Annotated in this window: 224 protein-coding genes, 9 tRNA genes and 6 pseudogenes (1 of these 239 only partly in view); 137 read left to right on the forward strand and 102 right to left on the reverse strand. The window is 68.5% G+C overall.

Annotation, left to right across the window (positions count from 1 at the left end):
* Window positions 1-207 (forward strand): hypothetical protein (locus IEX05_RS15230; protein WP_229661151.1); only part of this gene is annotated, 207 nt, incomplete at its 5' end.
* Between the two features lie 333 nt (window positions 208-540).
* Window positions 541-864: a DUF7882 family protein gene (locus tag IEX05_RS05630; protein WP_188700424.1), complete on the forward strand. Its 324-nt coding sequence runs from the start codon at window positions 541-543 to the stop codon at window positions 862-864.
* Between the two features lie 52 nt (window positions 865-916).
* Here the strand turns inward: IEX05_RS05630 and IEX05_RS05635 are convergent, their stop codons facing one another.
* The 4 genes from IEX05_RS05635 to IEX05_RS05650 all read right to left on the reverse strand — a co-directional run bounded on the left by IEX05_RS05635 (window position 917) and on the right by IEX05_RS05650 (window position 1,904).
* Window positions 917-1,189, reverse strand: coding sequence for a hypothetical protein (locus IEX05_RS05635; protein WP_188700425.1), 273 nt, complete (start codon window positions 1,187-1,189; stop codon window positions 917-919).
* Window positions 1,190-1,576: 387 nt separating this feature from the next.
* A tRNA-Phe gene (locus tag IEX05_RS05640) sits at window positions 1,577-1,649 on the reverse strand.
* A gap of 67 nt (window positions 1,650-1,716) precedes the next feature.
* Window positions 1,717-1,790: transfer RNA gene (locus IEX05_RS05645), tRNA-Asp, on the reverse strand.
* Window positions 1,791-1,831: 41 nt separating this feature from the next.
* Window positions 1,832-1,904 (reverse strand) — tRNA-Glu (locus tag IEX05_RS05650).
* A 319-nt stretch (window positions 1,905-2,223) separates the two neighbouring features.
* On the opposite strand from IEX05_RS05650, the gene IEX05_RS05655 reads away from it, so the two are divergent.
* Entirely contained in the window at window positions 2,224-3,663 is a 1,440-nt protein-coding gene (locus IEX05_RS05655; protein WP_229661152.1) for a peptidoglycan DD-metalloendopeptidase family protein, read from the forward strand.
* A gap of 66 nt (window positions 3,664-3,729) precedes the next feature.
* Here the strand turns inward: IEX05_RS05655 and IEX05_RS05660 are convergent, their stop codons facing one another.
* On the reverse strand, window positions 3,730-4,218 hold the full coding sequence (locus tag IEX05_RS05660) for an inorganic diphosphatase (protein WP_188700427.1): 489 nt from the start codon (window positions 4,216-4,218) through the stop codon (window positions 3,730-3,732).
* Between the two features lie 60 nt (window positions 4,219-4,278).
* Here IEX05_RS05660 and tilS point away from each other — a divergent pair, with 60 nt between their 5' ends.
* From tilS to lysS, 12 genes are all read left to right on the forward strand, one after another.
* Window positions 4,279-5,271, forward strand: coding sequence for a tRNA lysidine(34) synthetase TilS (gene tilS / locus IEX05_RS05665; RefSeq protein ID WP_188700428.1), 993 nt, complete (start codon window positions 4,279-4,281; stop codon window positions 5,269-5,271).
* 80 nt (window positions 5,272-5,351) lie between these two features.
* Entirely contained in the window at window positions 5,352-5,903 is a 552-nt protein-coding gene (gene hpt / locus IEX05_RS05670; RefSeq protein ID WP_188700429.1) for a hypoxanthine phosphoribosyltransferase, read from the forward strand.
* A gap of 127 nt (window positions 5,904-6,030) precedes the next feature.
* Entirely contained in the window at window positions 6,031-8,028 is a 1,998-nt protein-coding gene (gene ftsH / locus IEX05_RS05675; protein WP_188700430.1) for an ATP-dependent zinc metalloprotease FtsH, read from the forward strand.
* A gap of 15 nt (window positions 8,029-8,043) precedes the next feature.
* On the forward strand, window positions 8,044-8,670 hold the full coding sequence (gene folE, locus IEX05_RS05680) for a GTP cyclohydrolase I (RefSeq protein WP_188700431.1): 627 nt from the start codon (window positions 8,044-8,046) through the stop codon (window positions 8,668-8,670).
* Complete coding sequence (gene folP / locus IEX05_RS05685) at window positions 8,667-9,464, forward strand: dihydropteroate synthase (RefSeq protein ID WP_188700777.1); 798 nt, start codon at window positions 8,667-8,669, stop codon at window positions 9,462-9,464. Before folE ends, folP begins: the two co-directional genes overlap by 4 nt.
* Window positions 9,461-9,829, forward strand: a complete 369-nt coding sequence (folB, locus tag IEX05_RS05690; protein ID WP_188700432.1) for a dihydroneopterin aldolase — start codon at window positions 9,461-9,463, stop codon at window positions 9,827-9,829. Before folP ends, folB begins: the two co-directional genes overlap by 4 nt.
* Window positions 9,826-10,293 carry a 2-amino-4-hydroxy-6-hydroxymethyldihydropteridine diphosphokinase gene (folK, locus tag IEX05_RS05695; RefSeq protein ID WP_188700433.1) on the forward strand — a complete coding sequence of 156 codons (468 nt, stop codon included), beginning with the start codon at window positions 9,826-9,828 and terminating at the stop codon, window positions 10,291-10,293. The genes folB and folK overlap by 4 nt, the downstream gene beginning before the upstream one ends.
* Window positions 10,290-10,778 carry a DUF3180 domain-containing protein gene (locus IEX05_RS05700; protein WP_188700434.1) on the forward strand — a complete coding sequence of 163 codons (489 nt, stop codon included), beginning with the start codon at window positions 10,290-10,292 and terminating at the stop codon, window positions 10,776-10,778. The genes folK and IEX05_RS05700 overlap by 4 nt, the downstream gene beginning before the upstream one ends.
* Window positions 10,729-11,499 (forward strand): PH domain-containing protein, encoded by a 771-nt coding sequence (locus tag IEX05_RS15605; protein ID WP_188700435.1) that lies wholly within the window; start codon window positions 10,729-10,731, stop codon window positions 11,497-11,499. The genes IEX05_RS05700 and IEX05_RS15605 overlap by 50 nt, the downstream gene beginning before the upstream one ends.
* Window positions 11,496-13,184, forward strand: coding sequence for a PH domain-containing protein (locus IEX05_RS05710; RefSeq protein ID WP_229661153.1), 1,689 nt, complete (start codon window positions 11,496-11,498; stop codon window positions 13,182-13,184). The genes IEX05_RS15605 and IEX05_RS05710 overlap by 4 nt, the downstream gene beginning before the upstream one ends.
* Window positions 13,184-13,888, forward strand: coding sequence for a Rossmann-like and DUF2520 domain-containing protein (locus tag IEX05_RS05715; protein ID WP_188700436.1), 705 nt, complete (start codon window positions 13,184-13,186; stop codon window positions 13,886-13,888). Before IEX05_RS05710 ends, IEX05_RS05715 begins: the two co-directional genes overlap by 1 nt.
* Window positions 13,889-14,004: 116 nt before the next feature.
* Window positions 14,005-15,519, forward strand: coding sequence for a lysine--tRNA ligase (gene lysS / locus IEX05_RS05720; protein WP_188700437.1), 1,515 nt, complete (start codon window positions 14,005-14,007; stop codon window positions 15,517-15,519).
* Here lysS and IEX05_RS05725 read toward each other — a convergent pair.
* On the reverse strand, window positions 15,512-16,645 hold the full coding sequence (locus IEX05_RS05725; RefSeq protein ID WP_188700438.1) for a DUF4192 family protein: 1,134 nt from the start codon (window positions 16,643-16,645) through the stop codon (window positions 15,512-15,514). The two genes, lysS and IEX05_RS05725, sit on opposite strands and share 8 nt — an antisense overlap.
* A 117-nt stretch (window positions 16,646-16,762) precedes the next feature.
* On the opposite strand from IEX05_RS05725, the gene IEX05_RS05730 reads away from it, so the two are divergent.
* Window positions 16,763-16,936, forward strand: a complete 174-nt coding sequence (locus IEX05_RS05730; RefSeq protein ID WP_188700439.1) for a hypothetical protein — start codon at window positions 16,763-16,765, stop codon at window positions 16,934-16,936.
* An 81-nt stretch (window positions 16,937-17,017) separates the two neighbouring features.
* On the forward strand, window positions 17,018-18,478 hold the full coding sequence (cls, locus tag IEX05_RS05735; protein WP_268237862.1) for a cardiolipin synthase: 1,461 nt from the start codon (window positions 17,018-17,020) through the stop codon (window positions 18,476-18,478).
* A gap of 3 nt (window positions 18,479-18,481) precedes the next feature.
* Here the strand turns inward: cls and IEX05_RS05740 are convergent, their stop codons facing one another.
* The gene (locus tag IEX05_RS05740; RefSeq protein WP_188700441.1) at window positions 18,482-19,471 is read right to left on the reverse strand and encodes a diacylglycerol/lipid kinase family protein; all 990 of its coding nucleotides are present in this window, start codon (window positions 19,469-19,471) and stop codon (window positions 18,482-18,484) included.
* An 83-nt stretch (window positions 19,472-19,554) separates the two neighbouring features.
* Here IEX05_RS05740 and serS point away from each other — a divergent pair, with 83 nt between their 5' ends.
* The 7 genes from serS to IEX05_RS05775 all read left to right on the forward strand — a co-directional run bounded on the left by serS (window position 19,555) and on the right by IEX05_RS05775 (window position 25,730).
* On the forward strand, window positions 19,555-20,826 hold the full coding sequence (serS, locus tag IEX05_RS05745) for a serine--tRNA ligase (RefSeq protein ID WP_188700442.1): 1,272 nt from the start codon (window positions 19,555-19,557) through the stop codon (window positions 20,824-20,826).
* Window positions 20,823-21,683 carry an HAD hydrolase family protein gene (locus IEX05_RS05750; RefSeq protein WP_229661154.1) on the forward strand — a complete coding sequence of 287 codons (861 nt, stop codon included), beginning with the start codon at window positions 20,823-20,825 and terminating at the stop codon, window positions 21,681-21,683. Before serS ends, IEX05_RS05750 begins: the two co-directional genes overlap by 4 nt.
* 88 nt (window positions 21,684-21,771) lie before the next feature.
* Window positions 21,772-21,859, forward strand: a tRNA-Ser gene (locus tag IEX05_RS05755).
* Between the two features lie 19 nt (window positions 21,860-21,878).
* Window positions 21,879-23,129 carry an LCP family protein gene (locus tag IEX05_RS05760; RefSeq protein WP_188700444.1) on the forward strand — a complete coding sequence of 417 codons (1,251 nt, stop codon included), beginning with the start codon at window positions 21,879-21,881 and terminating at the stop codon, window positions 23,127-23,129.
* Window positions 23,130-23,170: 41 nt separating this feature from the next.
* Window positions 23,171-24,409, forward strand: a complete 1,239-nt coding sequence (locus IEX05_RS05765) for an LCP family protein (RefSeq protein ID WP_188700445.1) — start codon at window positions 23,171-23,173, stop codon at window positions 24,407-24,409.
* Window positions 24,410-24,478: 69 nt separating this feature from the next.
* Window positions 24,479-24,570: transfer RNA gene (locus IEX05_RS05770), tRNA-Ser, on the forward strand.
* Between the two features lie 272 nt (window positions 24,571-24,842).
* The gene (locus IEX05_RS05775; RefSeq protein ID WP_188700446.1) at window positions 24,843-25,730 is read left to right on the forward strand and encodes a putative endonuclease domain-containing protein; all 888 of its coding nucleotides are present in this window, start codon (window positions 24,843-24,845) and stop codon (window positions 25,728-25,730) included.
* Window positions 25,731-25,834: 104 nt separating this feature from the next.
* Here IEX05_RS05775 and IEX05_RS05780 read toward each other — a convergent pair whose 3' ends face one another.
* Genes IEX05_RS05780 through IEX05_RS05800 form a run of 5 tightly spaced genes read right to left on the reverse strand, consistent with a single transcriptional unit; the run spans window position 25,835 to window position 31,247 of the window.
* The gene (locus IEX05_RS05780; RefSeq protein WP_188700447.1) at window positions 25,835-26,401 is read right to left on the reverse strand and encodes a GNAT family N-acetyltransferase; all 567 of its coding nucleotides are present in this window, start codon (window positions 26,399-26,401) and stop codon (window positions 25,835-25,837) included.
* Window positions 26,394-27,395 carry a tryptophan--tRNA ligase gene (gene trpS / locus IEX05_RS05785; protein WP_188700781.1) on the reverse strand — a complete coding sequence of 334 codons (1,002 nt, stop codon included), beginning with the start codon at window positions 27,393-27,395 and terminating at the stop codon, window positions 26,394-26,396. Before trpS ends, IEX05_RS05780 begins: the two co-directional genes overlap by 8 nt.
* A gap of 12 nt (window positions 27,396-27,407) precedes the next feature.
* Complete coding sequence (locus tag IEX05_RS05790; RefSeq protein ID WP_188700449.1) at window positions 27,408-28,343, reverse strand: NUDIX hydrolase; 936 nt, start codon at window positions 28,341-28,343, stop codon at window positions 27,408-27,410.
* 5 nt (window positions 28,344-28,348) lie between these two features.
* A complete protein-coding gene (locus tag IEX05_RS05795) occupies window positions 28,349-30,535 on the reverse strand; it encodes an RNA degradosome polyphosphate kinase (protein ID WP_188700450.1) in 2,187 nt (728 codons plus the stop codon).
* A 46-nt stretch (window positions 30,536-30,581) separates the two neighbouring features.
* Entirely contained in the window at window positions 30,582-31,247 is a 666-nt protein-coding gene (locus tag IEX05_RS05800; protein WP_188700452.1) for a response regulator transcription factor, read from the reverse strand.
* 104 nt (window positions 31,248-31,351) lie between these two features.
* On the opposite strand from IEX05_RS05800, the gene IEX05_RS05805 reads away from it, so the two are divergent.
* From IEX05_RS05805 to IEX05_RS05820, 5 genes are all read left to right on the forward strand, one after another.
* Window positions 31,352-31,708 carry a hypothetical protein gene (locus IEX05_RS05805; protein WP_188700453.1) on the forward strand — a complete coding sequence of 119 codons (357 nt, stop codon included), beginning with the start codon at window positions 31,352-31,354 and terminating at the stop codon, window positions 31,706-31,708.
* Between the two features lie 20 nt (window positions 31,709-31,728).
* Window positions 31,729-31,863 carry a hypothetical protein gene (locus tag IEX05_RS15425; RefSeq protein ID WP_268237863.1) on the forward strand — a complete coding sequence of 45 codons (135 nt, stop codon included), beginning with the start codon at window positions 31,729-31,731 and terminating at the stop codon, window positions 31,861-31,863.
* Window positions 31,864-31,940: 77 nt separating this feature from the next.
* Window positions 31,941-32,546: a heme-binding beta-barrel domain-containing protein gene (locus IEX05_RS05810; protein ID WP_188700454.1), complete on the forward strand. Its 606-nt coding sequence runs from the start codon at window positions 31,941-31,943 to the stop codon at window positions 32,544-32,546.
* Entirely contained in the window at window positions 32,546-33,652 is a 1,107-nt protein-coding gene (gene ygfZ / locus IEX05_RS05815) for a CAF17-like 4Fe-4S cluster assembly/insertion protein YgfZ (protein WP_188700455.1), read from the forward strand. Before IEX05_RS05810 ends, ygfZ begins: the two co-directional genes overlap by 1 nt.
* A gap of 4 nt (window positions 33,653-33,656) precedes the next feature.
* Window positions 33,657-34,397 carry a phosphoglyceromutase gene (locus IEX05_RS05820; RefSeq protein ID WP_188700457.1) on the forward strand — a complete coding sequence of 247 codons (741 nt, stop codon included), beginning with the start codon at window positions 33,657-33,659 and terminating at the stop codon, window positions 34,395-34,397.
* A 54-nt stretch (window positions 34,398-34,451) separates the two neighbouring features.
* Here IEX05_RS05820 and IEX05_RS05825 read toward each other — a convergent pair whose 3' ends face one another.
* Window positions 34,452-35,135 (reverse strand): response regulator, encoded by a 684-nt coding sequence (locus IEX05_RS05825; protein ID WP_188700458.1) that lies wholly within the window; start codon window positions 35,133-35,135, stop codon window positions 34,452-34,454.
* Window positions 35,132-36,352 carry a sensor histidine kinase gene (locus tag IEX05_RS05830; protein WP_188700460.1) on the reverse strand — a complete coding sequence of 407 codons (1,221 nt, stop codon included), beginning with the start codon at window positions 36,350-36,352 and terminating at the stop codon, window positions 35,132-35,134. Before IEX05_RS05830 ends, IEX05_RS05825 begins: the two co-directional genes overlap by 4 nt.
* 180 nt (window positions 36,353-36,532) lie before the next feature.
* Here IEX05_RS05830 and phoU point away from each other — a divergent pair, with 180 nt between their 5' ends.
* Window positions 36,533-37,210 (forward strand): phosphate signaling complex protein PhoU, encoded by a 678-nt coding sequence (gene phoU, locus IEX05_RS05835; protein ID WP_188700461.1) that lies wholly within the window; start codon window positions 36,533-36,535, stop codon window positions 37,208-37,210.
* 78 nt (window positions 37,211-37,288) lie between these two features.
* Here phoU and IEX05_RS05840 read toward each other — a convergent pair whose 3' ends face one another.
* A complete protein-coding gene (locus tag IEX05_RS05840) occupies window positions 37,289-37,807 on the reverse strand; it encodes a DNA modification methylase (RefSeq protein ID WP_188700463.1) in 519 nt (172 codons plus the stop codon).
* Between the two features lie 163 nt (window positions 37,808-37,970).
* Here IEX05_RS05840 and IEX05_RS05845 point away from each other — a divergent pair, with 163 nt between their 5' ends.
* The 4 genes from IEX05_RS05845 to rlmB all read left to right on the forward strand — a co-directional run bounded on the left by IEX05_RS05845 (window position 37,971) and on the right by rlmB (window position 42,122).
* Window positions 37,971-38,468 (forward strand): CarD family transcriptional regulator, encoded by a 498-nt coding sequence (locus IEX05_RS05845; RefSeq protein WP_188700464.1) that lies wholly within the window; start codon window positions 37,971-37,973, stop codon window positions 38,466-38,468.
* A 65-nt stretch (window positions 38,469-38,533) separates the two neighbouring features.
* Entirely contained in the window at window positions 38,534-39,766 is a 1,233-nt protein-coding gene (gene ispD / locus IEX05_RS05850; protein WP_188700782.1) for a 2-C-methyl-D-erythritol 4-phosphate cytidylyltransferase, read from the forward strand.
* Window positions 39,767-39,775: 9 nt separating this feature from the next.
* Entirely contained in the window at window positions 39,776-41,161 is a 1,386-nt protein-coding gene (cysS, locus tag IEX05_RS05855) for a cysteine--tRNA ligase (protein WP_188700466.1), read from the forward strand.
* Window positions 41,154-42,122, forward strand: a complete 969-nt coding sequence (rlmB, locus tag IEX05_RS05860) for a 23S rRNA (guanosine(2251)-2'-O)-methyltransferase RlmB (protein ID WP_188700467.1) — start codon at window positions 41,154-41,156, stop codon at window positions 42,120-42,122. Before cysS ends, rlmB begins: the two co-directional genes overlap by 8 nt.
* 59 nt (window positions 42,123-42,181) lie before the next feature.
* On the opposite strand, the gene IEX05_RS05865 is transcribed toward rlmB, so the two are convergent.
* On the reverse strand, window positions 42,182-43,267 hold the full coding sequence (locus tag IEX05_RS05865) for an ABC transporter ATP-binding protein (protein ID WP_188700468.1): 1,086 nt from the start codon (window positions 43,265-43,267) through the stop codon (window positions 42,182-42,184).
* 177 nt (window positions 43,268-43,444) lie between these two features.
* Here IEX05_RS05865 and IEX05_RS05870 point away from each other — a divergent pair, with 177 nt between their 5' ends.
* From IEX05_RS05870 to IEX05_RS05880, 3 genes are all read left to right on the forward strand, one after another.
* Window positions 43,445-44,275 (forward strand): DsbA family protein, encoded by an 831-nt coding sequence (locus IEX05_RS05870; RefSeq protein WP_188700470.1) that lies wholly within the window; start codon window positions 43,445-43,447, stop codon window positions 44,273-44,275.
* A 27-nt stretch (window positions 44,276-44,302) separates the two neighbouring features.
* A tRNA-Thr gene (locus IEX05_RS05875) sits at window positions 44,303-44,375 on the forward strand.
* Window positions 44,376-44,379: 4 nt separating this feature from the next.
* A complete protein-coding gene (locus tag IEX05_RS05880) occupies window positions 44,380-44,919 on the forward strand; it encodes a gamma-glutamylcyclotransferase family protein (protein ID WP_188700471.1) in 540 nt (179 codons plus the stop codon).
* 88 nt (window positions 44,920-45,007) lie between these two features.
* On the opposite strand, the gene msrB is transcribed toward IEX05_RS05880, so the two are convergent.
* Complete coding sequence (msrB, locus tag IEX05_RS05885) at window positions 45,008-45,412, reverse strand: peptide-methionine (R)-S-oxide reductase MsrB (protein WP_188700473.1); 405 nt, start codon at window positions 45,410-45,412, stop codon at window positions 45,008-45,010.
* 79 nt (window positions 45,413-45,491) lie between these two features.
* On the opposite strand from msrB, the gene IEX05_RS05890 reads away from it, so the two are divergent.
* The 4 genes from IEX05_RS05890 to groL all read left to right on the forward strand — a co-directional run bounded on the left by IEX05_RS05890 (window position 45,492) and on the right by groL (window position 49,051).
* Window positions 45,492-46,442 carry a DUF2332 domain-containing protein gene (locus IEX05_RS05890; RefSeq protein WP_188700474.1) on the forward strand — a complete coding sequence of 317 codons (951 nt, stop codon included), beginning with the start codon at window positions 45,492-45,494 and terminating at the stop codon, window positions 46,440-46,442.
* 48 nt (window positions 46,443-46,490) lie between these two features.
* Window positions 46,491-46,739, forward strand: coding sequence for a DUF3263 domain-containing protein (locus tag IEX05_RS05895; RefSeq protein ID WP_188700477.1), 249 nt, complete (start codon window positions 46,491-46,493; stop codon window positions 46,737-46,739).
* 42 nt (window positions 46,740-46,781) lie between these two features.
* Window positions 46,782-47,324 carry a LytR C-terminal domain-containing protein gene (locus IEX05_RS05900; RefSeq protein ID WP_188700478.1) on the forward strand — a complete coding sequence of 181 codons (543 nt, stop codon included), beginning with the start codon at window positions 46,782-46,784 and terminating at the stop codon, window positions 47,322-47,324.
* A 110-nt stretch (window positions 47,325-47,434) separates the two neighbouring features.
* The gene (gene groL, locus IEX05_RS05905; RefSeq protein ID WP_188700480.1) at window positions 47,435-49,051 is read left to right on the forward strand and encodes a chaperonin GroEL; all 1,617 of its coding nucleotides are present in this window, start codon (window positions 47,435-47,437) and stop codon (window positions 49,049-49,051) included.
* Window positions 49,052-49,111: 60 nt separating this feature from the next.
* On the opposite strand, the gene IEX05_RS05910 is transcribed toward groL, so the two are convergent.
* From IEX05_RS05910 to IEX05_RS05925, 4 genes are all read right to left on the reverse strand, one after another.
* Window positions 49,112-49,399, reverse strand: a complete 288-nt coding sequence (locus tag IEX05_RS05910) for a WXG100 family type VII secretion target (protein ID WP_188700482.1) — start codon at window positions 49,397-49,399, stop codon at window positions 49,112-49,114.
* Window positions 49,400-49,520: 121 nt separating this feature from the next.
* Window positions 49,521-51,185: a sensor histidine kinase gene (locus IEX05_RS05915; RefSeq protein WP_229661155.1), complete on the reverse strand. Its 1,665-nt coding sequence runs from the start codon at window positions 51,183-51,185 to the stop codon at window positions 49,521-49,523.
* Window positions 51,186-51,269: 84 nt separating this feature from the next.
* Entirely contained in the window at window positions 51,270-51,962 is a 693-nt protein-coding gene (locus IEX05_RS05920) for a response regulator transcription factor (RefSeq protein WP_114118447.1), read from the reverse strand.
* A gap of 63 nt (window positions 51,963-52,025) precedes the next feature.
* Window positions 52,026-53,123, reverse strand: coding sequence for a LacI family DNA-binding transcriptional regulator (locus IEX05_RS05925; RefSeq protein ID WP_188700484.1), 1,098 nt, complete (start codon window positions 53,121-53,123; stop codon window positions 52,026-52,028).
* Between the two features lie 164 nt (window positions 53,124-53,287).
* Here IEX05_RS05925 and IEX05_RS05930 point away from each other — a divergent pair, with 164 nt between their 5' ends.
* From IEX05_RS05930 to IEX05_RS05950, 5 genes are read left to right on the forward strand one after another with little or no spacing between them, the layout of a single operon-like run.
* Window positions 53,288-54,448: an extracellular solute-binding protein gene (locus IEX05_RS05930; RefSeq protein WP_229661156.1), complete on the forward strand. Its 1,161-nt coding sequence runs from the start codon at window positions 53,288-53,290 to the stop codon at window positions 54,446-54,448.
* A complete protein-coding gene (locus tag IEX05_RS05935; RefSeq protein ID WP_229661157.1) occupies window positions 54,445-55,410 on the forward strand; it encodes an ABC transporter permease in 966 nt (321 codons plus the stop codon). The genes IEX05_RS05930 and IEX05_RS05935 overlap by 4 nt, the downstream gene beginning before the upstream one ends.
* The gene (locus IEX05_RS05940) at window positions 55,410-56,228 is read left to right on the forward strand and encodes an ABC transporter permease (protein ID WP_188700488.1); all 819 of its coding nucleotides are present in this window, start codon (window positions 55,410-55,412) and stop codon (window positions 56,226-56,228) included. The genes IEX05_RS05935 and IEX05_RS05940 overlap by 1 nt, the downstream gene beginning before the upstream one ends.
* A 6-nt stretch (window positions 56,229-56,234) precedes the next feature.
* Window positions 56,235-57,263, forward strand: a complete 1,029-nt coding sequence (locus tag IEX05_RS05945; protein ID WP_229661158.1) for an ABC transporter ATP-binding protein — start codon at window positions 56,235-56,237, stop codon at window positions 57,261-57,263.
* Window positions 57,260-58,756: an inositol monophosphatase family protein gene (locus IEX05_RS05950; RefSeq protein WP_188700490.1), complete on the forward strand. Its 1,497-nt coding sequence runs from the start codon at window positions 57,260-57,262 to the stop codon at window positions 58,754-58,756. Before IEX05_RS05945 ends, IEX05_RS05950 begins: the two co-directional genes overlap by 4 nt.
* Here IEX05_RS05950 and IEX05_RS05955 read toward each other — a convergent pair.
* From IEX05_RS05955 to IEX05_RS05965, 3 genes are read right to left on the reverse strand one after another with little or no spacing between them, the layout of a single operon-like run.
* Window positions 58,717-60,357 (reverse strand): DNA repair helicase XPB, encoded by a 1,641-nt coding sequence (locus IEX05_RS05955; RefSeq protein WP_188700491.1) that lies wholly within the window; start codon window positions 60,355-60,357, stop codon window positions 58,717-58,719. The two genes, IEX05_RS05950 and IEX05_RS05955, sit on opposite strands and share 40 nt — an antisense overlap.
* Window positions 60,358-60,368: 11 nt before the next feature.
* A complete protein-coding gene (locus IEX05_RS05960) occupies window positions 60,369-62,057 on the reverse strand; it encodes a helicase-associated domain-containing protein (RefSeq protein ID WP_229661159.1) in 1,689 nt (562 codons plus the stop codon).
* Window positions 62,054-62,293: a multidrug ABC transporter ATPase gene (locus IEX05_RS05965; protein WP_188700492.1), complete on the reverse strand. Its 240-nt coding sequence runs from the start codon at window positions 62,291-62,293 to the stop codon at window positions 62,054-62,056. Before IEX05_RS05965 ends, IEX05_RS05960 begins: the two co-directional genes overlap by 4 nt.
* 102 nt (window positions 62,294-62,395) lie before the next feature.
* Between IEX05_RS05965 and IEX05_RS05970 the strand changes: the two genes are divergently transcribed.
* The 8 genes from IEX05_RS05970 (at window position 62,396) to IEX05_RS06005 (ending at window position 67,411) form a co-directional block, all read left to right on the forward strand.
* Complete coding sequence (locus IEX05_RS05970) at window positions 62,396-62,776, forward strand: cold-shock protein (RefSeq protein WP_188700493.1); 381 nt, start codon at window positions 62,396-62,398, stop codon at window positions 62,774-62,776.
* Complete coding sequence (locus IEX05_RS05975) at window positions 62,760-63,248, forward strand: DUF3027 domain-containing protein (RefSeq protein WP_188700494.1); 489 nt, start codon at window positions 62,760-62,762, stop codon at window positions 63,246-63,248. Before IEX05_RS05970 ends, IEX05_RS05975 begins: the two co-directional genes overlap by 17 nt.
* A 29-nt stretch (window positions 63,249-63,277) precedes the next feature.
* Window positions 63,278-64,390 (forward strand): phosphoserine transaminase, encoded by a 1,113-nt coding sequence (gene serC, locus IEX05_RS05980; protein WP_188700495.1) that lies wholly within the window; start codon window positions 63,278-63,280, stop codon window positions 64,388-64,390.
* Complete coding sequence (locus tag IEX05_RS05985) at window positions 64,390-65,088, forward strand: iron-dependent transcriptional repressor DtxR (RefSeq protein ID WP_188700496.1); 699 nt, start codon at window positions 64,390-64,392, stop codon at window positions 65,086-65,088. The genes serC and IEX05_RS05985 overlap by 1 nt, the downstream gene beginning before the upstream one ends.
* A 117-nt stretch (window positions 65,089-65,205) precedes the next feature.
* Window positions 65,206-66,180 carry a M23 family metallopeptidase gene (locus IEX05_RS05990; protein ID WP_188700497.1) on the forward strand — a complete coding sequence of 325 codons (975 nt, stop codon included), beginning with the start codon at window positions 65,206-65,208 and terminating at the stop codon, window positions 66,178-66,180.
* A gap of 198 nt (window positions 66,181-66,378) precedes the next feature.
* Window positions 66,379-66,876, forward strand: coding sequence for an HNH endonuclease (locus tag IEX05_RS05995; protein ID WP_188700498.1), 498 nt, complete (start codon window positions 66,379-66,381; stop codon window positions 66,874-66,876).
* Between the two features lie 57 nt (window positions 66,877-66,933).
* Window positions 66,934-67,278, forward strand: coding sequence for a histone-like nucleoid-structuring protein Lsr2 (locus IEX05_RS06000; protein WP_188700499.1), 345 nt, complete (start codon window positions 66,934-66,936; stop codon window positions 67,276-67,278).
* A gap of 60 nt (window positions 67,279-67,338) precedes the next feature.
* Window positions 67,339-67,411: transfer RNA gene (locus IEX05_RS06005), tRNA-Arg, on the forward strand.
* Between the two features lie 49 nt (window positions 67,412-67,460).
* Here IEX05_RS06005 and IEX05_RS06010 read toward each other — a convergent pair.
* Complete coding sequence (locus tag IEX05_RS06010) at window positions 67,461-68,072, reverse strand: DNA-3-methyladenine glycosylase I (protein ID WP_188700500.1); 612 nt, start codon at window positions 68,070-68,072, stop codon at window positions 67,461-67,463.
* Window positions 68,073-68,233: 161 nt separating this feature from the next.
* Here IEX05_RS06010 and IEX05_RS06015 point away from each other — a divergent pair, with 161 nt between their 5' ends.
* Both IEX05_RS06015 and IEX05_RS06020 read left to right on the forward strand, forming a co-directional pair.
* Entirely contained in the window at window positions 68,234-71,890 is a 3,657-nt protein-coding gene (locus tag IEX05_RS06015; RefSeq protein WP_373286285.1) for an AAA family ATPase, read from the forward strand.
* A complete protein-coding gene (locus IEX05_RS06020; RefSeq protein ID WP_188700501.1) occupies window positions 71,887-72,081 on the forward strand; it encodes a hypothetical protein in 195 nt (64 codons plus the stop codon). The genes IEX05_RS06015 and IEX05_RS06020 overlap by 4 nt, the downstream gene beginning before the upstream one ends.
* Window positions 72,082-72,130: 49 nt before the next feature.
* Here IEX05_RS06020 and mscL read toward each other — a convergent pair whose 3' ends face one another.
* The 3 genes from mscL to IEX05_RS06035 are packed head-to-tail and all read right to left on the reverse strand — an operon-like array spanning window position 72,131 to window position 73,423.
* Window positions 72,131-72,532, reverse strand: coding sequence for a large conductance mechanosensitive channel protein MscL (mscL, locus tag IEX05_RS06025; protein WP_188700502.1), 402 nt, complete (start codon window positions 72,530-72,532; stop codon window positions 72,131-72,133).
* A 45-nt stretch (window positions 72,533-72,577) separates the two neighbouring features.
* Entirely contained in the window at window positions 72,578-72,811 is a 234-nt protein-coding gene (locus tag IEX05_RS06030) for an FmdB family zinc ribbon protein (protein ID WP_188700503.1), read from the reverse strand.
* A gap of 42 nt (window positions 72,812-72,853) precedes the next feature.
* Entirely contained in the window at window positions 72,854-73,423 is a 570-nt protein-coding gene (locus IEX05_RS06035; RefSeq protein ID WP_188700504.1) for a 5-formyltetrahydrofolate cyclo-ligase, read from the reverse strand.
* A 59-nt stretch (window positions 73,424-73,482) separates the two neighbouring features.
* Between IEX05_RS06035 and galU the strand changes: the two genes are divergently transcribed.
* The 6 genes from galU (at window position 73,483) to IEX05_RS15235 (ending at window position 78,292) form a co-directional block, all read left to right on the forward strand.
* Window positions 73,483-74,370, forward strand: coding sequence for a UTP--glucose-1-phosphate uridylyltransferase GalU (gene galU, locus IEX05_RS06040; protein ID WP_188700505.1), 888 nt, complete (start codon window positions 73,483-73,485; stop codon window positions 74,368-74,370).
* Between the two features lie 33 nt (window positions 74,371-74,403).
* Window positions 74,404-75,048 (forward strand): GNAT family N-acetyltransferase, encoded by a 645-nt coding sequence (locus IEX05_RS06045; RefSeq protein ID WP_188700506.1) that lies wholly within the window; start codon window positions 74,404-74,406, stop codon window positions 75,046-75,048.
* A gap of 48 nt (window positions 75,049-75,096) precedes the next feature.
* On the forward strand, window positions 75,097-76,812 hold the full coding sequence (gene poxB / locus IEX05_RS06050) for a ubiquinone-dependent pyruvate dehydrogenase (RefSeq protein ID WP_188700507.1): 1,716 nt from the start codon (window positions 75,097-75,099) through the stop codon (window positions 76,810-76,812).
* Window positions 76,813-76,864: 52 nt separating this feature from the next.
* Window positions 76,865-77,800 carry a large exoprotein gene (locus IEX05_RS06055; RefSeq protein ID WP_188700508.1) on the forward strand — a complete coding sequence of 312 codons (936 nt, stop codon included), beginning with the start codon at window positions 76,865-76,867 and terminating at the stop codon, window positions 77,798-77,800.
* 49 nt (window positions 77,801-77,849) lie between these two features.
* Window positions 77,850-77,922 (forward strand) — tRNA-Ala (locus tag IEX05_RS06060).
* Between the two features lie 130 nt (window positions 77,923-78,052).
* Window positions 78,053-78,292 carry a hypothetical protein gene (locus tag IEX05_RS15235; RefSeq protein WP_229661160.1) on the forward strand — a complete coding sequence of 80 codons (240 nt, stop codon included), beginning with the start codon at window positions 78,053-78,055 and terminating at the stop codon, window positions 78,290-78,292.
* Window positions 78,293-78,535: 243 nt separating this feature from the next.
* Here the strand turns inward: IEX05_RS15235 and IEX05_RS06065 are convergent.
* The 8 genes and pseudogenes from IEX05_RS06065 to IEX05_RS06100 form a co-directional block, all read right to left on the reverse strand.
* A pseudogene (locus IEX05_RS06065) lies at window positions 78,536-79,576 on the reverse strand (recombinase family protein); the annotation flags it as partial.
* A gap of 194 nt (window positions 79,577-79,770) precedes the next feature.
* Window positions 79,771-79,986: a hypothetical protein gene (locus tag IEX05_RS06070; protein ID WP_188700509.1), complete on the reverse strand. Its 216-nt coding sequence runs from the start codon at window positions 79,984-79,986 to the stop codon at window positions 79,771-79,773.
* A 4-nt stretch (window positions 79,987-79,990) separates the two neighbouring features.
* Window positions 79,991-80,530, reverse strand: coding sequence for a hypothetical protein (locus IEX05_RS06075; RefSeq protein ID WP_106299085.1), 540 nt, complete (start codon window positions 80,528-80,530; stop codon window positions 79,991-79,993).
* Between the two features lie 37 nt (window positions 80,531-80,567).
* Window positions 80,568-81,008 (reverse strand): single-stranded DNA-binding protein, encoded by a 441-nt coding sequence (locus tag IEX05_RS06080; protein WP_044636310.1) that lies wholly within the window; start codon window positions 81,006-81,008, stop codon window positions 80,568-80,570.
* An 80-nt stretch (window positions 81,009-81,088) separates the two neighbouring features.
* Complete coding sequence (locus IEX05_RS06085) at window positions 81,089-82,867, reverse strand: type IV secretory system conjugative DNA transfer family protein (RefSeq protein WP_188700510.1); 1,779 nt, start codon at window positions 82,865-82,867, stop codon at window positions 81,089-81,091.
* Window positions 82,864-83,415, reverse strand: coding sequence for a hypothetical protein (locus tag IEX05_RS06090; RefSeq protein WP_188700511.1), 552 nt, complete (start codon window positions 83,413-83,415; stop codon window positions 82,864-82,866). Before IEX05_RS06090 ends, IEX05_RS06085 begins: the two co-directional genes overlap by 4 nt.
* On the reverse strand, window positions 83,412-84,896 hold the full coding sequence (locus IEX05_RS06095; protein ID WP_188700512.1) for a putative type IV secretion/conjugal transfer ATPase: 1,485 nt from the start codon (window positions 84,894-84,896) through the stop codon (window positions 83,412-83,414). Before IEX05_RS06095 ends, IEX05_RS06090 begins: the two co-directional genes overlap by 4 nt.
* Window positions 84,893-85,723: a hypothetical protein gene (locus IEX05_RS06100; RefSeq protein WP_188700513.1), complete on the reverse strand. Its 831-nt coding sequence runs from the start codon at window positions 85,721-85,723 to the stop codon at window positions 84,893-84,895. Before IEX05_RS06100 ends, IEX05_RS06095 begins: the two co-directional genes overlap by 4 nt.
* A gap of 135 nt (window positions 85,724-85,858) precedes the next feature.
* On the opposite strand from IEX05_RS06100, the gene IEX05_RS15240 reads away from it, so the two are divergent.
* The 3 genes from IEX05_RS15240 to IEX05_RS06110 all read left to right on the forward strand — a co-directional run bounded on the left by IEX05_RS15240 (window position 85,859) and on the right by IEX05_RS06110 (window position 88,388).
* Window positions 85,859-86,836, forward strand: a complete 978-nt coding sequence (locus IEX05_RS15240; RefSeq protein WP_229661161.1) for a hypothetical protein — start codon at window positions 85,859-85,861, stop codon at window positions 86,834-86,836.
* 11 nt (window positions 86,837-86,847) lie between these two features.
* A complete protein-coding gene (locus IEX05_RS15245; protein ID WP_229661162.1) occupies window positions 86,848-87,549 on the forward strand; it encodes a hypothetical protein in 702 nt (233 codons plus the stop codon).
* A 401-nt stretch (window positions 87,550-87,950) separates the two neighbouring features.
* A complete protein-coding gene (locus tag IEX05_RS06110) occupies window positions 87,951-88,388 on the forward strand; it encodes a hypothetical protein (RefSeq protein ID WP_188700514.1) in 438 nt (145 codons plus the stop codon).
* Between the two features lie 56 nt (window positions 88,389-88,444).
* On the opposite strand, the pseudogene IEX05_RS06115 reads toward IEX05_RS06110, so the two are convergent.
* A pseudogene (locus IEX05_RS06115) lies at window positions 88,445-89,374 on the reverse strand (IS5 family transposase).
* Here IEX05_RS06115 and IEX05_RS06120 point away from each other — a divergent pair.
* The 3 genes and pseudogenes from IEX05_RS06120 (at window position 89,340) to IEX05_RS06130 (ending at window position 90,651) form a co-directional block, all read left to right on the forward strand.
* Complete coding sequence (locus IEX05_RS06120) at window positions 89,340-89,972, forward strand: IS3 family transposase (RefSeq protein ID WP_188700515.1); 633 nt, start codon at window positions 89,340-89,342, stop codon at window positions 89,970-89,972. The pseudogene IEX05_RS06115 and the gene IEX05_RS06120 overlap by 35 nt on opposite strands.
* Window positions 89,973-90,006: 34 nt before the next feature.
* A pseudogene (locus IEX05_RS06125) lies at window positions 90,007-90,315 on the forward strand (hypothetical protein); the annotation flags it as partial.
* A gap of 24 nt (window positions 90,316-90,339) precedes the next feature.
* Window positions 90,340-90,651 carry a metal-sensitive transcriptional regulator gene (locus tag IEX05_RS06130; RefSeq protein WP_101624672.1) on the forward strand — a complete coding sequence of 104 codons (312 nt, stop codon included), beginning with the start codon at window positions 90,340-90,342 and terminating at the stop codon, window positions 90,649-90,651.
* Between the two features lie 22 nt (window positions 90,652-90,673).
* On the opposite strand, the gene IEX05_RS06135 is transcribed toward IEX05_RS06130, so the two are convergent.
* The 7 genes from IEX05_RS06135 to IEX05_RS06165 form a co-directional block, all read right to left on the reverse strand.
* Complete coding sequence (locus tag IEX05_RS06135; protein ID WP_188700516.1) at window positions 90,674-92,551, reverse strand: heavy metal translocating P-type ATPase; 1,878 nt, start codon at window positions 92,549-92,551, stop codon at window positions 90,674-90,676.
* Between the two features lie 58 nt (window positions 92,552-92,609).
* Entirely contained in the window at window positions 92,610-93,338 is a 729-nt protein-coding gene (locus tag IEX05_RS06140) for a Crp/Fnr family transcriptional regulator (protein ID WP_188700517.1), read from the reverse strand.
* Between the two features lie 48 nt (window positions 93,339-93,386).
* A complete protein-coding gene (locus IEX05_RS06145) occupies window positions 93,387-93,974 on the reverse strand; it encodes a class I SAM-dependent methyltransferase (RefSeq protein WP_229661164.1) in 588 nt (195 codons plus the stop codon).
* A 77-nt stretch (window positions 93,975-94,051) separates the two neighbouring features.
* Window positions 94,052-94,957, reverse strand: a complete 906-nt coding sequence (locus tag IEX05_RS06150) for an NADP-dependent oxidoreductase (RefSeq protein ID WP_188700519.1) — start codon at window positions 94,955-94,957, stop codon at window positions 94,052-94,054.
* Between the two features lie 35 nt (window positions 94,958-94,992).
* Entirely contained in the window at window positions 94,993-95,424 is a 432-nt protein-coding gene (locus tag IEX05_RS06155; protein WP_188700520.1) for a cupin domain-containing protein, read from the reverse strand.
* A 15-nt stretch (window positions 95,425-95,439) separates the two neighbouring features.
* The gene (locus IEX05_RS06160; protein WP_188700521.1) at window positions 95,440-97,479 is read right to left on the reverse strand and encodes a heavy metal translocating P-type ATPase; all 2,040 of its coding nucleotides are present in this window, start codon (window positions 97,477-97,479) and stop codon (window positions 95,440-95,442) included.
* 51 nt (window positions 97,480-97,530) lie between these two features.
* Window positions 97,531-97,767, reverse strand: coding sequence for a heavy-metal-associated domain-containing protein (locus tag IEX05_RS06165; protein WP_188700522.1), 237 nt, complete (start codon window positions 97,765-97,767; stop codon window positions 97,531-97,533).
* Window positions 97,768-98,006: 239 nt separating this feature from the next.
* On the opposite strand from IEX05_RS06165, the pseudogene IEX05_RS06170 reads away from it, so the two are divergent.
* Window positions 98,007-98,150: pseudogene (locus tag IEX05_RS06170) on the forward strand (IS3 family transposase); the annotation flags it as partial.
* 412 nt (window positions 98,151-98,562) lie between these two features.
* Here IEX05_RS06170 and IEX05_RS06175 read toward each other — a convergent pair.
* From IEX05_RS06175 to IEX05_RS06220, 9 genes are all read right to left on the reverse strand, one after another.
* Complete coding sequence (locus tag IEX05_RS06175; RefSeq protein ID WP_188700523.1) at window positions 98,563-99,159, reverse strand: DUF305 domain-containing protein; 597 nt, start codon at window positions 99,157-99,159, stop codon at window positions 98,563-98,565.
* A gap of 57 nt (window positions 99,160-99,216) precedes the next feature.
* Window positions 99,217-99,618, reverse strand: coding sequence for a four-helix bundle copper-binding protein (locus IEX05_RS06180; protein WP_053548210.1), 402 nt, complete (start codon window positions 99,616-99,618; stop codon window positions 99,217-99,219).
* A gap of 197 nt (window positions 99,619-99,815) precedes the next feature.
* Window positions 99,816-99,995: a hypothetical protein gene (locus IEX05_RS06185; RefSeq protein WP_188700524.1), complete on the reverse strand. Its 180-nt coding sequence runs from the start codon at window positions 99,993-99,995 to the stop codon at window positions 99,816-99,818.
* A 154-nt stretch (window positions 99,996-100,149) separates the two neighbouring features.
* On the reverse strand, window positions 100,150-101,055 hold the full coding sequence (locus tag IEX05_RS06190) for a F510_1955 family glycosylhydrolase (RefSeq protein WP_229661165.1): 906 nt from the start codon (window positions 101,053-101,055) through the stop codon (window positions 100,150-100,152).
* Between the two features lie 79 nt (window positions 101,056-101,134).
* Complete coding sequence (locus tag IEX05_RS06195) at window positions 101,135-101,743, reverse strand: DUF305 domain-containing protein (RefSeq protein WP_053548207.1); 609 nt, start codon at window positions 101,741-101,743, stop codon at window positions 101,135-101,137.
* A 90-nt stretch (window positions 101,744-101,833) separates the two neighbouring features.
* Complete coding sequence (locus tag IEX05_RS06200) at window positions 101,834-102,283, reverse strand: DUF6153 family protein (protein WP_155048973.1); 450 nt, start codon at window positions 102,281-102,283, stop codon at window positions 101,834-101,836.
* 62 nt (window positions 102,284-102,345) lie between these two features.
* Window positions 102,346-104,475: a heavy metal translocating P-type ATPase gene (locus IEX05_RS06205; RefSeq protein WP_373286286.1), complete on the reverse strand. Its 2,130-nt coding sequence runs from the start codon at window positions 104,473-104,475 to the stop codon at window positions 102,346-102,348.
* Between the two features lie 56 nt (window positions 104,476-104,531).
* The gene (locus IEX05_RS06215; protein ID WP_155048972.1) at window positions 104,532-104,855 is read right to left on the reverse strand and encodes a heavy-metal-associated domain-containing protein; all 324 of its coding nucleotides are present in this window, start codon (window positions 104,853-104,855) and stop codon (window positions 104,532-104,534) included.
* Window positions 104,856-104,887: 32 nt separating this feature from the next.
* A complete protein-coding gene (locus tag IEX05_RS06220) occupies window positions 104,888-105,169 on the reverse strand; it encodes a metal-sensitive transcriptional regulator (RefSeq protein WP_053548254.1) in 282 nt (93 codons plus the stop codon).
* Between the two features lie 217 nt (window positions 105,170-105,386).
* Here IEX05_RS06220 and cmtR point away from each other — a divergent pair, with 217 nt between their 5' ends.
* Genes cmtR through IEX05_RS06240 form a run of 4 tightly spaced genes read left to right on the forward strand, consistent with a single transcriptional unit; the run spans window position 105,387 to window position 108,791 of the window.
* A complete protein-coding gene (cmtR, locus tag IEX05_RS06225; RefSeq protein WP_053548253.1) occupies window positions 105,387-105,746 on the forward strand; it encodes a Cd(II)/Pb(II)-sensing metalloregulatory transcriptional regulator CmtR in 360 nt (119 codons plus the stop codon).
* A complete protein-coding gene (locus IEX05_RS06230; protein ID WP_229661166.1) occupies window positions 105,743-107,647 on the forward strand; it encodes a heavy metal translocating P-type ATPase in 1,905 nt (634 codons plus the stop codon). Before cmtR ends, IEX05_RS06230 begins: the two co-directional genes overlap by 4 nt.
* Window positions 107,644-108,195, forward strand: coding sequence for a signal peptidase II (locus IEX05_RS06235; RefSeq protein WP_082334722.1), 552 nt, complete (start codon window positions 107,644-107,646; stop codon window positions 108,193-108,195). The genes IEX05_RS06230 and IEX05_RS06235 overlap by 4 nt, the downstream gene beginning before the upstream one ends.
* Window positions 108,192-108,791, forward strand: coding sequence for a cadmium resistance transporter (locus IEX05_RS06240; RefSeq protein ID WP_188700527.1), 600 nt, complete (start codon window positions 108,192-108,194; stop codon window positions 108,789-108,791). Before IEX05_RS06235 ends, IEX05_RS06240 begins: the two co-directional genes overlap by 4 nt.
* Window positions 108,792-109,052: 261 nt before the next feature.
* Here the strand turns inward: IEX05_RS06240 and IEX05_RS06245 are convergent, their stop codons facing one another.
* Window positions 109,053-109,709 carry a hypothetical protein gene (locus tag IEX05_RS06245; protein WP_229661167.1) on the reverse strand — a complete coding sequence of 219 codons (657 nt, stop codon included), beginning with the start codon at window positions 109,707-109,709 and terminating at the stop codon, window positions 109,053-109,055.
* 279 nt (window positions 109,710-109,988) lie between these two features.
* On the opposite strand from IEX05_RS06245, the gene IEX05_RS06250 reads away from it, so the two are divergent.
* The gene (locus IEX05_RS06250) at window positions 109,989-110,570 is read left to right on the forward strand and encodes a recombinase family protein (RefSeq protein ID WP_036280117.1); all 582 of its coding nucleotides are present in this window, start codon (window positions 109,989-109,991) and stop codon (window positions 110,568-110,570) included.
* A gap of 316 nt (window positions 110,571-110,886) precedes the next feature.
* On the opposite strand, the gene IEX05_RS06255 is transcribed toward IEX05_RS06250, so the two are convergent.
* From IEX05_RS06255 to IEX05_RS06265, 3 genes are read right to left on the reverse strand one after another with little or no spacing between them, the layout of a single operon-like run.
* A complete protein-coding gene (locus IEX05_RS06255) occupies window positions 110,887-112,356 on the reverse strand; it encodes a PrgI family protein (RefSeq protein WP_188700528.1) in 1,470 nt (489 codons plus the stop codon).
* A 3-nt stretch (window positions 112,357-112,359) separates the two neighbouring features.
* Window positions 112,360-113,727, reverse strand: a complete 1,368-nt coding sequence (locus IEX05_RS06260) for a conjugal transfer protein TrbL (protein ID WP_188700529.1) — start codon at window positions 113,725-113,727, stop codon at window positions 112,360-112,362.
* 30 nt (window positions 113,728-113,757) lie between these two features.
* The gene (locus IEX05_RS06265; RefSeq protein ID WP_227007205.1) at window positions 113,758-114,054 is read right to left on the reverse strand and encodes a DUF6112 family protein; all 297 of its coding nucleotides are present in this window, start codon (window positions 114,052-114,054) and stop codon (window positions 113,758-113,760) included.
* Window positions 114,055-114,241: 187 nt separating this feature from the next.
* Here IEX05_RS06265 and IEX05_RS06270 point away from each other — a divergent pair, with 187 nt between their 5' ends.
* Window positions 114,242-115,099 (forward strand): TIGR02391 family protein, encoded by an 858-nt coding sequence (locus tag IEX05_RS06270; RefSeq protein ID WP_188700530.1) that lies wholly within the window; start codon window positions 114,242-114,244, stop codon window positions 115,097-115,099.
* Between the two features lie 14 nt (window positions 115,100-115,113).
* Here IEX05_RS06270 and IEX05_RS06275 read toward each other — a convergent pair whose 3' ends face one another.
* From IEX05_RS06275 to IEX05_RS06315, 10 genes are all read right to left on the reverse strand, one after another.
* The gene (locus tag IEX05_RS06275) at window positions 115,114-115,380 is read right to left on the reverse strand and encodes a DUF6112 family protein (protein ID WP_188700531.1); all 267 of its coding nucleotides are present in this window, start codon (window positions 115,378-115,380) and stop codon (window positions 115,114-115,116) included.
* A gap of 6 nt (window positions 115,381-115,386) precedes the next feature.
* Complete coding sequence (locus IEX05_RS06280) at window positions 115,387-116,997, reverse strand: M23 family metallopeptidase (RefSeq protein ID WP_188700532.1); 1,611 nt, start codon at window positions 116,995-116,997, stop codon at window positions 115,387-115,389.
* A gap of 13 nt (window positions 116,998-117,010) precedes the next feature.
* On the reverse strand, window positions 117,011-117,703 hold the full coding sequence (locus tag IEX05_RS06285; RefSeq protein WP_188700533.1) for a hypothetical protein: 693 nt from the start codon (window positions 117,701-117,703) through the stop codon (window positions 117,011-117,013).
* 36 nt (window positions 117,704-117,739) lie between these two features.
* Entirely contained in the window at window positions 117,740-118,738 is a 999-nt protein-coding gene (locus IEX05_RS06290; protein ID WP_188700534.1) for a ParB N-terminal domain-containing protein, read from the reverse strand.
* Window positions 118,735-119,622, reverse strand: coding sequence for a hypothetical protein (locus IEX05_RS06295; RefSeq protein ID WP_188700535.1), 888 nt, complete (start codon window positions 119,620-119,622; stop codon window positions 118,735-118,737). The genes IEX05_RS06290 and IEX05_RS06295 overlap by 4 nt, the downstream gene beginning before the upstream one ends.
* Window positions 119,623-119,715: 93 nt before the next feature.
* Window positions 119,716-120,120 carry a hypothetical protein gene (locus IEX05_RS06300; RefSeq protein WP_054683026.1) on the reverse strand — a complete coding sequence of 135 codons (405 nt, stop codon included), beginning with the start codon at window positions 120,118-120,120 and terminating at the stop codon, window positions 119,716-119,718.
* Window positions 120,117-120,758: a DUF2637 domain-containing protein gene (locus tag IEX05_RS06305; protein WP_054683024.1), complete on the reverse strand. Its 642-nt coding sequence runs from the start codon at window positions 120,756-120,758 to the stop codon at window positions 120,117-120,119. Before IEX05_RS06305 ends, IEX05_RS06300 begins: the two co-directional genes overlap by 4 nt.
* Window positions 120,759-120,790: 32 nt before the next feature.
* Complete coding sequence (locus tag IEX05_RS15505; RefSeq protein WP_373286291.1) at window positions 120,791-121,267, reverse strand: primase C-terminal domain-containing protein; 477 nt, start codon at window positions 121,265-121,267, stop codon at window positions 120,791-120,793.
* Window positions 121,225-121,722, reverse strand: a complete 498-nt coding sequence (locus IEX05_RS15510; protein WP_373286287.1) for a bifunctional DNA primase/polymerase — start codon at window positions 121,720-121,722, stop codon at window positions 121,225-121,227. Before IEX05_RS15510 ends, IEX05_RS15505 begins: the two co-directional genes overlap by 43 nt.
* Complete coding sequence (locus IEX05_RS06315) at window positions 121,722-122,795, reverse strand: ArdC-like ssDNA-binding domain-containing protein (RefSeq protein ID WP_054683020.1); 1,074 nt, start codon at window positions 122,793-122,795, stop codon at window positions 121,722-121,724. Before IEX05_RS06315 ends, IEX05_RS15510 begins: the two co-directional genes overlap by 1 nt.
* 310 nt (window positions 122,796-123,105) lie before the next feature.
* Between IEX05_RS06315 and IEX05_RS06320 the strand changes: the two genes are divergently transcribed.
* The 10 genes and pseudogenes from IEX05_RS06320 (at window position 123,106) to IEX05_RS06360 (ending at window position 133,280) form a co-directional block, all read left to right on the forward strand.
* A complete protein-coding gene (locus IEX05_RS06320) occupies window positions 123,106-123,537 on the forward strand; it encodes a hypothetical protein (RefSeq protein WP_054683018.1) in 432 nt (143 codons plus the stop codon).
* Between the two features lie 61 nt (window positions 123,538-123,598).
* Window positions 123,599-124,063, forward strand: a complete 465-nt coding sequence (locus IEX05_RS06325; RefSeq protein ID WP_188700536.1) for a hypothetical protein — start codon at window positions 123,599-123,601, stop codon at window positions 124,061-124,063.
* A complete protein-coding gene (locus tag IEX05_RS06330; protein ID WP_188700537.1) occupies window positions 124,060-125,070 on the forward strand; it encodes an MAB_1171c family putative transporter in 1,011 nt (336 codons plus the stop codon). The genes IEX05_RS06325 and IEX05_RS06330 overlap by 4 nt, the downstream gene beginning before the upstream one ends.
* Entirely contained in the window at window positions 125,067-126,203 is a 1,137-nt protein-coding gene (locus tag IEX05_RS06335) for an alpha/beta hydrolase (protein WP_188700538.1), read from the forward strand. Before IEX05_RS06330 ends, IEX05_RS06335 begins: the two co-directional genes overlap by 4 nt.
* Before the next feature lie 135 nt (window positions 126,204-126,338).
* Window positions 126,339-126,608 (forward strand): helix-turn-helix domain-containing protein, encoded by a 270-nt coding sequence (locus IEX05_RS15250; protein ID WP_082406205.1) that lies wholly within the window; start codon window positions 126,339-126,341, stop codon window positions 126,606-126,608.
* Window positions 126,595-127,239 (forward strand): N-6 DNA methylase, encoded by a 645-nt coding sequence (locus IEX05_RS06345; RefSeq protein ID WP_188700539.1) that lies wholly within the window; start codon window positions 126,595-126,597, stop codon window positions 127,237-127,239. Before IEX05_RS15250 ends, IEX05_RS06345 begins: the two co-directional genes overlap by 14 nt.
* Window positions 127,240-127,343: 104 nt before the next feature.
* Window positions 127,344-128,074 (forward strand): annotated as a pseudogene (locus IEX05_RS15515) (Eco57I restriction-modification methylase domain-containing protein); the annotation flags it as partial.
* Window positions 128,075-128,908 carry a class I SAM-dependent methyltransferase gene (locus IEX05_RS15255; protein WP_373286294.1) on the forward strand — a complete coding sequence of 278 codons (834 nt, stop codon included), beginning with the start codon at window positions 128,075-128,077 and terminating at the stop codon, window positions 128,906-128,908.
* Between the two features lie 100 nt (window positions 128,909-129,008).
* Window positions 129,009-131,471, forward strand: coding sequence for a DEAD/DEAH box helicase family protein (locus IEX05_RS06355; protein ID WP_229661168.1), 2,463 nt, complete (start codon window positions 129,009-129,011; stop codon window positions 131,469-131,471).
* Window positions 131,472-131,501: 30 nt separating this feature from the next.
* Window positions 131,502-133,280: a DUF262 domain-containing protein gene (locus tag IEX05_RS06360; protein ID WP_054682948.1), complete on the forward strand. Its 1,779-nt coding sequence runs from the start codon at window positions 131,502-131,504 to the stop codon at window positions 133,278-133,280.
* 7 nt (window positions 133,281-133,287) lie between these two features.
* Here IEX05_RS06360 and IEX05_RS15430 read toward each other — a convergent pair whose 3' ends face one another.
* From IEX05_RS15430 to IEX05_RS15265, 3 genes and pseudogenes are all read right to left on the reverse strand, one after another.
* On the reverse strand, window positions 133,288-133,413 hold the full coding sequence (locus tag IEX05_RS15430) for a hypothetical protein (protein ID WP_268237870.1): 126 nt from the start codon (window positions 133,411-133,413) through the stop codon (window positions 133,288-133,290).
* A 47-nt stretch (window positions 133,414-133,460) separates the two neighbouring features.
* Window positions 133,461-133,955, reverse strand: a complete 495-nt coding sequence (locus tag IEX05_RS15260) for a hypothetical protein (RefSeq protein WP_229661189.1) — start codon at window positions 133,953-133,955, stop codon at window positions 133,461-133,463.
* Between the two features lie 43 nt (window positions 133,956-133,998).
* Window positions 133,999-134,199 (reverse strand): annotated as a pseudogene (locus IEX05_RS15265) (DNA cytosine methyltransferase); the annotation flags it as partial.
* Window positions 134,200-134,437: 238 nt separating this feature from the next.
* Here IEX05_RS15265 and mobF point away from each other — a divergent pair.
* The 3 genes from mobF to IEX05_RS06380 all read left to right on the forward strand — a co-directional run bounded on the left by mobF (window position 134,438) and on the right by IEX05_RS06380 (window position 141,728).
* Complete coding sequence (mobF, locus tag IEX05_RS06370; RefSeq protein WP_229661169.1) at window positions 134,438-138,049, forward strand: MobF family relaxase; 3,612 nt, start codon at window positions 134,438-134,440, stop codon at window positions 138,047-138,049.
* Between the two features lie 119 nt (window positions 138,050-138,168).
* Complete coding sequence (locus IEX05_RS06375; RefSeq protein ID WP_054682932.1) at window positions 138,169-139,125, forward strand: AAA family ATPase; 957 nt, start codon at window positions 138,169-138,171, stop codon at window positions 139,123-139,125.
* Window positions 139,122-141,728 carry a S8 family peptidase gene (locus IEX05_RS06380; RefSeq protein ID WP_188700541.1) on the forward strand — a complete coding sequence of 869 codons (2,607 nt, stop codon included), beginning with the start codon at window positions 139,122-139,124 and terminating at the stop codon, window positions 141,726-141,728. Before IEX05_RS06375 ends, IEX05_RS06380 begins: the two co-directional genes overlap by 4 nt.
* 59 nt (window positions 141,729-141,787) lie before the next feature.
* Here the strand turns inward: IEX05_RS06380 and IEX05_RS06385 are convergent, their stop codons facing one another.
* Both IEX05_RS06385 and IEX05_RS06390 read right to left on the reverse strand, forming a co-directional pair.
* The gene (locus tag IEX05_RS06385; protein ID WP_054682927.1) at window positions 141,788-143,050 is read right to left on the reverse strand and encodes an AlbA family DNA-binding domain-containing protein; all 1,263 of its coding nucleotides are present in this window, start codon (window positions 143,048-143,050) and stop codon (window positions 141,788-141,790) included.
* 66 nt (window positions 143,051-143,116) lie between these two features.
* Window positions 143,117-144,115: a DNA-processing protein DprA gene (locus tag IEX05_RS06390; protein WP_188700542.1), complete on the reverse strand. Its 999-nt coding sequence runs from the start codon at window positions 144,113-144,115 to the stop codon at window positions 143,117-143,119.
* A gap of 196 nt (window positions 144,116-144,311) precedes the next feature.
* Between IEX05_RS06390 and IEX05_RS06395 the strand changes: the two genes are divergently transcribed.
* Window positions 144,312-144,683 carry a hypothetical protein gene (locus tag IEX05_RS06395; RefSeq protein WP_054682923.1) on the forward strand — a complete coding sequence of 124 codons (372 nt, stop codon included), beginning with the start codon at window positions 144,312-144,314 and terminating at the stop codon, window positions 144,681-144,683.
* A gap of 2 nt (window positions 144,684-144,685) precedes the next feature.
* Here IEX05_RS06395 and IEX05_RS06400 read toward each other — a convergent pair whose 3' ends face one another.
* Together IEX05_RS06400 and IEX05_RS06405 are read right to left on the reverse strand one after the other, a co-directional pair.
* Window positions 144,686-145,033 (reverse strand): helix-turn-helix domain-containing protein, encoded by a 348-nt coding sequence (locus tag IEX05_RS06400; RefSeq protein WP_229661170.1) that lies wholly within the window; start codon window positions 145,031-145,033, stop codon window positions 144,686-144,688.
* Between the two features lie 181 nt (window positions 145,034-145,214).
* Window positions 145,215-145,580 carry a Fe-S oxidoreductase gene (locus IEX05_RS06405; RefSeq protein ID WP_188700543.1) on the reverse strand — a complete coding sequence of 122 codons (366 nt, stop codon included), beginning with the start codon at window positions 145,578-145,580 and terminating at the stop codon, window positions 145,215-145,217.
* A 68-nt stretch (window positions 145,581-145,648) separates the two neighbouring features.
* Between IEX05_RS06405 and IEX05_RS06410 the strand changes: the two genes are divergently transcribed.
* Window positions 145,649-146,527, forward strand: a complete 879-nt coding sequence (locus IEX05_RS06410; RefSeq protein ID WP_188700544.1) for a J domain-containing protein — start codon at window positions 145,649-145,651, stop codon at window positions 146,525-146,527.
* 3 nt (window positions 146,528-146,530) lie between these two features.
* Here IEX05_RS06410 and IEX05_RS06415 read toward each other — a convergent pair whose 3' ends face one another.
* The 5 genes from IEX05_RS06415 to aroA all read right to left on the reverse strand — a co-directional run bounded on the left by IEX05_RS06415 (window position 146,531) and on the right by aroA (window position 151,305).
* The gene (locus IEX05_RS06415) at window positions 146,531-147,832 is read right to left on the reverse strand and encodes an ABC transporter substrate-binding protein (protein ID WP_188700545.1); all 1,302 of its coding nucleotides are present in this window, start codon (window positions 147,830-147,832) and stop codon (window positions 146,531-146,533) included.
* A gap of 32 nt (window positions 147,833-147,864) precedes the next feature.
* Window positions 147,865-148,341 carry a TetR family transcriptional regulator gene (locus tag IEX05_RS06420; RefSeq protein ID WP_188700546.1) on the reverse strand — a complete coding sequence of 159 codons (477 nt, stop codon included), beginning with the start codon at window positions 148,339-148,341 and terminating at the stop codon, window positions 147,865-147,867.
* A gap of 37 nt (window positions 148,342-148,378) precedes the next feature.
* The gene (bcp, locus tag IEX05_RS06425; protein WP_188700547.1) at window positions 148,379-148,852 is read right to left on the reverse strand and encodes a thioredoxin-dependent thiol peroxidase; all 474 of its coding nucleotides are present in this window, start codon (window positions 148,850-148,852) and stop codon (window positions 148,379-148,381) included.
* A gap of 81 nt (window positions 148,853-148,933) precedes the next feature.
* Window positions 148,934-149,965 carry a ribosome small subunit-dependent GTPase A gene (gene rsgA, locus IEX05_RS06430; RefSeq protein WP_188700792.1) on the reverse strand — a complete coding sequence of 344 codons (1,032 nt, stop codon included), beginning with the start codon at window positions 149,963-149,965 and terminating at the stop codon, window positions 148,934-148,936.
* A 2-nt stretch (window positions 149,966-149,967) separates the two neighbouring features.
* Window positions 149,968-151,305 carry a 3-phosphoshikimate 1-carboxyvinyltransferase gene (aroA, locus tag IEX05_RS06435; RefSeq protein WP_188700548.1) on the reverse strand — a complete coding sequence of 446 codons (1,338 nt, stop codon included), beginning with the start codon at window positions 151,303-151,305 and terminating at the stop codon, window positions 149,968-149,970.
* Between the two features lie 96 nt (window positions 151,306-151,401).
* On the opposite strand from aroA, the gene IEX05_RS06440 reads away from it, so the two are divergent.
* Complete coding sequence (locus IEX05_RS06440) at window positions 151,402-152,013, forward strand: sigma-70 family RNA polymerase sigma factor (protein ID WP_188700793.1); 612 nt, start codon at window positions 151,402-151,404, stop codon at window positions 152,011-152,013.
* A gap of 44 nt (window positions 152,014-152,057) precedes the next feature.
* A complete protein-coding gene (locus IEX05_RS06445) occupies window positions 152,058-152,264 on the forward strand; it encodes an alpha-ketoglutarate decarboxylase (protein WP_229661171.1) in 207 nt (68 codons plus the stop codon).
* 178 nt (window positions 152,265-152,442) lie between these two features.
* Here the strand turns inward: IEX05_RS06445 and IEX05_RS06450 are convergent, their stop codons facing one another.
* Together IEX05_RS06450 and IEX05_RS06455 are read right to left on the reverse strand one after the other, a co-directional pair.
* Window positions 152,443-153,489, reverse strand: coding sequence for a hemolysin family protein (locus IEX05_RS06450; protein ID WP_188700550.1), 1,047 nt, complete (start codon window positions 153,487-153,489; stop codon window positions 152,443-152,445).
* The gene (locus IEX05_RS06455) at window positions 153,486-154,805 is read right to left on the reverse strand and encodes a hemolysin family protein (RefSeq protein ID WP_188700551.1); all 1,320 of its coding nucleotides are present in this window, start codon (window positions 154,803-154,805) and stop codon (window positions 153,486-153,488) included. The genes IEX05_RS06450 and IEX05_RS06455 overlap by 4 nt, the downstream gene beginning before the upstream one ends.
* 238 nt (window positions 154,806-155,043) lie before the next feature.
* Here IEX05_RS06455 and IEX05_RS06460 point away from each other — a divergent pair, with 238 nt between their 5' ends.
* Window positions 155,044-158,727, forward strand: coding sequence for a multifunctional oxoglutarate decarboxylase/oxoglutarate dehydrogenase thiamine pyrophosphate-binding subunit/dihydrolipoyllysine-residue succinyltransferase subunit (locus IEX05_RS06460; protein WP_188700794.1), 3,684 nt, complete (start codon window positions 155,044-155,046; stop codon window positions 158,725-158,727).
* A gap of 72 nt (window positions 158,728-158,799) precedes the next feature.
* Here the strand turns inward: IEX05_RS06460 and IEX05_RS06465 are convergent, their stop codons facing one another.
* Window positions 158,800-159,876, reverse strand: coding sequence for an NADH:flavin oxidoreductase/NADH oxidase (locus tag IEX05_RS06465; RefSeq protein ID WP_188700552.1), 1,077 nt, complete (start codon window positions 159,874-159,876; stop codon window positions 158,800-158,802).
* Window positions 159,877-159,922: 46 nt separating this feature from the next.
* Between IEX05_RS06465 and IEX05_RS06470 the strand changes: the two genes are divergently transcribed.
* The 3 genes from IEX05_RS06470 to IEX05_RS06480 are packed head-to-tail and all read left to right on the forward strand — an operon-like array spanning window position 159,923 to window position 163,220.
* Window positions 159,923-160,810, forward strand: a complete 888-nt coding sequence (locus IEX05_RS06470) for an ADP-dependent NAD(P)H-hydrate dehydratase (RefSeq protein WP_188700553.1) — start codon at window positions 159,923-159,925, stop codon at window positions 160,808-160,810.
* A complete protein-coding gene (locus IEX05_RS06475; RefSeq protein ID WP_229661183.1) occupies window positions 160,810-162,003 on the forward strand; it encodes a glycosyltransferase 87 family protein in 1,194 nt (397 codons plus the stop codon). The genes IEX05_RS06470 and IEX05_RS06475 overlap by 1 nt, the downstream gene beginning before the upstream one ends.
* Window positions 162,003-163,220: an MFS transporter gene (locus IEX05_RS06480; protein WP_188700795.1), complete on the forward strand. Its 1,218-nt coding sequence runs from the start codon at window positions 162,003-162,005 to the stop codon at window positions 163,218-163,220. The genes IEX05_RS06475 and IEX05_RS06480 overlap by 1 nt, the downstream gene beginning before the upstream one ends.
* A gap of 316 nt (window positions 163,221-163,536) precedes the next feature.
* Here the strand turns inward: IEX05_RS06480 and metX are convergent, their stop codons facing one another.
* Together metX and IEX05_RS06490 are read right to left on the reverse strand one after the other, a co-directional pair.
* Window positions 163,537-164,742 carry a homoserine O-acetyltransferase MetX gene (metX, locus tag IEX05_RS06485; RefSeq protein WP_188700555.1) on the reverse strand — a complete coding sequence of 402 codons (1,206 nt, stop codon included), beginning with the start codon at window positions 164,740-164,742 and terminating at the stop codon, window positions 163,537-163,539.
* A gap of 138 nt (window positions 164,743-164,880) precedes the next feature.
* Window positions 164,881-166,182 (reverse strand): bifunctional o-acetylhomoserine/o-acetylserine sulfhydrylase, encoded by a 1,302-nt coding sequence (locus IEX05_RS06490; protein ID WP_188700556.1) that lies wholly within the window; start codon window positions 166,180-166,182, stop codon window positions 164,881-164,883.
* A gap of 114 nt (window positions 166,183-166,296) precedes the next feature.
* On the opposite strand from IEX05_RS06490, the gene IEX05_RS06495 reads away from it, so the two are divergent.
* The 3 genes from IEX05_RS06495 to IEX05_RS06505 all read left to right on the forward strand — a co-directional run bounded on the left by IEX05_RS06495 (window position 166,297) and on the right by IEX05_RS06505 (window position 169,186).
* Entirely contained in the window at window positions 166,297-167,067 is a 771-nt protein-coding gene (locus tag IEX05_RS06495; protein WP_188700557.1) for an SDR family oxidoreductase, read from the forward strand.
* Between the two features lie 2 nt (window positions 167,068-167,069).
* Window positions 167,070-167,750, forward strand: a complete 681-nt coding sequence (locus IEX05_RS06500) for a uracil-DNA glycosylase (RefSeq protein WP_188700796.1) — start codon at window positions 167,070-167,072, stop codon at window positions 167,748-167,750.
* A 68-nt stretch (window positions 167,751-167,818) separates the two neighbouring features.
* Window positions 167,819-169,186 carry a peptidoglycan DD-metalloendopeptidase family protein gene (locus IEX05_RS06505; protein ID WP_188700558.1) on the forward strand — a complete coding sequence of 456 codons (1,368 nt, stop codon included), beginning with the start codon at window positions 167,819-167,821 and terminating at the stop codon, window positions 169,184-169,186.
* A gap of 16 nt (window positions 169,187-169,202) precedes the next feature.
* Here IEX05_RS06505 and IEX05_RS06510 read toward each other — a convergent pair whose 3' ends face one another.
* The 6 genes from IEX05_RS06510 to IEX05_RS06535 are packed head-to-tail and all read right to left on the reverse strand — an operon-like array spanning window position 169,203 to window position 174,938.
* Complete coding sequence (locus tag IEX05_RS06510; protein WP_188700559.1) at window positions 169,203-169,985, reverse strand: ABC transporter ATP-binding protein; 783 nt, start codon at window positions 169,983-169,985, stop codon at window positions 169,203-169,205.
* The gene (locus tag IEX05_RS06515) at window positions 169,978-170,760 is read right to left on the reverse strand and encodes an ABC transporter ATP-binding protein (RefSeq protein ID WP_188700560.1); all 783 of its coding nucleotides are present in this window, start codon (window positions 170,758-170,760) and stop codon (window positions 169,978-169,980) included. Before IEX05_RS06515 ends, IEX05_RS06510 begins: the two co-directional genes overlap by 8 nt.
* Window positions 170,757-171,605, reverse strand: coding sequence for an ABC transporter permease (locus IEX05_RS06520; RefSeq protein WP_188700561.1), 849 nt, complete (start codon window positions 171,603-171,605; stop codon window positions 170,757-170,759). The genes IEX05_RS06515 and IEX05_RS06520 overlap by 4 nt, the downstream gene beginning before the upstream one ends.
* Window positions 171,602-172,552, reverse strand: a complete 951-nt coding sequence (locus IEX05_RS06525; protein ID WP_188700562.1) for an ABC transporter permease — start codon at window positions 172,550-172,552, stop codon at window positions 171,602-171,604. The genes IEX05_RS06520 and IEX05_RS06525 overlap by 4 nt, the downstream gene beginning before the upstream one ends.
* 1 nt (window position 172,553) lies before the next feature.
* Entirely contained in the window at window positions 172,554-174,032 is a 1,479-nt protein-coding gene (locus IEX05_RS06530; protein WP_188700563.1) for an ABC transporter substrate-binding protein, read from the reverse strand.
* A gap of 3 nt (window positions 174,033-174,035) precedes the next feature.
* Complete coding sequence (locus tag IEX05_RS06535; protein WP_188700564.1) at window positions 174,036-174,938, reverse strand: alpha/beta fold hydrolase; 903 nt, start codon at window positions 174,936-174,938, stop codon at window positions 174,036-174,038.
* 185 nt (window positions 174,939-175,123) lie between these two features.
* Here IEX05_RS06535 and IEX05_RS06540 point away from each other — a divergent pair, with 185 nt between their 5' ends.
* Both IEX05_RS06540 and IEX05_RS06545 read left to right on the forward strand, forming a co-directional pair.
* Window positions 175,124-175,588 carry a carboxymuconolactone decarboxylase family protein gene (locus tag IEX05_RS06540; RefSeq protein ID WP_188700565.1) on the forward strand — a complete coding sequence of 155 codons (465 nt, stop codon included), beginning with the start codon at window positions 175,124-175,126 and terminating at the stop codon, window positions 175,586-175,588.
* A 34-nt stretch (window positions 175,589-175,622) separates the two neighbouring features.
* Window positions 175,623-176,093: an SIP domain-containing protein gene (locus IEX05_RS06545; RefSeq protein WP_188700566.1), complete on the forward strand. Its 471-nt coding sequence runs from the start codon at window positions 175,623-175,625 to the stop codon at window positions 176,091-176,093.
* 5 nt (window positions 176,094-176,098) lie between these two features.
* On the opposite strand, the gene IEX05_RS06550 is transcribed toward IEX05_RS06545, so the two are convergent.
* From IEX05_RS06550 to IEX05_RS06560, 3 genes are all read right to left on the reverse strand, one after another.
* Window positions 176,099-176,923, reverse strand: a complete 825-nt coding sequence (locus IEX05_RS06550) for an arginase family protein (protein WP_188700567.1) — start codon at window positions 176,921-176,923, stop codon at window positions 176,099-176,101.
* A 78-nt stretch (window positions 176,924-177,001) separates the two neighbouring features.
* On the reverse strand, window positions 177,002-177,733 hold the full coding sequence (locus tag IEX05_RS06555) for a PspA/IM30 family protein (protein ID WP_188700568.1): 732 nt from the start codon (window positions 177,731-177,733) through the stop codon (window positions 177,002-177,004).
* An 83-nt stretch (window positions 177,734-177,816) separates the two neighbouring features.
* Complete coding sequence (locus tag IEX05_RS06560; protein WP_188700569.1) at window positions 177,817-179,769, reverse strand: TPM domain-containing protein; 1,953 nt, start codon at window positions 179,767-179,769, stop codon at window positions 177,817-177,819.
* Window positions 179,770-179,865: 96 nt separating this feature from the next.
* Between IEX05_RS06560 and IEX05_RS06565 the strand changes: the two genes are divergently transcribed.
* The 6 genes from IEX05_RS06565 (at window position 179,866) to IEX05_RS06590 (ending at window position 183,403) form a co-directional block, all read left to right on the forward strand.
* Window positions 179,866-180,705 (forward strand): DUF3097 family protein, encoded by an 840-nt coding sequence (locus tag IEX05_RS06565; protein WP_188700570.1) that lies wholly within the window; start codon window positions 179,866-179,868, stop codon window positions 180,703-180,705.
* A 27-nt stretch (window positions 180,706-180,732) separates the two neighbouring features.
* Window positions 180,733-181,455 carry a tRNA (guanosine(46)-N7)-methyltransferase TrmB gene (trmB, locus tag IEX05_RS06570; protein WP_188700571.1) on the forward strand — a complete coding sequence of 241 codons (723 nt, stop codon included), beginning with the start codon at window positions 180,733-180,735 and terminating at the stop codon, window positions 181,453-181,455.
* Between the two features lie 2 nt (window positions 181,456-181,457).
* Window positions 181,458-182,141, forward strand: a complete 684-nt coding sequence (locus IEX05_RS06575) for a hypothetical protein (RefSeq protein ID WP_188700572.1) — start codon at window positions 181,458-181,460, stop codon at window positions 182,139-182,141.
* Window positions 182,142-182,199: 58 nt separating this feature from the next.
* Window positions 182,200-182,847, forward strand: coding sequence for a YcnI family copper-binding membrane protein (locus IEX05_RS06580; protein ID WP_188700573.1), 648 nt, complete (start codon window positions 182,200-182,202; stop codon window positions 182,845-182,847).
* A gap of 76 nt (window positions 182,848-182,923) precedes the next feature.
* A tRNA-Arg gene (locus IEX05_RS06585) sits at window positions 182,924-182,996 on the forward strand.
* 62 nt (window positions 182,997-183,058) lie between these two features.
* A complete protein-coding gene (locus IEX05_RS06590) occupies window positions 183,059-183,403 on the forward strand; it encodes a cupin domain-containing protein (protein WP_188700574.1) in 345 nt (114 codons plus the stop codon).
* On the opposite strand, the gene IEX05_RS06595 is transcribed toward IEX05_RS06590, so the two are convergent.
* On the reverse strand, window positions 183,393-184,145 hold the full coding sequence (locus IEX05_RS06595) for an SGNH/GDSL hydrolase family protein (RefSeq protein WP_188700575.1): 753 nt from the start codon (window positions 184,143-184,145) through the stop codon (window positions 183,393-183,395). The two genes, IEX05_RS06590 and IEX05_RS06595, sit on opposite strands and share 11 nt — an antisense overlap.
* A 109-nt stretch (window positions 184,146-184,254) precedes the next feature.
* On the opposite strand from IEX05_RS06595, the gene argS reads away from it, so the two are divergent.
* The 6 genes from argS (at window position 184,255) to prfA (ending at window position 193,060) form a co-directional block, all read left to right on the forward strand.
* Window positions 184,255-185,904 (forward strand): arginine--tRNA ligase, encoded by a 1,650-nt coding sequence (gene argS / locus IEX05_RS06600; protein WP_188700576.1) that lies wholly within the window; start codon window positions 184,255-184,257, stop codon window positions 185,902-185,904.
* Between the two features lie 37 nt (window positions 185,905-185,941).
* Window positions 185,942-187,333 (forward strand): diaminopimelate decarboxylase, encoded by a 1,392-nt coding sequence (gene lysA / locus IEX05_RS06605; protein WP_188700797.1) that lies wholly within the window; start codon window positions 185,942-185,944, stop codon window positions 187,331-187,333.
* A gap of 28 nt (window positions 187,334-187,361) precedes the next feature.
* Window positions 187,362-188,651 carry a homoserine dehydrogenase gene (locus tag IEX05_RS06610; protein WP_188700577.1) on the forward strand — a complete coding sequence of 430 codons (1,290 nt, stop codon included), beginning with the start codon at window positions 187,362-187,364 and terminating at the stop codon, window positions 188,649-188,651.
* 8 nt (window positions 188,652-188,659) lie between these two features.
* Window positions 188,660-189,592 carry a homoserine kinase gene (gene thrB / locus IEX05_RS06615; RefSeq protein ID WP_188700798.1) on the forward strand — a complete coding sequence of 311 codons (933 nt, stop codon included), beginning with the start codon at window positions 188,660-188,662 and terminating at the stop codon, window positions 189,590-189,592.
* 156 nt (window positions 189,593-189,748) lie between these two features.
* Window positions 189,749-191,983: a transcription termination factor Rho gene (rho, locus tag IEX05_RS06620; protein ID WP_373286288.1), complete on the forward strand. Its 2,235-nt coding sequence runs from the start codon at window positions 189,749-189,751 to the stop codon at window positions 191,981-191,983.
* Between the two features lie 3 nt (window positions 191,984-191,986).
* Window positions 191,987-193,060 carry a peptide chain release factor 1 gene (gene prfA, locus IEX05_RS06625; RefSeq protein WP_188700578.1) on the forward strand — a complete coding sequence of 358 codons (1,074 nt, stop codon included), beginning with the start codon at window positions 191,987-191,989 and terminating at the stop codon, window positions 193,058-193,060.
* A gap of 33 nt (window positions 193,061-193,093) precedes the next feature.
* Here the strand turns inward: prfA and IEX05_RS06630 are convergent, their stop codons facing one another.
* From IEX05_RS06630 to IEX05_RS06645, 4 genes are read right to left on the reverse strand one after another with little or no spacing between them, the layout of a single operon-like run.
* Window positions 193,094-193,858 (reverse strand): ABC transporter permease, encoded by a 765-nt coding sequence (locus IEX05_RS06630; RefSeq protein WP_188700579.1) that lies wholly within the window; start codon window positions 193,856-193,858, stop codon window positions 193,094-193,096.
* Window positions 193,855-194,637: an ABC transporter ATP-binding protein gene (locus tag IEX05_RS06635; RefSeq protein ID WP_188700580.1), complete on the reverse strand. Its 783-nt coding sequence runs from the start codon at window positions 194,635-194,637 to the stop codon at window positions 193,855-193,857. The genes IEX05_RS06630 and IEX05_RS06635 overlap by 4 nt, the downstream gene beginning before the upstream one ends.
* The gene (locus IEX05_RS06640) at window positions 194,634-195,002 is read right to left on the reverse strand and encodes a DUF1048 domain-containing protein (RefSeq protein ID WP_188700581.1); all 369 of its coding nucleotides are present in this window, start codon (window positions 195,000-195,002) and stop codon (window positions 194,634-194,636) included. Before IEX05_RS06640 ends, IEX05_RS06635 begins: the two co-directional genes overlap by 4 nt.
* Complete coding sequence (locus tag IEX05_RS06645) at window positions 194,999-195,337, reverse strand: PadR family transcriptional regulator (RefSeq protein ID WP_188700582.1); 339 nt, start codon at window positions 195,335-195,337, stop codon at window positions 194,999-195,001. Before IEX05_RS06645 ends, IEX05_RS06640 begins: the two co-directional genes overlap by 4 nt.
* A 123-nt stretch (window positions 195,338-195,460) precedes the next feature.
* On the opposite strand from IEX05_RS06645, the gene IEX05_RS06650 reads away from it, so the two are divergent.
* The 3 genes from IEX05_RS06650 (at window position 195,461) to IEX05_RS06660 (ending at window position 199,168) form a co-directional block, all read left to right on the forward strand.
* On the forward strand, window positions 195,461-196,885 hold the full coding sequence (locus tag IEX05_RS06650; RefSeq protein ID WP_229661172.1) for an amidase: 1,425 nt from the start codon (window positions 195,461-195,463) through the stop codon (window positions 196,883-196,885).
* Between the two features lie 235 nt (window positions 196,886-197,120).
* Window positions 197,121-198,674 carry an AlkA N-terminal domain-containing protein gene (locus IEX05_RS06655; protein ID WP_188700584.1) on the forward strand — a complete coding sequence of 518 codons (1,554 nt, stop codon included), beginning with the start codon at window positions 197,121-197,123 and terminating at the stop codon, window positions 198,672-198,674.
* Window positions 198,671-199,168: a methylated-DNA--[protein]-cysteine S-methyltransferase gene (locus tag IEX05_RS06660; RefSeq protein ID WP_188700585.1), complete on the forward strand. Its 498-nt coding sequence runs from the start codon at window positions 198,671-198,673 to the stop codon at window positions 199,166-199,168. Before IEX05_RS06655 ends, IEX05_RS06660 begins: the two co-directional genes overlap by 4 nt.
* A gap of 124 nt (window positions 199,169-199,292) precedes the next feature.
* Here the strand turns inward: IEX05_RS06660 and epsC are convergent, their stop codons facing one another.
* A complete protein-coding gene (gene epsC, locus IEX05_RS06665; RefSeq protein ID WP_188700586.1) occupies window positions 199,293-199,856 on the reverse strand; it encodes a serine O-acetyltransferase EpsC in 564 nt (187 codons plus the stop codon).
* Between the two features lie 85 nt (window positions 199,857-199,941).
* Window positions 199,942-200,877, reverse strand: coding sequence for a cysteine synthase A (gene cysK, locus IEX05_RS06670; RefSeq protein WP_188700587.1), 936 nt, complete (start codon window positions 200,875-200,877; stop codon window positions 199,942-199,944).
* 154 nt (window positions 200,878-201,031) lie between these two features.
* Here cysK and prmC point away from each other — a divergent pair, with 154 nt between their 5' ends.
* The 17 genes from prmC to IEX05_RS06755 all read left to right on the forward strand — a co-directional run bounded on the left by prmC (window position 201,032) and on the right by IEX05_RS06755 (window position 217,402).
* Window positions 201,032-201,913: a peptide chain release factor N(5)-glutamine methyltransferase gene (gene prmC, locus IEX05_RS06675; protein ID WP_188700588.1), complete on the forward strand. Its 882-nt coding sequence runs from the start codon at window positions 201,032-201,034 to the stop codon at window positions 201,911-201,913.
* 45 nt (window positions 201,914-201,958) lie between these two features.
* Entirely contained in the window at window positions 201,959-202,645 is a 687-nt protein-coding gene (locus tag IEX05_RS06680; protein ID WP_188700800.1) for an L-threonylcarbamoyladenylate synthase, read from the forward strand.
* Window positions 202,642-203,820, forward strand: coding sequence for an MraY family glycosyltransferase (locus IEX05_RS06685; protein ID WP_188700589.1), 1,179 nt, complete (start codon window positions 202,642-202,644; stop codon window positions 203,818-203,820). The genes IEX05_RS06680 and IEX05_RS06685 overlap by 4 nt, the downstream gene beginning before the upstream one ends.
* Entirely contained in the window at window positions 203,820-204,251 is a 432-nt protein-coding gene (locus tag IEX05_RS06690) for a Cg1360 family ATP-synthase-associated protein (protein ID WP_188700590.1), read from the forward strand. The genes IEX05_RS06685 and IEX05_RS06690 overlap by 1 nt, the downstream gene beginning before the upstream one ends.
* A gap of 98 nt (window positions 204,252-204,349) precedes the next feature.
* Window positions 204,350-204,778: a Cg1360 family ATP-synthase-associated protein gene (locus IEX05_RS06695; protein ID WP_188700591.1), complete on the forward strand. Its 429-nt coding sequence runs from the start codon at window positions 204,350-204,352 to the stop codon at window positions 204,776-204,778.
* Between the two features lie 195 nt (window positions 204,779-204,973).
* Entirely contained in the window at window positions 204,974-205,747 is a 774-nt protein-coding gene (gene atpB, locus IEX05_RS06700) for a F0F1 ATP synthase subunit A (protein ID WP_188700592.1), read from the forward strand.
* Window positions 205,748-205,794: 47 nt separating this feature from the next.
* Window positions 205,795-206,031: an ATP synthase F0 subunit C gene (gene atpE, locus IEX05_RS06705; RefSeq protein WP_188700593.1), complete on the forward strand. Its 237-nt coding sequence runs from the start codon at window positions 205,795-205,797 to the stop codon at window positions 206,029-206,031.
* 32 nt (window positions 206,032-206,063) lie between these two features.
* Window positions 206,064-206,615, forward strand: a complete 552-nt coding sequence (locus IEX05_RS06710) for a F0F1 ATP synthase subunit B (protein WP_188700594.1) — start codon at window positions 206,064-206,066, stop codon at window positions 206,613-206,615.
* Window positions 206,615-207,397, forward strand: coding sequence for a F0F1 ATP synthase subunit delta (locus IEX05_RS06715; protein WP_188700595.1), 783 nt, complete (start codon window positions 206,615-206,617; stop codon window positions 207,395-207,397). The genes IEX05_RS06710 and IEX05_RS06715 overlap by 1 nt, the downstream gene beginning before the upstream one ends.
* Before the next feature lie 53 nt (window positions 207,398-207,450).
* Window positions 207,451-209,094 carry a F0F1 ATP synthase subunit alpha gene (atpA, locus tag IEX05_RS06720; RefSeq protein ID WP_188700596.1) on the forward strand — a complete coding sequence of 548 codons (1,644 nt, stop codon included), beginning with the start codon at window positions 207,451-207,453 and terminating at the stop codon, window positions 209,092-209,094.
* Between the two features lie 18 nt (window positions 209,095-209,112).
* Complete coding sequence (locus IEX05_RS06725; RefSeq protein ID WP_188700597.1) at window positions 209,113-210,012, forward strand: F0F1 ATP synthase subunit gamma; 900 nt, start codon at window positions 209,113-209,115, stop codon at window positions 210,010-210,012.
* A 24-nt stretch (window positions 210,013-210,036) separates the two neighbouring features.
* Window positions 210,037-211,482, forward strand: a complete 1,446-nt coding sequence (atpD, locus tag IEX05_RS06730; protein WP_188700598.1) for a F0F1 ATP synthase subunit beta — start codon at window positions 210,037-210,039, stop codon at window positions 211,480-211,482.
* A 2-nt stretch (window positions 211,483-211,484) separates the two neighbouring features.
* Window positions 211,485-211,748: a F0F1 ATP synthase subunit epsilon gene (locus IEX05_RS06735; protein ID WP_188700599.1), complete on the forward strand. Its 264-nt coding sequence runs from the start codon at window positions 211,485-211,487 to the stop codon at window positions 211,746-211,748.
* 71 nt (window positions 211,749-211,819) lie between these two features.
* Window positions 211,820-212,599 (forward strand): YaaA family protein, encoded by a 780-nt coding sequence (locus IEX05_RS06740; protein ID WP_188700600.1) that lies wholly within the window; start codon window positions 211,820-211,822, stop codon window positions 212,597-212,599.
* 52 nt (window positions 212,600-212,651) lie between these two features.
* The gene (locus IEX05_RS06745; RefSeq protein WP_188700601.1) at window positions 212,652-213,557 is read left to right on the forward strand and encodes a hypothetical protein; all 906 of its coding nucleotides are present in this window, start codon (window positions 212,652-212,654) and stop codon (window positions 213,555-213,557) included.
* Window positions 213,558-213,674: 117 nt separating this feature from the next.
* Window positions 213,675-214,487 (forward strand): PP2C family protein-serine/threonine phosphatase, encoded by an 813-nt coding sequence (locus IEX05_RS06750; RefSeq protein ID WP_373286289.1) that lies wholly within the window; start codon window positions 213,675-213,677, stop codon window positions 214,485-214,487.
* An 89-nt stretch (window positions 214,488-214,576) separates the two neighbouring features.
* Window positions 214,577-217,402: an FtsK/SpoIIIE domain-containing protein gene (locus IEX05_RS06755; protein WP_188700602.1), complete on the forward strand. Its 2,826-nt coding sequence runs from the start codon at window positions 214,577-214,579 to the stop codon at window positions 217,400-217,402.
* 43 nt (window positions 217,403-217,445) lie between these two features.
* On the opposite strand, the gene IEX05_RS06760 is transcribed toward IEX05_RS06755, so the two are convergent.
* Window positions 217,446-218,444, reverse strand: coding sequence for an asparaginase (locus IEX05_RS06760; protein ID WP_188700603.1), 999 nt, complete (start codon window positions 218,442-218,444; stop codon window positions 217,446-217,448).
* 23 nt (window positions 218,445-218,467) lie between these two features.
* On the opposite strand from IEX05_RS06760, the gene IEX05_RS06765 reads away from it, so the two are divergent.
* A complete protein-coding gene (locus IEX05_RS06765; protein WP_188700604.1) occupies window positions 218,468-218,932 on the forward strand; it encodes an OsmC family protein in 465 nt (154 codons plus the stop codon).
* Between the two features lie 21 nt (window positions 218,933-218,953).
* On the opposite strand, the gene IEX05_RS06770 is transcribed toward IEX05_RS06765, so the two are convergent.
* Window positions 218,954-219,706 (reverse strand): lysophospholipid acyltransferase family protein, encoded by a 753-nt coding sequence (locus IEX05_RS06770; protein ID WP_188700605.1) that lies wholly within the window; start codon window positions 219,704-219,706, stop codon window positions 218,954-218,956.
* Window positions 219,707-219,849: 143 nt separating this feature from the next.
* Here IEX05_RS06770 and IEX05_RS06775 point away from each other — a divergent pair, with 143 nt between their 5' ends.
* The 3 genes from IEX05_RS06775 to IEX05_RS06785 form a co-directional block, all read left to right on the forward strand.
* Window positions 219,850-220,827, forward strand: coding sequence for an FKBP-type peptidyl-prolyl cis-trans isomerase (locus tag IEX05_RS06775; protein WP_188700606.1), 978 nt, complete (start codon window positions 219,850-219,852; stop codon window positions 220,825-220,827).
* 7 nt (window positions 220,828-220,834) lie between these two features.
* Window positions 220,835-221,914, forward strand: coding sequence for a 1-deoxy-D-xylulose-5-phosphate reductoisomerase (dxr, locus tag IEX05_RS06780; RefSeq protein WP_188700607.1), 1,080 nt, complete (start codon window positions 220,835-220,837; stop codon window positions 221,912-221,914).
* Between the two features lie 83 nt (window positions 221,915-221,997).
* A protein-coding gene (locus IEX05_RS06785; RefSeq protein WP_188700802.1) for a Mur ligase family protein crosses the window boundary here: on the forward strand, window positions 221,998-223,050 show its 5' portion. Its footprint extends 507 nt past the window's final position; 1,053 of the gene's 1,560 nt are visible here — the first part of the coding sequence; its start codon is at window positions 221,998-222,000; its stop codon lies beyond the right edge, outside the window.

Consider the following 223,050-nt stretch of genomic DNA (forward strand, 5'->3'; position numbering starts at 1 on the left):
GTTCTGCGCGACCCGGACGACGTCGTCGCGGAACTCCTTCGGGAACGGCCCCGGCATGATGACATCCTTCCAGGCCAGCCCTCTCGGCTAGCCATGTTTGATGTCACCAGTTCCTACATCAGACCCCAGGTCACCCAGCTCGCACAGGCGTATACGGCCGCTAGTGGTGATCCTACCGACCTGGCCGACGCGCTCTCGACGAGCTAACACGACTCCGCCCCTCTCGCTGATCTACGGATCGCGGGAGGGGCGGTTCTTCGCGATACGTGGCGAGGGACTCCGCGAGGATGTGGGTCGCGTTGCGTTCGACGGATGCGTGGGAGCGGTCGTAGTAGACGAGTGATCGCGGGTCGGTGTGTCCGGTCGATGCCATGACGTCGCGGTCGGATGCCCCGGCGTCGCGAGAGTTGGTCTCGAGTCTGGTGGAATGAGCTTGTACGGCTAGCGGTGCTCATAGCACGTGAAGGTCAAAACTTCCAGACCCCTTGCGTCGCGATCTGCAACCTAGTAATAGGGGCAAGAGTGGCATATGGTGCAACTATGGGCACTTTTCATTACGGGTCGGCTACCGACCTACTTCGCATCAACGATCACGTGCTCGCGCACCTGAAACTCGTCATCACCACCAAGCTTCGCCGGGATGAGAGCTTCACCTTGTCGTGGGTGAAGCCTGAGGCCGACGGCCCCGGCCGGTGCACACTGTGGGTCCACCCCTCGATGCCGTTCCGGTTCGACTTCGACGATGATGGGCCTGTGCAGATCGATTCTGCGTTGCTTGATGGGCTCGGGGCAGAGTCTTACACGAGCCGCGGCATCGTCATACCGGCCGATGCTTTCGAACCGTCCCCCGTCGGCGTTTCGTGAACCGACGTGGCTGAGGGCTGATCGGCTGCCGCTGACTCGTGCACAGCGGCTCTCAGCCGCGGTTCCGCTCCCGCCCTGCCTGCACCCACCGATAGGCGCCCGGCACCTCGAGCAGCGCCCGCACCACAGGCTGCACGAAAGGGTCGGCCTCGTGGTAGCCGGCCCAGGTGCCCGCAGCCTCCGCAAGGAGGTCGATGCGCGACACCGAGATCGCTCGCAGCTCGGCGATCAATGCCGTCGGGTCCTGGTGGTACTGGTGCCGCGAGATCGCGGCCGACAGCGCGATCTCGAGTCGCGTGTCGTCGTCGAGATGATCGCGCGCCATCATCGTGCCCTAGGGAAGTCGACGATCGCGTGATCGTGGAGCGGCTTCGGGGCCGGCGTGGGCCACTCGTCCCGGCGCCCGCACGCGGGGCACTCGTCGCCGTGGTCAACGGTGCGTATCAGCACGCCACAGTCGGGGCAGCGAGGTTGAGCGACGGCGTCCAGGTCGTCCATGGGAGAGGGTAGCGCGCGACACGCGGACGAATCGAGCCAAAAGGAATGGCTACACCTGGCGAGACACCTACGGCGGCGGGTTCGAGTCGGTCGATCCCACCGCGCAATGTGTCGTCAGTCAGGTGATTGATAAACCCCTGGTCAGGCAAAGCAAAACCCCCGCGATGTAGAAGCTACGCGAGGGTTTCTGGGATGATTGTAACGATCATCCTTGTGGCTCCGACCGGCGTCGATCCGGTGACCTTTCGATTTTCAGTCGAACGCTCTACCAACTGAGCTACAGAGCCATGCGACTTGTATGTCGCATCCTATGCAAAAGGCCTTCTTTCAAGAAAGAAGGCCCCTCACCTAGAGCGACCCTGACGGGACTTGAACCCGCGACCTCCGCCGTGACAGGGCGGCACGCTAACCAACTGCGCTACAGGGCCATAATGTGCTTTCGCACGATATTCAATTATACGCTTATCAGTGACCCCAACGGGATTCGAACCCGTGCTACCGCCGTGAAAGGGCGGCGTCCTAGGCCACTAAACGATGGGGCCGTCAGTCCTGGTGTTCCTCGCGGCTCACCTGCCAACCCGTTTATCTTAGGCAGACATCGAGACGGATCGCAAAACGGCGGCGCGTCTTGCGGTTTTCGGGCGTGTCGCGATGGCATGCTGGGACGGCGTGTGCATGTCCGGAAGGGGCCGGTCGGCACCGCAAACGGCAGGGCACCGGATCTCCCGAAAAGTAAGGCTTGTTAGTGTGACGGATGTGAACTCTCTTCCCCCAGAGCGAGCCCCAGAACGCAGCGTCCAGTCCGACGTCCCGTGCGATTGCGCGCCGACCCTTGACGAACGCCGCAGCCTCTGGGCGCCCATGAGCCGTCGCGGCGCGATCGTCGCGGGCGCTCTCTCCCTCGCCGCAGTCGGCGCCATCAGCGCATTCCGCGGGGTGGGCGCGGCGCAGGCGGCCATCACCTACAACCCCGACGACTACCCCACGTGGGAGGACGTCGAGCGGGCGCGCAACGACGAGTCCGCGAAGGCGGGCGAGATCTCCCGGATCCAGGGGCTCATCACCCAGCTGCAGAACGCCGTCGCCGAGGCGCAGGCCGCCGCGACGCAGGCGGCCGACGACTACTACGCGGCTCAGCAGGAGTTCTTCGAGGCGGCGCGCCGCGCCGACGAGTTGCAGGCGCAGGCCGACGAACAGTCGGTGAAGGCGAACGACGCCGCGCAGGCCGCCGCGAAGGTCGCGGCGAAGCTCAGCCGCTCGGGCGGCGACAGCACCGCCTACGACGTGCTGTTCGCGGCATCGGGCGAAGACGCCGACCAGATCCTCGCGCAGCTGGGGCAGCTGGACAAGCTCGCCGAGCGCAACCAGTCGATCTACGCGGACGCCGTCGCGGCCCGCGACTCCGCGCAGCACCTCACCGATCAGGCGCAGGAGGCGCGCAAGGAGCGCGACCGGCTGCAGGCGGTCGCCGAGGAGAAGATGGAGATCGCTCGCCAGGCGCAGGCTGCGGCCGAGCAGGCGCTCGCCGATCAGCAGAGCTACCTGATCACCCTCGAACAGCAGCTCGCCGCTTTGCAGGACAACTCGTCCAAGACGCTCCAGTCCTACAAGGACGGCGTCGCGCAGCGCGAAGCCTATGAGGCCGAGCAGCGCCGCCTCGAGGAGGAGCGCCGGCGGAAGGCCGCGGAGGAGGCCGCCCGCCGCGCCGAGGAGGAGCGCAAGCGCCAGGAGGCCGAGCGCAAGCGGCAGGAAGAGGAGGCGGCCCGCCGCGCCGAGGAGGAGCGGCGGCGCCAGGAGGAGCAGAACCAGGGCCAGCCCGCGGCACCGCCGCCCGCCCCGAATCCCGCACCGCCCGCGCCTCCGGCGCCCGCGCCCCAGCCGCAGAGCGGTTGGGCTCGCCCCAGCTCCGGATGGCGCACCGCCGGCTACGGTTGGCGCTCGCAGCTCTGCGGTCCGTCGTACTGCTCGAGCTCGTTCCACGAGGGCGTCGACCTCGCGGCCGGATGCGGCGCCAACATCGTCGCCGCCTCGAGCGGCACGGTGGAGTACGCCGGTTACAACGGCGGCTACGGCAACTACATCCGCATCAACCACGGCAACGGCATTGCGACCGGGTACGGGCACATCGTCGACGGCGGGATCCTCGTCGGATACGGGCAGTACGTGTCGGCGGGCACCGTCATCGCCTACGAGGGCAACACCGGAAACTCCTTCGGGTGCCACCTCCACTTCGAGGTCTACATCAACGGCGCGACGACGAACCCGATCGACTTCATGGCCGGTAAGGGCATCTCGATCTGAGCAACGAGCATCTGAGCAACGAGAAGAGGGGCACCCCACCGGGGTGCCCCTCTTCTCGTTACGGCCTCAGTGCTGAGCGGCCGCGCGCTCGAAGGCTTCCTTTACGAGGCGCTCGGCCTCCTCGGCGCCGGCCCACTCGTCGACCTTGACCCACTTGTTCGGCTCGAGGTCCTTGTAGTGCTCGAAGAAGTGCTCGATCTCCTTGCGCTGGAACTCGCCGAGGTCCGACACGTCCTGGATGTGCTCCCAGCGCGGGTCCTTCGCCAGCACGGCCACGACCTTGTCGTCGCCGCCGGCCTCGTCGCTCATCTTGAGCACGCCGACGGGACGCACCTTGGCGCCGACACCGGGGTAGACGGAGTGATCCATGACGACGAGCACGTCGAGCGGGTCGCCGTCCTCGCCGAGGGTGTTCTCGAAGAATCCGTAGTCGGTGGGGTAACCGAAGGTCGTGTAGAGAACGCGGTCGAGGAAGACGCGACCGGTCTCGTGGTCGACCTCGTACTTCACGCGGCTGCCGCGCGGGATCTCGATTACTGCATCGTACGCACCCATGTCGCTCCTTGAGTTCAGACGGGAGGGGTCAGCGCCACAATAGCCGCTACGTTGGAACGCATGCTGGATCCCGCCGTCGCAGACGTTCGCCGCGCAGTGCGCGAGGCCCTTGCCCCCTTCGCCGACTCGGGCGCGCGCGTGCTCGTCGCCCTGTCCGGCGGCGCAGACTCGCTGGCGCTCGCCGCGGCGGCGGCCCACGAGGCGCCGAAGGTGGGGCTCGAGGTGGTCTCCGCGACGATCGACCACGGCCTGCAGGACGGATCCGCCGACGTCGCCGAGCGCGCCGCGGCGCAGGCACGCGAGTTCGGGATCCGCACCGCGCGGGTCGAGCGCGTCGAGGTCGGCACCGCGGGCGGTCCGGAGGCCGCAGCGCGCGAGGCGCGCTATGCGGCGCTGCGGCGCATCGCCGCGGAGGAGGACGCCGCCGCGGTGCTCGTCGGGCACACGCTCGACGACCAGGCCGAGACGGTGCTGCTGGGGCTCGCGCGGGGATCCGGATCCGCGAGCCTGTCCGGGATGTCGCCGCACGCGCTCGACGGCGCGGGGCTCGCGTGGATCCGCCCGCTGCTCGCGCTCCGTCGCGCGACGACGGCCTCGTTCTGCACGGCGTCCGGGATCGATGCCTGGCGCGATCCGCACAACGTCGACGAGCGCTTTTCGCGCGTCCGGGTGCGCGAGCGCGTGCTGCCCGTGCTCGAGGACGAGCTGGGCCCCGGCATCGCGGAGGCGCTGTGGCGCACCGCGGAGCAGCTCCGCGAGGACGAGGACGCCTTTGCCGACATGATCGAGGAGACCATCGAAGACATCGTCGAGCACGCGGAGGCGGGTATCGCGGTGTCCGTCGCGGCGCTGGGCGCGAACCCGCCCTCCCTTCGTCACCGCATCATCCGCCACGTCGTCGATGCGGAGTTCGGGGTGAGCCTGTCCCGCGCGCAGACCCTCGAAGTCGCGCGCCTCGTGACCGACTGGCGAGGCCAGGGGCCCATCGACCTGCCGGGGTGCCAGGCGTCCCGCCGAGGCGGCCTCATCACCTTCTCCGCGGAACGGTCGTGACGCGGCCCGTGCGATGGGCGCCTGCGTCCAGCCGAAGAAATCTTGTGCGTTCGTCGAGCTGTGCCGAATAGGCTTTCCCCATGCGCGCGGCAGACATCGAAAACGACCTTGACCGAGTCCTCGTCACCGAGGAGCAGATGCACGACCGGCTTGCGGAGCTCGCGAAGCAGGTCGACGCGGACTATGCGGGCAAAGACATCCTGCTCGTCGGCGTGCTGAAGGGCGCCGTCATGGTGATGGCCGACTTCGTGCGCCACCTCCAGATCGACGCGCCGATGGACTGGATGGCGGTGTCGAGCTACGGCGCATCGACGAAGTCGAGTGGCGTCGTGCAGATCCGCAAGGACCTCGATACCCCGCTCGAGGGCAAGCACGTCCTTGTCGTCGAGGACATCATCGACTCGGGCCTCACGCTCAACTGGCTGCTCGAGCACTTCGAGACCCGCGGCGCGGCCTCGATCGAGGTCCTCGCGGCGCTACGCAAGCCTGACGCGATGAAGGTCGAGATCGACGCGAAGTACGTCGGCTTCGACATCCCCAGCGACTTCGTCATCGGATACGGCCTCGACTACGCCGAGCGCTACCGGGGTCTGCGCGACGTCGCGGTGCTCGCCCCCCACGTCTACTCCTGAGCCGCGGCCCGTTCCGCCGTGGGCGAATCTCACGACGGTACATATTCGGCACCGGTAACCTGAAACGACCTGCGCTGGGCCGTGCCCGCGCGTCGACCACCAGGAGGAGTCGGTTAACCGACGCACTATGAACGCGAAGAAGATCTTCCGCCATCCCGTTCTCTATGTGCTGCTGATCGCGGCGCTGCTGATCGCTGGGTTCTCGCTCTTCACCGCCTTCAGCGGCCCGAAGCACGTCACGGTGCAGGAGGGCCTCGAGCTGCTGAACGACGGCAAGGTCGCCGAGGCGACGGTCACCGACGGCGACCAGCGGGTGGATCTGACCCTCACGGAAGAATTCGAGGGCGCGAAGAACGTTCAGTTCTACTACGTCGGAGGCCGCGAGGCCGACGTGATCGAGGCGGTCTCTCAGGCCGACCCGAAGGACGGGTTCGACGACGCGGTTCCGCAGGGATCCTTCTTCGGCAGCCTCCTGTCGCTCCTCATCCCGATCCTGCTCCTCGGCCTGCTGTTCTGGTTCCTGCTCTCGAGCGCGCAGGGCGGCGGACGGATGGCGCAGTTCGGCAAATCGCGCGCGAAGAACGTCACCAAGGAGAACCCGGACGTGACCTTCGCGGACGTCGCGGGATCCGACGAGGCCGTCGAGGAGCTGCACGAGATCAAGGAATTCCTGTCGGATCCGACGAAGTTCCAGGCGCTCGGCGCGAAGATCCCGAAGGGCGTGCTGCTGTACGGCCCTCCCGGAACGGGTAAGACGCTGCTCGCCCGCGCGGTCGCGGGGGAGGCGGGCGTGCCGTTCTACCCGATCTCCGGATCCGACTTCGTCGAGATGTTCGTCGGCGTCGGCGCGAGCCGCGTGCGCGACCTCTTCACGCAGGCGAAGGACAACGCGCCCGCCATCATCTTCATCGACGAGATCGACGCCGTCGGTCGTCACCGCGGCGCCGGAATGGGCGGCGGTCACGACGAGCGCGAGCAGACGCTGAACCAGATGCTCGTCGAGATGGACGGATTCGACCCGAAGGCGAACGTCATCGTGATCGCAGCGACGAACCGCCCCGACATCCTCGACCCGGCGCTCCTGCGCCCCGGTCGTTTCGACCGCCAGATCGGCGTCGACGCCCCCGACCTCAAGGGCCGCCTGCAGATCCTCCAGGTGCACAGCCGCGGCAAGCCCCTCGCCGACGGCGTGGACCTCGAGGACGTGGCCCGCAAGACGCCCGGCTTCTCGGGCGCCGACCTCGCCAACGTGCTCAACGAGGCGGCCCTGCTCACCGCGCGCTCGAACGCGCAGCTGATCGACGACCGCGCGCTCGACGAGGCGATCGACCGCGTCATCGCCGGCCCGCAGCGCCGCACCCGCGTCATGAAGGACAAGGAGAAGCTGATCACCGCCTACCACGAGGGCGGCCACGCGCTCGCGGCGGCGGCGATGAACTACTCCGACCCGGTCAACAAGATCACGATCCTGCCGCGCGGCAAGGCGCTCGGATACACCATGGTCCTTCCCGTCGACGACAAGTTCTCCGTCACGCGCAACGAGCTGCAAGACCAGCTGACCTATGCGATGGGCGGCCGCGTCGCGGAGGAGATCGTCTTCCACGACCCGACCACGGGCGCCTCCAACGACATCGAGAAGGCCACGAACATCGCGCGCAAGATGGTCACGGAGTACGGCATGACGCGCGACATCGGGCCCGTGCTGCTCTCGGGTTCGTCCGGCGAGATGTTCATGGGCCGCGACATGGGCCACGGGCGCGACTACTCCGACTCGATGGCCGAGCGCGTCGACCGCGAGGTGCGGGCGCTCATCGAGCAGGCGCACGACGAGGCGTACACGGTGCTGAACGCGAACCGCGACATCCTCGACAAGCTCGCGCACGAGCTCCTCGAGAAGGAGACGCTCGATCATCGGCAGATCGCCGAGATCTTCCGCGACGTGAAGAAGATCGACGAACGCCCGCAGTGGCTGTCGTCGAGCGAGCGCCCCGTCTCGGCGCTCCCGCCGATCCAGGTGCCGCGCGCGGCATCCACCGAGGCTCCGCAGGCGCCCGCCGCCGAGCGCGGGACCGCGGGCGCCCGCGCGCCCGAGACCGGCGGATCCACGCGGCCCGCGACGGCCTGACCCAGGGAGGGCGAGATGGCGGTCGACACGACGCGCGTCGCCGAGCTGACGCGCGAGCTCCTCATCGCGATCGGAGAGGATCCGGAACGCGCCGGGCTCCGGGAGACCCCCGAGCGCGTCGCGGGCGCGATGGCCGAGCTCTTCGCCGGCATCGGCCAGGACGCCGAGGAGCCGCTGCGCCGCACGATCGACGTCTCGCGCGGACCGGCGCCCGAGACCGTGCCCACGGGCGCGGTGCTCGTGCGTGACATCGCCTTCCGTTCGGTCTGCGAGCATCACCTTCTTCCCTTCCAGGGGCGCGCGCACATCGCGTACCTCCCGGGCGAGGCCGTCGTGGGCCTCGGCTCGCTCGCCCGCGTTCTCGACATCTGTTCGGCGCGGCCGCAGGTGCAGGAGCGCCTGGGCGAGCAGGTCGCCGACGCGATCGAGCACGCACTGAACGCGCGCGGCGTGTTCGTCATGCTCGACGCGGAGCACGGCTGCCTGCGCACCCGCGGCGAGAAGCGCCCCGACGCCTCGACGGTCACGGTCGCGGCGCGGGGCGAGCTCGCGACCCAGGCCGCGCGCGCCGAGATGGCGGCGTACATCATCATCGGCGAGCAGAACAAGGCGACGAGCCAGGTGAAGGGCCGGGACGTCTGATGGAGATCATGGGCGTCGTGAACGTCACGCCGGACTCGTTCAGCGACGGCGGGGAGTTCTTTACGGCGGAGACCGCGGTCGCGCACGGGCACGACCTCGTCGGGCTCGGCGCCACGATCCTCGACGTCGGCGGCGAGTCGACGCGGCCCGGATCCGAGCCGGTCGGCGCGGAGGAGGAGATCCGCCGGGCGCTGCCCGCGCTCGCGCAGCTCGCCGAGAGCGGATACCGGATCAGCGTCGACACCTACCGCGCGGCCGTCGCCGACCGCGCGATCGCCGCGGGTGCGGCCATCGTCAACGACGTCTCGGGCGGCCTCGCGGATCCGGACATCCTCCGGGTCGCGGCCGCGGCCGACGCGGAGTTCATCATCGGTCACTGGCGCGGCCCGTCGTCGGACATGTATGCCCGGGCGAGCTACGACCGGATCGGCGCCGAGGTGGCGGCGGAGCTGGCGCGCCGCGTCGACGCCGCGCTTCGCGCCGGCATCGACGCCGCGAGGATCATCCTGGATCCCGGCATCGGCTTCGCGAAGTCCGGCGAGCAGAACTGGGCGATGCTGCGCGAACTCGACGCCGTGACCGCCCTCGGCTTTCGCGTACTGATCGGCACCTCGCGCAAGCGCTTTCTCGACCGTGCGCTCGGCGATGGTGCCACGCGCGACCGCCGCGACCTGGCCACCGCCGTGACGAGCGTGCTCGCGCGGCAGGCGGGGGCGTGGGGCGTGCGCGTGCATGACGTCACGGCCACGCGCGATGCGCTCGCCGTGCTCGACGCGTGGGAGGGCGAGAAGTGACCGACACCATTACGCTGACGGGGCTCGTGGCCTACGGTTATCACGGCGTCTTCGAGCACGAGAAGCGCGACGGGCAGGAGTTCACGATCGATGTCTCGCTCGACGTCGACACGCGTCGTGCCGCGGCGAGCGATGACATCGCGGACACGGTCCACTACGGCGAGCTCGCGGACGCGGTCGTGCGGATCGTCACGGGCGAGCGCTTCGACCTCATCGAGACCCTCGCCGATCGGCTCGCGGCAGCCGTCATGGAGGACGAGCGCGTCCTCGCGACCGCGGTGACGGTGCACAAGCCGCACGCGCCCATCCCGCATGCCTTCGCGGACGTCTCGGTGACGGCCCGCCGCACCCGGAGCGGCGCGTGAGCATCGCGGTCGTCGCCCTCGGGTCGAATCTCGGAGACACGTCCGCGACGCTCGATGAGGCGCTCGTCGACATTCGGGCGCTGCCGCTCGTGCGCAGCGTGACGGCATCGACGGTGATCTCCTCGACCGCGATCACCCTGACGGGGCCCGATCCCTCCAAGCCTCGCTATGCGAACGCCGTCGCGCTCGTCGACACCGACCTCGCGCCCAGCGTCCTGCTCGCAGCGCTCAACGAGATCGAGTCGCGCCACGGTCGCGTGCGCGACGAACGCTGGGGCGACCGCACCCTCGACCTCGACATCGTCGCTTACGGGACGGTCACGTCGGACGACCCGCGCCTGACCCTGCCGCACCCGCGTGCGCACGAGCGGGACTTCGTGCTCGACCCGTGGCTCGAGGTGGCGCCCGATGCCGCCCTGCCCGGTCTCGGTCCCGTCGCGCGGATCCGCGAGGGGCTGTCGTGAAGCGAACCTCGCCGCTCACCCTCATCGCCTGCGCCATCATCGGCGCGGCGCTCGGCGCGATCGTCGACGTGGCGTTGACGGCCGCCTCGCGTGCGACCTTCACGCCCTCCTACATGCTGCCGATCCTGCTCGTGTTGCTCGGCGTGTTCTGCCTGGCCTTCGCCTGGCAGATCCGCCGCGCCGTGCGGGATCCGAAGGCGCCCCGGCCGGATCCCTTCCGCTCCGTGCGCATCGCGGCGCTCTCGAAGGCGTCGAGCATGCTGGGCGCCGCCTCGGGCGGTTTCGCCCTCGGACTCATCGGGTACGTGCTCACGCGGCCGGTCTCCCTCGGGCTAGGCTCGATGACAGCGGAGATCGTCACCGCCGTCGGGGGCGCGGCCCTCGTGGTGCTGGCGCTCGTCGCAGAACACCTGTGCACCCTCCCGAAGGATCCCGATGAACGAGAATCCGACGCCGGCTCCTCCGGAGCAGAACCGCAATACTGACCCCGCGCTCCCGACCAGCCGCCGCGAGCTGAGGGCGGAAGCGGCGATCGCGGATCCCCGCCCCGAGCCGGCCGCGCCCCCGGTACCTTCGGACCCGGATCAGGTCGTTGCGTCCGCGCAGCCGGCCCCACCGGCCGGGCCCGCCGGCGTCTCGCAGCCCGACTTCGGGCCGGCGAACCCGCCGCTCGAGGCACCCGCGCCTCTCGACGAGGGCACCTTCCGCGCCATTCGCGAGCCCCGCAGGCAGGGCCTCGCCCTCGACGGCACGTGGCACCAGATCTCGACGAAGTACGTCGTCTCCCAGCTCGTGCAGAGCGTGTTCTGGATCGCGGTCTTCCTGATCGCCGCTGCCGTCGTCTCGTACACCACAGGCGAGGTATGGCCGTGGATCCCGGCGGGTGCGATCACCCTCGTCATCGTCGTGAGCCTCGTCATTCTGCCGCGGCAGGCACGGGCGCTCGGATACATGCTCCGCGGCGACGACATCGTCTTCCGCAAGGGGATCCTGTGGCAGCGCATGGTCGCCGTGCCCTACGGCCGCATGCAGCTGATCGACATCACGCACGGCCCGCTCGATCGCATCTTCGGGGTGTCGAAGCTGAAGATGGTGACGGCCGCCGCCTCGACCGGCGTCGAGATCCCCGGGCTGACCACGGCGGCCGCCGAGGCGCTCCGCGACACCCTCATCGAGGTCGCCGAGACGCGGAGGACGGGGCTGTGACGGCGCCCGACCCCGCCTCCCACCCCGGCGGGCCCGCGCCCGCGCCGCACAACGCCGCGGCGGCGCGCGTGCGCGCGCTGATCCTCGACGGCGGATCCAGCGACCTCGCCGACGGCGAGTGGCACCGCCTGCACCCCTTGACGCCGCTGTTCAAGGGCGGCCTCGTCTTCCTGGTCGTGCTCGGCATCGTCGTCGCGAACCTGCGCGACCGGCTCATCTACCTCGTGGTCGGGCTGTTCTCCCCGGAGGACCTGTCGTCGGAGATCGTCGTCGACTCCGACGACCCGATCACCCTCGCGATCGACTTCGTCGTCGTCAACAACTACGTGGTGCTCGCGCTGCTCGGCGTACTCGCCCTCGTGGTGCTCGTGATCGTGTGCTACTGGCTCGTGTGGCGGTTCCAGCAGTTCCGCATCACGGCGGAGAACGTCGAGGTGAAGAAGGGCATCATCTTCCGTTCGCAGCGCCGGGCGCCGCTCGACCGCGTGCAGGGCGTGAACCTGACCCGCCCCTTCCCGGCGCGCCTGATCGGCATGGCGAAGCTCACGCTCGAGGGTGCCGGATCCGGGGCTGACGTCGCCCTCGAATACCTCAACACGACGAAGGCCGAGCAGGTGCGCGCCGACATCCTGCGCCTCGCCTCCGGCATCCGGCAGGCGAAGGCCGAGCAACTCGCGCCCGCCGGGCCGCAGTCGATCGGCGAAACGTTCAGCCGCGGCGTCTCCCACATCGTCGACGGCGTCGATCACGACGATGTGGTTCCGGAGTCGGTGGTGCGGATCCCGCTATGGCGGCTCATCGGCTCGCAGGCGATCACGGCCGTGCTGTGGGTGCTGTTCTTCCTCATCATGGTCGTGGGCGGCGTCATCGTGCCGATCGCGGTCTTCGCGGACGGACCCGACAAGTGGGTCACTCTCGCGATCGCCGCGCTCAGCACCGGAATCCCCTTGACGATCACGGTCGTGGCCGTGGTCTGGGGCGCCCTGCAGAAGGGGTTCCGCTATTCGATCGCGCCCACGCCGGACGGCGTGCGGATTTCCAGCGGACTCCTGACGACCGTCACCCGCACGCTGCCGCCCGGCCGGATCCACGCCGTCGAGGTTACGCAGAACCTGCTCTGGCGCCCGTTCGGCTGGTGGAGCGTGCGCATCAACCGCATGGGCGGGCAGACCGACATCCAGCAGAGCAGCGGGCAGAACGCCGCCGCGGCGACCGTGCTCCCGGTGGGCACGCGCGCCGACGTCGAGCGCGTCGTGGCCCTGCTGCTGCCGGACGCCCCGTCGAACGACGCCCTGTTCGTCTGGGAACACGGCGTTCTCGGGCCGCAGGCGCAGGATCCGTTCACCACCGTCCCGCGGCGGGCCTTCTTCTGGCACTGGCTGCAGCGACGCCGTCTCGGCGTGCGCGTGACGAACTATGCGCTCCTGATCCGGCGTGGCCGCCTGGGTCGCCGCCTCGCGATCTTCCCCCTCGCCCGAATCCAGGGGGTGGGCGTGACCCAGGGCATCCTGGCGCGCGCCCAGGGCCTCGCGCACCTGCGCGTGCACACCGTGCCCGGACCCGTGGCCGGCGAGGTGTCGTCGCTCGACGCCGCGGACGCGCAGGCGCTCGCGGAGCTCAGCCGGCGCGGCGCGGTCGCGGCGGCCGAGCGCGACCACACCCACCGCTGGGCCTCGGCGTCGTGATGCAGCGCGACGGCCGCCTCGGCGTCGGGATTATCGGGGCGGGCCGCGTCGGGCCCGTGCTCGGCGCGGCCCTCGCGGGCGCGGGGCATCAGATCACGGGGATCACGAGCGGATCCGACGACGAACGCGTCGCGGCCGTGCTTCCGGGCGTCGAGATCCTGGGCGCCGCCGAGGTGCTGCGGCGCAGCGAGCTCGTGATCCTGGCTGTGCCGCGCGACGAGCTGCCGCAGATCGTCGCGGGCTTCGCCGAGGCCGGGCTGTTCCAGATGGGGCAGCTCGTGCTGCACACCGACGCCGCTCACGGGTACGAGGTGCTGCGCCCCGCGGCCGAGCTGGGCGCGATTCCGCTCGCCGTCCACCCGGCGATGAGCTTCACGGGCACCTCGATCGACCTGCGCCAGCTCGCCGCGAGCTATGCAGCCGTCTCCGCGCCGGGCCCCGTGCTGCCGATCGCGCAGGCGCTCGCGGTCGAGCTCGGCTGCGAGCCCATCGTCGTCGCGGAAGAGGACAGGGTGGCGTACGCGGAGGCGATCTCGACGGCCACCCTGTTCTCCCGACAGATCGTGCAGCAGTCGACGGGCATCCTGCGCGGCATCGGCGTCGAGAATCCGGGCGGCTTCCTGTCCGCGCTGGTGCGCTCGACGGTCGATCACGCGCTCTCCGAGGCGAGCCCCGCGATCCCGGACACCCCCGACGATCTCTAGCGCCCCGCCTCACGCGGGGTGCCCCGAGCCGCGACCTCTGGCGGCAGTGGTTCTCAGCGGTCGGGCAATAGGATGGTGCGCGAAGCTTCCGCCCCGACGATCGAGGAACACCGCGCATGACTGATTCGCCCGAAACCGCCGCCACCCCCGAAGAGGACATCTTCGAGCAGAAGGCCGTGCGTCTGGCGAAGCGTGCGAAGCTCATCGAGCAGCGCGAGTCGGCCGCCGGTGGGGCGTACCCCGTGACGGTCCCGGTGACGACGACGATCCCCGCGCTCCGCGCCGAATACGGCGAGCTCGAGGCGGGCGCCGAGACGGGCGTCACCGCCGGCGTCGCCGGCCGCGTCGTTTTCAGTCGCAACACCGGAAAGCTCTGCTTCGCCTCGCTGCAGGCGGGGGATGGATCCCGGATCCAGGCGATGGTGTCGCTCGCCAACGTCGGCGACGAGTCGCTCGCGGCCTGGAAGGAGCTCGTCGACCTCGGCGACCACGTCTTCATCTCCGGCGAGATCATCTCGAGCCGCCGCGGCGAGCTGTCGATCATGGTCAGCGAGTGGCAGATCGCCGCCAAGGCGATCCTGCCGCTGCCGAACCTCCACTCCGAACTGAACGAAGAGACCCGGGTGCGCCAGCGCTACCTTGACCTCATCGTGCGCGACCAGGCACGCGAGACCGCCCGCGCGCGCTCGATCGTCATGAAGAGCCTGCGCCAGACCTTCGAGGACGAGGCGTTCTTCGAGGTCGAGACCCCGATGCTCCAGGTGCAGCCCGGCGGCGCCGCCGCGCGCCCCTTCGTCACCCACTCCAACGCGTTCGACACCGAGCTGTACATGCGCATCGCGCCGGAGCTCTACCTCAAGCGCGCCGTCGTCGGCGGCATCGACCGGGTGTTCGAGATCAACCGCAACTTCCGGAACGAGGGCGCCGACTCCACGCACAGCCCGGAGTTCGCGATGCTCGAGGCGTACGAGGCGTACAGCGACTACAACGGCATCGCGGACCTCACCCAGAAGCTCATCCAGAACGCGGCGCTCGCGGTGCACGGCACCACCCTCGTCACGCACGCCGACGGATCCCAGTACGACCTGGGCGGCGAGTGGGCGCGCATCTCGATGTACCCCTCGCTGTCCGAGGCCGCGGGCGTCGAGATCACCCCCGAGACGACGCAGGACGAGCTCGAGGCGCTCGCCGAGAAGAGCGGCGTGGAGGTTCCCGCGCACGCCACGCACGGCAAGCTCGTCGAGGAGCTGTGGGAGCACTTCGTCGGCGACCACCTGACCGCGCCGACCTTCGTCATGGACTTCCCCGTCGACACGAGCCCGCTCGTGCGCGAGCACCGCACCGTCCCCGGCGTCGTCGAGAAGTGGGACCTCTACATCAACGGCTACGAGCAGGCGACCGGATACTCGGAGCTCGTCGACCCCGTCATCCAGCGCGAACGATTCGTCGAGCAGGCGAAGCTCGCCGACCGCGGCGACGACGAGGCCATGCGCATCGACGAGGACTTCCTGCGCGCACTCGAGCATGGCATGCCGCCGTCGGGCGGCATGGGCATGGGTATCGACCGCCTGCTGATGAGCCTCACGGGCCTCGGCATCCGCGAGACGATCCTCTTCCCGCTCGTCAAGTAAGACCGTCCGTATCGAGGGAGGCATCCATCCCGGCAGGGTCGAATGCCCAGCCGGGGAGGATGCCTCTGTCGGTCATGGTGCGAATGAGCGCCGCGAACGAACACCGTTCGTCGATCTCGAGCGCGCGCGCCGCGTATTCGCCGGCGTGCGTGGAGTTGCCGAGCGCCCACGCGAGCCATCCGCACACCGCCAGGCACGCCGCGAGGTGGGTGCGCGGTGCCCGCGCGGCCAGCGCGCGGCAGAACTCGAGCGCGGCGAGGAGCCTCGGCCTCGGCGGGCGCAGGCCCTCGCCCGCCAGGCGCACCGGGAAGTCCGGCGACACCGCGGATCCCTCCACCCAGTCGCGCTGCCAGGCGCACGCATGCCGGGCCTCGTCCACGCCGCCCGTCCACGCCGTGATCATCACGTCGCGCAGCGCGGGGCAGCGCAGGATCCACATCCACAGCGCCGCGCGTGAGGGCGCGAGCTCCGCGCCCGAGAGGCTCTCGCGGACGGCGAAGAAGGGATCCGCGTCGAAGGCGCGCAGCTCCGCCGCCGCCTCCGCGACGGCCGCATCGGGCCGGAGCCCGTCCCAGATGCGCCGGAACGGATCCGTCGGCAGCTCCTCGAGCGCGAGGAGCTGCCGCGCGACCTCCTCGCGTTCGTCCGCGGCCGCCCGGGGCACGGCGGACCCCGCGCGCGCATCGACGGGGAGCGCCGCGCACGGATCCGGATCGGCGTCCGCGAGCTCGGCGAGCGGGCGCAGCAGGGGACGGTCGTAGGCGGTCCATCCGTCGTCTCCGATGCAGTACTCGCCGGTGATGCGCAGGCCAGCGGCCGCGGCGCGCTCCGCGACGGCGGCAGCGAGCGCCTCGTGCGCGACGCCGCCGCCGTCGAGCGCGGGGCCGTCGGTCCAGATGGTCGTGACGACGTCCTCCACGTCGGGGACGCGGCGGAGGTAGCCGATCGCGAGCTCCGCCGCGCGATCGACGCCCGCGTCGCCCGGCAGGTCGATGCGCAGCGCGCCGAGCATCGCGCGCGCGGCCACGGGGACGAGCACCAGGCTTCCCTGAGGGCTGTGGCCGAGCTGGTGGGGGAGCCTCGCGAGGAGGCGGGCGGCCGAGGTGGGGCGAAGAGTGAGGTTCATTCCTCGATCCTTCGCCGATCGGGCGCGGCGCGGCGGGTATCCACAGCCCGCGGCCGCCCGGAGAGGGGTGTGTATAGTTTCAGCCGCGCCACACCTCGCCCCGCGTAGACTGGCGTCATGGATCAGTACTGGGTGACGGCTCTGCTCACCATCGCGCCGACGGTCGTCATCGCGACCCTCTTCTTCTGGATCCTGCGCAACGTGCTGAAGTTCGACCGCACCGAGCGCCGCGTCTACGCGAAGATCGAGGCCGAGGAGCGCGCGAAGCGCGGGATGGCCCCGCGCGAGTAGCCCGCGATCCGCGCGGGCGGGCTTGTTGAGGTGAACGGCCTAAGCTGATCTGAGTCGGCACGATGCCGGCAAGGAGGATCAGTGGACTGGTTTTCGTGGTCGGCCGTGTGGGCCGCCTTCGTCTTCACGCTCGACATGGTGATTCGCATCACCGCGGTGATGTTCGTGCCGCCCGGGCGCCGGCCGACGTCGGCGATGGCGTGGCTGCTCCTCATCTTCTTCCTGCCGGTGCCCGGCGTGCTGTTCTTCCTGCTCATCGGAAACCCCCGCCTGCCGAAGAAGCGTCGCGATATGCAGTCGGCGGTCAATGAGGTGCTCCGCGAATCGAACGAGCATCTCGAGCTGGGGACGCTGCTGCCGAACCCGCCGGACTGGTTCCGTCAGATCGTGCACATGAACCGTCAGCTCGGCGCGCTCCCGCTGTCCGGCGACAACGGGGCCCGCATCATCTCCGACTACGACGAGTCGCTCGCGGAGATGGCGGCGGCGATCCGCGGCTCGAAGCACTATGTGCAGGTCGAGTTCTACATCCTGAAGGCGGACGCGGCGACGGACGAGTTCTTCCGGGCCATGGAGGACGCGGCGGCGCGCGGCGTGCGGGTGCACGTGCTCATGGATCACTGGGCGAACCTGTCGAAGCCGTTGCACCGGCAGACGAAGGAGCGCCTCGACCGCATGGGCGCGGACTGGCACTTCCTCCTGCCACTGCAGCCGCTCAAGGGCAAGTTCCAGCGTCCCGACCTGCGCAACCACCGCAAGCTCCTGGTCGTCGACGGCGAGGTGGCGTTCATCGGCTCCCAGAACCTCACGCACGCCTCGTACAACGTTCCCAAGAACATCAAGCGCGGCCTCACCTGGGTCGACCTCATGGTGCGCGTCGAGGGCCCCGTGGTGCGCAGCATCGAGGCGGTCTTCCTCACCGACTACTACAGCGAAGTCGGGTCAATCCCGGAGGGCGTCGACCTGCAGGATCACAAGCCCGGCGCGGACGACTTCGATTGCCAGGTGGTGCCGAGCGGCCCCGGTTTCGAGAGCGAGAACAACCTGCACCTCTTCCTGAGCCTGCTCTACGCGGCGAAGGAACGCGCGATTCTCGTCAGCCCCTACTTCGTGCCCGACGAGGCGCTCCTGCGCGCGGTCGCCACGGCCTGCAATCGCGGCGTGCAGGTCGACCTGTTCGTCAGCGAGACGAGCGACCAGGCCATGGTCTATCACGCCCAGCGCAGCTACTACGAGGACCTGCTGCGCATGGGGGTCAACATCTGGCTCTACAAGTCGCCCTACATCCTGCACACGAAGTCGCTCTCGATCGACGACGAGACGGCCGTGATCGGATCCAGCAACATGGACATGCGCTCGTTCGGCCTCAACTTCGAGGTGTCGCTCCTCGTGCGCGGTCGCGCATTCGTCGAGCAGCTTCGCGAGGTCGAGGAGGAGTATCGGCGCAACAGCCGCCAGCTGACGCTCGAGGAGTGGCTGAAGCAGCCGATCCGCTCCCGCGTGCTCGACAACGTCGCGCGGCTCACGAGCGCGCTGCAGTAGCGGCTATGGGCGCCGCGGCGCGAGCCGGTGGCCGGCCGGCGCCGCGATCAGCAGGCCGCCCTGGTCGACGCGGCAGCGGATCCGGGCCGCCAGGCCGAACTCGTCGCCGTCGAGCTCGACGGGCTGGGGGAGCGGGGAGGCCGCCTCCGCCTCCGCCCCCACGAGGTAGCGGATCGAGTGGTTCCGCGCCCTCGCCACGATCCGGCGGCCCATGCGCGACTTCGCGAGCACCGAGTTGTGCCACCACAGCTTGCGCCACACGGCGAGCCACCCGAAGGGGCCCCGCGCCTCGATCAGCGCCACATCGAGCAGCCCATCGTCGACGAGGCCATCGGGAACGAGGTCGATCCCGGCGGGCAGCGCGCCGCAATTGGCGAAGAGCACGCTGTTGACGCGCGCCATCTGCAGGCTCAGCCCGTCCATCTGATAGGCGAGGCGGAACGGCTTCGCGCTCGGCAGCGACCGCGCCGCACCGTCGACGTAGGCGACCCAGCCGAGATGCTTCTTCATCCGCGGGTTCGTCTTCGCGATCATCGCCGCGTCGACGCCCATGCCGGCCATCACGACGAAGGCGTGCGATTCCTGCTCGCCCGAGGGGCGCGTGATCTCGGCGATGCCGATGTCGATCGGCAGCACATCGCCGTCGAAGGCTGCGCCCACCATCGCCTCATGCCCCGCGAGCGGCAGGAGCAGGTTGCGGGCGAGGAGGTTGCCCGTGCCGCTCGGCACGATCGCGAGGGGCACCCCGGATCCGCGCATCGCCTCCGCAACCGCGCGGACCGTGCCGTCACCTCCGGCGACGAGCACGACGCTCGCGCCCCGCAAGATCGCCTCGCGGGTGATGCCCTGCCCGGGATCCTCGACGGTGGTCTCGAGGATCACGGGTTCGGCCCATCCGCTGCGCGCGGAGCGGTTCGTGACGGAGGCGATGAGCTCGGGCGCGCTCTTGACCTTGACGGGGTTGTAGAGGAGGGCCGCGCGCCTGGCATTCATACCGTCACTCTAGGGCGTGCGGGTATCCGGGGGCCCGTGCCCCTCCTCGCTTCGTTCCAGGCGACACGCCATAGACTGGACGGGTGATCGATCCCGTTCTTCTTCGCGAAAACCCTGAGGCCGTCAAGCGTTCGCAGATTGCGCGCGGCAACTCGCCCGACACCGTCGACGAGGCGATCGCCGCGGAGGCTTCGCGTCGCGAGGCCCTCAGCGCGTTCGAGGAACTGCGCGCCGAACAGAACGCGTTCAACAAGGTCGTCTCGAAGGCGCCGAAGGACGAGAAGCCTGCTCTGATCGCCCAGGTCAAGGAGCTCGCGCAGCGCGTGAAGGACGCGGAGGCCGCGTCGAAGGAGGCCGAAGAGGCGTTCCGCGCGGCGGTCGACAAGATCGAGAACCTCGTCATCGACGGCGTGCCGGAGGGCGGCGAGGACGACTTCGTCACGCTGCGCGAGGTCGGCACGATCCCGAGCTTCGATTTCGAACCGCGTGACCACCTCGAGCTCGGCGAGATGCTCGGCGCGATCGACATGGAGCGCGGCGCGAAGGTGTCGGGTGCCCGCTTCTACTTCCTCAAGGGCATCGGGGCGCGGCTCGAGCTGGCGCTCATGAACTATGCGCTGAACACGGCGCTCGAGGAGGGCTTCACGCCCATGATCACGCCGACCCTCGTGCGCCCCGAGATCATGGCGGGCACGGGCTTCCTCGGCAAGCACTCCGACGAGATCTACCACCTCGAAGAGGACGACCTGTACCTCGTCGGCACGAGCGAGGTCGCGCTCGCCGGGTACCACAAGGACGAGATCGTCGATCTCGGAGCGGACGGCGCGCTGAAGTACGCCGGCTGGTCGACCTGCTACCGCCGCGAGGCCGGATCGCACGGCAAGGACACCCGCGGCATCATCCGGGTGCACCAGTTCAACAAGCTCGAGATGTTCGTCTACTGCGACCCGGCTGACGCCGAGGCGCAGCACGACAAGCTCATCGCCCTCGAGGAGAAGATGCTCTCGTCGCTGGGCCTCGCGTATCGCGTGATCGACGTCGCCGCCGGCGATCTCGGATCCAGCGCCGCGCGCAAGTTCGACACGGAGGCCTGGGTCCCGACGCAGGGCGCCTACCGCGAACTCACGTCGACCTCGAACTGCACCACCTACCAGGCGCGCCGCCTGGGCGTCCGCCACCGCCCCGAGGCGGGCGGGAAGACCCAGGCCGTCGCGACGCTCAACGGCACGCTCGCCACGACCCGCTGGATCGTCGCGATCCTGGAGACGCACCAGCGCGCCGACGGATCCGTCGCCGTGCCCGAGGTGCTCCGCCCGTACCTCGGCGGCCTCGAGGTGCTGGAGCCCATCGCGTGACGGACACCGTTCTCGACGCCGTGCCGGCGGAAAGCGGGGGCGGCCGCCGCCTCATCGCGCTGGACATCGACGGCACCGTGCTCCTCGAGGACGAGTCGCTGAGCCCCGGCGTGGCAGAGGCGGTATCGACGGCCGTCGCCGCCGGGCACATCGTGACCTTCGCGACGGGGCGCAGCTGGTCGGGGACCCGCAAGGTGGTGGAGTGGCTGGGCATTGCGCCCGAGCTCATCGTCACCGCGAATGGCGCCACGATCATGGCGCGCGACGACGCATCACCGGAGGGCTATGTGCGCGACGTCGTCGAGACCTTCGACGCGAGCGAGGTGCTCGCGCAGCTCGAGGTGCAGCTTCCGGAGGCGAACTTCCTCGTCGAGCTGGGCGACGGAACGCGCCTGTACAACAACTTCGTCGACGACTGGGATCTGTCGGCGCCGAACGCCTTCCACGTCGACATCGACGAGATGAAGGGTCGCGACGTCACCCGCATCGTCGTGGTCTCGGACGACCACGCCGGTGACGAGTTCGCGTCGTTCGTCGACCGCATGGGGCTGCACCAGGTGTCCTACGCCGTCGGCTGGTCGGCGTGGCTCGACATCGCGCCCCAGGGCATCGACAAGTCGACCGCGCTCGAGCAGGTGCGCGAGCGCCTCGGGGTGGATCCGGGCAGCGTCGTCGTCATCGGCGACGGACGCAACGACATCCAGATGTTCGATTGGGCGCGCGCGGGCGGGGGAGAGGCCGTCGTGATGGGGCAGGCTATCGACGAGGTCCGCGTGCACGGCACGCGGATGACGAGCACGGTGCAGGAGGGCGGCGTCGCCGAGGCCCTCCTGATGCTCGGTGTCATCGCCCGCTAAGGGATCCTCTACCGGACCCCCAGCTGGATCGTGCAGAATCGGCGTCGGCTTCCTCCGCTAGGATTGTTCCGTCCGCGTCACGCGGGCTGGGGAGTTGTCCGAGCGGCCGAAGGACCTGGTCTTGAAAACCAGTAAGCAGAAATGCTTCGTGGGTTCGAATCCCACACTCTCCGCCACATCATCGAAGGACCCCGTGTGAGCTATTCCTCGAAGAACGTTTATCGGGAGCCTTTCGCGCGCCACACCAAGCTGCGCCGGAAGGGCGTCGTCGGAGGGTTCTTCAAGGGACTGGCCTTCGCGCTGTCGGCGGTGCTCGTGGCGGGCATCGGCGTGGGCGCCTACGCGTACCACGAGTACTTCGGCACGCTGCAGGGCAACTCGGTGATGCTCGCGGGCCAGGAGGTCGGCGCCGACATCGAGGTGCTGCCCGACGAAGAGGTGAACATCCTCGTCTCCGGCATCGACAAGTGCGAGGCCGAGTGGATCGGTCAGTTCGAGGGCCGCTGCACGGAGGAAATGGCCGAGATCCAGGAGAATTCCTACTCCGGCCAGCTCAACGACGTGAACATGCTCGTGCACATCTCGCCCGAGCCGCGGCGCGTTACCGTCATCAGCATCCCGCGCGACCTCGTCACGGCGCGCCCCGAGTGCCAGGACATCGACGGGAACCCGACGATGCCCGCCAGCGCCCTGCCCTTCAACGAGGCCTATGGCACCGGTGGTCTCGCGTGCGTCGCGCTGACCGCGGAGGAGCTGACGGGCTACCACATCGACCACGCGGCGCTCATGACGTGGGGCGGCGTCATCGACGTCACCAACGCGATCGGCGGCGTGAACGTCTGCATCGCGCAGCCCATTAAGGACCCGATCCACACCCACCTCGACCTCGAGGCGGGCGAGCACACGCTCGTCGGCGTGGAGGCGCTGCAGTTCCTCCGCGTGCGGCACGGCGTCGGCGACGGATCCGACCTGTCGCGCATCAGCAACCAGCAGGTGTACATGGGCGCGCTCGTGCGCAAGCTCGTGAGCGACGAGACGCTGGGCGACCTCGGGGCGCTCCTGCGCCTCGCGAACGCCGTCGTGCACAACGCGACCCTCGATGACGCGCTCGCGAAGCCGTCGACGATGGTCTCGATCGCGAGCGCCCTGAAGGACGTGCCCACGAGCGAGTACGAGTTCATCCAGTTCCCGTACGTCGACTACGCGCCCAACCCGAACAAGGTGGCGCCCGACACCGTGGCGTGGCAGCAGATCAAGGCGGCCCTCGACGCGAACCAGCCGCTGCTCGCGCAGGAGGAGCCCGTCGAGCCGACGGAGACTCCGACGGAGGAGCCGGATCCGTTGGCGACCGAGACGCCGGATCCGAACGAGGTTCCGCTGCCGAGCAACATCCGCGGATCCAGCGCGAGCGACGCCACCTGCTCGAACAGCGGCTCGATCTTCTGATTGGATGGGGGCACGATCGTGCCCCCATCCAGGAGACCCGTATGAGCCAGGTGCCCCTTGCGCGCCACACGAAGCTGCGACGCCCGAATCCGTTCGTCGGACTTCTGAAGGGCGTCGCCTTCGTGCTCTCGGCGGTTCTCGTCGCCGGCATCGGCGTCGGTGCCTACGCGTATCACGAGTACTTCGGCACCCTGCGCGACAACTCCGTCGTGCTGACGGGGCAGGACGTCAACCCGCCGGCCGTCGAGGTGCTGCCGGACGACGACGTCAACATCCTCGTGACGGGCGTCGACAAATGCGAGGAGGGCTCGTTCGAGCAGTTCGGCGAACGATGCCCGCCCGAGATGATCGAGCAGCAGAAGAACTCGTACGCGAGCCAGCTGAACGACGTGAACATGATCATCCACATCTCGCCGGAGCCGCGGCACGTCACCGTGATCAGTCTGCCGCGCGACCTCATGACGGCGCGGCCGGCGTGCTACGACGACCACCGCGAGGTGGAGACCCCCGGGGCGAGCATCGCTCAGTTCAACACGGCATACTCCAACGGCGGGCTCGACTGCGTCGCGCGTTCGGCCTCGGAACTCACCGGCCTCGAGATCGACCACGCCGTGCTCATGACCTGGATCGGCGTGATCGAGATCACCAACGCCATCGGCGGCGTGACCGTGTGCCTCGAACAGCCGATCCCCTACGACAAGGAGACCGAGCTCGAGCTCAGCGCGGGCGAGCACCCGCTCGTCGGCTACCAGGCGCTGCAGTTCCTGCGCACCCGCAAGACGCTGGCGACCGGATCCGATCTCGACCGCATCGGAAACCAGCAGCTCTATATGGGGGCGCTCGTGCGCAAGCTGACGAGCGAGGACACCTTCGGAGACGTTCCCACGCTGTTGCGGCTCGCGAAGGCCGTCACGGCGAACGCGCAACTCTCGTCCGGCCTCGCCGACCCGATGGCGATGGTCTCGATCGGTGCGGCCCTGCGCGGAATCCCCGTCGAGGACTACACCTTCATCCAGTTCCCCGCGATGGACGACCCGGCCGACTCCAACCGGCTCCTGCCCGTCATGGACACGTGGAACCTCATCGCCGACGCTCTCGCGAAGAATCAGGTCATCGAGCTCGGTGAGGAGGAGCCGACCGAGGAGCCGACGCCGACGGACACGCCGTCGCCGAGCGTCGAGCCGACGCCCGACGATCGCGTGAGCATTCCCGGCTACCTGCGCGGATCCAACGCCTCGAACATCGCCGGCAACTGCGGCACGCCCGAGGCACTGTTCTGATCCGTCGATTTCGCGAGGGGTGGGTGCGACATGTACGATAAGATGACATGCGCGCCTCGGCGAGCATGAGGAGACGTGCCGGAGCGGCCGAACGGACTTCACTGCTAATGAAGGGTTGGGGTTAAACCTAACCGGGGGTTCAAATCCCCCCGTCTCCGCCAAAATCCCGAAATACCCCTGGTTCCCCCGGGGGTATTTCTGTGTCTGCGGCCCGCCTCGCCTCCGACGCGCGGCCCCGTACACGACGACGCAGATTTTCGGATGACTTGCCGCGTGAACCAGTTTCCGGTGCCCGGTGGCCGAGAATCTGCGTCGTTGTGTACGCGCGCGCCAGTTGTCCACATGCAGGAAATTTGGGCGGCCATCCACAGGGGCCGCGGAATCATGGGGAAGTCGATCTCGGCGGATTTCTGGGATCCGGCAGTGTCGGTTCATGACGCTCGAAAAGGTCCACCTCAGGTCGCTCTCGTACGCCGATCTCAGAGCCGACGGGCTGACACGGCGCGGGATCCGGGGCAACATCGACTCCGGCAGCTTGTTTCATGCCCGCCGCGACTACTACGTCGACGGCACGGCGAGCGAGGCCATCAAGTCGGCCGTCCGCATCGGCGGCCATCTCGACTGCATCTCACTCATGCGCGAGCTCGGCGTCTACGTGCTGGCGACATCAGGTGTTCTGCACGTGCAGATCCGGTACGGGCGCCACTGGCTGCGTTCGCCTCGATCACGATCGATGCGCCTCGCCGACTCGAAGGCACGGGTTGTCACCCACTGGCGTGCCGATACCGTGGACGAGCACTCGACGATCGCGCTCCTTCCACGCGCGCTCGCACAGGCCGTGCTGTGCCAGAGACCCCGGGCCGCGATCGCGACGCTGGATAGCGCGATTCATCTGGGGGTGATCGGGCTGGCAGACCTCGACGAGGTGTTCCGGTGGCTTCCGGAGCGGCTGCAGAGACTCCGAAAGTTCGTCGACGGCAGGGCGGAGTCGGGCCCGGAGACCTTCGCGAGGCTGCTCCTGCGCACCCTTGGATGCTCGATCGAGCTACAGGTCGAGATCGGTGGTGTCGGCCGGGTGGACCTGCTCGTGGACGGGTGGATCATCGTCGAATGCGATAGTCGGGCCTTCCACGGCGGGTGGGACCAGCAGTCGAAGGACCGCATGCGCGACCTCGCCGCCGCGGCGCAGGGCTACGCCACCCTCCGGCCCACCGCGAACCAATTGGTCAACGCCCCGCAACGCTTAACCGACGCCGTTCGAGGCCTCCTCCGCCTCCGCAGCGCCGTACACAACGACGCAGATTCTCGCCGCCGTGGCTAGAGAAATCGATTCTCGCCGCGGATCCTCCAAAAATCTGCGTCGTTGTGTACAGGGCGTGCAGGGCGCGCGGGGTGTGCGGGGTGCGGGACGGGGAACGGCCGGGGTTAGAGCCCCCAGAGTTGGGGGTGGCGGGGGTCGGTGTTCAGGAGGCCGGCCATCCAGCCGTCGGTGCGGCCGTGGGCGCCAGCGACGCCGTGGTGCGGCAGCCCCTTGCGCTGGATGCCCTCGAACTGGAAACCGAGCTTCTGGGCGACGCGCGCGGATCCCTCGTTTCCGACGACCGCGCGCCACAGGATCCGTTCGAGCCGCATGGGGCCGAACGCGAAGTCGAGCACGGCCTGCGCCGCCTCGGTCATGTATCCGTTGCCGCGAGCGCCGGGCGCGGCCCAGAAACCGAGCTCGCTCGCACCGTCCGCGATCTTGTGCAGCCCGATCACGCCCGCGAACCCCTCGGGCGCGCGCAGGGCCCAGACATACTCCGAGCCGTCCTCCCACCAGTCGGCGACGAGCGCCACGAAACCTTCCGCGTCGGCGCGCGTGTAGGGGGAGGGGACGGTCGTGTAGTACTGAATGTCCGGATCCTGACACGCCTCGAAGATCGCGTCGACGTCCGAGGCGTCGGGCGCGCTGAGGGTGAGGCGGGCGGTGGTGAGCGTGACCTGCTCAGCCACGTCGGAGCAGCCCGACGCGGTCGTAGACCTTCTTCAGGGTCTCCTCCGCGACCTCGGCGGCACGGTCGGCGTTGTGGGCGAGCACGCGGTCGAGCTCCGCCGGATCCTCGAGCAGCTCGAGCGCACGGGCGCGCACGGGCTCGAACTCGGCGACGACAGCGTCGCGCACGCCCTGCTTGAGGTGGCCGTACTGCTTGCCGGCGTACTCCTCCTCCAGCTGCGCGATGCTGAGGCCGGTCAGTGCCGACTGGATCGACAGCAGGTTGGAGACGCCGGGCTTGTTCTCGCGGTCGTACCGCACGACGCCCTCGGAGTCGGTCACGGCGCGCATGACCTTCTTCGCCGTGACGTCGATGTCGTCGAGAAGGTACAGCACGCCGGCCTGCGACTCGGCGGATTTCGACATCTTCGCCGTCGGGTTCTGCAGATCGTAGATGCGCGCCGTCTCGCCCGGGATCGTGGGAGTGGGCACCGTGAAGGTCTCGCCGAAGCGCGAGTTGAACCGCTCCGCGAGGTCACGAGTCAGCTCGACGTGCTGCTTCTGGTCGTCGCCCACGGGCACCGCCTCGGCCTGGAACAGCAGGATGTCGGCGGCCATGAGCACGGGATAGGTGAACAGGCCCACGCTCGTCTTGTCGCTGCCGTAGCGCCGTGACTTGTCCTTGAACTGCGTCATGCGGCCGGCCTCGCCGAAGCCCGTGATCGTCGAGAGCACCCAGGCCAGCTCGGCGTGGGCGGGCACCTGCGACTGCACGTAGAGCGTCGACTTCGTCGAGTCGATGCCGGCAGCGATGTACTGCGCGGCCGTGCGGCGCGTCTTCTGGCGCAGCTCGCTCGGATCCTGCTGCACGGTGATCGCGTGCAGGTCGACGACCGTGAAGAACGCGTCGTAGTCGTTCTGCATATCGCGCCACTGCATGAGGGCCCCGATGTAGTTGCCGATCTGAAGCGAATCGGCGGAGGGCTGCATTCCAGAGAACAGGCGCGGTTTCATCACCCTCACAGCCTACTTCGGCGGGCGGCGCTCATCCAAAGGAGAGTGCGTCTCCACCGCCACGATCTGGCCCCCGCGGCGCACGTGCGCGACCGTGAACGAGCCGGTCGACAGCGAGGCCGCCTCGCGCAGCTCGCGCGAGTAGCCTGTTTGCGTCTGGACCGCGAGCGCCTCCATGAGCGCGGGGATCACGGGCCCGTGCGAGCAGATCACCACCGGCTTGGCCTTCTCGACGCGCTTGGCGATGATCGCGGCGGGGTCATCCTCGCCGCGCTCCCAGGCGTCCTGGCTGATCGCGTCCTCGGCGTGCACGCTCTTACCGAGCGCGGCGGCGATCGGCGCGGCCGTCTGCTGGCACCGCGCGGCGGTCGACGCGTACACGCGGCGGATCCCGAAGGCGCGCAGCGGACCCACCGCCGCCTGCGCCTGTTCGTGGCCGGTCGGCGTGAGCGGGCGGACCGCATCGGTCGACCCGGATCCGGCCTTTCCGTGGCGCATGACGACGACCGGGAAGGTATCGAGGCCGCCGGCGTCGATGAGCTGTTCGAAACGGCCGAGCACATCGGTGTCCGCCGGGTAGCTGAGCTTCTCGCGCGCCTCGTCGAGCGTCATCCACACGATCTCGGAGATCTCGTTGTTCGGTGTGAAGCGCGCCGCCGCGAGGGCGGCCTTCGTCGCCTCGACGGCCCAGTACGCGACGTGCTTCTTCCTCCCGGAGGGGAGGCGGTACTTGACGGCGCCGAGCGGCGCGCCGAGGACGCCGGCGATGCCGGTCTCCTCGAAGATCTCCCGCACCGCCGCCTCCGCGAAGGTCTCGCCCGGGTCGAGCTTGCCCTTCGCGAACGACAGGTCGCGGTACTTCCTGCGGCGCACCGCGAGCACGCGCACGCCGTGGCCGTCGCGGCGCCACACGACGCCGCCCGCCGCGAGTACGGTCTGGCTCGGCACGCGGGTTACCTCCTGGCCACGCGGGCGCGGCGGCGGCGCTGAATCTTCGACATCGTGGCGTCCTGCACGTCGACGAGCTGCTTGCCGTTCTCGTCGACGTTGTGCCGCTCCCACTGGCCATTCGCGCCGAGGTGCCAGGTGGCCGACTTCTCGTCCATCGCGAGGTCGAAGAAGCGCGTCAGCTCGGTGATGTGCGAGGGGCGGGTGATCTGCACGAGAGCCTCGACGCGGCGGTCGAGGTTGCGGTGCATCATGTCGGCGCTGCCGATGTACATCTCCGTCTTGCCGGCATTGCCGAACGAGAAGATGCGCGAGTGCTCGAGGTAGCGGCCCAGCACGCTGCGCACGCGGATGTTATCGCTGACCCCCGGGAGGTCCACGCGGAGGCTGCAGATGCCGCGCACCCACACGTCGACGGGCACGCCGGCCTGCGACGCGCGGTACAGCGCATCGATGATCTCCTCGTCGACCATCGAGTTGACCTTGATGCGCACGTGCGCCGGGCGGCCGGCGAGCGCGTTCTGCCGCTCACGCTCGATGAGCTTCAACAGGCCCTTGCGCAGGTGCCGGGGCGCCGTGAGCAGGCGCTTGAACTTCTTCTCGAGCGCGTATCCGGACAGCTCGTTGAACAGGCGCGTGACGTCCTGGCCGACGACGGGGTCACAGGTGAACAGCCCGAAGTCCTCGTAGATGCGGCTCGTCTTCGGGTTGTAGTTGCCGGTGCCGACGTGGGTGTAGTGGCGCAACTGGCCGTTCTCCTCGCGCAGCACGGAGACGATCTTGCAGTGCGTCTTGAGTCCGACGATGCCGTAGACCACGTGCACGCCCGCCTTCTCGAGCACGCGAGCCCACTCGATGTTGTTCGCCTCGTCGAAACGGGCCTTCACCTCGACGAGCGCGAGGACCTGCTTGCCGTTCTCGGCGGCGTCGATGAGGGCCTTCACGATGGGGCTGTCGCCCGAGGTGCGGTACAGGGTCTGCTTGATCGCGAGCACCTGCGGATCGCGCGCGGCCTGCTCGAGGAAGGCCTGCACGCTCGTCGCGAACGACTCGTACGGGTGGTGCACGAGCACGTCGCCCTGGCGGATCGCGCCGAAGATGTCGGCCTTCGGGTGCTTCGAGTCGCTGTCGACGGGCTGGAAGTCGATGGCCGTTACCGGAACGTGCTTGTTGTAGCGCAGCTCCGGACGGTCGACGCGGCCGAGCTCGAAGAGCGCGCGCAGGTCGAGGGGCGCGGGAAGGCGGTAGACCTCCTGCTCCGAGATCCCGAGCTCGCCCAGCAGGAGATCCAGCGTGACGTCGTCCATGTCCTGCGTGATCTCGAGGCGGATCGGCGGGCCGAAGCGGCGCCGCAGCAGCTCCTCCTCGAGGGCCTGGATGAGGTTCTCGGTCTCGTCCTCCTCGATCACCATGTCTTCGTTGCGCGTGAGGCGGAAGGCGTGGTGCTGGATGATCTCCATGCCGGGGAAGAGCTCGTCGAGGTGTTCCGCGATGAGGCTCTCGAGCGCGATCAGGCGCACCGCGTCGCTGTCCGGATCCGCGCTCGGCACGCGGATCGCGCGGGGCAGCATCGCGGGGACCTTCAGGCGCGCGAACTCCTCGCGGTCGTTGCGGGGATGGCGGATCCGCACCGCGAGGTTCAGCGACAGGCCGGAGATATAGGGGAACGGGTGCGCGGGGTCGACTGCGAGCGGCATGAGCACGGGGAACACGTGCTCCTGGAAGTAGGTGTAGAGGCTCTCGCGCTCGGCCTCGTCGAGCTCGGCCCATTCGACGAATTGGATCTTCTCGGCTGCGAGCTCGTGGCGCAGCTGCTCGTGCCAGACGCGGGCGTGGCGCTCCTGGAGCTCGTGAGCCTTCTCGCTGATCGCCTCGAGCACCTTCTGCGGCGGTGTGCCGACGTTGCTCGGCACCGCGAGGCCGGTCATGATGCGCCGCTTGAGGCCGGCGACGCGCACCATGAAGAATTCGTCGAGGTTGCTGGCGAAGATGGCGAGGAAGTTCGTGCGCTCGAGCAGCGGCACGTTCGGATCCTCGGCGAGCTCGAGCACGCGCTGGTTGAACGCAAGCCAGCTCAGCTCGCGGTCGAAGTAGCGGTGTTCCGGAAGGTCGGGTGCGTCGACCTCGAAGAGCTCATCGAAGTCGTCGTCTTCGCCGCTCAAACCTGCATCGACGATTGCGGAGTCGGTCATGGGAATCATCCTTACACCCGGGAGGGAAAGCTCACGTGAACAAGTATCACTCGGCGTTATCCGCCGTGAAACGGTACCCGACGTTTCGCACGGTGCCGATGAGATGGTCCAGATCGCCGAGCTTCGCGCGCAGACGCCGCACGTGCACGTCGACCGTGCGGGTGCCGCCGAAATAGTCGTAGCCCCACACCTCGCTCAGCAGCTGCTCTCGCGTGAACACGCGTGAGGGGTGCGTGGCGAGGAAGTGCAGGAGCTGGAACTCCTTGAAGGTGAGGTCGAGCGGCCGGCCGCGCACCTTCGCCGAGTACGACGCCTCGTCGATCGTGATCCCCGAGGTGCTCACCCGCGACGTCTCCTGCTCGGCGGCGGTCCGCGCCGTCAGCAACCGGATCCGCGCGTCGATCTCGGCGGGACCGGCGCCGGGGAGCACCAGATCGTCGATACCCCAGTCGGGGGAGATCGCGGCCAGGCCGCCCTCGGTGGCGACGAGGAGGATCGGGGCGACGTGCCCCGCCGTGCGAAGGATCTTGCACAGGGACTTCGCCTGGGCGAGGTCGCGTCGCGCGTCGACGATGATGACGTCCGCGGCGGGCGCCGACACGAGCGTCGCGGGGGTTGCCGCGAGCGCGGTCACCTGATGGCTGAGGAGTTCGAGCGCAGGAAGAGGTGCGTCCGACTCGGGAGCTGAGCTCAGGCTGAGTAGATGTGCCACGCGGATTCCTCTCGTGAGATTCCATCTTATGCGTGTCGTTCACCCGAGTCCGGCACAATGGAGCTTCAGGCCCCGAGGGACAGGGCGCGTAGGGGAGGGCCGGGATGACGCAGAGTATGGGCAAGGCGCCTCAGGAGCGCGGTGGCATCGTCGGTCGGGTCGCGCGCAGCCAGGGGCTTCTCCTGCCCTGGTGCATCTCCCTCGTCCTGGCGATCGCCGTCGAGATCTTCGCCCCGCCCTCGCACCGCTGGGACGGGTATGCGGCGGCCGCGGGGGTCGCGGTGATCATCACCTTCCTCGTGCAGGTCACGATCGCCCGCGCGGACGGGTTCATCCTGCGCACGTCGACCTCGGCGCTCGGGAGCGTCCTGATCATCGGCATCGTCTCCTTCGTCGGCGCCCTGTTCGCCGCCTCGGGGGCAGGGTTGTCGCTCTTCCCGTCCGATTTCGGCGCGAGCTGAGGGCGGCGTAGGATAGCGACATGCTCGAATTTCTTCGTGGTATCGATGTCTTCGCCCTTGAGATGTTCTTCGTGGGGCTGCTCGGTCTCGCGAGCGTCGCGATCGCGTTCTGCTCGGTCGCGGTGGTCGTGAACCTCTTCCGCGGCCAGAAGTAACCGCCGCACCTCTCGGGCCGGCCCGCTCAGCGGGATCCGGCCCTTTTCGCGTGCCCGGCGGATACGCTGGAGGCACCATGATCGAGATCCCCACTGACACCCCCGCCGACCTCGTTCCGCTGTCATGGCTGCTCGGGGTCTGGGAAGGCACCGGCGTGATCAACTACGCCGCCGGCGACGCCCGTTTCGAGGGCGAGTTCCGGCACCGGGTGAGCTTCAGCCACGACGGCGGGCCGTTCCTCAACTACGTGGCTACGGCCACTCTGCTTGCGACCCCCGACAAGCCCGAGCAACTGCTCGTCTCCGAGACGGGCTTCTGGCGCCTCGCGCGCCCCGCACACGATGCCGCCCCCGGGCCGGGTCTGCTCCCCGCTCTCGGGTCCGAGCCGCAGCGAACCGCCGACGACGTCGAGGAGCTGCGCACGAGCGATGGCGCGTTCCCGATCGAGGTCGCGCTCAGCCACTCCGACGGCGTGCAGGAGCTGTACGTCGGCGAGATCAACGGCCCGCGGATCCAGATCGGCACCGACGCCGTCGTGCGCTCCGCGAGCGCGAAGCACTACGGTGCGGCGACGCGAATGTACGGTCTCGTCGGTGGCCGGCTCTTCTGGGTATGGGACATCGCGGCCCTCGGCGGCGAAATGGCCTCGCACGCGTCCGCCGAACTGGACAAGGTGGCCTGATGAATCCCTTCCTGTCACGAGACGGCGTCATCGCCGACGACGCAGGCGTGATCGCGCACGCGGGTAACCCGGTGAGCGAGCAGCGCCGCCTCGAATCCGGATCCGCGATCGCGCCGCGCGCCGATCGGACGGCGATCCGGCTCACCGGCGCCGATCGGAAGAGCTGGCTCGATTCGATCACCTCGCAGGCGCTGACGACGCTCGCGCCGGGCGACAGCACGGAGCTGCTGGTCCTCGACCCGCAGGGCCGAGTGGAGCACGCGGCGGCGGTCGTCGACGCGGGCGAGGAGCTGTGGCTCATCGTCGACGCGGGCGATGCCGCGCCGCTCGTCAAATGGCTCACGATGATGCGCTTCCGTGCCGACGTCCAGATCGAGACGCCCGAGGGCGTGCAGGTGATCGGCGCCATGCGCGGCGGCGCCGCCGCCGACGCGCTCGTAGACGCGGCCGTGCGGGTGGGCGAGGTGCCCGTCGTCTGGGCGGATCCCTGGCCGTCCGTCACCGCCGGCGGCTGGCAGTACGCGGAGGCGGCCGAGCACCCCGGCACCGGCTACCACTGGATCGAGGCGGTCGTCGCCGACGCCGCCCCGCTCGCCGATCTGCCGCTTGCCGGATCCCTGGCGGTCGACGCGCTGCGCGTCGCCGCATGGCGGCCGCGCTGGGCAGCCGAGGTCGACGAGAAGTCGATTCCGCACGAGTCGGACTGGTTGCGCACGGCGGTGCACCTGAACAAGGGCTGCTATCGGGGTCAGGAGACGGTCGCGAAGGTGCACAACCTCGGTCACCCGCCGCGACGGCTCGCGTTGCTTCACCTCGACGGATCCGATTCGGTCCTCCCGGAGAAGGGCGACGTCGTCTACGACGGCGATGAGGAGGCGGGCCGCATCACCTCGGCGGTGCGCCACCACGAGCTCGGCCCCGTCGCACTGGCGATCCTCTCGCGCCGTACGCCCGCGGACAGGGAGCTGGTGGTCGTGGCGGGGGAGGATCGCATCGCGGCGGCCCAGGAGGTCATCGTTCCCGCCGATGCCGGTCGCACGGCCGACATCCCGCGCCTCACGCGGCTGTCTCGCCGCAAGCAGGTCGACCCGCCGACGGTAGACTAGAAGCATGACGCACACCCTGATCCTGCTCCGCCACGGGCAGAGCGAATGGAACGAAAAGAACCTGTTCACCGGTTGGGTGGACGTCCGACTCACCGAGCAGGGCCGCAGCGAGGCCAAGCGCGGCGGCGAGCTCCTCGCCGAGCAGGGCGTGCTGCCCGACGTGCTCTACACCTCGCTCCTCAGCCGCGCCATCCAGACCGCGAACATCGCGCTCGACGCGGCCGACCGCCTCTGGATCCCGGTGAAGCGCTCGTGGCGCCTCAACGAGCGCCACTACGGTGCGCTCCAGGGCAAGGACAAGGCGCAGACGCTCGCGGAGTTCGGCGAGGAGAAGTTCATGGAGTGGCGCCGCTCGTTCGACGTTCCGCCGCCCGCGATTGACGCCGACGACGAGTTCGCACAGACGCACGACCCGCGCTATGCCGGTATCGACGGCGAGCTGCCGGCGACCGAGTCGCTCGCTCTCGTGATCGACCGCCTGCTGCCCTACTGGGAGAGCGACATCGCCGCCGATCTGCAGGCCGGCAAGACCGTCTTGGTTGCCGCCCACGGCAACTCGCTGCGCGCACTCGTGAAGCACCTCGAGGGCATCAGCGACGACGACATCGCGGCGCTGAACATCCCCACGGGCATCCCGCTCGTCTACGAACTCGACGACGAGCTGCGCCCCACGGGCCCCGGCCGCTACCTCGACCCCGAGGCCGCCGCCGCCGGCGCCGCGGCGGTCGCGAACCAGGGCAAGTAAGAGCTCGCGCGAAAATGGGGATCCCCTCGGGGATCCCCATTTTGCGTTGCCGCCTCAGCCCTCGAAGCGGTACCCGAGGCCGCGCACGGTGACGAGCATCGTCGGCTTCGAGGGGGTCTCCTCGATGCGCGAGCGGATGCGCTTGATGTGCACGTCGAGCGTCTTCGTGTCGCCGAAGTAGTCGGATCCCCATACGCGGTCGATGAGCTGACCGCGAGTGAGCACGCGACCCGTGTTGCGCATGAGCAGCTCGAGGAGCTCAAACTCCTTGAGGGGCATGCTGATCTGCTCGCCGTCGACCGCGACCGTGTGGCGGTCGATGTCGAGCGTCACGCGACCGCCCTCGAGCACGTGCTCCTCGTAGTCCTCCTCTGGCTGGGCGGAGCGGCGCAGCACGGCGCGCATGCGCGCCAGCAGCTCGCGCGAGGAGTACGGCTTGGTGACGTAGTCGTCGGCGCCCAGCTCGAGCCCCACGACGATGTCCACCTCGGAGTCCTTCGCCGTGAGCATGACGATCGGCACCTGGCTCGTCGCGCGGATCTGGCGGCAGACCTCCGTGCCCGGGATGCCGGGGAGCATGAGGTCGAGGAGGATCACGTCCGCGCCCTGTTCCTGGAACAGGCGCAGGGCCTTCTCGCCGTCGTCCGCGATCTCCACCTCGAAGCCCTCGCGGCCGAGCAGGTACGCGAGCGGATCCGCGAGATCGGGTTCGTCTTCTACAAGCAGCACACGCGTCATGCGGGGCTATCCTTTCGCTTCGCCGCACGTTCTGCGGCGCGCTTCTTCTTGTCCTTCAGCTTCTTTTTCTTCTTGTCGACCTTGACCGGGACGGCGCCCGTCAACGGTCCGCCCACCGGCAGTCGGATCGTGAAGGTCGAGCCCTGCCCTTCGCGCGACCAGAGCCGGACCTCGCCGCCGTGCCGCTGGATGGCGTGCTTCACGATCGACAGGCCGAGGCCGGTGCCGCCCGTGTGGCGCGAGCGCGCCTGGTCGGCCCGGTAGAAGCGCTCGAAGATGCGCTTCTGGTCTTCCTCGGAGATGCCGAGGCCCTGATCCGTCACGGCGATTTCCACGATATCCTCGTCCTGCTTCACGCCGATGCCGACGTGGGAGCCCTCGGGGGAGTATGCGATCGCGTTCGACACGAGGTTGCTGAGCGCTTCGACGAGCACGCGCGCGTCGCCGTGCACGTGCACGCCGTTCTCGCCGCCCGTGATCAGCTCGACATCGGCCGCCCGCGCCGTCACGAGGTGGGCCTCGACCGTGCGGGCGACGACCTCGTCGATCGAGACGTCGCTAACGTCGATCAATTCGTCCGCGGCCTGCAGGCGCGAAAGATTCATGATGCGCGCGGTCAGCTGCCCGAGGCGGTCCGCCTCGGCCGACACGCGCTCGGAGAAGTGCCGAACCTGATCCGGGTCATCGGCCGCCATCACGAGCGCCTCCGCCAGTAGGCCGATCGCGCCGACGGGTGTCTTCAGCTCGTGGCTGGTGTTCTGGATGAAGTCCTGCCGCATCTGCTGCACGCGCTCCTGCTCGGAGATGTCGCGCACGAAGATCGCGATGAAGTCGTCTCCGATCGCCGCCGCACGGCCGACGACGAGCCGCGTGTCGTTCGAGACGCGGCTCACGCGGACGCGCATCGTCTGGGCGGGCGAACGGCCGCCCCGTCGCGCCTGCTTCATCAGCTCGCGCAGCTCCTCCTGCGCGAGGCGGCGGCCGGCCACGACGCCGAGCCAGCGGGAGGAGGGCGACGCGGCGAGAACGATGCCCGATGAGTCCGTCACGACGGCGGCGTCCTCGAGGACGTCGAGCATCGACGTCACGGCCCGGGGGATCTGCGGATTGGCCGTCTCGGCCGCCCGGGCCCGGAGACGGAACGCGCCGACGAGGACGAGTGTGACCAGCGTGCCTATGGCGATCCCGACGAGGAGGGCAAGCAGGGATCCGGGCATAATTCCACAGTACGTGGACGCGAGCTGACACGCTGATGAACTAACGGAGATCGCGTAGCGGCGCGTCGTGAATTCACCATCGCTCCACTGTCCGTTAACCTTCGGAAGCAAGAATCGGGCTCGCCGCGTGGGGCGCTCGAAGCGTCGCGCAATCCACGGAGACACGAAAGGGCGCCCAACATGCGTGAAGTGTTCCACGAGACACTCGAAGACATCCAGAACCGACTGATCGAGATCTCCGAGCTCGTCGCCGAGGCCATCGAAAAGGCGACACGCGCCTTCGCCACCGGCGACGTCGCGCTCGCCGAAGAGGTCATCGCGAACGACGACCACATCGACCAGCTGGTGCTCACGACCGACGAGATCGCGATCGAGACCCTCGCGATGCAGCAGCCGGTCGCGCACGACCTGCGCGTGATCGTGTCGGCGCTGCGCGCCAGCGCGTCGCTCGAGCGCATGGGTGACCTCGCCGACCACATCGCCCAGCTGGTGCGCTCGCGTTACCCGGAGCGCGCGATTCCGCACGGCCTCATGCCCGTGTTCGAGCGCATGGGTCGCCTCGACGTGCAGGTCGCGCGCACCCTCGCGACGCTGCTGCGCACGCAGGACCTCAAGTACGCGATGGAGATCCGCGACACCGACGACGAGATCGACGAGCTGCACGCGAGCGTGTACGAGCGCGTGCTCGGCGAGTCGTTCGGCGGCGAGATCCCGCACGCGATCGACGCGACCCTCGCGAGCCGCTACCACGAGCGCTTCGCCGACCACGCCGTCTCGGTCGCGAAGAAGGTCATCTACCTCGCCACCGGCGACTGGTCGGGTGCGTCCGACGACGAGATCGACGAGTCGAACGACTGATCGCGTAGCGCACGAGAAAGGGGATCCCGTGAGGGGATCCCCTTTCTCGTGCTGTGGCCGAGTTTCTTGTGCGGCGGCTCAGTGCTCTTCGACCATCGACACCGGCGCGCATGCCTCGGCGTCGTACTCGTCGTTCGGAGCGAGCGTGCTGTACTCGGTCAGGCAGTTGCTCAGGACCGGAATGTTGATCTCCACGCCGTCGGCGTCGCCCGGCTGCGCGTGCACGACGAGCGTCGAGCCGGGGATGGCGTCGATGCCGTCGAGCAGCTCGGGCGCATCCTTCCCGCCGAGGCTCAGCGTCTCGCCCGCCTTGACCGTGATCGATGCGCTTCCGCCCTCCCAGTCGAGGCCGAGGGTCTGATCGGCGTCGCTGTTGTTCGCGAGCACGGCGACGAAGTTGCCCTGGCGGCCGTCGGCGTCAGCCACGACCAGCGCGTTGCGGACATCGAGGCCCGGCTCGTCGGTGTGCGGCAGGTTCACGCCGTCGGAAGCGGTGTACTCGATGGTCGTCGCCTGCTGTGCGACGATTCCACAACCCGTGGCGGTCAGAAGCACGGCGCCGGCAGCGGCGAGGGACGCGATGATGCGCGATTTCACGGATCCTCCAGGTGGTGCGTTTCCCGCGCAGGAGGCGGGCCCACGCCATCCTATCGGGTGCGCCTGAATGCTTCAGCCCGCGGGGAGAGGAGCGGGCGGCGCGTAATCCTAGTGCACATGGCGCTGTGGTAGACTAGCGGTCGCTGGGAAGGACGTAATCCATATGCTTTTTGAGGTCGGCGAAACAGTCGTCTACCCCCACCATGGGGCTGCAACCATCACCGAAGTGAAGACTCGAGTCATCAAAGGCGAGGAGAAGACCTACCTCAAGCTCAACGTGACGCAGGGCGACCTCGTCATCGAGGTGCCCGCCGAGAACGTCGACCTGGTCGGCGTCCGCGATGTCATTGACGAGGGCGGGCTCAACCAGGTGTTCGAGGTGCTGCAGGCACCGTTCACCGAGGAGCCCACGAACTGGTCACGCCGCTACAAGGCGAACCTCGAGAAGCTCGCGTCGGGCGATGTGATCAAGGTCAGCGAGGTCGTGCGCGACCTCTGGCGCCGCGATCAGGACCGCGGGCTCTCGGCCGGCGAGAAGCGCATGCTCGCGAAGGCCCGACAGGTGCTCGAATCCGAGGTCGCGCTCGCGAAGCGCGTCTCCGAGGAAGAGGCCGCGAAGATCCTCGACGAGACCCTCGCGCAGGACGTCGCGACGGCCTGAGTCTCTCGTCATCAGCCGCCCCGCACCGTGCATCGGTGCGGGGCGGCTATTTTCTTAGGGTGAGCATGATCGATATCGACACCGCGATCGTCGTCGTCGCAGCGGGAAGCGGTACGCGCCTCGGCGCCGAGGAGCCCAAGGCCTTCGTCGCGATCGACGAGCACGAGATCCTGCGGCACTGCCTCCGCGGCGTTCTCCGCGCGCGGCCCGCCCAGGTCGTCATCGTCGCGCCCGCCTCCCACCTCGAAGCGGCGCGCCGGCTCGCGGCGGCGGAGGCCGGATCCGCGATGCACCTGGTGTCGGTTGTCGCCGGCGGGGCGACCCGCCAGCGGTCGGTCGCGGCGGGGCTCGCCGCGCTGGATCCGCGCGTGCGGACCGTGCTCGTGCACGACGCCGCCCGCGCGCTCACGCCGCCCGCGGTCATCGACCGCGTCGTAGACACCGTGAGGGAGACGGGCCACGGCGTGCTCCCCGTGCTCGACGTCGTCGACACCATCAAGCGCACCGACGGCGAGTTCGTCACCGCCCATGTCGACAGGTCGCAGCTCGCCGCGGCGCAGACGCCGCAGGGCTTCCCCCGCGAGGCGCTCGAGGCCGCCTACGCGAGTGCGAGCGCCGACTTCACGGACGACACGGCCGTCGTCGCGGAGGCGGGCCTCCCCGTGCGCCGGGTCGCCGGATCCGAGACCAGCTTCAAGATCACGACGCCCGCCGACCTCGCCCGCGCCCGGGACCTCGTACGCCGGGCATCCCGGACGCGGCCGCGACGCGATGACGAGGGGAACACGGACGAGATGCGCGACGACTTCCGCGATGCTCCGCAGCCACTCCTGCCGCGCGTGGGGATGGGAACGGATGTTCACGCCTTCGGGGGAGAGGGCGACCTCTGGCTCGCGGGGCTGGAATGGCCGGGCGAGCCGGCGCTCTCGGGGCACTCGGACGGCGACGCCGTCGCACACGCGATCGTCGATGCCGTCCTGGGCGCCGCGGGCCTCGGCGACATCGGGACGCACTTCGGGGTCGACCGGCCGGAGTTCGCGGGCGCGCACGCGGCCGCATTCCTCGAGGAGACCGCCCGGCTCGTCGCCGCGGCGGGCATGCGGATCGGTAACGTGTCGGTGCAGATGCAGGCGCAGCGACCGCGCTTCGCGGGCCGCAGGGTGGAGGCGGAGGCGGCGCTCTCCGCGGCGCTCGGCGCGCCGGTGTCGGTATCGGCGACGACGACCGACGGTCTCGGGTTCACGGGGCGCGCGGAGGGCGTGCAGGTCTTCGCCGTGGCGATGGTCGCGCCCGCGTAGTCTTGGTACGTGACTCTTAGGCTGTACGACACCCGCGCCCAGGCGCTGCGCGAGTTCGCTCCCCTCGACGAGACGAACGTCACGATGTACGTGTGCGGACCGACCGTGCAGTCGGGCCCGCACGTCGGACACCTTCGCGCCTCGCTCGCGTTCGACCTGCTGCGGCGGTGGCTCGCGTATCGCTACGATCGTGTCACCTTCGTCCGCAACGTCACCGATATCGATGACAAGACTCTCGCCAACGCGACCGACGCGGAGCCCTGGTGGGCCCTCGCCTACCGCGTGGAGCGCGAGTTCACCGCCGTGAACGACGCGATCGGCATCCTCCCCCCGAGCTACGAGCCGCGGGCGACCGGATCCATCGAGCAGATGCAGGAGCTCATCGCGCGCCTCATCGAGCGCGGCCATGCATATGCGGCCGCCGGCGACGTCTACTTCGACGTGCGGTCGTGGCCCGAGTACGGCGCGCTCACGCGCCAGCGCCCCGAGGAGATGGACCCGGACGGTGATGCGGATCTGCGTGGCAAGCGCGATCCGCACGACTTCGCGCTGTGGAAGGCCACCAAGGCGGGGGAGCCCGAGACGGCGTCGTGGCCCTCACCCTGGGGTTCGGGGCGCCCCGGCTGGCACATCGAGTGCTCCGCCATGTCGCGCCGCTACCTCGGCGACGAGTTCGACATTCACGGCGGCGGTCTCGACCTGCGCTTCCCTCACCACGAGAACGAGCTCGCCCAGTCATCCGCGGCCGGGCATGCCTTCGCGCGGTACTGGGTGCACAACGGGCTCGTCACCGTGAACGGGCAGAAGATGTCGAAGTCGCTCGGTAACTTCATTCCGGCGGCCGAGCTGCTCGCGGCGCATCCGGCGCGGGTGGTGCGCTACGCGCTCGCCGCCGCGCACTACCGCTCGAATCTCGATGTGTCCGAACAGGCGCTCACCGAGGCCGCGAGCGCGCTCGACCGCATTGAGGGCTTCGCCGACCGTGCGCTCCGCGAGCTCGGCGACGCACCGGCGGGCCGGATCCCGGAGGCTTTCGCGAGCGCCATGGACGACGATCTCGGCGTGCCCCAGGCGCTCGCCGTCGTGCACGAGACCGTCCGCGCGGGGAACACGGCGCTCGACGCGGGCGAGCGCGAGGCCGCCGCGGGCGCTCTCTCAGCTGTTTTCGGCATGATGGACGTGCTGGGGCTGCCTCTTTCTTCGAGTGCGACGGCATCCTCGGGATCCGCAGACCGGGCGCTCGGCGCCCTGGTCGACCACCTCCTCGCGCAGCGGCAGACCGCGCGCGCCGAGAAGGACTGGGCAACAGCCGATCGCCTGCGCGACACCTTCGCGGCGGCCGGCATCACCCTCGAAGACACACCATCCGGAACACATTGGAGCATCGATGGCTAAGCCAGGACGGCCGGGCGCCGCAAAGGGCAAGAAGGGCGCGCCCAAGGGTACGGGCGGCAAGAACAAGCGCAGCCTCGCGGGGCGCGGACCGACGCCCAAGGCGGAGGACCGCACGTACCACAAGGCGTACAAGAAGAAGCAGCTCGCCGAACGCGCCGCGTCGAAGCGGCCGCAGCGCGCAGCGGCGCCGCGTCGCCGTCCCAACGACGACAACGAGTACGTGACGGGCCGCAACAGCGTGCTCGAGGCGCTGCGGACGAAGATCCCGGCGACGGCGTTCTACATCGCGCAGCGCGTCGAGATGGACGACCGCGTCAAGGAGATGATCTCCCTCGCGAAGAACCGTGACCTCGCGATCCTCGAGGTCACGCGCCCCGAACTTGACCGCATGGCGGGCTTCGACGGTGTGCACCAGGGCGTCGCGCTGAAGGTTCCGCCCTACGAGTACCCGCACCCGCAGGACGTTCTGGAGCAGGTCGTCGACCGTGGCGAGACGCCGCTGTTCGTCGCGCTCGACGGTGTGACGGATCCGCGCAACCTCGGCGCGATCATCCGCTCGACCGCGGCCTTCGGCGGTCACGCCGTGATCATCCCGCAGCGCCGTTCCGCGGGTCTGAACTCGGCCGCGTGGAAGACGAGCGCGGGCGCGGCCGCCCGGATCCCCGTCGCGATGGCTTCGAACCTCACGTCGACGATCAAGGAGTTCAAGAAGCAGGGCGTGTTCGTGCTCGGCCTCGACGGGGGCGGCGATGTGCAGATGCCCGAGATCGAGCTTGCCGACCGTCCGCTCCTGATCGTCATCGGCAGCGAGGGCGAGGGGCTTTCACGCCTCGTCACCGAGAACTGCGATCAGATCGTGTCGATCCCGATCTCGTCGGCGACGGAATCGCTCAACGCCGGCATCGCCGCGTCGGTCGCGCTCTATCAGATCTCCACCCTTCGCCAGGCTCAGGGCGAGTAACGCGGAAAACACGAAGGGCCTTCCCACTCTCGAGTGGGAAGGCCCTTCGCCGTTGCTGCTTACTTCAGCGGAAGGCGCTCACCGGTCGACGCGTCGAACGCGTGCACGCGTGCGGGGTTCGGCGCGATCGTGACGACATCGCCGGCCGTCGGGTGGTCGCGACCGTCAACGCGGACCACGACCTCCGTCTCGTCACCGTTGATGACGGCGTTGCCGTAGAGGTAACCGTCCGAACCGAGCTCTTCGACGAGGTTCACCTTGACCTCGAGGCCACCCTCGGCGGCCGGAACCACCGTGAAGTCCTCGGGGCGCACGCCCACCGTGACCGTGTTGCCCGTCGCTGCCTGGACGTTCTGCACGACCGGCACGACGCGCGAGCCGATCTGGACGCTGTCGCCCGAGACAGTAGCGGGGAACAGGTTCATGGCGGGCGAACCGATGAAGCCGGCGACGAAGTCGTTCTGCGGCGTCTCGTAGAGGTCGCGCGGCGTACCGACCTGCTGGAGGATGCCATCCTTCAGCACCGCGATGCGGTCACCCATGGTGAGGGCCTCGGTCTGGTCGTGCGTGACGTACACGGTGGTGACACCGAGACGACGCTGCAGCGACGCGATCTGCGTACGGGTCTGCACGCGGAGCTTCGCGTCGAGGTTCGACAGCGGCTCGTCCATGAGGAACACCTGGGGCTCACGGACGATGGCGCGGCCCATCGCGACGCGCTGACGCTGACCACCCGAGAGGGCCTTCGGCTTGCGGTCGAGGTAGGGCTCGAGGTCGAGGAGCTTCGCAGCCTCTTCCACGCGCTTGTTGCGCTCTTCCTTGTTGACGCCCGCGATCTTGAGCGCGAAGCCCATGTTGTCGCGAACCGTCATGTGGGGGTAGAGCGCGTAGTTCTGGAACACCATCGCGATGTCGCGGTCCTTCGGCGGAACGTCGGTGACGTCGCGGTCACCGATGCGAATCGCGCCGTCGTTGACCTCTTCGAGGCCCGCGAGCATGCGAAGCGAAGTCGACTTACCGCAACCCGAGGGGCCCACGAGAACCAGGAACTCGCCGTCGGCGATGTCGAGGTTGAGCTTGTCAACCGCGGGACGGGTGCCGCCCGGGTAGACACGGGTAGCGTTGTCAAACGTCACAGTTGCCATAACTGCTTCTCCTTCACCGGCAGGTACGTGCCGGACGATCCTTTGTGAATGAGCGAGGCGCCGAAGCGCTCCGCGCACCCGTCGTTGGGTGCGTGCTCAGTATGTCATACGTTTCGGCCCCGTGCGATTCACAGGGGGTCTCACTATGATCTCCGGGGTAGCACGAGGGGGCTGTGGATGAGCAACGATGTGAGCAATGAGCGTCGCGACGCCGTGCGGGAGAAGGCCAAGAAGGTCACCGCGCGGATCCGCCGTCGCAAGATCGCGCGCCGCGCGGCGATCACCGTGGTGATCATCGCCGCCGTGGCGGCGGCGGGATGGTGGGTCTGGAAGACCGTGACGCCCGAGCTCGACCGACCCGTCGTCGAGCCCAAGAACCTCACGGGCGACGGCGTCGACATCCTGTCGACGATTCCCGAGGCCGAGCGGCCCGAGATGGACGAGAACCCGATCGCGATCGACATCTACATCGACTACATGGCACCGGATGCGGGGGTGATCGAGCAGAACCTCGCCCCGCAGATCTACGAGCTCCTCGACGAGGGCGTCGTCACGGTCGCCTACCACCCGCTCTCGCTCATGCCCAACGAGTCGAACGGCTCGCAGTACTCGACCCGCGCCGCCGCCGCCGCCATGTGTGTCGTGTCGGAGCATCCCGAGGCGTTCCGCGCGTTTAACACCGCGCTGTTGTCCGCTCAGCCCGAGATCGGCACCGAGGGGCCGACCGACGAGGATCTGGTCGCCGTGGCGGCCGACGCCGGCGCACCGGGTCTCCACGAGTGCATCACGGAGCACACCTACGCGCCGTGGATCGGCGAGGCCACGACCCGTGCGACGGAGAGCGACCTGCCCGAGACCGACGGAATCCGCGCGACGCAGCCGATTGTTCTCGCTGATCACCAGCAGTACGAGGGTGGCCTCGACGACCCGGCCGATTTCAGTCAGTTCCTGCTGACGCTACAGAGCGAGCAGTACTACGGTGACGTCGACTCGGGAGATTCCGAGTAGGCTGTCTCCTGGCCCATTTCGGGCTGCGCCGGCTTAGCTCAGTTGGTAGAGCACCGCTCTTGTAAAGCGGGGGTCGTGGGTTCGAGCCCCTCAGCCGGCACCTCATGTACGTCTTCGGTTACGGATCCCTCGTCTCGCCGATCAGCGCGGGGCGCACGCTCGGCCGCTACGTAGAGGAGCTCCCGGCGGCGCGCCTGCGCGGGCATCGCCGCGATTGGGGCGTCGGAGTGCCGCTCGCATTCGACGATGGGACCCGAGCGACGGGCGCCTTCCTCGACGTCCAGCCGGACACCGGCCCCGGATCCGTTGTGCTCGGCACACTGCTTGCGGTGTCGCCGTCGGAGCTCGTCATGCTGGAGGCTCGCGAGGCGCAGTACGACACCGTCGAGGTGACGGCGGCGATTGAGAGCGAGTCCGTCCTGGCCGGGCCGGTGTTCGCATTCATGGGTCGCGCCGAGCACAGGGCGGATCCCGATCTGGTGCTCCCGTCGCGTTATCTCGAGCTCGTGACCCTGGCGGTGGCGACGCGAGGTGAGGCGTTCGCGGAGGAGTACTGGGCGACCACGGCGCCGACCGATCTCCCGCGTCACGACGGTCCGTATCGCTTCGCGGATCCCATACGGGAGCGCGCCGCTCGCCCGTGAGGTTGCGAGCGCGCCGGCTACCGCGCTTCGAAGGTTTGAGAACGACGAATGGCCACCCGCCGAGGCGGGTGGCCATTTTCGTCGGTGCTTACGCCTCGTCGGCGGTGAAGTTCAGCGACAGCGAGTTCATGCAGTAGCGGTCGCCGGTCGGGGTGCCGAAGCCGTCGGGGAAGACGTGGCCCAGGTGGCCGCCGCACTTCGCGCAGCGCACCTCGGTGCGTTCCATGCCGAGGCTGTTGTCCTCGAGCAGCTGGACCGCGTCGGGGCGGACCGATTCGTAGAAGCTCGGCCAGCCGCAGTGCGAGTCGAACTTCGTGCCGCTCTTAAACAGCTCGGCCCCACAGGCGGCACAGGTGTAGATGCCGGCGCGGTCCTCATCGAGGAGCTCGCCCGTCCACGCGCGCTCCGTGCCCTGCTCGCGGAGCACCGCGTACTGCTCGGGAGTGAGCTCAGCGCGCCACTCCTCTTCGGTCTTCTCGACGTCGTATCCCATAACAACAGAGTACGCCGCGGGCCCAGGAACTATTCCCGCGCCCAGACATTCGACGTAACTCGTCCGGCAGGATGGGGGAGTGAGCGATGTGGACGATACACGGGCACGGTACGCGCGATTCGCGAGCGACGAGGCGCCCGGGCGCAGCGAGGTCTACCGGCAATGGGCCGAGGGTGTCGCCGCCGACGAGGAGATCCTCGCGATCCTCGCGCGGCTCCCGTCCCCGCACCGGCAGCCGCCCGTCGTCTTCGCCGTGACCCGCATGCTCGGATCCGGGGAGGGCTCGTATGCGGAGTGGGCGAGGTTCGTGCGGAACAACGCCGAGCAGGTGCTCGCCGAGTGCCGGGATCGGTCGACGCAGACCAACGAGCCGCTGCGCTGCGCACCGTTGACGCTGGCCCTGGCGCGCGTGCGCGGGCCGATCGCGCTGATCGAGGTGGGCGCCTCGGCGGGGCTGTGCCTGTACCCCGACCGCTACACCTATCGCTACGGCGACACCGCCGCGCTCGGTTCGGGCGGAGTCGAGCTCGTCACCGAACTGCGCGGAGACGTCTCCGCTCCGACCCGGCTGCCGGAGATCGTGTGGCGGGCGGGCGTCGACGTTCAGCCCCGCGACGCGCGCGACCCGCGCGACCGCGCGTGGATCTCGGGCCTCGTCTGGCCCGGCGAGACCGAGCGCGCGCGTCGGATCGACGCCGCGCTCGACATCGCGGCGGCGGATCCGCCCCTCATGGTGGCGGCCGACGCATCGGAACCCGGCGTGCTCGAGGATCTCGTCGGACGGGCGCCGAGCGGAGCGACGGTCGTCATCACGACGCCCGGGGTGCTCCCGCACATCCCGCGCGCGGAGCGGGCGCGCCTCATCCGGACGATCGCGGACCTGCCCGCGCGCTGGATCACGATCGACCACGCGAGCCTTCACGACGCATGGGATCCGGCGCCCGAGGGCGAGCGCGGCTTCCTGCTCGCGCTCGACGGTCGCCCGCTCGCGGAAGTGGATCCCCTGGGCGGGTGGATCGCGGCCCTGTGAGCGGTGACTCAGAGTCACCGCTCAGTGCGGAGGGGTAGCGTCGGCACCATGACGGACTCTCCTCTCGACGAGCGCTCGCGCGCCATCCTCGATTTCGAGGGGGAGTGGCCGGCGCACACGCCGGCGAAGGAAGACGCGATCCGGGCGCGCCTCGACCTGGAGCCCGCGCGGTACTACCAGCTGCTCGGGCGCCTGACGGAGGATCCCGCCGCGCTGAGCTACGCCCCGATGCTGATCGGGCGCCTGCGACGGATGCGCGAGAAGGGCACCGCGCGCCGCGCCGATTTGTTGCGCTGAGCGCGCAGGGGATCCCTCAGGCGCGCCGATACAATGTCCCGGATGCCGAAGCACAATTTTCCGCGCGACCGCTTCGACGAGATTCCCCGGGATCCGTCGCGGGTCGGCGCTCACCGCGCGCCGCGACCGCGCCTGCGGTGGCTGATCACGCTGCTCTGGTGGCTCCTCACCGTCGTCTTGCTGACCACCGGCGGCATCTTCGGCTTCCTCGCGTTGTCGAATACGGGAACGATCGAGCCCCCGGCGTCGCCGGCGGCGAGCGAACCCGCCGACGTGGAGCCCGAACTCGACACCAGCGCGTTCATCGTGGTGCTCAACGGCACCGCGTCGCCCGATGCGGCGAACGCGGTCGAGGCCGAGCTGCTGGCCGCCGGTTGGGCCGACGATTCGGTCGCGGTGTTCGATTCCAACGCCACCGACTTCGCCACGACGACGGTCTTCTACGTCACCGAGGACGACCGCGCACGCGCCCTCGGGGTGGCCGAGGCGCTCGGCGGAGCCGAGGTCGCGCAGAACGCGGAGTTCGCGGAACAGAGCGAGGGCGGCTTCACGATCGTGGTCGGCCTGGACCGCGCGACCGAGTAATCTCCTCCGCGGTTTGCACTCACAGGGGTCGAGTGCCAGAATGCTTTTAGCACTCGCTATCGGTGAGTGCTAAAGAACACAGGCCTTACGTCCGGGAGGGACGAACACACATGGCAAAGATGATCGCTTTCGACGAGGAGGCCCGTCGCGGCCTCGAGCGCGGCCTCAACCAGCTGGCCGACGCCGTCAAGGTGACGCTCGGCCCGCGCGGCCGCAACGTCGTTCTGGAGAAGAAGTGGGGCGCCCCCACGATCACGAACGACGGTGTGTCGATCGCTAAGGAGATCGAGCTCGACGACCCGTACGAGAAGATCGGTGCGGAGCTCGTCAAGGAGGTCGCCAAGAAGACCGACGACGTCGCCGGTGACGGTACGACGACGGCTACGGTTCTCGCTCAGGCTCTCGTCCGCGAGGGCCTCCGCAACGTCGCCGCCGGCGCCGACCCCGTCAGCCTCAAGCGCGGTATCGAGAAGGCTGTCGCAGCCGTTATCGCCGAGCTGCAGGCGAACGCCCGCGAGATCGAGACCAAGGAGCAGATCGCCGCGACCGCGTCGATCTCGGCGGCCGACACGGAGATCGGTTCGCTGATCGCCGAGGCCATCGACAAGGTCGGCAAGGAGGGCGTCGTCACGGTCGAGGAGGCTCAGGCCTTCGGCACCGAGCTCGAGCTGACCGAGGGTATGCGCTTCGACAAGGGCTACCTGAACCCGTACTTCGTCACGGACCCCGACCGCCAGGAGGCCGTGTTCGAGGACCCGTACATCCTCCTCGCGAACCAGAAGATCTCGAACATCAAGGATCTTCTCCCCGTCGTCGAGAAGGTCATGCAGGCCGGCCGCGAGCTCGTCATCATCGCCGAGGACGTCGAGGGCGAGGCTCTCGCGACGCTCGTGCTGAACAAGATCCGCGGCATCTTCAAGGCCGTCGCCATCAAGGCTCCGGGCTTCGGCGACCGCCGTAAGGCCCAGCTGCAGGACATCGCGATCCTCACCGGTGGCCAGGTCATCACGGAAGAGGTGGGTCTCAAGCTCGAGAACACCGACCTCGACCTGCTCGGCCGCGCCCGCAAGGTCATCGTCACCAAGGACGAGACGACCATCGTCGAGGGCGCCGGCGACGCCGGCCAGATCGAGGGTCGCGTGACCCAGATCCGCCGCGAGATCGAGGCGACCGACAGCGACTACGACCGCGAGAAGCTCCAGGAGCGCCTCGCGAAGCTCGCCGGTGGCGTGGCCGTCATCAAGGCGGGTGCCGCGACCGAGGTCGAGCTCAAGGAGCGCAAGCACCGCATCGAGGACGCTGTGCGCAACGCAAAGGCCGCCGTCGAAGAGGGCATCGTCCCCGGTGGTGGCGTGGCGCTGATCCAGGCCGCGACGACCGCGTTCGACAAGCTCGAGCTCGAGGGCGACGAGGCGACGGGTGCGAAGATTGTTCGCATCGGTATCGAGGCGCCGCTGAAGCAGATCGCGCTGAACGCCGGTCTCGAGCCGGGTGTCGTGGCCGCCAAGGTCGCCGAGCTCCCCTCGGGCCAGGGCCTCAACGCCGCGACCGGCGAGTACGTCGACATGCTCGCCGCGGGCATCATCGACCCGGCCAAGGTGACGCGCTCGGCGCTGCAGAACGCCGCGTCGATCGCCGGCCTGTTCCTCACGACCGAGGCCGTCGTTGCGGAGAAGCCGGCCCCGGCCGCGCCCGCCGCGCCGGCGGACGGCGGCATGGACTTCTGATCCAGCGCTGACTGACGACATCGGCCCCCTCTCCTTCGGGAGAGGGGGCCGATGTCGTTCTCAGCGGAACATGCTGGCGACGTCGTGCTCGACCTGCTGATACCCGTTGCCGGCGATCTCGAGGCGGTGCGCGAGGTTGTTCAAGGCCTCCTCGACCTGAAGGTGCAGGGCCTGCCATTCGGCGGCGAGCCCCTGGAAGGCCTGCGACGCGGCGCCCTGCCAGCTGCCCTCGAGGTAGTGCACGCGGCCCATGATGTACGCGACGTCGGCGCGCAATCGTTCGGATCCCTGGGCGACCTCGGATCGGGTGTGCAGGAGGCTGTCGCTGTCGACGGTGAACTGTGCCATGGGATGGCTCCTTTCTGGTGGTTGCCACCACGCTAGGAGCCGCGCGCACGGGCCGCTCGCCCGGGCGGCGCGAACGGGGACAACTTCCCGGGAAAAGCGCCTGTGGACGCGCTGAGCGGTCTTAGGCGAGCGGGAACGACACCCGGAAGGTCGCCCCGCCGCCCGGTGTCTCGACGACCTCGACCGTGCCCTCGAGGCGCTCGACGATCGAGGAGACGATCGCGAGCCCGAGCCCGGATCCACCCGTCTCGCGCGTGCGCGAGGTGTCGGCTCGCCAGAAGCGCTCGAAGATCTTGTCCCGGATCTCGGCGGGGATGCCCTCGCCGTGGTCGACGACCGCAATCCACCCCATGCGGGTCGCCGGATCGACGCCGACCTCGAGCTCGATGGGGGCGTCCGGGCCGCTGTAGCGTCGCGCGTTGCCGAGGAGGTTCGCGACGACCTGCTGGATCGGCTCCTCCGCGCCGACGACTATCGGCGGCATGTCGATGGGCTTGCCCTGCTCGGGATTCGAGAAGTCGACGGCGGGGGCGGCCGGCGGGGCGTCCTCCGACGCCGTCTTGCGCCGCTTGCGGGTGGCGCGGGTGAAGGCGGCCGTGCTGGTCGTGATGACGTTCAGCAGCCCCGTCGAGGTCTCCTTCTTCTGGACGGGGAGCGGGGCCGTCGGCGCGGGCGGCTCCTCCGTCGCGGGCGAGGCGGTCTCGTCGGGCAGCACCTGCACCGGTCCCGTGAACGCCTCGAAGGTGGTGTCGATGACCGTGACGGTGCGGCTCGGATCCGCGGCCCGCACGTCGAGCGCGGCGTCGCTCGCCACCCGGCGCAGATCGACCTCGACGATCTCGAGGGCGCGCCGCTCGTCGAGACGCGCGAGAGAGAGGAGGTCCTCGACCAGGGAGGACATGCGCTTGGCCTCCTTCTCGATGCGCTCCATCGCCTTCGCGGTGTCCTCCTCGGTCTGCATCGCGCCCATGCGATACAGCTCGGCATAGCCGCGCACGCTGACGAGCGGCGTGCGGAGCTCGTGGCTCGCATCGCCGATGAAGCGGCGCATCTTCACGACCGCGGCGTCGCGCTCGGCGAACGATTCGTCGACCCGATCGAGCATCGTGTTGATTGCGATCTTGAGGCGACCGACCTCGGTCGTGGGCTCGATCTCCGTGAGGCGCTGGGAGAAATCGCCCTCGGCGATGCTCATCGCGGTCTCTTCGACCTGGCCCAGCCGTCGGAACGCGAGCGTCACGAGCAGCCGGGTGCCGAGCGCACCGAGGATGAGGGTGATGACCGTCATGGTCGTGAACACCCCGACGTAGGTACCCACGAAGGAGTCGGCGTCGCCGACGGGTTGCGCGACGAGCTGCGCGTAGAGGGCGTTCGAGTTCTCTCCGGAGACCTCGATGGGGGCCACCGCCGCGCGGTAATCGGATCCGGTGAGCGCGTGGAGCGTGAACGACGCGTCCTGATTCAGGAACGCGTCCTGCACCTTCAGCGACGTCGGGAAGACGGGATAGCGGCGCGAACCCTCGGTGCCTCCCGCGACGGCCGCGAGCTCGCCGTCGGCGTCGTAGATCGCGACGATGTAGTCGGTGCGCGGCGGCGCAGCCTTCTCATCGAGAACGGGCGCGCCGGTGACCGGGTCGGTCTTGACATCGAAAAGCGTCTCGTAGATGTTGGTGCTCGCGAGCTGCTCGACCGTCGAATCGATGTTCGCGCGCAGCATACCCTGCAGCACCGGCAGGGTGCCGATTCCGGCGGCGACGAGCCCGGCCGCGAGTACGCCGACCGTCACTCCGGTGATCTTGGCCCGCAGACTGATGCGGCGCCACCACCGAGTGAACGGGTCTGTTCGCGCGGCCAGGGAATCGTCCTCGAACTAGAGCTTGTCGACCTTGAGCATGTATCCGAAGCCGCGCTTGGTCTGGATCAGAGACTCGGCGGCGTGCGGATCGATCTTGCGACGCAGGTACGAGATGTAGCTCTCGACGATGCCGGCGTCGCCGTTGAAGTCGTACTCCCAGACGTGGTCGAGGATCTGCGCCTTGCTGAGAACGCGGTTCGGGTTCAGCATGAGGTAGCGCAGGAGCTTGAACTCGGTGGGGCTGAGGTCAATGGCGGTCTCGCCGACGTAGACGTCGTGCGTGTCCTGGTCCATCGTGAGTTCGCCGGTGCGGATGACGGATTCCTCGTCCTCCGTCTGCATCGTCCGGCGCAGCACCGCCTGGATGCGGGCGACGATCTCGTCGAGGCTGAAGGGCTTGGTGACGTAGTCGTCGCCGCCGACGTTCAGCCCCTTGATCTTGTCTTCCGTCTCGTCCTTCGCGGTGAGGAAGATGATCGGTGCCGTGTACCCGGCGTCGCGCAGACGCTTGGTCACGCTGAAACCGTTCATGTCCGGCAGCATCACGTCGAGAACGATCAGGTCGGGCTCTTCTTCCAGGACGGCGGAGATCGTCTGGGCACCATTGATGACGGTCCGCACCTGGAATCCTGCGAAACGCAGGCTCTGCGAGAGCAGGTCACGGATGTTGGGCTCGTCGTCGACTACAAGGATTCGCGCTGCGGTCATGTCCCCATTATGTCGGGTGTATTGACAGAAGTGGGTGATATCCGGACATCGCGCGGTGATCGCCTACATGCGGGGCGTCCGCGGCGGGGCCGCCGTGGCCCCCGCACGGAACGACACGGGAAGCATCACGTTCGCGGGGGATCCGCCGTTCAGGAGCTCGTCGACGAGGCGCCCCGCCTCGCGCCCGCGGCCGCGGAGGGGCTGCTTCACGGTGGTGAGCGGCACATCGAGCCAGGGCACCTCGATGCCGTCGAAACCGGTGATCGTGATGTCCCTCGGTACGTCGAGCCCGAGGCTGCGCGCCGCGGTCACGGCGCCCGCCGCGAGGATGTCGTTCTGGGCGAGGATCGCGCTCGGGGCCTCGCCGAGTGAGAGGAGCGCGCGGGCGGCGGCCGTGCCCGCGGCAGAATCGCGACCCCCGGCCTCGACCCGGAAGGCATCCGGGAACACCCGTGCGACGGCCTGGAGGCGACCGCGGATCGTGCCGTTCGTGATCGCCTCGATCCCCTCGAGGATCGGCACGGCGGGCCCGGGGGCCCGCGTCTCGCCCGGCTGCGTCGTGCGCATGACGACGCCGACGCGCCGGTGCCCGAGTCGCGCGACGTGCTCGGCGATCTGCGTCATCCCGCCCGCGTCGTCGACCTCGACGAGCGTCACGTCGTCGGCATGCGGGCCCTCGATGCCCACGATGGGCACGCGCCGCGCCCGCACGAGCGGCAGCAGCTGGTCGAACTCCTCGCCGCGCGTCGCGAACACGACGGCATCGACGGGGAGCGTGCGCAGGGGATCCGGATGGGGGAGAGGGCGCGCCCTGCCGGGCAGCAGGAGCTGGCCGTACCCGATCGAGTCGAGCCGCTCCGAGAGACCGTCCATCGTGGCGAGCGCGACGGGGTTCTGGAACGCGAGGCCGACGCGCTCGGCGACGACGATGCCGACGATGCCGCTGCGGCCCCTGCGCAGCGAACTCGCGACGGGGTGCGGGCCGTCGTAGCCGAGCGCGTCGGCGGCCGCGAGGATCCGGTCGCGGGTGTCGCCGAGGACGCGGTCGGAGCCGCGGAAGGCGAGCGACGCGGTCGAGGTCGAAACCCCGGCGCTGGCGGCGACGTCCGCGATCGTGACGCGCCCCGCGCGCCCGCGACCGCCCGAAGATGTGGGAGCCATGGGATCACAGTACCCGCAGATCGCAACGTTTCGATTCGTTCGTCTGCGGCCTCACGAACGGTCACCGTGCGTTCACCTCGCGGCCACGCGGCGACCGAATCATCGAAACGGTGCGATGCGGATCGCACCCCCACACCTTCCCCCTCACAAAGGACACGAGCATCGTGACTCACAAGCGTTCCCTCGCGGCGGGCTTCCTCGCCGTGTGCGCCGTCGGCGCCCTCACCGCCTGCGCGCCGGTCGCGGCCACCGGTACCTCTGCCGACGCGTCGTCCGGCGGCGACGGCACGACCCTCACCGTCTTCATCTCGGGCGACACCAACGTGCAGGACCTCTGGGACAACGGGATCATCCCCGCATACGAGAAGGAGAACCCGGGGGTCACCGTCAACACGACGATCGACCTTCACGGCGAGCACGACCAGCAGACGGTCGCGAAGCTCACGACCGCGACCGAGGCCGGCGACGACCCGGGCTACGACCTCATCGACGCGGGCTTCGTCACCTCCAGCGCGGCGCAGGCCGGCACGCTCCTCGACATCGAGGCGGACACCGTCTCGGGTCTCGCCGACGTCCCTGAGACGACCGTTGCCGCGGGTCGCGGATACGGGATCCCCTACCGCGCATCCTCGGTGCTGCTCGCCTACGACACCGACACCGTGACCGATGCGCCCGGCACCCTGGACGAGCTGCTGCAGTGGATCCAGGACAACCCCGGCGAGTTCGCGTACAACTCGCCCTCGACCGGAGGATCCGGCGGAGCCTTCGTCACCACCGTGCTCGACAGCTTCCTCACCGCCGACGAGCAGGACGCCCTGCGCACCGAGGTCGACGAGGACATCATGGCGAAGTGGAGCGAGGGCTTCGACCGGCTCAAGGCCCTCGGCCCCTCGATGTACCAGGAGGGCGTCTACCCCAACGGCAACACCCAGGTGCTCGAGATGCTCGGCTCCGGCGAGATCTCCATGGCTCCCGTCTGGAGCGACCAGTTCCTCACCTCGCAGCAGAGCGGCCTCATCGGCGAGAACATCGCGTTCACACAGATCGCAGACCCGAGCTTCACGGGTAACGCCTCCTACCTCGGGATCCCGAAGACGAGCGACGCGACCGACGCCGCGATCGACCTCGTGAACTTCGTGCTCTCGGCCGAGGGGCAGCAGATCATCGCCGAACAGATCTCGGGCTACCCGGTCGTGGATCTGTCGACGCTACCGCAGGACGTGCAGGACCAGTTCGCGGACGCCGACCCGAGCGCCCTCCGCCCCGGCTACTACAGCGAGGTCGGCGCGGAGATGTCGAACATGTGGGACCAGCTGGTCCCGTGACCGCGACAGCCCCCGTCGTCGGCGGGGCCCGCGCGCGCCGCGCGCGCCCCGCCGCCTCGGCGGCCGAGCGACTCGAGAGGCGCCGGCGTCTGACCGGCTTCTCGATGGCGCTCCCGCCCGTCGTGATCATCGCCCTCTTCGTCGGATTCCCCGTCCTGCTCGCCATCGGTTTCAGCTTCGGCATGACCGGTGGCCTGAACAGCACCTCCGCGGCCATCGGGCAGAACGTCCACGAGGCCGACGGCCTCATCACGCTCGACGCGTACCGTCAGCTCTTCGCCGACGCGCGCTTCCCCCGCGACCTGCTCGCCACAATCCTCGTCACGGTTGTCACCACGCTCGTAACGCTCGCGATCGCGATCGGAATCGCCGTGTTCCTGCGACTGCGCGGCGGGCGGCTCGGCGCGATCCTCGCCGGCCTCGGCGTCGTCCCGATGTTCATCCCCGTCGTGATCGCCTCGTGGGCGATCCTGCAGTTCTATTCGGGAACGGGCTTCCTCCGCAGCCTGTTCGCGCAGTGGGGCATCGAGTTCCCGACCTACGGCTTCACCATCACGGGCGTCATCATCGCGTCGGTGTGGGTCAACCTGCCGTTCGCGCTCCTCATGGCCACCTCGGGAATGCAGGGCGTGCCCCAGGCCCTCATCGACGCCGCTCGCGACGCGGGCGCCTCCACCCTGCGGGTGATCCGCACCGTGCTCATCCCGATGGCGGGGATCCCGCTCGTCATCGCCGCGACCTTCACGGCCATCGGCGTGCTCGGCCAGTTCACGGTGCCGTACTTCGTCGGGCCCAACGCCCCGCAGCAGCTCGGCGTCTCGATCAGCAACCAGTTCCAGTCGTTCAACCAGCCGCAGCAGGCCGCCGCCCTCGCAGTCGTCGTGTTCGTGCTCGCCTCGGGCGTCGCCGCGCTGTACGTGTGGGCGAACTTCCGCAGCGCCAAGAAAGAGGGCAAGGTCTGATGCTCGCCGCCCGCCGCGCCGGAGGGCGCGCGCTCATCGTCATCCTCGTCCTCATCGTCGCGGGGTTCATCCTCGGGCCCCTCGTCTGGCTCGCCGCGCACGCGTTCGCGACCGAATGGCGCTATCCGAGCCTCCTGCCCTCCGGCCTCACGCTCGACTGGTGGCGCACCGTGTTCGCGGATCCGGGGCTGTTCTCCTCGATGCGCAACTCGCTGTTCTTCGCCCCCGTGACGGTCCTCGTGTCGGCGATCGTGTGCCTGCCGGCGGCGTACGCGTTCTCGCGCTTCGACTTCCCGGGGCGCCGCTTCTTCCTCGTGGGTCTCTTCGCGACCAACGCCTTCCCCAAGATGGGCTTGTTCGTCTCGATGGCGACGATCTTCTACGGGCTGAACCTCATGGAGACGACGCTCGGGATCGTGATCGTGCACGTGATCGGCACCGTCGTCTTCATGACCTGGATCCCCGCCGCCGCGTTCAGCGCCGTGCCCCGCTCGCTCGAGGAGGCCGCGCGCGACGCGGGCGCGGGAAAGCTGCGCGTGTTCCTCACCGTCACGCTCCCGATGGCGCTGCCGGGGATCCTCGTGGCCGCCGTCATGTCGTTCCTCGCCTCCTTCGACGAGGCGCAGGGCACGTACCTCGTGGGCGCCCCGTCCTATATGACGATGCCCACCGAGATGTATTCGCTCGTCCTCAACTACCCGACGCAGGTCGCCGCCGTCTTCGCGATCCTGCTCTCCATTCCCTCCGTCGTCCTCCTGCTGCTGACCCGCAAATACATCATGGGCGGGCAGCTCGCCGAGGGCTTCCAGATCCGGTAGGACCACATGAACTCGATGACACCCGGCCTGCGACTCGCGGGCCTCACGAAGATCCTCGGCGGCCGCACGATCGTTGACGACCTCTCGCTCGATCTCGAGCCCGGCGAGCTCGTATCCCTCCTCGGCCCGTCGGGCTGCGGCAAGACGACGACGCTGCGCATGATCGCCGGCTTCCTCACCCCCGACGCCGGAACGATCGAGGTACAGGGATCCGACGTCACGGCGCTCGGACCGGAGCGGCGTCCGAGCGCGATGGTGTTCCAGAACTATGCGCTGTGGCCGCACATGACCGTCGCGAAGAATGTCGCCTACCCGCTGAAGGTCGCCCGCGTGGCGCGCCGCGAGATCGCCGACCGGGTCGCCGAGGTGCTGGAACTCGTGGGTCTGTCGCACCACGCCGACAGCAGGCCCGCTCAGATCTCGGGCGGCGAGCAGCAACGCGCCTCGCTGGCGCGCGCCCTCGTGCAGCGCCCGAAGCTACTGCTGCTCGACGAACCCCTCTCCAACCTCGACGCGAAGCTGCGCGTGCGGGTGCGCGAAGAGATCCGCGACATCCAGCAGCGCCTCGGCATCACGACGGTGCTCGTGACGCACGACCAGGAGGAGGCGATGGCCGTCAGCGACCGCGTCGCTGTCATGAACGGCGGCCGCATCGAGCAGGTATCCGCGCCCGCCGAGCTGTACCGCGCACCCGCGACCGAATTCGTCGCGGGGTTCATCGGCTCGAGCAACCGCCTCGCGTCGCCCGACCTCGGGCCGGGCGAGAACGACGTGCACTGGATGGTGCGGCCCGAGCACGTAGTCCTTGTCCCCGCCGACGAGGGAATCCCCGGGCGCGTGACCCGCGTCCTCCCTCACGGACACTTCGCCGAGGTGGCCGTCGTTGCGCGCGGCACGGAACTGCGCGCGTACGTGAGCGGCGAGACCCCTGCCGTGGGCGCCGACGTCGGTGTGCGCATCGAGAGCGCACTGCGTTACGCGAACGGGGTGCTCGACACCCGTTCGCTCGCCCCGATCGAGAGGATCGCCGCGTGAGCCCGCGGTACGTCGCGCACCGCGGCGCCCACTCGGCCTCCGCGCCAGAGAACACCCTCGCGGCCATCCGGGCGGCGGTGGAACTCGGCGCCGACGTCGTCGAGATCGACGTGCGCGTCACCCGCGACGGCGAGGTCGTGCTGCTGCACGATGAGACGCTCGAACGGATCTGGGGCGACCCGCGCCGCGTCGCCGAGCTGACTCTCGCCGAGGTGCGCGAGTTCGGCGGCGGCGCTCGCCGCATCCCCACGCTCGCGGAGGCGCTCGCCGCACTGCGCGGGGCCGGCGTGCCCCTCCTCATCGACATGGACCACGAGGATCCCGCGCTCCCGTCCGTCGCCGTCGTGCGCGGCGCCGGCGCCGAGAACGACGTCGAGTGGTGCGGCGCGACGCCCGCGATGCGGCTCGTGCGCGCGGCCATGCCGGAGGCCGTGATCCACCAGGCCTGGTACACGGCCGAGCCGCCGTCGCCCGCCGAGCTCGCCGAGCTCGCGCCGGCGTTCGTCAACGCGCAGCACCTGCTCGTGGGCCCCGCGTTCCTCGACGCCGTCCACGCCGCCGGGGCGCGCGCCGCGTGCTGGACCGTCGACGATCCCGCGCAGGCAGCGCACCTCGCCGCGCTCGGCGTCGATTCCCTCACCTCGAACGACCTCGCGTCGGTTCGCGGAGCCGTGGCCGACGAACCGGGCCGGCGCCTCACGATCGTCGAGGAACTCGCCGGCCACGCCGCCGAGATCGTCGCCCGTGCCCGCCGCGAGGGTGTCGGCACCGTCGACACGAAGACGAGCCCCGCCGATCACGTCACCGAGGTCGACCGCGGCGTCGAGCGCTGGGTGCGCGCCGTGATCGGGGCGCAGTTCCCCGAGCACGACATGGTCGGCGAGGAGTACGGCGGCGCGTCGTCCGAGGGGCGCCCGTGCTGGTACCTCGACCCCGTCGACGGCACCGCGAACCTCGCAAACGGGGTTCCCTGGACGAGCTTCTCGCTCGCACTCGTCGAAGACGGTCGCCCCGTCGTCGGGGCCGTGCTCGACCCCATCGGGGGCGTGCCGATCGTCGCGGCCGAGGGGCGCGGCGCCTGGCGCGCGGGCGAGCGCCTCGCGATCGCCGACGCCGCCGGTGCGGATCCGCTCTCGGGCCGCATCGTGATGACGGAGCTCGCGGGCGCCGACCCGTGGCCCGGCTTCGTGCCGCTGCTCGAGGAGCTCGCGGCGCGGCACTGCACGACCCGCGTTCCCGGATCCGGAACCGCGACGCTCGCCGGCGTCGCGCTCGGCAGGGGCGTCGCCGCGATGGTCCACCGCTATAACCCCATCGACCATGCGGCGGCGATCCTCGTCGTCGCCGAGGCCGGCGGCGCGGTTCTCGACGACAGGGGATCCGCCACGCTCCGGCCATCGGCCGCACCCGTCTTCACGGGCGCGGTGTCGGCGGCGGCGGCTCTTGCCGATGCCTACGCGGCGACGAGACCGTCGGCGTCGAGGATCGTGTAGCTGTAGCCCTGCTCCGCGAGGAAGCGCTGGCGGTTCTGCGCGAACTCCTGATCGACCGTGTCGCGCGCCACGAGAGTGTAGAAGCTCGCCGTGTGCCCGTTCGACTTCGGACGCAGGAGGCGCCCCAGCCGCTGCGCTTCCTCCTGGCGGGACCCGAAGGATCCCGACACCTGGATCGCGACGGACGCGTCCGGCAGGTCCACCGAGAAGTTGGCGACCTTCGACACCACGAGCAGGTTCAGCGACCCGTCGCGGAACGCCTGGAACAGCTGCTCGCGCTCGTCCACGGGGGTGGATCCCGTGATCTGCGGAGCGCCGAGGCCGTCGCTGAGCTCCTGGAGCTGGTCGAGGTACTGGCCGATCACGAGGATCTGCTCGCCGCGGTGACGCGCCACGATGTCGCGCACGGCCTCGAGCTTCTCGGGGGCGGTGGCCGCGAGGCGGTAGCGCTCGTTGTCGGCGGCCGCCGCGTACTCGAGGCGCTCATCGGGCGACAGCTCCACGCGCACCTCGAAGCAGGCGGCGGGCGAGATGTAGCCCTGCTGCTCGATCTGCTTCCACGGCGCGTCGTAGCGCTTCGGGCCGATCAGGCTGAACACGTCGCCCTCGCGGCCGTCCTCGCGCACGAGCGTGGCGGTAAGACCCATGCGCCGCCGGGCCTGCAGATCGGCGGTGAGCTTGAACACCGGCGCCGGCAACAGGTGCACCTCGTCGTAGAGGATGAGACCCCAGTCGAGCGCGTCGAGCACGTCGAGGTGCGCGTAGACGCCCTTCCGCTTCGCGGTGAGGATCTGGTAGGTGGCGATCGTGACGGGCTTGATCTCCTTCACCTGCCCCGAGTACTCGCCGATCTCGTCCGGCGTCAGCGTCGTGCGCTTCAGGAGCTCGTCGCGCCACTGGCGCGCGGAGACGGTGTTCGTGACGAGGATCAGGGTCGTCGTCTTGTTCGCGGCCATGGCGCCCGCGCCGACGAGCGTCTTGCCCGCGCCGCAGGGCAGCACGACGACGCCGGATCCGTCCTTCGAGAACGTCTCGACGGCCTCGCGCTGATACGGCCGCAGCTGCCAGTCGTCCTCGTCGAGCGCGATCTCGTGGGGCGTTCCCGGCGTGTATCCGGCGTGGTCCTCCGCGGGCCAACCCAGCTTCAGCAGCTCCTGCTTGATCTGTCCGCGCGCCCAGGCGTCGATCACGAAGGTCTCCGGATCCGGATGCCCGATCAGCAGGTTCTGGATCCGCTTGTTCCGCGCGACCTCGGCCAGCACGGCGCGGTCGGACGAGCGCAGGAGCAGCTCGCCGTCGTCGCCGCGTTCGATCGTCAGCCGGCCGTACCGCCCGACGGTCTCCCGGAGGTCGAGCGCGACCGACGGGGGCACGGGAAAGCGCGTGTACTGGTCGAGCGTCGCGAGCATGTCGTCGGCGGTGTGCCCGGCCGCGCGCGCGTTCCACAGGCCGAGCCGCGTGATGCGGTAGGTGTGGATGTGCTCGGGCGCGCGTTCGAGTTCGGCGAAGACCGCGAGCGCGTGGCGTGCCGCCTCGGCGTCGGGATGAGCAACCTCGAGTAGGACCGTGCGGTCACTCTGGACAATCAGCGGGCCGGACATAACCGACAAGTCTACGCGGGCCGCACGGACGCGATCAGGGAGAGCGGCAGGGTGCGTTCGACATCCGCCGCCGCATCGCGGCCACGGAGTCGGCCCCCGCCGAGCCCGATCGGCTCGAGAACCAGTTCGCGCGTCGCTCCGCCGGGAAGATTGACGACGATCGCGAGCAGGGTCCTGTCTCGGAGCGCGCCCGCGAGCTCGCGCTCGAGCCAGGCCGACTCGGAGTCGTCGCCCTGATGGGCACGCAGCCGCGCGATCAGTTCGCCATAGGGATCCGCCCGTTCGGGGTCGGCGAAGACGCGTTTGCGGCCGGTCGGCACCGCCTCGCCCGAGGAGCTCTCCGCGACGACGGGGTAGCGCGCCTCCGACAGCGCCCAGAACACGACGTCGCGCGGGGTGCGCGTCGCGAGCGCGTCGCCAGCCGGGGACAGCCCGATTCCCGACAGCGACTGGTCGACCGCGAGCGTGCGCAGGAGCGTCGCGTCGGAGCTTCGGACGAGGGTCGTGCGCCCGTCGACGTCCGTCGTGACGCGGACGAGGCCGTGACGGGCGGCCCCGCGATCGATGAGATAGGAGAGGGGCTGCGGAACGCCGGTGAGCGAGAGGTCTCCGAGGAAGGCTCGAAGGCTGTCGGCGGTCTCGCCGGAGCTCAGCGCCTGGGCGATCGAGGCCTCCGTGAAGCGGTAGCCGGACGCCTGGGCGCGGCTCTCGCGGACGGCCATTCGGCGCAGGCGCGCGTCGAGCGCGGGCGCGAGCGGGCCGGGGCTGATCGCGGTGAGGTCGTTCTGCAGGAAGACCCGGTCGACCTCGTGCGGCATGAGTGCCACGAGCGGGCCGGGATCCGGATCCGAGCCCGCGCGCAGGGGAGCGGCCCATGCCGGCTCGGCGGCCCCCGCCGTGAGCCCCAGGGCTTCGGCCAGCGCCAGCCATTCGGCGGCGCGCGCGGGCCACGACCGGTCGAGCGGGTAGGCGTCCGGCCACGCATCCAATGGGATCCAGCCGCCGTCGGCGGTGCGCAGCCCCGCGGGAAGCGCGTCGCGCAGTCGCACCGCGAGCGTGCTCCACCGCTCGGGAGTGGCCAGCGAGAGCCAGTGCTCGCCCGCCTCGGAGACCCCGAGCTGTCGATCCCGGCCTACCAGGAGGCCCGTGCTCACCGCGATCCTCACGAGGAGGTCCGCCTCCTCCGGCGTCGGCGCGAAGCCCTGCTCCGCGAGGCGCCTCCGCTCCGTCACGCTGAGCGCGCCCGTGCCGATGCGGCCGAGCGGGGTCTGCGCCGCGTGGATCAGGATGTCCGCGATGCCGCTGAGCGTCGTGAAGGCGCGCTCGGCGGCGCGCGCCGCCCCGGCCTCGTCGGCCGGTGTCGGCGTGGCGGATCCGCGCGCCGCGACCTCCACGCCGCGGAGGCGCTCGGCGACCGCGGGGAGCGTGCGGCCGTCCGCGTCCGTCAGGGCGAGGAGCTCACGGGATCCGCCCGCGATGAGATCGGCGAGCTCGTCGCGCCCGAGGCGGGTGAGGGCGGTGTCGATCGAGCCCGGCTCGAGCAGATACTCGGCGGCATCGAAGAAGTCGCGCCATCCGGTGGCGGGTGCCGCGTGCGGCGCGATGCCGCGGACGCGGAACAGCTCCGAGAGCTCATGATCGCGTGCGGCGGAGAGCCGCTGGGCGACCACGCGCTGCGCGGTGCTCTCGGGGCGCGTCACTGCTTGTGGGCCCTGCCCCGTCGCGCGAAGCTCATGACGAGCAGGACCAAAAGGAGCAAGAAGGCCACGATGGGGCCGTACGCCTGCACGATGATGACAATGGGCCACACGCCTTCGCCGATGATCATCGTCGCGAAGAAGCAGGCCACCGAGATCAGCAGCAGCCCGAGCGAGGCGAACGCCAAGATCCTGTCGATACGGCGAACCACCGGCGCGCCGTCGTCGTTATTGCTCATCGTGCCCACGATACCTTCCTTGGCTGTGCGCGGTACCCTGGGATACGAGGGATCGCTCGATCCCTTTTTCTTTGTTGGCAGCAGTTTTCAGTGAGGTGTGCCATGCCCACCGGCAAGGTCAGGTTCTACGACGAGGAGAAGGGCTTCGGCTTCATCGCCTCCGACGACGGACAGGACGTCTTCCTTCACGCCAGCGCGCTCCCCGATGGGGTGACCGTTCGCAAGGGAACGCGCGTCGAGTTCGGCGTGGCGGATGGACGCCGTGGGCCCTCGGCGCTGTCGGTGTCGGTCCTCGACGCGCCGCCGAGCGCCGTCAAGGCCCAGCGCAAGAGCGCCGACGACATGGCCGTCATCATCGAAGACCTCGTGAAGCTGCTCGACGACATGGGCGGCGACCTGCGGCGCGGTCGCTACCCCTCGAACTCGCACGCGCGCAAGATCGCGGCCGTGCTCCGGAAGGTCGCTGATGACATCGACGCGTGACATCGAGGACCGCCTCGACGAATCTCGGGAGCTGGCCCTCGCCGCGCTGCACGAGGTCACTCCCGCCTCGTCGATCGGCGAGTTCGCCGGACACGAGGCGAGCGACGACGGGGTGACGCTGCTGCGATTCGAGACGACGCTGCTCGGCTACCCGGGCTGGTTCTGGACGGTCGCGCTCGCGTCGGTCCCCGGATCCGCGCCGACCGTGCTCGAGCTGGAGCTGCTCCCCGGCGACGGGGCGCTCCTGGCCCCGGACTGGGTGCCGTGGTCGCAGCGCCTCGAGGAGTTCAAGGCGCAGCAGGCGCTGGCGGCGCAGGAAGCGGCCGAGGGCGATGACGCCGACGACGATGAGGACGACGATCTGGAAGGCGACGACGACGCCGACGAGGCGGGGGAGTACCTCCACGCCGGCGATGTCGACGGCGTGGACATCGACGAGTTCGACGACGAGGCCGACGACGAGGAAGAGTAGGCCCCGACGGGCGCGGCTAAACTGACTGCATGACGCTCCAGATCCCCGCCGACCTCCTCCCCGCTGACGGACGTTTCGGCTGCGGACCCTCGAAGGTCCGCGACGCACAGGTGTCCGCGCTCGCCGCCGTCGGCGCCTCCCTCCTCGGCACCTCGCACCGCCAGGCCCCGGTGAAGAACCTCGTCGGATCGGTCCGTGAGCGCCTCGCGCAGCTCTTCCGCCTGCCCGAGGGATACGAGATCATCCTCGGCAACGGCGGATCGACCGCCTTCTGGGACGCCGCGGCCTTCGGCCTGATCGAGAAGCGGAGCCAGAACCTGACCTTCGGCGAGTTCGGCGGCAAATTCGCCACCGCCGCCGCGGCGCCCTGGCTGGACGCGCCCTCGGTCATCACGGCCGAGCCGGGGTCGATCGCCCTGCCGGAGCCGCTCGAGGGCGTTGACGTCTACGCCTGGCCGCACAACGAGACCTCGACCGGCGCATACGCCCCGATCACGCGCGTGTCCGCCGACGGCGCCCTGACGGTGATCGACGCAACGAGCGCCGCGGGCGGCATCGACTTCGACCTGGCGCAGGCCGACGTCTACTACTTCGCGCCCCAGAAGAACCTCGGATCCGACGGCGGGCTGTGGCTCGCCGCGGTCTCGCCCGCCGCGATCGCCCGCATCGAGAAGATCGCCGCCTCGGGTCGGTACATCCCGGAATCGCTGAACCTCGCGACGGCTCTCGACAACTCGCGCAAGGAGCAGACCTACAACACCCCCGCGGTGACGACGCTGCACCTGCTCGACAGCCAGCTCGGCTGGATCCTCGACAACGGCGGTCTCAGCTGGGCCGACGCGCGCACGCGCGAGTCGTCGAACGTTCTGTACGAGTGGGCGGACGCGTCGGACATCGCGACGCCGTTCGTGACAGACCCGGCGCACCGCTCGCCGGTCGTCGCCACGATCGACTTCGACGAGAGCATCGACGCCGCGGCGATCGCGAAGACGCTGCGCGCCAACGGCATCGTCGACACCGAGCCCTACCGTAAGCTCGGCCGCAACCAGCTGCGCGTCGCCACGTTCGTCTCGATCGAGCCGAACGACGTGCGCCAGCTCGTCAAGAGCATCGAGTACGTCCTCGCACACCAGGAGCAGTAATGGCTGACCTCATCGACACGACCGAGATGTACCTTCGCACCGTCCTCGAACTCGAGGAGGAGGGGATCGTTCCGCTGCGCGCGCGCATCTCCGAGCGCCTCGGGCACTCGGGGCCGACGGTCTCGCAGACCGTCGGGCGGATGGATCGCGACGGTCTCATTCGTGTCGGCGAGGACCGCCGCCTCGTCCTGACGGAGACGGGACGCCGCAAGGCGATCGAGGTCATGCGTAAGCACCGCCTCGCGGAACGCCTGCTGAGCGACGTGATCGGTCTCGACTGGGCCTACGTGCACGAGGAGGCCTGCCGCTGGGAGCACGTGATGAGCGAGCTCGTCGAGCGACGCCTCGTTGAGCTGCTGGGGCACCCCGACGAGTCGCCGTACGGCAACCCGATCCCCGGCCTCGGCGAGATCGGCGAGACGGCCGCGGCCGGGTCTTTCGACGAGGGAGTGGTGTGCGTGGTGAAGCGCCTCGAGGCCGAGGGCGGACCGATCATCGGCACCGTGCGCCGGCTCGCGGAGCCGATCCAGGTCGAGCCCGAGCTCCTGCGTCAGCTTCGCGAGGCCGGCGTCGTGCCGGGTGCGCGCGGCACCTTCCGGTTCAACGAGGGCTATGTCCTGATGCAGATGGACGGGGTCGAGGGCGGTCTCGAGCTGCCGCTCGACCTTGCCTCGCACGTCTTCCTTGTCGCCGAGTGACCTCCGAAACTCCGGTGCGCGAACAAGAATATCGAATCCGAGCGTGACAGATTCGTTATCTTTCGTTACCGTAGAGTGACCCCAATCACGAGCCGGTCATCCGGCGGAGGAAAACACGTGGCAGAGAACGAAACGGCGAATGACGAGATCGCCCGTACGGACGCACCGGAATCCGCCGACCGTTCGGTGAGTAGCAGGAAGCTTGTCGCGGAAGCCCGCAAGGAGGCCCGCCGCATCGCTCGCGCCGAGCGCCGCAAGGTGCCGGCGTCCGCCCCGAAGCGCCGCCTCGGTGGCGTGCGGGCCGTCGGAACCGCTGCGGCGGTGTGTGCGCTGATCGCGGGAGTCGCGATTCCCGCGTTCGCCGCGACGCAGCAGAGCGCGGAGGCCGCGGCGACCGCGACCGCTCGCGACGAGGCCGCGCAGGATGCGCAGTCGTTCGCGGCGGGCGAGGAGGCCGCGGGCGCCGACATCACCGCCACGAGCTACTCGGCGCGCACCGCCGACGAGATCGCGCAGGCCGAGGCCGAGCGCCTCGCGCTCGAACGCGCCGAGGAAGAGCGCCAGCGTCAGGCGATCCTCGCCCAGCAGCAGCAGCAGCAGCAGCAACAACAGCAGCAGAATCAGGGAACGCCCGCCGGTGTTCCGGACTCGACCGCGCCGCAGCAGCCCGCCGCCCCGGCGGCTCCGCCAGCCGAGGCGCAGGGTGGCTGGATCAACCCGCTCGGCGGCGCCGGCTATTACATCAGCCGGTCGCTGAGCAGCGGGCACGACGGCACCGACATGGTGACGACGAGCCAGTCCGACTGGTCCGTGCCGATTTACGCCGCTAAGTCGGGAACGGTCGTCGTGTCGAGCGAGGCGCACTACGGCTGGGGCGTCGCCGTGCAGATCGACCACGGTGACGGCTCGAACACGCTGTACGGTCACATGACGTACGGATCGCGGCAGGTTCAGGCCGGTCAGTACGTCGAGCAGGGCCAGATCATCGGCTACGTCGGCTCGACGGGGCGCTCGACGGCGCACCACCTCCACCTCGAGGTTCGGGTCAACGGCCAGCTGGTCGAGCCCCGTTCGTACCTCCCCATCGGCTGATTTTTCTCGCTTCTTTAGGCGCTCGTTCCCTCGGGAACGGGCGCCTAAATGCATTTCCGGAAGAATTTACCTCGGCGTCATTCCCCGGGCGTGTCGTATGGGTTACTCTCGACGTGTCGCCGCAGTGCGCCCATCGCACTGTGTGAGCACAGGTCTTGTCCCCGGAAGCCATCCGGGGCGTGAAGAAAGGCGGCCGGCATGCGCACACTTGTCCTCAACGCGGGATATGAACCCCTCGCGATCGTCTCGTTCAAGCGCGCGCTCATGCTCGTGATGAGCCAAAAGGCCAACATGGTCGAATGCGATGAAGATTCGCCGGTGTGGGGAGCGTCCGAGATATTCGACCGCCCGGCCGTCATCGTTCTCACGCGCTACGTTCGGGTTCCGCGCGCCGAGAAGGTTCCGGTCACGCGTCGCGGGGTGCTGCGCCGTGACGGCCACCGTTGCGCCTACTGCGGACGCTCCGCGAATACGATCGACCACGTGTTTCCGCGCTCGCGCGGCGGAAAGAACACCTGGGAGAATCTGGTCGCCGCGTGCGTGAAATGCAACAACACAAAGAGCGATCGCACGCCCGCCGAGATGGGGTGGGAATTACGCGTCAGGCCGACCGCTCCGCGGGGGACCGCATGGGAAGTCCGCGGCTCCGAACAGGCGGAACCGGCGTGGGAGCCCTATTTGCAGATGGCGGCGTAATTCGCTATTTCCTTTGCCGTTTCCGATATTGCTCGGAATTGCGCTATTGTTGCGAATATGGCACGTAAGATCATTCATCAGCTTGTTGACGACCTCGACGGAACGGTGCTCGAGCCGGGTGAGGGACAGAGCGTTCAATTCGCCCTCGATGGCCGCGGTTATGAAATTGACCTGACCGACGCGAATGCGACGGCCCTGCGCGAGCTTCTCGCACCGTACATCGGCGCCGGTCGCCGCACGATCGGCTCGGTTGCCTCGGCGAAGCCCGCTCGCGCCCGCACCGTGGGCAATATCCGCGACCTGCAGAAGGTTCGCGAATGGGCGCGCGAGAACGGTCACACCGTGAGCGACCGCGGTCGAATTCCTCAGACGATCCTCGACGCCTATGACGAGGCGAACTAACCGCGTCTCGCGTCACGCGCCCGGCCCAGTAATATAGGTCGGGCGCGTTTCGCGTTCTTCGCCCCCGTAGCTCAGGGGATAGAGCACCGCTCTCCTAAAGCGGGTGTCGATGGTTCGAATCCATTCGGGGGCACAGGATCTTCTCGGCCGAGCGCCGAGAAGATCCTGTCGTCTGCGGCGGACTACCCCCAGACGCCGCTCGTGCCGCGGCGGTGGGAGCCGACGAGGTGCGTGTCGACGAGACCGATCGCCTCCATGAGCGCGAACATCGTGGTGGGGCCGACCCAGCGGAAGCCGCGTCGCTTCAGTTCCTTTGACAGCGCGACGGATTCGGCGCTGGCGGTGGGGATGTCCGCGATCGCGCGCGGGGCCGGCGTCTGTGCGGGGCGGAAGCCCCACACGAGCTCCGCGAGATCCGTTCCCTCCTCGCGGAGAGCGAGGGTCGCGCGCGCGTTGCCGATGGTCGCGAGGATCTTCGCACGATTGCGAATGATGCCGGCGTCGCTCATCAGGCGCTCGACCTCGAGTTCGCCGAAGCCCGCGACGGCCTCGGGGTCGAAGCCGGCGAAGGCCTCGCGGAACGCGGGGCGCTTGCGCAGCACCGTCGCCCAGCTCAGCCCGGACTGGAACGCCTCGAGGCTGAGCCGTTCGAAGACGCCGCGCTCGTCCGTGACGGGCATGCCCCATTCGGTGTCGTAGTAGGCGCGCAGGAGCTCGCTCTGCTCCGCCCAGGCGGGCCGTGCCAGCCCGTCGGGGCCGATGACGAGGCCCGTGGTCGGTGTGGAATCGCTCATGGATCCATCATGTTCGTTTCCGCCGTTCCCCGCCCTCGCGCGGCGACCGATTGTGGAAAGAACGGGCAATTCGGGGGTCATGAATCGTTTCCGCGGACGACATTGCCGAAAAGCGGCGATCCCCACGCAAAAATCGCCGCATACCCCGTACCCTTGCGCGTGTGTGGCGTATCAGAGGCTCGGCGGCGCTGTCCGGATCGGAAGAAGGCGTGACGGCGGATACCCCTGCGGAGGGGGCATTCGCCGAGAGACTGCGCGCCGTCGCAGGCGGCCTCGGCGGATCCTCGACGCTGCTGCATTATCACGAGGCACCCGAGTCGTTCATCGAGATGACGACGGCCCACCCCGGAAGCCTTCCGCAGTTCATCACCGGCCGATCGACGCTCCTGTCGAATCTCTTCCGCGATGAGGTCGCGCTGCGCGGTGCGCGGCTGGCGGCCGAGCGCATCGCCGCCAAGAACGTCGAGCTGCGCACCTCGCGCGGCATCGACGCCGTGCGCCTGGCCGTCGGCGTCGCCTCCTGGCGCGTCGGCGCCGAGCAGTTCACCGCACCCGTGCTCCTGCGTCCCCTCGGTCTGCGTCGCCACCACGCCGACTTCGAGCTGAAGCTCCGCGGGCACTTCAGCGTCAACCCCGAGCTCGTGCGCGCGGTGCGCGAGCACTTCGGCGTCGAGCTCGACGGGGCTTCGCTGGCGTCGCTCGCCTACGACGACGGGCTGTTCCAGCCGCAGCCCGTGATCGACCGGCTGCGGCAGCTCACGAGCCACGTCGACAGCTTCTCGGTGAAGGCTCGTCTGGTGGTGTCGACGTTCGCGGACGTCGCCGGCGGCATGGTGCGTGACCTGCAGCGGATCGACCACCCGATTCTCGGCGCGCTGGCGGGCGACCCCGAGCACCTGCGCCTGGTGCAGGAGACGCGCCCGGTCGCGATGCCGACCAACCCGGACGACCGCTCGCCCGCCTCGGACACGCTCCTCCTCGACGCGGACGCGGAGCAGGAGGCGGTTCTGGCGCGCATCGTCGGTGGCCAGTCGCTCGTCGTGCACACGCTCCCCGGCACCGGCAGCATGCAGACCGCGATCAACGCGGTCGGCGAACTGGTGCGCGCCGGTAAGCGCACCCTTGTCGTCAGCGCGCGCCGATCGACGCTCGAGGGCGTCGCCCACCGCCTTCGCGGGATCCACCTCGACGGCCTCGCGGTTTCGCCGACGACGCTGCGCGCCGACCTGATCCGCGCCATCGGCCGCAACGAGCGGGCCACCCAGCCGAAGGTGAGCGACATCGACGAGGCGCTCGTGCGGTTGCGGGGCATGCTCCGCGACTACCGCAGCGCGCTCGCCGAACCGCGGCGCGAGCTCGGCGTCTCGGTTCTCGAGATGACGCGGGAGCTGACGCGCCTCGCGTCGCTCCCGATCCCGCCGACCTCGTCGGCACGATTGACGCCCGACGCGTTGGCGAAGCTCGCGGGGGACCGCAGCGAGGCCGCGCGCACGCTGGCGCTCGCGGCGCGACTCGGCGAGTTCCGCGTCGGCCCCGACGATTCGCCGTGGTACGGCGTGAGCTTCTCGACCACGCAGCGCGCGCGTGACGCGCATGCTCGCGCGAAGCGCCTGCACGAGACCCTCGTCCCGCAGCTCCTCGAGCGCGGCTACGAACTCATCTCGCAGACCCGGATGCGGCCGTTCACGACGGTCGACGAGCTCGGCGAGTACCTCACCCTGCTCGAGGGCGTTCGCGACTCGCTCGACAAGTTCCAGCCCGCGGCGTTCTCGCGGCCGCTCAACGACATGATCAAGGCCCACGGCTCGCGCCGCGACGCCGCCGGCATGTCGAGTTCGCAGCGCCGCCGCCTGAAGCGGCTCTCCAAGGAGCTCGTCCGTCCCGGGATCCACATCGCCGATATGCACGAGTCCCTCACGCGGATCCGGCATCAGCGCGCGCAGTGGAAGGACCTCGTGGAGGGCGTGAGCGCGCCCGAGGTCCCGCTCGGCCTGTCGGAGACGCACGACGAGTGGCGGCTGGTCGAGGCGGAGCTCTCCGCTCTCGACCGCGATCTCGCGCGCGGGACGCGCCTCGCGTCACTCCCGATCGAGCGCCTGATCCGCACGATCGCGGGCCTCGCGGCGGAGTCGGACGTCTTCGAGAACATCGTCGAGCGCGCCGAGCTGCGCACGACCCTCGACGCGTGGGGGCTGTCGCCGCTGCTGACGGAACTGTCCGTCCGCCACGTCGACGAGGCGCGCGTGGGGGAGGAGCTGGAGTTCGCCTGGTGGCAGTCCGCGCTCGAGCACACGATGCGTTCGGATCCCGCGCTGCTGGGCGCGTCGACCTCGGTCGTCGACCGGCTCGAGAAGGACTTCCGCCTGGTCGACGGCGCGCACGCCGCGGCCTCCGGCGAGCTGCTCGCATGGCAGCTCGCGAGCGAGTGGAAGATCGGGATCGTCGACGAACCCGACGAGTCCGACCGCCTGCGCCGTGCGCTGATGCGCGGCGAGGTCACGCCGGGGCAGCTCTTCGCCGACGCCCCGCGGCTCATGCGGATCCTGGCGCCCGTGTGGCTCTGCTCGCCCTACGACGTGCCCATGCTTCCCGAGAACGAACGCTTCGACGCGGTCATCCTCGTCGACAGCGCCGCGCTGGACATCGCGGAGGTCGCACCCGCGATCCGGCGCGGAGCGCAGCTGGTCGCCTTCGGCGACCCGGTCACGCAGCGCCCCACCTCGTTCGACGTCTCAACGGCGGTACCGACGGCGCACGCCGGGCTGTCGGAGGAGCCCAGCGCCTTCGAGCAGCTCTCCGAGATCCTTCCCGTCGAGACCCTCACGCGCAGCTACCGCGCGGGCGGCGAGGATCTCGCGAAGCTCGTCAACGACGCCTTCTACGGCGGCGAGATCCACTCGCTGCCGTGGGCGGGTTCGTACCTGGGCCGCGGCAGCCTGACGGTCGACTTCGTTGAGGGCGGATCCGGTGCCCCGGACCCAGAGACGGGTGCGGTGGAGAGCCCGGACCCGGAGGTCGCGCGCGTCGTGACGCTCGTCGTCGAGCACGCCGTGAACCGGCCGAACGAGTCGCTCATGGTTGTGACGGCGAGCCGCAAGCACGCCGACCGCGTGCGTGCCGCCGTGACGGCGGCGTTCGCCGGACGCAGCGACGTCGCCGACTTCGTCTCCCGCGAGACCGCCGAGCCGCTCGCCGTGCTTACCCTCGAAGAGTCCGTCGCGGAGAGCCGCGATCGCGTGATCTTCTCGCTCGGCTACGGCAAGACCCGGCACGGCCGGGTGCTCAGCGAGCTCGGCGACCTGTCGAGCGACGATGGCGAGCGCCTGCTGACGGTGGGCATGACGCGCGCGCGTCGATCGATGGTCGTCGTCTCGTGCGTGCGCCCGCCCGACATCGACGACGGTCGTTTCTCGAACGGCGCGGCCCTCTTGATGGACATTCTGCGCTCCTACGAGGAGAGCCGTTCTACGCCGCGGCGCGAGGACGACGCGGATCCGCTGACCCTCGCTCTCGCGCGCGAGCTGCGCCGAATGGGAGCGGCCGTCGAGGTCGACTATCGCGGTCTCCTCCCGCTCGTCGCCCAGGCCAACGGCAAGGCCCTCGTCGTGGAGTCGGATCCGGAGGCCCGCCAGGAATCGCTGCGCGAGACGCTGCGGCTTCGGCCGCAGGTGCTGCGCCGTCTCGGATGGCACTACGTGCGGGTGCACGCCTTCGACCTGTACAGCGACCCGCGGGCCGTCGCGGCGCGGGTGGCGTCGGTGCTCGGCATCGGTGACGACGTCGCGCGCGTCGACGACGACACCGCGCCGCTGCCGTGACGGAAGAGCCGCGTCAACGCGTCGAGAAGGTCCGCGGATCCCGCCGAGCCCGGCTCACGCGCGTCGAGGGCACGCTGAGCGACTCCGAGGCCGAGGCGACGCTGCGGGAGCAGGAGCAGGAGGCACGGCCCCCGGGGCCCGCGGGGGCGAACGACGCCCGTCTCCTCGGCGACAAGCCCCCGCATTACTGAGGCACACACGAAAATTCCGCCCCTCGGGGCGGCATTTTCGTGTGTGCGGTCAGCGTGCGTTGCGCTGTGCGGCGAGCAGGTCGCGGATCTCCGTGAGGAGCTCCTCCTGGGTCGGCGGCACGTCGGCGGGCACCTGGCCGCGGGCGCGGCGCTCGGCCAGCTTGTTCATCGGCAGCACGAGGGAGAAGTACACGACGGCGGCGATGACGAGGAAGTTGATGGCCGCCTGAATGATGGCGCCGATGCCGATCGAGGCCGGGTCGAAGAGGCCCGGGACGGTGACGACCCAGCCCGACAGGCTGCCGGTCGGCACGAACGCGCCCAGGAGCGGGTTGATAAGGTTGTCAACGAACGCCGTCACGATGGCGCTGAACGCTGCGCCGATGACGACCGCGACGGCAAGCTCGATCACGTTGCCGCGCATGATGAATTCTTTGAATCCCTGGAACATGTTCCCCCTTAGGTGCGTGCCCGCCGGCCTCTCCGGGCGGTCCCGTCAGCTCGAGGCCGACGAAGACGATGATGCCGTAGAAGAGGCACCCGCGCCAGCAGACGCGCGCGAGTCGGTGCGGTAGAAGCCGGAGCCGTTGAAGGTGACACCGACCGTGCCGTAGCGCTTGCGCAGCGCGCCGCCGCACTCGGGGCATTCGGTCAGGGCCGCGTCGCTGAACGACTGCACGGCGTCGAAAGCGTGCCCGCACGACGTGCAGGCGTAGGCATACGTGGGCATGGGGGCCTCCCGGATACACCGGCTCTCGAGGAAGCCCTCGGATCACCGGTCGAATGTCAGCGTTCGGGTCGGCGTGAGAACTCCGCTGACGGCGACATCATGCGCCTCGTGGGGTACGCGCGCGACCACTTCAGAATCATAGAGCACCGCGAATGCGGGGATCCCCCCGGCCGGACCGGAGAGCGCGCGGTCGTAGTAGCCTCCACCCCAGCCGAGACGGAAACCCGCGGAATCGACGGCGCACGCCGGGGCGAGAACGATGTCCGCCTGGTCGACGGCATCGGGGCCGAGCGGCGCGCCCGTCGGCTCCGGCACGCCCAGGGGCGTCATCCGCTCGGCTCCCGCGTGCTCCGCCCAGTCCAGCACCCGTCCCGCGCGGGCGAGCGGCAGCAGCACGCGGATCCCTCGGTCCGCCGCGGCGGCAATCAGTGCGCGCGTGGGCGGCTCGGAGGGGGAGGAGAGATAGCACGCGAGGGTGCGGGCCCGCCGCGCCTCGATGAGGGCGAGGCCGCGCTCCGCGATCGCGGCGTCGGCCGCCGCGCGCTCCGCGAGCCCGCGCTCGGCGCGCGCCGCGCGGATCCGGGTGCGGATCGCGTTCTTCTCGGCGTCCATATATCCAGGCTATGGGGGCAAAGTCGGGTTTTCCCACCCACGTCGCTTATGGTGTTCGGATGGAACCTGCGAAGATCAAAGCCGTTATGCCGGTGGCGGGTCTCGGTACCCGCTTCCTGCCCGCGACGAAGGCGACGCCGAAGGAGATGCTTCCCGTCGTCGACAAGCCCGCGATTCAGTATGTGGTCGAAGAGGCTGTTGCAGCCGGCATCCGCGACGTGCTGATGATCATCGGCCGTAACAAGAACGCCATCGCGAACCACTTCGACGCGATGCCGGAACTCGAGGGCAAGCTCACCGAGAAGGGCGATGACCGCAAGCTCGGTCACGTGCAGCACTCGAGCTCGCTCGCCGACATCCACATGCTGCGCCAGGGCGAGCCCAAGGGTCTCGGTCACGCGGTCTACCGTGCGAAGTCGCACGTGGGCGACAGCGCCTTCGCGGTCATGCTGGGCGACGACCTGATCGACGAGCGCGACCCGCTGCTGCCGAAGATGATCGAGGTCAACGAGCAGAAGAAGGCCATGGTCATCGCGCTCATGGAGGTCGACCCCGAGCAGATCAGCATGTACGGCTGCGCCTCGGTCGAGGCGACCGACGACCCCGACGTCGTGAAGGTGCTCGACCTCGTCGAGAAGCCGGCGAAGGAGGAGGCTCCCTCGAACCTCGCCATCATCGGCCGCTACCTGCTCACCCCCGAGATCTTCGATGTGCTCGAGCACACGCAGCCCGGCAAGGGCAACGAGATCCAGCTCACCGACGCCCTCAAGGAGGTCGCGGCCGACGACGACAACGTCGACGTGTACGGCGTGATCTTCCGCGGCCGTCGCTACGACACCGGCGACAAGCTCGACTACATCAAGGCGATCCTGCAGCTCGCGAGCGACCGCGACGACCTCGGCCCCGAGCTGCGTCCCTGGATCAAGGACTTCGCCGCTACGCTGTAAACCTGCTCGTCAGGAGACGTTAAGGAGAGCCGGATGGACACGCTCGAAGCCTCGCACGGGGCGGTGTCCATCCGGCTCATTCGTTCCCGCGACGCGCGACCGCTGCAGCAGGCGTTGATGGACAACCGCGCGTGGCTCGTGCCGTGGGAGGCGACCAATCCCGACGGTGCGGTGCCGCTCGAGATGCGCGGGGCGATCCGCCGGCTGCTTCAGCAGTATCGCGACGGCAGCGGGGTGCCCTTCGTCATGGAGTACGACGGCGAGGTGGCGGGTCAGCTCAATGTGTGGGGGATCTCGCGAGGATCGATGTCGTCGGGCACGATCGGGTACTGGATCGACGAGCGCTTCGCGGGCAAAGGGATCACGCCGACCGCCGTTGCGCTGGCCACCGACCTGTGCTTCTCGACGCTGCGGCTGCATCGAATGGAGATCTGCATCCGGCCCGAGAACGCGCCGAGCCTGCGCGTGGTTGAGAAGCTGGGCTTCCGTTACGAGGGCTACCGCGAGAAGTACATCCACATCAATGGCGCCTGGCGCGATCATCACGCGTTCGCCCTGACGCGCGAGGACGTGCCCCAGGGTGTGCTGCAGCGCTGGATCCGGGGGCAGGTTCCCGAGGGTGCGGGCGTGGTACCCGGGTCGCGTGCGATGGGCCCCGGGGGTTCCGAACGGGCGTAGGCTCGGCCCCAGCGCATATCCGCGCCGCCTCGCAGAAGGGACACACCTATGCCCACGCTCGCCAAGAACATCGTCGATACTCTCCGCACGAGCGGGGTGAAACGCGTCTACGGACTGCCGGGGGACTCGCTCAACGGGTTCACGGACGCGTTGCGCGTGACCGATGGGATCGAGTGGGTGCACGTGCGTCACGAGGAGGCCGCGGCGTTCGCCGCCGGAGCCGAGGCGGCGCTGACCGGCGAGATCGCGGTGTGTGCGGGAAGCTGCGGCCCCGGAAACCTGCACCTCATCAACGGGCTCTTCGACGCACAGCGGTCGCGCGTTCCCGTGCTCGCCATCGCCGCGCACATCCCGAGCGACGAGATCGGGTCGGGCTATTTCCAGGAGACGCACCCGCAGGAGCTGTTCCGCGAGTGCAGCGTGTACGCGGAGCACGTCTCGAGCCCCGAGCAGATGCCGCGCATGCTGCGCATCGCGATGCGCGAGGCGATCGAGAAGCGGGGCGTCGCGGTACTCGTGATCCCCGGCGACATCGCGCTGGCAGACGTCGCGGCTCACGTCGAGGAGATCCGCGGCTATGCGTCGACGGTGATCCCGGCCGAGTCGCAGCTCGAGAGCGCCGCCGCGGCGCTCAACGGGGCGAAGAAGGTCACGATCCTCGCCGGGGCGGGCGTCGCCGGCGCGCACGAGCAGTTGATCGCCCTCGCCGAGCGGCTGCAGGCGCCGATCGTGCACGCGCTGCGCGGTAAGGAGCACGTCGAATACGACAACCCCTTCGACGTCGGCATGACGGGTCTTATCGGCTTCTCGTCCGGCTACCACGCGATGCGCGAATGCGATGCGCTCGTGATGCTGGGCACCGACTTCCCGTACCAGCAGTTCTTCCCGGAGAACGCGACCGTGATCCAGGTCGACATCCGCGGCGAGCAGATCGGGCGCCGCACCCACGTCGACATCGGGCTCGTGGGAGGCGTCGCCGAGACGATCGACGAGTTGCTGCCGCGGCTCGAGGGCAGCAAGGATGGCGGTCACCTGAGGGCCTCCGTGAAGCACTACCGCCGCGCGCGCAAGGACCTCGACGACCTCGCCACGCCGTCGAAGCGGACGATCCACCCCCAGTACCTCGCGAAGCTCATCGATGACCACGCCGACGACGACGCGATCTTCATCCCCGACGTCGGATCGCCCACCGTCTGGGCGGCGCGCTACCTCACGATGAACGGCCGCAGGCGGCTCATCGGATCCTTCACCCACGGATCCATGGCGAACGCGCTCTCGCAGGCCATCGGTGCACAGGCGCAGGACCGCTCCCGCCAGGTGATCGCGCTCGCGGGCGACGGCGGGCTCGCGATGCTGTTGGGCGAGCTGATCACGCTCACGCAGAACGGTTTGAACGCCAAGGTCGTGGTCTTCGACAACGCGTCGCTGAACTTCGTCGAGCTCGAGATGAAGGCGGCGGGCTTCGTCACCTTCGGCACGGGGCTCGACAACCCCGACTTCTCGAAGGTCGCCGAGGCCGTCGGCATCAAGGGGATCCGGGTGGAGAAGTCTGCCGATCTCCCCGCCGCCGTCGAGGAGTTCCTGGAGCACGACGGCCCCGCCGTGCTCGACGTGACGACGGAGCGGCAGGAGCTGTCGATGCCGCCGAACATCACGATGGAGCAGGCGAAGGGCTTCGCGCTCTACGCGATCCGCACGGTGCTGTCCGGCAAGGGTGACGAGCTGATCGATCTCGCGAAGACGAATCTGCGCCAGTTGTTCTAGACACGCCGCGCATACGGGCCGCGTTTAGGCCTGATGGCATACCGTTTACCGCATGGATGGGCAGATTCTCGGCGGTGGTGTGATCGCTCTTGTTGTCGTGCTGCTGTGGCTGATCTATCTGCTGCCCACGTGGTACGCCCGCGCGCGGGACAACGCCGCCGAGCGCAACGCCGTGCGCCTGAACCAGGCGCTACGCGTGCTCGCCGAGTCGAGCGAGGCCTCGGAGGAGGTGCGGATCGAGCTGTCCTCCCGCGAGGTGGCGCGCCAGCAGCGGCTCGTCAAGAAGCTCGAGGCCGAAGAGGCGCGCCTCCAGGCCGAGTACGAGCGCGCCGAGACGCAGCGCCGCCGCGAGGAGCACGAGGAGAAGCTCGAGCGCACCCGCCGCGACGCCGAGGCGGCGCGGCTGACCCGGGCGATCGAGGCGGAGAACCGCCGGCGTGAGCTCGAGGCGCTGAAGCGGGATCCGCGGGTGCGGCTGCAGGCGGCGCGTCGCCGCGGGCGGCTCGCCGCGACCGCGACGACCGTCGCGGGGCTCGCGGCCGCCGGCCTCGGCGCCTGGCAGACGCTCGCCTCGGGCGTCTGGGCATGGCTCGCGATCGGCATCGTCGTGACCGTGCTCGGCATGACGGCCCTTCGCCGCATGGCAGCCGTCGCGGGACGCGCGCGGCGGGCCCCGCAGACCGCGCCCGTCGCGGTCCCGGCCGCCCCCGTGCGCCCGGAGCCCGTGCTGCTCAACCCGGAGGACCGGGGCTGGACGCCGCGCCGCCTGCCGACGCCGCTCACGGCGACCGCCGGATCCCGCGCCGCGGACGAGGTGGCCGCTGCGACGGCGCGCGAGAAGCTGGAACAGGCCGCCCGCGAGGAGGTCGCCCGCCAGCGCGTCGCCGCGCGCCACCCGCGCCCCGTGTCGCTCGCCGAACGCCGCGAGGAAGACGCCGCGATCGAGCGGCACGTGCGCGAGATGCTCGCGCGACGCGCCGCGGGATGAGCCGATTTTTCATTTCACGAGCAGCCGGGTAAAGTTGTTCGAGTTGTAAGGGGCTATGGCGCAGTTGGTAGCGCGCTTCGTTCGCAATGAAGAGGTCAGGGGTTCGAATCCCCTTAGCTCCACCCCACGCACAAGGCTCGAACCCTTGCCAACGGAAACGCTGGCCGAGGTTCGGGCCTTGTTGGCGTCTGCGGCCCAGGTCAGGGCATTCGCGTTGACTTGCGGATCAAGGAGCATCTCGAAGGGCCGGTTGTGCTCGACCCGCAGCTCGTTGTCCTCGTCGATGAAGACCTTCGTGAAGAACGCCTGGTTGCACAGCCGCCGGTTGGTGTCGTCGCAGCGGGTGTAGATGTCGGCGCAGTTGGCGAGCAGGCCGAGGGCGTCGTCGAGGTGGGCGCGGGCCTCGGCGTAGTCGCCGAAGTGGGCGTCGATGCGGCGGGTCACCTGGTCGAGTTCGACGACGATGCGCTCTTGTTCGCGCTTGAGCACTGAGAGCGGGATCGCGTCGGCGTAGTGCGCCTGCATGAGCCGGTCCTGCTCGCTTTCGAGCCGGTCGCGGTTGGTGGTGAGGCGTTCCAGCTCCTCGGTCTCGGCAGCCATGAGCCGATCGAACTCGTGGTGGAGCATGCCCGCGAGCGCATCCTGCTGGGCGGGCGTGATCTGGACGCGGGTGTAGTAGTCCTCGACGAGCTTCTCGACGTCTTCGATGAGCATCGCCTGGCGTGTGCAGTCGGTGCGCTTGGAGTGCCGACCGGAGCATACGAAGTAGCAGTAGACGTTGCCGTGGCGGTTCTTCGCGTTGGAGACGATGAGTCGGGAGCCGCACTGACCGCAGTGGATGGTGCCTTTGAGGTAGTGGCCGTGGACTTGGGTTGCCTCGACGGCGCACTGGTGCGCGGTGAGCACGGACTGGACCTGGTACCAGACCTCGGCTGGCACGAGTGCCGGGTGGTTTCCCTTGTAGCGGGTACCCCTGTAGATGACATCGCCCTTGTAGTACGGGTTGGTCAGGAGCCGGTGGATGGTGGATACCGCCAGAGGCTTCGCCGGCCTCTTCGGCGTGGGCAGGCTGCGCAGCCCGCGCGAGGTGAGTTCGTCGTGGAGTTGGCTGACGCTCCAGTTGCCCGAGGCGTACGCCTTGAACGCCCACTCGATCATCGGTGCTCGCTCGGGATCGAGCTCGATGGTGCGGACTTCGCGCCCGAGTTCGTCGCGCTTGCGGACGTTCAAGTAGCCGATGGGCGCGCGCCCGTTCGTGCCGCCGCCGATGGCCTTTTGGTTCATGCCCTTGGCGACCTCGGTGGCGAGGTTGCGGGAGTAGAACTCGGCGATGGTGGACATGATGCCGTGCAGCAGCATCCCGGAGGGGGTCTCGTCGATGTTCTCGGACGCGGACACGAGCATGACCCCGCACTGTTGGAGTGCGAGGTGGATGCTCACGTCGTCGGCGCGGTTGCGGGCGAGCCGGTCGACCTTGTGAACGATGCAGTACGCGACCTTGTTGGCCTTGACGTACTGGATCATCCGCATCAGCTCGGGCCGGTCGGACGACTTGGCTGAGGCTCCCGCGTCGACGAACTCCTCGACGATGGCGGCGCCGAGCTGTTCGGCCTTACGCCGGGTCGCTTCGCGCTGGGCAGGGATCGAGAAGCCTTCGTCGGTCCCGCCCTTCTCGGCCTGCTCGCGGGTGGAGACCCGCAGGTACGACACGGCGGCAGCCGCAGTCTTGGGCGGGTCGATGAGGCTGGCTGCCGGATCGTCGGCAATGGTGGTCATCGGGGGCTCACTCTCACGCGGTTCGACCCTCGCGCTCCCACTGTTGGTGGGAGGGGTGTTGATCGTGAGAGCAGCCGTTGAAGGCTGTAGGGCGAGACCCGATGGTCTCGGTGCGTGTTGCCCGCCGAGCGGCGAGGTTTAGGCGACAACACCCCGCATCGCGAGGTTTGCACGGTCCATTCTACCGGGCGGCTTCAATGGCGGCCAGGGTCATCCGGTGCCGCCCGGTAGGTGTCGGGCACCCGCGCGGCCTCGCGGGCTGCGCGGCTCTCGCCGGTCTCCTGCAATGTCAGCCGGATGAGAACCTCGGCGAGTTTGTGCAGGTCGGCGCGTTCGCGGTGGACGGCCCGGACGGAGAACGACCGCTCCTCATACGGGCGTCGCTCGGTCTTCTTGGCGTAGCGGCTCATCGGTCTACGGCGCTTCGTCGTCGTCCAGGCTGGCGTAGAACTCGTCTTCGGCCTCCTGGCGCTTGCGGACTTGCGCGATGACGAACTCGGCGAATTCGGTGTCGCGGTCGGTGAAGGTGAAGTCCTGGATCGTCGGCGCCGGGTCCTCACCAGGCCAAGCAGCTTGCCGGGTCGGGCGGTCTCGGTCTCCACGAGTACCGCAGGCGGTGACCCAGTAGCGAAGGCGCTCTCGTGCGTCGGCGAAGTCGCGGTGCCAGCCGAGCGGCGCGGAGGCGTTCTGCTCGGGGTCGTAGGCACCGAGCCAATGCAGGTGCAGCGCCGACAGCTCCCAAACCATCTCCGGGTGGTGATGCCAGAACGGCGGCACCACCGCGACGGTGAGGCCGTAGGTGCGACGCAGCCAATCAACCCACCGGTTCAGCGCGAGCCATTCCTGCTCCAGCTCGTGCGCCGTCAGCAGGTTCCAGTTCACGGGGTGAGGCGGCTCGGGCATGTCCGCGTTGGTGACACGGGGCGGCCCGTCGAAGACGTCCGGCTCATCCATCTCATGTTGATCGTTCATGGTGCTGTCGCTCCCGAACTCACATGGAGACCGGGGCGTGCGCCGCGGTCGCTGCTCGCTGCGTCGGCTCGTACGCCGCTGCGTCCCGGCCGACTCCATTGCGCGGCGTGCGGTCCACCTCGTAGCGGGTTCGCGCGGCGTCATGGCCGATCTTCTTGGCAACGAACTCCTCGCCCTCGATCGCCTGACCGTTGCGCTCGTAGCTGACCGGCCGCGTGTATCCCTCGGCGACGAAGTTGTCGCCCTGCGCGAAGTTCGCGTGCGCATGCTCAGCGGAACGCCCGAACATCACCAAGTGGTGGTAGGTCGTCTCGGTCTGCGTGAAAGAGCCGTCGTCCTCGCGGCGGAAATGCTCCTTGCCGATACGGGCGAAGAACCTGGCGTCTCCCTTGGCCGTCTCGGTGAGCAACGGCTCCGACGCGATGAAGCCTGACAGCGATTCCTGCGTGTGAATGGCCATGATGGCCTCCTCCTGACTCGGGCGACCAACTGCGTGTGGGTCGCTCTGTCAGGCAGGTGCACCCCGATTCCCAAGCGCCGTCAGGCTGAGGGACGGTGGCGCAGCAGCGCTTCGAGTTCGTCGCGATCGCTGCGGAGCTGCGCGGCGTCGGGCCGGGTCGGCCAGGCGCGCAGGTCGGTGACGATGGGTGGCGCGGAGCGCAGCATCGTGATGCCGGTGCCGAATGGCAGGGTGCGGATGCGGTCTGCCGGCAGGATCGGGACGCGGCGGATCGAGCGCTGGTTGGAGCGGGTGCCGTGGTCGCCGAGGGTCACGCTGTCGGTGTACTCGTCTCGCTCTCCGATGAGGGTGGAGAGGTCTTGGAGGTCGCGGCTGTTGGATGCGCCGCCGAGGATGATCTTGACGATGCTGGCGTCCCAGATCGCGCCGGCCTGGTGCTCACTCCACCGGTCACGGGCTTGGGCGAGGGACTGCAAGACCGGCATCGTCGTGATCCCGGTGCCTCCGCCTTCGGCCATGAGCGTCGGCAGTGACGGCAGCGGCGCGAGGTTCCCGATCTCGTCGAGCGCGAGCAACAGCGGCGGATCGAGCCGGGCTCCGGGTGAGCGTGCGGCGAGCCGTCGGGCGGTTTCGATGAGGTCTTCGACGAACGCCGCGACCAGCGATGCGGAGGCTCCTGCTCCGGCACCGGTGGCGAGCAGGTAGAGGGTGCCTTGCTCGGTGAGGAAGGTCTCGGGGTCGAAGTGTTCGTGCGGGCCTGGTGTGACGGCATCGAGCACGCGGGGGTCGGCGAGTGCGGCGAGGGCGAGGGAGACGCCTTGCCAGATGCTGTCGCGGGTCTTGGGGTCAGCGTCAATCATCGCGGCCAGGGAGTCGTCCCAGCCCATCGCCGCGTTCGGGTGGGAGTTGAGGATCGCGACGGCCTCCGATGCCGCGCTGGGATCAAGAGTCCACCTGAACAGCTCGGCGGGCGGGCGGCCGTCCAGCGCGGCAGCGTGCAGCAGGCTCTGAAGTGCGGTGCGGGTCTTGCCCTCCCAGAACCCGCCCGACTCGACCCCTCCGGCGGACAGTCCCGTGGCGGCGGCGAGTCCGTTAGCGCGGATCATCGCGGTCAGCGGATCGTCACAGCCGCGAATGGGCGACCAGCGCAGCCCGGCGGGGATGCCTTCGGCGAGGTGTTGCGGGTCGAACACCGCGACCGGCCCGCCCTTGCGGCGTCGAGCGCGAAGGGTCGCGGTGAGGTTGTCGGGCCTCGTGCTGGTCGTGACGACCGCGCCGGGTGCGTCGAGGATCGCGTTGATGACGACATGCAGGCCCTTGCCGGAGCGGGGCGGGCCGATCAGCAGGATCGAGTCTTCGACCGATGCCCAGACCTTCGTGCCACGGCTGGCCCCGAGCAGGTAGCCGACATCCTGCGGTGCTGGCGACTCCAAGGAGGGCCGCAGCGTGGCCGCGCGGTGAAGAAGTGCCTTCGCGGATGCGGCGGCCTTGACCTCGTGGCTGGTCGCGATCCCCGCCAGTCGGTGCGGGTCGGTCTCGGTCTTCCGCGTGTGGCGGCGTAGCACGATCCACACCCAGACGATCCCGGTGGCGAGTCCGCCGAGCAGTGCCGTGCTGACGAGCCAGTAGACGACCGGGTTGAGCCCGTCGGCACCGAGTGCGGTCGCTGGGTCGGCGGGGTTGAACAGCACGGCGAGCCCCGCCGCTGCGCCGGCGTCGGGCTGCGGCGTGCCGGTGAGGAACGCGGTGACGCTGCCGGCCGCGCGGAGAACGAGAGCGATTCCGAACATGCCGATCAGACCGATGAGGGCGGCGTTGGTGATTTCGTCGCCCATGCCCCCGGCCTGCCGCTGGTTCATGTCAGCCTCCGCACCGCGAACGTGCCCGAGATGCGCCCAAGGAGGATCACCTCGCGCGAGCTTCCCTCGGGCAGGTCGTCGAGGTCGACGAGTGCGCGGGCTTCGCCGGTTCCGGTGGCGTCGGTGTGGGAGATGATCGTCGCGACGGCGACATCCTCGCCGGGCACGAACCCATCGGCGGCGACCTCCGCCAAGCGCGGCACCCGGCGGGCGTGGCGACTCCGGCGAGTCTCCGGCACCGGGGTCTCGGACGGAGCCACGGCGCGTCGGGGCTTGCGGGTGCGGAGGATGTCGGTGAAGACGCTGCCATCGTTCTCGCGCACCTCGACCCGGACCGCCATGGTGCGGTCCTTGGTGATGGCATCCATGAGCGGCCCGAACGTCGCGCGCGTCCACACGCTCGCGTCCGGCGACGCGAACGGTGTCCCATCGACCATCGCGGCGAGGGTGCCGTCTTCGGCGACGGTCAGGAGGACATGCGGCAGCTCGACGGGAGCCGTTGCATCGTCGTCATTCGGGCCTGATCGGCGCGGGCTGGTGAGGTTCATCGGTGGCCTCCTGCTGCGCGGCTGCTGGTGTCGAATAGCGCGAGTTCGTCGGGGTGGAGTTGGTGCTGGCAGACGAAGCTCCTGGCCTTGATCCGCCACAGGCCTTGGCCGACGCCGAGGTTCGGCAAGAGCTGCTGCTCGGTGCCGGTCAGGCCGAGCGCGGTCGCGGTCGGCCCGAGCTGGTCGGACTCCTGCCGGTACACGATCCGCGTCTCTGCATTCGCCAGCAGCGAGTTCGCCAGGGAGCGCATGGCGGAGCCTTGGTCGCCCACGTTGTCGAGGTCGGTGAGCTTGTGGAAGATCAGCATGTTCGCGATCCCGTAGTGCCTGGCGAGCCGCCAGTGCGCATCCATCCGCCGCAACAAGGCAGGGTGGGACATGAGCCGCCATGCCTCGTCGTAGATCACCCACCGCTGCCCGCCGTTCGGGTCGAGCAGCGCGGACTCCATCCATGCCGACGAGCACGTCATCAACACCGAGATGAGCGTCGAGTTCTCGGTGACCCGGGAGAGGTCGAGCGAGATCATCGGCAACGACGGATCGAACGCGACCGTCGAAGGCCCGTCGAACAGCCCGGCCAGGTCACCGGCGACGAGACGGCGTAGCGCGTGGCCGACGAGCCTGCCGTCCTCGGCCAACCGGCCGTCGGCATCCGCGCTCGGGGCAAGGATGCGGTCAACGACCATCGGCAGGATCGGCACGTCGTTCTCCCGCACGGTCTGGGTCAGGGCGATGTCGATCGCGGTGTGCTCCAACGGCGACAACCCGCGCGCGAGCACGGTCTCGGCCAGTGCGCGGATCAGATCACGCCGTCGCGCGGCGACGGTTGAGGCCCACTGCTCATCCGACAGGCCGCTGGGCCGGCGGCCTTCATCGAGGGGGTTCAGGCGCGTGTTGAGGCCGTGCCCGAGGACGATGGCTCTGCCGCCGACGGCGTTGGCGACGGCAGTGTGTTCCCCTTTCGGGTCGCCGGGAACGTACACGCGCCTTCCGAACGGCAGCGACCGTGTGTAGAGAGACTTGGCCAGCGATGACTTGCCGGAACCAACGATCCCGGCCAGCACCACGTTGGGTGCGGTGATGATCCCGCTTGCGTAGAGCACCCACGGGTCGTAGACGAAACTCCCGCCCGAGTAGAGGTCTTGGCCGACGAATACACCGTCGGCACCGAGACCGCCCTCGGCGACGAATGGGTAGGCGCCCGCCAGCGTCGCCGACGTGTCCTGATGCCGCGTCAGATGGAACCGGCCCGGAGTGCGCAGCCGCGCCGCGCCAGGCTCGCCGGCCTTTGGCAGGTAGATAGTTGCGCGGCGCTCGGCCCGCTCCTCCTCGGCCTTTGCCTTCGCGGCGGCGATCGCGGTCCTTCGCTGCTCGGTGTGGAGCCTGGCCTCGGCCTTGCGGCGCTGCTTGCGGAGCTTGCGCCGCTCCTTCGACGGTGCCACCAATACAGCGGTGTGCAGCCGCGCGCGATCCTCGGTCACCGCACCAGCCCCCGCGACTGCTTGACCGCTGTGATCTTGGCTGGCTCGAACCACGACCCATCTCGCTTCGGGGACGGCAGGTCGGCTCGCTTCGGAGCGCCCGGCGACGAGTACGACACCAGCAGCTCCGGCCCCGGCTGCACCGGAACCGGTCCGACCTGTTCGGCATCCGAGCGCTCTGCCTCCGGCTCTGTGTAGCGGCGCAGCAGCGAGACATGGCCGACGTGCGGGTTGACGACCAGCGCGTAGTCGCCCGAGAGCGCCACCCGGTCGTTCGTGCCCTGGCCGGGCTCGTCGTAGACGTACCCGTTCTCCAGCGCAGCCTGTGTGGTCTCGTCGCCGTAGTCCCACTGGGCGAGGAAGTCCACCGCATCGACATGCCCCAGCTCGCCGAGGATGCGCAACGGCCGGTCGGCCTCCTCGTCTTGGAGGAAGACCACGCTGACCCACCGCGACGGCGCGGCCTCCTCGACAGTCGGCTCGGGGTGCCAGGCGATCCGCCCGGCGGCGATGAACCCTTCCGCGAGCCGGTCGTACGCCCGGTCGACGAGGTTCGCGGCCTGACGCAGTTCCTCCGCAGCAGCGAGCGCGTCCCGCACTCCTGCCTCGTGGCTCCCGTCATCATTGAAGGCGTGCGCGGCCTTGCGCTCGTGAACATCAGCGATCTGGTCGAGCGCCTGCCGCAGCGAGCGCATCCCCGAAGACAGATCACCGATCACCCCGTACATCTCGGCGGGCTGATCGAACCCCCGGCTCGCGTGCGCCAACCCGCGCAACGCCTCGGATGCCTCAGCGGCATCGGCAGTCGAATCGAAGAACGTGGGCATGGTCGGCCTCCTCGCAAGTCGTGTGATGGGGAGGTGTGCTGCAATGACCCCGGGCGCCGTCGGAGGTGGCTGACATACTTGATGGAGGCGTCGGAGGGAGGCACGAGGCAGTCACCGGCGAGAAGGAGAGCCCACATGGACGACCCGCGCGACGAGTCCGGTAGCGACGATGCCGTTGGCAGACAGACCTCGGTAGATGGTCAGATCAGGTCCGACGCACTTGAACTCGCAGCGTCCACGACCCTCGTCGAGGTGACGCCAGGCGTCGCAGTCGTATTCGGCGAAGTCCCCGACGGTCTTGAACTCATCAGCCTTGACATGGTGCCGTCCTTCGACCGCGCTCAGCTCTCCACCGCTCTCGGTTCCTTCGGCAACGCCGGCACGATCGTCGGGAACGTCGCGGAAGCTGTGTCGAGCGCGCAAGGCCTCTTCCGCGTCAACGATGCGACGCTGTCTCTGTTGAAGAGCGGCGGCCAGATGGCCGCGAAGGACGGTGCAAAGCTCGGAGCGATCTTCAAGAACGGTGAACTGGTCGCGCAGGCACGCTTCATCCCCGCGTCGATGACGGCCGCCACGGCGATCGCAGCCATCGGCCCGGCTGTCGCCATGATCGCGCTCCAGATGCAGCTCGGTGAGATTTCGGGCCTCGTCCGCTCCAACATTCAGCTCACGACGCAGACGCTCAAGGCCATCCGGAACGAGCAATGGGCAGAGCTTGAAGGGTTGGCGGAGTCCGTGGATGAGGCGGTCAAGGAGACCCGTGAACTCGACGCCATCACCGATTCTGTGTGGGAACCCATCGCGCCCAGTCGAGACGGCATTCGCAAGCAACTGAAGCTGTACCGCAAGAACGTGGCGGGCCACATCCAGGAGATCGGGAAACTGGACGGACGTCCCCGCCGCCAGTACCTCGAATCCAACGCCGAGGCAATCGTCTTCGACACCTACGCGCTTCTCAGCTCGCTGAAGACCTACGCAGAGTATCAGGCTGCCGCGCAGCCCTCGCCAGAACCCGAGGTGCCAACGACGAAAGCGAAGCTCAACTCTTCGACCGGATCGCTCGGAACACCCCCGCCGAGATTGACGAGTCACTCTCCGAAATCCGGGCACTAACAGAATCGCTTGTGCGTGAGTTGCGGATCATCGCCGAGCTTCCTGGCAGAGCGACCGTGCCGCTCACGAAGAAGCGGAAAGACGCGAAGGCGTCTCAACTCACATGCAAGCAACTCATCGAAGCCATCGGACCCCTGGCCGACATGCTCCAGCCCGCAGTCGCCGTGCCAGCAGCACCGGAGACCGTGTGCGCGCCTGACGGGCTTGAGCTCGATTCGTACCTGCGCATCCTTCGGTGGTTCCTTGAGGACGGCGAGACGCTTCGCAGCGTGGCGTTCCCGTACGAAGTGGGGACCCACAACTTCGCCGGAGTCGTGCCAGCGATTCTCGCTAAACGGGTTGATGCGACATGGGATGCGCTTGCGCCAGGAAGAGGAAGTGCGATCGTTGAGAAGTTCGCGTCGAGCACTTTCGTGGCTGTCACTGACCGACGGATCGTCACGGCCAATCCAGGGAATCTTCTACGACGAGGCGAACTGGGCCCGATCTACTCCCTGGACGAAGTGCGCAACGTGCGCGGTCGATCAGCCCGCGGAGTGGGTGTCCGGCCCACCATCGACGTCGCCACAGACGAGCGCGATCTGCACTGGATGTTCCCCGGTGTCGCGGCCCACGAGGACATAGACAGCCTGGCTGCTGTCCTCTCCGAGGCGAGCCCCCAGGCAGTCCCGGCTCCGGCAACGCTTGAACAGCTCCCAGCAGCGGACTCCTAGAGATTTTGCCGATGACAAGCTTGAACGAACAAGAAGGTTTCAGGCCGACAGGTCAACGATCAAAGGTCGGTCGATGCACGTTGTGCGGGGCCAGGGCAAGGCTCACCAAGGCGCACGTACCGCCGAAGGCAGCGTTCAACAACCGGTCCTTCTCGTGGGGCGGTGCGACTGCTGATAGCCAGCTCGTTTATGGGAGGCCGCGCCTTGGCGGCGCCAATCTATACGCACACTGTGAGCCCTGCCGAGTGGCCACGTCACCTTGGGACGACGAGTACATTCGATGGGCATATTCATTCGCGAACGTCCTGGTCAATTCACCATTGAAGGGAGAGCGAACGCAGATAGTGGGCACCTTGAGTGGCGTGCGCCCCGGTAGATTCATACGCTCCGCGCTCGCGGGGATGACCGCGCTGGCACCCAAGTTGCTCGACTCGCATCCTGACCTCGTCCGGGCAGTTCGGCAGGGCACACCATCTTCGCCGACAGATGACCTCCGTTTCTTGGTGGCTGTTGCGCCTGACGGAGCAGCAGCCACCGTGGAAGGTGCGCACGAAGCTTTGGCGCTCAAGATGTCGTTCGACGATGAAGACGGCTCCGGATGGAAGACGGAGACCGCCCCGACGATATCTGCTGTTATCCATTTCCCCCCATTCAGCCTGCTGCTGGCTGATCGCCAGCTCGCGGCATCCTTGCCCCATCTCGACTGCACGGACTGGTTGAATCTCGGTGTCGATGACGAGGCCAACGTTCAGATCGTTCTCCCTGTGGTTGACCTGCCGAAGACCCCGAACGCGCCTGTTCCCGTCTCGATGCTTCGGTTCGCTGAGGCTCGTGCGTGAGTGCCGTGCGAAGGTGGAGAACTGCGCAGCGGGTCAACTCGCGTTCGCGACTTTGGCTAGGGCGTGTCTCCCAATAGGCGTTGCCAGGTGAGGATCGCGCAGAGGGTGACGCCGGCACGGTAGGTGATCGCGAGCTTGTCGTAGCGTGTCGCGATGCCGCGCCACTGCTTGGCGAGGGCGAAGAACCGCTCGACGACGTTGCGGCCCTTGTAGGCGGCGGCGTCGAGCCCGGGTGGCCTGCCACCCTTGCTGCCGCGCCGTTTCCGGGCGGCGGCCTGGTCGCGCTTGTCGGGGATGACGGCCTTGATCCCGCGGCGGCGCAGTTCGGTGCGGATCACGCCGGTCGCGTAGGCGCGGTCCGCGATCACCGCCTCGGGCCGGGTGCGCGGCCTGCCTCTCCCGTGCCGGGGGACGTGGATCTGAGCGAGCACCTCGGCGAGCATGGCGCCGTCGTTACGCTGCCCGCCGGTGACGATCATCGCCAACGGTCGGCCGTGCCCGTCGACGGCCTGATGGATCTTCGTCGTCAGCCCGCCGCGGGAGCGGCCGATGCCGTGACCGGGCGGCTCAATCTCGTGCCAGGGCAGATTCTTGTGATTCGATCCCGCCCCCTGTGTCCTGCTCCGGGCGGGTGGTGTTCGTCGCGTGCTGATGCGCACGCGCGATCGTCGCGTCCACCGACACCGCCCAGTCGATCTTCCCCGCCGCGTCCGCCTCCGCGAGAATCCGCGTCAGCACACGGTCCCAGGTGCCGTCCCCGCATAACGGCGGTGCCGCTTCCACACCGTCTGCCACGGCCCGAACTCATCGCGAGGCAGATCACGCCACGGGATCCCCGTGCGAAACCGGTACGCGATGCCCTCCACGACCCGACGGTTGTCGCCGAACGGGTGACCGCGACGCCCCTCGTTCGACGGCAGCAACGGCTCGATCCGCTCCCACTGCTCATCCGTGAATACCCGATACCGCGAACCCGTCGACCTCACCCGACCAGACTGCCGCGAGCCTCACTCTCCATATGGGAGACACGCCCTAGTCAACCGGAGATTCGTCGCGGATGGGCCGCGCAAGCTCTGGGTGTGCGACGTGACCTACGTCGCTACCTGGTCTGGGTTCGCGTATGTCGCGTTCGTCACCGACGTGTACTCGCGCAGGATCGTGGGCTGGAACGTTGCTGCGACGCTGAAGTCTGAGGTCCTGCCGATGCAGGCGCTCGATATGGCGGCCTGGCAGTCAGGCGGCCGGCTCGATGGGCTCATCCATCACGCCGATCACGGGTCGAACTACACCGCCATGGTCTACACGGATCGCATCGCGGAACTCGGAGCGGTGCCCTCGACCGGAACTGTCGGCGACAGTTTCGAGAACGCGATGGCTGAGGCGGTCAACAACCTCTACAAGACCGAGCTCATTCGTCAGCAGGGGCCGTGGCGGACGGTTGAGCAGGTCGAGCTCGCGACGCTCGAATATGTGTGGTGGTGGAACCACGAACGCCTCCACGGAGAACTCGACATGCGCACACCAACCGAGGTCGAGCAGGCGTACTACGCTGGAACCGAGACGCTTCTGTCACTGACCGGCTGACAGGAAAACCGGTCGGAACTGAAACCAGGCCAATTCAATCGCGTCGGCAGGGCTGATCCTCGCCAGCTCTGACCCGCGTTCGGTGCTCTCAGTGATCGAACTCTCACGTGCTGCCTACCGCAAGATGAAACAGAACCTGTGGTGGGCGGCGGGGTACAACCTGATTTCGGTGCCGCTTGCCGCCGGTGTGCTCGCCCGCGTCGGGTTCGGGCTGCCGATGTCGGTCGGAGCGATTCTGATGTCGCTGTCGACGATCGTCGTGTCGCTGAATGCCCAGCTCTTGCGCCGCATCGATCTCAGCTCAGAAGCCAGCACTCGCGCCGTGCTCGAACGCACGAACTGAACTCACGCAGCCCAGGATCAGCACATGTCATCAACCGCTGAATCGCATGCGTCGCACCACGGGTGTATCGGCGATATGAAGCGCTACCTGCAGCGCATGAAACGAATCGAAGGTTTGGCCCGGGGCATCGCGAACATGATCGACGAAGAGCAGTACTGTATCCACATTCTGACCCAGGTCAGTGCGCTCACCCGCTCGCTGCAGGGGGTGGCGACGGGGCTGCTCGATGACCACCTGAAGCACTGTGTGCTCGATGCCGCCAAGCTTAGCGACGAGGCCGCCCACGAGAAGATTCAGGAGTCCATTGCCGCGGTCAACCGGCTGATCCGATCGTGACTGTGTGAGTCGGTCTCGCGGGTTAGCCTACCGGCATTTCCCGCCGAGCAGGGCCCTCGCGCCGCGCACCCCGGTGCGCTCGGAGCGCGCGGAGCGCCGACAGAATGGCCACAAGGTCAACAATCTCTTGCAGCAGCGCTCCCACCACCGCCGGCAAATAGCCGAATGCGGCGACGAGCATCAAACCGACTGAGATGATGATGCCCATCCAGATCGACTGCAGGGCGATCTGCACCGTGCGCCGCGAGACATAGGCCACATCTGCCACTCGCGCGATGTCGTTCGAGGTGATCACCGCCGCTGCTGACTCGCTCGCGACCGTTGCACCCCTGCCCGCCATCGCAACACCGACGTCGGCGGCCGCCAGCACCGGGGCATCATTGATCCCATCGCCGACCATGAGTACGGGTCTCGGCCGCATCGCCTGCACAATCCGCACCTTGGTCTGGGGAGTGGTCTCAGCGTGCACCGTCTGAATGTCGACCGCGTGTGCGACAGACTCCGCGGTCGACGTGATATCACCGGTCACCATCGCGATCTCGGCTACGCCTGCTCGGCGAAGACGGGACACCGTCTCTGCAGACTGCTCACGAATCGGGTCGGACAAGATGATCACTCCGGCGAGCTCGTCACCGACCGATACGTAGACGGCCGTCTCCCCAGCTGAGAGTACGGGTCGATCGATCGGCCCGGTCACCTCTTCGATAAATGAGGGCTTGCCCACTCGCACCGAGGTGCCGTCTGCCAGGGAGGCGAGGACACCGTTTGTTGCCACCTCGTCGGCCGTCACCACTTCGGGAAGCTCAAGTTGCTGTGTGCGTGCCGATGCCACGATCGGATCGGCGAACACGTGCACGGAGTACTGCTCGGCGGCGGCCGCGAGCTGCAGCGTCTCGTCTACGGTGCGAGCAGCAGGGTGAATCTCGACGACGTCGGCTTTACCTTCGGTCAAGGTGCCGGTCTTGTCGAATGCGACTGCACGGACCCGGGCGAGCACCTCTAACACGCCACCGTCTTTGATGATGACGTTGAGCTTTGCCGCGGAACTCATCCCGCCCATGAACGCGACCGGGGTGGCGATGAGCAGCGGGCACGGCGTCGCCACGACGAGCACCTCGGCAAATCGCACCGGGTCCCCGCTGAGAAACCACGCGAAGCCCGCAATCAGCAATGACACAATGGTGAACGGCACCGCATAACGGTCGGCGAGTCGCACCATCGGTGCCCGGGAGTCCACGGCCTCCTCGACCAACCGTACGATCGAGGCGTAGTTCGAATCGGCTGCCACCTTCTGCGCGCGCATCGTGAAGCTCGTCGTGCTGTTGACCGTTCCAGAAAGCAGTGGGTCGCCCGCGCGGTAGTTCACCGGGATCGGTTCACCGGTCACGGATGATTCATCAATCGTCGCGTGATCCGATAGGAGCACCCCGTCGACGGGGAGGATCTCTGAGGAGCGCACCAGCAGTTCGTCGCCGACTTTCACCTCTTCGATCGCGATGCGTTCGACCTCACCTGTTACCTGGTGAATTCGACCCGCGAATGCTGGGGCTCGGCTCAACAGTTGGTCGAGTTCTCGGCTCGCGCGGCGAGCGGCGAGGTCTTCGAGCGCTTCCCCTCCGGTGAGCATCAACGCGATGATGAGCCCCGCGACATATTCCTGTACGGCGAGTGTCGCGATCATGGCGATGACCGCAAGAATGTCGAGCCCCCAATGCCCACGCATCAGATCTTTGAACATGTCGATCGCGGTGATCACGATCACGATACCGAGCACCAAGTATGCGGTGACCCCGAGAGCCATCTCTGCGCCGGTCAGCCAGAACATAACCCCGGTCGCCAAACCGACGAGCACGAACATCATGAGCTTGCGGTTGCGAAGAAATTCCACCGTCGATGACATTGCGTGTGACGCTTCCAAGGTACGTGGGGCGATGGTCTGGGCTGGCACGGTGCTGTTCTCAGTCTCTCTTCGTGAGGGTTGAGAGTGCGGTGAGCGCGGTCACATCAGTGATCGTGATCCGCCCCTGTTCCTGTTGTGAGATCACCCCGGTGTCGGTGAGTTTGCGAAGTTGCCGACTGAGGGACTCTGGTGTCGTGGACAGGAGCGAAGCGATGTCCTTCTTTGCGAGCGGCAGCGTCACGTCGATGGCTCCTCGCGGCCCTGGCGTCGCAGGGAGCGAGAGCAGGTAATCGGCGAGACGAGAGCTCACGTTTCCCGAGATGACAGAAGCCAGCCGCGCCTCAATATCATCCAAGCGCTGACTCACTCCTTGCAGCATGCGCAGCCCGATGCTCGGATGCTTCTCGACGAGACGCCCGAGATCGGCATGACGGAACACGCACAGTTCGGTATGCACGAGCGCTTCTGCTGCGTGATCCGGTCTCGTGCCGGTGAGAAACGCGGATTCTCCGATGAAGTCGCCCGGACCGAGGACCCGGATCACCTGCTCGTGCCCAGCCGCACTTGTGCGAGCGATCTTCACCTGACCGGTGTGCACCACCATCAACTGCGACATATCCGAGCCTGCTGTATACGCCTGCTCGACAGCGTCTAATCGGACTGTACGTGCAAATCCCGCAACTTCCACTTGCTGCGCATGTGTGAGCCCTTGAAACAGTGGTACACGGGCCACGCAGAGATCATTTGCTGGATCAGCATCCACATCGGTCGAAACAGCCAACGGCATCCTTCCCTTCCCTTCTAGTATGGCGACTCGTGGCACAACACACGCGCTTCAGCTGAAGCCAGGGGTGGCGCGTGCAGTGATGTACGCGTGTGGCGTCCGCGGGTTCGAGCGCTGCCCGATCACCTCGAACCCGGCGTAGGTGAGGGCTTCGACCATTTTGTTCATCGGCCACCGGTATGCGGCGGCGATCGGATGGTCGAATGCCTCCCGCCGCGGCCCCACGAAAAAGGACATCAGCAGCGATCCGCCGTCACCCAGCCGAGTGCGCAGTGTTACGAGCGCGTGTAAGAGCTCTTCTGAGCTCATGTGAATGGTCGAATACCAGGCGAGGATCCCGCCCCAGCGGGTCTCGCAACGGGCGAGATCTTCGATGGAATCGTGATGGAACACAACCGCGGGATGTCTGGCTCGGGCAATCGTGATGAGGCGATCCGATGGCTCGAGCCCTTCCACCGTGTGTCCGAGGCGTGCGAGGTGACCGGTCCAACGCCCGGTACCCGCGCCGACATCAAGAATGGGGCCATCGACTGCCGCGGCCCACGGCTCGATGACCGCACGGTCAGGGTCATCCGGTGAGATCTCGGCGCCGAGAATGCCCTCGATATCAACCTCAGGCGACCCGTATGCATCGGCCACCCGGTTTATTGAGGCCACAGGATCAGACGTCCGTACTGCTGTGAATACGGCGTCCGTCGGTGCCTCAGGCCGCTGGGTCATGGTTCGATGATCACTTTGCCGGCAGTGTGCCCGGCCTCCACCATGGCGACGGCCTCCGCAGCCCGATCGAGACTGTACCGGTCCGTCACCTGCGGGTCGACGAGACCGTACTGGGCGACGCCGGTGACTTTCTCGAGCCCTTCACGCGTGCGCACCACCGCTACGCCACCGAGTTGCTGCACGGTGGTCGGGTCTGCGGTACTGATGATGACGCTCGGGTCTTTGGCGACGACCGCGAGATCACGAAGCGCCTGCCCACCGACCAGGTCGATGAGCACATCAACACCCTCCGGCGCGATGGCACGCACCCGGCCAGCCGCACCCTCCCCGGAGGCAACGAACGTCGCACCGGTCGACTCCACCAGTTCCTGCTTCGCTGCACTGGCCACACCGATGACCGTGAACTTGTGCACATTGCCGATCTGCGCCGCCATCAGCCCGACCCCACCTCCGGCGCCAAGAATCAGCATCGTCTGACCAGGTTCCAGCTCGATCTGATGCGTCACGTCATACGCAGTCGCCCCTGCGACAGGCAGTGCTGCAGCGTCAGCAAAGGAAAGCTCTTCGGGCTTCTGGACGGTTTGTGCCGCATCCAACACCGTGTGCTTCGCGAACGTTCCCTGTCCTTTGGCCGCGAGGCCGAGCACCATGTCACCGACAGCGAAGTTCTCGACCTCTGCGCCTACGGCGGTGACGACACCGGAGGCCTCTCGGCCCATCGGTGCGGGAAGCGGCCAGTGGGAGCCCATCTGCCCCGCACGGATCTTCCAGTCAGCAGGGTTCACCCCGGCCGCTTTCACTTCGATCGCGAGCTCTCCAGGCCCAGGCGCCGGAGCGGTGCGTTCAACGAGTTCCTGCGTCTCGGGGCCGCCATAGGCGGCGAAGACCAGCGCTTTCGACATTATTGACTTCTCCTCATTCTCCATGTGAGTGACACTTACGTGGTTGCCTGTGGCGGAGCGTCTTCACCAGAAGCCTCTGCCGCATCAGCGAGTTCCTTCGTGGCATACTCCGCGTCAATTGCGTGCTCCGGAGGTGAATAGACGGTGTAGAGCACCAAAGACTCATCGCCAGTGTTGCGGAAGTTGTGGCGAGTACCGGCCGGGACAGCGCACAGGTCGCCAGCATCAACGGTGTGCGTCTCGCCGTCAAGGTCGGCCTCTCCGCTGCCCGACACAAAACTCAGCAACTGGTCGGTGGTGTCATGCACCTCGTCGCCGATCTCCCCGCCCACCGGAATCGTCATCGCAACGAGTTGGGAATGCTTTCCCGTCCAGAGCACCTGACGAAAATTCGTGTTTGCTTTCGCGACCTCGTCGATGATGAAGTGCGTCGCCTTCTCGCCGACGCTGAACTGGTTCTCACTCATGTGTGTGGTCCTTTCTCAAGATGGAAGTTCGGATGAACTCTGGGCCGTGGCTGGTTCGACCGGGCGGCCTGTTTCATGTGCGGCTCGGGCGCGTTCACTCCTCGACAACGCAGTGGCTCCTTGGGTGTTGCGCAGCAGGCGCATCGCGTTGAGGATTACGATGAGCACCGATCCCTCGTGCACGAGCATGCCGATAGCCATCGTGACACCCCCTGCGAAGACCCCGACGAGCAGCACGACAACGGTGATGAGCGCGATCCAGATGTTCTGGCGCATGACGTTCACGGTGCGTTTGGCGAGGCCGATTGCTTCGGGCAGTTTCAAGAGGTTGTCGCCCATCAGGGCAATGTCTGCCGTCTCCACGGCCACCGCTGAGCCCGCTGCACCCATGGCAACACCAATGTCGGCGGTCGCGAGGGCCGGGGCGTCGTTCACGCCGTCGCCCACCATCGCGACCGTGTGCCCCTCGCGCTGCAACCGCGCGACAGCGTCGAGCTTGTCCTCGGGTAGCAACGAAGCATGGATCTCATCGATACCGACCGCCTCACCGATGGCTTCGGCGACAAGGCGCGTATCTCCGGTGAGCATCACCACCTTTTGCACCCCGCTAGCGTGCAAGCGCCTGATCATCTCGGGGGCATCCTCGCGGATCGTATCTGCGACACCGATTACGCCAAGCACGCTCTCATCGACCGCGACAATCATGGGGGTCTTGCCTGCCGCTGCCAGTTTGTTCGCAGCCACAGCCGCCCCCGCGTCGTTCACGATCCCGTACTGTTCGAGCAGCGGCACGTTACCGATGAGTACCCGCTTGCCGTGAGCGTCGGCCACGATCCCCTTGCCCACGACCGGTGTGACCGATCCCGGAAGGCCCTCGGGGGCCACTCCTTCTTCTCGTGCGGTGTCGAGGATCGGGCGGGCAAGTGGGTGCTCGGACCCTGCTTCTGCTGCGGCGGCCCAGCGAAGCACCTCGCGCCGATCCGCTTCAGGATTGAGCACAACGATGTCGGTGAGTACCGGGCGGCCCTCGGTGAGAGTCCCCGTCTTATCGACTGCGACGGCCGAGATCTTGGCCGAGGTTTCGAGGTACTCGCCGCCCTTGATGAGAATCCCGTTGCGGGCCGAGCGGCCGATTCCCGCTACGATCGCCACGGGAATCGAGATGACGAGCGCGCCCGGGCAACCGATCACGAGCAACGTGAGGCCGAGCACTACGTCACCAGAGATGAGGCCCGCCGCAAGCGCGAGTACCATCACCGCGGGCGTATACCACTTCGAGAATCGGTCGATGAATGCCTGCGTTTTCGCTTTCGCATCCTGCGCTTCTTCGACACGGTGAATGATGCGCGCGAGCGTCGTGTCGGCTCCGATGCCGGTCGCCATGACCTGTAGGAATCCGCCCCGCGAGATCGTGCCCGCAAACACGTGATCTGACTTCGTCTTTTCGACAGGGATCGACTCACCCGTGATCGATGCCTCGTCGATCGCTCCGGTGCCTGACACGACCTGCCCGTCGACGGGAACTTTCGCTCCGTTCTTTACGAGCACGATCTCGCCCATGCGCACCTGATGTGCGGCGATCTCGACCTGCTCACCGTCGCGCATCACGACTGCAACGTCGGGCGCCACCGCGACCAACTCAGCGAGCGCTGCACGGGTCTTGTTCATCGTGCCGGCTTCGAGTGCGTGACCGATCGCGAAGAGGAACGTCACGGCGGCAGCTTCCCAGAAGTTGCCGATAAGTGTCGCGCCGATCGCTGCAATCGATACGAGCAGGTCGATACTGATGAACTTTACGAGCAGTGCCCGGACGGCCTTCACGACGATTCCGTACCCCGCGACAATTGCTGCGGCGAGCATGAACGCGTTCGCAAGGGTAAACACATGACCAGAACCGTGGGCGTGTTCGCCAGCGTCGATCCACCATTGCGGACCGACCGTGACATTCCAGCTGCCGCCGAAGAGCTTTTCGACGCCGAACGACACGAGAATGAGGAGGCCCGAGACAACGGGAATGAACCAGTTGCCATACCGCCACTTACGGAACGCGTTCACGAATGTGCCGCCTTTCGAATTGGTGAACTTAGTGCGTTAGGAGCCGTTTGGCTAGAACGCGGAGGCCTTCGACTTATAGCCGGCCTTATCGACAGCAGCAATGAGATCGTCGACGGAACTTCTTGTCTCATCGTGGTCGATCTCAACGCGACCCGAGGCGAAGTGCACCGTCACGTTCTCGACGCCATCGAGCTTGCCGACCTGCTTCTCGATCTTGGTCACGCACGACGGGCACGAGAAACCCTCGGCGCGCAGCAGAGTGTGGGTGGTGTCAGTAGCGTTCGTCATGATGAGTCCTTTCGCTTCACCCCGAAACGGGGATCGACCAGGAGGTTCCTGGCCTTTACGACCCAGACTATTGTGTTGACAGAGCCTCAGCCTTGACCTAGATCAAGTCGTGCTAGGAGCTCCTCTCTGTGGCTCACCAGCTACTTGGGTGCCGTGAGTCGCTTCTTGGTTGATCTGCTGGGCGCCATGAAGGTCTACAAGACCGAACTGATCCGTCAGCAAGGCCCTGGCGGACGGTCGAGCAGGTCGAGCTTGCGACCCTCGAATACGTGTGGTGGTGGAACCATGAGCGTCTCCACGGGGAACTCGATATGCGTACTCCGATCGAGGTCGAACAGGCGTACTACGCTGAAACCGAGACGCTTCTGTCACCGACCGGCTGACAGACAAACCGGTCGGAACAAGAACCAGGCCAATTCAGTTTGCCTCCGGCGACACCCATGCCTAACCAGCACGCGATTACTGGCTGAAGGTAGGGGCAGACGCCCCTGAGTCCTGCGCGCCGTAAACGATCGTTTCCGGTGCGGTCCAGAACTAAGGCTCGGAAGGCCTGCCACAAACGTTCGTCATAACCACCAAACGGCAAGGGTTTCCGGCTGATCTCGCGGAGACACACGCAGTCCGTTCGCGAACGGCGACGGCAGGTGTCGCGCAACCCATCGTTTCTGACTGATTCGGTTAGAGTCTCACGGCGAGCTGCCGCAGTGGCTCTCCGAAACTCATTCGGTGGTGGGGACTTTCAGCGGACCTCGGTGACTATCTCGTCGCAGACATCTGGGCCACGCCCGGGCGTCGCTACTCGTCGTCGGTGCATTCACGGTCGGCAGCCCGGTCGAAGTCGGGAACGGGCCGGTTCTGCGCGTCCTCGGGTGTCGTGGCGAGTCCGTTGCGTTCAATATCGTCGATCAGCCAGTCCATTTCTAGGATCTCTCGCCGCTGAGCTTCGCTGATCCCGACGGCGAGCTCGCAGACCCGGATGTCCTGAATCTGCGCTCGTTCAGATCTGGTGATCGCAAGGGAGTGGTGGGGAATCATGGCCCGCATGTATGCGGTGTCGTCGACGGTGATCTGGCTACGGTCGAGCGCGACGCCGCCTCCGAGCAGGAGGACGCTGACGATGACGACGGCGATGTTCGCTTTGGTGTTCTTGTACATGTTCAGCATCCAGGCGAGCATAACGAGGCCCATGGCGCCGCCCATGGTGAGAGCCATGAATATGCGGCTCTCGCTGAAGCGGATGTGTCCCCATTCCCACACTCCGGCGAACATCGTCCAGTACATCACGACCATGCCGGTGAGGATCATCGCCGCGAAACGCAGGTACATCTTCAGCGAGCCGTGCTTCTTGTCCTTTGCTTGTCGTTCGCTTCCTTCATGGGCATCCTGTGACATGTGATTCACCTGTTCGTCTGGATTGGTTGCGCGTCGCGCGGTTGACGAGCGTCCGGTTCAGAGGGTTGCGAGGAGCGTGGCGCACGCGTCTTCGCATCGCCGGCAGGCCGCGGCACACACGGTGCAGTGTTCGTGCATGGTGTGCTTCTCGCACTCGTCGGCGCAGCTCGCGCACGCGGTGCGGCACGCTTCCAGGGCTGCCCGGGTGAGGTTGGTGTCGTAGCCGGTGTGTCGGGACAGGATGCGCGCGGTGGTGTCGCAGAGGTCGGCGCAGTCCAGGTTCGTGCGGATGCACTTCGTGAGCTCTGAGACCATCTCCTCGCTCAGGCACGCATCCGCGCATGCGGTGCACGATTGGGCGCAGTCCATGCAGGCCTCGATACAGTCCACGAGCGCCTTCTGGTCGACCTGTCCGAGGTCCTTCGGATAGGAGCGGAGCATTTCTGCCACGACAGTCATGATCGAATCCTCTCGTCGTCCTGGAACTCTCAAACTACGATCACGGTGTCGCCTGCGGCACCCCGTTGAATACCCCGGGAGGGCATGGTAACCCCAGCCGTGATGCGGCCTCAACGCTCAGGGCGCAGTGTCTCGCTGATCCGTTCCCCCAGGCGGGGGATCCCGCAGGATCAATGCCACGGCAGCCATGACGATGATCAGCGCGTGTCGTAGCTGGCGACTGTGTAGGTCCACCAGGCGGCATCGGTCGATTGCGTGTCGCTCAGCAAGTGCGCGAGTGCGAGGACCGGGCCCGTGGCCAGGAGCACGTACCCGAGGCGAACGAGGCGTCGATGCGTTCGCACAGGATCGAGCGGGTGGGTTCCGGCGCGGGTCATTGGAAGATCGCTCCGATCGTGAGGAAGCTGGCGGTGGCGAGGAGGGCGACGGCGATCGTCGCGGCTGTGATGAAGAACGTGAGATTCCGCAATGGGTTCTTGGGCTTGTTCATGAGAAGTCTTGGAGCGCGGGGCTTTGTCGGTATCCGCCCCCCTATTGGGCGGGGCTGAGGACGGTCGTGCCGTTTGTGGAGATCTCGACGATGCCACGGTCGTCAACGAGGATGATGCGCTCGTCGATGACGGAGAGGGCTTGCACGGCGCCGCGCAGCGATTCCAGCTGCTGCCAGGCACCGCTTTCGTCCTGTGACCACAGGACGCCGTCCGTACCAGCACCAAGAAGGGTACCGTCCGTGCGCGCCTCCAGGGCGTACAGGACAGGGGCCGCATCGACGGGCGTGAAGGTGTTGCCGCCGTCGGTGCTGAGGAGGAGGCCTTCTTCGGCGGCGGCGTACACGCCGGATTCGGTGGCGGCGAGATCAGCGACACCGAGGGGTGCACGCTCTGTCCAGGTGCTTCCCTCGTCGGTGCTGGTGAGCAGGTTCACCTGACTGGAAGGGACGCCGTAAAGGACGCCGTCGGGTCCTGCGGTCAGGACGTGGAAGTCGGTGGTCCCGTTGAGGGCGATCGGGGACCAGGAGTTCCCGTAGTCGTCGCTGCGGATGATGCCGAGGTTCGGGGCTCCCAGTTCAGGCGGGGTGTCTTCCCCGGGGTGTCCGGACGCGAACAGCGTGTCTTTCCAGGCGGTGAACCCCATGGCGTCGAAATCGTGTTCGCCGATCGGGCCGGAGATCTTCCCGCCGGGGTCGAGGGTGAAGATGCCGTTGTGCGTGGCGATGAACAGGTCATCGCCACGTGGGTCTTCGGCGATGCCGTGGATGTGGTCGATGCGGGGTGCCGAGTCGGGGTTTCCGAGCGGTGTTGCGGTGCAGCCGGTGGCGATGACGGCGAGGGCGGTCACCGTGGCAGTGGCGAGAAGGAGTGAGCGTTTCATGATGGCTTCCGGTGGCGGCCGCGGGACGGCTTGGCTTCGCGGCGCGCGGCAGGAGCGCACCGACATGTAATGGATGTCGAGGGCGTGGCAAAGAGGTGGCCGGTGAGGGCGGGCCGAACGTTTCTGGGCCCGCCCGAGTCGGGTCCTAGAGCTGTTCCAGGAGTTCCTGCATTGTGGCGATCTCTGCGGTCTGATCGTCGATCACTTGCTGGGCGAGGTCGAGGACGTCCGGGCTCTGCGCGTCGTCAAGGGCAGTTTGCGCCATGTCGACGGCACCTTCGTGGTGCACGATCATCTGTTCGAGGAACAGACGGCTGGCCTCGGCGGCGTCTGCGTTCTCCAGCAGGGTCATGTCTTCTTCGGACATCATGCTGTCGTCACCGCCCATTGACCCATGGTCCATGCCGCCCATGGAGTCAGGGTCGTAGTCCACGCCCCAGTCTTCGAGCCATCCGAGCATCTTGTCGATTTCGGGACCCTGCGCTGCTTTGATCTGTTCGGCGAGCTCGACCACGCGTGGGTCTGCCCCGTCCTTGGCGAGCAGGATGTCGGCCATCTCGATGGCCTGCTGGTGATGCGGGATCATCATCGTGACGAACATCTCATCCGCCTCAGTCGCCTGTGAGGTCGACGACGACTGCGACGGGGAGGTGGTCTCGCTGGACGGCGCGGTGCCGCTGTCCGCGCAGCCGCTGAGCGCCAGCGCGAGTGTCAGAATGCCGGTGCTGACAGCGAGGGCGATCTTCTTGTTCATGATTGTTCCTTCGATAAGTCGTATGAGGGTTCGCAAATAACGGCGCCAGGTGGCGCCACGAAACCGACCGCTCGGGTCGGCGGCGACTACTCAGGTGCGACTTATCGAAAGGAACGTGAGCGAGGGAGCCCGCGGAAAAACACCGGTCGCACCCCATCTCACCAGGCTCATCGCTCGGTGAAGGGGCAGGCCGCGACCGTGGATCAGCGTCGGAGGAAGCAGCAGCAGGAGGCCGGCGAGTAGCGCGAGCACGCAGGCCGTCAGCATGTCGTTGTGGCCCTGGTCGGGCCCGGTGCTTACGTGACAGGGCCCATCGCAGGCGGTGCCCACGCTGTCGGGGCTGCCCATCACGTCAGGGGCGTGCTCATCGCCGGCTGCGGATGTTGAGTGGGTGAGCCCGGGCGATCCGTGCCCGGCTGGTTCGGCGGTGAAGGTGTGCATGGCCAGCAGCCCGACGATGACCATGAGCGTGGCCGCGCCGAGCATCAACAGCGCGCGCAGCGACAGCTGCGGGCGTGCGCTGCGAAACGCGACATGCATGCGGGGACCCTCCACTCTGCTCAGGATGCTAACACCGCAGACTATGCGCCTCTGATTCCCGGCTACGTGCCCGTCACCGCGTCCGGGCGCAGATCCAGTCGGCGCAGCAGCTGTGCATTGAGGGCGACCACGATGGTCGACAGAGACATCAGCAGCGCACCCACTGACATGGGCAACACGAACCCGATCGGGGCGAGCACGCCGGCCGCGAGGGGGACGGAGAGCAGGTTGTAGCCGGCGGCCCACCAGAGGTTCTGTTTCATCTTCCGGTAGCTGGCCCGCGACAGCTCGATCACCGACAGCACCGAACGGGGGTCGTCGCTGGCGAGGATGACGCCCGCGGACGCGATCGCGACATCCGTTCCCGCGCCGATGGCGATACCGACGTCGGCCTGCGCGAGCGCGGGGGCATCGTTGACACCGTCTCCAACCATCGCGACCTTGCGGCCTTCGCCCTGAAGCTCTTTCACCTTCGAGGCCTTGTCCTCCGGTCGGACCCCGGCGAAGTAGCGGTCGATGCTGAGTTCGCTCGCGACCGAGGCGGCAACCGCGTCGGCGTCACCGGTGATCATGACCACCTGCACGCCGCGCTCATGGAGGGCGTCGACGGCGTGACGCGACTCCGAGCGGATCTCATCCGCCAAACGCAGCGCTCCGGCGACCTGGCCGTCGACGAGCACGTGGAGGATGATCGCCCCCTCATCGCGCCATTCGTCGGCGACCGGCAGCTCGGAGGCGTGCTCCTGCTCGAGCATGTACGGGCCACCGACCTGCACGATGCGTCGATCGACACGTGCACGCACCCCAACCGCCGGGGAAGATTCGAAGTCGGAGGAGGAATAGACCGTGAGAGTCTTCTCCTTCGCCGCGTTCACGATCGCGCGAGCGAGCGGGTGCTCGGAGTCTGCTTCCGCGGCCGCCGCCCACGCCAGCAACTGATCAGGGTCGGTTCCGGAGACGGGGTCGATCGCGGTCACAGCGGGAGTGCCCTTGGTGAGCGTGCCGGTCTTGTCGAACAGGACGGTATCGACGGTGCGCATGCTCTCCAGCGCGAGACGATCCTTGATCAGAACGCCTCCACGCGCGGCCCTCTCGGTCGCGATCGACACGACGAGCGGAATCGCCAGGCCCAGAGCGTGCGGGCAGGCGATTACCAGCACGGTGATCGTGCGGATCACTGCGGCGTCGGGCAGGCCGACGACCGTCCAGACGATCGCGGTGATGGCGGCAGCGCCGAGTGCGAACCAGAACAGCCACCCTGCCGCCTTGTCTGCGAGTCGCTGCGCTCGTGAGGATGAGTTCTGCGCCTCGGTCACCAGTTTCTGGATCCCGGCGAGAGCAGTGTCTTCACCGATTGCGGTGATCTCGACCCGGACCCCGGAATCGGTGGCGACGGTGCCGGCGATGACTTGGTCGCCGTCGCTGCGACGTACCGGGCGCGATTCGCCGGTGATCATCGACTCGTCCATGCTGGCCGAGCCCTGCACGATCCTCCCGTCCGCGGGCACCCGCCCACCCGGGCGCACCACCACGATGTCACCCACCTGCAGATCAGACGGGGCGACCGTCACGGTCGTATCTCCCTCGATCTTCTCCGCCTCGTCGGGCAGCAACGCAGCCAGGGAATCCAACGCTGAGGTCGTCTGTGCGAGCGAACGCATTTCTATCCAGTGACCGAGCAGCATGATCACGATTAGCAGCGCCAGCTCCCACCAGAAGTCCAGCTCGTGATGCAGCAGCCCGAGGCTCGCACCCCAGGATGCGAGGAACGCCACAGTGATCGCCAGGGCGATCAGCAGCATCATGCCGGGCTTACGGGCACGCAGCTCACTCACCGCGCCGGTGAGGAACGGGGCACCACCCCACACGTACATGACCGTCCCGAGAACCGGGGATACCCACCCGATCCACGCGGCCTCCGGCAGCGGGTACCCGAGCAGCATCGAGAACATCATCGAGAACCCGACAACAGGGACCGCGAGGATCAGCATGATCCAGAACAATCGCCGGAACTGGCCCACGTGATCGCCGTGGCCGGCGTGGCGGGCGTGGCCCTCGTGACCGCTGTGACCGGCGTGTTCTTGAGGAGCGCCGTGATCGTGGCTCATCGCCGCGTGGTCATGCTGCGCTGTCGGCGCACCGCCGTGATTCTCGTGTTCAGTGTGATGGGTGTGTTCGTCGTGCTGGCTCATCGGAAACCCTTGCTCGGATGCGCCCGGGGATGACCCGGGTGCGGACGGATAGTGGGTCAGGCGTGACCGGTCGCGAGGCTGTAGCCGGCCTCTTCGACCGCAGCCCTCACGGCAGCGGGATCGACAGGGGATGCGCTGTGGATCGTCACTCGGGACGGGCCGCCAGTGTTCAGGTCGACGGTGACGGACGCGACACCGTCCAGGGCGCTCAGTTCCTCACTGACGCTCGACACACAGTGTGAGCACGTCATCCCGGTGACCAGGACATCCTCCGAGACCGGGGTCGTGACAGGAGTGGATGCTTCGGTGTTCGATGGAGCGGCGCAGCACGCGCAACCAGCGTTCGCGTCCTTCAGTCCGAGTTCGATGCGGTCAGTCATGGTGAGTTCCTCCCAAGTAGTTTGACGAGTGGTTATGAACGGACCAGGCGAGCGATGGCATCGTTTGCTTCGCGGACCTTCTCCGCGGCAACCTCGCCACCCTCAGCGCTTGCCTGGGCGACGCAATGACTCAGATGGTCGCTGAGAAGCGACAACGCCACAGTTTCAAGCGCCTTCGTGGCCGCAGCGACCTGCGTCAGGATGTCGATGCAGTACTTGTCCTCATCGACCATCCGAGAGATACCCCGCACCTGACCCTCAACCCGACTCAATCGCTTACGCAGATCCGCCTTGTTGTCGGTGTAACCGTTCATGCTCACAAGATACCCCCTAGGGGTATCCAACTCAACGGGTGCCGGTCTATTCCCGAAAGGCAGCCTTGATACCCGGGTCGTCTTTGGCGCCGCCGGCCAGGCGTCGACGATGCCGGAAGTGATGCCCGCCCAGGCGAGCGTCTCGAACCGGTGGAAGCCGTTTGAGGATGCATGAAGACGGCGGTAAACTGTACATCGCACAATGTATAGTCATCGTATGCTGACTATTTCAGATCGACTTGACGTGATGAACCGGCTCGGGCGGGCGATGGCTGACCCTACTCGTTCGCGCATCCTGCTGACCCTTCTTGACGGACCGAGCTACCCGGCGGTGTTGTCTCGGGAGCTGGGGCTGTCTCGTTCCAACGTCTCGAATCACCTGACGTGTTTGCGCGGGTGCGGGATCGTGGTGGCTGAGCCCGAGGGGCGGCAGACTCGCTACGAGGTCGCAGACCCACACCTTGCCCGCGCCTTGACGGCGCTGGTTGACGTGACGCTCGCGGTCGATGAGAGTGTGCCGTGCATGGACCCGGACTGTGGGGTCGAAGGATGCGTGGCGGGGGAGTTGCGGGCGTGAGCTCGGTCACGGGTTCGCACGTCGAGCATGTCGACCTCGACGACGATGATGACGATGACCGGCCGTGGTACCGGAGCCCGGGCGTTCTGATCCCGATTTTCTCCGGCGTGGTGTTCGGCGCCGGCCTGGTGTGCGAGTGGACCGGCGCAGAGGCCGCGGGCCTGGTGCTGTTCTGGGTGGCTCTGTTGTTGGGTGCGTCGACTTTCGTTCCGGGTGCGCTGCGCAAGCTGTTCGCGAAGCGAAAGCTCGGGATCGGACTGTTGATGACGATCAGCGCTACCGGTGCAGTCATCCTCGGCTACGTCGAGGAAGCCGCCGCGTTGGCGTTCCTGTACTCCATCGCGGAAGCGCTGGAGGACAGGGCCATGGACCGTGCACGCGCGGGCTTGCGGGCGTTGTTGAAGCTCGTACCCGAAACCGCACTCGTCAAGAGAGGCGACGCGACGTCCGAAGCGGAGGCGAAGGATCTGCGCGTGGGAGACGTGCTCGTGGTGCGCCCGGGTGAACGGGTAGCCACAGACGGCATTGTGCGGACTGGGCGGAGCAGCCTGGATACCTCAGCGATCACGGGCGAGTCGATCCCGGTCGACGTCGATCCCGGCAACGAAGTCTCTGCCGGGTCGATCAACACCACAGGCGTTCTCGAAATCGAGGCGACCGCTGCTGGCACCGACAACTCGCTGACGACGATCGTCGAGCTGGTCGAGCAGGCGCAAGCTGAGAAGGGCGACCGGGCGCGACTGGCTGACCGGATCGCCCGTCCTCTCGTTCCCGGAGTGATGATCCTCGCGGTTCTGGTCGGTGTGCTCGGTTCGCTCCTGACTGGCGATCCTGAGCTGTGGATCACCCGCGCCTTGGTCGTGCTGGTCGCCGCGTCCCCGTGCGCCCTGGCGATCGCTGTTCCGCTCACCGTCGTAGCCGCGATCGGTGCAGCATCGAAGTTTGGTGTGGTGGTGAAGTCCGGGGCCGCGTTCGAGAGGTTTGGTGGGATCCGCCATCTCGCTGTCGACAAGACCGGCACCCTGACCCGCAATGAGCCCACCGTGGCCCGCGTCGTCACCGTCGCGGGGACGACCGAGGACGATGTGCTCGCGTGGGCGGCGAGCTTGGAGGGTCACAGTACGCACCCCCTGGCTGCTGCGATCACCACCGCCGTTTCCGAGGCCCGAACCGCGGAGGCCGTCAGTGAGACTGCCGGACACGGCATCTCTGGCACGCTCGACGGTGCCCGTATCGCGGTGGGTAGCCCGCGCTGGCTGGACGCCGGTTCGCTGGACGGCGAGGTGCAGGCAATGGAATCCGAGGGGATGACTGTGGTTATCGTGCACCGCAACGACCAGCCTGTTGGCGCGGTAGGAGTGCGTGATGAGCTGCGCCCTGAAGTTTCCGATGTCATCGCAACCCTCACCCGACGTGGAATCGCGGTGACAATGCTCACCGGCGACAACGCTCGCACCGCCGCAGCTCTGGCCGCACAGGCCGGGATCAGCGATGTGCGCGCCGAGCTACGCCCCGAGGATAAAGCTGCCGCTGTCGCAGCACTGTCGAAGTCGCAACCCACGGCCATGATCGGGGACGGCATCAACGACGCCCCCGCGCTGGCTTCCGCGGACTTGGGAATCGCGATGGGAGCGAAGGGCGCGGATGCCGCGATCGAGTCGGCCGATGTTGCGTTCACTGGACATGACCTGCGCCTTATCCCGCAGGCACTGGAACACGCACGCCGTGGCCGCAACATCATCAATCAGAACGTTGTGCTGTCCATCGCGATCATCGCGGTGCTGTTGCCCTTGGCGATTACCGGATACCTAGGTCTGGCAGCCGTCGTCCTTGTTCACGAGGTCGCAGAGGTTGTCGTTATCCTCAACGGGCTCCGAGCGGCGCGACGGAGAAAGGCATGACCCGGCCCGATGACGGAATCACTCTCGGCAGAGCCACTCGTGGGGACGCGACGAGTTCGCCCGACCGAGCGTCCGCGCGAAGCCGATTGCTGCGGTTCCTACTCGCAGTAGGTGTCGCAGCGGTCGCCGTCTGGGTCGACCAAGGCACGAAGGCACTCGCCCTTGCACGGCTCAGCGAGGCCGACCGAGTCCCCATCCTCGGAGACTGGCTCGGGCTGCAGCTCGCGTTCAACCCTGGCACCGTGATGTCTCTCGGCGCCGACGCGACCTGGCTCCTGACCGTCTTGGCCGCTGCCGCATCCATCGCGCTGCTCATCGCCGCGACGCGCGCCCGAACGGCTGGGTGGGCGATCGCGATCGGACTCCTGTGGGGAGGCGCGGTTGGCAACCTGCTGGACCGCTTGCTCGCTCCGCCCGGATTCGGTCGCGGTCACGTCACCGACTTCCTGGCCTACGGCAACCTCTTCATCGGCAACCTTGCCGACGTCATCCTCGGCGTCGGCGTGGGACTTGGCTTGTTGCTCTATCTCCGGAAAGCGAACACATGATTCTCTCTGTCCTCCAAGCGATCGGTCTGTTCCTAGCCACGAACATCGACGACATCATCGTGTTGTCCCTATTCTTCGCCCGCGGCGCGGGGCAACGCGGCACGACAACTCGAATCCTGGCGGGTCAGTACCTGGGATTCGTCGGCATTCTCGGCGCTGCCGTACTCGTTTCCCTCGGCGCCGGAGCCTTCCTTCCGCCCGAGGTCATTCCATACTTCGGCCTCATCCCGCTGGCGTTAGGACTATGGGCAGCTTGGCAAGCATGGCGCCGCCGGCACGACGATGATGACGATGAGGCGAAGATCGAAGGCAAGAAGGTTGCTGTCTGGGCCGTAGCTGGGGTCACCTTCGCTAACGGCGGTGACAACATCGGCGTCTACGTCCCCGTTTTCCTCAACGTCGGACCCGCGGCGGTGGTCGCATACTGCGTCGTGTTCCTCGCGCTCGTTGCTGTGCTCGTCATCGTGGCCAAGTTCATCGCCACGCGACGTCCGGTCGCCGAGATCTTGGAACGTTGGGAACACGTCCTGTTCCCTCTCGTCCTCATCGGGCTCGGTGTATTCATCCTGATCAGCGGAGGAGCATTCGGGCTCTGAGACCGCGCAACGCCGTCAAACAGGCTGACTGCCCCCTGCCGTAAACGATCGTTTTCGGCAGCTGCATAGAAGTCGACGGCCAGGTGTACGACACGCCGAGGATTGACCCACCGAAACCGCCTGCCGAAACCGATTCGCGCCAAAAGTCTGACGTCTCCCTTTTGGCGAGCTCACGGAACTCTACGGGAGGACACGGCACGGACTCTTAGGCCTCAGTTCGTGCTCACCTCGGCCTCCAGCCGTGTCCGTTTGGGGATCGATCTATGGCCGCTCAAAAACGATGGCGGTGACATCTTCCATGGCGCGTACCCAATCTGAGGTGCTGCGGTTGCGGAGTTCGATTAGGTCGAGAGTGCGTGTGAGGTCGTCGAGGAGGTTCCGTGTGAACACTGGCTCGTGGTGAGCAAGCCGGTTGCGGAGGTTGCGGAGGATGTCGAGGTCTTGGTAAATCCGGCTGCGCAGACTTGCTGCGGGCATGCTCGCCGCTGCGTAGGGAAACGCCCACGCGATATGGGGTTCCCAAAGGCGGACATCGTTACGCCCAGTGAAGAGCTTCTGCCAGAACACGAACTTCAGTTCAGCGATCACCTTGCCGGTCGTCCCGTTCCAGTGGCGGGTGTTCAGCAGGTCCCGACGCGGGTTGTATCGACCCGTATTCGGCAAGCTGGCTTCAAACGTCGTGTTCCAGGGCCAGCGGGGTCCGTACACGCGCTCGAGTACGTCCGCTGCTGCATTGCGTGTGGAGATCTCTGCGAAATGCGCGGGGAGCATGAAGGCTGCAGACACCCGGGCGTTCCAGCCGTAGAGCTCCACTGCCTTGACGGTGTCCCCACCGGTCGCCGCAACGTAGGTGCTGGAGCGTGGCGCGCTGAGGGTCGCGCGGATCTCGACGTCGTCGGGCGGGCTGGCAGCGGGCACCATCTCAATGTACAATGGGCCGTACGCGTCGCGGGACTTGCGGGCTTCGGCCTCCCCCCGCGGACACACGAAATTTGAAGGCCCCGTCATATTGGCGGGGCCTTCTTCGTGCCACTCGGCTTACTATCCCACCGTGTCCGTTTAGGGGTCGTCCACCGGTACAGGTGCGGACCATCCGGGTGAACGACCAGAACCCAGCAACTACCTAAGCCTTCGATTCCCGTAAGACTGTCCCGCAAAAATGCCCGGTGAAGGTGCCCTAAACGCTACAGTCGCCGCATGCTTGTCGGATACGCCCGCGTCTCAACCTCTGGGCAGGACCTCGCCGCGCAGCGGGACGGCCTCCACTCGCTCGGCGTCGATCCCGAGAACGTGCACGTCGACCACGGCATGACCGGAACGAACCGTGAACGCCCGGGGCTCCGCGAAGCGCTTGCCGCGGTCCGCAAAGGTGACGTCCTGGTCGTCACCAAGCTCGATCGCCTCGCAAGATCACTCCCCGACGCTCGTGATATCGCCGACGAGCTGACGCGCAAGGGCGTGACGTTGAACCTCGGAGGTTCCGTCTACGACCCAACCGATCCCGTTGGGCGACTGCTGTTCAACGTCCTCGGGATGGTCGCGGAGTTCGAAGCCGACCTCATCCGTGCCCGCACGCGCGAGGGGATGGCGATCGCTAAGGCCGCGGGCAAGCTCCGCGGAAAGAAGCCCAAGCTCTCCGTCTCACAGGAGAAGCACCTGGTCGCGCTGCACCGTGCCGGCACGCACACCACGAGCGAAATCGCCGAGCTCTTCGGTGTCGCCCGCTCAACCGTGTACCGAGCGATCCAGCGCGGCGGAGCGAACCCACCCGCCGCCTGACGACACCGAGCGAAGCGAGAAGGACGACACCGAGCGAAGCTGCTCACATCGCTGGGCCCGAGCACGTCGCGGACAAAGGTGTCGGTGCTTCCCCGGGCTACCTCACCGCCGCACTGCACGCAGCCACCAACGTGACTCCATCGTGACGAGTGTGTCGCTGTGCGATCTGAACATCGCACAGCGACACACTCGACGAGATCGTAGTCTCAGGCGGGGAGCTTAGAGGCCAGGACGTCCAACTTCTCGATCGTGGGTTCGCTGAACAGTTTGCCGGCCAGAATCGCGGGTCACCCCCCCCGCGATTGGGAGACACGCCCTAGACACGCCGACATAGCGGCAGCGCGGCGGCGGTGAACGCGGCGGCTTGCTGGCCGACGAGGAGTCGGGTTTCGCAGGAGGCTTGGATCGCTGCCTGCTCGATCGCTGCGACGGTGGCGTCGAGTTCCTCGATGGTGGGTGCGGAGACGGCGATGAGGCCCGTGTAGCGGAGGATGCCGTGGCCTGCGGTGAGGTCGGCTTCTTGCTGGAGCACGTCGTGGTACTCGGCGGTCTGGGAGGCGTCCTCGATCTGGCCGATCTTCGCCCGCTGTGCCTGGTCGGAGATGTGCTCGACCTTCTTCTTACGGATGTCGCGAGCAGCGGCATCGGAGCGCATCGGCGTGAAGATCAACGAGAACGAACGTTGGATGCCGGTGGACAGCAACACCGGCGACAGGAACCCCGGATACACCAGTGATCGCGGCCACTCGCTGACCCAGAGCACCGCATGGTGAGCGGAGTCGGTGCGCAGCCTGCCCCAGGTCTCAGTGACTGCAACCGGCCCTGCGGTCGCGAGGGGCTGGCCGAGCCTGCCGTGGCGTTCGAGGGTGGCAGCGATCGCGGGGTCATAGGCGGAGCGCAGCATCACCGCGATCTGCCCCGGCGTCAGCCAGCCCGACGGCGACAGATCGGCAGAGCGGAGCGCGGTAACGAGGGTGTTCATCTCCTGCCGCAGCACGGCGGCAGCACCACGAATCCCGCCTCCCGCAGTCCTGATCTGCCGGGCACTGGTCCTCATGTCGAGTGACAAAGAGAGCGTGGTCGCGTGGCGTTCGCCGGCGGGTCCAGCGCGGTCGATGAGTTCGGCGTAGGTGTCGGCCGCCCATGATCCGTCCGGGGTGCCGTGGGTGGCCCACCATTCGGCCAGTCCGGTGCCAGAGTCCGGCAGCGTGCGCTCCAAGACCTGAAGCGTGGCGATCCGCCCGGAGCGGCAGACGGTTGCGAGCACGCGGCCCCAGGAGCCGACGCGGCGTTCCTGCTCGCCGGGATCGAGGAGCACGAACGCGGGATGGGTGACCTCGCACACCACGGTCAACGTGGCCGCGTGGGGGTCGTGGATCATCCCGGCTCCGGTGTCGGGGTCGGTGTATTCACGCAGTCGCGCCATGTCGCCGGGCAGCGCGAGGGTGCCGACGGGACGCGGGACGACGATCCTGCGCCGGTACAGCAGTTGCCCGCCGGTGGCGCGCCACAGCCACCAGCAGGCGATGGGCAGCCACTCCACGATGGGCCTGCCCGCGATCGGTATCCAGGTCAGCGCGGCGGCGAGTACCCAGACGGGGGCGGTGTAGGCGAGCAGCATCCCGCCGCCTGCGTAGAACGCGCCGATGAGCGTGGCTCCGCCGATGGCGAGCGTGATGAGCTGGGGCAGCGACAGGCCGAGGAGGACACCGCGGCGGGTGAGTCGGGAGAACTTCACCGGCACGAGTTCGCCCGCGGTGGGCCGGTCGTGGTTCGTGCTGCTCATCGTCTACTCCTTCGGTTGGCGTGGCGCGGGCGGTGGTGGCTGCTTAGGCGGCGGTGACGTGTCGGTGCTCGGCGGTCGTGGTGCCGGGCTCGACGGCGGTGCCGCAGGCGATGCGGCGGGCGGTGGCGGTGTTTGCGCTGCCGCATCGGCGGCGTGCTCGCCCTGGGCTCCCAACGCGGTTCCAGCCTTCGGCCCGGCGGTCGCGGCGCCCTTGGCGACACTCGCCCCAACCACGACGCCGGCCGCGACGGGACCGGCGGCCGCGGCACTGCCTCCGCTTGCCGCAGCTCCTCCGCCGGCGGCCCCTCCGCCACTCGCGGCGGGTGCCGGGGCCTTCGGCGGTGGCGGTGCGCTACTTCCTCCGCCGGAGCCTCCGCCCGCGTTCCTGCTGCTGCTGGTTCCGTCGAGCACCTTCTTCGGGTCGCCGCCACCTTGTGGCTTGGCCGGGACGGGGATCGGGCGGTTGAGGGCGCTCTTGGCGTCCTGCTCGGAGCCGATCGCGTGGTACATGTCGAACCCGACGAACGCGATGAACTTGTAGGTGAGATATGGGGCGAACGCGGCCATCGCCATCAGCACGATCCCCGCGATGGGGTCGCTTATCGAGGCGAGGTCGGCGTCGATCGGTGCGGAGACCTGGGTGATCGCGACGAGGAACATCACGACGAGCACGAGCTTGGAGCAGATCAGCGCGACGACAAACATCGCCCACTTCCCGATCCAGCCTCGCGAGGCATCCCAGGAGGCACCGGAGAAGGCGAGCGGCGCGAACACAACCGCGACCAGCAGGAGCGCTTTCCTGACGAGGAGGGACAGCCACACGATCGCGGCGGCGGTGATAGCGAGGCCGGCCATGAAGATCGTGATGATCGCGCCCACGCCGGGAGCGGCGATGTTGATCCCGACCAGCCCTGCGGCGAGGAGGGTGATCTTGTCGCCCATCGACTCAGTGGTTTCCCCGGCGGCCTGCACGATCCCGATGCACAACTGATCGACGACTTCCAGCAGCAGTGCCGTGAGCGTGACGACCACGAACGATCCGAGGACGGACTTCGCCAGGCCAAGCGCGGCTCGGGTGAGGGCGGTGGGGTCGCGTCGGATCAGGCCGGTGATGAGTTGGAGGCAGAAGAAGATCAGCATCACGAAGACCGCGATGCCGAACAGCAGGTTGTAGACGGCGATGTAGCCGGGCTTGGTGACATCTACCAGAGTCGTGGTGTCGAAGACCGACCAGACCGCCTCGAACAGCCACCCGGCAGCGGCACCCATCGCCTGGGCGAGCCAGTCGAATGGGGCCGCGACCAGAGACGCGGCTCCTTCGCCGACGGCATCGCAGACCGAGGAGATCACGGGAACGTTGCACACGCCCATCACGAACACCAGCTCTCGACGACAGGCGGGTCAGACGGACTGGCCGACGTTCCAGAAGAAGTTGATGAGCGTCACGCTCGCGCCGCAGATCACCGCAGCGCCGCAGGAGACGAGGACGCCGATCTTCCCGCGCGAGGCGAGGTGCGGGTTGGACGAGTTCGCGCCGAAGCCCCACACGATCGCGGACACGATCAAGGCGAGCACCGACAGGATCAGGCCGATGGTCATCACCGCGCCGACGATGGTGCGCAGCTGGTTGATCCCCGGCAGGCCGTTGGTGTTGGGGTCGATGTTGATGTCCATCGGCACCAGCAGCGGCGCGGACATGACGTTGGCGAGCAGATCGAACACGGTAGGTCTCCTTGGCGACGGGCGGCCCGCCAACGGACTCGCAGACGGGGTACACGCCACAGGTGCGCGCTCGTCGCCGTCCCCGTCGGTGGCCGCCCGTAGCCTTGGAGTATCTGTGCGTCGCTCGCCCGCACGGGACCGCCGGACGAGAGGTGCAAGGAACATGAGTCAGTACGGGGTGGATTACCTCCAGCGATTGCGTGCCGCTGTCGAGAAGTTCGAGGAAGCGTTCGACGCCTGGATGAGCACTCAGGTTGAGTCGGATCACATGTCGGCGCGCGGACTCTTTCCTACTGTGTGGACAAAGGAAGGCCAGGATCAGAGCGAGGTTCAACGGCTCGAACTCGGTGTCGCGGAGGCTGCTGGCCTGGCGGCGAGCGCTGTGTCAGTGACCGGCGCCTACATTGGGATCGCTGGTCTCGGAGCGATCGACCCGATCTCCAACTGGTCATTTATGTCTGCGCCCAAGGCCCCCATCGCGCCTCGGAATATTCGGACTACGACCGCCAACGTCAAGGGCAGGCTCGACGCGATGATCGTCGACGCCGAGTCACGTACGGACTCTGACCTTCCGACCTTCGCTCCCGCACAGTTTCACCCCGTGGTCTGGGCTGGTGCTTCCGCCCATTGGACGACGCATCAGTACCGAGTTGCAGTTCGTGAAGCGACCGAAGGCCTCACGGTCCACTGGAAGGAACGTCTCGGCCGGAACGATGTCGATGACACGGTCTTTTGGCAGCAGACGTTATCGCCGGGCGCTCCTGAACCGGGCAAGCCGAAGCTCACCTGGCCGGGAGCGTCGGATGACAAGACGGTGAAGAGCATGCGCAGTGGTCTTGAACCGCTCGCTAAGGCCCTCAACGCGCTGGCCACTGGTCTGAACCTCACGGTCCGCAACGTGACGCGCACCGAACTGTCCGAGCAGGAAGCGATGGAGCGCCTCGCGGCATACAGTTACCTCGCGCGCCTGCTCGACCAGTGCGAGACAGCGAGCGCCGACGCGCAGGAATCGGACCGATGACCGCGACGCCGCAGCTACAATCTTGAACCGACTGTGAGTAGCCAGTTCATCCAGGCCACGCCGCCTCCGGCGAGGACGGCGGCGCCGACCGCGACGAGCACTCCGATGCGGCCCTTGCTGGCTGTGGCGTAGTTGCCGTGGGCTGTCGCGATGGCCCACACGATCGCGGAGACGATCAGCATGAGGACGGCGACGATGAGGACGAAGGTCAGGAGCGCGCCGACCACGGCGCGGAGGTCGCCGATGCCGCCGAGCCCGTCGAAGTCGGGGAAGACACCCATCGTCGATCACCCTGCCTTGACGGTGACGTGGAGGTGGTCGTAGTGGCCTCCGGTGATGGAGGCGGGGTCGTGCATGCCTCCGCCGTTGTAGGGTCGCCAGCCTTCGCTGTCGCGGGCGACTGACCAGATTTGGCCTTGCCAGATCAGGTATTCGACGCCGAGGACGTCGGCGTTGTCCTTCATCCAGTTGGTGACCTTCCAGCAGGCGTCGAGCTGTGCCGGGGTGGGTCGCTGGCCGATGCGGTTGCCGAAGGTGATGTCGCACGCTCTGCCGAGGGGATGCTCGGACTTGGTGCCGGGGCGGGGTGAGTAGCAGCCCCAGCCGGTGTCGGGGAACGCGGTCAGGGTCTGCTGGTAGAGGTGGAGCATGCGGGCGGTGATCTTGCCCGAGTTGGTGGGGTCGTCGACGAGCCGGTCGGGGTCTCCATCGACGCCGGTCGGCGTGCCAGCGGTGGCGTTGTTGCAGGAGTCGGGTGATCCGCTGGTCGCCGTCGGCAGGTTCGCGGCCCGGTGCTGGTTGAGCCAGGCTGCGGCGTCGATGGCCTCGCCGTTCGCGCCGCCGGGCCGGACCTCGAAGTGCAGATGTGCGCCGGTGCTCATGCCCGAGGAGCCGACATCGCCGATGTGCTGCCCGGCGCGCACGCGGTCTCCGGGACGGACGTGGATGCCGCTCTGCCACATGTGCACGTACGCGGTCGCGACGGTCTTGCCGTCGATGGTGTGCTCGATGACGATGAGGCCGCCGTACCCGCCGGAGAACTCCGCGACGGTGACAGTGCCGTCCGCGGCGGCGAGGATCGGGGTGCCGTCGGGTGCGGCGAAGTCGGTGCCGGTGTGCATCTTCCGTTCGCCCGTGATCTGGTGCACCCGCATCCCGAACGGCGAGGTCAGCACCCAGGTGCCCTCGGGTAGCGGGAACACCACCCGCGACGACGAGACTGCCGGGCCACCCACGCCAACCGGAGCGCTGCCTCCGCTGGTGAGGGCGGCGAGGATGCTGTCGGCGACGGGCTCGTAGTTGCGGTAGCGGTCGGGGTAGGCGGAGACTTCGACGGCTTGGGCGGCTTCGCCGGGGTCCATCTGTTGCCAGCCGGGGATGTCGAGTAGGCCGCGTGGTGAGGGGTAGTTCGGTCCGGTCGGCCCGCCGAAGAACGCTCGCGCCTGGTAGGCGGGGTCCATCAACTCTGCGACGGTGCCCCATCCCGATTGGGGGCGCATCTGGAACAGGCCGAGGGAGTCGTGGTCGCCGCCATTGCCGTCGTTCGGGTAGTTCGCAGATTCCGGGTAGGTACCGGTGTTGGTGAGCATGCGCAGCGTGGACTCGGTGAGCGCCGCCATCAGCGCGATCTTGATTCCCGGCCTGCCCACGTCGGTGATGCCGTTGCCGACGGCGATGATCGTTGCCGCGTGCGTGAGCTGCTGACGATTGAGCGTGAAGGTCTCGCCGTTCGCGGTGGTGACGGTGAGCGAGTCCGGGATCGGGCCGAAGTTCACCGTCCCGGCAGGGGTGGCGCAGTAGGCCGCGGCGGGGTTCATCAGCACCCCGATCCCGAGGAGTGCTGCGGCGGGTGCGAAGAACAGCAGCGCCAGGGCTGCGATGGCGGCTTTGCGGAACACGACGCCAACCCCTTCAGCGCAGCGGGTTGTCGAGCTGGGACAGCCGCAGCAGGTGGCAGGTCGGGTAGGTCGGGGCGCAGACGACGAATACGGTGAACGCGACCGGATGCTCGCTGGTGACCGGCTGCCCGTTCCAGACCCCGGCACGGTGGCGAGTGCCGTCGATCGTGATAGCCGTCGTTCCCGGCGCGAGCTGCCCGGGCTGGGCTTGCGCGACGGCGTCGGCCCAGGCGTCGGGGACGTATGCGGTGTCGATGGTGAGGTGCTGGCGGGTGGCGTACTGCCGCAGCTCGATCCAGGCGTCCCGGGTCGGCAGGTACGTCGCCACGTCGGAGGCCAGCCCGGCTTGCTCGTCCCCGCTGGGATCACCGACCGCGAGGATCGCCGAGGTGTAGTCCAGCGGCCACAGCCCCGAAGCCGTGTCCCACGCGAACAGCGTGGACGCGACGCCCCGGGCGAAGGTCTCGGGATCGGCCGAACGCGGAACCGTTGGCACCTGCGGTGGCCGGGGCGTGCTTGGGGCCACCGCAGGCGGTGCCGTCGTGACCGGGCCGGGCTCCGAGTCAGGATCGGGGCTGGTGTTACTGCGGGGGCCGGTGAGGAGTCCGTAGACGCCGACGCCCGCGAGGAGCAGCAGGACGATGCCGGCGGCGATGAGGGCGACGAGGCGGCGACGGTTCCGGGTATCAGCAGGTGCAGGACTCATGCCGAGCAGGTGCGCACCCGGCAACCTGGATTGTGGTCAGAGCGCGCGGAGTCGTGGCCGCTCCGTCGCGCCTTCGCGGGCGGCTCGGAGGGCATTGGCGAACCGGACGGTGCCGTCGGTGATGGCGAGGAAGTTCTCGAACTGCTCGTCGGTCAGTTCACCTGCGAGGGTGTCGGCGTCGTAGTGGGTCCACCAGTTCGTCAGTTCACCCCAGGTCTGGATGAACGCGCGCAGCGGGTAGCGGACAGGCTGGCCGTTGTCGGTGACGAGCGGCAGTGGCCGCGGTGGGGTGCGTTTGCCCTTCTTGATCGACTTCGCGCGGGCCACTGCGGCTTCGGCGCGGGCGTGCAGCTCGGCCTCGCGCCGCTCCCGCGCGGTGGTGTCGGCGTCGCGGATCGCTTGGTAGATCGGATGCACCGGGTCGCCGGCCTCGATCCGTTCCAGCCCGGCGGTGGCCTCGGTGCGTAGAGCCTCGGTTTGGTTGGGGTTGTTGGTGATGTCTTCGAGGTAGCCGATCTTCTCCAGTGTCGTGTGTGACGCACCGCCGGGGATCATCGCCGCCGCTTGCTCGCGCGCATCGCCGAGCGCGCTCGACGGTCCCGCAAATTTTGCGGGACCGTCGTTCCCGGGCTGGTTCTCGCTGCTGAACTGGGTAGCGCTCTTGCGTCGGGCGGCGTCTTCGGCCATGACCTGCTTGATCTCGCGGTAGAGGCCGGCGGCTTCGAGCTGGGTGTAGGGCTTGTGGAGCATGTTGTCGTCCTGCTCGGCGAGGAGTTGCCCGAGCCGGTCGGACAGGCCGCTGCGCACCCAGACGTTGACGGTGCGCCAGCCGAGCTTCTTGATCGCGGTGAGCCGTCGTGCCCCGCACACGAGCACGCCGTCGATGGTGATCGTGAGAGGTTGCAGCAGTCCGTCGCGCCCGATGGATGCCGCGAGGGCGTCGATGTCGCCGAGGTCGGCGCGGTGCCGGGTGCCGACGAGGATCGAATCGACGGTGCGGTCGAGCTGGATGCTGCCGATCTGTGGCTCCGTCACGACGACTCACCGCCTCCACCACTCGGAGCGGCCAGTGCCAGTGCCAGGATCAGGTCGTCGTCGCGAAGCAGCAGATCAAGGGTCTCGCCGAGCAGGAGACGGAGCAGGACACCGCGACCACTGCTGGTGGCCACATAGGCCGGGTGCGGGTTCCCGAGGAGCGCTTTCAGCAGCGCGGCCCAGGAGCGGCGCGGCAGGTCGAGCAGTGCCCGCGCGTGCCGATCGCGGCGCAGAGCTTCGTAGGCGGACTGGCGGGTGCCGGCCTTCATCAACGCCCCGCAGACGTGCTCGACAGCGGCCCGCGCGGTGTCGGTCGGCCAGTCGAGCAGGCACAGCATCGCGATGGCGTCCTCGGCCGCCGATCCGGCGGACATGCACGCCTGAGCCGACCCGAGTCCGTCGCGCGGCTCCGGGTCGAGCTCGCTGGGACGGAGATCGGTGGTGTGGAACGCGGGATGGTAGTCGGCCAGCGCGGTGTCGCGTTCGGAGAACCGCTCGGGATCGTGGAACGCCGAGACGTGGGCGCGGCGGGCCTGGTGCACCGAGCAGAGCAGACCTTGGGCGCGTTCCTCGTAGACGCAGGTGATCCGCACGGCGTGGGTGATGATCGCCCACGGATCGTTGGCCTCGCGGGTCGAGCGGTACTGCATCGCGTCGAACGCCGCCGTGACCGCTTCCCAGGTGTCGAGCTTGTGCTTCCTCGCGAGAGCGCGGTACTTGTCGGCGGCGAACTCCATCAGGTCGCGGGCCACCGGGTCGTGAACCCAGGCATCCTCGCCGCCCTCGGCGAGACGGTTGAGCAGGGCGCGCAGGCCCTCGCCGGTGGTGAAGTCCTCAGCCTGGTCGGCCGTCGGAGCGGTACTGGTGTGGGTTGGTGTGGTCATGGTGTCGGCACCTCCTGGCAGGCAGGTGCGCGCTCGCTCCCACGAGCGCGTCCTGCATGCCGGTGCCGTCGCAGCCATGACCTCTCACCACCGTCAACTCATCGAGACCCCGGAGCGGGACATCTGCGACGCAGGTGCGGTGCTGCGCCCGAACGCCGAGATCGGCGGCAGCCGCCGGGCACGGTCCCCGAGACGACGAACACCAGCGCCAATCGGGGTGCGGGTGCGGCGTGCGAGCTCGGCCTGGAAGTCGAGGCCACGGCCGGCTGCGTGCGCCGAGTGCCGGGCGATCAGGTCGGTGGGGCGTACCCACTCCACGCCGCGGCCGGGAACGAGGGCGTGCTGCTTGTCGTCGCGGGCGACCTGCGCGGCCCGCACCGCCTCCGGCGTGCTCGTTGCCTCGACGTGCTCGGGGCGTTCCCTCGGCTCATCGGGCACCAGCCGTGCTGGATCGGGCCTTGCGGGATCGTTGCGCTGCGGGTTCTCAGTGGTGTTCATGGGGTCGTCTCCTCCCGCTCATCGACGGTGTCGGTTGTGTCAGTGAGGTGCGCGACGGCGAACCAGCGGCCCACGGTCGAGGGATGCACCCCGAGTTCGCGGGCGATCCGCTTGTTCGACCAGCCCGCCTCCCGAAGCTCCCAACCCAGCGCCCGCCGATCCGCCACAACGTCGCCCCGACGGGTCGGCTCCGCCTCGCCAGATGACAGCGCGGGCATCGACTCCGCAGTGACCGTCGGACGCGAGGCGACAGGCTGCACGCCGGGGTCGGCGGTCCGGGTGAGGATCACGGTCAGGTGCGTGATCGCAAGCAGCACGACGGGCGGAACCGCGGCGACCGAGGCCGCGAGCATCCGTGGCACGTCGGCGTCTGCGGCGACGACGGCGTGAATGGCGTTCGCTGTCACTGAGACGAGCGCGCCGCCGACCAGCAGCGCCCACGGATACCAGGCCGAGCGCTGCCCGGCGAGGGCGACGACGGCGACCGTGGCGACGACGATGATGCCGTCCACGATCAGCGGCCACGCCCACGCTTGCCCCGATCCGATCCCGGAGCGAGCGGCCAGATCGGCCAACGACGTGAACGACAGCCAGAACGCCCCGGCGGCGATGAACACCGTCCCCGCGACCGCCGTCATAGCGGCCCAGCGCCGCCCCTCCGATTCACGCCTCACAGCCCCGCCCTCCCCAGCGCTGCGGATGGTGGGCTCGCCGAACGACCGAACCAGCGACCCGCGTTCCGGCTCCGGCCGTCTGACGCGGTCTCGGATGCGGGCTGAATGGCTCGGTAGGCAGAGCGCACGGTCGTGGTGATCTCGCGATCACCCAGACCCGCCGACTGTGCCGCAGCACCCAAGGCATCGAGCGCGTCGGCGGGCGAGACGCCGTTCTCGGCGAGGCGACAGGCAGCCCAGAACAGGCCCCGGTTCCGCTCGCCCTCACCCCGCCCGGCGACCCACGCCGCCAACCGCTCAGCATCCACCTCCATCGAGCCGCTGCTGGCGCGTGGTGGAGCGACGGGGCGCGGGTCGAGAAAGTCCCGCAGCCGGGCCGCGTCCACCGTGCCGACCGAGTGCGCGGCGATGTCCGCGACCTCGTAGAGCTTCACATTGCCGTCGATGATTCGCCGGGAAGGAGGAGCGATGATGTAGCCGCCGTCGCCCCGGAAATCGACACCCGCCGTGGCTGCCTGCCACGAACGCTGCTCGCTGCCTGGTGTCGCCGGGAAGTACACGCGCGCGCCACCGGTGGGTGTGCGCACCAGCAGCCCCGCGCCATCGACGAGCCCCGCGTCGGTGGCGCGCTGGTACGCCGCGCGGCCATCGTGGGGCCGTGGACATCGACATCCACGACGACAACGCCCGATGCCGCTCCCGTCGGGATGCCGATGTTCGCATTCGGTGTGCGCGACCACCACGCGGCAACCTGTTCCGGGTCGTTGCTCGCGTCGAGGAACCCACGGCGGGTCAGCGGACGTTTCCCCTCCACGAGGCACGGGAACACGGGCACCCCCGCCGCCGCGAGACTCCGCGCAGCCAAGGCCAGGTTTGGTGAGCGATCCACGCGAATGAGCGCCGCAAGGACATCGAATGGCTCGGGCATCACAGCCTCCGCCCCGCCAGCGCCGACGCAGCACGCGGACGATCGGTCTCTACCGCAGGCGCAGCCGTGCGGGAAGTGCGCGGACTGGGGGTGTCACGGTCGAGGCCGGGCGGGGTGCCGTCGCCGACCTGGAGCGTGTCGAGCTGGTCGAGGATCGCCAGCGCGGTCTTCCGCACCCTCTCGCCGGTGGCCTGCACCACCTGGACGGGCTCGTGGCCGTCCACTCGGGCGGCCCAGGTCGAGACGTACGGGATCGTGTACCCGGCGGTGTCCATGCCGTGCGCGGCACCGATCATCAGCGCGACGGACTCGGCTTCGACCTCGCGGATGCCGCGATGCTGCCGCGCCTCCTCGTCGTCGGGATCGTGCATCAGCACATGCGCCAACTCGTGCGCGAGGGTCTTGACCTGCGCGGCAGGGTCCATGTTCTCTCGCACCGCGACCGTGCGCGCCTCGTAGTCCGTGAGGCCGTTCGCGCCGGAGATCATCCCCTCGTGCGGCACCCGCAGCACCTCAAACCCCGCGCCGCGAATCTGCCCGGCCAGCCCCTCCCACAACCCTGACGGTGCTTCGCCTTCCAGCAGCGTCGGAGCGGGCGGCACCGGCAGCGGTTCGCCGTCGGTCTGCGAGGCGTCCCACACGTAGGCCGGGCGCGCTCCGACCATCCGCGAGCGCACCACCTCGTTGACCTTGTGCTTCTCTCGCGGCCCCAAGCGACGCCAGGAGTTCGGATCGGCAGGATTGGACGACGCGAACCGGCCCGTCACCGGCGCGAAGATCATGTACCCGGTCTGCCCTTTCATCACCTGCCGCCCGAGCCCCTGCCACTGCCGGTACCCGGCAACCAAAGTGGGGAAGGGCTCGGGCACGCGGCCCGCCTCGAACGCGGCCTCGTGCTGCACCCAGATCAGCATCGTGTTGTTGAATGACCGCGACCTGAACCGTGCGGCGAAGGCGAGCGCCTGCCGCCAGTCGTCACCCGAGACCAGCGACTCGACCGCGCCGGTCAGTTTCTCGTGCAGCTCGTCGAGCTTCGCCTCTCGCGCCGCGCGGGCGTCCTCGTTCGATGCCATGCTCCGGCCTCCTCTTCGGCGGGCCGCGCCAAGGTTGCGCGCGGCGGTACACCTGGCAGGTAGGCGCGAACACCCGCGACCGGACCGTGAGCTGGACATCGTTCACCTCCTTGAGGCAGCCCGAGCCGAGACCGGGACGCGACATTGAGCATGCTCAAAATGTCCCAGAGTCCTGTTCTAACACCGACCGTTGAGCATGCGCAAGCCTTGATTTGTGCATGCTCAACGAGTACGGTTGAGCATGCACAACCATCCTCCGGGTGGACTACATCGATGCCTTGCCCGTCGCGAAGGGAAGGGGGTCACCGTCATGACCGAAGACGAGAGCCAGGCTGCGGCCGAAGACCTCGCCAAGCGTCTGCGGCTCCTGATGGATGTCGCTGTTGCCGAGTCCGGCACTGAGCCGACCTACTCGCAGATCGCCGACTACCTCCGCGAACGAGGCACGAACCTGTCGCGGTCGCGCTGGACGTACATGGTCAACGGCCACCGCTACGTACAGGACCCCGCCGTGTTCGAGGGGCTCGCGGAGTTCTTCGACGTGGATGCCGCGTTCCTGCTCGGCGAGGACGGTGCGGCCACTCCCGAGAAGGTCTCGGCGCAGCTCGATCTGGTTCGGTCCATGCGCGCGGCGAAGGTGAAGTCCTATGCTGCCCGCACCCTCGGCGACATCTCGCCGAAAGCACTTCATGCCATCACCAAGTTCCTGGATGAGGAAATGACACACATGCCCGAGCACTGACCGGCACCGCACGACACGGAGCCGACGCCCGTCTCTGCTCCCCACAGATAAGGGGCAAACCGTGAATATCGAACAGACCGTATCGGCGGCTCTCGCGGGCCTTCAGCTCGGCAACACCTTCACCTTCGACAACCTCCGCCACACCGTCCAATACCGACGGCACCGGCGGCTCCGCATCGTCGAACTCGCAGACCTCGACGCCCACGACGGCCTCTGCGCGGCATTGCTCTCCACCGACGCCGGAGACTACGTGCTCCACGCCCGCAGCGACTCCGCACTCCACCGCCAGCAGTTCGTGCTCCACGAACTTGCTCACATGATCCTCGGGCACTGCGACGGCGACGACTGCGCCGTCGAGGAAGCACTACTGCCCAGCATCCCGCCGCACACCCGCGCACGCCTGCTCACTCGGCAAGACCTCGACAGCGAAACCGAGATCGCCGCCGAGTCCCTCGCCGACCGGCTCGCCGCAGGCATCCGAGGATCGGTCTTCGCCGAATCGGCCTACTCGGAGGTCTTCGGATGATCCAGACGCTCGTCGCGACGCTCATGTGGGCGCTCGTGGCGAGCCTGCTCATCTTCCGCCGCAAACGCACCGACCGCAGCATCACCTACGCCGCCCTCACCATCGCCATCGCCATGACGCTGAACGTCGATGACATCTACACGGTCGTCGATCCGCTCCTCGGCGGCACGAACATCGCGACACTGATCGCGGACGCGCTCCTGATGACAGGGCTCTTCTTCCTCGGGCGCGGCGTCATGAAGTCTGGCGAGTACCGGCCCAGGCTCGTCCGCGCCGCCGTCAGCGCACCCGTCCTGCTCGTCGCGCTGCTCGCGATCACCGCATCGTTCCTGTTCATCGACCGCGGCACCACCACGACACGATTCATGAACGACCTCGGCGCGCAACCGGCGGCAGCGGTCTATTCGATCATCAACTTCAGCTACGGAGCACTCGTCATCGCGACGATGCTCGTCCTCGCAGCCCGGCAGTATCGGCACAGCGCCGGCATCCAGCGCCTCCCCGCCGCACTGCTCAGCCTGGGATCGGCGTTCGGTGTCACGCTCTGCCTCGCCGTGATCGTCATCGACATCGCCCACGCCGCCGACCACCTCGACCTCATGCACGCCATCCAGGCCGCCTACGATCCGCTTTCTGTCCTCACTTTCGTGTTCCTCTGCGCTGGGTTCGCGGTCCAGCCCGCCGTCCGCCGCGCCCAGCACCGCTCCCGGCGTCGGCACACGATCTCGTTCACCGCGCAGTTGGAGCCGCTCTGGCTCCGAGCGACACATGCACGGCCCGGGCTGAGCCAAGCCGACCCCCTCGCCGCCAACCGCGAAGACCCCGAAGGGCACCTCCACCGAGTGATCGTCGAAATCCGCGACGCGATGATCGACCCGCGCATCACCTTCGACATCAGCACCGACGACCGCGACCTACTCGAACGCGCCGAGACCCACCTCGTCGGAAGCGATAGCGCCCTCGCAGCGACCTTGCACGTTCCCAACGTTGAGGAGCGTGGAGCGTGATCGGCCGCATCGTGCTTGGCGGCGGGATCGCGGCGGCAGCGGCTGCCGGGCTCGGGTGGACCATCGCGCGGCGACTCACGGCACCCGTCGGCCCACGCACGTTCGACCTCACCATCCGCAGCGTTGAGCACGACGACAATGGCGACCTGATCGTGCTCGACCGAACCGAGCAGACCACCGCGCACGGCATCTACAACCTCTGGTTCGAGCACGGTGGGTGGGCGCAACTCTCCACCGAGGTCATCGGTCGCGGACCCACCCGGGTCGCCCGCAGAATCACGGGCCTCACATCGGGCTCCACTCCAAAGGCCGGCGACCGGACCTCCTGGAGCGGCATCTACTACGCCACCCCAGCCGACGCCGGACTCCACGCCCGTGACATCACCATCACGTCCCCCGCCGGACGATGCCCGGCCTGGCGCATCGAGGGAGACCCCTCGGTCTGGGCGATACACATCCACGGCCTCGGCAGCACCCGCGCCGGCACCCTGCGCGGCGTCCTCGCCGCAACCGAACTCGGCTACACCTCCCTCGTCGTCAGCCACCGCAACACCACAGAAGGGCCACGAGTCGGCACCGGCCGAACAACCCTCGGCCACACCGAGACGAGCGACGTTGACGAAGCCATCGGATACGCCGTTCGACGCGGAGCGCAGCAAGTCGTGCTCTTTGGCTGGTCAATGGGGGCCGCCATCGCCCTCCAACTCGCCGACCACCCGCGACACGATGGACTGATCGCCGCGCTCGTACTCGACTCACCAGTCCTCAACTGGACCGAAGTCATCAAGACCAACTGCGTTCGCAGTGGACTGCCCGCAGCAGCCGGGCACCTTGCGATCCCGTGGCTCACCGTCGGCCCGCTGGCTTGCGCAGTTGGCTCGCCGGGCAGCATCCCGCTCCGCTCCTTCAACTGGACCGCACGAACCGCAGACCTCGCGACGCCGACCCTGATCCTCCACGGCACCCGAGACGACTCCGTACCGATCCGGCTCTCACAAGCACTCAGAGACGCCCGCCCGGACCTCGTCGAGCTGGAGACCTTCGACGCCGACCACACCCTCTGCTGGAACACCGACCCCGACCCGTGGCGGGAAGCACTGACCGCGTGGCTCAAGGCGCGTGTCCCACGCTGATCGGCAGAAGGGAGCGATCACTCTCGGCACCCACCTCGTTCGGCCACGCCCGGAGAAACCCAACTCAAGCCGTACCTCCGCCGGTATCATCGTGAGTGTTGGCCTGCCTGGGCCATTGAGCGAGGGAGGACCAACGTGGCTGAGCCGTGGCTGTCCGCAGACGACATCGCCGCCCACCTCGGGGTCACCAAAGACACTGTCTACACCTGGATCGCCGAGAAGGCCATGCCCGCCCACAAGGTCGGACGCCTCTGGAAGTTCCAAGCCAGCGAGATCGACGACTGGGTGCGTGCGGGTGCGGCGGCCAGCGACGACGAGACCGCTCAGCAGCCCACGCGAATGTCAGCGGTCGCTCCTACGATCGTGACAACGAGTACGGGAAGGGGAGCCGATGACGCTGAGTGAAGCCCAGCGGTTGGTGAAGTCCAAGCAGCGCGTTGCCGATCACGGCGAGGTGTTCACGCCGGGGTGGATGGTCGAGGACATGCTTGATCTCGTCAAGCACGAGTCCGAGCGGATCGACGCTCGCGTGCTTGAGCCCGCTTGTGGCTCGGGAAACTTCCTTGTCCCGGTCCTGGCCCGCAAGCTCGTCACCGTCCAGCTCCGTCACGGCAAGAGCGAGTTTGAGAAGCGCCACTACGCCCTGTTTGCGCTGATGTGCACGTACGGCATCGAACTCCTCGCAGACAACGCCGAAGAGTGCCGCGACAATCTAGCCGAGGTGTTCAACACGTTTCTGGGCATCAGCAGCGATGACCAGTGGGCGCAAGCGGCGCGCGCGGTCCTAGCCGTGAACATCGTCCAGGGGGATGCCTTGACCATGACCTTGGTGAGTGGCCAGCCGATCACCTTCCCTGAGTGGGGCTACCTCGGCAAAGGGAAGTTCCAGAGGCGCGACTTCCGCTACGACGATCTCACCCAGCGAGCCTCGTACGAGGGCACACTGTTCGGCGAACTGGACGACGACGACCTGTTCGTTCCCGCGCAGAACTACCCGACCATGACCGTCAATCAGATCGCCGAGGCCGCCGCGTGACCCTTGCACCCTTTACCCTCAGAGGGCACAACCCGGATGTCTTGACCTGCATCGCGAATCTCTCCAACGATGAGGTCTTCACTCCGCCGGAGTTCGCAAGCCAGATGCTCGACACGCTTGCCGCCGCCTGGGCAGACGCCAACGACGGTGCGAACATCTGGGCCAATCCTGACATCACGTTCCTCGATCCGTTCACAAAGTCCGGTGTGTTCCTCCGCGAGATCGTCCGTCGACTCACCGACGGGTTGATCTTGGTGATCCCCGACTTGGCCGAACGCGTCGATCACATCCTCACCCGCCAGGTGTTCGGCATCGGGATCACTCAACTCACCGCACTGCTGGCACGCCGCAGCGTCTACTGCTCGAAACTAGCCAACGGCCCGCACTCGATCGCCAAGTCATTCACGACTGAGGACGGCAACATCTGGTTCGGGCGCACCGAGCACACATGGGGCGGCGGCAAACGCGAGTTTCGAGCCGATCCTCTGACGAGCGAAGAGGTCGCGTTCTACACCAGTCGCAAGTGCGTCTACTGCGGGGCAGCCGAGGACGACTACGCACGTGGCGACGACCTTGAGACTCACGCCTACGCCTTCATCCATACTGACGACATCGAAGCTCGGATCGCCGAGCTGTTCGGAGACAACATGCAGTTCGACGTCATCATCGGCAACCCGCCCTACCAGCTCAGCGACGGCGGACACGGAACCAGTGCTGCGCCGATCTATCAACTGTTCGTGGAGCAAGCCAAGAAGCTTGATCCCGCTTCCTCACGATGGTCATTCCCTCCAGATGGTTTGCCGGTGGCAAGGGATTGGAGGATTTCCGCGAGTCGATGCTCAAAGACGGACGACTTCGCTCGATAGACGACTTCCTCAGTGCGGCCGATGTCTTTCCGGGCGTTGGCCTCAAGGGCGGCGTGAACTACTTCCTCTGGGATCGCGACCATCCTGGAGAGTGCGTGGTCACGACCCACTTCAAAGGATGGGATGACTCGACCGACACCCGGCCGCTACTCGAAGAAGGCGCCGATGTCTTCATACGCTTCAATGAGGGTGTTTCCATCCTGAAGAAGATCATGAAGGTCGAGCTCGCAGGGCAGCCGAGCGTTTCCCTCCCGGCCGAGAAGAGCTTCAGCGAACTTGTAAGTTCGGCCCGTGCGTTCGGGTTGCGGACCTTCTTCAAAGCGAAGTCCGTCGCCGGCCCCGAGGATGTGAAGGTCTACCAGAACGGTGGCATCGGCTATATAGCGAGGAGCGAAGTGGCTTCTGGCAAAGCGTTGATCGACAAGTGGAAGATCTTCGTCAGTTACGCGGCTCCGGGTACCGGCAACAAGGACTCGTATCCCCACCGCGTCATCAGCACGCCATTCCTCGGCGAACCCGGGAGTATCTCCACGGAGACATACCTGGCCATCGGCCCCTTCAATTCGAAGGAGGAAGCAGAGAGTGCGCTCTCGTACCTGTCCTGCCGGTTGACGCGCTTGTTGATTCAGCTCCGAAAGGCCTCCCAGCATGTTACGAGCAGGGTCTACGGCTTCGTGCCTGTTCAAGAATGGACCAAGCAGTGGACCGACTCTGACTTGTATGCGAAGTACCGTTTGACCGATGAGGAGATCGCGTTCGTCGAGAAAGTAGTCCGTCCGATGGAGTTGGGAATCGATGAGTAGAAGTCTCGACGAGCTTCTCCCGGAGAGGCCGAAGGCGCGTCTACGCATATACGCGTGGTCGCCGAATGATCCACCCGCGGGATATACGGGACTGCTGAAGGTGGGACAGACGACCAAGACGGACGTGAACGCCCGCATCCGCGAGTCGCAGGGCCAGATGCAGCAGGCCTACACGCTCCACGTGGATGAGCTAGCCGAACGCGGCGATGGGTCGATCTTCCGCGACTCAGATGTGCGTCAACGGTTGGTCGACAAGGGCTTCGAGAACCCGATCTTCGGCTCAGCGCGAGAGTGGATGCGCTGCACCCCGGACGATGTGCGCACGGCGATCACTGAGCTTCGCACGGGCGTGAAACTTAGCGGCACCCATCATGAGACTTTCCCAATGCGCCCGGAGCAGGTCAGCGCCGTCGAGAAGGCGCAGGGCTACTTCGAGTCGATTTGGGCCGAGAATTACCACGCGGTGCCACGCTTCCTGTGGAACGCCAAGATGCGCTTCGGAAAGACCTTCGCCTCCTACCAACTCGCTAAGCGGCTCGGCGCCAAGCGCATCCTCGTGGTCACCTTCAAACCTGCGGTGGAGGACGCCTGGCAGACCGACCTGGAGTCTCACGCCGACTTCGACGGCTGGCAGTACCTCTCCTCAGCGACTGGGGGTAGCCCGGACGACGCCGACAAGACTCGGCCGCTGGTCTACTTCGGATCGTTCCAGGACCTGCTCGGGCGCGACCGGAAGACCGGTCTCATCAAGGCAAAGAACGAATGGGTCCACACCACCAACTGGGACCTCGTCATCTTCGACGAGTACCACTTCGGTGCCTGGCGTGAATCCGCCAAGGAGCTGTTCGAGGGCGAGGACGAGAAGGTCAAGCAGAAGGAGTTGGCCGCCGAGTACAACGACGGCCTAGTCGCCTTCGATGAAGAGCTTGACGAGCTCGGCAACGACGAGGACGACTTCCTGCCGATCACCACCCGCGCCTACCTGTACCTGTCGGGCACGCCGTTCAAGGCGCTGGCGACTGGTGAGTTCATCGAGGAGCAAATCTTCAACTGGACCTATACCGACGAGCAGCGGGCCAAGGCTGAGTACGCGGTCGCGCACCCGAACGACTGGAACCCGTACGGGGCACTCCCGGAGATGCGCCTGTTCACCTACCAGATGCCCGACGAGCTCATCGCCGTCGCGAACCAGGGCGAGTTCGACGAGTTCGACCTCAACGAGTTCTTCGAGGCAAAGGGCATCGGCGCGGACGCCGAGTTTACGCACAAGACCGACGTTCAGAAGTGGCTCGACCTCATCCGTGGAGCTCACCTGCCCACGCAGGTCGACGCCATGCGAATGGGCACCCGCCCGCCGTTCCCGTACTCCGATGTCCGGCTCCTGCCCTACCTGCAGCACTCGTTCTGGTTCCTACCCAATGTGGCTGCCTGCCAGGCGATGGCCAACCTGCTCGCGGAGAAGCAGAACGTGTTCTGGCACGACTATAAGGTCCTCGTCGTCGCAGGCACCGGCGCGGGCATTGGCCTGGATGCCCTCCCACCGGTGCGAGCGGCGATCGGCGACGGCCACGACACGAAGACGATCACCCTGTCCTGCGGCAAGCTCACCACGGGCGTCACCGTCAAGCAGTGGTCCTCGATCCTGATGCTGCGAAACCTCAACTCGCCCGAGACCTACTTCCAGGCCGCGTTCCGTGTGCAGTCCCCATGGTCGATCAAGAACCCCGACGGGGACAATCCGAGCGCCGAAGCTGTCCTCAAGCCGGTGTGCTTCGTGTTCGACTTCGCGCCCACCCGGGCGCTGCGTCAGATCGCCGACTACGGGGCTGGTCTCTCGCCGGAGACGCCGAACCCGGAGCAGGCCGTCGAGGAGCTCGTGAAGTTCCTGCCCGTGTTGGCCTACGACGGGTCGAACATGACCCAGGTCGATGCTGGCGGCATCCTCGACATCGCCATGTCGGGCACGTCCGCGACCCTCCTGGCCCGCAAGTGGGAGTCCGCGATACTCGTCAACGTCGACAACGACACCCTGCGCAAGATCATGAACAACCCTGACGCCCTCAACGCCGTCATGAACATCGAAGGCTTCCGCGCGCTCGGCAACGACATCTTCGAGACCGTCGTGAACAAGAGCGACGCCGTGAAGAAGGCGAAGAAGGAGAAGGGCGAAGAGATCACTCCGGCGGAGAAGAAGGAACTCACGGCGGAAGAGAAGGAGTACAAATCCAAGCGGAAGCAGATTCAAGAGAAGCTGGTCAAGTTCGCCACCCGCATCCCGGCGTTCATGTATCTAACCGACTTCCGCGAGAACACCCTCCAGGACGTCATCACCAAGCTCGAACCGGGCCTGTTCCGCACCGTCACTGGACTGACCGTTGAGGACTTCCATCTGCTCGTGAACCTCGGCGTCTTCAACGCCACCCACATGAACCAGGCCGTCTTCGCCTTCCGGCGCTACGAGGACTCGTCCCTGTCCTACACCGGCATCGAGTCCCACAAGGGGCTGCGGCACTACGGCCTCTACGACACTGTCGTGGCCGTCGATGACGACGCCATCGCCTGACCATCTGCCAGCCCGACCGAGAGAATCCGCATGTCGTTCCAGACCCCGCGCAGCATCGAGGAGATGCTGACCGCTATCCACAAGCGCGAGTACCTGATGCCGGCGATCCAGCGAGAGTTCGTGTGGGGTGCCGATCAGATCACCAAGCTCGTCGATAGCCTCATGCGTGGGTACCCCGTCGGGTCGTTCCTGCTCTGGGACGTCAAGCCTGAAACTGTGCAGTCGTACACGTTCTACGAGTTCCTGACCAACTACCACGAGCGCGACAACCCCTACGCCGACAAGGCAACGGTTCCCTCCGGGAGTGGCACGACGGCGGTGCTCGATGGACAGCAGCGGCTCACCTCGTTGAACATCGCGCTGTACGGCAGCTTCGCGGAGAAGAAGAAGTACGCGTGGTGGAACAGCGCGGACGCGTTCCCCGTCAAGCGCCTCTACCTCAACCTCGTCGACGAGCCCGACGACGAGGAGCTCGGCACGAAGTACGACCTGCGGTTCCTCACCGACCGGGAGGCCTCCCCGGCGGACGGCGAGGCCGACAAGTGGTTCCGGGTCGGCGCAGTCCTCGATCTCGCCAACGCTGGCCCCGCGATCATGCGCGAGCTGGAGCAACGCGGCATCGCTGGATCGGCTGACGCGTTCCAGCGGCTCTACGACCTGTACGAGGCGGTGCGGGTTCTCAAGCCGATGAACTACTTCCTGGTCACCGATCAGGACGCCGACAAGGTGCTCGAAATCTTCGTCCGCGTCAACAGCGGCGGCACCACGCTCTCGTACTCCGACCTGCTGCTGTCGATGGCGACGAACCAGTGGCAAGAGCTGGACGCGCGCGAGGAGGTCCGCTCGCTGGTCTCCGAGATCAACAGCAACGCCGGGCGACAGTTCTCGTTCTCCAAGGATGTGGTGCTGAAGACCGCGTTGACGATCGCGGACGTGGATGTGCGGTTCAAGGTCACCAACTTCACCCAGGGGAACATGGCCAAGGTGGAGGCCGCGTGGCCGCAGATCAAGGGAGCCTTGCTGCGTGCTGCGACTTTGCTTCAGCAGTTCGGGTACAACGAACGTAACCTCACCGCGAACAGCGTGATCGTCCCGGTCGCGCACTACCTGCACCTCCGGGGCGCAGGTGACTCCTACCTCGACTCCACCGCGGACGCGGCCGACAGGCTCGCCCTTCAACGGTGGGTGACCCGCTCGCTGGTCAAGCGCGGCATCTGGGGGTCGGGACTCGACACGCTCCTCACCCGCATCCGCGATGTCCTCCGCACTAACTCGACGAACGGCTTCCCGGTCGCTGCGGTCGAGGAGGCAATGGCGGCCGTCGGCAAGAGCCTCACGTTCGACAACGCCGAGATCGACGAACTGCTCAACCTCAAGTACGCCGGCCAGCGGACGTTCTCCGTCCTCTCGGTTCTGTATCCGGGGCTGGACCTGAGCAAGAAGTTCCACGAAGACCACATCTTCCCCAAGTCCCGGTTCACCAAGAAGAAGCTCCTCGACGCCGGAGTCCCGCTCGACAGCATCGACGACTACCTGGCGGCCGTGAATCTCCTGCCGAACCTCCAGTTGCTCGCTGGCACCGCCAACATCGAGAAGCAGGACAGCCTGCCCGCGGAGTGGATTGAGACTGCCTTCCCGAGCGAGGACAAGCGAGCCACCTACCTCGCCGAGAACGACCTCGACGGCCTTCCTCTCGACCTGGCCGACTTCACGTCGTTCTTCGAGCAGCGCAAGCAGCGAATCCGGACCCGCCTACTCGCCGCTCTGGGAACAGCACCGGGCGCACCGGAGGACGCGGCTCTGCAGTAACCCACGTTCACGCGGCGAGCAGCGACAGTGCGGACACGGCCCGGAGAGGTAGCACTCCGTTGCCCAGCGCGGTGATCTGCTGGTTCTGCGTCAGGTCATCGCTGTCCGTAACCCATCCGTTCGGTAAGCCCATGAGCCATTCGACGTATGCTGGTGCTGGGCGGGGGCCGTCGGCGTCGTTCAGGAGGGCTGGCGCTGGCGCGGGGCGTCCGGTGATGTGTTCCCAGCGGGTGATGGCGTCGGCGTAGCGTCCCCAGCGTTGAAGAGTCCGTCTATCAGGAACCACAGGGTCTCCGATTCGGCTCTCCTGGTCGGTGAGCCAGCCGGTCCGTGGAGCGCGAAGTCGATGATCTGGTGCGACAGTGCGATCGTCCCGCGCCTCGCTCGCACCTGGTCGAGAGTCTCCCCGCCGCGCGATGAGTCGGTCGCCAGCGGGGTGCGGAACAGTGCGCCGGGCGAGGGCGAAGATGCGGAAACGTTGGTGAGGAGCGCCGACAAGGGAAGCCGGTAGGCCGATCCATCGTGCATCCAGCCGCAGGTCGGCCAGATCGCCGAGAACGGCGCCGAGAGCCCGTAGAGGTCGAGCTGCGTTGTCTCCCAGATGCCACGGGTCGGATTCCAGGCCGCAAAAGGTTGCGCTGCCGGGGGTTGCATCGCCTGGGTTGCGTCGTTCATGGTCGTCTCCTTCTGCGGGTGGCCGTGTCGCGGGTGAGGACAGCAGCCCGCGGACGTTCTCGATGACGACCCACTCGGGCTGGAGCGTGTCGATGGCTGCGGCCATGTGCGCCCAGAGCCCCGAGCGCGTACCTGGCGCGAGGCCGGCGCGCTTGCCGACGGTGGACACGTCTTGGCATGGGAAGCCGCCGCTGGCGTCGAGGTCGTGCATGAAGTCTGCTCCGGCGACGGACGTCCCCGGCATCCGTGCCTCATCGAGAACTGATGCAGAGCTGGTCACCTGTCAGGTGCACGACTCCGACACGCGCCCGCTGCTCAACCGAGCCCCCGCTTGCCGCCGCCCGATGCCTCCATCTCCGGCCTCGGCTCCGACCGCCATCCGAGGTCACACGCCTCTTGCAGGTCGAGGTTGAGTCGGGCATTGCCGCTTCAGAAGTCACCGGGTGCGGGTGCTCACCTGCCCGGCAGGAGCGGAGGTGGGCATGACGGTTTCGATGCGCGTGATGTCGGCAGGTGACGGCTACAAGTACCTGCTCAAGACCGTCGTGGCAGCCGACGGAGACCGACCGCTCTCGACGCCGCTTACCCGCTACTACATGGAGGACGGCACCCCGCCTGGTCGCTGGCTCGGCGCGGGCGTAGCGGCCCTCGGCAAGGGCGAGATTCAGGTGGGCGACCGAGTATCGGAACACCAACTCCAGCTCCTGATGGGCACAGGCTGTGATCCGATCACCGGCGACAAGCTCGGCCTGGGCTTCGCGGCATACAAGAGCCAGGAGCAGCGAATCGAAGCGCGGATCGCTGACCTCGAACCGACGATGACCCCCGGCGCCAAGGGAGAGGCCGTCGCGCAGATCGTTGCCGAGGAGACAGCCCGAAGTACACGGCGTGCTGTGGCGGGCTTCGACTTCACCTTCTCGATCCCGAAGTCCGCGAGCGTGTTGTGGGCAGTCGCCGACGCCGGGGTCCAGGCACTCATCGCCGAGGCGCATCATCGCGCGGTTGCGGAGGTGGTTGCGTTCATGGAACGCGAGGTTGCAGCCACGCGCACGGGCGCAACCGCCGGAGACGGCGCGGTTGCGCAGGTCGATGTCACCGGGCTCATCGCGACCGCCTTCGATCACTTCGACTCCCGCGCCGGCGACCCCCACCTCCACACGCACGTCGTCATCAGCAACAAGGCCAAGACCGTCCTCGATGGGAAGTGGCGCTCGCTCGACGGCAGACCCATGCACACCGCCGTCGTCGCGCTCTCCGAACTCCACGAAGCCGTGTTCGCCGACCACATGACGCGCACCTTCGGCGTCTCATGGGAGGCCCGAGAGATGGGCCGCGACCACAACCCTGCATGGGCGATCACTGGAGTGCCCGATGAACTGATCGCCGAGTTCTCTACCCGCGCGCGTCACATCAACGCCGAGACCGATCGCCTCATCGCCAAGTACGTCGCAGCGCACGGACGACGCCCGACACCAGCGGCGATCATGAAATTGCGAGCTCAAGCCACACTCGCGACTCGGCCCGAGAAGCAGGTTCGGTCCTTGGCTGACCTCACCGTCGAATGGCGGGAGCGCGCCACGAAGTCGTTGGGGCGGGATGCGACGACGTGGGCGCGCGAGGTGACCGACAACGACAAGCCGCTCCTGCTGCGTGCCGACGACGTACCGCTCGTTGTCATTGGCGAGATTGGGCGTTCGGTCGTCGAGGTGGTCGGTGAGAAGCGCTCGACCTGGCGACGCTGGAATCTCATGGCCGAGGCATCCCGGCAGACGATGGGCTGGCGCTTCGCCACCATGCACGACCGGGAAGCCATCGTCGCCATGGTTGCCGATGCCGCCGAGTTCGCTTCGCTTCGCTTGACCCCGCCCGAACTCGCCGCCTCGCCCGTCGTGTTCCGTCGGACCGACGGCACCTCGGTGTTCCGACCGAAGAGCTCGACCGTGTTCACCTCCGAGTCCCAGCTCGCGGCCGAGGACAGACTTCTCGAACGAGCAGCTAACCTCGGCGGGTCGACGGTGACGCTTGCCACGGTCGAGAAGATCACGCGCAGTCCCGATGCGGACGGTCGGATGCTCGGCGACGACCAAGCCGACGCCCTGACCCGGATCGCGGTGTCGGGTCGGATGCTCGACGTGCTGGTCGGTCCTGCCGGTGCGGGCAAGACCACCGCAATGAACGCGCTCCGCCGCGCCTGGGAAGCCCAGCACGGCTCCGGTTCCGTCGTCGGGCTCGCGCCGTCAGCGGTCGCCGCACAGGTCCTCGCCGACGACCTCGGAATCGCGACGGAGAACACTGCGAAGTGGTGGCAGAACCACCTGATCCACGGCACCGCGTTCGAGGCAGGCCAGCTCGTCATCATCGACGAAGCCTCCCTCGCCGGCACCCTGTCACTGGACCGCATCACCCACCTCGCCCAAGACGCTGGCGCGAAGGTGCTGCTTGTCGGCGACTACGCCCAACTGCAATCCGTAGATGCCGGCGGCGCGTTCGCGATGATCGCTAGAGACCGGGCCGACACTCCCGAACTGGTCGACGTTCACCGCTTCACCCATGCCTGGGAGAAGACCGCCTCACTCGAGCTGCGTCACGGGCGCACAGCGGCTATCGACACTTACCTCGCCCACCAGCGCATCGCCGATGGCGACGCCGAGGCCATGACCGACGCGGCTTACAACGCATGGCGCGCCGACCGCGACGCGGGACTCGTTTCTGTGCTGATCGCTGAAACCCACGACGACGTGACCGCGCTGAACGGTCGCGCCCGCGCCGACCTGATCCTCAACAAGACTCTGAATCCCGACCGCGAAGTCGAGCTGCGCGACGGCACCGCCGCTGGCGTCGGCGACACCATCATCACGCGACTCAACAAGCGCGAACTGCGCACCCTGGTCGGGCGGGACTGGGTACGCAACGGCGACATCTGGACCGTCACCGCCGTCGGCGACGACGGGACCATCACCATCGCACGCGACTACGGAACCGGCACCACCGTCGGCGACGACGGAACCATCAAGGCTCGCAGGCGTGGGCGCAGGTTCGGCGGCCGCATCGTCCTCCCGGCCTCGTATGTGGCCGAGCATGTCGATCTCGGTTACGCAGTCACCGCCTACCGCGCCCAAGGCATCACGACCGACAGTGCGCACGTGTTGGTCGAACCGACCTCGACGAGGGAGACCTTCTACGTCGCTATGACCCGAGGGCGGCACGCGAACCACGCCTACGTGACTCTCGACCGCGCCGACTACCATGCCCAGCTGCACCCTGGCGACGACCCGCATGCCACCGCGCGAAGCGTGCTGTACGGCGTTCTCCAGCACAGCGGGGCCGAACTCTCGGCGCACGAGACCATCGTCGCCGAGCAGGAACAGTGGGGCTCGATCGCCCAGCTCGCCGCCGAGTACGAGACCATCGCCGCCGCAGCCCAGCATGACCGCTGGGCTGCCCTCATCCGCTGCTCCGGGCTCTCCGACGAACAGGCCGAGAGCGCGATCGAGTCCGAGGCGTTCGGCCCCCTTGCCGCTGAACTTCGCCGCGCCGAGGCCAACCATCACAACCTTGATGCGCTCTTGCCGCGCCTCGTGGCCGCGCGAGGATTCGATGACGCCGACGACATCGCCGCCGTCCTGCACTACCGGGTCGAGCGGGCGACCGGCCGCCCCGCAGGCTCGGGCCGGACCCGCAAGCCAACGCGACTTATCGCCGGCCTCATCCCACAGGCGCACGGCGTCATCGATGTTGAGATGCGAGCGGCTCTCGACGAGCGAGAGGAGCTCATCGCGGCACGCGCCGACGCCGTACTCGACGGCGCGCTGGCCGAGAGCGTGCCGTGGACGAAGGCACTCGGCACGCGGCCCACCGAACCGCGACGGGCTGCGGCCTGGCGCAAGTCCGCGCGCGTGATCGCCGCCTACCGCGATCGTTACCGCGTCACCGACGACACGCCCCTCGGCGCGCCACCCGAGTCGGCGGTCCAGAAGATCGACGCTGCGCGGGCGCGGGCAGCCCTCGACCGAGTGCGAGTGGCCGCTGAAACCGTGGATGATGCTCACGCAGCTCGAAGCCCGTCGAGAGATGGGCCGTCGCGGGCAATGTAGTGCCAGTGTCGACCCCAGGGGTGCGGACCCGCGAATGTCGGCGCGGCCAAGTAGCCTCAGAGCCACACGACAGTAGACTTAAACCCACATGACGACACACGGCTGAAGGAGGCGGGGCGATGGCGCGCGCTGATCTACTCCTAGACCTCGTCGAGGCCGAACGCCGCGGCGATCGGGAACGCTTCAAGGTGCTGGTTGAGTCCGTCATCGCCGAAGAACGCGCCAACCAGCATCATCTTCTCGCCGATCGGCTCTCGCAACTCATCACGACGACGGGACAGGGACCCGTCCGCGACGACCGAGCAGCAGCGATCCGCGATCTCGTGCATGAGGTCGTACCGAACCGTCGGCTGCATGAACTCGAACTTGCGCCCGTCCCGCAACGAGTCGTGACCGAACTGATCGAGGAGCAGAAGCGCGCCGAGCTTCTGCGTAGTTACGGTATTGAGCCGCGCAACCGACTTCTGCTGTCTGGCCCGCCTGGAAACGGCAAGACGAGCGTGGCGGAAGCGATCGCGGCAGAACTGATGCTTCCCTTCTACGTGATCCGCTACGAGGGAGTCATGTCGAGTTTCCTCGGCGAAACGGCCGCACGGCTGGACAACGCGTTTGAGTTCGCGCGGACCCGCCGTTGCGTGTTGTTCTTCGACGAACTGGACACCATCGCCAAGGAACGAGCAGACGAGCACGAGACCGGCGAGATCAAGCGGGTGGTTTCGACACTGCTGCTCCAAATCGACAGACTGCCACCCCACGTGATCTTCGTTGGCGCAACCAACCACGGCGAGCTGCTGGATCGGGCGGCATGGCGACGGTTCCAGATTCGGACGGAGTTGGGACCTCCTAGCCGCGCACAGGCGACGAGATTCCTCGAACGTCTTGCTGAACGCCTCGGAGGCGACCTCGGTTTCGCTCCTCGTACCCTCGCCGACAAGTTGGCCGGGGCGAGCTTCGCCGAGTTGGAAGAGTTCGCACTTGATGTGCGCCGCCGCGCGGTGCTGGAACTCCCGGATGACAACATCCGCCGGATAGTGCTAGAACGGCTTGAACACCGCCGAGGTCAGGCGGCAGGGTGACGGTTGAGCGCAAACCGCTCCTTGCGTTCGGGCCGGCGGAGGTTGTGGCGCGGCCAACCCAGACGCCGCGTGATCTTCCACGTCTGGCAAAGCCGGGCGCTGGGCGACAAGGTGAACGACTGACTCCTCAGTTCAAGGACTTGGCCGCAGCTTTCGAAGCCGAACGTGCCCGTCTGAGCGCCGACACCCCAGAGGAGATTGACCCCGCACTCGTGGTCGTATTTGATCTGGCGGGAAGCGTCAAGGACTTCCGCAACGCAATCAACCGGATCGATGGCCTGGAGTTTCTGTCGGAGCTTCTCGGGGATCAATCTGACCCCGACGACGATTTCCACATGACGGAGCGTGAAGCTGGACGGACAGACAAGCGCGTCACGCACTCGCTGTACTTGGTCATGTCCAACACCAAGGCGATCGACGAACTACTCCGGCTCTTCGCTCAATGGCAGGCCGACCCGTCCGCGTCGTTCGAGCACGGGCTAGGCAAGTTCAAGACGGCCTTCCAGCAACTGACAGCGATACGTCGGTGGGGCGCTGAGGACCGCATCCGTGAGACTGGTCTACGAGAGCGCTGGGAAGAGACTCTCAGCATGGTCGGTCAGTCAGTCAGCACCGTCCTCGTCGAAGTCGAGCTCTGGCACAGGCGTGATGCCGCCCAGCGTGCGGCTGCCGAGGCGCACGTCGAGGAAGTCATCACTTCCAGCGCCGGTCGAGTCTTGGATCGCTCGCAGATCGGAGAGATCGAGTACCACGCGCTCCTGGCTGAACTCCCGATCCAGCAGGTCCAGTCCGTGTTGACCAACGGAGCTTCGGCCATTCGGCTTCTCACGACTGATGACGTCATGTTCGTCAGCCCCTTCACCCCGATGAGCGTTGCACCAGGGACTCTTGAGCCAGTTACTCAAACCAACCTTGCTCGCAGCGACAGAGTCGAAGGCAAGCCTCGGATCGCGCTGCTCGACGGGCTGCCGTTCACCAACCACGACACGCTCCAAGGCCGGCTCTCGATCGATGACCCTGATGGGCTTGGTGAGAACTACCCCGTCGCGGCTCGCCACCACGGAACCGCCATGGCGTCACTCATCATTCACGGCGACCTCACTGATGGCGGTCCCGCGCTTGATCGTCCTCTCTACGTGCGCCCGATCCTGCAGCCCCATGAGTTCATGCCTGGGCACGAGCAGGTAGTCCCGAATCGTCTGCTCCCCGACGTCCTTCATCGTGCGATCAGACGGATTGTGAAGGGCGAGGGGAACCAGCCTGCCGCAGCGCCGAGCGTCCGGGTTGTGAACCTCTCCATAGGCGCACAGACACGAGCACTCACGCGTCGAATGAGCCCCATTGGGCGCCTGCTGGACTGGCTCGCCCACTCGTACAATCTGCTGTTCGTCGTCAGTGCGGGTAACCACACCGACGAGTTCACGATCCCCGCCGATGCCGCGCACGACACTGACGCCGCTCGCCTGGCTGCAATGCGGGTCGGCTTCGAGACGGCGCTGCTACGCGGCATCCTTCCGCCTGGCGATGCACTGAACGCCCTCACCGTCGGTGCCACGCACTCAGACGGCCTCGGCGAGATCGCAGTTCCAGATACGGTGTGGGATATCACCAACCCGGACGCTCCCGCACACTACGGGTCGGTTGGGCCCGGTGTCGATCGGTCGGTCAAGCCGGACCTTCATCACTCCGGAGGCCGCGCCCTCTACACGCGCCCCATCGTGCTGCCCGGTCAGACTGACGTTGCCGTCGGCCTGGCTCGCACCGCCGCGACGGGACCCGGCTTGCAGGTGGCCGCTCCGGGACGCGGGGGTGCTACCAACAGCACGGTGTTCACGAACGGCACCAGTAACGCGACGGCGCTCGTCACCCGTGAAGCCAGCAGGCTGTTTGACCTCCTTGAGTCTGATAACCGCGATCCCGAAGACGCACCGCTTCCTGATCCGCAATACCACCCGCTGCTCGTGCGCGCTCTCCTTGCCCATGCAAGCAGTTGGGGCGCTTGGGAGAACAGCCTGCGCAACGATCTTGGTCTCAATGGCCAGGATGCTCGGCGGCAGTTGACGGCTCTGCTCGGCTACGGTCGCCTCGACCTCAGCAGACTCGGCGAAGCCGCGTCCAACCGAGCCGTCCTCGTCGCGGGCGGTCAAATCGCACGGAACGAGCGCCATACTTACGGATTCCCACTGCCTCCCTCGCTTCGAGCGAAAGCGGAATGGCACCGCTTCACCATCACGCTGGCATTCATGGCTCCGACGGTCGGCCAGCTCACTCGGTACCGCAGCGCGAAGGTCTACTTCAGTACACCCGACACGAGCCTCGCAGGCGGCGAGCGTTCCGATGCAGAGCACAACGCGGTTCGGAGGGGAAGCCTTCAGCACGAGATTGTGCAGGGCTCTCGCGCCATGTCTTTCGTTGATGGAGACAGCTTCCCGATTCATGTCGAGTGCATGGACGACGCCCAGCGACTCCGTGCAGGCAACACGATCCGATATGCGCTGGTTGTCTCCGCCGAGACCGCGGAGCAGACCTCCAACACCATCCACGAAGAGGTCCGTGACAGGCTACGCGCACGCGCGCGCGTCCAGGGCCGCATTCGACCGTAGACCCCGTTTTCTACCACCGTCTGGCTCGACCACTGGTGCTGGCCACAGGGCAGTGCGCGTCAAGCAGTCTCCTGCGCATCGCGGTCAGGCGGCTGGATCATCAGCACGTTCGAGATGCCGCCTTGGTTCACGCAGTCCTGGGCGAGGTCATGGACGTGCCAGTAGAAGTCCAAGTCTGCCTCGGACGCGTTAACCGTGAACTCGACTGGCGTGTACAGGTGAAGTGGGACTGAGGCTCCGTCGTAGTGATAGCCGAAGTTGTCGATCGTTGAGATGGTCAGCGGATGATCGCCAGTGAAATCGATCCCGACGCGGATGTCGTACTCACCGCCGCCTGTCGCTTCCGCTGTCTTGCGCACCAGCGCCATGAGGTCCGCCATCGCGCATTCGATGGCTGCGGACTGGACCTGCCAGCCATCGAAGTAGCCGTCGCTGCTCATGCGGTGGCCCCCAACGGCCGCTGCGATCGTGACTGATCCATCGTGGTGAATGCTCGCCCAGGCCTCCTTCCACGCCGAGCCTTCACCTGCCGCACTGTTCACGGCCACCCATCGACGAAGGCCTGGTCGCGGGTTGTGACGGTCGACGCTCTCCAGTGGGTGAATGCCACCGCGGCCCGCGTAAAAGAGCGCAAGGCTCTCAGCCTTTGCGAGGATCTCACGGGCTTCATCGCGCGTGAGCCGACTTCCGACGCGTGGGAGGCGTGGGTGGGCAACTGCTACCAGCCAGGCGCGCGTCTCTGAATCTCGCCCGGCTGCTGCTTCCGCATACAACGTGTCCAGAACTTCGGTGGCGTGGCGGCGCTCGTCGAAGCGCGCACGGTACATCGCCTCGATCTGACGCTCCTTCATCCACACCGTGTCCGCATCGTTCCGAACGGGTGCACCGAAGTAGTCGCCCCTATAGATCAGATGCGGACCATCGACGCTGGCTGGCACCTCAACGATGACGGCACGCTCGCCTTCCGCCGAGCCCAGCCGAAACACGTTCAGGCCGAACACAGGCGGCGTGATCGCGGTGATCGCCGCGCTGCGAAGGGAGCGCTCGTACCCCTCGTCAAAGTCGCCAACGTCGGTACGCCCGGTCGCCGCCTTCTGTGACTCGTGCACGCCGAAGACGATGACGCCACCCCCACTGTTCGCCATGGCCGCAACGTCTTTCGGGAAGTCGGTCTGCGGCAATCCCTTCTGAGGTGGAAGCTCCGACTTCCAGTCCAGGTCGTCGGACTCCGTCGCACCAGCCGCGACAGCCGAATCGAGCAGTTCGTCCGTCAACGGACCGGGGCCGCGACCGAGAACGCGGTGGAGGGCAGTGAAGCTCATATGACAAGCGTAGGGATGGCCACCGACAACGCGGGGAGGGAGCAGCCCAGGTTTAGAGCTTTGCTGTCACATCTCAACGACGCTTCGCGCATCACGCGAAGCGCTGGGAGCAGGTCGGCTTCGCACCGCCGCAACGGAACCCCTGCTGCCTACCGGCTGCCTGATCATCTGTTCGAGGTCGGTCGAGCCGGCCACCAACCGGGCCTCCCCACTGTGCAGAAGCCGGTGCGGCCCGACACTCGTCGCGCTGGTGACGGGGCCGGGGACGGCAACGAGGGAGCGACCGAGTTGGTGCGCTTCCTGCGCGACCTTCATCGATCCCGATCGCGCGCCGGCCTCAACCACGACCGTTGCTGTGGACAGTGCGGCCATCAACCGTGCACGGGCGATGAACCGATGGCGGGTCGGCGTTGCGCCGGGTGCGACTTCGCTGACCAGCAGACCGTCATCAGCGACACGACCGAGCAGCTCGCTGTGGCCCGCCGGATACGCGCGATCAACTCCGTTCGCAAGGACTGCGATGGTATCGCCACCGGCCGCGAGCGCCGCGCGATGGGCAGCACCTTCGATGCCGTAGGCACCTCCGGCCACGATGATCCGCTCAGCGCAGGCGAGGTCGGAGGCAAGCTGCCCGGCCACCTGCTCGCCGTAGGATGTCGAGGCCCTCGCGCCGGTGATCGTGACGAGATCGTTGAGCGGTCGCGCGAGAAACGAGGTCATGCCACGAGTCCAGAGGACGTACGGCCGCCGGTCGCCAAGATCGTCGAGCGCGGAAGGCCAGTCTTTCTCTCCGGGAATCAGCGTGCCGGTACCGGCGCGCTCGGCTTCGACGAGGTTCTCTTCAAGCGTCCGAGTGTCTGGGCGCTGGAACTGGGCGCGCCACACTTGAGCGTCAACGGTGCTGAGCCCCGGCACCGCGTCATCACCCTCGGCGATCCGAAACAGCTCCTGTGCACCGAGCTCGCCCAGGAGGCGACCGGTGACGGCATCGTCCGGTTCGACGAGCATCGACAGCACCATCCGTGCTGTGCGCTCGTCCTGGACTATCTGGCTCAAGATCGTCATCGCCGGCTCCTCTCACTCCTACAGAGAGGTGCGCGCGGCGACGCGGGAGACGGAGGGTTCCGTGAACGGCGACCCCGGCGTACAGTGGATGGTGAGGCAGGTTCTCCTCATATTGCGGGTCCTCCGGGACGGCCTTCGGGCACTCACACACGTTCTGCCTCCTCGACGGAGTAACACGTGTGACGAGAGGCCCGTCATGTTCCGCCTTATCTGGACGCTCAGCGTTCACACCCGCGACTATCTGCACCGCTACATGCCGAGCAACCGACTGCTCGCTGCCATCCGCACCCGCCGCGGACTCAAGTGGGGGATACCAGCGATGCTGGTCGCGCTTCCGTACATCCTGATCGGCAGCATCTGCTCTGGCGCGGCAGCCGACGGCGGCCCAGGCTGGCTCCACCTGATTGTCCTCTGGGCATGCTGGAACGCACTCAAGTTCATCATCATGGGACCCGTGAGCGTCGCTCTGCTCATCCGCGCGCGCCTGCGCGAGGCTGCGGTCCGTCGTCACCAGCGCCACGACTCGCGCGTCGAAGCGAGCCTGCGTGAGCCAGCTCTTCGTGTCTAGGCTCAACCGCCCACGGCAGTGGATGCCGTGATGCGAGAACCACAGCGCCCGCCAGGCCGGATCACGACGCCGTGGGAAGCGAGCGCTCGCCGGACAGCCTGAGGCCCCGCCCCGACCTTCATGCCGACCTCTACCAGCGTCAACCCGCTGAGGTAGAGGTCGGCTGCTTCGTGGATGCGGGAGGGATCGAACCGTCCACGGCGGATCGTCACCTCTCGCCGGGTGAGGTGGGTGGCGACCGTGCGGCGGTTCACGCCGAACACGGATGCCAGCTCCACGAGCGTTGCGCCCTCGCGGTACTGCGCTACCAGATCGTCGACCTGCTCCGGGCGAAGGAGGGTTTGAGCCATCCCAAGTGATCGCACCACTCGCCCCCTTGAGTCGGAAACGGTAGGCTCAGAGGAGCGCTGGTCGTGGTCGTAGAATCCCCGTGACCTGCGCAAAGACAAGGTTTTCAGGTGTGGGCAGGGGTTCTCAAACTCTCTACGGAGGTCCACCACACGAGGGCCGGTCAGAACTCTGACCGGCCCTTCACCGTTCCGTGCGCCCCACATACCCTCCGTCTTCCAGACCGGCCTCGATCTCGAAGCGGTTGCGGGAGGGATCCCGGCCGGCGAGCGCATACAGCACCGGCAGGAGCAGGCCGTAGCGCCGCCATTGGCGGACGTGCACGAGCTCGTGCACGAGCACCCGGGGGTTCTCCGACGCCGCGTGCGTGAGGTAACAGCGACCGACGCAGACCCCGCCGCGCGCATGCGTCCAGCGGGGCATTCCCCGGAACACGAGGAGCTCCCCGTGCTTTTCGACGCGGCCCGTGCTCCAGATTCCGCCCCAGATGAATCCGAATGCTGTCGCGATGACGAAGCCCGCCGATCTGAGGCCCGCAATGAGCGCCATCTCATCTCCTTCGGTCGACCTGCCCCGACTCTAACGGCGCGCCGCCGCCGGTGTGGGATCCTGGGGGAATGTTCACGAGCCCCCTGTCGGCCTCGCCGTACGAGGTTCTCGGTGTCCCCGCGGGCGCGGCCGACGAGGAGATCCGGCGCGCCTACCGCGTGCGCGCCCGGCGCACGCACCCGGACGTCGGGGGAGACGCGGCCGAGTTCATCCAGGTGCAGCGGGCCTGGGAGATCCTCGGAACCGCGTCGTCGCGCGCGGCGTACGACCGTGGAGCGGGGGAGCCTCACTGGTCCCGGCAGAAGCCCGCCGCTCGGGGATCCCGCCTGGGGGCGAGAAGCTTCGGAACCGCCGGTGGCTGGCGGCGCGAGCGCTACGTCCGGCTGGTCGGAGAGTGGGCCGGCGATGACGACGTGTACTCGGCCCGAGTCGTGCGCGAGGCGCCGTGGGAGCAGCGGCGCCTGCTGGCCGACGCCATCGCGGAGGAGGCGACGGCCTCGGCGATCGAACACCTGGGCATCGGTTTCACCGCCTGGCACGGCGTCGAGCTCGACGGAGATGTGCTCGACCACGTCGTGCTGGGGCCCACGGGGCTCTACGCGCTCACCTCGGAGGACTTCGGCGGCCCCGTCCGGTTCCGCGGCGGCGAGCCGATCGGATCCGGGGTCGGCGGCGCGACGCCGGTCGACGACCTCGTGCGGCGCGCCCGCGTCGTCGCGCGGGCGGCGCGCGTGCGCTTCGGCGGCGTGATCCTGATCCTGCCCGACGACGACCTGGGCGAGCCCGCGACGATCCTCGGTGAGGTGCGCGGGATCCTCGCAGCGGCCGTGCGGCGCAGCGCGCTCTCGGCCGCGTTGCGTCGCGGAATCCCCGGATCCCGCACGATCGGCGGCAACGAGGTCTTCGACGTGCGCACCCGCCTCGCCGCCGCGCTGCGGGTGCGCTGACCCCTAACGGGCGTTGTCGATCTCAGACTGCAGCTCGGCCGCGAAGGCCTCGGCCGCGTCGAGCGGCGCCTGCTGGCCCGCGAGGACCTCCTGCGTATAGCGCTGCAGGATCGTCTCGAGCGTGGAGGCGCCGTTGGGGGCCACGAGCGGGGCGTCGCCCGTCTCGACCGACTCCTCGTATTCGATGGCGGCCTGCGCGGCCTCCGGCAGCTCCGCCGAGATCGCCGCGCGCACATCGCCGTTGGCGGGCAGGCCGCGCTCGGTCTGGATGATCTCGCCCGCCTCCTGGCTGTTCGCGAGGAAGTCTGCCAGCAGGGCCGCCTCGGCCGGGTGCTCGCTCGTCGACGCGACGCTCCAGTACATCGTCGGACCGAAGAAGGCCGGCTTCACGCCCTCCGGTTCGGGCAGCTTGAGCAGGCGCAGCTCGGAGCCAGTCGACTCCTCGAGCGCCGTCAGCTGGTTGTCGGTCGCGACGCCGAGCGCGACCTGCTTCGACGCGAGCGCGTTGCCCGAGATACCGGCGTTGAAGCTCTCGGTGATCGCGGAGGCCGACAGCATGCCGCCCGACTCCTGGAGATCGAGCTCGAACTGCCACATGGCCGCGAGCGCCTCGGGATCCATCGCGACGTTTCCGTCCTCGTCGAAGAGCTCGCCGCCCGCCGAGCGGATCCAGTATCGCAGCCCGTGCACGTCGAAGCCGCCCGTCTGGTCGGATCCGGTGATCTCGCCGCCGCTCTTCTCGGTGAGTTCCTGAGCGATCTGCGCGTAGTCGTCCCAGCTCCAGGTGTCGTCGTCGGGCAGCTCCACCCCGTACTTCTCGAACAGGTCGACGTTGGCGACGAGGGCGTACATGCCCGTGCCGTGGGTGATGCCGTAGAGCGTGCCGCCGACGCGTCCGAGGTCGAGAACGGCCGGGTCGATCTTCGCGGTGTCGATATCGAGTTCCTCGAGGTCGCGCAGCGCGCCGCGGTCGGCGTAGGAGGAGACGTAGAGGTCGCTCATCTGCACGAGGTCGGGCATCTCACCGGCGGCGGTCTGGGTCGCCAGTTGATCCCAGTACCCGGTCCAGTCGGCCGACTGCACCTCGACCGTGATGTTGTCGTGCGCCGCCTCGAAGGCCGCGATGGCCTCCTCGGTGTCCTGCACGCGGGCGTCGCCGCCCCAGAACGTGAAGCTGATGGCGACGGGGCCGTCGCTGAGCTCGGCGGGCGCGCTCTCGGCGGAGCAGCCCGCGAGGGATCCCGCGGTGATGGTCGCCAGCGCGAGTGCGCCGAATCGGATAAGGCTCTTCTTCGAGACGGTCATGCTCAGGAGCATAGCCGGAAATCGGTTTCCCGTTACGCGCGTTCCGCGAGAAAGCGGCGCGCCAGCGTCGGCAGATCGGTCGGATCATCGCCCCGCAGGAGCATCGTGAGGAAGAAGCCGCCGAGGCCGTCGATCACCTCGTGACGGGGCGTCCGCCCGGCATCGGCGACGAGGTCGTCCACGAGTTCACGGCCCAGGTCGCTTCCATCGAGGATCGAGTGCACGAGATAGATCACCAGCGCCGCGTACTCCTCGCGGGTCGCGAGCTGCGCGAGGAAATCGGCGCTCGATGCGTCCGCGAGGCTCCCGCCGCGCACCTCGTCGATCCAGGCGCGCACGAACGCGTCGGTGGCCTCGCGCAGCCCCTCCTTGGATCCGAACCGCTTCATGATGAGCGCCGCCGACACGCCCGCGTCCGCCCCGATGCCGCGCAGCGGAGCGTCGAAGCCCTCGACGGCGAAGCGCATCACTGCGGCGCGGACGATCGGATCCGAGTCGGGGGAGGTCATCCCCCCAGAGTAAACAGCCGTTCACTCGGCGGGCAAATCACCCCAGGCCGAGTTCGCGGCGCAGGCGCGCGACATGCCCGGTCGCCTTGACGTTGTACTTCGCCAGTGCGATCACACCTTCTTCGTCGATCACGAAGGTCGACCGGATCACGCCCTCGATGAGCTTGCCGTAGTTCATCTTCTCGCCCCACGTGGCGTACGCGCGGTGCACGGCGGCGTCGGGATCGCTCAGCAGCGGGAAGGTGAGCCCGTCGCGTTCGGCGAACTGGGCGAGCTTCGCCGGCTCATCGCGCGAGACGCCCACGACCGCGTAACCCGCGCCCTGCAGCGAGGCGAGCGAGTCGCGGAAGTCGCACGCCTGCGTCGTGCAACCGGGCGTCAGCGCGGCCGGGTAGAAGTACAGGACGACCTTCTGCCCCCGGAAGTCGGAGAGCCTGACTGTCTCGCCGTCCTGGTTCAGGAGGGCGAAGTCGGGGGCAACGGTACCGGTCTCGAGGCGCGTGGAAGTCATCCCACCAGGCTATCCGCGCCCATCTGAGAGCGGCGTGGCCGCGGGCCAGCCGACGCGCGCCGGTACCCGCGTGGCGCGTGTTCAGTAGTCGTCGCGCCCGGCGAATGTCTCCAGCAGCCCGCGCAGCGAGGCCAGGCGCGCGGGGGAGACGTCCGCCTCGTCGAGCGCGCAGTCCGGGGCGTCGGGCAGGTGCGTGCAGCCGCGGGGGCAGCTCTCGGCGGCCTCCGCGAGATCGGGGAACGCACGGAGGATGTTGTCGGGGTCGACATGGCCGAGGCCGAACGAGCGCACGCCCGGCGTATCGATCACCCAGCCGGATCCGGTCGCCGAACGGTACCGCAGGGACACCGTCGACGAGGAGGTGTGGCGGCCGCGGCCCGTGACCTGGTTGACGTGTCCGGTCGCCCGCCGCGCGTCCGGGACGAGGGCGTTCACGAGCGTCGACTTGCCGACGCCCGAGTGGCCGACGAAGACCGTCGAGTGCCCCTCGAGCGCGGCGCCGATCTCCTCGACCGGCCAGGCGTCCTGCGCCGAGCGGAACACCCTCAGTTCGTCGATCCCCTCGAAGTGCTCAAGGAACTCGCTCGGATCCGCGAGGTCGGTCTTCGTCACCACGAGCAGCGGGCGGATCCCCGCGTCGAGCGCCGCGACCAGGTAGCGGTCGACGAGGCGCGGGCGCGGCGGCGGGTCGGCGGCTGCCACGACGATCAGCATCTGATCGGCGTTCGCGACGATGACGCGCTCGACGTTGTCGGTGTCGTCGGCGGAGCGACGCAGGAGCGAGGAGCGGTCTTCGATGCCCACGATGCGACCGAGCGTGCCCTCGGAGCCGGAGGTGTCGCCGACGATCTTCGCGCGATCCCCCGTGACGATGGGAGTGCGGCGCAGCTCCCGCGCCCGCGCGGCGGTGATCTCGTGCTCGCTCGCGAGGTCCTCGTCGATCAGGACGCGGTACCGTCCGCGATCGACCCCGAGGATCCGCCCGATGACGGCGTCGTCGTGCGCGGGCCTGATCTTCGTGCGCGGCCGGTTCGCCTTCGGGTTGGGGCGCACTCGGATGTCGCCCTCGTCGAAGAGGTCATCGTCTTCGTCGTCGGCGTCCCACCAGCTCACGCTCACGCGCCCAACATCCCCTGCCAGAGCGCTGCGAACTGGGGCATGGTCTTGGCGGTCGTGCCGATGTCGTCGACGACGACCCCCGGCACGCGCAGCCCGACGAGTGCGCCCGTCGTGGCCAGGCGATGGTCGTGGAACGCGCCCCACTCGCCGGCGTGCATCGGCTGCGGGACCACGCGGATCCCGTCCGGCAGCTCCTCGGCGCCGCAGCCCACGGCGCGAAGGTTCTGCACGAGCGCCGCGATCCGGTCGGTCTCGTGCCCGCGAATGTGACCGATGCCCGTGAACGACGACGGGCCGTCCGCGAACGCGGCGAGGCCCACGAGCGTCGGCGTGAGCTCGCTGACGGCGGAGAGATCGAGGTCGACGCCGTGGATCACGGGGCCGCCGCTCACCGTCACCGCCCCGGCGCGCCGCGTGACGCGGCCGCCGAGCAGCGAGAGGATCTCCGTCAACTGGTGTCCCGGCTGGGTCGAGTGCGCGGGCCACGCGGGGATCGTCACGGATCCGCCGGCGACCATCGCCGCGGCGAGGAAGGGCGCGGCGTTGGAGAGATCGGGTTCGATGTCGATCGTCTTGCCGCGCGGGGCGCCCGCGGGCACGATCCATTCGCCCGGCGCGACGCGTTCGACGTGCACGCCCCTGTGCGCGAGGGTCTCGATCGTCATCTCGATGTGCGGCACGCTCGGCAGGCGGTCGCCGCGGTGGATCAGGTGCAGCCCCACATCGAAGCGGGGCGCCGCGAGCAGCAGCCCCGACACGAACTGGCTCGACTCGGAGGCGTCGATCTCGAGCTCGCCGCCGCGGATGTGTCCGCGCCCGTGCACCGTGAACGGGAGGCTCCAGCTGCCGCCGTCGTCGATATCGACGCCGAGGTCGCGCAGCGCCTTGATCATCGTGCCCATCGGGCGGTGGAGGGCGTTGTCCGCGGCCGTGAGGTGTACGTCGCCGGACGCGAGGCCGAGGAGCGGCGCGATGAAGCGCATCACGGTGCCGGCCTGTCCGCTGTCGATCGTGCATCCGCCCGCGAGCGTGTGCGGGGGCGTGACCTTGAGGTCGTCGCCGAAGGATCCAGTGTCCGGAACGCGTTCGATGCTCACTCCGAGGGCGCGGAGCGCCTCTTCCATCCGCTGCGAGTCGGCGGAGTGCAGGGGCGACTGGACGCGGCTGGGCGTGTCGGCGAGCGCCGAGAGGATCAGCTCGCGGTTGGTGAGCGACTTGGATCCGGGGACCTCCACGGAGGCCTCGAGCGGCGCCGATGCGGTGGGCGCGTCGTAGCGGCCCGCGGGTCGCTCGGCGGCGTCGGCGGATGTCGGGGAATAGCCTCGCGTGGTCATCGGTTCAACCATAGTGAACTTTCGAGAGGAGAGCCTATGTCATCCACGACGTGCGTCGCCGACGATACCCAGCGGCTCATCGACGATCTCGGCGTAATGTGGCCAGAGATGGACGACATCGATCTCACCCCCGCCGATCCGCGAACCCAGTTCGAGGAGCAGGCGCTACCGTTCATGGACCAGCTCTATGGCGCGGCGATGCGCATGACGCGCAACCCGCAGGACGCCGCTGACCTCGTGCAGGACACCTTCGTGAAGGCTTTTGCCGCGTGGAGTCGCTTCACGCAGGGCACGAACCTGAAGGCGTGGCTGTACCGCATTCTGACGAACACCTATATCAACGGGTATCGGAAGAAGCAGCGCGAGCCGTACCAGAGCGCCATTGACGATCTCGAAGACTGGCAGCTGGGCGGCGCGGAATCGACGACCTCGTCGAGTCATCGTTCCGCCGAGGCGGAGGCGATCGATCACATGCCGTCCTCGGCGGTGAAGACCGCCCTGCAGGAGCTCAAAGAAGACTTCCGCATGGTCGTTTACCTCGCCGATGTCGAGGGCTTCGCCTATCAGGAGATCGCCGACATCATGCAGACGCCGATCGGCACGGTCATGAGCCGTCTGCACCGCGGCAGGAAGCTGCTGCGGGAGAAACTACAGGACTACGCGGCAGAGCGAGGCATCACCGCGGCACAGACAGGAGCGAAGAAGTGAGCGATTGCGGGTGTGAGAAAGCACGCGCCGACCTGGAAGCGTTCGTGCGCGGGGAACTGGACTACTGCAAGACCGCGCAGGCCGAGATCCGCGAGCACATCGACAGCTGCCCGGGATGCCAGAACGAGGCGACCGTCGCGCGCACGATGACGATCGCCATCCAGCGCGCATGCCTCGAAGAGGTCGCCCCCGACGAGCTTCGCCGCCGGATCGTGTCGAGTCTGAAGGACGTGCAGGCCGAGCCGCACTGAGCCTCCTGCACAAGAGCGCCGCCCCGGTCTTATGGCCGGGGCGGCGCTCTTGTGTCTCGTCGGCGCGTCAGCGACGGGGCGTTCGCGGCGTCAGCGACGCCGGGAACGCTCGGCGCCGAAGGCGCGCGTCCGAAGGACGCAGACCGGCACTGTCGTGAGCGACGGGGCGTTCGCGGCGTCAGCGACGCCGGGAACGCTCCGTCGCATCGTGGACTTCGCCGACGAGTTCTTCGAGGATGTCCTCGAGGAACAGGACCGACACCGTGTCGCCGTTGCTGGATCGCACCCGCCCGAGGTGGCGTCCCTGCTGGCGCATGAGCGCCAGGGCGTCCTCGAGGTCGGTGGTCTCGTTCATCGGCACCATGTGGTGAATGCGCTTGGCGGGGATGGGGTCGTCGGCCTGCTCGTCGGAGGCGCGCAGGATGTCCTTGAGGTGGACGTACCCGATCGGCTCGCCCTCCTCGTCGACGATCACGTATCGCGAGTAGCCGTGCTGGGCGACGGAGCGCTCGATCTCGGCGGGGGTCGCGTTCTCCGGAAGCGTCACGAGCTCGGTCAGCGGTACGGCGATGTCGGAGGCGTGCTTGTCGGTGAACTCGAGCGCCGCGGTGACGGTGCCCGAGGAGTCGTCGAGCACGCCCTCGAGGCGCGACTGGCTGACGATCGTTGCGACCTCCTCGAGCGTGAACGTCGAGTTGGCCTCGTTCTTCGGTTCGACCCGGAACAGGCGCAGGATGCTGTTCGCGATACCGTTGAGCAGCCAGATGAGGGGATGGAACACCTTCGACACCCACACGAGCGGCGGAGCGAGCAGCAGCACCGCGCGGTCGGGAACGCTGAACGCGAGGTTCTTCGCGACCATCTCACCGAAGACGACGTGCAGGTACGACACGAAGACGAGCGTGATGATGAACGCGATCGTGTCGACGGCGGCTTCGCCGAGGCCCGTGAGGCCGAGGGGTGCCATCAGGAGGTGGTGCAGCGCCGGCTCGGAGACGTTCAGGATCAGCAGCGAGCAGATCGTGATGCCGAGCTGGCTGGTCGCCAGCATCGCCGTGGCGTGCTCCATGGCGTAGAGCGCGGTCTTGGCTGCGCGCGATCCCTTCTCCGCTCGCGGCTCGATCTGGGAGCGCTTCGCGGAGATGACGGCGAACTCCGCGCCGACGAAGAAGGCGTTGCCGAGCAGCAGCACGACCAGCCATGCAAGTCCAGCCCAGTCGCTCATCGCTCGTCCTCGCTTTCTGCGGCTTCCGGCACGGGATCCGGGATGTAGCGCACGCGGTCGACGCGGCGCGAGTCCATTCGGACGACCTCGAGGGATCCGTGTTCGACTCGAACGGAGTCACCGACCGAGGGGACGCGCTCGAGCGCGCTCATGATGTATCCGCCGACCGTGTCGTAGTCGTCCGACTCGGGCACGACGATGCCGACGCGTTCGCGCGCCTCGTCGGGGCGGAGCTGACCGGGGAAGGTGACGGATCCGGAGTGGCGCACGACGCCCGCGCGGCGGCGGTCGTGCTCGTCGGACACCTCGCCGACGATCTCCTCGACGAGGTCTTCGAGCGTGACGACGCCGGCGGTGCCGCCGTATTCGTCGACGACGACGGCCATCTGGTAGCCGCGCGTGCGCAGCTCGCCCAGCAGCTGGTCGAGCTTGACGGTCTCGGGCACGCGCAGCGCGTCCGATTGGAGGGCGCCCGCGGGCACCTCGGCGCGCCGCTCGCGTGGCACGGCGACGGCGGCCTTGAGGTGCACGATGCCGACGACGTCGTCGAGGTCGTCGTCGTACACGGGGAATCGGCTGTGCCCGGTTTCGCGCGCGAGCACGATGATGTCGTTGGCGGACTCGCCGACCCCGATGGCGTGCATGCGCGGGCGCGGCGTCATGACGTCGCCGGCCGAGAGGCGCGTGAAGGTGAGCGAGCGATCGAGCAGCGTCGCGGTGTCTTCCTCGAGGAGGCCCGCGGTGGCGCTTCGGCGCACGAGGCTGGACAGCTCCTCAGCGCTGCGCGCGCCCGAGAGCTCCTCCTGGGGCTCGATGCCGACCGCCCGCAGGATGCCGTTCGCGCTTCCGTTGAGCGCGGCGACCGCCGGGCGGAAGACCGTCGTGAACGCGATCTGCAGCGGGGCCACGATCTTCGCCGTGTGCAGCGGGAGCGCCAGGGCGAAGTTCTTCGGCACGAGCTCGCCGAGGATCATTGAGGCGATCGTCGCGATCGCCATGCCGACGATCGTGCCGATGGCTGCGACGGCGGCGTCGGGGAGCCACGCGCCGAGCAACGGCGAGAGCAGGCGCGAGAGCGCGGGCTCCATCGTGTATCCGGTGAGCAGCGTCGTGAGGGTGATACCGAGCTGGGCCGACGAGAGGTGCGTCGACGTGTGGCGCAGCGCGGAGATCGTGGCGTTCAGCCCGCTCTCACCGCGTTCCCTGCGGGACTCGAGGTCGGCTCGGTCGAGGTTGACGAGGGAGAATTCGCTGGCGACGAAGATTCCGGTGCCGAAGATGAGTACGACACCGATGGCCAGCATGATCCAGTCCATCACCGCTGTCGTGCACCTGCCTTGGTGCTCCGACGCACGCGGGCGACTGGGGATGAATGACGTGAAGCGGATCTACAACTCGGAGGGTCGTCCATAGTCCTCCTAGCATACGGGACGAGGTCACCGGGGCGTCGCGCCTTAACCCAGCTCGACTGAGTTACGCTGGACAACGGCTTGCGTCTAACTACCAGGCGCAAACGTCGAGCAACATTCATCGATGAAAGTGGGCGATCTGGCCGTGTCGAGTCAGGTGACGGGTGTCGGTACATCGAGTGAGGGAGACTTCGGGGCCAATCAATGGCTTGTCGACGAGCTCTACCAGCAGTACAAGGTGGATAAGAACACCGTCGACAAGGAGTGGTGGCCCGTCATGGAGCAGTACGCCGCCACTCAGGGCGGCGCACCGGCGGCTCCCGTAGCCGCGGCCCCGACAACACCCGCGGCACCGCCGACGACGCCCGCGGCGCAGCCCGCGTCGAAGCCCGCGCCCGCGCAGCCCGTCGCAAAGACGACGGCGAAGCCGGCCGCCGCCGCGCCGATCCCCGCGCAGCCCGTCGCGAAGAAGACCGAAGAGGTCGCCGAGCCCGCCGAGGACAAGGTCACCGTCCTCAAGGGGCTGCCGAAGACGCTCGCGAAGAACATGGACCAGTCGATCTCGGTCCCGACCGCGACGAGCGTGCGCACCGTTCCCGCGAAGCTGATGATCGACAACCGCATCGTCATCAACAACCACATGGCGCGCACGCGCGGTGGCAAGGTGTCGTTCACCCACATCATCGGATGGGCACTCATCCAGGCGTTCAAGGCCTTCCCGAGCCAGAACGTCTACTACGCCGAGATCGACGGCAAGCCGAGCGTCGTCGCCCCGGCGCACGTCAGCCTCGGTATCGCGATCGACCTGCCCAAGCCCGACGGCACGCGCGCCCTCATGGTGCCGAGCATCAAGAAGGCCGAGACGCTCACCTTCAACGAGTACCTCGTGGCATACGAGGACCTCGTCAAGCGGGCTCGCGCCAACAAGCTCACGGCCGCCGACTTCGCCGGCACCACGGTGTCGCTTACGAACCCGGGCGGCATCGGCACCGTGCACTCGGTGCCCCGCCTCATGCAGGGACAGGGCTGCATCATCGGCGCCGGAGCGCTCGACTACCCGGCGGAGTTCGCCGGTGCGAGCCAGAAGACGCTCAACGAGCTCGCGATCGGCAAGACGATCACGCTCACCAGCACCTACGACCACCGCGTGATCCAGGGCGCCGGTTCGGGTGAGTTCCTCAAGGTCGTCCACCAGCTGCTCATCGGCGGCAGCAATTTCTACGAGGACATCTTCGCCGCGCTGCGGATCCCCTACGCGCCGATCCGCTGGAACGCCGACGTCTCCGTCGACATCGCGGAGCGCGTCGACAAGACCGCGCGCGTGCAGGAGCTCATCAACGCGTACCGCGTGCGCGGTCACCTGATGGCCGACATCGACCCCCTCGCGTACGTGCAGCGCGAGCACCACGACCTCGAGATCGAGTCGCACGGCCTCACCTTCTGGGACCTCGAGCGCGAGTTCGTCGTGGGCGGCTTCGGCGGCAAGCGCCAGGCCAAGCTGCGCGACATCCTCGGCGTGCTTCGCGACACGTACTGCCGCACGATCGGCATCGAGTACATGCACATCCGCAACCACGAGGAGCGCGACTGGTTCCAGGAGAAGCTGGAGCGCCCGTACGAGAAGCCGGACCACGACGAGCAGCTCCGCATCCTCGGCAAGCTCAACCAGGCCGAGGCGTTCGAGACCTTCCTGCAGACCAAGTACGTTGGGCAGAAGCGCTTCTCGCTCGAGGGCGGCGAGTCGCTGATCCCGCTCCTCGACCGCATCATCGACGGCGCCGCCGATGCAGGCCTCGCGGGCGCGGCGATCGGTATGGCCCACCGCGGCCGCCTGAACGTCCTGACGAACATCGCGGGCAAGACCTACGGCGAGGTCTTCAGCGAGTTCGAGGGCGCACTCCCCGGAAACAAGCGCGGCTCGGGTGACGTGAAGTACCACATCGGCACCCAGGGCACCTTCCGCGGCTCGAACGGCAAGGAGATCGACGTCTACCTGGCGGCGAACCCCTCGCACCTCGAAACGGTCGACGGCGTGCTCGAGGGCATCGTTCGCGCGAAGCAGGACGAGTACCCGGCGGGCACGTTCCCGTGGCTGCCCATCCTCGTGCACGGCGACGCGGCCTTCGCCGGCCAGGGCGTCGTCGTCGAAACCCTGCAGATGTCGAACCTGCGCGCCTACCGCACGGGCGGCACGATCCACGTCGTCGTCAACAACCAGGTCGGCTTCACGACGCTCCCGCAGGACTCGCGCACCTCGAAGTACGCCACCGACGTCGCCAAGACGATCGAGGCGCCGATCCTGCACGTCAACGGCGACGACCCCGAGTCGGTCGTGCGCGCCGCGGAGCTCGCGTTCGAGTACCGCGAGAAGTTCAAGCGCGATGTCGTCATCGACCTGGTGTGCTACCGCCGCCGCGGTCACAACGAGGGCGACGACCCGTCGATGACGCAGCCGCTGATGTACGGCCTCATCGAGAACAAGCGCTCGGTGCGACGCCTCTACACGCAGGCGCTCGTCGGCCGCGGTGACATCACCGAGGAGGAGTACGAGGCCGCCAAGGCCGACTTCCAGGATCGCCTCGAGGTCGCGTTCGCGGAGACGCACGCGGCCGAGACGGGTGCGATCCCGGTCGTCACCCCGGATCAGCTCCGCCCGGAGATCGAGGGCGAGCCGGAGCAGACGGGCGTGGGCGCCGACGTCGTCGCGCAGATCGGCGACGCGCACGCGAACATCCCCGAGGGCTTCACGGTTCACCAGAAGCTGAAGCAGCTGCTCGACAAGCGCGTCGAGATGAGCCGCCAGGGCAAGATCGACTGGGGCTTCGGCGAGCTCCTCGCTCTCGGCTCGCTCGTGCTCGAGGGCACCCCCGTTCGCCTCGTCGGTCAGGACTCGCGCCGCGGAACCTTCGTGCAGCGTCACGCGGTGTTCCACGACCGCGTCAACGGCCAGGAGTGGCTGCCCCTGACCAACCTGTCGGAGAACCAGGCGCGCTTCAGCGTGTACGACTCACTCCTCAGCGAGTACGCGGCGCTTGCCTTCGAATACGGGTACTCGGTCGAGAACAAGAACGCACTCGTGCTGTGGGAGGCGCAGTTCGGCGACTTCGTCAACGGAGCCCAGTCGGTCATCGACGAGTTCATCTCGGCGGCGGACCAGAAGTGGGGCCAGGAGTCGGGCGTCGTGCTGCTGCTGCCGCACGGCTACGAGGGCCAGGGCCCCGACCACTCGTCTGCCCGGATCGAGCGCTTCCTGCAGCTCTGCGCGCAGGACAACATGACGGTCGCCCGTCCCTCGACGCCGGCGTCCTACTTCCACCTGCTGCGCCGTCACGCGTACTCGCGTCCGCGCCGCCCGCTCATCGTCTTCACTCCGAAGGCCATGCTGCGGCTGCGTGGTGCGACGAGCGAGGTCGCCGACTTCGCGACCGGTAGCTTCCGCACGGTTCTCGACGACGACCGCGGCATCGACAAGAGCCAGGTCACGCGCGTGCTGCTGCACTCGGGCAAGATCCACTGGGATCTCGCGGCCGAGCTGCAGAAGACGACCGACCCGTCGATCGCGCTCGTGCGCCTCGAGCAGTTCTACCCGGCGCCGATCGACGCGCTGACGAACGTCGTGTCGCAGTACCCGAACGCCGAGCTGGTGTGGGTGCAGGACGAGCCCGAGAACCAGGGCGCCTGGCCGTTCATCCAGCAGTGGGTGCAGGGTCCCGTGGGCCGGCCGATCACGGTCGTGTCCCGCCCCGCGGCCGCGGCGCCATCGACCGGTTCGTCGAAGGTGCACCAGGCCGAGCAGGCCGACCTGCTCCGCCGCGCCCTGAAGCGCTGAGAACGCGAAGCGGCCGGATCCCTCGGGATCCGGCCGCTTCGTCGTTGCCGCCGTGCCTTCTTCGTCGGCGACTCAGGAGGCGCGGTGGGCGCGGATGTACTGCGGCGGCCAGAGCGCGGCGGGGTCCTCGCCGAGCTCCGAGGCGGCCCGCAGGCCGAAGTGCGGGTCGCGCAGCCACTCGCGGCCCGCGAGAATCACGTCCGCCTGGCCGGAGGCGAGGATCTCCTCCGCCTGGGCACCGCTCGTGATGATGCCGACGGAGGCCGTCAGCGCCCCCGTGTGCTCGCGCACGCGTGCGGCGAACGGCACCTGGTATCCCGGGAACACATCGATCTGCTGGTGTGCGACGAGACCGCTCGTCGAGACGTCGAAGAGATCGGCGCCCGCCTCGGCGGCCCACTCCGCGACGAGCGCGACGTCGTCTACGACGAGGCCGCCGAGTGCCGAGTCCGTCGCGGAGAAGCGCACGAAGAGCGGAACGTTCTCGCCCGCTTCCGCGCGCACCGCCCGTACGACCTCGAGGAGGAAGCGCGCGCGGTTCTCCAGCGATCCGCCGTACTCGTCGGCGCGCTCGTTCGACAGCGGCGAGAGGAACTCGTGCAGCAGGTAGCCGTGCGCGGCGTGAATCTCGAGGACCTCGAAGCCCGCGTCGAGGGCTCGGCGCGCGCCGGTGCGGAACGCCTCGACGACCTCGCGGATCCGCGACACGGCCATCTCGACCGGAGCGGACAGGCCGTCGTACGCAACCGGGGAGGGCGCCTCGGCGACCCAGCCGCCCGAGGCGGCGGGGACGGATCCGGATCCGCCGGAGAAGGGCGAGAACGTCGACGCCTTCCGGCCCGCGTGGGCGAGCTGGATTCCGGCGACCGAGCCGCGAGCCGCGATCGACGCCGTCACCGCACGCCACGCCTCGACCTGCTCGTCGCTCCAGATGCCGGCGTCCTCGGGCGAGATGCGGCCTTCCGGCACGACCGCGGTGGCCTCGGAGATGACGAGGCCCGCGCCTCCCGACGCGAACTGCGCGAGATGCACGTGGTGCCAGTCGTTCACGACGCCGTCCTGCGCGCTGTACATGCACATGGGCGACACCCACAGGCGGTTTTGCAGGGTGGTTCCGCGGATGGTCAATGGCGAGAAGAGCAGGCTCATCGCGACCTTTCGTTCGGTTGTCGGTGGCTGCGGATAGTGTTGCGTCATGCCCGGTGGACACGACCTGCACGCATCCGAGTGGACGGCGTCGGACGCGAGAAGCGTCCTTCGCACGCCAACGCGCGACGACTACAAGTATTCCCGGGGCACCGTGTCGCTCCTCACCGGGAGCGTGCGGTATCCTGGCGCGGCGGTGCTCTCGGTCGAGGGCGCATGGCGGGCGGGCGTGGGCATGGTGAGCTGGCTCGGCGACCGGAACGTCGCGCGTCTCGTGCTGCAGCGCCGCCCCGAAACCGTCATGGGCTCGGGCAGCGCCGACGCCTTTGTTGTTGGCAGCGGGATTGATGGGCGCACGCGCGGCGAAGAGCAGACGCGGCTCATCACGGGGCTGCTCGCCTCGTCCTCGCCCGCCGTCATCGACGCGGGGGCACTCGACCTCGCGTCTCGGGCGCGCGGGCCGTTCGTCGTCACCCCGCACGCGGGCGAGCTCCAGGAGGTGCGGATCCCGCTCGGCCTCGGGGTCGACGACATCGAGGTGGATCCACTCCGCGAGCGTCTCTCGGGAGACTTCCGCGAGCGCGTGCTCGTCGTGCGGGAAACGGCCGTCGCCCTCGGGGGAGTAGTGCTGCTGAAGGGCGCCGACACCATCGTCGCGACGCCCGGCGGGTGGTGGACGGTCGTTCGCGCCGGCACGCCGTGGCTCGCGACCGCGGGCACGGGCGATGTCCTCGCCGGGGCGCTGGGCGCCCTCACCGCCGCGGCCAGTCGCGCGAGCGGGGGCGAGATCGACGTCGAAGACCTGGGGCCCATCGCGGCGACGGCGGCGTGGCTGCACGGCACGGCGGGACGCATCGCGGCGGGGCCGGGCATGCCCATCACCGCCCTGGACGTCGCGCAGAGCCTGCCCGAGGCGTTCGTGGAGGCGTTCGCGTGATGCGGAGGGTGGCGCTGTGGGTGGCGTTCGCGGCCGCTCACGTGTGGGCGATCACGCTGGGATGGCTGTGGCCGAACCAGCCGATGGGCGACACCTACCTGGTGTACGAGCCGTGGGCGGTTTCCGCGCTGTCCGGCGGTGAGGTTATGGGCGTCGACGCGTCGTGGGTCTACCCGCCGCTGGCGCTCGCGCCGATGATCCTGGCGAAGACGCTTGTGTGGTTCTCGTCGTATTCGCTGGCGTGGGCTGTGCTCGTCGCCGTCTGCGATGCACTCGCCTTCGCCGTGCTGCTGGGGCGCGGATCGTCGCGTCCTCGCCGCCTCGCGGCCGGCTACTGGACGGTGTTCCTCGCCCTTCTCGGGCCGATCGCGATCTTCCGCATCGATGCGATCTCGGTTCCGCTCGCGCTCGTGGGCCTCGTGCTCGCCGCGCGTCGCCCGGCGATCGCGGGCGCGCTGATCGGGGCGGCGACCTGGATCAAGGTGTGGCCCGCCGCCATCGTCGCGGCGCTCGTCATCGCGCTGCGCCGTCGCGTGCGGGTGGTGTGGGGCGGCCTCGCCGTGTCGCTCGCGATCGCCGGCGTGATCGTCGCGGCGGGCGGATCCGCGAACCTGCTCAGCTTCATCGCCGAGCAGGGCGGGCGCGGACTGCAGATCGAGGCGGTCGCGGCGACGCCGTTCCTGTTCGGGTTCGGGGGAGCGGCCGTAGAGTACAGCCACGAGATCCTGACCTTCCAGGTGGTCGGAGCAGGGACGGACGCGATCTCGGCCGCGCTCACCCCCGTCATGGCGTTCGTCGTGCTCCTCATCTGCCTCCTCGGCGCGTGGCGAGTGCGCGCGGGCGCGCCGATCGTGCGCGTCCTGCCGCCGCTCGCCCTGGCCCTCGTCGCCGCCCTGATCGTCACGAACAAGGTCGGCTCGCCGCAGTTCCAATCCTGGCTCGTCGTGCCGATCCTGCTGTGGATCGTGTGGGATCGCCGCCGTGCGGTGGGCCCCGCGGCGCTCGTGCTCGTGATCGCGATGCTGACGCACATCGTGTATCCGATCGTGTATCAGCGCGTGCTCGAGACTCAGACGCCCGCGCTCCTGGTGCTCGCCGCGCGCAACTTCGCGGTGGTGGGACTCCTGGTGTGGGCCGTCGCCGCACTGTGGTCGGCGCGGGCTCAGGAGCGTTCTTCTACGCTTGTCGGGTGATGACTTCCACTCCCGCGCCGCGCGGCGGAACGGCCCTCGCCCTGCTGTCGATGGCCGTCGGCGCCTTCGGCATCGGCATGACCGAGTTCGTGTCGATGGGCCTGCTCCCCGGCATCGCGGGTGACCTCCTGCGCGGTCTCTACGAGACCCGACAGGAGGATGCGATCGCGCAGGCAGGCATCCTCATCAGCCTGTATGCGCTGGGCGTGGTCATCGGCGCCCCGACGATCGCGGCCTTCGTCGCACGTTTCCCGCGCAACCGCGTGATGATCGGCCTGCTGCTGGCGCTTCTCCTCGCGAACGGCCTGTCCGTCGTCGCGCCGACTTTCGAGACCATGGCCGCGGCCCGTTTCCTCGCGGGCCTCCCGCACGGCGCGTACTTCGGCATGGCCACGGTGGTCGCAAGCGAACTGCTCGGCCCCACCCGGCGCGGCCACGGCATCGCGATGGTCATGAGCGGTCTCACGATCGCCAATGTGGTCGGGGTGCCGGGCGGGACGTTCCTCGGGCAGTTCTTCGGCTGGCGCGTCGCCTACGCCGTCGTGGTGGTCGTTTTCGCCCTTGCTCTCGTCATGTGCGCGATCTTCATCCCGGCCCACGAGGGCGACAAGGGTGGTTCCTTCCTCGGCGAGCTGCGGATCTTCCGGATCCCGCAGGTGTGGATGACGGTCGCGCTCGGCTCCATCGGCTTCGGCGCGTTCTTCGCGATCTATAGCTACATCTCCACGCTCATGACGGAGGCCGCGGGTGGCCCCGAGTGGGCGGTGCCGATCGCCCTCGTCGCGATCGGCCTGGGCATGGTCGTCGGCAACATCATCGGCGGACGCCTCGCCGACCGGAGCGTGCGACGCACTCTGCTCGTGGGTCTGAGCTGCGTCGCCGTCATGTCGGGCGTCGTCGCCGTCGCGGCGGCGCACCCCGCGACGCTCGTCGTGGCGCTCTTCGTTTTCGGCACGATGAGCCAGGTCACGGTGCCGTCAATCCAGCTGCGACTTCTCGACGTCGCGGGCGACTACCAGTCGATCGGTGCCGCGCTCAACCACTCCGCGCTGAACATCGGTAACAGCCTCGGCGCCGCGCTCGGTGGCGTCGTCATCGCCGCGGGCCTCGGCTACGCCGCCCCGGCCTGGCTCGGCGTGTTGCTCTCGGCCCTCGGTGTGCTCATCGCGGTGGCCTCCTTCGCGATGGACCGACGGGGCGTGACGCTCGCGGCATAGCCGGCGGGAGGAGCGACCCGGAATTGCGGAGATAGCCCCTCGCCTCGGGGCTACGGGCGCGTTGTGCCCGTAGTTCTGGATCCTCTCCGCAGTTATGGGTCGCGAGGTTACGCAGGCGGGCCCTGCGTGTAGGTCCCGACGCGCGGAGATGGACCCTTGCTTCGGAGCTGGAGGGGTATTCCCTCCGCAGTTCGGGATCAGCTCCGCGGCGCGAGGCCGGGCGTTCGCGAGGAGCCACGCGACCCGGCCTCCCGCAAGGGGAATGCCCGCAAAGGGAATGCCCGCGAGGGCAATACTCGCGAGGGCATCTCGCGATCTACTCCGAGAGGAGTGCGCGCAGGTGGTGGCCGAGGACGGTCGTCTCGATGAGGAAGCCGTCGTGGCCGAAGTCGCTGCGGATCACGACCGCCTCGTCGCCGTGGATGGTCGTCGGGATGCCGTTCGCGATGCGGTGCTGGCCCTCGATCGGGAACAGTCGGTCGGTGTCGATGCCGACGACGAGGGTCTGTGCGGTGACGCGGGCCAGGGCGTCGTCTATTCCGCCGCGTCCGCGGCCCACGTCGTGCGAGTTCATCGCCTCGATGAGTCGGGCGTAGGTGTTGGCGTCGAATCGCCGCGTGAACTTGTTGCCGTGGAAGTCGAGGTAGGACTCCACGGCGTAGCGCCCGCCGTAGCCGAGCGGGCTGACGTCCGACTGCCAGGAGCGCTGGAAGCGCTTGTTCAGCTCGACGACTCCGCGATAGTTCAACATCGCAAGGCGGCGGGCGAGGGCGAGGCCGCGGTGCGGTCCCTCGCCGGGGCCCGCGTCGTAGTATTCGCCGCCCGCGAAGCCGGGATCGATTTCGATCGCCTCGAGCTGCGTCGTGTTCAGCGCGATCTGATCCGCACTCGTCTCCGGAGGCGAGGCGATCACCGCGAGGCGTGCCACGCGCTCGGGGTGCGTGATGCCCCATTCGAGCGCGTGCATGCCGCCCATCGAACCGCCGACGACCGTGTGCCACCGCTCGATGCCGAGGTGGTCGGCGAGCGCCCGCTGCGCGTCGACCTGATCCCGGATCGTTAGGAACGGGAAGCGGGACGCCCAGTGGTCGCCGTCCGGGTGGATGCTGGCGGGACCCGTGGATCCCTGGCATCCGCCGAGGATGTTGGGTGCGATGACGAACAGCCGGTCGGTGTCGATCGGACGGCCGGGGCCGACGATGTCCTCCCACCAGCCTGCCGTCTGATGCCCAGGGCCCGCCTCGCCGCGCACGTGGCTGTCGCCCGTGAAGGCGTGCAGAACGAGCACGGCGTTCGAATTGTCGTCGTTGAGCTCGCCCCAGGACTCGTAGGCGAGCCGCATGTGCGGGATCGTGTCGCCGCGCTCGGTTGTGAAGGATCCGAGCCGCGCGAACTGGCGCTGGCCCACCGGGTCGCCGTCCTGCCATGCGCCGCTGGCGGGAGGTCGGCCCGCCATCAGTCGCGCGTCGGCCTCCGTGACGGGGGCCGACGGGACGGTGTCTTCGGAGATTTGCCAGTCCATGGTGTCGTCTATTCTGCCGTGTTTCCCGCGGCCGGGCCGCCGCGCCCGCGCGGGAGCGGATCCGGGGTGAACGAAAGGGGAGGTTTCGCAGAGCGGATCGCCCTGCGAAACCTCCCCGAGTGGTGAGGACCGGAGTGCTCAGGCCTTGGCGCGCGCGAACGCCTGCTCGAGGTCGGACTTGAGGTCCTCGACGTTCTCGAGGCCCACGGACAGCCGCACGAGTCCGGGCGTGACGCCGGCGGCGAGCTGCTCCTCGGGGGTCAGCTGCGAGTGAGTGGTCGACGCCGGGTGGATGACGAGCGATCGCACGTCGCCGATGTTCGCCAGGTGGCTGAAGAGGGTCAGCGAATTGACGAACGCGCGACCCGCGTCCACACCGCCCTTCAGCTCGAAGGAGAGCACGGCCCCGACGCCCCGGGGCGCGTACTTCCGCGCCGCCTCATACCAGGGCGACGAGGGCAGGCCCGAGTAGCTGACGGTCGCGACGTCCGGGTGCTGCTCGAGCCACTCGGCGATCGCCTGGGTGTTCGCGACGTGACGCTCCATGCGTAGCGACAGGGTCTCGATGCCCTGCAGCAGCTGCCAGGCGTTGTTCGGGGCGGCGGAGGAGCCGAGGTCGCGCAGCATCTGCACACGCGCCTTCGTAATGTAGGCGACGGAGTCGCCGAGGGCACCGGTGTAGCTGATGCCGTGGTACGAGGGGTCCGGCTCGGTGAGCTCGGGGAACTTCTCCGCGTTCTTCGACCAGGCGAAGGTGCCGCCGTCGACAATCGCTCCGACGACGACCGTGCCGTGGCCCGAGAGGAACTTCGTGGCCGAGTGCACGACGATGTCGGCACCGTGCTCGAAGGGGCGCACGAGGTACGGCGTCGCGATCGTGTTGTCGGCGATGAGCGGGAGGCCGTTCTCGTGCGCGATGTCGGCGATGCCGCGGATGTCGAGCACGTTCGCCTGCGGGTTGCCGATCGTTTCGGCGAAGAACAGCTTCGTGTTGGGGCGCACGGCGCGGCGCCACTCGTCGAGGTCGTCCTGGTTCTCGATGAAGGTCGTCTCGATGCCGAGCTTCGCGAGCGTGTACTTGAAGAGGTTGAAGGTGCCGCCGTAGATCGCGCCCGAGGAGACGATGTGATCGCCCGCCTGCGCGATGTTGAGGACCGCGAAGGTCTCGGCCGCCTGTCCACTCGCCACCAGAAGAGCGCCGGATCCGCCTTCGAGCGCCGCGATGCGCTGCTCGGCGACGTCCTGCGTCGGGTTCATGATGCGCGTGTAGATGTTGCCCGACTCGGCGAGCGAGAAGAGGTTCGCCGCGTGATCGGAGTCGCGGAACACGTACGCGGTGGTCTGGTACAGGGGCGTCGCCCGTGCGCCCGTCGTCGGGTCGGGCTGCGCGCCGGCGTGGATCTGGCGGGTCTCGAAGGCCCACTGAGCGGAGTCGGTCATGGGGGTTCCCCTATCGCTGATGATGTGGTGGCTTGAGATGACCATACGGCCGGTCGACGTGCGCGCCAATACCCGGGAAACGTGGCGTCATATGCGGATGGGTAGGCTGGAATCATGACGAGACGCGCAGTGGTGACGGGAGCAAGCTCGGGCATCGGCAGGGCGACGGTGGTGGCCCTGCGCGACAGCGGCTGGGAGGTGCTCGGGGTGGCGCGTCGGGCCGATCGGCTCGCGCAACTCGCCGCCGAGACGGGCGCCGAGGTCTTCGCGGCGGACCTCACGAGGCAGCAGGACATCGACGCGCTCGCGGAGCGCCTCGGTTCGGATCCAGCGCACTCGCTCGTGCACATCGCCGGCGGCGCCCTCGGCGCCGACCGCGTCGAGGATGGCGACAGCGTGCAGTGGTTGCGCATGTACGAGATGAACACCCTCTCGGCGCAGCGGCTCGTGAAGGCGCTGCTCCCGAAGCTCCGGGCCACGGCGGCGGCGGAGCGGACACACGTCGACACGCTCTTCCTCACGTCGACGGCGGCGCAGGTGGCCTATCCCGGAGGGGCCGGGTACAACGCGGCCAAGGCGGGGGAGTCGATGCTCGTGCAGGCCCTTCGGCAGGAACTCGTCGGCGAGCCGATCCGCGTGATCGAGATCGCCCCCGGCATGGTGCACACGGAGGAGTTCTCGCTCGTGCGCCTCGGCGACCGCGCGAAGGCCGATGCCGTCTATGACAACGTCGACCACCCCCTCACCGCGGCGGATGTCGCCGACGTCGTCGCCTATAGCCTGAACGCGCCCGGGCACGTCAATCTCGACCAGGTGACGATCCGCCCCGTCGCGCAGGCGGCCCAGCACCTCGTGCATCGCGGCCCGCTGGCACCGCGCGCGTGACCATGGCGCGGACCCTGCCGGAACTCGCGGAGGCGGGCCTGATCGACGCGAGCTGGGCTCGTGCCCTGGAACCCGTCGCGGGAACGATCGCGGCCATCGGAGAGCGGCTGCGCGCCGAGCAGAAGCCCTACCTGCCGTCGGGCGATCGCGTCTTGCGCGCCTTCCAGCGCCCGCTCGACGAGGTGAAGGTGCTGATCGTCGGCCAGGATCCCTACCCGACGCCGGGGCACCCCGTCGGTCTGTCGTTCTCGGTCGAGCGCGACGTGCGTCCCGTGCCGCGCAGTCTCGGCAACATCTACCGCGAGATGCAGACCGACCTGGGGCTCGCCCCGCCCAAGCACGGCGACCTGTCCAGCTGGGCCGATCAGGGCGTCATGCTGCTCAACAGGGCGCTGACGGTCGCTCCCGGAGCTCCCGCCTCGCACAGGGGGTGGGGTTGGGAGGCCGTCACCGATCACGCCATTCGCGTTCTCGCCGCGCGCGAGCGACCGCTCGTGGCGATCCTGTGGGGCAACCCCGCGCGTCAGCTGGCGCCGCTCCTCGGGTCGACGCCGAGGATCGAATCCGCGCATCCCTCGCCGCTGTCCGCCAATCGGGGCTTCTTCGGCTCGCGGCCATTCTCGCGCGCGAACGCGCTGCTCGAGGAGCAGGGCGCGGATCCGATCGACTGGACCGTGCGGTAACACAACACGCTCTGCGGGTTTACAGAATCGTGACTTCGGGTCAGGATGGAACGCGGGGAGGAAATCTGATGATGTCACGGCGGTCCATTCGCTCTGCGAGACAGGCCAAGCGCGCGCAACTTCTTGTCGGAACGGGTCTGCTCGTCGCGACCCTGGGCACCGTGGCGGTCGCCGGCTCGATAGGCCAGCCCGGGCCGACGGCGCCTCCCGCGGCCGCCGATGCGGCGGCTCCCGAACCCGTCGCGACGCACGCCACCGAGACGCTGACCGGCGACGTCGAACACGGGCACGGCGGAGTGACCGAGGAGGACGTCGAGGCGAGCGCGGCCGAGCTCGCGCACAGCACCTATGCCGCCGCGACGAAGGACGAACTCGAGGACCTGCGCCGGGAGGCGCGGAAGAAGCTCGTCCAAGACGCGATCGCGAAGGGCCTGCCCGTCGACCCGGCGTGGCTGGAGGACGACGCGACGCTCTCCCCGGGCGACAAGCTCGCCTGGCCGCTCGCCAACTACTTCATCAGCGACTACTTCGGGACCCGCGGTGGCGGGCACATGGGCATCGACCTCGCCGCCGCCGCCATGGAGCCGATCGGCGCCGCCGCGCCTGGCGTCGTGATCCTCTCGCAGGACAACTACTTCGGATACGGCTCGGCCGTCATCGTTCAGCACGCCGACGGGTACCAGAGCGTGTACGGGCACATGACGTACGGTTCGCGCACCGTGAAGGTCGGCGACTGGGTCGAGACCGGCGATCACCTGGGCGGTGTGGGGAACACCGGGCGCAGCTTCGGCAACCACCTCCACTTCGAGGTGCGGAAGAACGGCGTCCCGGTCGACCCCTACCCGCTCCTGACGGGCGGTTCCGCGGCGCCCGTCGAGATCAAGCCGGGCGTTCCCGTGCCGCCCGACCCGGGTCCCGCCGAGCAGCCCACGCCGTCCGACGAGCCGACGCCCAGCGACGAGCCCTCGCAGACGCCGCCGGCGTCGCCGTCGGCGAGCCCCTCGCCCTCGAAGACTCCGTCGCCGTCGAAGAGCCCGGCGCCGTCGAAGACTCCGACGCCCTCGACGCCCGCGAGCCCGTCGCCGTCCAAGACGCCCTCTCCGTCGCCGAGCCGCGGACCCGAGCAGACGCCGTCGCCCACCGCGCCCGCCTCGCCGTCGCCGTCGACGCCGCCCTCGGAGCAGCCGTCGACGCCACCCGAGCCGGCGCCGACGCAGGCCCCGAGCCCGTCGACGGCGCCCGACCCCGCCCCGACGCAGGCCCCGAGCCCCTCGACCGTGCCCGAGCCGGCTCCGACGCAGGACGCGCAGCCGACACAGGAACCCACGCCGACGAAGCGGGCGGCGCCGACCGAGACCGCGACCGCGGCTCCCGAGGCGACGACCGAGGCCGCGCCGGACGGCACGGCGTCGCCGACGCCCACGGACACCCCGTAGCGGGCCGGCTCGCCGCCTACAGCGTCGGGATCGCCGCGAGCAGCCGCTGCGTATAGGGGTGGGCCGGCCGGGACAGCACGTCGCGGGTCGCGCCCCGCTCGACGACCGCGCCATCGGTCATGACGAGCACGCTGTCGCACACGTTCTGCACGACGCCGAGGTCGTGGCTGACCATGACGAGGGTCAGCCCCTCCTCCCGCCGGATCTCGGCGAGAAGCGCGAGGATCTGCGCGCGAACCGTGACGTCGAGGGCGCTCAGCGGTTCGTCGCCGACGAGGATCCGCGGCCGGTGCGCGATCGCCCGCGCCAGCGCGACGCGCTGGCGCTGCCCGCCGGAGAGCTCGTGTGGGTACCGTTCCGCGGCGCCCGCGAGGCCCACGCGCGCGAGAACCTCCCGCACCCGTGCGCGCCGGTCGCCGGCCACGTCGAGCGCCCACAGCGGTTCGCCGACGATGCGGCCGACGCTCATCCGCGGGTCGAGCGATCCGTAGGGATCCTGCAGTACGACGCCCGTGAGCCGGCGCAGCCAGCGCAGCTCGCGCGCGCGTCCGCGGAAGTCCACGCGGCGGCCGTCGACCTCGAGTTCCCCGGAATCCGGCGCATCGAGAGCGAGCAGGATCCGCGCGAGCGTCGACTTGCCGGATCCGGATTCGCCGATCACCCCCACGCTCTCGCCCTCCGCGATGTCGAGGTCGACGGGATGCAGCTCGAACGACATCTCCCGGCGTGAGAAGAGGTCGCGGCGCGGGGTGCGGAAGGTGCGGCTCAGGCCTCGCGCGCGCAGGATCGGATCAGTCATGGCGCCTCCACAGCGTCGCCTTCGAGTCTCTGAGCAGCCCCTGCGTGACCGGATGCGTCGGCGCCGAGAGCAGGTCCGCGACCGCGCCCTCCTCGACGACGCGCCCGCGCTCCAGGACGACGGCGTGCGTCGCAACCTGCGCGAGAACCGCGAGGTCGTGAGTGATGAACACGAGCGAGGCGCCGCGATCGGCGACGATCGATGCCAGGAGCTCCAGGATCCCCTTCTGCACGGTCACGTCGAGCGCCGTCGTGGGTTCGTCGGCGATGATGAGCGAGGGCTCGGCCGCGAGGACCGCGGCGATGCCGACGCGCTGGCGCTGTCCGCCGGAGAGCTGATGCGGGTAGCGCCGGACGATGCCCGCCGGATCCGGCAGGCCGACCGCTGCCGCGAGCCGCTCCGCGAGCGCGCGCGCCTCGGGGCCGCGGACGCCGCGATGGATCCGCGCGGCCTCCGCGATCTGGCCGCCGACGCGGCGGATCGGGTTGAGCGCGGTCTGCGGTTCCTGGAAGACCATGCCGATCTCGGATCCGCGGATGGCGGCAAGCTCGCGGTCGGGGAGCCCGAGGATCTCGCGGCCGTTCCAGGTCACGGATCCGGTCGCGCGGGCGCCGTGGGGGAGGAGACCCATGACGGCGAGCGCCGTGAGCGACTTCCCCGATCCGGATTCGCCGATGATTCCGAGCCGCGCGCCGCTCGGCACCTCGAAGGACACGCCGTCGACGACGCGGGATCCACCGATCTCGATTACGAGCTCGCGGACGACGAGGGTCATGAGCGGGCCTCCGAACGGGGGCGGGTGAGTCGGGGATCGGTGGCCTCGCGCAGGGCGTCGCCGAGCAGGTTGAGCGCGAGCACCGTCAGGGTGATGGCGAGGCCCGGCCAGACGACGCTCAGCGGGTGGATGGCGACGTAGCCCTGCAGCTCGCTGAGCAGCAGGCCCCAGCTCGGCAGCGTCACCGGCGCCCCGACGCCGAGGAACGACAGGCCCGCCTCGGCGAGCACGGCCGCCGCCATCGACCACGACAGCTGCACGATGAAGACCGGCGCGGTGTTCGGCAGGAGGTGGCGGGTGAGGATCTGCCCTCCCGTGAGACCGGACGCGCGCGCGGCGAGAACGAAGTCGGCGCGGCCGATGCGGCGCAGCTCGCCGCGGGCCACGCGCGCGATATTGACGCCGTAGCCGATGCCGACCGACCAGATCACGACCCACAGCGACCCACCCCACACCGCGGCGATCATCATCGCGATGAGGAGGACGGGGAAGGCGATGAGAACGTCGACCGCGACGGCGACGGCCTCGCGGACGGGGCGCGACGTGAGGGCCCCGAGGGCCGCGAGGGCGACGCCGACGACGATCGCGACGATGCTCGCGCCGAGCGCGACGACGACGGTCGACCGCGCGCCCGCCATGAGGAGCGACGCGATGTCGCGGCCCGTGCCGTCCGTGCCGAGGAGGTGCGGCCACCCCGGCGGGGCCCACGCGGTGTACGCGTCGGCTCGTGCCGGATCGAAGGGCGTCCACGCGAGCGACACGGCGGCGACGATACCGATCACGGCGACGACGACGAGGGCGGCGCGGCCCGTGGGGATGCGCCAGAGGCGATGGAACCAGCTCATGCGCGCTCCCGGAGACGCGGGTCGACCGCGTGGTGGATGAGGTCGACGATGAAACCCACGACGAGCACGAACGCGGTCAGGACGAACAGCTCGCTCTGTACCATCGTGAGGTCGCGGGCGCCGACGTCCGCGACGAGCATCCGGCCGATGCCGGGCAGCGTGAAGACCTGCTCCACCACGACGGCGCCGACCATGATGCCCGCGATCTGTACGCCGAGCACCGTGATGATCGACAGGCCCACGGCCGGCAGCCCATGCCGCACAAGCGCCCTGTTTCGGGTGAGTCCCTTCGCCGCCGCGGTGCGGACGAAGTCCTCGCCGGCGGCCGCGAGCGTGGCGCTGCGCACGAAGCGCATCAGCAACGCGCCCTCGACGACGCCGATGGTGAGCGCCGGCAGCACGAGCGCCCGCAGCGCGGATCCGGGATCCCTCCAGCCCGCCCGGGGGAAGCCCTGCGCCGGCAACCAATCGAGACCGACGGCGAACACGACGACGAGCATGAGGCCGGCCCAGACCACGGGCACGGCCGCGAGCAGCTGCGTCACGACGTTCAGAGCGGTGCCGGACGGCCGGTCGCGGCGCTGCGCCCCGAGAATTCCGAGGGGCACCGCGATCGCGAGGGCGATGACGAGAGAGAAAACACCCAGCGGGATCGTCACCCGGGCCTTCTGCGCGATCTGATCGGCGACGGGCGACCCTGTTACCAGCGAGGATCCGAGATCGCCCGTGAAGAGTCCGCCGATCCACTCGGCGTACTGCGCGAGGAGCGAACGGTCGAGACCGAGGTCGCTGCGGATCGCCGCGATCTGCTCGGGAGTGCCGTCGGCACCCGCGATCATCTGCGCGACGTCTCCGGGGAGCACCCGGAGCGCCGCGAAGATGATGGCGCTCGAGGCGAGCAGACCCAGCGCGAGCAGGAGGATCCGCGTGAGGGCGTAGCGGATCACGTCACTCCGCGAGCGTGACGCCCGCCAGCCTCAGGCGAGTGGACGTGGCCGCCGTCGGGAAGCCCTCGACCCCCGGGGCGGTCGCGATGATGTCGGCGCGCGTGTAGAGCCAATCGGCGGGTGCCTGCTCGGCGACGATGCGCGCGGCCTCGGCGAGGAGCTGGGCCGACGCGTCGGCGTCGGTCTCGCGCATCGCGTCGGCGTAGAGGCCCTGTACCTCGGCCAGCGCATCCGGGTCGCTGAGGGAGTAGTAGTAGTCGGGGTTCGACCACGAGTCGAAGTCGCGCGGCTCGACGTGGTTGACGAAGCTCAGCTGGTAGTCGCGGTTGCTGTACACGTCGTTGAGCCACGCCGAGAACTCGATCGTGTCCACCTCGAGGGTGACACCGATGTCCTTGAACATCGACACGAGCAGGGAGGAGATCTTCGTGTCGTAGACGTTGGGGAAGCTCAGCGTGAGCGTGAGATCCTCGACGCCCGCCTCGGCGAGGAGGGCGCGGGCGCCTTCGGGGTCGAAGCTCGTCGTGTCGGACAGATCCTCGTAGCCGGGGTCGAGCTTGGGGATCGGGCCGAACTGCGTCTCACCGGCGCCCACGGCGGTGAGGATCGCCTCGTGGTCGATCGCCATGCGCAGCGCCTGACGAACGCGCAGGTCGTCGAGCGGCTCCTCCTTGCCGTTGAAGGCGAGGATGAACTTGTCGGTCGTCTCACCCTGGGTCACCGTGAAGTCGCCCTCGAGCTGCGGGGTGAGCTCCGCGCTCACGCCCGTCAGCACGTCGAGCGTGCCGTCGAGGCCCGCGCTCACGAGGGCATTCGGATCCGGGATGTAGTGGAGCACGACCTCGGACGGACCGGCGGGCTCGCCCCAGTAGTCCTCGTAGCGCTCGAGGGAGATGCTGTCCTTCTGGATCCACTCGCCGAGCGTGAACGGGCCCGTGCCGTTCTCCGCCGTCTTCAGGTCGGTGTCGTCGCCGCTCTTGAAGATGAGGCCACCGGGACCGGTCAGGAGGAAGAGCAGGTTGATGTTGGGCTCGGCGAGCGTGATGACCACGGTGCCGTCGTCGGGCGCGGAGACCTCTTCGATGGCCGCGAGGTCCTTCGCGCCCGTGCTCGACTCGTCGTTCTTCGTCTCGGTGAGGCTCGTGACGACGTCGTCGGCCGTCATCGGGGACCCGTCGTGGAAGGTCACCCCCTCCTGCAGGACGAAGGTGTATTCGAGGCCGTCGTCGGAGACCGACCAGTCCTTCGCGAGCGCGGCGACGACGTCGCCGTTCTCGCCGCGCGTGACGAGCCCTTCGTAGACGTTGTCGACGAGCGCCTGCTCGAGCGCGGCGCCGGAGGTGTGGCGGATGTCGAGGTTGCTCGGCTCGAGCACGAGGCCGATGTCGAGCGTCGTGTCGGCGGGTCTGCCGGCGCACCCGGCAAGGGCGAGCACGCCCACGAGGGCGGCGGCGGGGAGGATGCGGGCGGCGCCAGGCATCGGTCAGTTCCTTCCGGAGAGGCTCGCCCGCACGGCTCGTGCGAGGTCGAGGTGGCTGGTTTCCTGCACGTTGTGCGGAGCATCGAGGACGATGGCGTCGTGATCCGGGCGTGCGGAGGCGAAGGCGCGAATGCGTTCGGCGGAGAGAAGGCCGCGGGATCCGGCTACCAGGGTGACGGGGATGGTGAGGGAATCGAGCGCGCGGGCATCGCGGTCGTCGTCGATGTCGAGCGGCCTGCTGTCCGGTGCGGATTCCGACAGGATCCGCGCCATGTGGTGCTTCCATTCGACGACGCCGTCGTCGCGGGTGCGCGTGTTCAGAATGACGCCGCGGCGGGCCTTGTCGCGCTCGCCGCCGAGGCCGAAGGCCACGGCGTGATCAAGAACCTCCTCGACCGAGCCGAACTCGAGCCGCTCGTAGAACGGTGCGAGCGCGGAGCGCCCGGATCCTCCGATTCCGGGCAGCACGTCGACGAGAACGAGGTGCGCGACGAGCTCGGCGCGGAGGGCCGCGACGTGGATCGCCGTGAGGCCGCCGAGCGAATGCCCGACGAGGGTCACGGGCGCCTCGGCCCAGTGCTCGATCGCGCGGATGACGGCCTCGGCGTTGCGCTCGGGGGAGTAGTCGGCGTCCTCACGCCAGGACGAGTCTCCGTGCCCGGGCAGGTCCACCGCGAGGGCGGGTGCGGCGAGGTCGATGATCGTGCGGTCCCAGGTGTGCGCGTTGAGCCCGGCGCCGTGGACGAAGACCGCGTCCGGGCGCCCGCCTCCGAAGAGAAGCGCGCTGAGCGAACGGTCGCCGTCGAGCTCGAGCCGCTCGCGGCGTACGCTCGGAACCGCGGCACCCTGATCGCGGGCATCGTCGGAGAGGAAGGCAAACTCGTCGAGAGCTGCGTGTGCGGTCACGGGGTGTCCTTCGAACGGATACGAGGCACGCCCATTCTGGCGCGGCGCGGGGCGCGCCGGGAAATCAGCTCGAGAAGTGCACAGAAAAGCGTGTCATAAATGATCAGAATGTTTACTTAGAATTCATTCACTTGCGCAGAATGATTTTTGACGCGTTTTCCGTTCGGGGTCGGTAGGGTTCGAACATGACCGAACGGCGTGTGCACCTGGCCAAGAGCGCGATGGACGTTTACCGCGCCCTCGAGGAGTTCGCGAAGCAGGTGGGGAAGGTCTGCCGCGAGAACGGAGTCGAGGATCGGCTCAAGGAACTCGTGCAGCTGCGCTGCTCGCAGATCAACGGTTGTGCGTACTGCATGCGCGTCCACGTCGAGCGTGCCGAGAAGGCCGGGGTCACGATGGATGAGCTCGGGCAGCTTTCCACGTGGCGTGAATCGGGTGTCTTCACGGAGCGCGAGCGCGCGGCGCTCGAGCTCGCGGAGGCGCACACCCTCATCCATGAGGACGGCATCTCGGACGAGCTCTACAACCGGATCGGGTCCGTGCTCACCGAGCAAGAGTATGTCGCGATCAGCTGGACGGCGATCTCGATCAACGCGTTCAACCGCCTGACGATCGCGGGGCATTACCCCGTCCCACCCAGGCAAGGTTAGGCAAGCCTTTATCGGGGCGTATGATGGTCATATCATGACCGCACGCCCCGACTTCGCCTCTCACGACGACAGCTCCTGTCGTTCGCGCCGGCACCCGCGCGCCCAGCACCTCGTCGTCGCCGACGAGCGTTCGCTCGCCGACCTCGAACTCGCGCTCGTCGCCCTGCCGATCTGTGCGTCCGGGCGTGTGTTCATCGAGGTCCCCGACGCATCGTGGGTCTGTGCCCTCCAGGCGCCGCCCCGCATGAGCGTCACGTGGCTCGATCGCTCGATCCGCCGCGGCGAGATCGGCTCGGCGGAGCTGTGCCGATCCGGGCAGGCCGTGACTCGCGCCGCGATCGCATACGCCGACGAGGTGCTGTGCGACGAGGAAGCCCGCGAGACGAACGTCACCCTGCTCGCCGGTTTCGTGGCGACCGCCGACATCGTCGAGCACCTGACGACCCGGCTCGACATCCCGCGCGAATCGATCACGGTCGCCGAAGCGCTCACGCAGTACGTCTGACGACGCTACGCCTTCGCGAGCGCTCCGATGATGCGCAGGATCGTGCCCATGTCGGCGACGCCCGCGTCGGCAGAGCGCGGTGCGAAACCCGCGAGCGACGCGCCCGCGAGCGGCAGGCGCCCGCGGATCGCCGCGATCGCATCGATGAGAGTCGCGGGGTCGAGCCCGAACGGCTGGGGAGACGAGACGCCCTCGACATGCGCGGGGTCGATGACGTCGAGGTCGACGTGCACGTACGCGCGCGCCGCGCCCGTGCGGGCGAGCGCATCGACGAGCCGATCGGCGAGCTCCGCGACCGCGAGCGTCTGGATCCCGGAGTCGGAGGCATAGACCTCCTCCGCGATGTCGAGGTCGCGGGCGCCCACCAGGACGACCCGGTCTGGAGTGACGGCTCCCGCGGGGGCCTTCAGGCCCTCCGGCGCGTCGCCGATCGCGGCGCGCAGCGCCATCCCCGCGTATGCGCCCGTGGGGGAGCTCTCGGGCGTGTGCAGCGCCCCGCGCGCGCTGAACCACACGATCGCGATGTCGTCCGAACCCGCGGCGGCGTGCGCGATCGACGGGACGGCGACGCCGCTGTCACCGCCGATGACGATCAGCCGCTCGCCGGGGAAGGCCTCGAGCTCCTCCCGGGTGTGCTGCGCCACCCGGAGCAGGGTGCTGGCGCGCAGGATCCCCGTGTCGAGGCTTTCTCCGGCCTCGACCGGCACGTCGACACGGTGACAGGCGGAACTCGGCAGGTCGCCGGCGATCAGCTCGGCCCCGTCGATGAGACTCATGGCGCGGGGCGACGGGGATCCCTGCCACTGCGGTACGACGATGAAACGAGCCATGAGACGATCTTCTCTCTTTGAGGGGCGAAAGAAGAAGAGGCACCGGAGAAGATCTCCGATGCCTCTTCCCGCTGTGGTTTACGCCTCCAGCGCGCCCGCGTTGCCCGACTTCAGGGCGGCGAGACGCGCCTCGACCTCGGTCAGCTCGCCGATGTCTTCGAGCGACTCGAACTGAGCGTCGAGGCTCGACGCGGCGAGCTCGGCCTTGCCCGCGGCGAGCGCCTCCTGGCGGCGCACCTTCTCCTCGAAGCGGCCGAGCTCGCTCGTGGGGTCCATGACGTCGATCGACTTGACGGCGTCGTGCACCTTGTTCTGCGCGTCGGCGAGCTTCGCGCGCGAGAGCAGCTCGCTCTGCTTCGCCTTGAGCTGCGTGAGCTTCTGCTTCATGCCGTCGAGGCCGCCCTTGAGCTTCTCGACGACCTGCTGCTGCTGGACGAGCTGCGGCTCGACGGCCTTGATCTCGTTCTCGGTCTGCACCTGGCGCTGAATGGCGACCTTGGCGAGGTTGTCGAACTTGTCGGCGCCGGCGATGTCGCCCGCGGCGCGCAGCTCGTCGCCCTTGCGGCTGGCCGCGATGGCCTTGTTGCCCCACTCGGCGGCGGCCTGGCGGTCCTCGGCGGTGTCGCGCTCGAGGAGGCGCAGCTGCCCGATGGTCTCGGCGATGGCCGACTCGGCCTCCGCGATGTTGTTGGTGTAGTCGCGCACCAGCTGGTCGAGCATCTTCTGCGGGTCCTCGGCCTGGTCGATCAGGGCGTTGACGTTCGCGCGGATGAGGGTCGAGATGCGCCCGAAGATGGACTGCTTGCTCATGGTGAGTGCCTTTCAGAGGGTAGCGGCGGATGTAGGGGGAAGTATGTCGGATAAAGGTTAAGAATGAGGTTCGAATGCGGGGCTCAGAAGCGTCGGCCGCCGCCGGAACGGGAGCGCGAGCCTCCGAAGCCACCGCCGGACCGGCCGCGCGAGCGCCCGCCGAAGCTCGAGCGGGATGAGCCGCCCCACCCGGATCCGCGGCGCGAGCCGCCCGAGAGGGAACCGCCGATCATCCCGCCGATGATGCCGCCTAGGATCTGCTGTCCGATGCCCGACGACGACCCCGTCGAATAGGAGGACACGTCGGCGTGAGCGCTCTGTGAGGCGCGCTGCGCGTACTGCAGGCCGCGCTGCGCCGCGGCGAGAGCGGCGGTCGGATCGGTCTGGCGTGCGCTGATCGCGGCGTTGATCTCGGCCTGTGCCTGCGCGAGCGCCGTGCGTGCGGATGCCCCGACGGCGCCGCGCCGGGTGTTCACGAGTGTCTCGGCCGACTGCAACTGGCCCATGGCCTGTCGCAGGGTCTGATCGAGCTGGGCCTCGGCGCGTCGGCGCTTCTCGTCGGCGGCTCGCGCATTCGCGAGCACCTGATCCATCTGCGCGTTGGCGGTTGTGAGCGCCTCGAAGACGATGAGGGGTGTGCGGCCCTTGCCGGAGAGGTTCGCCCGTGCCTGCTCGATGTGGGCGCGGGTGGCCGCGATCGCCCGGGTGAGCGAACCGTCGTTATCGGGGAGCCCCTGGGCCTGGGCGATGTCGTTCTCCAGATCGGCGATCGCGGCGCGCGCGTCCTTCTCGGCCTCGGAGAAGCGCTTCTGGAGCCCGGTCACGGCGGCGACGAGCTCGTCGACCTGGCCGAGCGCCTGTTCCGCCTCGTGCAGGTCGAGGGCGGCGGATCCGGAGTCGCCCGCGGCGAGGCTCTCGCGGGCCTCCGCGAGGCGCGCGTCGACGAACTGCAGCCGCGCCGCGGCCTGTTCGTCGTTGTCCTCGACGTCGTCGAGCACGGGCGCGGCGTAGGTCTGCCGCAGGCGCGCGATCTCGGCCGTGATGCGCTCGGGCCCGTCGGCGGCCTCGGCGCGCCGCGCGGCGAGCTTCTCGAGCACCTGGGACGCGTTCTTCTCGATCGCGCGCAACTCCTCGAAGCCGGCCGCCTTCGCATCCAGTTCGGCGTCGGCCTCCTCGAGGAGGCCGACGATCTCGGAGTATTTCTCGTGCTGCTCCTCGAGGGTCTCGGGCGTGGAATCGTCGAGTTCCTGCTGCAGAGTGAATGACCGGTTCAGGGCCTGTCGCGCCTGCGCGAGCGCCTGGGCGTATTCGCTCACGGCCTCGGCGCCGAACTGTGCCGTCGCGAAGCCCATCTCCTGCTCCGCCGTGCGCAGGGAATCGTCCATCTCGAGCAGCAGGCTCGTCGCCTGCGTGCGATAGGTCTCGACCTCCGCCTCGAGCCGCTCGCGGGCCTCTTGCTCGGTGCGGCGCTTCTTCGCCTTCTTCGCGGCGGTGACGGCGATCGCGATGATCGCGCCGACGACGACGATCGCGCCGACCACGTACCAAACGGTGTAGTTCGGCTGGGACTGCCGCGTCATCTCGTCGGCGGCCCGATCGACGGCCCCCGCCCAGTCGTTGTCGCCGAGCGCGTCTCCCGCGGCCTCCTCGATCGCGAGGAGCTTGCCCTCGGCCAGGCCGCCGACGGCCGGCTTGGCGAGATACAGCTGGCGTCCCTCCGTCGCGACAGCGAGGAGGTACTGGTCGTTGCCGAGGCCGTTGAGGTCGGCCGTCGCGTTCGCCCAATCCGCGGAGTCGGCGGGTGAGTCGAAGGTCTCGACATACACGACCCACAGCTCGAGCCCCGTCTCGTCCGCGAGGGCGTCGAGGCGGGCGTCCGCGGCCTGCTCCTCGGCATCGCTCAGGACGTCGGCGCCGTCGAAGATCTGCGAATCCCCCAGGCGCGGCGGCTGCTCGGCCTGGGCCGCGAGCGGTGCGAGCACCATCATGCCGCCCAGCCCGAGCGCGGCGAGGAGCCGGGTCATTCGTCTGCGCATGGGTCCCCCTTCGGATGCCTGTGAAATCGATCCTAGGGATAACGCGCGGCAAACAAAGCGTTCGGCGCGATCTCGTTCTTTCGTAGTCTGGACGAGATGTTCGAAGACAGGTACGGATCCGATGTGCTCGCGGGCGAGTGGCGGGCCAAGGGCAAAAAGGTGTCGAAGCCGGTGGCGGCCGAGGTCGATCTCGTCGTCGAGGTCGCGGGCGACGGATGGTGCGGGGCGATCACCCGCGTCGAGGCGGGAAACGTCGAGCTCGAGGACTGGAAGGGACGGCGCCGTTCGTTCCCGCTCGGTGCCGGATTCCTCATCGACGGCGAGCCCGTCACCCTGCAGAAGGCCGTCGCGCAGCCGCAGGGGCGACGGCGCACGGCGTCCGGATCATTCGTCGCCGCGGACGAGCGCGCCAAGGTCGCGCTGCCCAGCCGGATCCTCGTCGAGGGCAAGCACGATGCGGAGCTCGTCGAAAAGGTGTGGGGCGCCGACCTCCGGGCGGAGGGCGTCGCGGTCGAGTTCCTGCAGGGTCTCGACCTGCTCGAGGACCTGCTCGAGGTCGAACCGCCGAGCGCGAAGCGGCGCTACGGCGTGCTCGTCGACCATCTCGTTGCGGGATCCAAGGAGGAACGCGTCGCGCGGCGCATCCTCGCGGGCCGCCATGGCGCGCACCTCAAGATCGTCGGTCATCCCTTCGTCGACGTCTGGCAGTGCGTGAAGCCGCAGGCCATGGGCATTCCGGCGTGGCCGGTCGTGCCGCGGGGGCAGGACTGGAAGACCGGCGTGTGCCGGGGCCTCGGGTGGCCCGCCGAGAGCAAGGAGGACATCGGAATCGCGTGGCAGCGTATCCTGTCGCGCGTGACGACGTTCCGCGACCTCGAGCCCGAACTCCTCGGACGCGTCGAGGAACTGATCGACTTCGTGACGGTCGGGGATTAGTCAGTGCCCACCCGTACGCTGGAGGGTATGACCGAACCCGGGACCCAGCGCAAGGGCACGCTCTCGTTCGTCCGTCGAAACGGCCGCATCTCCGACGCGCAGGAGCGCGCCTGGCGCGAGCTCGCGCCGACGTACGTCTTCGACGTGCCCCGCGACGTCGCCGAGACGAGCGTGCACCCCGACGCCCGCCTGGACCCCGCCGCGGAGTTCGGCCGCTCCGCGCCGCTCGTCGTCGAGATCGGCACGGGGCAGGGCCACGCGATCCTGCATGCCGCGAGTGAACACCCCGAGACCGACTTCCTCGGTGTCGAGGTCTACCACGGCGGTCTCGCCCGAACGATGCTCGAGGCCGACAAGGCGGGCCTGTCGAACATCCGACTCATCGAGGCGAACGCGCCCGAGGTGATGCAGACGCTCCTGCCGGAGGGCTCCGCAGACGAGGTGCGGATCTTCTTCCCCGATCCCTGGCACAAGAAGCGCCACAACAAGCGCCGCATGATCAGCCCCGGATTCGGCGCCGTCGTGGGACGCGTGCTGCGCGACGGAGGGCTCCTGCGGCTGGCGACGGATTGGGAAGACTACGCGCTGCAGATGCGCGAGGTGATGGACGCCGAGCCCGAGTTCGAGCGCGCCTTCGACGGCGAGTGGGACGCCCGCTTCGCGGGTCGGCCCATGACGGCCTTCGAGCGGAAGGGCCTCGACAAGGGTCGCGACATTCGCGACCTCACCTACCGCCGCGTCGCGCGATAAGCATGTCGCACGACCGGGGCCTCGGCGGTTCGCCGCCGGTCTCGGCGTGCCCGAAATCCTCGCAGCGCGTGCGCGCGGCCCGCGCCGCCTTCCTGCGCCGCGGCGCCGCGTCGTCCGTCGTGACGACCATGCTCGCGGCGATCTCGCACACCGTCGGCGGAGGCCCCGCGCCCGCCCCGACGATCGTGCTCGGCATGATCGTGCTGCTCATCGCGCCGTCGGCGCTGCTGCTGCAGGCACCCGCGCCGCGGATCCGGGGGAGCGCCCCCGTTGCGCTTCGCCGCATCGGCGGCCTCGCGCGCATCGTCCTCACGACGATCGTCGCGCAGGCGGCGTTCCACTCGGCGTTCTCGGCCCTCGGCAGCCCGATCGAGGGCGGTCCCGTCGTCGGCGGGCACCACCACGCGGCGCTACCCGAGTCGGTCGTCGCACATGCCCATCCCGCGGGGCCGGGGATGCTCGCCTCCCACGCCATCGCGGCCCTCGTCACGATCGCGATCCTCGCCTACGGCGAGAGCGTGATCCGCCGCGGCGCCGACTGGATCCGCCGCGCCGCGCGCGTCGCCGCGCCCCTCGCGCCGCTGCCGCTGTTCCCTCGCCTGCTCGCCCCGGCCCGGCGGCGGATCCGCGCCGTGGACGCCTGGGTCCCGCCCGTGGGGCTCCGCGGGCCGCCCGTCTTCTCCTGAACACCATCCATCGACCGGTCGCAGACCGGTGTTTTCGCATGCTTTCTCAGGAGAAAAAATGACCACCACCAAGAAGCTCTCGCTCGCCGTCGCGGGAACCGCGCTCGCCGCGGGCCTCGTTCTCGCCCCCGCGGCCGCGTTCGCGCACGTCGGCGTCGATGCCGCCGACGAGCCGGTCGCCGGCCAGAGCACGACCCTCAGCTTCGGATTCAGCCACGGCTGCGATGGCTCGCCCACGACGCAGATCGCCATCTCGATGCCCGAGGGCCTGAGCGGCGTCCACCCGATCGCGGACGCCGGCTGGTCGATCGACGTCGAGCGCGGCGGCGACGCCGGACGCGTCTCGACCGTGACCTACACGGCGATCGAGCCGATCCCCGACGAGCTGCGCGGAGAGGTCGCCATGCAGGTCGGTTTCGCCGATGACGCCTCGGGCGAACTCGTGTTCCCCGTGGAGCAGAGCTGCGAAAGCGGATCCACGTCCTGGTCCGAGGTCGCGGAGCCGGGCCAGGATCCGCACGACCTCGACGCCCCGGCACCCACGCTGGAGATGGTGACCCCGACACCGAGCGAGGAGCCGGCCGCCTCCGAGGCGGGCGACGGCGTCGAACCGTGGACGATCGTCTCCGCGAGCGTCAACGTTCTCGCGATCGGGGTCGCCGCCGTCGCGCTCACGATCGCCGTGCGTTCGGCGCGTCGCCGCTGACCCGTCCGCCGCGCGACTCACCCGGGAGCTCGCCTGAACGAGGCACATCGCGAGCGCTGATAAGCTCGTGGTGTCCGCCTCTGTAGCTCAGGGGATAGAGCGCTGGTTTCCGGTACCAAAGGTCGGGGGTTCGATTCCCTCCAGGGGCGCGGATGAGAGAAGCGGGGATGGCCGAGCGGCCATCCCCGCTTCGTCGTCGGAAGGGAGCGTCATGGCGGAGGAGACCCCGCGCATCGTCGGCGATGCGCGCGCGGGCGACGGATCCGGCGCCGTGTGGCGCCTGTCGCCCGGCGAGCGCACGCTCGACGCGAACGTGATCCACCTGCCCGCGGGCGACGGCATCGCCGAGCACGCGGGTCCGCAGCTCGACGTGCTGATCCATGTCATCGATGGCTCGGGCACGCTCACCACGGAGGATGGCGACATCGAGCTCAAGCCCGGATCGCTCGTGTGGCTGCCGAGGCTCTCGCGCCGCGCGTTCGCCGCGGGGCCGGACGGGCTGCGCTACCTCTCGGTGCACGGGCGGAAGCCGCTGCTCGGGATCGTCACTCGGTGACGGGAGCGAAGGGACTCAGCGGATCGAGCTCGGCGAGATCGGCCGCGAGCCGCTCGGCCAGGTAGGCGTGACCCGCATCCGAGGGGTGGAAGGCGGCCGACGCGTCGATGTACTCACCGATGTTCGCCTCGGTCAGCCACTCCTCCGCGATGGGCGAGATGTAGCCGAGGCCCGCCTCCGCGGCAAGATCCGCGAGCACGGCGTCGATCTCCTCGACCCGCTCGTCGAGTGGCAGGGTGCTCGGGGCGGGGCCGAGGATGATGACATCCGCCTCGGGATACGTGTTCTCGACGGCCCGCCACACCGCGCGCGCGGCGCGGGGGAGCGCGGAGATCAACTCGTTGCGGTCGTTGACGGAACCCTGCACGATCACCACATCGGGGTCGAGATCGGGGTTGAGCTCCGCGACGCGGGTGCCGTAGAACCCGCCGAGCTCACCCGGATGAAGGTAACCGCTGCCGTCCTCGCCGAGCGCGGTGACGTCCCAGCCGAGAAGCTCGCCCGTGAGATGCGGGTACGCGTGAGCGGTATCCGTCGCGGCCATGCCGCGGGTCCACGAGTCTCCGAAGACGAGCATGCTCGGGGACGGCGTCGGGGTGGGCGTCGGGGTGGCGGCCGACGGCGCCTGCCAGCGATCGGTCGCCGCGGCGTCGCTCTGAGGCGTCGCGGCGCACCCGGTGAGGGAGGCGAGCGCCGCCAGGGCGCAGCAGACGACGGTCGCGGGGCGGATCGCACGGGCCATCCCTCCAGGGTATGTGCTCGGCCCGTGGGATCACGCGCCGCGCGTTCGCGCGTGCGGGATCGGTGCCCGTGCAGGATCCGGCGCGCCGCGCCACTAGAATTGTCCTTCTATGAACCCCGATGCTCTCGCCACAGCCCTGCTGACCGTTCTCGACGCCGTCGCAGAGCAGCGACGCCCGGGTGAGCCGCTCGGAGCGACGGCCGCCGACATCACGGTCGAGCGTCCCAAGAATCGCGACCACGGCGACTGGGCGACCAACGTCGCCATGAAGTTCGCGAAGCGGCTCGGGGCGAACCCGCGCGAGCTCGCCCAGCAGATCGCCGAGCAGCTTGGATCCGTCGACGGCATCGCCTCCGTCGAGATCGCCGGCCCCGGCTTCATCAACGTGCGCCTCGACGCCGCCGCCGCGGGTGCGCTCGCGAAGACCATCGTCGAGGCGGGGGAGCGCTACGGGCGCAACGACTCGCAGGCCGGCAACAGCATCAACCTCGAGTTCGTCAGCGGCAACCCGACCGGCCCGCTGCACATCGGGCACACCCGCTGGGCCGCGCTCGGCGATTCGATGGGACGCCTGCTCGAGGCGTCCGGCGCGAACGTCGCCCGCGAGTACTACATCAACGACGCGGGCGCGCAGATGGACCGCTTCGGTGCGAGCGTGCTCGCCGCGATGACCGGCGCCCCTGCCCCGGAGGACGGCTACAAGGGCGCCTACGTCGATGACCTCGGCCGCCGCGTGCTCGAGGCGCACCCGTCGATCCTCGACTCGGAGGCCCCGCAGGACGCGGTGCGCGACGCCGCCTACGAGATCCAGCTCGCCGACATCAAGGAGTCGCTCGCGAAGTTCAACGTGCACTTTGACGTGTGGTTCTCGGAGCGCGAGCTGCACGCGGGCGAGCCGAGCCTCATCGACCAGGCCGTCGACCGCCTGCGCGCCCAGGGGCACGTCTACGACGCCGATGACGCCGTGTGGGTGCGGACCACCGACTTCGGCGACGACAAGGACCGGGTGATCCGGCGCGGCAACGGCATCTACACGTACTTCGCCGCCGACGCCGCCTACTACCTCAACAAGGGCGACCGGGGCTTCAAGCACAAGATCTACCTGCTCGGCGCCGACCACCACGGCTACGTGCACCGCCTCAAGGCCCTCGCGGGCTCGGCGGGAGACGACCCCGAGAAGGACATCGAGGTGCTCATCGGCCAGCTGGTGTCGGTCAACGGCGCCCGCCTGTCCAAGCGCGCCGGCAACATCATCGAGCTCGACGACCTCCGCGACTGGATCGGCACCGACGCGCTGCGCTACTCGCTCGAGCGCTCGCCCGCCGACTCGCCGCTCTCGCTCGACCCGGAGCTGCTGCAGAAGCGCACGAACGACAACCCCGTCTTCTACGTGCAGTACGCGCACGCCCGCACCCACAACGTCGCGCGCAACGCGGCGGACGCGGGTGTGACGCGCGATTCCTTCGCCCCGGAGCTGCTCGCGCACGAGACGGAGGCGGCGCTCCTCGGCGCGCTCCAGGAGTTCCCGCGCATCGTGGCCTTCGCGGCGGAGGTGCGCGAGCCGCACCGCGTGGCGCGTTACCTCGAGGAGCTCGCGGGCCTCTACCACCGGTGGTACGACAACTGCCGCGTCACCCCGAAGGGCGACGAGGAGATCGCGCCGGTGCACGGCACCCGCCTGTGGCTCAACGACGCGACGGGCCAGGTGCTGCGCAACGGCCTCTCGTTGCTCGGCGTGAGCGCGCCCGAGCGCATGTGACGACCGGCACCCGACGAACAGGAATGTGACGACGCCCATGAACCCGCTCGCGCCCGACTGGCTCGCGGAGCCCGACGACGCCAACGACCTCGCCGCCGGCGTCTGGCCGGACACGATCCGCCGCACCAAGAAGGGCGAGCTCTCCGTCGGAGGCATGAAGGCGAGCGCCCTCGCCGAGCGCTATGGCACACCCGTCCTGGTGCTCGACGAGCTGCACGTCCGTGAGCGAGCTGAGCGCACCCGCCGCGCCTTCGAGACCGCGGCTGCCCGCCACGGCGGATCCGCGCGCGTCTACTACGCCGGGAAGGCGTTCCTCACGTCCGAGGTCGCGCGCTGGATGCTCGCGGCGGGCCTGAACATCGACGTCTGCTCGCGCGGCGAGCTCGAGACGGCGCTCGCGGCCGATGTGCCCGCCGAGCGCATCGGTTTCCACGGCAACAACAAGAGCGTGTCCGAGCTCGAGCGCGCCATCGGCGTCGGACTCGGCACGATCGTCGTCGATTCGCCCATCGAGGTCGAGCGCATCAGCGCGATCGCCGAGCGCCTCGGCACCTCGCAGCGCGTGCTGGTGCGCGTGCGCAGCGGCGTGCACGCCGACACGCACGACTTCCTCGCGACCGCCCACGAGGACCAGAAGTTCGGCTTCTCTCTCGAGGAGGCGGAGTCGGCCGTGGCGCGGATCCGGGAGCTGCCCTCGGTGGAGTTCGTCGGCCTCCACTGCCACATCGGATCCCAGATCTTCGGGGTCAGCGGTTTCCGCGAGTCGGCCTCGCGCGTGCTCGAACTGCACGAGCGCCTGCTCGGCGGCGGACCTGTGCCGCTGCTGAACCTCGGCGGCGGCTTCGGCATCGCCTACACGCGCGCCGACACCCCCGCCGAGATCGAGGCGCTCGCCGACGGCATCGTCGACGCCGTGGCGAACGAGTGCGCGGCGCGGGGCATCGACATGCCGGAGCTCGCTTTCGAGCCGGGCCGGTCGATCATCGGCTCGGCCGGCATCACCCTGTACGAGGTGGGCACGACGAAGCCGGTCGTGGTCGACACCGGCGACGGATCCGCCGAGCGGCTCTACGTCGCGGTCGACGGCGGGATGAGCGACAACGTGCGCCCCGCCCTCTACGGCGCCCAGTACTCGGCGCGCATCGCCTCGCGCACCTCCGAGGCCCCGGCCGCTCTGGTGCGGGTCGTCGGAATGCACTGCGAATCCGGCGACATCGTCGTCGACAACGAATACCTGCCGGGCGACGTCGTGCCCGGCGACCTCGTCGCCGTCGCCTCGACGGGCGCCTACTCGGCCGCCATGGCGAGCAACTACAACCACGTTCCGCGCCCCGCCGTCGTGGCGGTGCGCGACGGCGAGGCCCGCGTGATCCTGCGCGGCGAGACGATCGACGATCTTCTCGCCCGCGATCCCGGCCTGGTCCGCTGAGCCCCCTTCTAGCCTTCGAGGGAGAAGAATGATCGATCATCGTACGCTGCGTGTCGCGCTGCTGGGAGCCGGGTCGGTGGGCGCGCAGGTGGCGCGCCTGCTGCTCGAGCATGCCGACGAACTGGAGGAGCGCTCGGGCGCCCGCCTCGAGCTGGCCGGAATCGCGGTGCGCAACATCGACGCGCCGCGCGACGTCGAGCTGCCTCGCGAGCTGTTCACGACCGATGCGCACGAGCTCATCGTCGGCAGCGACATCGTGATCGAGCTGATGGGCGGCATCGAGCCGGCGCGCACCTACATCCTCGAGGCGCTCCAGTCGGGCGCCGACGTCGTGACGGGGAACAAGGCCCTCATCGCCACCCACGGCGCCGAGATCTTCGACGCCGCCGACCAGGTGGGCGCCTCCGTGTCCTACGAGGCGGCGGTGGCCGGCGCGATTCCGATCATCCGTCCCCTGAAGGACTCGCTCGCGGGCGATATCGTCACGCGGATCTTCGGAATCGTCAACGGCACGACGAACTACATCCTCGATCGCATGGACAAGGAGGGCGCGGACTTCGACGCCGTGCTCGCCGACGCGCAGGCGCTCGGATACGCGGAGGCGGATCCGACGGCCGACGTCGAGGGTCACGACGCCGCCCAGAAGGCCGCGATCCTCGCCAGCCTCGCGTTCCACACCGACGTGCCGCTCGAGAAGGTGCACTGCGAGGGCATCACGAAGATCGATGCCGCCGCGATCGAGAACGCCAAGAAGGCCGGCTACGTGATCAAGCTGCTCGCCACGTGCGAGCGCCTGCCGGGCGGCGACGACATCTCCGTGCGCGTGTACCCCGCGCTCATCAACCGCGACCACCCGCTGGCCAGCGTGCACGGCGGGAACAACGCCGTCTACGTCGAGGCGGAGGCGGCCGGACCGCTCATGTTCTACGGCGCGGGCGCCGGCGGAGTGCAGACCGCATCCGCGATCCTCGGCGACGTCGTCTCGGCGGCGCGGCGCCACATCGCCGGTGGCGGCGGCGTCGGAGAGTCGGCCCGCGGCGTGCACCCGATCGCGGAGATCGGGCGCATCACGACGCGATACCAGATCACGCTCGACGTCGCCGACGAGCAGGGCGTGCTCGCGACCGTCGCCGGGATCCTGTCGGACGGCGGCGTATCCATCGCGACCTTCGAGCAGACGGCGACCGAATCCGGCGCCCGCCTCGTCATCGGCACGCACCGCGCGACCGAGCAGGCGCTCAGCGACACCGTCGTCGCGCTCGGCGAGAGCGGCGTCGTCGAGAGCGTCGTGACGGTACTCCGCGTGGAGGGGGAGTGAGCGCCCCGATGCGCACCGTCGAGGTGCGCGTGCCGGCGACGAGCGCGAATCTCGGCCCCGGCTTCGACACGCTCGGCCTCGCCCTGAGCATCTACGACGAACTCACCGTGTCGGCCCTCGACGGGCACGAGATCGATATCGCGGTCGAGGGCACGGGCGCCGCGGAGATCCCCACCGATGCGTCCAACCTCATCCTGCGTACGATCCGCTACGCCTACGAGGCGGTCGGGCGCCAGGCGCCCGGCATCCGGATCCGCGCGCGAAACGGCATCCCGCACGGGCGCGGTCTCGGGTCGAGCGGATCCGCCGTCGTCGCGGGCCTGCTCGCCGCGAAGGGGCTGCTCGACGGGGTCGCGACCTTCAGCGATGCCGACCTGCTGCGCCTCGCGACCGAGATCGAAGGACACCCCGACAACGTCGCCCCGGCGCTCTTCGGCGGGCTGACGATCGCGTGGACCGACGACGAGATGCCGCGCCACAAGAAGCTGCTCGTGCACCGCGGCGTGTCTCCGCTCGTCTTCGTGCCGGACCGCACGATGTCGACGTCCACGGCGCGCAGCGTTCTGGATCCCGCGGTCTCCCGCGAGGACGCCGTATTCAACGTGTCGCGCTCGGCGCTGCTCATCGCCGCTCTCACGCAGAGCCCGGACCTGCTGATGGCCGCGACCGAGGACCGACTGCACCAGAACAGCCGCGCGGCCGCGATGCCGGAGACCGACTCGCTCGTGCGCGCGCTGCGCGCCGCCGGATTCGCGGCGGTCGTCTCGGGTGCGGGGCCGAGCGTTCTCGTGCTCGCCGATGGTCCGGGCCGCCGCCTGGACGCCGTCGCGGTCGCCGACGCGCACACCTCGGGCACGTGGCAGCCGCTGATGCTCGCCGTCGACTTCCTCGGTGGTACAGTGAGAGCATCAGCGGAGGGTGCCTCGTCGCACGAACTCTGAACCTCCGTCGCAATTCTGCGAAGCCCCGCACGGTCATCCGACGGGATGCGTTCTCGCGTAACGCCCGGATGGTCGGCCTGCTCTTTCTGCATGTCGACGTCGCAATATCTCCTGTGCGCATGGGCTCTGACAGCACTTCATCTTTAAGGAGCACTCGTGGATTCCACCACCGAGAACAACGGCGGCGAAGCCGCCACCCTGCAGGAGCAGATCGACGCCGCGATCGCGGCCGCCGACGCGGCGACCTCGTCGCGCCCGGCCCGTAAGCGCGCCCCGCGCCGCGCCAGCTCGAGCGGCATCGCCGGCGAGGCCGCGACATCGCAGGCCGAGGCGGCGCCTGCCGAGGCGCCCGCGGCTGAGGCTGTTGCCGAGGAGGCGCCGGCGGCGCCGAAGAAGACGACGCGTACGCGTCGGACGAAGGCGCAGATCGAGGCGGACAAGGCTGCGGCCGAGGCTGCTGCGGCGGAGGCGCCCGCGGCCGAGGCTGTTGCCGAGGAGGCGCCGGCGGCGCCGAAGAAGACGACGCGTACGCGTCGGACGAAGGCGCAGATCGAGGCCGATAAGGCTGCCGCCGCGGCAGCGGAGTCGGCCGAGGTCGCCGCACCCGCCGAGAAGGCCGCGCCCGCTGGCGCCGAGGTTCCGTCCGAGGAAGCCGCCCCGGCGGGCGACGACGCCGAGGGGAACGATGAGACCGAGGCGCCGAAGCGCCCGGCCCGCAACAGCCGCTCGCGCCGCAAGCCCGCGAACGACGAGCAGGCCGAGGACGAGCCCGCCGAAAAGCCCGAGGCCGAGACCCCGTCCGCCGAGGGCGAGCAGGCCGCGGAGGCCTCCACCGACGAGTCTTCCTCGACGAACGAGGGCAGCGATTCCGAGGGCGACGAGTCGGAGGGGTCGGGCCGCAGCCGCAACCGCCGCAGCCGCAACCGCCGCAAGAAGAACGGCTCCAGCGAGGGCGACGAGCAGCAGGGCGAGACCGCGCAGAACGGCAACCAGCGCGGACAGCAGAACGGCAACGGCCAGAACGGTAACGGCCAGAACGGTAACGGCCAGAACGGTAACGGCCAGAACGGTAACGGCCAGAACGGTAACGGCCAGAACGGTAACGGCCAGAACGGCAACCAGCGCGGTCAGCAGCGCGAGCAGCAGGGCCGCGAGCAGCAGCAGAACCGCCAGGAGCAGAACCGCAACGCCCGCAACCGTCGCGGCCGCGGCCAGGACGAGTTCGAGCCCGAGATCGGCGCCGACGACGTCCTGATCCCGATCGCCGGAATCCTCGATGTGCTCGACAACTACGCCTTCGTGCGCACGACGGGCTACCTGCCCGGTCAGCAGGACGTCTACGTCTCGCTCGGCCAGGTGAAGAAGTACAACCTGCGCAAGGGCGACGCGGTCGTCGGCGCCATCAAGCAGCCGCGCGAGGGCGATCAGAACAGCCGCCAGAAGTACAACGCGCTCGTCAAGGTCGACTCGGTCAACGGCCTCTCGGTCGACGACGCCGCGGGTCGCGTCGAGTTCAGCGACCTGACGCCGCTCTACCCGCAGGAGCGCCTGCGCCTCGAGACGGCACCCGAGAAGACGACGCAGCGGATCATCGACCTCGTCGCCCCGATCGGCAAGGGTCAGCGCGGCCTCATCGTCGCGCCGCCGAAGGCCGGCAAGACGATCGTGCTGCAGCAGATCGCCAACGCGATCGCGCAGAACAACCCCGAGGCGCACCTGATGGTCGTCCTCGTGGACGAGCGTCCCGAGGAAGTCACCGACATGCAGCGCACGGTCAACGGTGAGGTCATCGCCTCGACGTTCGACCGCCCCGCCGAAGACCACACGACGGTCGCGGAACTGGCGATCGAGCGCGCCAAGCGCCTCGTGGAGCTGGGTCGCGACGTGGTCGTGCTCCTCGACTCGATCACGCGCCTCGGTCGCGCCTACAACCTGCAGGCACCCACGTCGGGCCGCGTGATGTCGGGCGGCGTCGATGCGTCGGCGCTCTACCCGCCGAAGAAGTTCTTCGGCGCGGCGCGCAACATCGAGAACGGCGGCTCGCTCACGATCCTCGCGACCGCGCTCGTCGAGACCGGATCCAAGATGGACGAGGTCATCTTCGAGGAGTTCAAGGGCACGGGCAACATGGAGTTGCGCCTGTCGCGTCAGCTCGCCGACAAGCGCATCTTCCCGGCCGTCGACGTCAACGCCTCGTCGACGCGTCGCGAGGAGATGCTGCTGAGCCCCGACGAGGTCAAGATCACGTGGAAGCTGCGCCGCGCCCTCGCGGGCATGGACCAGCAGCACGCGCTCGGCGTCATCCTCGAAAAGCTCAAGGAGACCGGCTCCAACGTCGAGTTCCTCGTGCAGATGCAGAAGAGCTCGGTCGCGGCGGAAAACGGTCGTTGACACGTGTTCGAGTCCGTCCAGTCTCTGATCGACGAGCACGCCCGGGTCCAGGAGGAGCTCTCGGACCCGGCCGTGCACGCCGACGCCGCGCGCGCGAAGCGCGTGAACCGTCGTTTCGCGGAGCTCTCGCGCATCGTCCGCGCCCACGAGGAGTGGACGAAGGCGGGGGAGGACCTCGACGCGGCGCGTGAGCTCGCGGGCGAGGACGACGCCTTCGCCGAAGAGATCCCGGCGCTCGAGGAACGCCTCGCCGAGAGCCAGGAACGCCTCCGGCGCCTGCTGATCCCTCGGGATCCGGACGACGCGCGCGACGTGATCATGGAGATCAAGGCGGGCGAGGGCGGCGCGGAGAGCGCGCTGTTCGCGGCGGACCTCCTGCGGATGTACTCGCAGTACGCCGCGCACCGGGGCTGGAAGACCGAGATCATCGAGTCCGATGCCTCGGACCTCGGCGGGTACAAGAACGTGCAGGTGGCGTTCAAGGGATCCTCCAACGACCCCGCGCAGGGCGTGTGGGCTCACCTGAAGTACGAGGGCGGCGTGCACCGCGTGCAGCGCGTGCCGGCGACCGAGTCGCAGGGACGCATCCACACCTCGACGACCGGCGTTCTCGTCTTCCCCGAGGTGGACGAGCCGGAGGAGGTGCAGATCGATCAGAACGACCTCAAGATCGACGTGTACCGCTCGTCGGGCCCCGGCGGACAGTCGGTCAACACGACCGACTCCGCCGTGCGCATCACGCACCTCCCCTCGGGCATCGTCGTGTCGATGCAGAACGAGAAGTCCCAGCTGCAGAACCGTGAGGCGGCGATGCGCGTGCTCCGTGCGCGCCTGCTTGCGAAGCAGCAGGAGGAGCTGGCGGCGGCGGCCTCGGACGCGCGGCGGAGCCAGATCCGGGGAATGGACCGCTCTGAGCGGATCCGCACCTACAACTTCCCCGAGAACCGCATCGCGGACCACCGCACCGGCTACAAGGCCTACAACCTCGATCAGGTGATGGACGGCGCGCTCGAGCCCGTCATCGAGAGCTGCATCACGGCCGACGAGGCCGAGCGGCTCGAGCACCTCGGGGAATGAGCGGGAGCGGCGTGCCGGTGTGCGGCGCGCCGCTCAGCCGAATCGACGGCGCGTGATCGCGATGGCGGCGAGCCACGAGACCGCGAGGACGCCGACGCACCACCCGAGGGCGACCCAGATCTCGGATCCCACCGCTGTGCCCGCGAAGAGCGCGCGCAGCGTCTCGACGATCGGGGTGACCGGCTGGTTCTCCGCGAACCAGCGCACCGGACCCGGCATCCCCTCGGTCGGGACGAAGGCCGAGCTCAAGAACGGCAGGAAGATCAGCGGGTAGCTGAACGCGCTCGCACCGTCGATCGACTTCGCCGCAAGGCCGGACACCACCGCCAGCCAGGTGAGCGCGAGCGTGAAGAGGAGCAGCACCCCCGCGACCGCCAACCAGGCGCCGACGCCCGCGTTCGTGCGGAATCCCATGATGAGCGCGACGCCCGTGACGATGACGAGGGCCGCGACGTTCGCGGCGAGCGAGGTCAGGACGTGGGCCCAGAGCACGGAGGATCGCGCGATCGGCATGGAGCGGAAGCGCTCGTTGAGCCCGCCCTGCACGTCGAGGAAGAGCCGATACGCCGTATAGGCGACCCCGGATGCCACCGTGATGAGCAGGATCCCGGGCAGGAGGTAGTCGACGTATCGCGCGCCGCCGACGTCGATCGCGCCGCCGAAGACGTAGACGAACAGCAGGAGGAACGCGATCGGCATGATCGCGGTCGTCACGATGGTGTCGGGGCTGCGCAGCACGTGCGCCAGCGAGCGCTTCGTGAGCGTGGCGGTGTCGGCCAGCGCGTGCGCTGCGTTCATGTCGGATCCTTCGTGGTCTCGGCGGACGGCGCCCGCCCGGTGATGGCGAGGAAGATCTCCTCGAGGCTCGGTTGCTTCTCGACGTACTCGACCTCTGTCGGCGGGAGGAGGCGTCGGAGCTCATCGAGGTCGCCCTCGGCGATGATTCGGCCTTCCGCGAGGATGCCGATCCGGTCGGCGAGGCGTTCGGCCTCGTCGAGGTACTGGGTCGTCAGCAGCACCGTCGTGCCGTGGGAAGCGAGTTCCGCGACGACGTCCCATACCTCCTGCCGGGCGTGGGGATCCAGGCCCGTCGTCGGCTCGTCGAGGAAGACGACCCGCGGCTCGCCGACGAGGCTCATCGCGATGTCGAGGCGGCGGCGCATCCCGCCGGAGTATGTCGCCGCGCGGCGATCGGCGGCGTCCGTGAGGGCGAAGCGGTCGAGCAGCGCCGCGGCGACGCCGCGCGGATCCGGCACGTGGCGCAGCCGCGCGACGAGAACGAGGTTCTCGCGCCCCGTGAGCACCTCGTCCACGGCCGAGAACTGCCCCGTCAGGCTGATCGCGGCGCGAACCTCGGCGGCCCGGGACGATACGTCGAATCCCGCGATCTGAGCGGACCCTCCGTCGGCTCGCGCGAGGGTCGACAGGATCCGCACGAGGCTCGTCTTGCCCGCACCGTTGGCGCCGAGCAGCGCGTACACGCTGCCCTCGGCGACGTCGAAGTCGACGCCCCGCAGGACGGCGAGCTCGCCGAAGGACTTCTGGATCCCGTCGACGTGGATCGCGGGGGCGGTCATGTCGTCCCCGCACCCTTATCGGCACGAGCGATGGCATCCCGCAGCTTCGTGCGCTCCTTGTCGATCCACTGCCGCCCTGCGTAACTGGCGACGAAGGTCTCGATGAATTCGACGGGGTCCTCGCCCACGATGTCGCGGACGGGCGTGGCGTTCGCCGCCGCGCCCTCGATGAGCTCGATCAGGTCGCGGCACATGTCGACCAGCGTCGTCCCGTCGACGACGCCGATGACCATGAGGTAGCGCTCGAGCGCCTCCGCCGTCTCTCGGTAGGGCGAGGGAAGCGCCTTCTGGCGCTCCTTCAACCGTCGATAATCCTTCTTGTCGCCCAGCGAGCCCGTGACGGCTTCGATCCATTTCGCGGTCATGATGATGATGTTCCTTCCGTGCGAAGCGAGTGCATGCGGGCCGTGATGGCCGACCACGCGTTCCAGAATTCGTCGAGCCGGGCGAGCCCGGCATCGTTGAGGGTGTAGACCTTGCGAGGCGGCCCCTTCTCCGAGGGAACCTTCTCGACGTCGACGAGGCCGCCCCGTTCGATGCGCACGAGAAGCGCGTACACGGTTCCCTCCACGACGTCCGTGAACCCGAGTTCACGCAGGTGCGCCGTGAGGTCGTATCCGTGCCAGGCCCTGTCCCGCAGCAGCTCGAGGATCGCCCCCTCGAGGACGCCCTTGAGCAGTTCCGTTTCCTGTCGTCCCATCAGGCCTCCGGTAGTCGGTTTCATTGAGTACCGGTACAAAGTAACACTGAGTAGCGGTAGTTGGCAATACTGAATAGTGAACTCGGTGACGGGCCCGCGCACGGGATGCGGGATCATGAGGGAGTGAAGACGACGCTCCTGGACCTGATCGGCGCCCTGCGGACGGGGGAGGTGTCGCCGGTCGAGGCCGCCTCTGCCTATCTCGACCGCATCGAAGCCCTCGACCGGCTCGGCGCGTTCGTCGAGGTGACCCGCGAGCGCGCCCTCGCGCAGGCCGCGGCGCTCGGTGCCGCCCCGGGCGACGCGCCGCCGCTCTGGGGCGTGCCGATGGCGGACAAGGACCTCGTCGCACGCGCCGGCGTCACCACCCGCTACGGATCCCGGGCGTTCGAGGGCTTCGTTCCGGAGACCTCGGATCCCCTCGCCCTCGCCCTCGACGGCCTGGGATCCGTCAGTCTCGGCAAGACCTCGACGCCCGAGTTCGGCATGACGGGGTACACCGAACCCGCGATCGGCGTCCCCGCCCGAAACCCCTGGGATCCCTCGACGGGCGCGGCCGGATCCAGCGGGGGAGCGGCCATCGCGGTCGCGACGGGCATGCTCCCGGCGACCGTCGCCTCCGACGCGGGCGGATCCATCCGGATTCCCTCCGCGACCGTCGGTGTCGTCGGCCTCAAGCCCGCGCGTGGGCGCCTGCCGGTCTCGAACGGCCTCGGTTCGCCCGGTGGGCTCGCGACGGCGGGCCCGATCGCCCGCACCGTCACCGACGCCGCCTACCTTCTCGACGCGCTTGTCGGATCCGCGCCCCGCCGCCACGCGACGGCGGCGCCGGATCCGCACCGCGGGCCCGGGGGTGGGCCCGCATCCTTCTCCGCCGCGCTCGCAACCGACACGGGACGACTCCGCATCGGCGCGACGCTCGTCACGCCGTGGGACGGCTGGACCGACACGACGCTCGACCCCCGGGGCCTCGCGGCTTGGGAGTGGGCCGCGGGTGTCTTCGCGGGCGACGGCCACGATGTCGTCGACGCCGACTGGCGCCCGCGAGGCTATCCGGAACTGTTCACGACGATCTGGCGCGCGTCCGCCGCGACGCTACCCGTCGCCGACGCCGAGCTCGATGAACTGCTCGAGCCCTTCACCGCCTGGATGGTGCGGGAGGGGCGGGCGATGGGGGCGCGCGAGGCCCTGGGCGGCTATCAGGCGGCAGGCCGCTTCGAGAGCGAGACGATCGAGGCGTTCGAAGCCTTCGACGCCGTGCTCACACCGGCCCTCGCCATGGAGCCGCAGGCGATCGGCTGGAACGCCGTCGGCGCGAGCCCGATGGAGAACTTCGCGCGGCAATGCCAGTACGCGCCCCACACGAGCTTCGTGAACGTCTCGGGCCTCCCCGCCATCACGATCCCCGCGCCCGCGGCCCCGGGCGAGCGCCCCTGGAGCGTCCAGCTCGTCGGCCGCCCGGGCGGCGAGGCACGGATCCTTCAGCTCGCCGCGCGGCTCGAGGCCGCCCGCGGCGCGCTCCCGTACCCGCCCGGGTACGGCGCATAGATCCCCGGCGCGCGGGTCGAGAGCGCGTGCGCGACCGCGCCGAGATTCTGAAGATGCGGCGAAAAGTGGCGCGACCGGTCCAGATCGTCAGAATCTGGGCGCACAGTCAGAATCTCACGCGCACAGAATCTCACGCGCACGGAATCTCACGCGCACGAGGCGTCGCCGCCGCCCGCGGCACCGCGATGTCCGATTTCCGCCAGCCGGCACCCGCGGGCCGTGGCAGAGTGAAGGCATGAGCACAGCCCCCGGCGTCGGCACGGGCGCGACCGACTTCGACGAACGGTACCGCGCAATCAGCGCCCGCGACACCCGATTCGACGGGCAGTTCGTGACGGCGGTCCGGACGACCGGGATCTACTGCCGCCCCAGCTGCCCGGCGCGTACGCCCAAGCCCGAGAACGTCGTGTTCTTCCCGACGAGCGCCGCCGCGCACGAGGCCGGATTCCGCGCCTGCAAGCGCTGCCTCCCGGAGGCCGCACCGGGTTCGTCCGCGTGGGATCTCCGCGGCGACACCGCCGCCAGGGCGATGAGGCTGATCGCCTCGGGCGTCGTCGAACGCGAAGGGGTGCCGGGGCTCGCGGCGCGGCTCGGATACTCCAGCCGCCACCTCACGCGATTGCTCGTCGCCGAGCTCGGGGCGGGGCCGCTCGCCCTCGCCAGGGCGCACCGCGCACACACCGCGCGGATGCTCCTCGTCGGCACCGAGCTGCCGGTCTCCGACGTCGCGTTCTCTGCCGGCTTCGCGAGCATCCGACAGTGTAACGACACCATCCGCGAGGTGTTCGGCCTGACGCCGGGGGAGTTGCGAGCGCGTCGCCGCACATCGGCAGGCCGCGGGGACGGGAGCGCGGAGGTGCCGGGCACGATCGACCTCGTGCTCCCGTACCGCGCGCCGTTCGATGCCGCAGGAATCTTCGCCTGGATGGCCGCCCGAGCGCTCCCCGGTATCGAAGAGGCGACGCCGACCTCCTTCGCCCGGCACCTGCGGATGCCCGGGGGAACGGCCTGGTTCGACGTCAGGCACGACTCCGCCGAGCGGCTGCACCTGCGCGCCCGGGTGACGCGGCTCGGCGACCTCGCGCCGCTCGTGGCCACGGTGCGTCGCATCTTCGACCTCGACGCCGACCCGCTCGCCGTGGACGAGGCGCTGTCCGTGCACCCCGAGCTCGCCCCGCTCGTCGCCCGGACCCGCGGGATCCGCGTGCCCGGTTCCGCGGACCCGCACGAGATGCTGATCCGCGCGATGGTGGGGCAGCAGATCACCGTGGTTGCCGCGCGCACGGCGCTGACGGCGCTCGCGGATGCGCTCGGCGAGAAGACGGCGCAGGGGGTGCTGTTCCCGACCATGGCGGCGATCGCGGAGCGCGGCGCGGAGGTGCTTCGCGGCCCCGCCGCGCGCATCCGCGCGATCACCGGCGCGGCGGCAGCCCTCGCCGACGGCTCGCTCACCCTCACCATCGGGGACGACAGCGCCGCCCAGCGCGCCGGGCTGCTCGCGATGCCCGGTATCGGCCCGTGGACGGCGGACTACGTGCGCATGCGCGTGCTCGGCGATCCCGACATTCTGCTGCCGGGTGACGTCGCCCTGCGCGCCGGTGCCGCGGCATCCGGGCTCCCCGGCGAGCCGAGGCCCCTCGCCGCCTGGGCGGAGCGGGTCGCGCCATGGCGCAGCTACCTCAGCGCGCACCTCTGGCGCGCGGCGCCGATCCGGCCCGCACGCACCGCGAGCGCCCGCCCCGCGCGGACGACAAGCCCTGCGCCGATGACAAACAAGGAGATCTCATGACCGCCCTCATCCAGACCGTCGACACCGCCGACGGCGCCTTCACGGTCCTCGCCGACGAGCGCCAGCGGGTGCTCGCCTCCGGGTGGACCGCGGATCCCGAGGCGATCGTCGCCCGCCTGGCCGCGGCGGAGCGCCCGGAGCGGATCACGGAAGGAGAGACGGAAGCCGTCGAGGCCGTGCTCGCCTACTACGGCGGCGAGCTGTCCGCGATAGACGCCGTGGCCGTGAAGCAGACCGGTACCGCGCTCCAGCTCGCAGGCTGGGAGATGCTGCGCCGGATCGAACCCGGCGCGCCCCTCACCTACACGGGCTTTGCAGCGCGGCTCGGCAACCCCCGGGCCGTGCGCGCCGCCGCGTCGATCTGCGCCCGCAACGCTCCCGCCCTCTTCGTGCCGTGCCACCGGGTGCTCCGCACCGACGGCACCCTCGGCGGATTCGCCTGGGGCCTCGACGTGAAGACGAGCCTGCTCGCCCGCGAGTCCGCGACGCAGTAGGTCCCGACGCAGTAGGTCCCGACGCAGTAAGTCCCGGCACAGTGAATCGTGCCGCGCGGCGTCGACGACCGACGGCACGTCCGCACGCCGGCAGCTCGCGGAGCAGTGCGTCCGGCGGTTGCGCCTAGAGCTGGTAGCTCGGCGACGTGAGGATCTCGGCCACGTCGTCCCTGGCCTTTCGGGGTCGGGCCGTGGCGGGAATCCCGACGACGATGCTGTCGGCGGGCGCGTCCTTGGTCACGACGGCGTTCGCTCCCACGGCGCTGCGGGCGCCGATCCTGACGGGCCCCAGCACCTTCGCTCCGGCCCCGACGACGACGCCGTCCTCGAGGGTGGGGTGGCGCTTGCCGTGGCTCAGCGAGACGCCGCCGAGGGTGACCTGGTGGTACAGCATCACGTCGTCGCCGACCTCCGCCGTTTCACCGATGACGACGCCCATGCCGTGATCGATGAAGAAGCGCCGACCGATCGTCGCGCCGGGATGGATCTCGACGCCCGTCACCCAACGCGCGATCTGTGAGAGAGCGCGCGCGGGAAAACGCAGCCCGCGGATCCAGAGCGCGTGCGAGATCCGGTGCGTCCAGATCGCGTGGAGTCCCGGGTAGAGAAGCCCGATCTCGAGGGATCCACGTGCGGCGGGATCGCGTCGGCGTGCGGCGGCGATGTCTTCGCGGATACCCAAACCCATACGTGAAAACCTACCGAATGCCGGAGGGGCCGGACGCCAATATGACGTCCGGCCCCTCCGGGAGACCGGTGCGTGGGTCGACGGCTCAGTCGCCGTAGCCCTCCCACAGCACGGTCGAGACGTAGCGCTCGCCGGTGTCGGGCACGACGACGACGATGTTCTTGCCGGCGTTCTCGGGGCGCTTCGCGACCTGCACGGCCGCCCACACGGCTGCACCGGAGGAGATGCCCGCGAGGATGCCCTCCTTCGAGGCGAGGTCGCGCGCCGTCGCGACTGAGTCGTCGAGCTGCACGTCGATGACCTCGTCGTAGACATCGCGGTCGAGGATCTCGGGAACGAAGTTCGCGCCGAGCCCCTGGATCTTGTGGGGGCCCGCCTTGCCCTCCGTCAGGAGGGGCGAGTCGGCCGGCTCGACCGCGACGATCTGCACGCCCGGCACGCGCTCCTTGAGCACCTGGCCGACGCCGGAGATGGTGCCGCCCGTGCCGATGCCTGCGACGAAGATGTCGATCTTCCCCTCGGTGTCGGCGAGGATCTCCTCGGCCGTCGTTGCGCGGTGGATCTTGACGTTCGCCTGGTTCGCGAACTGGCTCGCGAGCACGGCACCCGGCGTCTCCGCGACGATCCGCTTCGCCTCTTCCACGGCGCCGTTCATTCCCTTGGCGGGGTCGGTGAGCACCAGCTCGGCGCCGAAGGCGCGCAGCAGGACCTTGCGCTCGTTCGACATCGACGAGGGCATGGTGAGGACGACCTTGTAGCCGCGGGCGGCGCCGACGAGCGCGAGCGCGATGCCCGTGTTGCCCGACGTTCCCTCGACGATCGTGCCGCCGGCCGGCAGCGCACCGGACTCCTCCGCGGCGTCGACGATGGCGACACCGATGCGGTCCTTGACGGACGATCCGGGGTTGAAGAACTCGAGCTTCGCATACACGTTCGCCTCGGCACCGTCGGTGACGCGGTTCAGGCGGACGAGCGGCGTCTTGCCGAACGTGCTCGAGATGTCGTTGTGGATTCCAGCCATGGGTGGTGCCTTTCGGGAGAAGGTGGGACCGGCCGAACGACGGTCATCGTCGAACCTGTGAGTCACTCTATGGCGAATCCTCCGCCCCCGGGGCGATGTGTTTCAGACGGTTTCACGGCGGCCGTTCCGCGGCGACCCCATAGAGTCGGATCTCGTGACGACGAATCGAGAGCGGGTCCCCCTGCGCGACGCCCTGCGCGGCGCAGCCGATGTGCTGGCGGGCGCGGGAGTGACGGATCCGGTCGTCGACGCGGAGCTCCTGCTCGCGTGGACGCTCGGCGCCGAGGTCAGCAGGGGAGAGGTGCACGCCGGGATCATCCGCGGCGACGACCTCGAGGCGGCGCAGCACGAGCGCTTCCGGGGCTACGTCGCGCGCCGCGCGGCGCGCGAGCCGCTGCAACACATCACGGGATCCGCGCCGTTTCGGCACCTGATGCTGTCCGTCGGGCCGGGCGTGTTCGTGCCGCGGCCCGAGACCGAGATCGTGGCGCAGTTCGCCATCGACGCGCTCGCGAACGCCGCGGAGCCGGCGCCCATCGCCGTCGATCTCGGCACGGGGTCGGGCGCGATCGCGCTCGCGCTGGCCACCGAGGTTCCGCACGCGTCGGTGTACGCCGTCGAGAAGTCCGATGCCGCCATCGCCTGGACCCGGCGGAACGTCGAGGCGATCGCGCCCGGGGTGGAGCTGCGGCACGGCGATCTCGCAACGGCGTTCGACGACCTTGCCGGGCGCGTGGCCGTCGTCGCGTCGAACCCGCCCTACGTGCCCGACGCGGCGATTCCCCGTGACGACGAGGTGCGGCTGCACGACCCCGCCCTGGCGCTCTACGGTGGCGCCGACGGGCTCGACATCGTGCGCATCATCAGCCGCGTCGGGCACCGGTTGGCGCGAGCGGGCGGCACGATCGTGCTCGAGCACGGCGAATGGCAGGGCGAGGCGATCCGGGAGATTCTCGCCTCCGACGGTTGGCTGGGCGCGAGTACTCACCCCGATCTCACGGGGCGCGACCGCGCGACGACCGCCGTCCGACCGTGATCATTCCGTGATGCACAGTCTCGCGACCGTAGAATCGAGGGCGTGATGGGAACCGTCTACGACTGCAGCGACCGTGAGCAGATGCTCGCCGGCATGCGCGCCGCGCGCCAGACTCTCGCGCGGGGAGAGGTCGTCGTCGCGCCGACCGACACCGTATACGGCGTCGCCGCCGACGCGTTCAGCCCGGCCGCGGTGAAGAAGCTCCTCGCGACGAAGGGGCGCTCGCGCCAGCAGCCGCCGCCCGTGCTCGTGGGCTCCACGGATGCGCTCCGCGCCCTCGTTGAGCAGGTGCCGGAAGAGGTCGAGCGGCTGGTCGAACGCTTCTGGCCAGGCGGGCTCACGATCGTGCTCCCCGCGCAGCCGTCGCTCACGTGGGACCTGGGTGAGACGAAGGGCACCGTCGCGGTGCGCCAGCCCGACAACGCGATCATGCTCGAGCTTCTCGCCGAGACCGGCCCGCTCGCCGTATCGAGCGCGAACCTGACGGGCCGACCCGCGGCGATCGACGCCGCCTCGGCCGTCGCGATGCTGGGCGACAGCGTCTCGGTTTTTCTCGACGACGGGCCGGTGGCGACGGGAGTCGCCTCGACGATCATCGACGCGACCGGTCTGGCCGGCCGCGGAGAGCGCACGGTCCGCGTGTTGCGCGACGGCGCGGTCTCGCGCGCCGAGCTCCGCGAGGTGCTGGGCGAGCTGCTCGAGGCGGACCCGGGCGAGGATCCGCCTCAGTGAAGCTCTATCTGCTGACCGCTCTCGTCACGGCCGTGATCACGTGCGGCTTCTCCTTCGTGGTGTGGCGCGTGGCGTTGCGGTTCAAGTGGTACCCCGCGGTGCGCGAACGCGACGTGCACACCCGGCCGACTCCGCGCCTGGGTGGCATTGCGATGCTGCTCGGCATCGTCAGCGTGCTGTTGCTCTCCCGCCTCGTCGGGTTCTTCGACATCTTCTGGGCCGAACCCCGAGTGGTGTGGTCCGTGCTCGGTGCGACCCTCCTGATCGCGTTCGTGGGGCTGGCGGACGACATCTGGGACCTCGACTGGTTCCTGAAGCTCGGCGCGCAGTTCGTCGCGGCCGCGATCATCGCCGTCGGCGGCGGCGTGCAGATCTACGCCCTGCCGATCAACGGCATCACCCTGTTCTCGAGTGGCATGAGCATCGTGCTGACGATGTTCGCGATCGTCGTCGTGATGAACGCCGTGAACTTCATCGACGGCCTGGACGGCCTCGTCGCGGGGGTGTGCCTCATCGCCAACGGCGTGTTCTTCGTCTACTCGTACCTGCTGGTGCGCGACGCGGGCGCGACGAGCTATGCCAACCTGGGGACGTTCCTGGCGGTCGTGCTCGTCGGAGCGTGCGCGGGCTTCCTGCCGATCAACTGGAACCCCGCGCGGATGTTCATGGGCGATACGGGGGCCCTCGTCGTCGGACTCCTGATGGCGACCAGCGCCATCGCCATCACCGGGCAGCTTCCGCCGGCGGCCCTCGATCAGGACGTCACGGGTCGCTCACAGATCATCGGAACCCTGATTCCCATCCTGCTGCCGATCCTCGTCGTCGGGTTGCCGCTCGCCGACTTCGGCATGGCGATCATCCGCCGCACGGCGCGCGGCAAGTCGCCGTTCTCGCCCGACCGCGAGCACCTCCACCACCGCATGATCGATCGCGGGCACTCCGTTCGCCAGGCGGTGCTCGTGTTCTACGCGTTCAGCGCGATCGCGTCGCTCACGATGCTGTTGATGTACATCTTCACGGGGGAGGACTGGTTCGGCGAGCACCGCATCGGTGAGTACTGGATCGCCGTCGCCTACGGCGTCGTCGGCTTTGCCGCCTGCCTCGTGCTCGCCGTCGTGCCCGCGACGCCGCCGCGGCGAGAGTCGCCGGCGCCGGAAGCGGTGAAGGGAGCCTGATGTTCCGCAACCCCGTCGTCCTGCGCGCCATCGCGATGAGCGCCATCGGCTGGACGTGCGCGTCGTTCGTCGCCTGCCTCCTCGCCCTCGTCGTTGCCGGGCCGCAGGGGCTCGGCAGCGCCGCCGTCGGCGCGGCCGCCGGTCTCGTGTTTCCCGTCCTGACGGTGCTCGCGCTCGCGATCCCCGACCGGGCGTACGGATCCGCGCGCTACGCCGCGCGCGTCTTCTTCGGCTTCCTCGCGGGCTTCGTCATCAAGGTCGTGCTCTTCTTCGTCGCGCTGCTCGTCCTGCTCGACGTCGTCGGCGTGGTCCCGGGCGCCGCCTACGGCGCGCTTCTCGGGACGGCGCTCGTGTCGCTCGCAATCGACGTGTTCGTTGCCAACGGGATCCGGAGTCCCGCCGACGAGCGTCTCGCACGGGAATCTTCCTAAGCTCGGCCCGGTACCCTCGTGGGGGCGCACGTTCCGCGCCCGTTCCGCGATTTCAGGAGACCACAGTGGCCCCCTCACCCGTTTCGAGTAACCCCATCATGCGCAACGTGCTCCTGTGGAGCGCGATCATGAGCGGCGCCGTGCTCGTCGTCACGGGCGTGATCGGCGTCGTCGTGAGCGGAACCGATGGGCTCTGGAGCGCCGTGCTCGGCACCGTGATCGGATTCCTGTTCCCCGCGCTCACCGCCGCTACGATTCTCTTCGCGAATCGCTTCTTCGGAACGCCGAACTACCTCGTGATCTTCTTCGGGGTGTTCATGGGCGTCTTCCTCGTGAAGATCCTCGCCTTCATCATCGCGCTGAACATCGTGTTCGGGCTCGACTGGGTGGTGCGCGGGGTGCTCTACGGCGCCCTCATGGCGACCGCGATCGGCTCGATCGTCGTCGACATCGCGGTGATCGCGAAGATGCGCATCCCGGCGGTCAGCGACGTGCGCCTGCCCGGCGACGACGACCCTGAGGTCTGACCACATCCCGGATTTCTACAGCGCGTCAAAACTAGGCCCAAGTTTTTGATACGCTAGACGAGGTTCTGCTGCGGGTCCCGGCACGGTGAAGCGCTGGTCTGAAGCAGTTGCCCCCTCCCACCGCACACCCCGCAGGCGAGATCCTGCGCGAGAAGCAGGAGCCACGCGTTGACTCAGGCGAGCATAATCGCACCGATGGCCGATGAGGTCGAGTTCCACCCGCCGTCGATTAGCGACTTCTTCCCGGACGCGCTTTTCTTTGAGGGCACCCCCTTCGAGTTCACCCGAATCAACCTCGTCCAGGTCATCGCGACCGTGCTGTTGGTGCTGTTCATGCTCCTCGGCACGCGCAAGCTGACGGTCGTTCCGGGGCGCTTCCAGCAGGTCGTGGAGTTCGGATTCGGCTTCGTTCGCGGCCAGGCCTACCAGGTCATCGGCGAGCGCGAGGGCAAGAAGTTCGTCCCCCTGCTGACGGTCATCTTCTTCGGGGTCCTGTTCTTCAACCTGATGGGAGTTATCCCGGGTCTGAACATCCAGGGCACGAGCGTCATTGGAACGCCGCTGCTCTTCGCGGTCGTCACCTACGTCGGCTTCGTCTACGCGGGTATCCGCAAGCACGGCTTCGGCCGCTTCATGAAGAACTCCCTGGTTCCCGGCGGAGTCCCCGGGTACCTCATCCCGATCATCTCGGTTATCGAGCTGATCTCGACCTTCGTCTTCCGCCCCGTGTCGCTCACGCTGCGACTGCTGCTGAACATGATGGTCGGCCACCTGATGCTGGTGCTGTTCTTCAGCGCGACGCACTTCTTCCTGCTCAGCTTCAACTGGATGACGGTCCTGTCGCCGTTCTCCCTGGCTCTGGGCTTCGCCTTCACCCTGTTCGAAATCTTCGTCGCCTTCCTCCAGGCGTACGTTTTCATGGTCCTCACCGCGGTCTACATCCAGCTCGCGGTTGCAGACGAGCACTGACTGACGGATAGCCGACCGGCTATTCGCCCTATGAAAGGAAACCCCCAGTGGACGCTACGACGGTTCTCGCGGAAATCTCCGGCAACATCGCGACCATCGGCTACGGCCTCGCAGCGATCGGCCCGGCCATCGGTCTGGGCATCGTGGTCGGCAAGACCATCGAGTCGACGGCTCGCCAGCCCGAGCTCGCCGGTCGTCTCCAGACCCTGATGTTCATCGGTGTCGCCTTCATCGAGATCCTTGCCTTCATCGGCATCGCAACGCCCTTCATCTTCGGCGCCTAATTCATCCACCGCTTCACAGATAAGGAGACAGGATGCTGAACGCTCTTGTCACTGTCGCGGCTGAGGGGGAAACGCACAACCCGCTCTTCCCCGCCGTGTACGACATCATCTGGTCCGCGGTCTGCTTCGTCATCATCGCGATTGTGATCCTCGCAGTCGCCATGCCCCGCCTCAACAAGGTGCTCGATGCCCGCTCCGCGGCCATCGAGGGCAACATTGAGAAGGCTGACGAAGCGCAGCGTCAGGCAGAAGCCGCGCTGGCCGAGTACACGCAGCAGCTCGCTGATGCGCGTCGCGAAGCCGGTGAAATCCGTGAGGGTGCCCGCGTCGACGGCAAGAAGATCGTCGACGAGGCACGCGCGAACGCGCTGGCCGAGGCCGAGCGCATCACGGTGTCGGCTCAGACTCAGATCGAGGCCGAGCGCCAGGCCGCGATGATCTCGCTCCGTCAGGACGTCGGATCGCTCGCCCTGGACCTCGCGGGCAACGTGATCGGCGAGACCATGAGCGAAGACGCGAAGGCCCAGGCCGTCGTCGACCGCTTCCTCGCCGAGCTCGAGACGTCTGAGAAGGCGGCCCGGTAATGGGCAGCGCGACCACTCAGGCTCTCGCGGCGAGTGCTCAGGCACTGTCGACTGCGACGGTCACCCTCGACACGGCACGCGAGCTGTTCGCCGCCGCTCGTGCCGCGGGCGAATCCGCTGCTCTGAGCGGCGCGCTCGCTGATCAGGCTGCCGACCCGGCTGCTCGTCAGGCGCTCGTCGGTCGAGTCTTCGGAACGCTGTCGCCCGAGGCGATGAACCTCCTCGGTGCGGTCTCCGCGCAGCGCTGGTCCTCGGCCGACGACCTCGTCGACGGCATCGAGACCCTCGCGATCCGCGCGGTTGCGAAGACCGAGCAGGCCGGCGTCGAGGGCGAGCTGTTCCACGTGATCCGCGTCATCGCGGAGAACCCGGAGCTCGAGCTTGCACTCGGTTCGCGACTCGGCGAGCCGTCGAAGAAGAGCGAGCTGATCGAGAAGATCCTCGGATCCTCCGTCTCGGCGGGCACGCTCCTCATCACCGCATCGATCGCCGAGCACTCGCGCGGCCGCCGCGTTCGCGCGGCCCTGCAGGAGGCCATTCAGGTCGTCGCCGCTGAGCGCGGCCGCGCCGTTGCCACCGTGCAGACGGCGACCGCACTGACCGACGCGCAGCGTCAGCGCCTCGCTGACTCGCTGTCGCGAAGCTACGGCACCGCCGTGTCGATCAACGAGGTCATCGACCGTTCGGTGATCGGCGGCATCCGCGTGCAGATCGCCGACGATGTCATCGACGGCAGCATCTCGACCCGCCTCACCGACCTCCGGTCGAGGCTCGCAGGCTAACGCTTCCGGAAGGAAGCTCCCGGGCCCACTGGCCCGCACAACGAAGGAAGACAATGGCAGACATCACCATCAGCCCCGACGTCATCCGTGACGCGCTGAAGGACTTCGTCTCCGCCTACGAGCCCACCGGTTCTGGCGCGAGCGAGGTCGGCACCGTCACCGACGCGGCCGACGGCATCGCTCACGTCTCGGGTCTCCCGGGCGTGATGGCGAACGAGCTTATCCGCTTCGAGGACGGCACCCTCGGCCTCGCACAGAACCTCGACGAGCACGAAATCGGCGTCGTCGTTCTGGGCGAGTTCTCGGGCGTCGAGGAGGGCCAGCAGGTCACCCGTACCGGCAAGGTCCTCTCGGTTCCGGTGGGCGAGGGCTACCTCGGCCGCGTCGTCGACACGCTGGGCAACCCGATCGACGGCCTCGGCGAGATCACCGGCATCGAGGGCGAGCGCGAGCTCGAGCTCCAGGCCGCCGGCGTCATGAGCCGTAAGAGCGTGCACGAGCCGCTGCAGACCGGCATCAAGGCGATCGACTCGATGATCCCGGTTGGCCGCGGTCAGCGTCAGCTGATCATCGGCGACCGCCAGACCGGCAAGACCGCCATCGCGATCGACGCGATCATCAACCAGAAGGCGAACTGGGAGTCGGGCGACCCCGACAAGCAGGTGCGCTGCATCTACGTCGCCGTGGGCCAGAAGGGCTCGACGATCGCGAACGTGAAGGGTGCGCTCGAGGACGCCGGCGCGATGGAGTACACGACGATCGTCGCCGCTCCCGCCTCGGACCCCGCGGGCTTCAAGTACCTCGCTCCCTACACCGGCTCGGCCATCGGCCAGCACTGGATGTACCAGGGCAAGCACGTCCTCATCGTGTTCGACGACCTGACCAAGCAGGCCGAGGCCTACCGTGCCGTGTCGCTTCTCCTTCGTCGTCCGCCGGGACGTGAGGCCTACCCGGGCGACGTCTTCTACCTGCACTCGCGCCTGCTCGAGCGTTGCGCGAAGCTGTCGGACGACCTCGGCGCCGGATCGATGACCGGTCTGCCGATCATCGAGACCAAGGCGAACGACGTCTCGGCGTACGTTCCGACCAACGTGATCTCGATCACCGACGGCCAGATCTTCCTGCAGTCGGACCTCTTCAACGCGAACCAGCGCCCCGCCGTCGACGTGGGTATCTCGGTCTCGCGAGTCGGTGGCGACGCGCAGCAGAAGCACGTCAAGAAGGTCTCCGGTACGTTGAAGCTCGAGCTGGCCCAGTACCGCTCGCTCGAGGCGTTCGCGATGTTCGCGTCGGACCTCGACGCGGCCTCGCGTCGTCAGCTCGACCGCGGTGCGCGCCTGACCGAGCTTCTCAAGCAGCCGCAGTACTCGCCGTACTCGGCGGAGGAACAGGTCGTCTCGATCTGGGCCGGTACGAACGGCAAGCTCGACACGATCGCGGTGGAGGACGTCCTTCGCTTCGAGCGCGAGCTGCTCGACTACGTGCGCCGCAACACCGATGTTCTCGACCGCCTCGCCTCCTCGGGCAAGCTCGAGGACGACGTGCTCGCCGACATGGAGAAGGCCGTCGACACCTTCGTGCTCGAGTTCCAGCAGGGCTCGGGCCAGGGCATCGGTGCGCCGGGCCACGAGGAGCATCAGGCGGCGCAGCACGAAGAGATCGGCCGGGAGCAGATCGTCAAGGGCCGCAAGGCCTAACCCCCTGAGGGACGCATCATGGGCGCACAACTCAGGGAGTACAAGCAGAAGATCTCTTCTGCGCAGACCACCAAGAAGATCACGAAGGCGATGGAGCTCATCGCGGCTTCGCGGATCCAGAAGGCGATGGCGCGCGTGCGCGCGTCGTCGCCCTTCTCCCGCGCGGTCACGCGAGCCGTCTCCGCCGTTGCGACGTACACCGACATCGATCACCCGCTCACGCGGGAGAACGAGACGGTGACGCGGTCGGCCATCCTGCTGCTGACCAGCGACCGCGGCCTCGCCGGCGCGTTCAACTCGCAGGTCATCAAGGAAGCGCTCGAGCTCGCCGCACTTCTCCGTTCGGAGGGCAAGGAGGTCGTGTTCTACCTCTTCGGCCGCAAGGCCGTTGGCTACTTCCAGTTCCGCCAGATGGTGGCGGCGCAGGAGTGGACGGGTGAGGCGGACACCCCTTCGTTCGAGACGGCGAAGGAGATCGCCGACGCGCTCCTCGAGGCCTACAACCTCGACGAGGCCGAGGGCGGCGTGAACGAGATCCATGTCGTCTACAACCGCTTCGTCAGCATGATGGTGCAGGAGGCCGAATACGTTCGTCTGCTCCCGCTCCAGGTCGTCGAGGCGCACGAGGCCGAGGACACCTCGTCCAGCGAGGTGTTCCCGCTGTACGAGTTCGAGCCCGAGCCCGCGAATGTTCTCGATGCGCTCCTGCCGGTGTACATCCAGAGCCGCATCTTCAACGCCCTCCTGCAGTCGGCCGCTGCGAAGCAGGCCGCCACGCAGAAGGCGATGAAGTCGGCCTCGGACAACGCCGACAAGCTCATCACCGACTACACGCGCCTGCGCAACAATGCGCGCCAGGCCGAGATCACGCAGCAGATCGCCGAGATCGTCGGCGGCGCGGACGCCCTGGCGTCCTAAGACCCTCAGAAAGAGACGAAAATCATGACCACCACGGTTGATTCAACCACCGCGGTCGTCGGGCGTGTGGCCCGCGTCACGGGGCCGGTTGTCGACGTCGAGTTCCCTCACGACGCGCTCCCGGCGATCTACAACGCCCTCAAGACGACGATCTCGACCGGCACCACGTCGACCGAGATCACCCTCGAGGTCGCACAGCACCTCGGCGACGACATGGTTCGCGCCATCTCGCTGAAGCCGACCGACGGCATGGTTCGCGGCCAGGAGGTTCGCGACACCGGTGCGCCGATCTCGGTGCCCGTCGGCGACGTGACCAAGGGCAAGGTGTTCGACGTCACCGGTAACGCCCTCAACCTCGGCGAGGGCGAGACCCTCGAGGTGACCGAGCGCTGGCCCATCCACCGCAAGGCCCCCAACTTCGACCAGCTCGAGTCGAAGACCACGATGTTCGAGACCGGCATCAAGTCGATCGACCTCCTGACCCCCTACGTCCAGGGTGGAAAGATCGGTCTGTTCGGCGGCGCGGGCGTCGGCAAGACCGTCCTCATCCAGGAGATGATCCAGCGCGTCGCGCAGGACCACGGCGGTGTGTCGGTGTTCGCCGGTGTTGGTGAGCGCACGCGTGAGGGCAACGACCTCATCGGTGAGATGGAGGAGGCGGGCGTCTTCGACAAGACCGCGCTCGTTTTCGGCCAGATGGACGAGCCGCCGGGAACGCGTCTGCGCGTGGCCCTGTCGGCGCTGACGATGGCGGAGTACTTCCGTGACGTGAAGAACCAGGACGTGCTGCTCTTCATCGACAACATCTTCCGCTTCACGCAGGCCGGTTCCGAGGTGTCGACCCTTCTGGGCCGCATGCCTTCGGCCGTGGGTTACCAGCCGAACCTCGCCGACGAGATGGGTGTTCTCCAGGAGCGCATCACCTCGACGCGCGGTCACTCGATCACCTCGATGCAGGCGATCTACGTGCCGGCTGACGACTACACCGACCCGGCGCCGGCGACGACGTTCGCGCACCTCGACGCGACGACCGAGCTCTCGCGTGAGATCGCTTCGCGCGGTCTGTACCCCGCGATCGACCCGCTGACCTCGACCAGCCGCATCATGGATCCCCGCTACTTGGGCGAGGACCACTACCGCGTCGCCACGAGCGTCAAGCAGGTTCTCCAGAAGAACAAGGAACTCCAGGAGATCATCGCGATCCTCGGTGTCGACGAGCTCTCGGAAGAGGACAAGATCGTCGTGTCGCGTGCGCGCCGCATCGAGCAGTTCCTCTCGCAGAACACCTACATGGCGAAGAAGTTCACCGGTGTCGAGGGTTCGACGGTTCCGCTCAAGGAGACGATCGAGTCGTTCGACGCCATCGTCAAGGGCGAGTTCGACCACGTCGCCGAGCAGGCGTTCTTCAACGTCGGTGGCATCAGCGACGTCGAGGCGAACTGGGCGAAGATTCAGAAGGAGAACGGCTGATCATGGCTCTCACCGTGAACCTTGTGTCGGCCGAGGCCGAGATCTGGTCGGGCGAGGCAAGCCTCGTCGTGGCGAAGACCGTGGAGGGCGAGATCGGTTTCATGGCCGGCCACGAGCCCACGCTCGCGGTTCTCGCGAACGGCCAGGTTCGCATCACGCAGGTCGACGGCACCAAGGTTGTCGCCGACGCGAGCGACGGGTTCATTTCGATGGAGATCGGTGACACGATCAACATCGTTGCGGGCCAGGCGCAGCTGGTCGCCTGACACTCTTTCGGAACGGGGCGGGGATCTTCGGGTCCCCGCCCCGTTCGTCGTCTCACTTCTTGGAGGTTTTCGTGCTCGTCCTGCTCCCGCCGTCCGAGACCAAGCGGCCGGGCGGATCCGGTGACCCGCTGCGGCTTGCGGAGCTGGTCTTTCCCGGGCTCGGACCGCTGCGCGCGGAGGCGATCGGCGCGCTCGCGGAGCTGGCGCGGCGACCGGAGGAGATGGCGCGGATCCTCAAGCTCTCCCAACGGCAGCTGCGCGAGATCGACGTGAACGCCGCCGTGAGCGACTCGGCGACGCTGCCCGCCGTCGACCGCTTCACGGGCGTCCTCTACGACGCGCTCGACGCGGGCAGCCTCACCGGCGATGCGCGGGCGTGGCTCGCCGAGAACGCCGCGATCCAGACGGCGCTCTTCGGCCCCGTCGGGGCGCTGGATCCGATTCCGGCGTTCCGCCTGTCGGCGGGACACCGTCTTCCGGGGCTCGCGCCGCTCAAGCGGCACTGGGCTGCCGCCACGTCGGTGGAGCTCGAGGGATGCGGCCCGGTGCTCGACCTGCGCTCCGAGGCTTATCGGGCGCTCGGGCCGGTGCCGGCGGACGAAGACCAGGCGTACGTTCGGGTCGTGAACGGCGACGGTCGTGCGCTGAACCACTTCAACAAGCAGACGAAGGGCGTCTTCGCGCGGGCGCTTGCGCTGGCGGGGGAGCGCTTCGACACCGTCGATGCCATCGTCGAGTGGGCCCGCTCCGCCGGGTTCGTCATTTCTCGCGAGGGAGACGAGCTCCTTCTGACGGAGGAATCGACGGTACCGGACGCCGAAATCTTCGCGATCGCTGGGCGAAGTCGCTAGTCTGGGGGCATCCTGCACGTATGCCGAGAACGGCATCGACCAGAAGGAAAACATGTATTACGACGATCCGTTCGCCGAAATGGCCACGGCCTTCGGCGCCATGTTCGCGGCACTCGCCGTGATCCTGATTGTGCCGTTCATCATCGCCTACGTGCTGTTCTCGGTCTTCTACATGAAGCTGTTCGAGAAGGCCGGCGTCACCGACAAGTGGCGCGCGTGGGTTCCGGTGTACCGCGAGATGATCTTCTTCAAGATCGGCGACATGAATCCCTGGCTCGTGCTGATCTTCGCGGTCGGCGGCGGCGTGCTGTCGATCATCTACGTCGGTTCTCTCCTCCTCGCGGCCTTCGCGGTGTTCTGGGCGATGGCGGTCATTCGGGTGAGCTTCAAGGCGAAGAACGAGGCCGCGTGGGCGGCGCTCGCCCTCGGCCTGCCCGGCCTCGGGGGCATCATCTGGCTCGGCATCATGGCGTTCACGAAGGATCCGTGGCAGCCGAACATCCCGCGCGCGAAGTGGGCCGACACCTTCCTCGGCGACAAGACCAACTGGGCGGGCGTGCCCTTCGGCGGCGTGCCCGCCGCGGCCTACGGTGGTGCCGCGGGCTACGGTTACGGCGCCGCCTCGGCCGACCCGTACGGCTACCCGGCTCCCGCCGCGCCGCAGGACCCCTACGGCTCGACGCCCGGATACGCCGCACCGCAGGCGCCCTACGGGCAGCCGCCGGCCCCGCAGGACGGGTACGGCCAGCCGGCCGCCCCGCAGGATCCGTTCGCCGCCCCCGCGGCCCCGCAGCAGCCCCCGTTCGGTCAGCCCGCGGCGCCGCAGGATCCGTTCGCCGCTCCCGCCGCACCGCAGGACCCGGCGTACCCCGCACCCGAGCCGAGCTCGGATTCCGACGAGGGGCCCGCGACGCCGGACTCTGACACGAATCCGCCGGCCGAGCCCCCGCGCTCCTGACGCTTCCCGCACGGCCCCGCCCACCCGGACGGGGCCGTGCGGCAATGTTGCGTAAACTGGAGTACACCTGCTGCGTCGCACGCGACGCCGCGAGACGAAGCCGGAAAGGCCAATCCCGTGTCTGACGAGCCCACCTACACACTGCCCGCGAGGCCCGAGACCCACAGCCGCGACGCTGCGCTCGGCAACGGTGCATCGCTGTCTCTGCGCTGGGCCGGCGCGACCGACCCAGGCCGGAAGCGCGAGAACAACCAGGATGCGTTCTTCGCGGACTACCCGTTGTTCATCGTGGCGGACGGGATGGGTGGACACATCGGCGGCGAGATCGCGAGCCAGTCGGTGGTGACGCGCATGGGTGAGCTCGCGAAGACGGGGTCGGTGTCGCCGGAGGGCATCTCCGATGCGCTCGTGAAGGCGGTGCGCGACATCACCGAGCACCCCGAGGCCACCGACGAGGGCACGGGCACGACGCTCACCGGAATCTACATCGACAGCGACGACGACATGCTCTCGGTCGTCGCGATGAACGTCGGCGACTCGCGCGTGTACCTGCAGCGGGGCGAGCAGCTCATGCAGGTGACGACCGATCACTCCCTCGTGCAGGAGCTGGTGGCCGCGGGCCGGCTCTCCGAGGAGGAGGCCGAGACGCACCCCTACAGCAACGTGATCACGCGCGCCGTCGGTCCGACGGAGCATGTGACGCCCGACTACGTGCGCATCGACGTGCAGGAGGGCGACCGTTACGTTATCTGCTCGGACGGTCTGACGAAGGAACTCACGGACTACGGGATCCTCCATTTCCTGCACGACAACCCCGACCCGGCCGACGCCACGAACGCGATGATGATCGCCGCTCTCGAGAACGGCGGCCGCGACAACGTCTCGATCGTCGTCGTGGACGTGCTGAGCGTCACGGAGCCCGCGGTCTAAACGATCCCCAGGCCGTCACCCCGGCAGATTCATCCACATTCGGCCCCATCCGCCTCCTGCGGTGGGGCCGAAACGTGTTGTATGGCCGCATGACATTCGCACCCGCGGAGACCTCGGTGGCCCCCGCCACCCGTCGCCTCGCCGAGCCGCTCGAACTTCCCGATCTGCCGGATCCGCCCTCGCGCCGTCCGTTCCCCCTTCTCGCGTCGCTCGTTCCCGTCGTCGGTGCCGTGGTGATGTGGCGGCTCACGGGGTCGATCTTCATGCTGTGGTTCGCGGCGCTCGGGCCGTTCATGGCGCTGGGGTCGATGCTCGACAGCGCGCGAGGCGAGCGGCGCGAGCGGCGCGCGGCCGAGCAGCGCCTCGATGCGGCGTGCGTTCGGGTTCTCGCGGAGGTGGAGCGGCGCCACGAGGAAGAGCGGGAGCTCCGGCGTGCCGCAACACCGGATGTGCGTGGGGCGACGAGCCACGACGGCTGGTTGTGGCGCAGGCAGGGGCCGCTCACGATCGGCCGCGGCCCGGCGCGGAGCATCGTCGTCGTCGCGGGCGGTGAGGGTGGGCGCGCCGAGCGACTCCGCCGCGAGGCAGAGACGCTCGCCAGTGCACCCGTCACAGTCGAGTGGGAGAGGGGAGTGTGCGTGCGCGGCGACGGCGTCGCGAGCAGGGCGGTCGTGCGCGCCCTCGTGGCGCAGCTCGTGCTCCGCCACCCGCCGACCGCGGTGTCGCTCGTGGCGCGACCGCTCGGCGAGGACTGGGCGGATGGGATCCCGCACCTCGGCGGCGGCGAGTCCGGGGCGCGACGCGTGGCGGTGCTCGGGCCCGGCGACGCCGTTCCCGACGGTGTCGAGACGGTCATCGCGCTCGTCGGCGAACACGACGCGGTGCCGCATGAATGCGCGGCCCTGGTCGAACTCGACGAGGGGCTGCGTGGCCGCCTGGTCGCGGACGGCGGCGACGTGGCCGTCGAATCGGAGGGCATCTCGATCGGTCAGGCGCGGCGCATTGGTGCCACCATGATGCGGAGGGCGAGACAGACACAGGCCGGTCTGCCGGGCGGGCCCGTCCCGTTCGCGCATCTCCGCGCGAGGGCGGCGAGTGAGGGGGATGCCGAGAGGCGTCCGGCGGGGCTGCGCGCCGTGGTCGGCGTGGGCGCGCACTCACCGGACGAGGCGCCTCCGCTTATCGACGTCGACCTGGTGGCCGATGGCCCGCACGCGGTCGTCGTCGGAACAACGGGCGCGGGCAAGAGCGAGCTGCTGACGACATGGATCGCGGCTCTCGCGTCGGCCCACTCTCCCGCCGAGCTGGTGTTCCTCCTCGGCGATTTCAAGGGCGGTACGGCCTTCGATCACCTGCGCGGCCTGCCGCACGTGACTGGCGTGATGACAGATCTCGACGGTGCCGGCGCTCGGCGCGCGGTCGAGGGGCTGCGCGCGGAGATCCACCGGCGGGAGCGGCTCATCGCGGGCGCGGGGGCGCGCAACATCTCGGACCCTCGCGTGGCGCTCGCCCGCCTCATGATCGTCATCGACGAGTTCGCCGCGCTGTTGCAGGATCACCCCGACCTGCACCAGGTGTTCACGGACGTGGCGGCCCGCGGTCGCGCGCTCGGAATGCATCTCGTGCTGGGAACGCAGCGCGCGTCGGGCATCGTGCGCGACGCGCTCCTCGCCAACGCGCCGCTCCGGATCGCGCTGCGCGTCGCCGAGGAGCGCGAGAGCACGCAGCTGATCGGCGTGGCCGCCGCCGCGGAGATCCCCGGTGATGCCGAGCATCGGGGCGTCGGCTATGTTCGGCGCGCCGCAGACGCCGGGCCGCAGCTGGCGCGGTTCGCGCTCGTGTCCGCGCCCGACGTCGTCTCGCTCGAAGGCTCGCATGCGGGCGTGCGGCCCGCGCCGGGGCCGCTCTTGGATCCGCTGCCGGACCGGTGGCGACCCGACTCACCCGTGACGGCCGAGGGCGCCCTGGTGTGCGCGCTGGCCGACGAACCCGAGGCCCAGCGCCAGACCGCGGTGACGCTGGTTCCGGGCACGGATCGCGGTTTCCTGGTCGTCGGAGGCTCAGGCAGCGGCAAGACGGGCCTGGCCCGCTGGGTCACCGAGGCCGCCCGCGCCGGCGGCTACCGCGCCGTGAGCGTGCCGCGAGAGAGCGAGGGGGCGTGGGACGCGCTGGAGCGCGCGGAGCAGGATCCCCCGGAGCTCTTCGTCATCGACGATGCCGACGCGCTGCTCGCGCGGTTTCCCTCGGAGTACGCGCACGCGGCGGGGGAGCGGCTCGAGCAGATCGTGCGCGACGCGGGGGCTACCGGCACGACCGTGGTCCTGACCGCGGCGCGCCTGACGGGCGCAATATCGAAGATCGCCGACGTGCTCCCGCGTCGCGTGGTCCTGGCGCTTCCGGCCGTGCACGATCACACGGCCGCAGGCGCCGACCGCGAGCTGTACGATCCGCGGCGGGGCCCGGGTCGCGCCGTCATCGACGGTCACGAGGCCCAGCTCGCCGAACCCGAGACGTGGTCAGAACCGGCGGTCGAATCGGGCGCCGCGCGGTGGTGCCCCACGGCCCCGCTGACCGGCTTCGTGTTGCGCGCGGCGGGCCGCCGCGCCGAGGCCTTGCGGGCGGAATGGGGAGCGCGGGTGCGGGTCGTGGCCGTCGACGAGGTCCCCGACGGGGAACTGCTCACCGCCGGCGACATCCCGCTCGCTATCGTCGGCGACGCCGACGCGTGGCAGCGCCGATTCGCGCTCCTGCAGGCCGTGCGCACCCACGGCGACATGGTCGTGGGATCCGACTGCGCCACGGAGCTCCGAACGCTCGTGGGCGAGCGGGAGCTGCCACCCTACGCCCGGCCCCGGGCGGCGCGCGCGTGGCTCGTCAGCGGCGGCGCCGCGCCCACACGGGTCGTGCTCCCGTGAATCCGTGTTCACATAACGGCCGCGGGGGAGGATCCGGGCGGGATCAGACCGTGGCGCGGATCACACCCACGGTGCGTCCGCCGCCCAGCACGCGGAGGTTGGGCCGTTCGGCCGCGGCGGCCGCGACCTCCTTCACCGAGACGGCGCCGGTGCGGGCGAGGAGCGCGAGAGCTACGAGGGATGCGGCGCGGTTCGAGCCGTCGAGCATCTTGACGGCCACGGTGGTGCCGTCGGGCGCGACGATGGTCTGCACGCCCTCCGCGCCCTTCTTCGAGAACACGCCGAAGCGCTCGATCGTGAGGGTGTCGTCGCCGCCGGGGCCCTCGATCGCCCACGCGTTCTCGCGCGCGGCGCGCAGAAGCTGCGCCGCGACCCGGTACAGCGCGAACGGCGAGCTCTCGGCCGAGTTGCCGGCGCGGTTGAGCCCCCGCGCGAGCGACAGCAGGCTCATGGCGTGCACGGGGGCGCCGCAGCCGTCCGTCACGGACGCGGCGATCTTCATGCCCGTCAGGCGCTCGACGACCTCGCGGGTGTGCACCTGGAGCGGGTGCTCCGGGTGCAGGTAGGTCTCGAGGTCCCAGCCGTTCGCGCGGCACGCGGTGAGCATGGCAGCGTGCTTGCCGGAGCAGTTGTGGTGCAAAGGCGATTTCTCCGCGTGGTCGACCATGAGCGCCCTCCGCGCGTCGGCGTTCGACGGCCACGCGGGCGGGCAGCGGAGCGCATCCTCGGTCAGGCCCACATCGGCGAGCATCGCGCGCACGAGCTCCGCGTGCCGGGCCGTGCCGTCGTGGCTCGCCGTCGCGATCGCGAGGCGTTCGCCCGCAAGGTTCGCCCCCGCGGTGACGCTCGCGATCGCCTGCAGCGGCTTGAGCGCCGAGCGCGGGAGGATCAGCGCGGACGGATCCCCGTGCGAGATGAGGGTCTCGCCGTCCGGCGCGAGCACGATCGCGGATCCGATGTGCCGAGACTCGACGAAGCCGCCACGCTCGACAACGGCGAGCTCGGCGGCGGCGGATGCGGGGAAGGTTTCTGCGGTGACCACGCTATAAGCCTAGACTCGGCCGCATGAGCACTCACGGATACTCCCTCACGTCGACCTGGACCGGCAACCAGGGAACGGGCACGAGCGGCTACCGCGACTACACGCGGGACGTGACCCTGAGCGTCCCGGGGCGTCCGGAGATCGAGGCATCGGCCGACGTGCCGTTTCGCGGGGATCCCGTCAGATGGAACCCGGAGCTGCTTCTCCTCGCCGCCGCGAGCGAGTGCCACATGCTCTCGTACCTCCACGCCTGTGTGCTCCGCGGCGTGGTCGTCACGAGCTACGTCGACGAGGCGAGCGCCGAGATCGAGGTCGTGGGCAACGGCGGCCGATTCACCGGCGCGACGCTCCGCCCTCGGATCGAGGTGGCGGACGAAGCCATGATCGGCGACGCGATCGCGGCCCACGAGGAGGCGCACGAATGGTGCTTCATCTCGAACAGCCTCAACTTCGACGTGGTGATCGAGCCGGTCGTCACGGCCGCGTGAGCGGCATGGCGCGGCTGGGCGTCACTTCCGCTCGTGCGGGAGGGCGCGCTTGATCTTCTCCACGGCGGTCTGCGCCGGCAGCTCGTTGTAGGTGCCGGCGAGCTCCTGACCCGAGAGCGCGTGGATCGCCGTCATGATCTCATCCGTCGCCAGGCGGCGGGCCTTCCCGCTCGACGCGGGGCCGAGGTGGGTTAGATCGAGGGGCTCGCCGAACTTCACGACGACGCGCTCGCGGAACGATGGCATCTTCGCCCCGACGGGCATGACCTTGTCGGTTCCGATGAGCCCGATGGGCACGACCGGCGCGCCCGATTCGAGGGCGAGGTATGCGACGCCCGTGCGGCCCTTGTAGAGACGGCCGTCGCGCGAACGAGTGCCCTCCGGGTGCAGGGCGATCGCCGCGCCCGAGGCGAGGATCTCCTTCTGCTGGTCGAGCGCGTCCATCGCGGCCTGACCGACGCCGCGCTCGACGGGCGTCGCACCCACCGCGGTGAAAAAGGTGCGGGAGAACCAGCCCTTGAAGCCCGTGCCCGTGAAGTACTCCGCCTTCGCGAGGAAGTGCACGGGGCGGGGAGCCGCGGCGATCGGGATCACGATCGAATCGATGAAGGAGAGGTGGTTGCTCGCGAAGATCACGGCGCCGTCCTTCGGGATGAGGTCCTTGCCCTCGACCCGCGGGCGGTAGACCATGCGCGCGAGCGGCGCGAGCACGGTACGGCCGAAGGTGTACACCCAGCTGGGCGTGCGGGGGCTCACATCACGCGATTCGGTCATCCTGTCAGGATACGGCGCATATATGCCCCTGCGGGAATCAGCATTCTCCCGGGAAAAGGCGCCGAACGGGACGCGAATGTGAGCGCACATAGCCTGATGCGGCAAAATGGGCGAAACCGCCCACGAAAATTGAGGTCTTCATCGTGCGTCTTCGTTCCATCGCGGCTCTGTCCGCCTCCGCCCTCGCCGTTCTCGCCCTCGCTGGCTGCGGCTCCGTGTCCGACGACGGCGACGCGACGCCATCCGCCACCGCGACGCCCTCTGCGAGCGCCGCGCCCGTCGAGATGTGCGACGCCGGGGAGGAGTCCGGCAAGGCCGCCGACTGCGTCGACGTGAGCGGCGACTTCGGATCCGAGGCGACCGCCGAATTCGAGGCGCCGCTCGGGATCCCGGACATCTCCAGCGCCGTGATCAGCGAGGGCGACGGCGACAAGATCGCGGCCGGCGACTACGTCACCTACGCCGCCACCATGTACGACGCCGAGACGGGCGAGAAGCTCGGAGCCGAGGGTTACGAGCCGTTCTCGAGCCTGCCGCTCGGCATCGTCGAGGGCAGCTACCTTGACGCCTTCGTCGACGTGCCGCTCGGCTCGCGGGTGGCGTTCACGATCCCGCAGCAGACCGCCGCGACGGGTCAGAGCGTTCAGGCCGCCGTCGCGGTCATCGACGTCTTCGAGAAGGCGCCGACCGCCGCGTGGGGCGAGGATGTCGCGCCCGAGGACGGCTTCCCGACGGTGACGCTCGCCGAGGACGGCACCCCGGATGTGACGGTCCCGGAGGACCTGAAGGTCGGCGACACGACCGCCATCGAGGTGCTCAAGCAGGGCGACGGTGAGACCGTGGCCGACGGCGACCAGGTGTTCGTGCAGTACAAGGGCGTCAAGGTCGCCGACGGCGAGGAGTTCGACTCCAGCTGGGGCCGCGGCGCGCCCACCTCGTTCCCGACGAACGGCGTCATCGAGGGCTTCACCAAGGCCCTCGTCGGCCAGAAGGTCGGTTCGCAGGTCGTCGCTGTGATCCCGAAGGCCGAGGCCTACGCCGGAAGCGAGAGCGAGCTCGCCGAGGACGACCTGATCTTCGTCGTCGACATCCTCGGTACCGCCCACGTCCCGGCCGCGTAACCGCATCATGCGCAGGGTCATCGTCCTCGGATCCACCGGATCCATCGGCACGCAGGCTCTCGACGTGATCCGGGCCAACCCCGAGCTCTTCGAGCTCGTCGGATTGGCGACCGGATCGCAGGAGACGCTGCTGCGCGAGCAGGCGGCGGAGTTCGGGGTCGCGCACACCGCTCTCGGGGCCGACGCCGCCGCGCAGCTCGTGCGCGAGGTCGAGGCCGATGTGGTGCTCAACGGCATCACCGGTTCCGTGGGGCTTGGCCCGACCCTCGCGGCGCTCGAGGCGGGGCGCACCCTCGCGCTCGCGAACAAGGAATCGCTCATCGTCGGCGGCCCGCTCGTGAAGCGGGCCGCCGCGGCGGGCCAGATCGTGCCGGTCGACTCCGAGCATTCGGCCATCGCGCAGGCGCTGCGCGGCGGATCCGCGGACGAGGTGCGGCGACTGGTCGTCACGGCCTCGGGCGGCCCCTTCCGCGGCCGCACGCGCGCGTCGCTCCGCGATGTGACGCCCGCGGAGGCGCTGAACCATCCCACGTGGGACATGGGGCGCGTCGTCACCACCAACTCGGCGACCCTCGTGAACAAGGGGCTTGAGGTCATCGAGGCGCACCTGCTCTTCGACGTGCCGTTCGAGCGGATCGACGTGGCCGTGCACCCGCAGTCGATCGTGCACTCGATGGTGGAGTTCGTCGACGGCTCCACGATCGCCCAGGCCTCGCCCCCGGACATGCGGCTGCCGATCGCCCTGGGCATGGCCTGGCCGCGCCGGGTGCCCGGGGTCGGGGCGCCGCTCGACTGGACGACGTCCGCCAGCTGGACGTTCGAGCCGCTCGACGACGCCGCCTTCCCCGCCGTGTCGCTCGCGAAGCAGGTGGGCGCCGCCGGATCCACCTTCCCCGCCGTCTACAACGCCGCCAACGAGCAGGCGGTCGACGCCTTCCACGAGGGGCGCCTGTCGTTCCTCGGCATCGTCGACACCATCGCGGAGGTCGTCGAACGGCACGAACCGCCGTCGGAGCTCACCCTCGACACGCTGGCCGAGGCCGAATCGTGGGCCCGCAGAACCGCCGACGAGCTGATCGGCGCCTGACCTGCTTTCAGCGGTTCCGGCAGGCCCCGTGAGACGATGTTGACGTGATCGACACGCCTCGCATCCGCCGCACGCCACCCACGATGCTGCGCCCCGAGCGGCCCACCGTCAGCCGCCTTTCCGACCTCGCCGAACTCACCGGGGGCACCGCGTCCCGCGACGCGGAGGTGACGGGCGTGACCGTGTCGTCCAGCGATCTCGTTCCGGGCGACATGTTCGTCGCGATTCGCGGCGTCAACCGGCACGGCGCGGAGTTCGCCGCCGCGGCCGCGGCGAACGGCGCGTCGGCGATCCTCACCGACGCCGAGGGCGAGTCGATCGCCGAGCCCGCCGGGCTGCCCGTGCTGGTCGTCCCGGATCCGCGGGGCGCGCTGCCTCTCGTCGCCCAGGCGGTCTACCGCACCGCCGACGACATCCCCCTGCTTCTCGCGACGACCGGCACGAACGGCAAGACGAGCGTCACGCACCTGCTCGAGGGCATGCTCACGCAGATCGGCGTGATCGCCGGTGCCTCGACCTCAGCGGAGCGCGTGGTCGCGGGCGAGCGCGTCGTCGCCGGTCTCACGAGCCCCGAGGCCAGCGAATTGCATGCCCTTATCGCGCGCATGCGCGAGAAGAACGTCGAGGCCTTCGCCGTCGAGGTGAGCGCCCAGGCCGTGACCCGTCACCGCGTCGACGGCGTGGTGTGGGACATCATGGGGTTCACGAACCTCACGCACGACCACCTCGATGACTACGGCGACATGGAGACCTACTACCAGGCGAAGGCGCCGCTGTTCCACGCCGATCGGAGCCGTCGTGCCGTCGTCTCCCTCGACTCCGCGCCGGGGGAGCGGATCGCGGCCGAGGCAGACATCCCGGTCACAACCATCGCGACCCGTGGCATCGCCGCCGAGAGCGCGCTCGCGAAGGCCGATTGGATCGTCGAGGTGACGCGCGAGCAGCAGTCCGGCACGAGTTTCCGCCTGACCGGGCCCGCCGGATCCCTCGAAACGACCGTCCCCGTCATCGGCGCGCACATGGCCGCGAACGCGGGACTCGGCATCGTGATGATGCTCGAGGCCGGCTACGCGTGGGACCGCATCACCGACGCGCTCGGCGACGGGATCCGCGCCTGGGTGCCGGGCCGCACGCAA

The sequence above is a fragment of the Microbacterium nanhaiense genome, assembly GCF_014646015.1.
GTDB classification, from domain to species: domain Bacteria; phylum Actinomycetota; class Actinomycetes; order Actinomycetales; family Microbacteriaceae; genus Microbacterium; species Microbacterium nanhaiense.

Excerpts from the sequence above, each read along its gene's own strand:
- IEX05_RS06745 (WP_188700601.1), top strand. The coding sequence starts at position 212,652 with ATGTATTACGACGATCCGTTCGCCGAAATGGCCACGGCCTTCGGCGCC.
- dxr (WP_188700607.1), top strand. The coding sequence starts at position 220,835 with ATGCGCAGGGTCATCGTCCTCGGATCCACCGGATCCATCGGCACGCAG.
- IEX05_RS06330 (WP_188700537.1), top strand. The coding sequence starts at position 124,060 with ATGATCCAGACGCTCGTCGCGACGCTCATGTGGGCGCTCGTGGCGAGC.
- IEX05_RS06130 (WP_101624672.1), top strand. The coding sequence starts at position 90,340 with ATGTCATCAACCGCTGAATCGCATGCGTCGCACCACGGGTGTATCGGC.
- IEX05_RS05865 (WP_188700468.1), bottom strand. The coding sequence starts at position 43,267 with ATGGCAACTGTGACGTTTGACAACGCTACCCGTGTCTACCCGGGCGGC.
- IEX05_RS15260 (WP_229661189.1), bottom strand. The coding sequence starts at position 133,955 with ATGAACGACGCAACCCAGGCGATGCAACCCCCGGCAGCGCAACCTTTT.
- IEX05_RS06505 (WP_188700558.1), top strand. The coding sequence starts at position 167,819 with ATGATGTCACGGCGGTCCATTCGCTCTGCGAGACAGGCCAAGCGCGCG.
- IEX05_RS05655 (WP_229661152.1), top strand. The coding sequence starts at position 2,224 with ATGAGCCGTCGCGGCGCGATCGTCGCGGGCGCTCTCTCCCTCGCCGCA.
- IEX05_RS06320 (WP_054683018.1), top strand. The coding sequence starts at position 123,106 with ATGACCGAAGACGAGAGCCAGGCTGCGGCCGAAGACCTCGCCAAGCGT.
- IEX05_RS06735 (WP_188700599.1), top strand. The coding sequence starts at position 211,485 with ATGGCTCTCACCGTGAACCTTGTGTCGGCCGAGGCCGAGATCTGGTCG.
- IEX05_RS06515 (WP_188700560.1), bottom strand. The coding sequence starts at position 170,760 with ATGACCCTCGTCGTCCGCGAGCTCGTAATCGAGATCGGTGGATCCCGC.
- IEX05_RS06690 (WP_188700590.1), top strand. The coding sequence starts at position 203,820 with ATGTTCCGCAACCCCGTCGTCCTGCGCGCCATCGCGATGAGCGCCATC.
- IEX05_RS06640 (WP_188700581.1), bottom strand. The coding sequence starts at position 195,002 with ATGACCGCGAAATGGATCGAAGCCGTCACGGGCTCGCTGGGCGACAAG.
- IEX05_RS05820 (WP_188700457.1), top strand. The coding sequence starts at position 33,657 with ATGACGCACACCCTGATCCTGCTCCGCCACGGGCAGAGCGAATGGAAC.
- IEX05_RS05830 (WP_188700460.1), bottom strand. The coding sequence starts at position 36,352 with ATGCCCGGATCCCTGCTTGCCCTCCTCGTCGGGATCGCCATAGGCACG.
- IEX05_RS05965 (WP_188700492.1), bottom strand. The coding sequence starts at position 62,293 with ATGAGCAATAACGACGACGGCGCGCCGGTGGTTCGCCGTATCGACAGG.
- IEX05_RS06390 (WP_188700542.1), bottom strand. The coding sequence starts at position 144,115 with ATGACGATCTTGAGCCAGATAGTCCAGGACGAGCGCACAGCACGGATG.
- IEX05_RS06595 (WP_188700575.1), bottom strand. The coding sequence starts at position 184,145 with ATGGCCCGTGCGATCCGCCCCGCGACCGTCGTCTGCTGCGCCCTGGCG.
- IEX05_RS06680 (WP_188700800.1), top strand. The coding sequence starts at position 201,959 with ATGGGAACCGTCTACGACTGCAGCGACCGTGAGCAGATGCTCGCCGGC.
- IEX05_RS06180 (WP_053548210.1), bottom strand. The coding sequence starts at position 99,618 with ATGACTGTCGTGGCAGAAATGCTCCGCTCCTATCCGAAGGACCTCGGA.
- IEX05_RS06345 (WP_188700539.1), top strand. The coding sequence starts at position 126,595 with ATGACGCTGAGTGAAGCCCAGCGGTTGGTGAAGTCCAAGCAGCGCGTT.
- trpS (WP_188700781.1), bottom strand. The coding sequence starts at position 27,395 with ATGAAACCGCGCCTGTTCTCTGGAATGCAGCCCTCCGCCGATTCGCTT.
- IEX05_RS06575 (WP_188700572.1), top strand. The coding sequence starts at position 181,458 with ATGTCGCACGACCGGGGCCTCGGCGGTTCGCCGCCGGTCTCGGCGTGC.
- IEX05_RS05725 (WP_188700438.1), bottom strand. The coding sequence starts at position 16,645 with ATGAACCTCACTCTTCGCCCCACCTCGGCCGCCCGCCTCCTCGCGAGG.
- folE (WP_188700431.1), top strand. The coding sequence starts at position 8,044 with ATGGCGGTCGACACGACGCGCGTCGCCGAGCTGACGCGCGAGCTCCTC.
- IEX05_RS06265 (WP_227007205.1), bottom strand. The coding sequence starts at position 114,054 with ATGTCCGCGCCGCTGCTGGTGCCGATGGACATCAACATCGACCCCAAC.
- IEX05_RS15240 (WP_229661161.1), top strand. The coding sequence starts at position 85,859 with ATGGACGACCCGCGCGACGAGTCCGGTAGCGACGATGCCGTTGGCAGA.
- IEX05_RS06255 (WP_188700528.1), bottom strand. The coding sequence starts at position 112,356 with ATGAGCAGCACGAACCACGACCGGCCCACCGCGGGCGAACTCGTGCCG.
- IEX05_RS06295 (WP_188700535.1), bottom strand. The coding sequence starts at position 119,622 with ATGACCACACCAACCCACACCAGTACCGCTCCGACGGCCGACCAGGCT.
- IEX05_RS06030 (WP_188700503.1), bottom strand. The coding sequence starts at position 72,811 with ATGCCCACGTATGCCTACGCCTGCACGTCGTGCGGGCACGCTTTCGAC.
- IEX05_RS06215 (WP_155048972.1), bottom strand. The coding sequence starts at position 104,855 with ATGACTGACCGCATCGAACTCGGACTGAAGGACGCGAACGCTGGTTGC.
- IEX05_RS06080 (WP_044636310.1), bottom strand. The coding sequence starts at position 81,008 with ATGGCCATTCACACGCAGGAATCGCTGTCAGGCTTCATCGCGTCGGAG.
- ispD (WP_188700782.1), top strand. The coding sequence starts at position 38,534 with ATGATCGATATCGACACCGCGATCGTCGTCGTCGCAGCGGGAAGCGGT.
- IEX05_RS06150 (WP_188700519.1), bottom strand. The coding sequence starts at position 94,957 with ATGTCGAAAGCGCTGGTCTTCGCCGCCTATGGCGGCCCCGAGACGCAG.
- IEX05_RS05920 (WP_114118447.1), bottom strand. The coding sequence starts at position 51,962 with ATGACCGCAGCGCGAATCCTTGTAGTCGACGACGAGCCCAACATCCGT.
- lysS (WP_188700437.1), top strand. The coding sequence starts at position 14,005 with ATGACTGATTCGCCCGAAACCGCCGCCACCCCCGAAGAGGACATCTTC.
- IEX05_RS05970 (WP_188700493.1), top strand. The coding sequence starts at position 62,396 with ATGCCCACCGGCAAGGTCAGGTTCTACGACGAGGAGAAGGGCTTCGGC.
- cmtR (WP_053548253.1), top strand. The coding sequence starts at position 105,387 with ATGCTGACTATTTCAGATCGACTTGACGTGATGAACCGGCTCGGGCGG.
- IEX05_RS06185 (WP_188700524.1), bottom strand. The coding sequence starts at position 99,995 with ATGACCCGCGCCGGAACCCACCCGCTCGATCCTGTGCGAACGCATCGA.
- IEX05_RS05940 (WP_188700488.1), top strand. The coding sequence starts at position 55,410 with ATGCTCGCCGCCCGCCGCGCCGGAGGGCGCGCGCTCATCGTCATCCTC.
- IEX05_RS15605 (WP_188700435.1), top strand. The coding sequence starts at position 10,729 with ATGAACGAGAATCCGACGCCGGCTCCTCCGGAGCAGAACCGCAATACT.
- IEX05_RS05730 (WP_188700439.1), top strand. The coding sequence starts at position 16,763 with ATGGATCAGTACTGGGTGACGGCTCTGCTCACCATCGCGCCGACGGTC.
- IEX05_RS06260 (WP_188700529.1), bottom strand. The coding sequence starts at position 113,727 with ATGGGCGTGTGCAACGTTCCCGTGATCTCCTCGGTCTGCGATGCCGTC.
- argS (WP_188700576.1), top strand. The coding sequence starts at position 184,255 with ATGAACCCCGATGCTCTCGCCACAGCCCTGCTGACCGTTCTCGACGCC.
- IEX05_RS06070 (WP_188700509.1), bottom strand. The coding sequence starts at position 79,986 with ATGAGCCGCTACGCCAAGAAGACCGAGCGACGCCCGTATGAGGAGCGG.
- IEX05_RS05825 (WP_188700458.1), bottom strand. The coding sequence starts at position 35,135 with ATGACGCGTGTGCTGCTTGTAGAAGACGAACCCGATCTCGCGGATCCG.
- IEX05_RS05805 (WP_188700453.1), top strand. The coding sequence starts at position 31,352 with ATGACGCAGAGTATGGGCAAGGCGCCTCAGGAGCGCGGTGGCATCGTC.
- IEX05_RS06610 (WP_188700577.1), top strand. The coding sequence starts at position 187,362 with ATGATCGATCATCGTACGCTGCGTGTCGCGCTGCTGGGAGCCGGGTCG.
- hpt (WP_188700429.1), top strand. The coding sequence starts at position 5,352 with ATGCGCGCGGCAGACATCGAAAACGACCTTGACCGAGTCCTCGTCACC.
- IEX05_RS06085 (WP_188700510.1), bottom strand. The coding sequence starts at position 82,867 with ATGAACCAGCGGCAGGCCGGGGGCATGGGCGACGAAATCACCAACGCC.
- IEX05_RS05975 (WP_188700494.1), top strand. The coding sequence starts at position 62,760 with ATGACATCGACGCGTGACATCGAGGACCGCCTCGACGAATCTCGGGAG.
- IEX05_RS06010 (WP_188700500.1), bottom strand. The coding sequence starts at position 68,072 with ATGAGCGATTCCACACCGACCACGGGCCTCGTCATCGGCCCCGACGGG.
- IEX05_RS06755 (WP_188700602.1), top strand. The coding sequence starts at position 214,577 with ATGACATTCGCACCCGCGGAGACCTCGGTGGCCCCCGCCACCCGTCGC.
- IEX05_RS06300 (WP_054683026.1), bottom strand. The coding sequence starts at position 120,120 with ATGAACACCACTGAGAACCCGCAGCGCAACGATCCCGCAAGGCCCGAT.
- tilS (WP_188700428.1), top strand. The coding sequence starts at position 4,279 with ATGCTGGATCCCGCCGTCGCAGACGTTCGCCGCGCAGTGCGCGAGGCC.
- IEX05_RS06475 (WP_229661183.1), top strand. The coding sequence starts at position 160,810 with ATGCGGAGGGTGGCGCTGTGGGTGGCGTTCGCGGCCGCTCACGTGTGG.
- IEX05_RS05795 (WP_188700450.1), bottom strand. The coding sequence starts at position 30,535 with ATGACCGACTCCGCAATCGTCGATGCAGGTTTGAGCGGCGAAGACGAC.
- IEX05_RS06540 (WP_188700565.1), top strand. The coding sequence starts at position 175,124 with ATGACCGAACGGCGTGTGCACCTGGCCAAGAGCGCGATGGACGTTTAC.
- IEX05_RS05635 (WP_188700425.1), bottom strand. The coding sequence starts at position 1,189 with ATGGCGCGCGATCATCTCGACGACGACACGCGACTCGAGATCGCGCTG.
- IEX05_RS06520 (WP_188700561.1), bottom strand. The coding sequence starts at position 171,605 with ATGAGCTGGTTCCATCGCCTCTGGCGCATCCCCACGGGCCGCGCCGCC.
- IEX05_RS06455 (WP_188700551.1), bottom strand. The coding sequence starts at position 154,805 with ATGGACTGGATCATGCTGGCCATCGGTGTCGTACTCATCTTCGGCACC.
- IEX05_RS05660 (WP_188700427.1), bottom strand. The coding sequence starts at position 4,218 with ATGGGTGCGTACGATGCAGTAATCGAGATCCCGCGCGGCAGCCGCGTG.
- poxB (WP_188700507.1), top strand. The coding sequence starts at position 75,097 with ATGCCCACGCTCGCCAAGAACATCGTCGATACTCTCCGCACGAGCGGG.
- IEX05_RS06465 (WP_188700552.1), bottom strand. The coding sequence starts at position 159,876 with ATGAGCCTGCTCTTCTCGCCATTGACCATCCGCGGAACCACCCTGCAA.
- IEX05_RS06155 (WP_188700520.1), bottom strand. The coding sequence starts at position 95,424 with ATGAGTGAGAACCAGTTCAGCGTCGGCGAGAAGGCGACGCACTTCATC.
- IEX05_RS06560 (WP_188700569.1), bottom strand. The coding sequence starts at position 179,769 with ATGCGCAGACGAATGACCCGGCTCCTCGCCGCGCTCGGGCTGGGCGGC.
- IEX05_RS06555 (WP_188700568.1), bottom strand. The coding sequence starts at position 177,733 with ATGAGCAAGCAGTCCATCTTCGGGCGCATCTCGACCCTCATCCGCGCG.
- IEX05_RS06405 (WP_188700543.1), bottom strand. The coding sequence starts at position 145,580 with ATGGCGCTCATTGCGGGCCTCAGATCGGCGGGCTTCGTCATCGCGACA.
- IEX05_RS06240 (WP_188700527.1), top strand. The coding sequence starts at position 108,192 with ATGATTCTCTCTGTCCTCCAAGCGATCGGTCTGTTCCTAGCCACGAAC.
- IEX05_RS06220 (WP_053548254.1), bottom strand. The coding sequence starts at position 105,169 with ATGAACGGTTACACCGACAACAAGGCGGATCTGCGTAAGCGATTGAGT.
- IEX05_RS06490 (WP_188700556.1), bottom strand. The coding sequence starts at position 166,182 with ATGACCGACTCCGCTCAGTGGGCCTTCGAGACCCGCCAGATCCACGCC.
- epsC (WP_188700586.1), bottom strand. The coding sequence starts at position 199,856 with ATGGGTTTGGGTATCCGCGAAGACATCGCCGCCGCACGCCGACGCGAT.
- IEX05_RS05715 (WP_188700436.1), top strand. The coding sequence starts at position 13,184 with ATGCAGCGCGACGGCCGCCTCGGCGTCGGGATTATCGGGGCGGGCCGC.
- atpB (WP_188700592.1), top strand. The coding sequence starts at position 204,974 with ATGGCCGATGAGGTCGAGTTCCACCCGCCGTCGATTAGCGACTTCTTC.
- IEX05_RS06590 (WP_188700574.1), top strand. The coding sequence starts at position 183,059 with ATGGCGGAGGAGACCCCGCGCATCGTCGGCGATGCGCGCGCGGGCGAC.
- rlmB (WP_188700467.1), top strand. The coding sequence starts at position 41,154 with ATGGCTAAGCCAGGACGGCCGGGCGCCGCAAAGGGCAAGAAGGGCGCG.
- IEX05_RS05955 (WP_188700491.1), bottom strand. The coding sequence starts at position 60,357 with ATGTCCGGCCCGCTGATTGTCCAGAGTGACCGCACGGTCCTACTCGAG.
- IEX05_RS06035 (WP_188700504.1), bottom strand. The coding sequence starts at position 73,423 with ATGGACGCCGAGAAGAACGCGATCCGCACCCGGATCCGCGCGGCGCGC.
- IEX05_RS06190 (WP_229661165.1), bottom strand. The coding sequence starts at position 101,055 with ATGTCGGTGCGCTCCTGCCGCGCGCCGCGAAGCCAAGCCGTCCCGCGG.
- IEX05_RS06090 (WP_188700511.1), bottom strand. The coding sequence starts at position 83,415 with ATGAACCTCACCAGCCCGCGCCGATCAGGCCCGAATGACGACGATGCA.
- atpD (WP_188700598.1), top strand. The coding sequence starts at position 210,037 with ATGACCACCACGGTTGATTCAACCACCGCGGTCGTCGGGCGTGTGGCC.
- IEX05_RS06135 (WP_188700516.1), bottom strand. The coding sequence starts at position 92,551 with ATGTCATCGACGGTGGAATTTCTTCGCAACCGCAAGCTCATGATGTTC.
- IEX05_RS06635 (WP_188700580.1), bottom strand. The coding sequence starts at position 194,637 with ATGACCGCCCCCGCGATCCACGTCGACGGGATCCAGAAGTCCTTCGGC.
- ftsH (WP_188700430.1), top strand. The coding sequence starts at position 6,031 with ATGAACGCGAAGAAGATCTTCCGCCATCCCGTTCTCTATGTGCTGCTG.
- IEX05_RS15255 (WP_373286294.1), top strand. The coding sequence starts at position 128,075 with ATGCTCAAAGACGGACGACTTCGCTCGATAGACGACTTCCTCAGTGCG.
- IEX05_RS06410 (WP_188700544.1), top strand. The coding sequence starts at position 145,649 with ATGTTCACGAGCCCCCTGTCGGCCTCGCCGTACGAGGTTCTCGGTGTC.
- lysA (WP_188700797.1), top strand. The coding sequence starts at position 185,942 with ATGAACCCGCTCGCGCCCGACTGGCTCGCGGAGCCCGACGACGCCAAC.
- IEX05_RS06655 (WP_188700584.1), top strand. The coding sequence starts at position 197,121 with ATGAGCACAGCCCCCGGCGTCGGCACGGGCGCGACCGACTTCGACGAA.
- IEX05_RS06395 (WP_054682923.1), top strand. The coding sequence starts at position 144,312 with ATGTTCCGCCTTATCTGGACGCTCAGCGTTCACACCCGCGACTATCTG.
- IEX05_RS05845 (WP_188700464.1), top strand. The coding sequence starts at position 37,971 with ATGCTTTTTGAGGTCGGCGAAACAGTCGTCTACCCCCACCATGGGGCT.
- IEX05_RS05995 (WP_188700498.1), top strand. The coding sequence starts at position 66,379 with ATGCGCACACTTGTCCTCAACGCGGGATATGAACCCCTCGCGATCGTC.
- metX (WP_188700555.1), bottom strand. The coding sequence starts at position 164,742 with ATGGACTGGCAAATCTCCGAAGACACCGTCCCGTCGGCCCCCGTCACG.
- IEX05_RS06765 (WP_188700604.1), top strand. The coding sequence starts at position 218,468 with ATGAGCACTCACGGATACTCCCTCACGTCGACCTGGACCGGCAACCAG.
- thrB (WP_188700798.1), top strand. The coding sequence starts at position 188,660 with ATGCGCACCGTCGAGGTGCGCGTGCCGGCGACGAGCGCGAATCTCGGC.
- atpA (WP_188700596.1), top strand. The coding sequence starts at position 207,451 with ATGGCAGACATCACCATCAGCCCCGACGTCATCCGTGACGCGCTGAAG.
- IEX05_RS06100 (WP_188700513.1), bottom strand. The coding sequence starts at position 85,723 with ATGCCCACGTTCTTCGATTCGACTGCCGATGCCGCTGAGGCATCCGAG.
- IEX05_RS06530 (WP_188700563.1), bottom strand. The coding sequence starts at position 174,032 with ATGCCTGGCGCCGCCCGCATCCTCCCCGCCGCCGCCCTCGTGGGCGTG.
- IEX05_RS06175 (WP_188700523.1), bottom strand. The coding sequence starts at position 99,159 with ATGTCACAGGATGCCCATGAAGGAAGCGAACGACAAGCAAAGGACAAG.
- IEX05_RS06565 (WP_188700570.1), top strand. The coding sequence starts at position 179,866 with ATGTTCGAAGACAGGTACGGATCCGATGTGCTCGCGGGCGAGTGGCGG.
- IEX05_RS06045 (WP_188700506.1), top strand. The coding sequence starts at position 74,404 with ATGGACACGCTCGAAGCCTCGCACGGGGCGGTGTCCATCCGGCTCATT.
- IEX05_RS05910 (WP_188700482.1), bottom strand. The coding sequence starts at position 49,399 with ATGGCACAGTTCACCGTCGACAGCGACAGCCTCCTGCACACCCGATCC.
- IEX05_RS06400 (WP_229661170.1), bottom strand. The coding sequence starts at position 145,033 with ATGGCTCAAACCCTCCTTCGCCCGGAGCAGGTCGACGATCTGGTAGCG.
- IEX05_RS15425 (WP_268237863.1), top strand. The coding sequence starts at position 31,729 with ATGCTCGAATTTCTTCGTGGTATCGATGTCTTCGCCCTTGAGATGTTC.
- galU (WP_188700505.1), top strand. The coding sequence starts at position 73,483 with ATGGAACCTGCGAAGATCAAAGCCGTTATGCCGGTGGCGGGTCTCGGT.
- IEX05_RS06645 (WP_188700582.1), bottom strand. The coding sequence starts at position 195,337 with ATGGGACGACAGGAAACGGAACTGCTCAAGGGCGTCCTCGAGGGGGCG.
- IEX05_RS06235 (WP_082334722.1), top strand. The coding sequence starts at position 107,644 with ATGACCCGGCCCGATGACGGAATCACTCTCGGCAGAGCCACTCGTGGG.
- IEX05_RS05775 (WP_188700446.1), top strand. The coding sequence starts at position 24,843 with ATGACGCTCGAAAAGGTCCACCTCAGGTCGCTCTCGTACGCCGATCTC.
- aroA (WP_188700548.1), bottom strand. The coding sequence starts at position 151,305 with ATGACCACGCGAGGCTATTCCCCGACATCCGCCGACGCCGCCGAGCGA.
- IEX05_RS05900 (WP_188700478.1), top strand. The coding sequence starts at position 46,782 with ATGCCGAAGCACAATTTTCCGCGCGACCGCTTCGACGAGATTCCCCGG.
- IEX05_RS05765 (WP_188700445.1), top strand. The coding sequence starts at position 23,171 with ATGAGCCAGGTGCCCCTTGCGCGCCACACGAAGCTGCGACGCCCGAAT.
- IEX05_RS06710 (WP_188700594.1), top strand. The coding sequence starts at position 206,064 with ATGCTGAACGCTCTTGTCACTGTCGCGGCTGAGGGGGAAACGCACAAC.
- cysK (WP_188700587.1), bottom strand. The coding sequence starts at position 200,877 with ATGGCTGGAATCCACAACGACATCTCGAGCACGTTCGGCAAGACGCCG.
- IEX05_RS06195 (WP_053548207.1), bottom strand. The coding sequence starts at position 101,743 with ATGAACAAGAAGATCGCCCTCGCTGTCAGCACCGGCATTCTGACACTC.
- IEX05_RS05925 (WP_188700484.1), bottom strand. The coding sequence starts at position 53,123 with ATGGCTCCCACATCTTCGGGCGGTCGCGGGCGCGCGGGGCGCGTCACG.
- IEX05_RS06200 (WP_155048973.1), bottom strand. The coding sequence starts at position 102,283 with ATGCATGTCGCGTTTCGCAGCGCACGCCCGCAGCTGTCGCTGCGCGCG.
- IEX05_RS05895 (WP_188700477.1), top strand. The coding sequence starts at position 46,491 with ATGACGGACTCTCCTCTCGACGAGCGCTCGCGCGCCATCCTCGATTTC.
- IEX05_RS06285 (WP_188700533.1), bottom strand. The coding sequence starts at position 117,703 with ATGAGTCCTGCACCTGCTGATACCCGGAACCGTCGCCGCCTCGTCGCC.
- IEX05_RS06580 (WP_188700573.1), top strand. The coding sequence starts at position 182,200 with ATGACCACCACCAAGAAGCTCTCGCTCGCCGTCGCGGGAACCGCGCTC.
- IEX05_RS05870 (WP_188700470.1), top strand. The coding sequence starts at position 43,445 with ATGAGCAACGATGTGAGCAATGAGCGTCGCGACGCCGTGCGGGAGAAG.
- IEX05_RS06315 (WP_054683020.1), bottom strand. The coding sequence starts at position 122,795 with ATGGCATCGAACGAGGACGCCCGCGCGGCGCGAGAGGCGAAGCTCGAC.
- msrB (WP_188700473.1), bottom strand. The coding sequence starts at position 45,412 with ATGGGATACGACGTCGAGAAGACCGAAGAGGAGTGGCGCGCTGAGCTC.
- IEX05_RS06140 (WP_188700517.1), bottom strand. The coding sequence starts at position 93,338 with ATGCCGTTGGCTGTTTCGACCGATGTGGATGCTGATCCAGCAAATGAT.
- IEX05_RS06495 (WP_188700557.1), top strand. The coding sequence starts at position 166,297 with ATGACGAGACGCGCAGTGGTGACGGGAGCAAGCTCGGGCATCGGCAGG.
- IEX05_RS06450 (WP_188700550.1), bottom strand. The coding sequence starts at position 153,489 with ATGAGCGACTGGGCTGGACTTGCATGGCTGGTCGTGCTGCTGCTCGGC.
- IEX05_RS06660 (WP_188700585.1), top strand. The coding sequence starts at position 198,671 with ATGACCGCCCTCATCCAGACCGTCGACACCGCCGACGGCGCCTTCACG.
- IEX05_RS05740 (WP_188700441.1), bottom strand. The coding sequence starts at position 19,471 with ATGAATGCCAGGCGCGCGGCCCTCCTCTACAACCCCGTCAAGGTCAAG.
- IEX05_RS06470 (WP_188700553.1), top strand. The coding sequence starts at position 159,923 with ATGCCCGGTGGACACGACCTGCACGCATCCGAGTGGACGGCGTCGGAC.
- IEX05_RS15430 (WP_268237870.1), bottom strand. The coding sequence starts at position 133,413 with ATGGGCTTACCGAACGGATGGGTTACGGACAGCGATGACCTGACGCAG.
- IEX05_RS15510 (WP_373286287.1), bottom strand. The coding sequence starts at position 121,722 with ATGCCCGAGCCATTCGATGTCCTTGCGGCGCTCATTCGCGTGGATCGC.
- IEX05_RS06205 (WP_373286286.1), bottom strand. The coding sequence starts at position 104,475 with ATGAGCCAGCACGACGAACACACCCATCACACTGAACACGAGAATCAC.
- IEX05_RS06420 (WP_188700546.1), bottom strand. The coding sequence starts at position 148,341 with ATGACCTCCCCCGACTCGGATCCGATCGTCCGCGCCGCAGTGATGCGC.
- IEX05_RS05810 (WP_188700454.1), top strand. The coding sequence starts at position 31,941 with ATGATCGAGATCCCCACTGACACCCCCGCCGACCTCGTTCCGCTGTCA.
- IEX05_RS06075 (WP_106299085.1), bottom strand. The coding sequence starts at position 80,530 with ATGGATGAGCCGGACGTCTTCGACGGGCCGCCCCGTGTCACCAACGCG.
- IEX05_RS05880 (WP_188700471.1), top strand. The coding sequence starts at position 44,380 with ATGTACGTCTTCGGTTACGGATCCCTCGTCTCGCCGATCAGCGCGGGG.
- IEX05_RS06715 (WP_188700595.1), top strand. The coding sequence starts at position 206,615 with ATGGGCAGCGCGACCACTCAGGCTCTCGCGGCGAGTGCTCAGGCACTG.
- IEX05_RS06695 (WP_188700591.1), top strand. The coding sequence starts at position 204,350 with ATGCGCAACGTGCTCCTGTGGAGCGCGATCATGAGCGGCGCCGTGCTC.
- IEX05_RS05985 (WP_188700496.1), top strand. The coding sequence starts at position 64,390 with ATGGCTGACCTCATCGACACGACCGAGATGTACCTTCGCACCGTCCTC.
- groL (WP_188700480.1), top strand. The coding sequence starts at position 47,435 with ATGGCAAAGATGATCGCTTTCGACGAGGAGGCCCGTCGCGGCCTCGAG.
- IEX05_RS06510 (WP_188700559.1), bottom strand. The coding sequence starts at position 169,985 with ATGACTGATCCGATCCTGCGCGCGCGAGGCCTGAGCCGCACCTTCCGC.
- IEX05_RS06165 (WP_188700522.1), bottom strand. The coding sequence starts at position 97,767 with ATGACGAACGCTACTGACACCACCCACACTCTGCTGCGCGCCGAGGGT.
- IEX05_RS06630 (WP_188700579.1), bottom strand. The coding sequence starts at position 193,858 with ATGAACGCAGCGCACGCGCTGGCCGACACCGCCACGCTCACGAAGCGC.
- IEX05_RS06055 (WP_188700508.1), top strand. The coding sequence starts at position 76,865 with ATGGATGGGCAGATTCTCGGCGGTGGTGTGATCGCTCTTGTTGTCGTG.
- IEX05_RS06480 (WP_188700795.1), top strand. The coding sequence starts at position 162,003 with ATGACTTCCACTCCCGCGCCGCGCGGCGGAACGGCCCTCGCCCTGCTG.
- IEX05_RS06360 (WP_054682948.1), top strand. The coding sequence starts at position 131,502 with ATGTCGTTCCAGACCCCGCGCAGCATCGAGGAGATGCTGACCGCTATC.
- mscL (WP_188700502.1), bottom strand. The coding sequence starts at position 72,532 with ATGTTCCAGGGATTCAAAGAATTCATCATGCGCGGCAACGTGATCGAG.
- IEX05_RS06250 (WP_036280117.1), top strand. The coding sequence starts at position 109,989 with ATGCTTGTCGGATACGCCCGCGTCTCAACCTCTGGGCAGGACCTCGCC.
- phoU (WP_188700461.1), top strand. The coding sequence starts at position 36,533 with ATGCGTGAAGTGTTCCACGAGACACTCGAAGACATCCAGAACCGACTG.
- trmB (WP_188700571.1), top strand. The coding sequence starts at position 180,733 with ATGACCGAACCCGGGACCCAGCGCAAGGGCACGCTCTCGTTCGTCCGT.
- IEX05_RS05630 (WP_188700424.1), top strand. The coding sequence starts at position 541 with ATGGGCACTTTTCATTACGGGTCGGCTACCGACCTACTTCGCATCAAC.
- IEX05_RS06305 (WP_054683024.1), bottom strand. The coding sequence starts at position 120,758 with ATGACGGCGGTCGCGGGGACGGTGTTCATCGCCGCCGGGGCGTTCTGG.
- IEX05_RS06375 (WP_054682932.1), top strand. The coding sequence starts at position 138,169 with ATGGCGCGCGCTGATCTACTCCTAGACCTCGTCGAGGCCGAACGCCGC.
- IEX05_RS06275 (WP_188700531.1), bottom strand. The coding sequence starts at position 115,380 with ATGGGTGTCTTCCCCGACTTCGACGGGCTCGGCGGCATCGGCGACCTC.
- IEX05_RS06440 (WP_188700793.1), top strand. The coding sequence starts at position 151,402 with ATGTGGCCAGAGATGGACGACATCGATCTCACCCCCGCCGATCCGCGA.
- serC (WP_188700495.1), top strand. The coding sequence starts at position 63,278 with ATGACGCTCCAGATCCCCGCCGACCTCCTCCCCGCTGACGGACGTTTC.
- mobF (WP_229661169.1), top strand. The coding sequence starts at position 134,438 with ATGACGGTTTCGATGCGCGTGATGTCGGCAGGTGACGGCTACAAGTAC.
- IEX05_RS06500 (WP_188700796.1), top strand. The coding sequence starts at position 167,070 with ATGGCGCGGACCCTGCCGGAACTCGCGGAGGCGGGCCTGATCGACGCG.
- IEX05_RS06550 (WP_188700567.1), bottom strand. The coding sequence starts at position 176,923 with ATGGCTCGTTTCATCGTCGTACCGCAGTGGCAGGGATCCCCGTCGCCC.
- bcp (WP_188700547.1), bottom strand. The coding sequence starts at position 148,852 with ATGACTTCCACGCGCCTCGAGACCGGTACCGTTGCCCCCGACTTCGCC.
- ygfZ (WP_188700455.1), top strand. The coding sequence starts at position 32,546 with ATGAATCCCTTCCTGTCACGAGACGGCGTCATCGCCGACGACGCAGGC.
- IEX05_RS06725 (WP_188700597.1), top strand. The coding sequence starts at position 209,113 with ATGGGCGCACAACTCAGGGAGTACAAGCAGAAGATCTCTTCTGCGCAG.
- IEX05_RS06000 (WP_188700499.1), top strand. The coding sequence starts at position 66,934 with ATGGCACGTAAGATCATTCATCAGCTTGTTGACGACCTCGACGGAACG.
- IEX05_RS06385 (WP_054682927.1), bottom strand. The coding sequence starts at position 143,050 with ATGAGCTTCACTGCCCTCCACCGCGTTCTCGGTCGCGGCCCCGGTCCG.
- IEX05_RS06270 (WP_188700530.1), top strand. The coding sequence starts at position 114,242 with ATGAGTCAGTACGGGGTGGATTACCTCCAGCGATTGCGTGCCGCTGTC.
- IEX05_RS06770 (WP_188700605.1), bottom strand. The coding sequence starts at position 219,706 with ATGACCGAATCGCGTGATGTGAGCCCCCGCACGCCCAGCTGGGTGTAC.
- IEX05_RS06545 (WP_188700566.1), top strand. The coding sequence starts at position 175,623 with ATGACCGCACGCCCCGACTTCGCCTCTCACGACGACAGCTCCTGTCGT.
- IEX05_RS06110 (WP_188700514.1), top strand. The coding sequence starts at position 87,951 with ATGACCGCGCTGGCACCCAAGTTGCTCGACTCGCATCCTGACCTCGTC.
- IEX05_RS05945 (WP_229661158.1), top strand. The coding sequence starts at position 56,235 with ATGAACTCGATGACACCCGGCCTGCGACTCGCGGGCCTCACGAAGATC.
- IEX05_RS06415 (WP_188700545.1), bottom strand. The coding sequence starts at position 147,832 with ATGACCGTCTCGAAGAAGAGCCTTATCCGATTCGGCGCACTCGCGCTG.